Annotated in this window: 219 protein-coding genes, 1 tRNA gene and 2 pseudogenes; 95 read left to right on the forward strand and 127 right to left on the reverse strand. The window is 56.4% G+C overall.

All coding sequences use genetic code 11. The annotated features are described in order from the left end of the window. A pseudogene (locus tag AC2TAD_RS14605) lies at positions 1–189 on the forward strand (hypothetical protein); the annotation flags it as partial. Between the two features lie 174 nt (positions 190–363). On the opposite strand, the gene AC2TAD_RS14610 reads toward AC2TAD_RS14605, so the two are convergent. Beyond that, positions 364–1,266, reverse strand: coding sequence for a LysR family transcriptional regulator (locus tag AC2TAD_RS14610; protein ID WP_170356585.1), 903 nt, complete (start codon positions 1,264–1,266; stop codon positions 364–366). A gap of 194 nt (positions 1,267–1,460) precedes the next feature. On the opposite strand from AC2TAD_RS14610, the gene cuyA reads away from it, so the two are divergent. The 7 genes from cuyA (at position 1,461) to AC2TAD_RS14645 (ending at position 11,338) form a co-directional block, all read left to right on the forward strand. Beyond that, the gene (gene cuyA / locus AC2TAD_RS14615; protein WP_480868771.1) at positions 1,461–2,474 is read left to right on the forward strand and encodes a D-cysteate sulfo-lyase; all 1,014 of its coding nucleotides are present in this window, start codon (positions 1,461–1,463) and stop codon (positions 2,472–2,474) included. A 32-nt stretch (positions 2,475–2,506) separates the two neighbouring features. Continuing rightward, entirely contained in the window at positions 2,507–3,466 is a 960-nt protein-coding gene (locus AC2TAD_RS14620; RefSeq protein ID WP_170356586.1) for an ABC transporter substrate-binding protein, read from the forward strand. Between the two features lie 69 nt (positions 3,467–3,535). Continuing rightward, positions 3,536–4,591, forward strand: a complete 1,056-nt coding sequence (locus tag AC2TAD_RS14625) for a quaternary amine ABC transporter ATP-binding protein (protein ID WP_170387591.1) — start codon at positions 3,536–3,538, stop codon at positions 4,589–4,591. Continuing rightward, positions 4,588–6,132 (forward strand): ABC transporter permease subunit, encoded by a 1,545-nt coding sequence (locus AC2TAD_RS14630; protein ID WP_170752016.1) that lies wholly within the window; start codon positions 4,588–4,590, stop codon positions 6,130–6,132. The genes AC2TAD_RS14625 and AC2TAD_RS14630 overlap by 4 nt, the downstream gene beginning before the upstream one ends. Beyond that, positions 6,129–6,851 carry an alpha/beta fold hydrolase gene (locus tag AC2TAD_RS14635; protein WP_170752018.1) on the forward strand — a complete coding sequence of 241 codons (723 nt, stop codon included), beginning with the start codon at positions 6,129–6,131 and terminating at the stop codon, positions 6,849–6,851. The genes AC2TAD_RS14630 and AC2TAD_RS14635 overlap by 4 nt, the downstream gene beginning before the upstream one ends. 377 nt (positions 6,852–7,228) lie before the next feature. Beyond that, positions 7,229–10,549, forward strand: coding sequence for an AAA family ATPase (locus AC2TAD_RS14640; RefSeq protein WP_480868541.1), 3,321 nt, complete (start codon positions 7,229–7,231; stop codon positions 10,547–10,549). Positions 10,550–10,930: 381 nt separating this feature from the next. Beyond that, entirely contained in the window at positions 10,931–11,338 is a 408-nt protein-coding gene (locus AC2TAD_RS14645) for a (R)-mandelonitrile lyase (protein WP_170353652.1), read from the forward strand. 190 nt (positions 11,339–11,528) lie between these two features. Here AC2TAD_RS14645 and AC2TAD_RS14650 read toward each other — a convergent pair whose 3' ends face one another. The 6 genes from AC2TAD_RS14650 to AC2TAD_RS14675 all read right to left on the reverse strand — a co-directional run bounded on the left by AC2TAD_RS14650 (position 11,529) and on the right by AC2TAD_RS14675 (position 14,669). Then, a complete protein-coding gene (locus tag AC2TAD_RS14650) occupies positions 11,529–11,741 on the reverse strand; it encodes a hypothetical protein (protein ID WP_480868542.1) in 213 nt (70 codons plus the stop codon). Between the two features lie 816 nt (positions 11,742–12,557). After that, positions 12,558–12,938 (reverse strand): hypothetical protein, encoded by a 381-nt coding sequence (locus AC2TAD_RS14655; RefSeq protein ID WP_480868544.1) that lies wholly within the window; start codon positions 12,936–12,938, stop codon positions 12,558–12,560. A 176-nt stretch (positions 12,939–13,114) separates the two neighbouring features. Continuing rightward, the gene (locus tag AC2TAD_RS14660; RefSeq protein WP_480868545.1) at positions 13,115–13,642 is read right to left on the reverse strand and encodes a helix-turn-helix domain-containing protein; all 528 of its coding nucleotides are present in this window, start codon (positions 13,640–13,642) and stop codon (positions 13,115–13,117) included. 82 nt (positions 13,643–13,724) lie between these two features. Further along, positions 13,725–14,048 (reverse strand): phage integrase central domain-containing protein, encoded by a 324-nt coding sequence (locus AC2TAD_RS14665; protein WP_480868546.1) that lies wholly within the window; start codon positions 14,046–14,048, stop codon positions 13,725–13,727. 99 nt (positions 14,049–14,147) lie between these two features. Then, positions 14,148–14,432, reverse strand: a complete 285-nt coding sequence (locus tag AC2TAD_RS14670) for an Arm DNA-binding domain-containing protein (protein ID WP_480868547.1) — start codon at positions 14,430–14,432, stop codon at positions 14,148–14,150. Between the two features lie 147 nt (positions 14,433–14,579). After that, positions 14,580–14,669, reverse strand: a tRNA-Ser gene (locus AC2TAD_RS14675). Positions 14,670–15,137: 468 nt separating this feature from the next. On the opposite strand from AC2TAD_RS14675, the gene AC2TAD_RS14680 reads away from it, so the two are divergent. Further along, positions 15,138–16,079 (forward strand): FecR family protein, encoded by a 942-nt coding sequence (locus tag AC2TAD_RS14680; protein WP_480868549.1) that lies wholly within the window; start codon positions 15,138–15,140, stop codon positions 16,077–16,079. A gap of 108 nt (positions 16,080–16,187) precedes the next feature. Continuing rightward, positions 16,188–18,416 (forward strand): CHASE2 domain-containing protein, encoded by a 2,229-nt coding sequence (locus AC2TAD_RS14685; RefSeq protein ID WP_480868550.1) that lies wholly within the window; start codon positions 16,188–16,190, stop codon positions 18,414–18,416. Positions 18,417–18,552: 136 nt separating this feature from the next. Here the strand turns inward: AC2TAD_RS14685 and AC2TAD_RS14690 are convergent, their stop codons facing one another. Continuing rightward, complete coding sequence (locus AC2TAD_RS14690; RefSeq protein WP_480868551.1) at positions 18,553–18,870, reverse strand: DUF3775 domain-containing protein; 318 nt, start codon at positions 18,868–18,870, stop codon at positions 18,553–18,555. 87 nt (positions 18,871–18,957) lie between these two features. After that, the gene (locus tag AC2TAD_RS14695) at positions 18,958–19,731 is read right to left on the reverse strand and encodes a DUF1365 domain-containing protein (RefSeq protein WP_480868553.1); all 774 of its coding nucleotides are present in this window, start codon (positions 19,729–19,731) and stop codon (positions 18,958–18,960) included. A gap of 147 nt (positions 19,732–19,878) precedes the next feature. On the opposite strand from AC2TAD_RS14695, the gene AC2TAD_RS14700 reads away from it, so the two are divergent. From AC2TAD_RS14700 to AC2TAD_RS14710, 3 genes are read left to right on the forward strand one after another with little or no spacing between them, the layout of a single operon-like run. Beyond that, complete coding sequence (locus tag AC2TAD_RS14700) at positions 19,879–20,535, forward strand: sigma-70 family RNA polymerase sigma factor (RefSeq protein WP_170353969.1); 657 nt, start codon at positions 19,879–19,881, stop codon at positions 20,533–20,535. Positions 20,536–20,545: 10 nt separating this feature from the next. After that, the gene (locus AC2TAD_RS14705; protein ID WP_170756004.1) at positions 20,546–21,196 is read left to right on the forward strand and encodes a ChrR family anti-sigma-E factor; all 651 of its coding nucleotides are present in this window, start codon (positions 20,546–20,548) and stop codon (positions 21,194–21,196) included. 50 nt (positions 21,197–21,246) lie between these two features. Beyond that, entirely contained in the window at positions 21,247–21,651 is a 405-nt protein-coding gene (locus tag AC2TAD_RS14710; RefSeq protein WP_480868555.1) for a hypothetical protein, read from the forward strand. A 3-nt stretch (positions 21,652–21,654) separates the two neighbouring features. Here AC2TAD_RS14710 and AC2TAD_RS14715 read toward each other — a convergent pair whose 3' ends face one another. The 6 genes from AC2TAD_RS14715 to AC2TAD_RS14740 all read right to left on the reverse strand — a co-directional run bounded on the left by AC2TAD_RS14715 (position 21,655) and on the right by AC2TAD_RS14740 (position 28,931). Then, a complete protein-coding gene (locus AC2TAD_RS14715; RefSeq protein WP_480868557.1) occupies positions 21,655–22,884 on the reverse strand; it encodes a DNA recombination protein RmuC in 1,230 nt (409 codons plus the stop codon). Between the two features lie 52 nt (positions 22,885–22,936). Beyond that, positions 22,937–24,787 carry a DNA mismatch repair endonuclease MutL gene (mutL, locus tag AC2TAD_RS14720; RefSeq protein ID WP_480868559.1) on the reverse strand — a complete coding sequence of 617 codons (1,851 nt, stop codon included), beginning with the start codon at positions 24,785–24,787 and terminating at the stop codon, positions 22,937–22,939. 235 nt (positions 24,788–25,022) lie between these two features. Next, positions 25,023–25,964 carry a metal ABC transporter permease gene (locus AC2TAD_RS14725; protein WP_480868561.1) on the reverse strand — a complete coding sequence of 314 codons (942 nt, stop codon included), beginning with the start codon at positions 25,962–25,964 and terminating at the stop codon, positions 25,023–25,025. Beyond that, entirely contained in the window at positions 25,961–27,166 is a 1,206-nt protein-coding gene (locus tag AC2TAD_RS14730) for a metal ABC transporter permease (RefSeq protein WP_480868563.1), read from the reverse strand. Before AC2TAD_RS14730 ends, AC2TAD_RS14725 begins: the two co-directional genes overlap by 4 nt. A gap of 3 nt (positions 27,167–27,169) precedes the next feature. Continuing rightward, positions 27,170–27,976: a metal ABC transporter ATP-binding protein gene (locus tag AC2TAD_RS14735; RefSeq protein WP_480868565.1), complete on the reverse strand. Its 807-nt coding sequence runs from the start codon at positions 27,974–27,976 to the stop codon at positions 27,170–27,172. 1 nt (position 27,977) lies between these two features. Further along, positions 27,978–28,931 carry a metal ABC transporter solute-binding protein, Zn/Mn family gene (locus AC2TAD_RS14740; protein WP_480868567.1) on the reverse strand — a complete coding sequence of 318 codons (954 nt, stop codon included), beginning with the start codon at positions 28,929–28,931 and terminating at the stop codon, positions 27,978–27,980. Between the two features lie 198 nt (positions 28,932–29,129). Between AC2TAD_RS14740 and deoC the strand changes: the two genes are divergently transcribed. The 3 genes from deoC to AC2TAD_RS14755 all read left to right on the forward strand — a co-directional run bounded on the left by deoC (position 29,130) and on the right by AC2TAD_RS14755 (position 33,327). Then, entirely contained in the window at positions 29,130–30,128 is a 999-nt protein-coding gene (gene deoC, locus AC2TAD_RS14745) for a deoxyribose-phosphate aldolase (protein WP_480868569.1), read from the forward strand. Between the two features lie 11 nt (positions 30,129–30,139). Beyond that, positions 30,140–32,473 carry an aldehyde dehydrogenase family protein gene (locus AC2TAD_RS14750; RefSeq protein ID WP_480868571.1) on the forward strand — a complete coding sequence of 778 codons (2,334 nt, stop codon included), beginning with the start codon at positions 30,140–30,142 and terminating at the stop codon, positions 32,471–32,473. A gap of 122 nt (positions 32,474–32,595) precedes the next feature. Further along, positions 32,596–33,327: a Crp/Fnr family transcriptional regulator gene (locus AC2TAD_RS14755; RefSeq protein ID WP_170755994.1), complete on the forward strand. Its 732-nt coding sequence runs from the start codon at positions 32,596–32,598 to the stop codon at positions 33,325–33,327. A 5-nt stretch (positions 33,328–33,332) separates the two neighbouring features. On the opposite strand, the gene AC2TAD_RS14760 is transcribed toward AC2TAD_RS14755, so the two are convergent. From AC2TAD_RS14760 to AC2TAD_RS14790, 7 genes are all read right to left on the reverse strand, one after another. After that, on the reverse strand, positions 33,333–34,637 hold the full coding sequence (locus AC2TAD_RS14760) for a M16 family metallopeptidase (RefSeq protein WP_170755993.1): 1,305 nt from the start codon (positions 34,635–34,637) through the stop codon (positions 33,333–33,335). Then, positions 34,634–35,974: a M16 family metallopeptidase gene (locus AC2TAD_RS14765; RefSeq protein ID WP_480868574.1), complete on the reverse strand. Its 1,341-nt coding sequence runs from the start codon at positions 35,972–35,974 to the stop codon at positions 34,634–34,636. The genes AC2TAD_RS14760 and AC2TAD_RS14765 overlap by 4 nt, the downstream gene beginning before the upstream one ends. Positions 35,975–36,056: 82 nt before the next feature. Continuing rightward, a complete protein-coding gene (locus AC2TAD_RS14770; RefSeq protein ID WP_480868576.1) occupies positions 36,057–36,575 on the reverse strand; it encodes a DUF3035 domain-containing protein in 519 nt (172 codons plus the stop codon). Positions 36,576–36,624: 49 nt separating this feature from the next. After that, on the reverse strand, positions 36,625–37,095 hold the full coding sequence (gene lspA / locus AC2TAD_RS14775; RefSeq protein ID WP_480868577.1) for a signal peptidase II: 471 nt from the start codon (positions 37,093–37,095) through the stop codon (positions 36,625–36,627). Beyond that, entirely contained in the window at positions 37,095–38,684 is a 1,590-nt protein-coding gene (gene purH, locus AC2TAD_RS14780) for a bifunctional phosphoribosylaminoimidazolecarboxamide formyltransferase/IMP cyclohydrolase (protein WP_480868579.1), read from the reverse strand. Before purH ends, lspA begins: the two co-directional genes overlap by 1 nt. Positions 38,685–38,706: 22 nt before the next feature. Continuing rightward, positions 38,707–40,443 (reverse strand): heparinase II/III family protein, encoded by a 1,737-nt coding sequence (locus tag AC2TAD_RS14785; protein WP_480868581.1) that lies wholly within the window; start codon positions 40,441–40,443, stop codon positions 38,707–38,709. Between the two features lie 89 nt (positions 40,444–40,532). Continuing rightward, positions 40,533–41,789 carry an RsmB/NOP family class I SAM-dependent RNA methyltransferase gene (locus tag AC2TAD_RS14790; protein ID WP_480868582.1) on the reverse strand — a complete coding sequence of 419 codons (1,257 nt, stop codon included), beginning with the start codon at positions 41,787–41,789 and terminating at the stop codon, positions 40,533–40,535. Positions 41,790–41,878: 89 nt separating this feature from the next. Here AC2TAD_RS14790 and AC2TAD_RS14795 point away from each other — a divergent pair, with 89 nt between their 5' ends. Continuing rightward, on the forward strand, positions 41,879–42,061 hold the full coding sequence (locus AC2TAD_RS14795; RefSeq protein ID WP_170353677.1) for a DUF1674 domain-containing protein: 183 nt from the start codon (positions 41,879–41,881) through the stop codon (positions 42,059–42,061). Positions 42,062–42,065: 4 nt separating this feature from the next. Here AC2TAD_RS14795 and AC2TAD_RS14800 read toward each other — a convergent pair whose 3' ends face one another. Beyond that, positions 42,066–42,920: a LysR family transcriptional regulator gene (locus AC2TAD_RS14800; RefSeq protein WP_480868584.1), complete on the reverse strand. Its 855-nt coding sequence runs from the start codon at positions 42,918–42,920 to the stop codon at positions 42,066–42,068. A gap of 99 nt (positions 42,921–43,019) precedes the next feature. Here AC2TAD_RS14800 and tmpA point away from each other — a divergent pair, with 99 nt between their 5' ends. From tmpA to AC2TAD_RS14815, 3 genes are read left to right on the forward strand one after another with little or no spacing between them, the layout of a single operon-like run. Beyond that, entirely contained in the window at positions 43,020–44,156 is a 1,137-nt protein-coding gene (gene tmpA / locus AC2TAD_RS14805) for a 2-trimethylaminoethylphosphonate dioxygenase (RefSeq protein ID WP_480868585.1), read from the forward strand. Then, complete coding sequence (tmpB, locus tag AC2TAD_RS14810) at positions 44,153–44,743, forward strand: (R)-1-hydroxy-2-trimethylaminoethylphosphonate oxygenase (protein ID WP_170755984.1); 591 nt, start codon at positions 44,153–44,155, stop codon at positions 44,741–44,743. The genes tmpA and tmpB overlap by 4 nt, the downstream gene beginning before the upstream one ends. After that, positions 44,740–45,408, forward strand: a complete 669-nt coding sequence (locus AC2TAD_RS14815) for an ureidoglycolate lyase (protein ID WP_480868588.1) — start codon at positions 44,740–44,742, stop codon at positions 45,406–45,408. The genes tmpB and AC2TAD_RS14815 overlap by 4 nt, the downstream gene beginning before the upstream one ends. On the opposite strand, the gene AC2TAD_RS14820 is transcribed toward AC2TAD_RS14815, so the two are convergent. Continuing rightward, positions 45,395–46,078 (reverse strand): DUF2306 domain-containing protein, encoded by a 684-nt coding sequence (locus AC2TAD_RS14820; protein ID WP_480868589.1) that lies wholly within the window; start codon positions 46,076–46,078, stop codon positions 45,395–45,397. The genes AC2TAD_RS14815 and AC2TAD_RS14820 overlap by 14 nt on opposite strands. Before the next feature lie 38 nt (positions 46,079–46,116). After that, positions 46,117–46,926 (reverse strand): 4-hydroxy-tetrahydrodipicolinate reductase, encoded by an 810-nt coding sequence (gene dapB / locus AC2TAD_RS14825; RefSeq protein WP_170755981.1) that lies wholly within the window; start codon positions 46,924–46,926, stop codon positions 46,117–46,119. Positions 46,927–47,017: 91 nt separating this feature from the next. Here dapB and rbfA point away from each other — a divergent pair, with 91 nt between their 5' ends. The 7 genes from rbfA to AC2TAD_RS14860 all read left to right on the forward strand — a co-directional run bounded on the left by rbfA (position 47,018) and on the right by AC2TAD_RS14860 (position 52,948). After that, positions 47,018–47,413 (forward strand): 30S ribosome-binding factor RbfA, encoded by a 396-nt coding sequence (gene rbfA / locus AC2TAD_RS14830; protein WP_170353683.1) that lies wholly within the window; start codon positions 47,018–47,020, stop codon positions 47,411–47,413. Further along, positions 47,410–48,153: a phosphodiester glycosidase family protein gene (locus AC2TAD_RS14835; protein WP_480868592.1), complete on the forward strand. Its 744-nt coding sequence runs from the start codon at positions 47,410–47,412 to the stop codon at positions 48,151–48,153. Before rbfA ends, AC2TAD_RS14835 begins: the two co-directional genes overlap by 4 nt. Positions 48,154–48,207: 54 nt before the next feature. Next, on the forward strand, positions 48,208–49,113 hold the full coding sequence (truB, locus tag AC2TAD_RS14840) for a tRNA pseudouridine(55) synthase TruB (protein WP_480868594.1): 906 nt from the start codon (positions 48,208–48,210) through the stop codon (positions 49,111–49,113). A gap of 21 nt (positions 49,114–49,134) precedes the next feature. After that, positions 49,135–49,638: a DUF1643 domain-containing protein gene (locus AC2TAD_RS14845; RefSeq protein ID WP_480868596.1), complete on the forward strand. Its 504-nt coding sequence runs from the start codon at positions 49,135–49,137 to the stop codon at positions 49,636–49,638. A 95-nt stretch (positions 49,639–49,733) separates the two neighbouring features. Beyond that, the gene (locus tag AC2TAD_RS14850; protein ID WP_480868598.1) at positions 49,734–50,747 is read left to right on the forward strand and encodes a calcium-binding protein; all 1,014 of its coding nucleotides are present in this window, start codon (positions 49,734–49,736) and stop codon (positions 50,745–50,747) included. A 161-nt stretch (positions 50,748–50,908) separates the two neighbouring features. Beyond that, positions 50,909–51,178 (forward strand): 30S ribosomal protein S15, encoded by a 270-nt coding sequence (gene rpsO, locus AC2TAD_RS14855; protein ID WP_039528663.1) that lies wholly within the window; start codon positions 50,909–50,911, stop codon positions 51,176–51,178. A gap of 273 nt (positions 51,179–51,451) precedes the next feature. Continuing rightward, a complete protein-coding gene (locus AC2TAD_RS14860) occupies positions 51,452–52,948 on the forward strand; it encodes an EF-hand domain-containing protein (protein ID WP_480868600.1) in 1,497 nt (498 codons plus the stop codon). Between the two features lie 63 nt (positions 52,949–53,011). On the opposite strand, the gene AC2TAD_RS14865 is transcribed toward AC2TAD_RS14860, so the two are convergent. Next, positions 53,012–54,613 carry a BCCT family transporter gene (locus tag AC2TAD_RS14865; RefSeq protein ID WP_170353689.1) on the reverse strand — a complete coding sequence of 534 codons (1,602 nt, stop codon included), beginning with the start codon at positions 54,611–54,613 and terminating at the stop codon, positions 53,012–53,014. Between the two features lie 493 nt (positions 54,614–55,106). Here AC2TAD_RS14865 and AC2TAD_RS14870 point away from each other — a divergent pair, with 493 nt between their 5' ends. Then, positions 55,107–55,493, forward strand: a complete 387-nt coding sequence (locus tag AC2TAD_RS14870; RefSeq protein ID WP_480868602.1) for an excalibur calcium-binding domain-containing protein — start codon at positions 55,107–55,109, stop codon at positions 55,491–55,493. Between the two features lie 186 nt (positions 55,494–55,679). After that, a complete protein-coding gene (gene pnp / locus AC2TAD_RS14875) occupies positions 55,680–57,827 on the forward strand; it encodes a polyribonucleotide nucleotidyltransferase (RefSeq protein ID WP_480868604.1) in 2,148 nt (715 codons plus the stop codon). 135 nt (positions 57,828–57,962) lie between these two features. On the opposite strand, the gene AC2TAD_RS14880 is transcribed toward pnp, so the two are convergent. Both AC2TAD_RS14880 and AC2TAD_RS14885 read right to left on the reverse strand, forming a co-directional pair. Further along, a complete protein-coding gene (locus AC2TAD_RS14880) occupies positions 57,963–58,781 on the reverse strand; it encodes a hypothetical protein (RefSeq protein ID WP_480868606.1) in 819 nt (272 codons plus the stop codon). 304 nt (positions 58,782–59,085) lie between these two features. After that, the gene (locus tag AC2TAD_RS14885; protein ID WP_170353692.1) at positions 59,086–60,729 is read right to left on the reverse strand and encodes a sulfatase-like hydrolase/transferase; all 1,644 of its coding nucleotides are present in this window, start codon (positions 60,727–60,729) and stop codon (positions 59,086–59,088) included. Positions 60,730–60,839: 110 nt separating this feature from the next. Here AC2TAD_RS14885 and AC2TAD_RS14890 point away from each other — a divergent pair, with 110 nt between their 5' ends. Both AC2TAD_RS14890 and AC2TAD_RS14895 read left to right on the forward strand, forming a co-directional pair. Then, complete coding sequence (locus AC2TAD_RS14890; RefSeq protein WP_170755972.1) at positions 60,840–61,079, forward strand: hypothetical protein; 240 nt, start codon at positions 60,840–60,842, stop codon at positions 61,077–61,079. 34 nt (positions 61,080–61,113) lie between these two features. Beyond that, positions 61,114–62,475: a tetratricopeptide repeat protein gene (locus AC2TAD_RS14895; RefSeq protein ID WP_480868608.1), complete on the forward strand. Its 1,362-nt coding sequence runs from the start codon at positions 61,114–61,116 to the stop codon at positions 62,473–62,475. A gap of 492 nt (positions 62,476–62,967) precedes the next feature. Here AC2TAD_RS14895 and AC2TAD_RS14900 read toward each other — a convergent pair whose 3' ends face one another. Beyond that, positions 62,968–63,993: a helix-turn-helix domain-containing protein gene (locus AC2TAD_RS14900; RefSeq protein WP_480868609.1), complete on the reverse strand. Its 1,026-nt coding sequence runs from the start codon at positions 63,991–63,993 to the stop codon at positions 62,968–62,970. 182 nt (positions 63,994–64,175) lie between these two features. On the opposite strand from AC2TAD_RS14900, the gene AC2TAD_RS14905 reads away from it, so the two are divergent. From AC2TAD_RS14905 to AC2TAD_RS14915, 3 genes are all read left to right on the forward strand, one after another. Then, positions 64,176–65,537 carry a metal-dependent hydrolase family protein gene (locus AC2TAD_RS14905; protein WP_480868611.1) on the forward strand — a complete coding sequence of 454 codons (1,362 nt, stop codon included), beginning with the start codon at positions 64,176–64,178 and terminating at the stop codon, positions 65,535–65,537. 69 nt (positions 65,538–65,606) lie between these two features. Further along, a complete protein-coding gene (locus tag AC2TAD_RS14910) occupies positions 65,607–66,371 on the forward strand; it encodes a DUF3299 domain-containing protein (RefSeq protein WP_480868612.1) in 765 nt (254 codons plus the stop codon). 108 nt (positions 66,372–66,479) lie between these two features. Further along, positions 66,480–69,224: an AsmA family protein gene (locus AC2TAD_RS14915; RefSeq protein ID WP_480868614.1), complete on the forward strand. Its 2,745-nt coding sequence runs from the start codon at positions 66,480–66,482 to the stop codon at positions 69,222–69,224. Positions 69,225–69,235: 11 nt separating this feature from the next. Here AC2TAD_RS14915 and AC2TAD_RS14920 read toward each other — a convergent pair whose 3' ends face one another. The 8 genes from AC2TAD_RS14920 to AC2TAD_RS14955 all read right to left on the reverse strand — a co-directional run bounded on the left by AC2TAD_RS14920 (position 69,236) and on the right by AC2TAD_RS14955 (position 76,687). Beyond that, on the reverse strand, positions 69,236–69,712 hold the full coding sequence (locus tag AC2TAD_RS14920; RefSeq protein WP_234900820.1) for a hypothetical protein: 477 nt from the start codon (positions 69,710–69,712) through the stop codon (positions 69,236–69,238). A 652-nt stretch (positions 69,713–70,364) separates the two neighbouring features. After that, positions 70,365–71,006: a 3-oxo-tetronate 4-phosphate decarboxylase gene (otnC, locus tag AC2TAD_RS14925; protein ID WP_480868615.1), complete on the reverse strand. Its 642-nt coding sequence runs from the start codon at positions 71,004–71,006 to the stop codon at positions 70,365–70,367. Beyond that, the gene (gene otnK, locus AC2TAD_RS14930; RefSeq protein ID WP_480868616.1) at positions 71,003–72,280 is read right to left on the reverse strand and encodes a 3-oxo-tetronate kinase; all 1,278 of its coding nucleotides are present in this window, start codon (positions 72,278–72,280) and stop codon (positions 71,003–71,005) included. Before otnK ends, otnC begins: the two co-directional genes overlap by 4 nt. Further along, positions 72,277–73,074, reverse strand: a complete 798-nt coding sequence (locus tag AC2TAD_RS14935; RefSeq protein ID WP_480868618.1) for an N-acyl homoserine lactonase family protein — start codon at positions 73,072–73,074, stop codon at positions 72,277–72,279. The genes otnK and AC2TAD_RS14935 overlap by 4 nt, the downstream gene beginning before the upstream one ends. Beyond that, complete coding sequence (locus AC2TAD_RS14940) at positions 73,071–73,358, reverse strand: putative quinol monooxygenase (protein WP_480868620.1); 288 nt, start codon at positions 73,356–73,358, stop codon at positions 73,071–73,073. The genes AC2TAD_RS14935 and AC2TAD_RS14940 overlap by 4 nt, the downstream gene beginning before the upstream one ends. Then, a complete protein-coding gene (locus tag AC2TAD_RS14945) occupies positions 73,358–74,869 on the reverse strand; it encodes a tripartite tricarboxylate transporter permease (RefSeq protein WP_480868622.1) in 1,512 nt (503 codons plus the stop codon). Before AC2TAD_RS14945 ends, AC2TAD_RS14940 begins: the two co-directional genes overlap by 1 nt. Before the next feature lie 4 nt (positions 74,870–74,873). Then, positions 74,874–75,623: a hypothetical protein gene (locus AC2TAD_RS14950; protein WP_480868624.1), complete on the reverse strand. Its 750-nt coding sequence runs from the start codon at positions 75,621–75,623 to the stop codon at positions 74,874–74,876. Between the two features lie 56 nt (positions 75,624–75,679). Further along, positions 75,680–76,687, reverse strand: a complete 1,008-nt coding sequence (locus tag AC2TAD_RS14955; protein ID WP_480868625.1) for a Bug family tripartite tricarboxylate transporter substrate binding protein — start codon at positions 76,685–76,687, stop codon at positions 75,680–75,682. A 135-nt stretch (positions 76,688–76,822) separates the two neighbouring features. Between AC2TAD_RS14955 and AC2TAD_RS14960 the strand changes: the two genes are divergently transcribed. The 5 genes from AC2TAD_RS14960 (at position 76,823) to AC2TAD_RS14980 (ending at position 81,366) form a co-directional block, all read left to right on the forward strand. Next, positions 76,823–77,911, forward strand: a complete 1,089-nt coding sequence (locus AC2TAD_RS14960; RefSeq protein WP_480868627.1) for an isocitrate/isopropylmalate dehydrogenase family protein — start codon at positions 76,823–76,825, stop codon at positions 77,909–77,911. Beyond that, positions 77,908–78,939: a Gfo/Idh/MocA family protein gene (locus tag AC2TAD_RS14965; RefSeq protein WP_480868630.1), complete on the forward strand. Its 1,032-nt coding sequence runs from the start codon at positions 77,908–77,910 to the stop codon at positions 78,937–78,939. The genes AC2TAD_RS14960 and AC2TAD_RS14965 overlap by 4 nt, the downstream gene beginning before the upstream one ends. Beyond that, positions 78,936–79,613: a GntR family transcriptional regulator gene (locus AC2TAD_RS14970; protein ID WP_170756439.1), complete on the forward strand. Its 678-nt coding sequence runs from the start codon at positions 78,936–78,938 to the stop codon at positions 79,611–79,613. The genes AC2TAD_RS14965 and AC2TAD_RS14970 overlap by 4 nt, the downstream gene beginning before the upstream one ends. Before the next feature lie 213 nt (positions 79,614–79,826). After that, positions 79,827–80,927 carry an Acg family FMN-binding oxidoreductase gene (locus AC2TAD_RS14975; protein ID WP_480868632.1) on the forward strand — a complete coding sequence of 367 codons (1,101 nt, stop codon included), beginning with the start codon at positions 79,827–79,829 and terminating at the stop codon, positions 80,925–80,927. After that, positions 80,917–81,366, forward strand: coding sequence for a MarR family winged helix-turn-helix transcriptional regulator (locus AC2TAD_RS14980; RefSeq protein WP_480868633.1), 450 nt, complete (start codon positions 80,917–80,919; stop codon positions 81,364–81,366). The genes AC2TAD_RS14975 and AC2TAD_RS14980 overlap by 11 nt, the downstream gene beginning before the upstream one ends. 37 nt (positions 81,367–81,403) lie before the next feature. On the opposite strand, the gene AC2TAD_RS14985 is transcribed toward AC2TAD_RS14980, so the two are convergent. From AC2TAD_RS14985 to AC2TAD_RS15025, 9 genes are all read right to left on the reverse strand, one after another. Next, positions 81,404–82,114: a hypothetical protein gene (locus AC2TAD_RS14985; protein ID WP_480868635.1), complete on the reverse strand. Its 711-nt coding sequence runs from the start codon at positions 82,112–82,114 to the stop codon at positions 81,404–81,406. A gap of 103 nt (positions 82,115–82,217) precedes the next feature. After that, the gene (locus AC2TAD_RS14990) at positions 82,218–83,390 is read right to left on the reverse strand and encodes an adenylate/guanylate cyclase domain-containing protein (protein ID WP_480868637.1); all 1,173 of its coding nucleotides are present in this window, start codon (positions 83,388–83,390) and stop codon (positions 82,218–82,220) included. Between the two features lie 127 nt (positions 83,391–83,517). Continuing rightward, positions 83,518–84,018 (reverse strand): CIA30 family protein, encoded by a 501-nt coding sequence (locus AC2TAD_RS14995; RefSeq protein ID WP_480868638.1) that lies wholly within the window; start codon positions 84,016–84,018, stop codon positions 83,518–83,520. A 65-nt stretch (positions 84,019–84,083) separates the two neighbouring features. Continuing rightward, positions 84,084–84,524: a TspO/MBR family protein gene (locus tag AC2TAD_RS15000; RefSeq protein WP_480868639.1), complete on the reverse strand. Its 441-nt coding sequence runs from the start codon at positions 84,522–84,524 to the stop codon at positions 84,084–84,086. 25 nt (positions 84,525–84,549) lie between these two features. Then, positions 84,550–85,053 (reverse strand): aggregation factor core, encoded by a 504-nt coding sequence (locus AC2TAD_RS15005; protein ID WP_480868640.1) that lies wholly within the window; start codon positions 85,051–85,053, stop codon positions 84,550–84,552. 136 nt (positions 85,054–85,189) lie between these two features. Beyond that, positions 85,190–85,573, reverse strand: coding sequence for a nuclear transport factor 2 family protein (locus AC2TAD_RS15010; RefSeq protein WP_170353717.1), 384 nt, complete (start codon positions 85,571–85,573; stop codon positions 85,190–85,192). A 144-nt stretch (positions 85,574–85,717) separates the two neighbouring features. Further along, complete coding sequence (locus AC2TAD_RS15015; RefSeq protein ID WP_480868641.1) at positions 85,718–86,098, reverse strand: VOC family protein; 381 nt, start codon at positions 86,096–86,098, stop codon at positions 85,718–85,720. Beyond that, complete coding sequence (locus AC2TAD_RS15020) at positions 86,099–87,112, reverse strand: zinc-binding alcohol dehydrogenase family protein (RefSeq protein ID WP_480868643.1); 1,014 nt, start codon at positions 87,110–87,112, stop codon at positions 86,099–86,101. It lies immediately after the preceding gene. 26 nt (positions 87,113–87,138) lie between these two features. Beyond that, positions 87,139–87,429 (reverse strand): putative quinol monooxygenase, encoded by a 291-nt coding sequence (locus AC2TAD_RS15025; protein WP_170756444.1) that lies wholly within the window; start codon positions 87,427–87,429, stop codon positions 87,139–87,141. A gap of 104 nt (positions 87,430–87,533) precedes the next feature. Between AC2TAD_RS15025 and AC2TAD_RS15030 the strand changes: the two genes are divergently transcribed. Beyond that, on the forward strand, positions 87,534–88,421 hold the full coding sequence (locus AC2TAD_RS15030; protein WP_170756445.1) for a LysR family transcriptional regulator: 888 nt from the start codon (positions 87,534–87,536) through the stop codon (positions 88,419–88,421). 32 nt (positions 88,422–88,453) lie between these two features. Here the strand turns inward: AC2TAD_RS15030 and AC2TAD_RS15035 are convergent, their stop codons facing one another. From AC2TAD_RS15035 to AC2TAD_RS15055, 5 genes are all read right to left on the reverse strand, one after another. Next, the gene (locus AC2TAD_RS15035; RefSeq protein ID WP_480868645.1) at positions 88,454–89,359 is read right to left on the reverse strand and encodes a haloalkane dehalogenase; all 906 of its coding nucleotides are present in this window, start codon (positions 89,357–89,359) and stop codon (positions 88,454–88,456) included. Positions 89,360–89,588: 229 nt separating this feature from the next. Next, the gene (locus AC2TAD_RS15040; RefSeq protein ID WP_480868646.1) at positions 89,589–91,478 is read right to left on the reverse strand and encodes an SLC13 family permease; all 1,890 of its coding nucleotides are present in this window, start codon (positions 91,476–91,478) and stop codon (positions 89,589–89,591) included. A gap of 376 nt (positions 91,479–91,854) precedes the next feature. Beyond that, positions 91,855–92,979, reverse strand: a complete 1,125-nt coding sequence (locus AC2TAD_RS15045) for an ABC transporter permease (RefSeq protein WP_480868648.1) — start codon at positions 92,977–92,979, stop codon at positions 91,855–91,857. Further along, on the reverse strand, positions 92,980–95,679 hold the full coding sequence (gene rbbA / locus AC2TAD_RS15050; protein ID WP_480868650.1) for a ribosome-associated ATPase/putative transporter RbbA: 2,700 nt from the start codon (positions 95,677–95,679) through the stop codon (positions 92,980–92,982). After that, complete coding sequence (locus tag AC2TAD_RS15055; protein ID WP_480713905.1) at positions 95,676–96,671, reverse strand: HlyD family secretion protein; 996 nt, start codon at positions 96,669–96,671, stop codon at positions 95,676–95,678. The genes rbbA and AC2TAD_RS15055 overlap by 4 nt, the downstream gene beginning before the upstream one ends. A gap of 269 nt (positions 96,672–96,940) precedes the next feature. Here AC2TAD_RS15055 and AC2TAD_RS15060 point away from each other — a divergent pair, with 269 nt between their 5' ends. Then, entirely contained in the window at positions 96,941–98,644 is a 1,704-nt protein-coding gene (locus AC2TAD_RS15060) for an alkaline phosphatase family protein (RefSeq protein ID WP_480713906.1), read from the forward strand. 154 nt (positions 98,645–98,798) lie between these two features. Here the strand turns inward: AC2TAD_RS15060 and AC2TAD_RS15065 are convergent, their stop codons facing one another. The 3 genes from AC2TAD_RS15065 to AC2TAD_RS15075 form a co-directional block, all read right to left on the reverse strand. Further along, positions 98,799–99,215 (reverse strand): c-type cytochrome, encoded by a 417-nt coding sequence (locus AC2TAD_RS15065; protein ID WP_480868652.1) that lies wholly within the window; start codon positions 99,213–99,215, stop codon positions 98,799–98,801. A gap of 175 nt (positions 99,216–99,390) precedes the next feature. Continuing rightward, the gene (locus AC2TAD_RS15070; protein ID WP_480868654.1) at positions 99,391–100,317 is read right to left on the reverse strand and encodes a DMT family transporter; all 927 of its coding nucleotides are present in this window, start codon (positions 100,315–100,317) and stop codon (positions 99,391–99,393) included. A 311-nt stretch (positions 100,318–100,628) separates the two neighbouring features. After that, complete coding sequence (locus AC2TAD_RS15075) at positions 100,629–101,672, reverse strand: helix-turn-helix domain-containing protein (protein ID WP_170356693.1); 1,044 nt, start codon at positions 101,670–101,672, stop codon at positions 100,629–100,631. Between the two features lie 191 nt (positions 101,673–101,863). On the opposite strand from AC2TAD_RS15075, the gene AC2TAD_RS15080 reads away from it, so the two are divergent. The 8 genes from AC2TAD_RS15080 (at position 101,864) to AC2TAD_RS15115 (ending at position 111,115) form a co-directional block, all read left to right on the forward strand. Further along, complete coding sequence (locus AC2TAD_RS15080) at positions 101,864–103,381, forward strand: metal-dependent hydrolase family protein (RefSeq protein ID WP_480868656.1); 1,518 nt, start codon at positions 101,864–101,866, stop codon at positions 103,379–103,381. A 52-nt stretch (positions 103,382–103,433) separates the two neighbouring features. Further along, on the forward strand, positions 103,434–104,819 hold the full coding sequence (locus AC2TAD_RS15085; RefSeq protein ID WP_170356695.1) for a metal-dependent hydrolase family protein: 1,386 nt from the start codon (positions 103,434–103,436) through the stop codon (positions 104,817–104,819). A 73-nt stretch (positions 104,820–104,892) separates the two neighbouring features. Next, complete coding sequence (locus AC2TAD_RS15090) at positions 104,893–105,294, forward strand: hypothetical protein (protein ID WP_170356696.1); 402 nt, start codon at positions 104,893–104,895, stop codon at positions 105,292–105,294. 27 nt (positions 105,295–105,321) lie between these two features. Next, positions 105,322–106,494: a dipeptidase gene (locus AC2TAD_RS15095; protein ID WP_170356697.1), complete on the forward strand. Its 1,173-nt coding sequence runs from the start codon at positions 105,322–105,324 to the stop codon at positions 106,492–106,494. A gap of 121 nt (positions 106,495–106,615) precedes the next feature. Beyond that, positions 106,616–106,945 (forward strand): DoxX family protein, encoded by a 330-nt coding sequence (locus AC2TAD_RS15100; protein ID WP_170356698.1) that lies wholly within the window; start codon positions 106,616–106,618, stop codon positions 106,943–106,945. A gap of 76 nt (positions 106,946–107,021) precedes the next feature. Continuing rightward, on the forward strand, positions 107,022–108,275 hold the full coding sequence (locus AC2TAD_RS15105; RefSeq protein WP_170356699.1) for a carbohydrate porin: 1,254 nt from the start codon (positions 107,022–107,024) through the stop codon (positions 108,273–108,275). A 388-nt stretch (positions 108,276–108,663) separates the two neighbouring features. After that, positions 108,664–109,212 carry a class I SAM-dependent methyltransferase gene (locus AC2TAD_RS15110; RefSeq protein ID WP_480868773.1) on the forward strand — a complete coding sequence of 183 codons (549 nt, stop codon included), beginning with the start codon at positions 108,664–108,666 and terminating at the stop codon, positions 109,210–109,212. A gap of 187 nt (positions 109,213–109,399) precedes the next feature. Next, positions 109,400–111,115: an adenylate/guanylate cyclase domain-containing protein gene (locus AC2TAD_RS15115; RefSeq protein ID WP_480868659.1), complete on the forward strand. Its 1,716-nt coding sequence runs from the start codon at positions 109,400–109,402 to the stop codon at positions 111,113–111,115. Between the two features lie 244 nt (positions 111,116–111,359). Here the strand turns inward: AC2TAD_RS15115 and AC2TAD_RS15120 are convergent, their stop codons facing one another. Both AC2TAD_RS15120 and AC2TAD_RS15125 read right to left on the reverse strand, forming a co-directional pair. Continuing rightward, positions 111,360–111,554 (reverse strand): DUF1059 domain-containing protein, encoded by a 195-nt coding sequence (locus tag AC2TAD_RS15120; RefSeq protein ID WP_170352236.1) that lies wholly within the window; start codon positions 111,552–111,554, stop codon positions 111,360–111,362. Between the two features lie 31 nt (positions 111,555–111,585). Then, positions 111,586–111,996, reverse strand: a complete 411-nt coding sequence (locus AC2TAD_RS15125; RefSeq protein ID WP_170527591.1) for a GFA family protein — start codon at positions 111,994–111,996, stop codon at positions 111,586–111,588. Positions 111,997–112,155: 159 nt separating this feature from the next. On the opposite strand from AC2TAD_RS15125, the gene AC2TAD_RS15130 reads away from it, so the two are divergent. Then, positions 112,156–113,052, forward strand: a complete 897-nt coding sequence (locus AC2TAD_RS15130) for a LysR family transcriptional regulator (protein ID WP_480868660.1) — start codon at positions 112,156–112,158, stop codon at positions 113,050–113,052. A gap of 56 nt (positions 113,053–113,108) precedes the next feature. Here AC2TAD_RS15130 and AC2TAD_RS15135 read toward each other — a convergent pair whose 3' ends face one another. The 3 genes from AC2TAD_RS15135 to AC2TAD_RS15145 all read right to left on the reverse strand — a co-directional run bounded on the left by AC2TAD_RS15135 (position 113,109) and on the right by AC2TAD_RS15145 (position 117,003). Next, entirely contained in the window at positions 113,109–113,504 is a 396-nt protein-coding gene (locus AC2TAD_RS15135; RefSeq protein ID WP_170594474.1) for a rhodanese-like domain-containing protein, read from the reverse strand. A gap of 186 nt (positions 113,505–113,690) precedes the next feature. After that, positions 113,691–115,337 carry a tetratricopeptide repeat protein gene (locus tag AC2TAD_RS15140; protein ID WP_170650160.1) on the reverse strand — a complete coding sequence of 549 codons (1,647 nt, stop codon included), beginning with the start codon at positions 115,335–115,337 and terminating at the stop codon, positions 113,691–113,693. A 385-nt stretch (positions 115,338–115,722) separates the two neighbouring features. Next, on the reverse strand, positions 115,723–117,003 hold the full coding sequence (locus AC2TAD_RS15145; protein WP_170352231.1) for a tetratricopeptide repeat protein: 1,281 nt from the start codon (positions 117,001–117,003) through the stop codon (positions 115,723–115,725). A gap of 266 nt (positions 117,004–117,269) precedes the next feature. On the opposite strand from AC2TAD_RS15145, the gene AC2TAD_RS15150 reads away from it, so the two are divergent. From AC2TAD_RS15150 to AC2TAD_RS15160, 3 genes are all read left to right on the forward strand, one after another. Continuing rightward, a complete protein-coding gene (locus AC2TAD_RS15150) occupies positions 117,270–118,190 on the forward strand; it encodes a sulfurtransferase (protein WP_480868662.1) in 921 nt (306 codons plus the stop codon). 62 nt (positions 118,191–118,252) lie between these two features. Further along, a complete protein-coding gene (locus AC2TAD_RS15155) occupies positions 118,253–119,044 on the forward strand; it encodes a methyltransferase domain-containing protein (protein ID WP_170352229.1) in 792 nt (263 codons plus the stop codon). Between the two features lie 126 nt (positions 119,045–119,170). After that, positions 119,171–119,620 (forward strand): MaoC family dehydratase, encoded by a 450-nt coding sequence (locus AC2TAD_RS15160; protein WP_170352228.1) that lies wholly within the window; start codon positions 119,171–119,173, stop codon positions 119,618–119,620. A gap of 163 nt (positions 119,621–119,783) precedes the next feature. Here the strand turns inward: AC2TAD_RS15160 and AC2TAD_RS15165 are convergent, their stop codons facing one another. The 4 genes from AC2TAD_RS15165 to AC2TAD_RS15180 all read right to left on the reverse strand — a co-directional run bounded on the left by AC2TAD_RS15165 (position 119,784) and on the right by AC2TAD_RS15180 (position 124,132). Beyond that, a complete protein-coding gene (locus tag AC2TAD_RS15165; protein ID WP_170724481.1) occupies positions 119,784–120,671 on the reverse strand; it encodes a LysR family transcriptional regulator in 888 nt (295 codons plus the stop codon). A 230-nt stretch (positions 120,672–120,901) separates the two neighbouring features. Continuing rightward, positions 120,902–121,549 (reverse strand): TniB family NTP-binding protein, encoded by a 648-nt coding sequence (locus tag AC2TAD_RS15170; RefSeq protein WP_480868665.1) that lies wholly within the window; start codon positions 121,547–121,549, stop codon positions 120,902–120,904. Then, entirely contained in the window at positions 121,530–123,482 is a 1,953-nt protein-coding gene (locus tag AC2TAD_RS15175; RefSeq protein ID WP_480868666.1) for a transposase family protein, read from the reverse strand. The genes AC2TAD_RS15170 and AC2TAD_RS15175 overlap by 20 nt, the downstream gene beginning before the upstream one ends. After that, on the reverse strand, positions 123,479–124,132 hold the full coding sequence (locus AC2TAD_RS15180) for a hypothetical protein (protein ID WP_480868668.1): 654 nt from the start codon (positions 124,130–124,132) through the stop codon (positions 123,479–123,481). Before AC2TAD_RS15180 ends, AC2TAD_RS15175 begins: the two co-directional genes overlap by 4 nt. Positions 124,133–124,253: 121 nt before the next feature. Here AC2TAD_RS15180 and AC2TAD_RS15185 point away from each other — a divergent pair, with 121 nt between their 5' ends. Beyond that, positions 124,254–125,078 carry a hypothetical protein gene (locus tag AC2TAD_RS15185; RefSeq protein ID WP_170567592.1) on the forward strand — a complete coding sequence of 275 codons (825 nt, stop codon included), beginning with the start codon at positions 124,254–124,256 and terminating at the stop codon, positions 125,076–125,078. A 409-nt stretch (positions 125,079–125,487) separates the two neighbouring features. On the opposite strand, the gene AC2TAD_RS15190 is transcribed toward AC2TAD_RS15185, so the two are convergent. The 3 genes from AC2TAD_RS15190 to AC2TAD_RS15200 form a co-directional block, all read right to left on the reverse strand. Further along, positions 125,488–126,225 (reverse strand): hypothetical protein, encoded by a 738-nt coding sequence (locus tag AC2TAD_RS15190; RefSeq protein WP_170477049.1) that lies wholly within the window; start codon positions 126,223–126,225, stop codon positions 125,488–125,490. Between the two features lie 95 nt (positions 126,226–126,320). Beyond that, on the reverse strand, positions 126,321–127,994 hold the full coding sequence (locus AC2TAD_RS15195) for a sulfatase-like hydrolase/transferase (protein ID WP_170567569.1): 1,674 nt from the start codon (positions 127,992–127,994) through the stop codon (positions 126,321–126,323). A 14-nt stretch (positions 127,995–128,008) separates the two neighbouring features. Next, complete coding sequence (locus tag AC2TAD_RS15200) at positions 128,009–128,164, reverse strand: hypothetical protein (RefSeq protein WP_480868670.1); 156 nt, start codon at positions 128,162–128,164, stop codon at positions 128,009–128,011. A 106-nt stretch (positions 128,165–128,270) separates the two neighbouring features. On the opposite strand from AC2TAD_RS15200, the gene AC2TAD_RS15205 reads away from it, so the two are divergent. After that, the gene (locus AC2TAD_RS15205) at positions 128,271–129,227 is read left to right on the forward strand and encodes a helix-turn-helix domain-containing protein (RefSeq protein WP_170483685.1); all 957 of its coding nucleotides are present in this window, start codon (positions 128,271–128,273) and stop codon (positions 129,225–129,227) included. Positions 129,228–129,579: 352 nt separating this feature from the next. On the opposite strand, the gene gyrB is transcribed toward AC2TAD_RS15205, so the two are convergent. Together gyrB and AC2TAD_RS15215 are read right to left on the reverse strand one after the other, a co-directional pair. Continuing rightward, a complete protein-coding gene (gene gyrB, locus AC2TAD_RS15210; protein ID WP_170353738.1) occupies positions 129,580–131,997 on the reverse strand; it encodes a DNA topoisomerase (ATP-hydrolyzing) subunit B in 2,418 nt (805 codons plus the stop codon). A 102-nt stretch (positions 131,998–132,099) separates the two neighbouring features. Then, on the reverse strand, positions 132,100–132,672 hold the full coding sequence (locus AC2TAD_RS15215; RefSeq protein WP_480868672.1) for a TetR/AcrR family transcriptional regulator: 573 nt from the start codon (positions 132,670–132,672) through the stop codon (positions 132,100–132,102). A gap of 100 nt (positions 132,673–132,772) precedes the next feature. Between AC2TAD_RS15215 and AC2TAD_RS15220 the strand changes: the two genes are divergently transcribed. Continuing rightward, entirely contained in the window at positions 132,773–133,339 is a 567-nt protein-coding gene (locus tag AC2TAD_RS15220) for a carboxymuconolactone decarboxylase family protein (protein ID WP_170353740.1), read from the forward strand. On the opposite strand, the gene recF is transcribed toward AC2TAD_RS15220, so the two are convergent. The 7 genes from recF to AC2TAD_RS15255 all read right to left on the reverse strand — a co-directional run bounded on the left by recF (position 133,336) and on the right by AC2TAD_RS15255 (position 140,479). Further along, on the reverse strand, positions 133,336–134,430 hold the full coding sequence (gene recF / locus AC2TAD_RS15225; RefSeq protein ID WP_480868674.1) for a DNA replication/repair protein RecF: 1,095 nt from the start codon (positions 134,428–134,430) through the stop codon (positions 133,336–133,338). The genes AC2TAD_RS15220 and recF overlap by 4 nt on opposite strands. A gap of 59 nt (positions 134,431–134,489) precedes the next feature. Further along, a complete protein-coding gene (gene dnaN / locus AC2TAD_RS15230; protein WP_170755398.1) occupies positions 134,490–135,611 on the reverse strand; it encodes a DNA polymerase III subunit beta in 1,122 nt (373 codons plus the stop codon). Positions 135,612–135,838: 227 nt separating this feature from the next. Then, the gene (gene dnaA, locus AC2TAD_RS15235; protein WP_170353743.1) at positions 135,839–137,224 is read right to left on the reverse strand and encodes a chromosomal replication initiator protein DnaA; all 1,386 of its coding nucleotides are present in this window, start codon (positions 137,222–137,224) and stop codon (positions 135,839–135,841) included. Positions 137,225–137,784: 560 nt separating this feature from the next. After that, a complete protein-coding gene (gene rpsT, locus AC2TAD_RS15240; RefSeq protein WP_170351928.1) occupies positions 137,785–138,048 on the reverse strand; it encodes a 30S ribosomal protein S20 in 264 nt (87 codons plus the stop codon). A gap of 221 nt (positions 138,049–138,269) precedes the next feature. Beyond that, on the reverse strand, positions 138,270–139,046 hold the full coding sequence (locus tag AC2TAD_RS15245) for an enoyl-CoA hydratase (protein WP_170353745.1): 777 nt from the start codon (positions 139,044–139,046) through the stop codon (positions 138,270–138,272). A 66-nt stretch (positions 139,047–139,112) separates the two neighbouring features. Further along, positions 139,113–139,964, reverse strand: coding sequence for a bifunctional DNA-formamidopyrimidine glycosylase/DNA-(apurinic or apyrimidinic site) lyase (mutM, locus tag AC2TAD_RS15250; protein WP_480868675.1), 852 nt, complete (start codon positions 139,962–139,964; stop codon positions 139,113–139,115). Beyond that, the gene (locus AC2TAD_RS15255; protein WP_480868676.1) at positions 139,922–140,479 is read right to left on the reverse strand and encodes a hypothetical protein; all 558 of its coding nucleotides are present in this window, start codon (positions 140,477–140,479) and stop codon (positions 139,922–139,924) included. Before AC2TAD_RS15255 ends, mutM begins: the two co-directional genes overlap by 43 nt. A 288-nt stretch (positions 140,480–140,767) precedes the next feature. On the opposite strand from AC2TAD_RS15255, the gene ubiE reads away from it, so the two are divergent. Both ubiE and ubiB read left to right on the forward strand, forming a co-directional pair. Then, entirely contained in the window at positions 140,768–141,520 is a 753-nt protein-coding gene (gene ubiE, locus AC2TAD_RS15260; protein WP_170353748.1) for a bifunctional demethylmenaquinone methyltransferase/2-methoxy-6-polyprenyl-1,4-benzoquinol methylase UbiE, read from the forward strand. After that, the gene (gene ubiB / locus AC2TAD_RS15265) at positions 141,521–143,050 is read left to right on the forward strand and encodes a 2-polyprenylphenol 6-hydroxylase (protein ID WP_480868678.1); all 1,530 of its coding nucleotides are present in this window, start codon (positions 141,521–141,523) and stop codon (positions 143,048–143,050) included. It begins immediately after the preceding gene. A gap of 96 nt (positions 143,051–143,146) precedes the next feature. Here the strand turns inward: ubiB and AC2TAD_RS15270 are convergent, their stop codons facing one another. Then, positions 143,147–144,322, reverse strand: coding sequence for an acetyl-CoA C-acyltransferase family protein (locus AC2TAD_RS15270; protein ID WP_480868680.1), 1,176 nt, complete (start codon positions 144,320–144,322; stop codon positions 143,147–143,149). A 119-nt stretch (positions 144,323–144,441) separates the two neighbouring features. Here AC2TAD_RS15270 and AC2TAD_RS15275 point away from each other — a divergent pair, with 119 nt between their 5' ends. The 6 genes from AC2TAD_RS15275 (at position 144,442) to AC2TAD_RS15300 (ending at position 150,072) form a co-directional block, all read left to right on the forward strand. Continuing rightward, the gene (locus AC2TAD_RS15275; RefSeq protein WP_480868681.1) at positions 144,442–145,005 is read left to right on the forward strand and encodes a helix-turn-helix domain-containing protein; all 564 of its coding nucleotides are present in this window, start codon (positions 144,442–144,444) and stop codon (positions 145,003–145,005) included. Positions 145,006–145,113: 108 nt separating this feature from the next. Continuing rightward, positions 145,114–146,301, forward strand: coding sequence for a glycine C-acetyltransferase (locus AC2TAD_RS15280; RefSeq protein WP_480868683.1), 1,188 nt, complete (start codon positions 145,114–145,116; stop codon positions 146,299–146,301). Beyond that, entirely contained in the window at positions 146,298–147,248 is a 951-nt protein-coding gene (locus AC2TAD_RS15285; RefSeq protein WP_480868685.1) for a PLP-dependent cysteine synthase family protein, read from the forward strand. The genes AC2TAD_RS15280 and AC2TAD_RS15285 overlap by 4 nt, the downstream gene beginning before the upstream one ends. Positions 147,249–147,267: 19 nt before the next feature. Continuing rightward, on the forward strand, positions 147,268–148,296 hold the full coding sequence (tdh, locus tag AC2TAD_RS15290; RefSeq protein WP_480868775.1) for an L-threonine 3-dehydrogenase: 1,029 nt from the start codon (positions 147,268–147,270) through the stop codon (positions 148,294–148,296). Positions 148,297–148,359: 63 nt separating this feature from the next. After that, positions 148,360–149,241, forward strand: a complete 882-nt coding sequence (locus AC2TAD_RS15295; protein WP_170353754.1) for a tryptophan 2,3-dioxygenase — start codon at positions 148,360–148,362, stop codon at positions 149,239–149,241. Positions 149,242–149,244: 3 nt separating this feature from the next. Then, positions 149,245–150,072 (forward strand): alpha/beta hydrolase, encoded by an 828-nt coding sequence (locus tag AC2TAD_RS15300; RefSeq protein ID WP_480868687.1) that lies wholly within the window; start codon positions 149,245–149,247, stop codon positions 150,070–150,072. A gap of 74 nt (positions 150,073–150,146) precedes the next feature. On the opposite strand, the gene AC2TAD_RS15305 is transcribed toward AC2TAD_RS15300, so the two are convergent. The 7 genes from AC2TAD_RS15305 to pip all read right to left on the reverse strand — a co-directional run bounded on the left by AC2TAD_RS15305 (position 150,147) and on the right by pip (position 158,500). Beyond that, on the reverse strand, positions 150,147–150,911 hold the full coding sequence (locus tag AC2TAD_RS15305; protein ID WP_480868689.1) for a caspase family protein: 765 nt from the start codon (positions 150,909–150,911) through the stop codon (positions 150,147–150,149). Between the two features lie 306 nt (positions 150,912–151,217). Next, positions 151,218–153,692, reverse strand: coding sequence for a translation initiation factor IF-2 (gene infB, locus AC2TAD_RS15310; RefSeq protein WP_170353757.1), 2,475 nt, complete (start codon positions 153,690–153,692; stop codon positions 151,218–151,220). Between the two features lie 8 nt (positions 153,693–153,700). Continuing rightward, the gene (locus AC2TAD_RS15315) at positions 153,701–154,324 is read right to left on the reverse strand and encodes an RNA-binding protein (RefSeq protein WP_480868691.1); all 624 of its coding nucleotides are present in this window, start codon (positions 154,322–154,324) and stop codon (positions 153,701–153,703) included. Between the two features lie 24 nt (positions 154,325–154,348). Next, the gene (gene nusA, locus AC2TAD_RS15320; RefSeq protein WP_170755387.1) at positions 154,349–155,959 is read right to left on the reverse strand and encodes a transcription termination factor NusA; all 1,611 of its coding nucleotides are present in this window, start codon (positions 155,957–155,959) and stop codon (positions 154,349–154,351) included. Beyond that, positions 155,959–156,549: a ribosome maturation factor RimP gene (rimP, locus tag AC2TAD_RS15325; protein ID WP_170353760.1), complete on the reverse strand. Its 591-nt coding sequence runs from the start codon at positions 156,547–156,549 to the stop codon at positions 155,959–155,961. Before rimP ends, nusA begins: the two co-directional genes overlap by 1 nt. A 158-nt stretch (positions 156,550–156,707) precedes the next feature. Continuing rightward, positions 156,708–157,526 (reverse strand): ABC transporter substrate-binding protein, encoded by an 819-nt coding sequence (locus AC2TAD_RS15330; RefSeq protein WP_480868693.1) that lies wholly within the window; start codon positions 157,524–157,526, stop codon positions 156,708–156,710. Further along, positions 157,523–158,500, reverse strand: coding sequence for a prolyl aminopeptidase (gene pip / locus AC2TAD_RS15335; protein WP_170755384.1), 978 nt, complete (start codon positions 158,498–158,500; stop codon positions 157,523–157,525). Before pip ends, AC2TAD_RS15330 begins: the two co-directional genes overlap by 4 nt. Before the next feature lie 48 nt (positions 158,501–158,548). Here pip and ubiG point away from each other — a divergent pair, with 48 nt between their 5' ends. Further along, positions 158,549–159,295, forward strand: a complete 747-nt coding sequence (gene ubiG, locus AC2TAD_RS15340) for a bifunctional 2-polyprenyl-6-hydroxyphenol methylase/3-demethylubiquinol 3-O-methyltransferase UbiG (protein ID WP_480868694.1) — start codon at positions 158,549–158,551, stop codon at positions 159,293–159,295. Positions 159,296–159,297: 2 nt separating this feature from the next. On the opposite strand, the gene AC2TAD_RS15345 is transcribed toward ubiG, so the two are convergent. From AC2TAD_RS15345 to AC2TAD_RS15360, 4 genes are read right to left on the reverse strand one after another with little or no spacing between them, the layout of a single operon-like run. Beyond that, positions 159,298–159,738 carry a MarR family winged helix-turn-helix transcriptional regulator gene (locus tag AC2TAD_RS15345; RefSeq protein WP_170353764.1) on the reverse strand — a complete coding sequence of 147 codons (441 nt, stop codon included), beginning with the start codon at positions 159,736–159,738 and terminating at the stop codon, positions 159,298–159,300. 16 nt (positions 159,739–159,754) lie between these two features. Further along, entirely contained in the window at positions 159,755–160,585 is an 831-nt protein-coding gene (locus tag AC2TAD_RS15350) for a carbon-nitrogen hydrolase family protein (protein WP_480868695.1), read from the reverse strand. After that, positions 160,582–160,839 carry a glutaredoxin 3 gene (gene grxC / locus AC2TAD_RS15355; RefSeq protein WP_170353766.1) on the reverse strand — a complete coding sequence of 86 codons (258 nt, stop codon included), beginning with the start codon at positions 160,837–160,839 and terminating at the stop codon, positions 160,582–160,584. Before grxC ends, AC2TAD_RS15350 begins: the two co-directional genes overlap by 4 nt. A 37-nt stretch (positions 160,840–160,876) precedes the next feature. After that, on the reverse strand, positions 160,877–161,575 hold the full coding sequence (locus AC2TAD_RS15360; RefSeq protein WP_480868697.1) for a ComF family protein: 699 nt from the start codon (positions 161,573–161,575) through the stop codon (positions 160,877–160,879). Positions 161,576–161,621: 46 nt separating this feature from the next. Here AC2TAD_RS15360 and AC2TAD_RS15365 point away from each other — a divergent pair, with 46 nt between their 5' ends. Beyond that, positions 161,622–162,452: a methyltransferase domain-containing protein gene (locus AC2TAD_RS15365; protein ID WP_480868699.1), complete on the forward strand. Its 831-nt coding sequence runs from the start codon at positions 161,622–161,624 to the stop codon at positions 162,450–162,452. A 56-nt stretch (positions 162,453–162,508) separates the two neighbouring features. Next, positions 162,509–163,558, forward strand: coding sequence for a ferrochelatase (gene hemH, locus AC2TAD_RS15370; protein ID WP_170755379.1), 1,050 nt, complete (start codon positions 162,509–162,511; stop codon positions 163,556–163,558). 83 nt (positions 163,559–163,641) lie between these two features. Here hemH and AC2TAD_RS15375 read toward each other — a convergent pair whose 3' ends face one another. Continuing rightward, complete coding sequence (locus tag AC2TAD_RS15375; RefSeq protein WP_010442520.1) at positions 163,642–163,824, reverse strand: hypothetical protein; 183 nt, start codon at positions 163,822–163,824, stop codon at positions 163,642–163,644. Between the two features lie 139 nt (positions 163,825–163,963). Next, positions 163,964–164,560 carry a L,D-transpeptidase gene (locus tag AC2TAD_RS15380; protein ID WP_170353770.1) on the reverse strand — a complete coding sequence of 199 codons (597 nt, stop codon included), beginning with the start codon at positions 164,558–164,560 and terminating at the stop codon, positions 163,964–163,966. Positions 164,561–164,728: 168 nt separating this feature from the next. On the opposite strand from AC2TAD_RS15380, the gene dalA reads away from it, so the two are divergent. Next, positions 164,729–165,244 (forward strand): divisome-associated lipoprotein DalA, encoded by a 516-nt coding sequence (dalA, locus tag AC2TAD_RS15385; protein ID WP_170755377.1) that lies wholly within the window; start codon positions 164,729–164,731, stop codon positions 165,242–165,244. 74 nt (positions 165,245–165,318) lie between these two features. Here dalA and AC2TAD_RS15390 read toward each other — a convergent pair whose 3' ends face one another. The 7 genes from AC2TAD_RS15390 to AC2TAD_RS15420 form a co-directional block, all read right to left on the reverse strand. After that, entirely contained in the window at positions 165,319–165,783 is a 465-nt protein-coding gene (locus tag AC2TAD_RS15390) for a PTS sugar transporter subunit IIA (protein ID WP_170353772.1), read from the reverse strand. Between the two features lie 60 nt (positions 165,784–165,843). Then, positions 165,844–166,407 carry a ribosome hibernation-promoting factor, HPF/YfiA family gene (hpf, locus tag AC2TAD_RS15395; RefSeq protein ID WP_170353773.1) on the reverse strand — a complete coding sequence of 188 codons (564 nt, stop codon included), beginning with the start codon at positions 166,405–166,407 and terminating at the stop codon, positions 165,844–165,846. Between the two features lie 252 nt (positions 166,408–166,659). Then, entirely contained in the window at positions 166,660–167,418 is a 759-nt protein-coding gene (gene lptB / locus AC2TAD_RS15400; protein WP_170755376.1) for an LPS export ABC transporter ATP-binding protein, read from the reverse strand. Then, positions 167,418–167,870 (reverse strand): LptA/OstA family protein, encoded by a 453-nt coding sequence (locus AC2TAD_RS15405; protein WP_480868702.1) that lies wholly within the window; start codon positions 167,868–167,870, stop codon positions 167,418–167,420. Before AC2TAD_RS15405 ends, lptB begins: the two co-directional genes overlap by 1 nt. A 42-nt stretch (positions 167,871–167,912) precedes the next feature. Next, positions 167,913–168,512: an LPS export ABC transporter periplasmic protein LptC gene (gene lptC, locus AC2TAD_RS15410; protein WP_170353775.1), complete on the reverse strand. Its 600-nt coding sequence runs from the start codon at positions 168,510–168,512 to the stop codon at positions 167,913–167,915. Between the two features lie 12 nt (positions 168,513–168,524). Further along, positions 168,525–169,493, reverse strand: coding sequence for a KpsF/GutQ family sugar-phosphate isomerase (locus AC2TAD_RS15415; RefSeq protein WP_480868704.1), 969 nt, complete (start codon positions 169,491–169,493; stop codon positions 168,525–168,527). Then, positions 169,490–170,104, reverse strand: coding sequence for a ribonuclease D (locus AC2TAD_RS15420; RefSeq protein ID WP_480868706.1), 615 nt, complete (start codon positions 170,102–170,104; stop codon positions 169,490–169,492). The genes AC2TAD_RS15415 and AC2TAD_RS15420 overlap by 4 nt, the downstream gene beginning before the upstream one ends. Positions 170,105–170,283: 179 nt before the next feature. On the opposite strand from AC2TAD_RS15420, the gene AC2TAD_RS15425 reads away from it, so the two are divergent. The 4 genes from AC2TAD_RS15425 (at position 170,284) to flhA (ending at position 174,785) form a co-directional block, all read left to right on the forward strand. Continuing rightward, a complete protein-coding gene (locus AC2TAD_RS15425) occupies positions 170,284–171,516 on the forward strand; it encodes an MFS transporter (protein ID WP_480868777.1) in 1,233 nt (410 codons plus the stop codon). After that, the gene (locus AC2TAD_RS15430; protein WP_480846856.1) at positions 171,500–171,979 is read left to right on the forward strand and encodes an Lrp/AsnC family transcriptional regulator; all 480 of its coding nucleotides are present in this window, start codon (positions 171,500–171,502) and stop codon (positions 171,977–171,979) included. The genes AC2TAD_RS15425 and AC2TAD_RS15430 overlap by 17 nt, the downstream gene beginning before the upstream one ends. A gap of 139 nt (positions 171,980–172,118) precedes the next feature. Next, on the forward strand, positions 172,119–172,742 hold the full coding sequence (locus AC2TAD_RS15435; protein WP_480868709.1) for a lytic transglycosylase domain-containing protein: 624 nt from the start codon (positions 172,119–172,121) through the stop codon (positions 172,740–172,742). Positions 172,743–172,811: 69 nt separating this feature from the next. Then, positions 172,812–174,785 (forward strand): flagellar biosynthesis protein FlhA, encoded by a 1,974-nt coding sequence (gene flhA / locus AC2TAD_RS15440; RefSeq protein WP_480868778.1) that lies wholly within the window; start codon positions 172,812–172,814, stop codon positions 174,783–174,785. Here flhA and flgH read toward each other — a convergent pair. The 8 genes and pseudogenes from flgH to AC2TAD_RS15480 form a co-directional block, all read right to left on the reverse strand. Beyond that, positions 174,669–175,316 (reverse strand): annotated as a pseudogene (flgH, locus tag AC2TAD_RS15445) (flagellar basal body L-ring protein FlgH); the annotation flags it as partial. The gene flhA and the pseudogene flgH overlap by 117 nt on opposite strands. Further along, positions 175,313–175,729: a flagellar basal body P-ring formation chaperone FlgA gene (gene flgA, locus AC2TAD_RS15450; RefSeq protein WP_480868710.1), complete on the reverse strand. Its 417-nt coding sequence runs from the start codon at positions 175,727–175,729 to the stop codon at positions 175,313–175,315. The gene flgA and the pseudogene flgH, both read right to left, overlap by 4 nt. Then, positions 175,729–176,514: a flagellar basal-body rod protein FlgG gene (gene flgG / locus AC2TAD_RS15455; RefSeq protein ID WP_170755363.1), complete on the reverse strand. Its 786-nt coding sequence runs from the start codon at positions 176,512–176,514 to the stop codon at positions 175,729–175,731. Before flgG ends, flgA begins: the two co-directional genes overlap by 1 nt. 21 nt (positions 176,515–176,535) lie before the next feature. Further along, positions 176,536–177,222, reverse strand: a complete 687-nt coding sequence (locus AC2TAD_RS15460; protein ID WP_480868712.1) for a flagellar hook-basal body complex protein — start codon at positions 177,220–177,222, stop codon at positions 176,536–176,538. Further along, positions 177,222–177,494 carry a flagellar biosynthetic protein FliQ gene (locus tag AC2TAD_RS15465; RefSeq protein WP_170353788.1) on the reverse strand — a complete coding sequence of 91 codons (273 nt, stop codon included), beginning with the start codon at positions 177,492–177,494 and terminating at the stop codon, positions 177,222–177,224. The genes AC2TAD_RS15460 and AC2TAD_RS15465 overlap by 1 nt, the downstream gene beginning before the upstream one ends. 4 nt (positions 177,495–177,498) lie before the next feature. After that, on the reverse strand, positions 177,499–177,789 hold the full coding sequence (fliE, locus tag AC2TAD_RS15470) for a flagellar hook-basal body complex protein FliE (RefSeq protein ID WP_480868714.1): 291 nt from the start codon (positions 177,787–177,789) through the stop codon (positions 177,499–177,501). 11 nt (positions 177,790–177,800) lie between these two features. After that, positions 177,801–178,187 carry a flagellar basal body rod protein FlgC gene (gene flgC, locus AC2TAD_RS15475; protein ID WP_170353790.1) on the reverse strand — a complete coding sequence of 129 codons (387 nt, stop codon included), beginning with the start codon at positions 178,185–178,187 and terminating at the stop codon, positions 177,801–177,803. 12 nt (positions 178,188–178,199) lie between these two features. Next, on the reverse strand, positions 178,200–178,586 hold the full coding sequence (locus AC2TAD_RS15480; protein WP_480868780.1) for a FlgB family protein: 387 nt from the start codon (positions 178,584–178,586) through the stop codon (positions 178,200–178,202). Positions 178,587–178,673: 87 nt separating this feature from the next. Between AC2TAD_RS15480 and AC2TAD_RS15485 the strand changes: the two genes are divergently transcribed. The 6 genes from AC2TAD_RS15485 to AC2TAD_RS15510 all read left to right on the forward strand — a co-directional run bounded on the left by AC2TAD_RS15485 (position 178,674) and on the right by AC2TAD_RS15510 (position 185,911). Continuing rightward, positions 178,674–180,014, forward strand: a complete 1,341-nt coding sequence (locus AC2TAD_RS15485) for a FliI/YscN family ATPase (protein ID WP_480868716.1) — start codon at positions 178,674–178,676, stop codon at positions 180,012–180,014. An 83-nt stretch (positions 180,015–180,097) separates the two neighbouring features. Next, positions 180,098–180,934, forward strand: a complete 837-nt coding sequence (locus AC2TAD_RS15490) for a flagellar motor protein MotB (RefSeq protein WP_480868718.1) — start codon at positions 180,098–180,100, stop codon at positions 180,932–180,934. Between the two features lie 95 nt (positions 180,935–181,029). Continuing rightward, positions 181,030–182,325 (forward strand): flagellar hook protein FlgE, encoded by a 1,296-nt coding sequence (locus AC2TAD_RS15495; protein WP_480868720.1) that lies wholly within the window; start codon positions 181,030–181,032, stop codon positions 182,323–182,325. A 33-nt stretch (positions 182,326–182,358) separates the two neighbouring features. After that, positions 182,359–183,810, forward strand: coding sequence for a flagellar hook-associated protein FlgK (flgK, locus tag AC2TAD_RS15500; protein ID WP_480868722.1), 1,452 nt, complete (start codon positions 182,359–182,361; stop codon positions 183,808–183,810). Between the two features lie 2 nt (positions 183,811–183,812). Beyond that, positions 183,813–184,820, forward strand: coding sequence for a flagellin (locus AC2TAD_RS15505; protein ID WP_480868724.1), 1,008 nt, complete (start codon positions 183,813–183,815; stop codon positions 184,818–184,820). Beyond that, entirely contained in the window at positions 184,817–185,911 is a 1,095-nt protein-coding gene (locus AC2TAD_RS15510) for a flagellar basal body P-ring protein FlgI (RefSeq protein ID WP_480868726.1), read from the forward strand. The genes AC2TAD_RS15505 and AC2TAD_RS15510 overlap by 4 nt, the downstream gene beginning before the upstream one ends. A gap of 54 nt (positions 185,912–185,965) precedes the next feature. Here AC2TAD_RS15510 and AC2TAD_RS15515 read toward each other — a convergent pair whose 3' ends face one another. The 10 genes from AC2TAD_RS15515 to AC2TAD_RS15560 all read right to left on the reverse strand — a co-directional run bounded on the left by AC2TAD_RS15515 (position 185,966) and on the right by AC2TAD_RS15560 (position 193,965). After that, positions 185,966–186,613, reverse strand: coding sequence for a DUF1523 family protein (locus tag AC2TAD_RS15515; RefSeq protein ID WP_170353798.1), 648 nt, complete (start codon positions 186,611–186,613; stop codon positions 185,966–185,968). Positions 186,614–186,624: 11 nt separating this feature from the next. Further along, positions 186,625–186,891 (reverse strand): hypothetical protein, encoded by a 267-nt coding sequence (locus tag AC2TAD_RS15520; protein ID WP_170353799.1) that lies wholly within the window; start codon positions 186,889–186,891, stop codon positions 186,625–186,627. Next, positions 186,892–188,229: a DUF6638 family protein gene (locus AC2TAD_RS15525; protein ID WP_480868729.1), complete on the reverse strand. Its 1,338-nt coding sequence runs from the start codon at positions 188,227–188,229 to the stop codon at positions 186,892–186,894. 241 nt (positions 188,230–188,470) lie between these two features. Then, positions 188,471–188,767, reverse strand: a complete 297-nt coding sequence (locus AC2TAD_RS15530; protein ID WP_170755352.1) for a hypothetical protein — start codon at positions 188,765–188,767, stop codon at positions 188,471–188,473. Next, positions 188,764–189,099 carry a hypothetical protein gene (locus AC2TAD_RS15535; protein WP_480868731.1) on the reverse strand — a complete coding sequence of 112 codons (336 nt, stop codon included), beginning with the start codon at positions 189,097–189,099 and terminating at the stop codon, positions 188,764–188,766. The genes AC2TAD_RS15530 and AC2TAD_RS15535 overlap by 4 nt, the downstream gene beginning before the upstream one ends. After that, complete coding sequence (locus AC2TAD_RS15540; protein WP_480868732.1) at positions 189,096–191,027, reverse strand: AAA family ATPase; 1,932 nt, start codon at positions 191,025–191,027, stop codon at positions 189,096–189,098. The genes AC2TAD_RS15535 and AC2TAD_RS15540 overlap by 4 nt, the downstream gene beginning before the upstream one ends. Positions 191,028–191,084: 57 nt before the next feature. Beyond that, positions 191,085–192,203: a hypothetical protein gene (locus tag AC2TAD_RS15545; RefSeq protein WP_480868733.1), complete on the reverse strand. Its 1,119-nt coding sequence runs from the start codon at positions 192,201–192,203 to the stop codon at positions 191,085–191,087. Next, entirely contained in the window at positions 192,196–192,480 is a 285-nt protein-coding gene (locus tag AC2TAD_RS15550) for a hypothetical protein (RefSeq protein WP_170755348.1), read from the reverse strand. The genes AC2TAD_RS15545 and AC2TAD_RS15550 overlap by 8 nt, the downstream gene beginning before the upstream one ends. Positions 192,481–192,573: 93 nt before the next feature. Then, complete coding sequence (locus tag AC2TAD_RS15555; protein ID WP_480868735.1) at positions 192,574–192,750, reverse strand: hypothetical protein; 177 nt, start codon at positions 192,748–192,750, stop codon at positions 192,574–192,576. A 135-nt stretch (positions 192,751–192,885) separates the two neighbouring features. Then, positions 192,886–193,965 (reverse strand): hypothetical protein, encoded by a 1,080-nt coding sequence (locus tag AC2TAD_RS15560; protein ID WP_480868737.1) that lies wholly within the window; start codon positions 193,963–193,965, stop codon positions 192,886–192,888. Between the two features lie 249 nt (positions 193,966–194,214). Between AC2TAD_RS15560 and AC2TAD_RS15565 the strand changes: the two genes are divergently transcribed. Both AC2TAD_RS15565 and AC2TAD_RS15570 read left to right on the forward strand, forming a co-directional pair. Continuing rightward, entirely contained in the window at positions 194,215–195,690 is a 1,476-nt protein-coding gene (locus AC2TAD_RS15565; protein ID WP_480868739.1) for an NAD-dependent succinate-semialdehyde dehydrogenase, read from the forward strand. A gap of 123 nt (positions 195,691–195,813) precedes the next feature. Next, positions 195,814–197,997: an esterase-like activity of phytase family protein gene (locus AC2TAD_RS15570; protein ID WP_480868740.1), complete on the forward strand. Its 2,184-nt coding sequence runs from the start codon at positions 195,814–195,816 to the stop codon at positions 197,995–197,997. Between the two features lie 73 nt (positions 197,998–198,070). Here AC2TAD_RS15570 and AC2TAD_RS15575 read toward each other — a convergent pair whose 3' ends face one another. From AC2TAD_RS15575 to AC2TAD_RS15605, 7 genes are all read right to left on the reverse strand, one after another. Further along, a complete protein-coding gene (locus tag AC2TAD_RS15575) occupies positions 198,071–198,313 on the reverse strand; it encodes a glycine zipper 2TM domain-containing protein (RefSeq protein ID WP_480868741.1) in 243 nt (80 codons plus the stop codon). A gap of 255 nt (positions 198,314–198,568) precedes the next feature. Further along, the gene (locus tag AC2TAD_RS15580) at positions 198,569–199,036 is read right to left on the reverse strand and encodes an Hsp20 family protein (RefSeq protein ID WP_480868743.1); all 468 of its coding nucleotides are present in this window, start codon (positions 199,034–199,036) and stop codon (positions 198,569–198,571) included. A gap of 120 nt (positions 199,037–199,156) precedes the next feature. Next, complete coding sequence (locus AC2TAD_RS15585) at positions 199,157–199,969, reverse strand: trypsin-like serine peptidase (RefSeq protein WP_480868745.1); 813 nt, start codon at positions 199,967–199,969, stop codon at positions 199,157–199,159. Continuing rightward, positions 199,966–200,757 (reverse strand): trypsin-like serine peptidase, encoded by a 792-nt coding sequence (locus AC2TAD_RS15590; RefSeq protein ID WP_234899436.1) that lies wholly within the window; start codon positions 200,755–200,757, stop codon positions 199,966–199,968. The genes AC2TAD_RS15585 and AC2TAD_RS15590 overlap by 4 nt, the downstream gene beginning before the upstream one ends. A gap of 118 nt (positions 200,758–200,875) precedes the next feature. Then, positions 200,876–202,198 (reverse strand): glycolate oxidase subunit GlcF, encoded by a 1,323-nt coding sequence (glcF, locus tag AC2TAD_RS15595; protein ID WP_480868747.1) that lies wholly within the window; start codon positions 202,196–202,198, stop codon positions 200,876–200,878. Between the two features lie 4 nt (positions 202,199–202,202). Then, positions 202,203–203,303 (reverse strand): FAD-binding protein, encoded by a 1,101-nt coding sequence (locus AC2TAD_RS15600; RefSeq protein WP_480868749.1) that lies wholly within the window; start codon positions 203,301–203,303, stop codon positions 202,203–202,205. 22 nt (positions 203,304–203,325) lie between these two features. Next, a complete protein-coding gene (locus tag AC2TAD_RS15605; RefSeq protein WP_480868751.1) occupies positions 203,326–204,774 on the reverse strand; it encodes an FAD-linked oxidase C-terminal domain-containing protein in 1,449 nt (482 codons plus the stop codon). A gap of 81 nt (positions 204,775–204,855) precedes the next feature. On the opposite strand from AC2TAD_RS15605, the gene AC2TAD_RS15610 reads away from it, so the two are divergent. After that, the gene (locus tag AC2TAD_RS15610) at positions 204,856–205,554 is read left to right on the forward strand and encodes a DUF599 domain-containing protein (RefSeq protein WP_480868753.1); all 699 of its coding nucleotides are present in this window, start codon (positions 204,856–204,858) and stop codon (positions 205,552–205,554) included. 35 nt (positions 205,555–205,589) lie between these two features. Beyond that, entirely contained in the window at positions 205,590–205,937 is a 348-nt protein-coding gene (locus AC2TAD_RS15615) for a hypothetical protein (RefSeq protein ID WP_170353817.1), read from the forward strand. Between the two features lie 2 nt (positions 205,938–205,939). On the opposite strand, the gene AC2TAD_RS15620 is transcribed toward AC2TAD_RS15615, so the two are convergent. The 4 genes from AC2TAD_RS15620 to AC2TAD_RS15635 form a co-directional block, all read right to left on the reverse strand. Beyond that, positions 205,940–206,425, reverse strand: coding sequence for a flavodoxin family protein (locus AC2TAD_RS15620; protein ID WP_480868755.1), 486 nt, complete (start codon positions 206,423–206,425; stop codon positions 205,940–205,942). Between the two features lies 1 nt (position 206,426). Continuing rightward, complete coding sequence (rlmH, locus tag AC2TAD_RS15625; RefSeq protein ID WP_480868757.1) at positions 206,427–206,897, reverse strand: 23S rRNA (pseudouridine(1915)-N(3))-methyltransferase RlmH; 471 nt, start codon at positions 206,895–206,897, stop codon at positions 206,427–206,429. A 44-nt stretch (positions 206,898–206,941) separates the two neighbouring features. Further along, positions 206,942–207,301, reverse strand: a complete 360-nt coding sequence (rsfS, locus tag AC2TAD_RS15630) for a ribosome silencing factor (protein WP_170353820.1) — start codon at positions 207,299–207,301, stop codon at positions 206,942–206,944. A gap of 176 nt (positions 207,302–207,477) precedes the next feature. Further along, positions 207,478–208,806, reverse strand: coding sequence for a mechanosensitive ion channel family protein (locus AC2TAD_RS15635; protein ID WP_170755335.1), 1,329 nt, complete (start codon positions 208,804–208,806; stop codon positions 207,478–207,480). A 90-nt stretch (positions 208,807–208,896) separates the two neighbouring features. Here AC2TAD_RS15635 and AC2TAD_RS15640 point away from each other — a divergent pair, with 90 nt between their 5' ends. From AC2TAD_RS15640 to AC2TAD_RS15665, 6 genes are all read left to right on the forward strand, one after another. Further along, the gene (locus tag AC2TAD_RS15640; RefSeq protein WP_170675431.1) at positions 208,897–209,004 is read left to right on the forward strand and encodes an isopropylmalate isomerase; all 108 of its coding nucleotides are present in this window, start codon (positions 208,897–208,899) and stop codon (positions 209,002–209,004) included. A 43-nt stretch (positions 209,005–209,047) separates the two neighbouring features. Then, positions 209,048–210,451 carry a 3-isopropylmalate dehydratase large subunit gene (leuC, locus tag AC2TAD_RS15645; protein ID WP_480868760.1) on the forward strand — a complete coding sequence of 468 codons (1,404 nt, stop codon included), beginning with the start codon at positions 209,048–209,050 and terminating at the stop codon, positions 210,449–210,451. Positions 210,452–210,488: 37 nt separating this feature from the next. After that, positions 210,489–211,058 (forward strand): HdeD family acid-resistance protein, encoded by a 570-nt coding sequence (locus tag AC2TAD_RS15650; protein WP_480868761.1) that lies wholly within the window; start codon positions 210,489–210,491, stop codon positions 211,056–211,058. A gap of 42 nt (positions 211,059–211,100) precedes the next feature. Further along, on the forward strand, positions 211,101–211,706 hold the full coding sequence (gene leuD / locus AC2TAD_RS15655) for a 3-isopropylmalate dehydratase small subunit (protein ID WP_353390852.1): 606 nt from the start codon (positions 211,101–211,103) through the stop codon (positions 211,704–211,706). Positions 211,707–212,032: 326 nt separating this feature from the next. Beyond that, positions 212,033–212,863 (forward strand): hypothetical protein, encoded by an 831-nt coding sequence (locus tag AC2TAD_RS15660; protein WP_170755332.1) that lies wholly within the window; start codon positions 212,033–212,035, stop codon positions 212,861–212,863. After that, positions 212,860–213,888, forward strand: coding sequence for an endonuclease/exonuclease/phosphatase family protein (locus tag AC2TAD_RS15665; RefSeq protein ID WP_480868764.1), 1,029 nt, complete (start codon positions 212,860–212,862; stop codon positions 213,886–213,888). The genes AC2TAD_RS15660 and AC2TAD_RS15665 overlap by 4 nt, the downstream gene beginning before the upstream one ends. Before the next feature lie 91 nt (positions 213,889–213,979). On the opposite strand, the gene AC2TAD_RS15670 is transcribed toward AC2TAD_RS15665, so the two are convergent. After that, positions 213,980–214,507 carry a redoxin domain-containing protein gene (locus AC2TAD_RS15670; protein WP_480868766.1) on the reverse strand — a complete coding sequence of 176 codons (528 nt, stop codon included), beginning with the start codon at positions 214,505–214,507 and terminating at the stop codon, positions 213,980–213,982. 91 nt (positions 214,508–214,598) lie between these two features. On the opposite strand from AC2TAD_RS15670, the gene leuB reads away from it, so the two are divergent. Continuing rightward, positions 214,599–215,702 carry a 3-isopropylmalate dehydrogenase gene (leuB, locus tag AC2TAD_RS15675; protein ID WP_480868767.1) on the forward strand — a complete coding sequence of 368 codons (1,104 nt, stop codon included), beginning with the start codon at positions 214,599–214,601 and terminating at the stop codon, positions 215,700–215,702. A gap of 650 nt (positions 215,703–216,352) precedes the next feature. Next, complete coding sequence (locus AC2TAD_RS15680) at positions 216,353–217,645, forward strand: hypothetical protein (RefSeq protein ID WP_171106010.1); 1,293 nt, start codon at positions 216,353–216,355, stop codon at positions 217,643–217,645. Between the two features lie 389 nt (positions 217,646–218,034). Here the strand turns inward: AC2TAD_RS15680 and AC2TAD_RS15685 are convergent, their stop codons facing one another. After that, a complete protein-coding gene (locus AC2TAD_RS15685; RefSeq protein ID WP_480868769.1) occupies positions 218,035–219,027 on the reverse strand; it encodes an AraC family transcriptional regulator in 993 nt (330 codons plus the stop codon). Between the two features lie 251 nt (positions 219,028–219,278). On the opposite strand from AC2TAD_RS15685, the gene AC2TAD_RS15690 reads away from it, so the two are divergent. The 5 genes from AC2TAD_RS15690 (at position 219,279) to AC2TAD_RS15710 (ending at position 226,110) form a co-directional block, all read left to right on the forward strand. Then, the gene (locus AC2TAD_RS15690) at positions 219,279–220,808 is read left to right on the forward strand and encodes an amidohydrolase family protein (protein WP_171106006.1); all 1,530 of its coding nucleotides are present in this window, start codon (positions 219,279–219,281) and stop codon (positions 220,806–220,808) included. Positions 220,809–220,925: 117 nt separating this feature from the next. After that, the gene (locus AC2TAD_RS15695) at positions 220,926–222,260 is read left to right on the forward strand and encodes a metal-dependent hydrolase family protein (protein WP_171106004.1); all 1,335 of its coding nucleotides are present in this window, start codon (positions 220,926–220,928) and stop codon (positions 222,258–222,260) included. Between the two features lie 31 nt (positions 222,261–222,291). Then, on the forward strand, positions 222,292–223,047 hold the full coding sequence (locus AC2TAD_RS15700) for a DUF481 domain-containing protein (protein WP_171106002.1): 756 nt from the start codon (positions 222,292–222,294) through the stop codon (positions 223,045–223,047). 108 nt (positions 223,048–223,155) lie between these two features. Continuing rightward, a complete protein-coding gene (locus AC2TAD_RS15705; RefSeq protein WP_171124765.1) occupies positions 223,156–224,688 on the forward strand; it encodes a HoxN/HupN/NixA family nickel/cobalt transporter in 1,533 nt (510 codons plus the stop codon). A gap of 210 nt (positions 224,689–224,898) precedes the next feature. Then, positions 224,899–226,110, forward strand: coding sequence for a BamA/TamA family outer membrane protein (locus AC2TAD_RS15710; RefSeq protein WP_171105997.1), 1,212 nt, complete (start codon positions 224,899–224,901; stop codon positions 226,108–226,110). Positions 226,111–226,415 lie beyond the last annotated feature (305 nt).

Raw genomic sequence — 226,415 nt, forward strand, 5'->3', positions numbered from 1 at the left:
CACGAGCGGCTGCATATCTCGACCCGCCAGTATGCGCGGATCGTCCGCGATTGGGGCACATCGATCGGTCTTGAGGCGAGCGCACACGGTACGCATTCGATGAGGCGGACGAAGGTGACCCAGATTTACAAGAAGACAGGCAACCTTCGGGTCGCCTTCGGGGGGGGCCCAAAGCGGCCATTTGCGTGAGCCGCATCGAAGGTCTGGTTCGAGCCCAAAGCGATCATTGAATATATACGAAATCCGGACGACTGTAGGATAGGATACCGCGAGAAGCGCGGCAATTTCACACAGCTTTCAGAGGTCAATGTTTGGTGCCGACAGATGGCTATGGTCTTTGGTGCTGATTGGCGTTTTATCGGCTCAAGACTTTGAAAACGGCCTGTTTGTCCAGAAATCAAGTAACGTTTCCGCTATCTTGGTCTGGTGATGGGCATAGACCACCACGTCGAGCTTTTCCTGGCCCAGTTGGTTGCGTAGGGAGATCAGCTCGCCGCTTTCAATTTCCTTGTGCACCATACTGAACGGCAGCCAACCAACACCGAGACCGTTCAGGATCATTTCCTTTGCTCCACTTGAAAAGGCCGTCTGGCAAACGGGGTTTTTGCTGAAATCGGCGGTTCCGAACGGGAGTTTGCTCTTGTTCAATGCTTCGCCAAAATAGCTGTTTTCGGGATAGACGATCGCTGGCGTATCCAAAGGCACGTCGCCGTTTCCGCGCACTGCATACCGCAATCCGCCACCGATGACCGGAATGAGGTAGTCGTGACCCCAAGTGCCGCGACGTATGCCTGCTCCGAACGGCATTGGGGCGACGGTTTGCGCCTCGTAACATAGCAGCATGTTGGTATCGCCGCGCAGGAACAGAGTGACGCAATCGTTCAGATTGGCAGTCCTGAGGCGAAAACGGAGCCCCTTGAACGTGGCACGTGCACGCAATGCCATATCAGGGAAGGTGGAGACGACCGATGCGTGTGTCGCGGCGATCGTCACAATCGAAACGGTGGGGCCATGTTGCGCAATTTTTGTGCGAAGGTCATTTAGCCTTGCGATCAAAGAGCGGATTTCGGCCTCGTTAGAGGCCAGTGCTGGACTGATCTCGACCCGGTTCGATTTGCGATCAAGAACTTCAATCCCCAGCCACTCCTCAAAACTGCGAATACGCCTTGAGAACGCTGGTTGTGTGATGTTTCTGCGGGCCGCAGCCCGTGTCATGTTCCGCTCTTCCAGAAGGGCCAGAACATCGTCAAACCACAGCATATTCATCCGCATCTCCCGAGTACCCAAAGAAAATGTATGAGCAGCCTGCGCAATATGCACTGTTTTTCTTCTTTTTCTTTTGAAAGTGTTTGGCTGTTGGCAAACGCAGGGAGAGTGTGGTGGCGGAGACAATTCAGATGACCGGCGGTGACGCGATGGTCGCGCCGGAGATGGTTTTGAGCTTGTGCAAGGAGCTATCGCTGACACTGGCGAAATTTCCCCGGGTATCGCTTGGTCATCTTCCTACGCCTTTGGAGCCGATGGATCGCCTGAGTGAGGTTTTGGGTGGTCCACGTTTATGGGTCAAAAGGGATGATTGCACCGGCCTCTCGTCGGGTGGGAACAAGACTCGTAAGCTGGAATTTCTGATGGCTGACGCTGTCCAGAAAGGTGCAGATACCATCATCACGCAGGGGGCGACGCAATCCAATCACGCGCGCCAGACAGCAGCGGCGGCCGCAAAACTTGGCCTTGCGTGCCATATCCTGCTTGAGGATCGCACGGGTTCTAATGATCCGAACTATATTCTGAATGGAAATGTTCTGTTGGATCGTTTGCATGGCGCCAGTGTCTCCAAGCGTCCCGGTGGTGCGGACATGAACGCAGAGATGGAAGCCTGCGCCGCGCAGATGAAGACAGAAGGCAAAACCCCTTACATCATTCCCGGCGGTGGATCGAACCCGATCGGGGCTTTGGGCTACGTGAATTGCGCGCGCGAGTTAAACGAACAGGCCGCCCATGCCGGGTTGAAAATTGACGCGTTGGTACATGCAACCGGTAGCTCGGGCACACAAGCCGGATTGGTCGCCGGTCTTGCCGCACTGGAAAGTGACATTCACCTTTTGGGCATCGGCGTGCGTGCCCCACAAGACAAACAGGAAGGCATGGTCCATGATCTGGCCGTACGTACTGTCGAGTATATGGAGGCGGGTACGCCCATTGCGCGCGAAAATGTACGCGCAAATTGCGACTACGTCGGTGCAGGATATGGTCTTCCCACCAAGGGGATGATTGACGCGCTTAAGCTGTTGGCCCGCACCGAAGGACTTTTGTTCGACCCGGTCTATTCCGGTAAAGGATTGGATGGGCTCATCGACCAAACCCGCAAAGGCTATTTCGATGGTATGGACAATGTCGTTTTTCTGCATACCGGCGGAAGCGCAGCCCTATTTGGCTATCCCGAAACTTTCGAACTTCCTGGCTACGTGGCCTGAAAATAAACAACAAACCAACAAGGAGATATCAAATGAAACTAAAAAAATACTTGATCAGCGCGGCTTTGGTTTCAGCTCTCGGCGCACCACTTGCCGCTGAAGAGGTTAAGATCGGTGTTCCTACTTGGACCGGAGCGCAGGCTATTGCCCATGTCTTGGGTGAGATCGTGACCACCCGCATAGGCGGCACGGTGGAGTATGTGCCCGGTAACAATGCCACGATCTTTCAAGCGATGGATCAGGGTAAGGGCGATATCGACGTTCACCCCGATGTATGGCTGCCAAATCAGGAAGCGTTTACCAAGCAATATGTTGATGGTGCTGGCACAGTGACGTTGTCATCGAACCCATATCAGGGCAATCAGGGCTTCTGCGTCTCCAAAGACTTTGCAGCAGAGATGAACATCACCGACATCGCGGATCTTGGACGCCCCGATGTGGCGGCTGCGATGGACAGCGATGGCAATGGTAAGGGTGAGATGTGGATCGGTGCGCCCGGCTGGGCCTCGGCCAATGTCAACGAGGTGAAGGTGCGCGACTATGGCCTGTTGGATTTCATCGATCCGATCCGCGCCGAGGAAGCTGTGAAGACCGCGCGCATCAAGGACAGTATTGCCAAAAAAGAAGGATATGCCTTCTACTGCTATGAGCCGCATGCTGTTTGGTACATGTTTGACGTAGTGATGCTGACCGAACCGACTTATGACCCTGAAAAATACGTGATGGTGCAACCCTCCGACGACCCTGATTGGTACAACAAGTCGATGGTAGCCAGTAAGGACGCTCTGAAGGAAGTTCAGATCGCCTGGTCCAACTCGCTTGCGGATCGCTCGCCGGCGATTGCGGAATTCTTCGCCAACTTCGCGCTGACCGCCGATGACGTTAGCTCGCTGGCCTTCGAGATCAGTGCCAATGGGCGCGATGCTGAGGAAGTTGCGGCCGAATGGGTTAACGCCAATTCCGAGCGCGTAGATTCGATGCTGGGTCTCTGAGCCAAGCCAAAAAACAACGGGCAGCACCTAGCGGTGCCGCCCCACTTGAAGGCACGCACAGGTGGGCGGATGAGCGACGAGACTGTAATCGAAATTTCCAACATCTGGAAAATCTTCGGGGCAAAACCCGAGGCCGCTCTTGAAGCCATTCGTGCGCGGGGGCTGACCAAGGCTGAAGTCCTTGCTGAATTCAACGCGGTGGTGGGTGTTGCCGATGTCAGCCTCGACGTCAAACGCGGTGAGATCTTCTGTATCATGGGCCTATCAGGGAGCGGCAAATCCACGCTCGTGCGCCATTTCAATCGCCTGCTCGAACCAACGGCCGGCAAGATCGAGATCGAAGGCACGGACGTCATGGCCCTCGGCACAAAGGAACTTCAGGCTTTCCGCAACCGGAAAATCGGGATGGTCTTCCAGAATTTTGCGCTGATGCCCCACCGTTCAGTCCTTGACAACGTGGCTATGCCGCTGGAAATCCGCCAAGTCGCCAAGAACGAGCGCATGCGGCAGGCGGCCGCCATTCTCGACATTGTCGAATTGGGGGCTTGGGGGTCAAAATTCGCTCACGAACTCTCTGGCGGCATGCAGCAACGTGTGGGACTTGCCCGTGCGCTCGCAGCCAACCCTGATGTTCTACTGATGGATGAGCCCTTCTCCGCACTTGATCCCCTGATCCGGCGGCAGTTGCAGGATGAGTTCATCCGGCTGTCAAAAATCCTCAAGAAGACCACGATCTTCATCACCCATGACCTTGATGAGGCCGTCCGCATTGGAGACCGGATTGCGATCATGCGTGACGGCAAGATGGTGCAGATCGGCTCGGCTGAGGACATTGTGATGCATCCCGCTGATGACTACGTCGCCGATTTCGTGGCCGGGATATCGCGCCTGAAGGTGGTGCATGCTCATGCGGCGATGCAGCCCTTGGACAGCTATCTCGCTAAGCACGGCCCACTGCCGGCTGACATCGACAGGGTCGACCACAATGAGACACTTTCCGCTTTAATTACACGAGCCATCGACGACGAACGGCCGGTTCTGGTGTCCGAAGGCGGCGAGGACAGAGGTGTCATCACTCGCGCAGATCTGTTGCGCACCGTGATTGAAGGGACGGAAATGTCATGAGCGAAGATCTTGGTGTGAACCCCCTTGAAGACACAGAAAGCGAAGCCGCGCAGGCCTATGCCGAGGAACGCCGCGAGAATATCCGCACTTTTGTGCGCACAAGCCCCGATTACTACATCCGCAATTTCGACAAGATCGGGGCGTCCGCACGCTTTACGGCAACCTTCAATGTGATGGCCGGGCTCTTTGGTCCAATCTGGTTCGGCGCACGCGGCCTTTGGTCATGGGCATTGGCCTTTCTTGTCGTCGAAGCGATCGGCTTTGTGCAGATCGCGCGGGGCCTGTTCGGAGATCTGGGAGCAGACGCGATGGCCCGTGTGACCTCGATCGAAGGTACGCTCGATTTGCGCTACCAGCAACTCGCGGCCGCGCAAGAGAGCGGCTCGGATAGAGCCGCAGCCATCCAGCGCCAGATCGAAGGTCTAGAGGCCAATATTGAGGGGTTCCGCGCTGAGGCAGATTTGCTCGCTGCGCAAGGCCCATCGATTGCACTCACCGGTGTCGTCATCTTGCTTGTGGCCAAGCTCATACAGGCTGTGGCCGCCAATTGGGCGCTGGAGGCCCGCTTTTCTGACTGGCTCTCAGATCGCACCATTCGCTCCGGCATGCCGGTCAGCCAGATTGTTTTCAGCGCGGGTTTCATGATCCTGTTGGTCGCGACTGCAATGGTCCACTACAGTTTCCCGGGCCGTTTTTCATTTCTTAGCGAATTCCCGACAGATAACTCAATCCGCCTGGCCAGTATTGACAGCGTAGAGGGTTTTATCGCCTGGTGCGTCGCCAACAGTGTGGCGTTCTTTGACGGGCTCACCGCGGCCATTCGCTGGTTGCTGGATGCCATGGAGGTTGCGTTAGTTCAGACCCCTTGGATCGTGGTGGCCGCGCTGATCATTCTTTTGACCTGGCTTACCGCTGGCTTGCGCATGGCTATATGGTCTGGCGCCTTTCTGGCCTACATGGGTCTCCTCGGCTTTTGGGAAAAAGCTATGACCACATTGGCGCTTCTCGGCACTGCGGCGCTGCTTTCCATCGTGATTGGGATTCCTTTAGGCATGTTCTCTGCGCGTCGACCGCGGTTCTACGCGGTCATCCAACCGATCATGGATTTCATGCAGACCATGCCTGCCTTTGTCTTCATGGTGCCTGTGATTGCATTTTTCGGGGTTGGCAAGCCAGCGGCAGTCATCGTCACCATGATCTTCGGCGGGACCCCCGTGGTACGCCTTACCGTTTTAGGCCTGCGTGGTGTTCCTGAAAGCGTGCGTGAAGCCGCGATCAGTTTTGGCGCCAACAAGTGGTACCTTCTCACCAAGGTCGATCTGCCGCTTGCCAGCCCCTCCATTCGCGCAGGCATCAACCAGACAATCATGCTGTCGCTGGCCATGGTCGTGGTGGCCTCGCTTATTGGCGCGAAAGGGCTGGGCGAAGACGTTCTCGAGGCGCTGCAATACGCCAATGTAGGCCAGGGTATCCTCGCAGGCTTTGCCATTCTATTCTGTGCGATGATCCTTGATCGGATCGTTCAAGGTCAGCGAAAGTGATCCCCCTTGTCCTTGTTCATGGTTTCATGGGGGGCAGCGCACAATGGGATGGGTGTCGCGATACACTGCAGCAGCATGCTGATGTGGTTGCCGTCGACCTGCCTGGGTTCGGCGCAAATGCCTATCTGCCGCCAATTGACAGTATTGGCGGATATGCGGATTGGGTCGTCCGGCACCTCCGCGGCCTTGGAGTAGAGGAATACCATCTGCTGGGTCATTCCATGGGCGGTATGATCGCTCAGGAAATTGCCTTGCGCGACGGTGAAAGGATTAACCGACTTGTGCTTTACGCGACTGGCGCGGTCGGTGTTTTGCCGGGGCGGTTCGAGACTATTGAGCACAGTAAAAGGCGCGCTGGGAAAGACGGCCCGGCGGCCACCGCACGTAGAATCGCAGCGACTTGGTTTCTGGATTGTGAAGCTGCAACAGGATATGAACACTGCGCTGGGATCGCCGCTAAAGCCAAACTGGCCGCCATAAATGCTGGGCTTGAAGCCATGCAATCCTGGTCAGGAGAGCAGAACCTTAGCCGGATCCGGCAGGAAACTCTTGTGCTCTGGGGCGATCAAGATCGGACATATCCGTGGAGCCAAATTCAAATGCTTTGGGAAACAATTCCCAATACTTTGTTGGCAGTTGTGCCAGGTTGCGCTCACGCTCTACATGCCGAGAGACCTGATTTTTTCACACGTTTAATCTCCGACTTTTTGGACCGCTGAGCAATACCAACAACTTGGACTTTTGCAGGGCGGCAGCCAAGATCAGCTTTGTCCGCATAGCAGTCATTCACGCCGAGTGCAGCGAACGACTGTTCCAAGCCCATAGCAGAAATACAGCTATCCACTGAATACGGAACCGCACTAAATATTTATGTTACGATACCATCACGTTGTACCGGCCCGATGCCGAAGGACTCGTCCCAACCAGAGCGACGAAGTCCTTGACCAAATCCGATACGGTGATTTTCAATGCGAAAAAAGAGTTCAAGTGCGCGGAAATTGCGACTCAGTAAACCGCAACGACCAACCGGAGAAAGGGATGCATGCTGGTGCATCGCAGGTGATAGTTCTGCAGCCGCCGCACGCGAAAGGATCAAATGTCTGAAATCTCGCGTTGGCTAGAGAAACATGGCTTGTCCAAGTATGCTGGGTCGTTTGCAGAGCATGAAATCGAACTAGGTGATCTAACCGAATTAACTGACAAAGATCTCACTAAAATCGGGCTTCCCCTAGGTCCGAGGCGCCGTTTCATGAAAGCTGTTCGAGCTGAAGCAAAGGGAGAGACTTACCCGCACAACACTGCGTTAGGTCCCGCGATTGTCGCTGAGCGCCGGCAGCTTACCGTCATGTTCATAGATTTGGTTGGATCAACGGAAATATCCCAGCGCGTCGATCCGGAAGATTTGGCGGAAGTACTCCGACTGTTCAAAGAAACCTGCGCTGCGTCGGTGGCAGCTTTTGATGGCCACATCGCAAGTTACTATGGTGATGGGATAATGGTCTTTTTCGGGTTTCCTTATGCGCACGAAGATGACCCTGAGCGAGCCATTCGCGCAGGTCTTCGTATTATCGAGGAAATTCCAGCTATCCGCACTCATGCGAAACTGAATGTCCGAATTGGGATCGCAACTGGGTTGGTTGTTGTCGGTGACTTACGTGGTGAAAAAATGTTTGAGGACGGAACGGCGATGGGGGAGACGCCGAACCTGGCCGCACGTCTACAAGCAATGGCTGAACCTGGGACATTGATCGTCGCTCCCAATACTCATCATTTGGCGGGTGATGCTTTCGAATACGTTCTGCGTGGCGCATTCAAGCTTAAAGGTTTTGCCAGAGAGGTCGAAGCCTGGCAGGTGACAGGAGCACGGGAAACAGTCAGCCGTTTCATGGCAGAGGAAGACGAGTTACTGAATCCTTTGATCGGACGCGCCGCAGAATATGAAACTCTCAATGAAAAGTGGAAGTTGGCAAGTGATGGTCAAGGACAAGTTGTGCTGGTGTCCGGTGAGCCAGGAATTGGCAAGTCTAGATTAGTCGAAGAATTAAGGCAGAGCATTCCGACGATGTCGCATACTCAAACGCGATATCAATGTTCTCCCTACCATTACGCGAGTGCGTTTTATCCGGCCATTCGCCAAATTGAGAATGCTGCAGGCCTTCGTTCAGACGACAAAAACGAATTGAAACTCAGAAAGATATCCTCTGTTCTAAGTGACCAGTCGGATCACACACTGAAACTGGCCGCGTCCCTACTTTCGGTTCCTTTTGAAGACCAATTGGGTGAACTGAATCTGACGCCACAGCAACTCATGAATCAGACCTTAGAAATGCTGTTGGGCAATCTGACTTCGCAGGCTGAGGAAAAGCCAGTGTTGCTCTTGTTTGAGGACGCGCATTGGATTGATCCGACAACTAAACTGTTGCTTGACCGAGTTGCTGATCGGATTCGTGACCTTCCAGTATTGGTCGTGATGACGTTCAGACCTGAATTTGACCCAGGTTGGGCATTGCAATCCAACCTTTCTAAATTGGTCTTGAAGCAATTGGACTTTCACCAGGTCAAAAGCATTGTGGACGAAGTTGCAAAAGGGCATTCAATTTCTGACGAAATGTACAATGTCGTCGCTGCCAGATCCGATGGCGTCCCGCTATATGTCGAAGAAGTGACAAAAGATCTATTGGAATCAGGGGTTTTGACAAAAGGAAGGGACGCATACTCGAAGGGTGGGGCGTCCCCGGCAAGCTCGGTCCCAAGCACGTTGCATGATGCACTTATGGCGCGGCTTGACCGACTGAGTTCCGTCAAGGAGGTCGCCCAGATTGGGGCGGTTATCGGACCTCAATTTTCTTTTCCGTTGATCGCCAAGGTCGCTCGGATCAGCGACAAGGCGTTGCGCACGGGATTGGAACTTTTAGTCGACGCAGGCATTGTGACAGTTTCTGAAGAAGAAAACCTTGAAACTTTCAGCTATCGCCACGCCCTAATTCGCGACACAGCTTACAACAGTCTCTTGAAGAGCGAGCGCAGGGTCTTGCACGCACGTGTTGCGCGAGCGTTAAGTGGGAAATCGACCCATATTGGCGATGCCAGTCCGGAAATACTTGCGCACCACTACACGATGGCAGGTATGAGCAAGGAGGCAATCGACTATCGCTATCTCGCAGGCCAACGCGCAGTCCAACGTTCTGCCAATATCGAGGCGAACACACAGCTTTCCTTGGCGATCGAGCAGTTGAGTCAACTGTCCCATGGTGTTGAGCGGGATCAGAAAGAAATTGAGGTTCAGGTTCTCAGAGCAGCTGTTCTACGATCGACGGCAGGAATAGCCGCCGATGAAACAGGGACCGTTTATGCAAGAATACGCGACTTGTGTGAACGGGTGGACGAAACAGAACATCTGTTCCCTGTTTTGAATGGCTTGTATTCCTTCCATTTGGTGCGTGCTGAGTATGATTTAGCCAGAAGTGTTGCAGCGCAGTTGCTGAATTTGGCAGATAAAACGGGCGAGACACACCATCAAATGGTAGGGCATCGAGCCATGGGCGCAGTGCTGTTTCATATTGGAGAACTAAACCCTGCATACGAGCATTTGAGTAAAGCGTTACAGCTTTACAGTCGGAAACGCGATGGGCACCTGGCCTACATATACGGTTCGGACCACGCAGCGATAACGTCGTGCTTTTTAAGCATGGCCGCATGGATGCGCGGTGCGCCAGACAAAGCACTTGAGATTCAAAAACAAGCGGTTGCTGCAGCTCAAAAGCTGGAGCATGCGCACAGCATAGCACAGTCGCTAACTTACCTGTGCATGCTCTACCTTCTGCGCCGCGAACCGGGAAAAGTCATTGAAGCCGCAAATCAGTTGGAGGAACTGTCTTCAAAACATTCGTTCACCTTCATGTCGCTGACTGCAACGCTCTGGCGAAGCTGGGTGGATGCCTACCTTTCCCCTGAGCCCGAAAACATCCACGCATTGCGACAAGCATCGGAAGCGTGGTGGGCCAGCGGAGCTGGGAATTACAAACCTTTCTTTTTGACGATGATTGCAGAACTCACGTTGAAAACGGGTGATCGGGAAAGTGCCTTGCAGTTGTTAGCCGAGGCCCGCAGGTACCAAAGCCTTACAAACGAAGGATGGGCGCAAGCTGAGACCGACCGCGTTTATGCGCTCGCAATTTCTGAAAGTCGGTTCGCCGAAGTCGAGTTTTGTGAGGCTTTGAACACGGCAAAACGACAGCAGGCAAGGATGTACGAACTTCGGATTGTTGTAGACTACATAAAGAGTTGCCAAAAATTTAGACAGACCCCCACTCCCAACTTTGGCTTAAATGCTGTCTTAGAAACTATCATAGGAGGAGAGCTAACAGTCGACGTGAACAACGCCCACAATCTGCTTGATCAGACTACTTTTGACTAACTTCAATAATTCAGAGCGGTGCAGTTGAGTAGATTGGAACTCATACTCGTTAACTAGGTGTTCGTCTCTTTGAGCGTTCGACAGAAACTGCATCCAGGAATATCAGACCCGCGTTTCTTCATAAGTTGTTCCCTAACGAACAGTACACAATTTCGCTCAATTTATTCGCTGCCAAAAAAGTGGACACTCATACCCAGAGCAGCGAATGACCAAATCGTCCGCAACTCGGACGTAGGTCCCGCTCAAACCTATGACCGGTTCCAATCGCGCTATGGGCATTCGACAATGAGGCTCAGATTGCCGCGTCGAGCCGGCCCGCTTCTGGGTTTGAAATCGGAACTCTGCTAAGTCCCCAAGAGCAACGCAACAAAGGAGCACATCATGGAGATTCACCGCGCCGGGGACCGGCCCTCTCAATTCCCCGGTAATGAGTATTTCACCGGCACCGTCCGCTTTGATCCTGTTGTAACAGGGAATGATCCCTCGCCGGTCAAGGTCCTTACTGTGACTTTTGAGCCCGGCGCACGGACAGCTTGGCACACGCACCCTGCCGGTCAAACGCTGCATGTTTTGTCAGGCTTGGGGCTGGCTGGGTCTGAGGGGCAGCCAGTGCAGGTGTTGCGCCCTGGCGATACGGTGTGGTTCGCGCCAGGAGAGCGGCATTGGCACGGCGCGTCGCCAGACTGTGCGATGACCCATCTGGCTGTGCAGACGTCTGTTGAGGGCAAGACTGCGGATTGGATGGAGCATGTTTCGGACGAGGATTACAGCGCAGCGCGCGCAGAGTGAAGCGCTTGAACCTTACCGAGCGGCTCGCCGCGGAGTGACCCCTCTAGGGCTTTGTCCTGACCAATTCTACGCCCATATAAATGGATGCAGCAAATCTTTCGCCTCCAGAGCGCGGCCGTCGTTTCGCCCCTGAAAAACCCTTACTGCGTGTTTTAACTTTTCCGGCTTTCTGGCCTCATCAGCCAGCAATTTACCCTGCAAAATCCCATCGCTGCAGAACGTCTCTCGCCCGGGCCATTGACTGCGCGTTGGCCACAAGGTCATGCGCTCCGTCGCGCAACTCCTCATCGAGCAGAAAAGCCTCCTCGTACCCACATGCATTACAGGCGGCTTTCTCACCTGTAATCACCGTATCCGGCGATCCGCATTCTGGGCATCGTGCCTGGACGTCATCGTTGAACATATAGCGACCCCTCCTTTGTTTACCGATTGCCAGAACCGGGTCCGCCCGCCAACATAGCTGATTGGCGCATCCGCTTAAACTCGTCTGGGGTAACGGTCCCACTGCTGACATCGATACCTTTTGGGATGCGAGCTCTCTTGTGTCCGATCGCGCGAACGCTGCCCCTTGTTATCTCCAGACAGGTCGACTCGTAACATGTAAGCCCGCTTGTGTTGATTTGGATGGCAGTCTGACCGTTCGCATCAGTTACCAATGGGGCCTGGGACGGTGGGTTGCAGGCTGAAACCAGCAATGCGAACCCAGAATAAATCCATCTGTTCATATGAAATTCCCTTTTTCTCTAAAATAGGCTGGCAGCGGTTCAGTCAAATCTGTCGGGTGTCAGCTTCGAGCGCATAGAAGCCTCTCACGAGTATCATCGCTTGACCGAATGGAGTCCACTGTAGCAGCCTGCGGTCACACTTGCTCTGGGGTGAGAAAGTCACAACAGATTCCATGTAGAGCTTGTACATCGGGCAATGGGCAAGAGAAGGCTTTCTGGCTCCCCACCAAAATTTGGGTTGGTGATGGACCTCTGAAGGTAACCCAGTTGCGATTATCAACGTGTCGTAAAGGCTGAAGCGCTCCAGTTGCGATATCGATCCAGGTGCGAGACCGAAGATTGACGGGATATGAATTACTCAATAATTTTCTGATAAAACTTCCACACAGAAAAACGTGGAACAGTCTGCCTAACTTTTGGTGCTGCTTGTTGATCAAAGGCTGCTTTCTGCGAGATAGCAGCCTCCAATACTGAATATCCGTTACGCTTATGCTCTACGCGAACCGATCAAATGGATTGTATTCCGCCTCTGTTTCAGGAACCTGAATATTGCTGCGGTTGGTTGGGCTCCCGCCCAATGCGCTGACGTGTAAACGAAGTTCTCTCAACAGCGCCGCGCTGAGGTCCTGTTGGACCTGTACTCGAGCCCTCAGGATACACGCCGATTCCAACAAGGCACGGTCGCTATGAACCAACCAAGGCAATTCCTCTGCAAAGGCGCGCCAGACAGCCTGTTCCGTCTCGTTGAGATAATCCGGTGGCCCCCCGAGCTCGCCTAGACCTTCCGGTTCGTTCCGTCCTCTGTACCGCTGTGGGTCTTTCTTTGCGGCGCCTATCAGGATCGCCTTGCCAAGTGGTGTCTTTGGTCTGGGCATTCTGTGCCTCGAATTTCTGAATTGCGGATATGTGTAAACAGCGGGTGGGTCGGTGTGCAGAGCGAAAGCGATGATGATTGACCTACCCCCCTTGGGTTGGGATGCTCTGGCCTGCTCCTTAGTCGACCTTCATTCTTCCTCCGTATGTCTCTTTGCTTCTCACAGAGTGGTTAGTATTAGCGTTCCAAATCAGAACCGACCGACCGGAGAGAAACCGGCCTGACCGGTTCTGAGATGGAACCATCAGAGGTCTTAGGGTTCTCGAACAAAACCACAGAGGATGCTGACGGGTCCGTCTCAGAACCGCGTTTTGTTTTTTTGGGCTGCCAGAACCGCCAGTCGTTGGTGGCGGCTTTCTTGCCGGATCGGGTTTGCGTCGCCTTGGTCGTCAACCGCCACTCGTGGGCGCGCCGGTGATACCAGTTGCCTTCGCGCTCCAGCACAAGGAAGCCTTTGTCCTGCAACTCCTCGAAAGCACGCTGAACCGTGGCCTTGCCCAATCCCAGTATCTCTGCTGCTTCATTCATCGACAGAAAAACCTTGCCGTTGTTGCCGCCGTTGTAGCGGGAGTGAAGCTCCAGCCAGAGCTTCACTGCAGGACCGGACAGAGCCCGCCACGCCGGGGACTTGATCATGGCGTAGGGCAGATAGACGAACTGGCCCTCATCCGACCGTTTGCCATTGGGAGACCGCCGCCCACTCATCGCGACACCTCCGCTGGAAAATGCTCGGGCAAGGCATCCAGTTCGGGGATGTGACAGCCGACATGTACCCGGACGAGCCGGGTTAGGCCGGATTTGGACGCACAGCACCCGAGCGTGTCTCATGCCGCTCCACCGGTCGGAAATTGGGGTCTCTGACGCTGAAACAACCATTGGATACCGTCCCGGCAGACAGAGACGCAGTAGATACCATAGCGAAAGAGTTCACCCTGGTAGTTCTCATCGGTTTGGACTTTGCCACGTCGAGCACCGTCTTGATCCGCTGCGACAGTCGCTTTGCGGTTTCGTGTTTCTCGGTCCAGATGGGGGACAGGCACATCAGCACTTCAGGCTGATCAATGCTGTCCACGGGCATGCGACCGATCTTGGGGAACGCATAGTCACGCAAGGTATTGAGTTATTGCTGGCCATGCTTGGCATTCTTCCACGTGGGCAGGCGGTCAATGTGAACCTGGCGGCTGAGTTCTTCGAAAGTAGGTATTTTACGTTAGGCATTGAAGCGCGGGCTCAGTCCGGACTTTGCCATTCTTCGATATTCGAGGGCTCTTTCTCGCGCTTGGTTCAGAGTGACCACATCAGCGCCGCCTAAACCGAAGTCCGTTCTCAACGGTGCGTCCTTGCGGTTCTTTTGCCCTTTGACCGTTACACGCACAATACAGCGCCGTGCGCCCGAGGGATCGACAACAAGGTAGAGACCAGACCCGTCGCCATGACGACCCGGACAGAGATTCTCCACCAAATTCTTTGTCAGCTTCCCGCTTAATGCAGCCAATAAAATACCACAAAATATACCACTTAATGAATCACACTGAAGGTAATTCAGTAAAATTCAAGTCTGCGCTAAGAGACAGTAAATGCTTATTATCTATTAACTTACAGTAAGTTAAACATGCCACACTAACTCATCAAAATGGGTAGATGGCGGAGACGAAGGGATTCGAACCCTCGAGACGGTTTCCCGCCTACTCCCTTAGCAGGGGAGCGCCTTCGACCACTCGGCCACGTCTCCGTTGGCCGGTATATCCCTGCCCGGCGACCAGTTACAAGGCGATTTTCCCAGCTGTTGTTATTTTTCTAACTTACGGCCCAAAGGTGGCATCAGAATTCGTAAAAGACACACCTAGTTAGCGTAAGTGCGCGCCGAGAAACCGTTCCAACGCATGACGCCGAGTCGGGTGTGGAAGCAGGGCGAGTCAGAAAACTTGCCAACAGGACATGGTTTAAGGCATATTTGCTTATACATATTTAAGAAACCGATAAGATTAAATTTAATGGGGGCAAAACCGGGCAGTGGGCGTTCAGCCCATTTCTAAGCTATTGGGGGTATATAAGCTTGGCCTGGTTAAAAGTATTTTGCGTTGTGTTGTCTATTTTGCTTGTACCTGTGCAAGTCTGGGCCAACATAGGAAAAGTCGTCGGTGTCAAACAAGGCGCACAAATCGTCAGAAGCGGAGAATCACAGCCCTTACGGTCCGGTATGGAGGTCGAGTCTGGCGACGCCATAACAACCGACCAAAATGGATTGGTTCAATTGATATTTGTCGATGAAACCAAAATAGCGATCGGACCGAACGCCAGCATGGTGCTTGATGTGACTATGTTGCGCGGCAAGCAAAAAGCAAAGTCCTTTGCGGTTCAGGCATTGGGCGGTAGTTTTCGCTTCATCTCGGGGAAAAGTAAGAAAAGGGCATATTCCATCCAAACCCCGACAGCCACCATGGCCGTTCGGGGCACAACGTTCGACATGTGGGTTGTTCCCGGGACGCAAAGCGCAATGCTGGTTTTGGATGGCACTGTTCGAATGTGTGGCCTCGGCGGTACATGCCGCTCCACTGGGCGACAGTGCAGTCTGTTCGCGACCACTCAGCGCGGCAATGTTGGTCGACCTATAGATCAGGAACAATACGAGTTGGCGCTGAAGACCGGCTTTCCCTTCGTCCAGTCTCAAGACGAACTACTAAGCCCGCTTAAAGTCGGGATTGGTGGCTGCGCAGCTGAATCCGTTCCATTGCCACCTATTAAGTCCGACGCACCGACACCGCGACGCATCCGGCAGCAAGCAAAAATCACTGCTGCCCCCCGTGCAGACCCACCGGCAGCTGACCCCCCCGCCGCCCCTGAGCCACCTGCCCCTGAGCCACCTGCGCCGGAACCACCGGCACCCGAACCGCCGGCACCCGAACCACCGGCACCCGAACCACCGGCACCCGAACCGCCGGCACCGGAGCCGCCTGCACCCGAACCGCCTGCACCGGAGCCTTCGGACCCAAAAAGCAGGTCGGGTCAGGCTGATGGTTCTAACCCAGCGGGTCGGGGTGGGCCATCTGGTGGGGTTAACAACCCCGGACAGGGCAAGGGGCCAGGGCACGGGAAAGGTCATGGTCGCGGGAAAGGTAAGCGAGACAGGGGCGACGCTTGAGTACATGCGCCCTTTCTACGGCACAGTGACGTGCCCGCGCACGCAGACGCGTCAGCGAGCTGATAACCCAAACCGGGCAACCCTCGCCCGATGTTATCGGAGGCACAGTTGACCGGGAAATCCAGAGAAAAAACGGGACGGCGGCGCGGTTTTCGCCTGGTCGGGCTGGGTTTGATACTGATCGGTTGCTTTATCAGGGTCATTGACCCTTATCCCATTCGCATGAGCCGTTTGATTTACTTCGACCTGCTGCAACGTGTTTCACCGCGCGAATACAACCCGGACTTGCCGATCCGCGTTCTGGACATTGACGAAGAAACCCTGGCGGTCTGGGGCCAATGGCCATGGCCCCGAACGCTATTGGCCCAGATGGTGCAAAACCTTGGCGAAAGCGGCGCTGCGGCAATCGCGTTTGATATGTTGTTTGTCGAGCCCGACAGGTACTCGCCTGCACGGTTGCTGAACGACCCTGCCTTGGCGGGCGTTCTGACGGTCGAACACCATGCACAGAAGATGGACTACGACGTTCTGTTCGGTCTGGAAGTAGCGAATTGGCCCGTTGTCTTGGGAACTGCTGCCCGGGTCTCGCAGGAAGGTGCCAAAATTACACCCAAGGCAGGCATTATTGAAGTCGGTGAACAACCGGCATCCGGGCTGGTCTCTGTCCCGTTCTGGACGCCAATTGCGCCGCCTCTGGGGCGCAGCGCTGCTGGCATTGGCGGTGTGAATGTCTCACCCCTTGGGGGAACGGGCGTTGTAAGGCGCGTTCCGGTTCTTTGGAACGGCCCCAGCGGTCCACTTCCCGGCCTTGGCATCGAAGCACTCAGGGTGGCAATCGGCGCACCCTTTGTGCTGGCCGAGGGATCATCCGATGAAGAGGGCATCATGCTTGCGGTGGAGCTTGGTGATTTTCGGTTGCCGACCACTGAAAACGGCGAGGTCTGGATCAGATACAGGCGCGACAAACCCGAGCTCTACCTGTCGGCCAATGACGTAATGACAAGTCCTGATGACCCAGCGCTGCAAGCTGAAATCGAAGGCCGGATCATTTTGATTGGCACATCTGCAGCAGGTTTGTTCGACATGCACCAGACACCACTAGGCGAGTCCGTCCCCGGCGTTTCCATCCACGCACAACTGCTGGAACAGATCCTGACCGGCGAAATGCTGAGCCGGTCAGATGTAACCGCTGCGCTGGAGCTGCTGTCTTTCGTGTTGCTCGGCCTGATCGTGATCGCTGTCATGTCCAGCTTTGGGGCAGTTGCATCATTTGTTGCTGGGGGTTTAGCCGCTGCTGTGGTCATCGGCACAAGTTGGCTTGCTTTTCAAAATCAGCTGATCTTGTTTGATGTGACGTTCCCTCTGGCTGGGGGAATGGCCAATTTCGGCTTGTTGGCGGGGTATCTCTTTGTCTCAACCGAGCGTGAGAAGCACGAAATCCGCAAGGTTTTTTCACATTACGTAGCACCGGAAATCCTCGACGAAATGGAGCAGTCCGGCCACCGTTTGAAACTAGGCGGCGAGACGCAGGAGATCACGGTCATGTTCTCGGACATACGGGGATTTACTCCACTCTCTGAATCTGTGTCCGCAACCGAACTGGTGACTTTGCTGAACGAGCTTTTCTCGCAGGTGGGCGACCAGATCTTGCATGAAAGAGGTACAATCGACAAATTCATAGGCGATGCAGTTATGGCGTTTTGGAATGCGCCTTTGCCGGTAGAAGACCACCCCTGTCGCGCTGCGCACGCGGCATTGTTGATGCGCAAAGCTCTGATTGCATTCAACGCGTCGAAGGTGATGCAGGACCGACCACCGATTGCCCTTGCCACGGGATGCGCCACGGGACACGCCTGCGTCGGCAATATCGGATCACGCAGCCGGTTCAACTATACGGTCATCGGTGATGTAGTGAATGTGGCGGCCCGCATTGAACAAAGCTGTCGCCATGTCGATTACGACATCGTTGTTTCGCACTCAGTCTACAACGCAGCGCATCAGGATATGGCAATGCTTGAAGCCGGATTTGTCGATCTGAAAGGCAAAACGGATCTCGAAGCGGTGTTCGTTCTTATCGGAGACAACACCGTGCTGGACAGTGCGTCGTTTGAACGGCTTTCAGAGGCACATAACGAACTTATTTCCGCAATCCGAGACCGGCAGCCGTACGATAGGATCGAGCAGTTGTGCGGGCACTGTTTGGCCATCGCGGTCGAAATCGAGCCTGGCCTGCGTCAGTTCTATCGCTCGCTTCCCGGTCGAGTGGCGGATTTCCGGACAGACGTTCAATCAGGTCAGGCAATGTTCAGTCATCGTGCCCGTGAGGTCAGGGCCTGAACGTTCTTCGATTGGCGACCTTGGCGTACTGGCTCGGCAAGTACTGTCGACCACTAAAAGAATAGGCCAGGCCATATTTCTGGACGCGTGTCGGGTCTTTCGACCCCGCTGCGGATCGCCTACGGAGCGCACGACCTTACATCAGATCGTTTTCGACGTCTTCAACCGAAATGCCCAAGGCGTCCAAACCGTTTTCTAAATGGTCAGACAGGTGCGGTGTTCCAATCAAGTAGTCCGCGCAAGGAGTCGACGCCTCGGACTTGGCGGTCGCGATAGCTTCAGCCAGATCATCCGCGAAAAAGCTTTCACGTCCGATCCACATGACGGCAACCAGTTCGGCCTGTTCGTCTTCACTCATCCGGCCAATAAAAGCGCGCAATTCGCCCTCGGCCCGGTCCAGTTCACGCCCCATCATGGCGACCTGAGCTATTTTTCTTGCCGAGATTTCCAACATGTCCCAACTCCTCGTGTTCGCGACTTACTTACTACCAGAACCATTCTCAAAGGATTGAGTCTTTGATCTTACGCAAACAGCGGCGGGTTATGACTTGCGTATCCGAGAAATCGGATGATCCGGAACGGGTGCGGTACGGAAAGGACGGAATTGGGCCTTTTTTAATTTCAGTTTCAGCGCCTGCCACACGATCAAAGTGAAGGCACGCCGCGCCCCAAACGGACGTCGCACCAAAGACCAGAGGATCGCGCGATCGGTCAAAGGTGCCCTTGGGCCGGTAAGAGTGGCAATTAGCCCCCCTGACTTGCGCCCATAATCAATCCAAACACCAACCCGGTCAGCGCGGTAGTGGAATCGAAATGTGTACGAGCCTTCGATCTTTTGAAATGGCGATACATGCATCAGCTTGTCTGCCACGATGCGATCAGTGGGTTGGATGGGCGCGAAATTGGCATTGTGGCACAGGTAGCTGTGCCGCGTGCCATAAGTGTTCGTTACCTCAGCCACCACTGAGTAAAGGTTGTCGCAATCGTCAAAACAGAACCAGAAGCTGACCGGATTAAACACATGGCCCAGAACACGGGGCTGCGTCAGCAGCATGATGTGTGCCGGTTGCACAACGCCCAGCGCATCGAACTGTTCACGCAACCAAGCCGCGCCGCGCCCCTCACCTGGCACACCACCGTGGTCCCTATCTCTCCAGTTCGTAATGTTTGCGCCGTTCAAGGAAAACAGACGCGGCGTTGCGGCCTTTTTCTCGGGGTCAAACAGGATGTAGTCGACCGAATAGCGAAATGCGTTTTCGATGGCCCCTTTACGCCCATGATAGGTTTGCCCTGCAATATGGTCTATCCGGTTCATTCCACATTTTCCACTCTGCCCGCGATTTGATCAAACAGCGCTTATTTTTTGCGGCCAATTCATAGGGATACTACGACAAGACAGCTCGTTTGGATTAAAATTTTCGTGCTTAGTGATCCAAGTTGGGACAGCCCGCGTAAAAAGAGTATGTTTACCGAGATCGATACCGCGAGCTTGGGTGAACCGGTGGCTGAAAAGCCCGTTGTAATGCCCCCGCGCGGGAAACAACGAGTAAAAGGACGACCGGTGAACCACGCAGACGGCAATTGCGAGACCAGAACGGAATGGGTTAACCATGTTGCCCGTATCCGCGACGCGCAGGATCAGGCGGCATTTGCCGAGCTGTTCCAGCATTTTGCGCCTCGGGTCAAAGCGTTCCTGATAAAGTCGGGGTCGGACGTGACCCTGGCCGAGGAATGTGCGCAAGAGGTGATGGCCACCTTGTGGCACAAGGCGCATCTATTCGATCCGGCCCGCGCAACGGTGGCCACTTGGGTGTTCACGATTGCTCGGAACAAGCGCATTGACGTGCTGCGCAAGCAACGCCGCCCCGAGCCCGAAGATCTGGGATGGGGACCCGAGGCCGAGCCGGACCAGCACGACATTATGGCGCTGCAACAGGAAACCGCGCAGCTGCGCGACGCGATGACCGCGTTGCCAGAGGCGCAAAGAGAATTGATCGAAAAGGCCTATTTCGGTGACCTGAGCCACCGAGAAATTGCCTCGCAAACCGGATTACCACTGGGCACGATCAAATCGCGAATTAGATTGGCGTTGGACCGCTTGCGCCATTCGATGAATTGAGACAACGACGATGAGCAAAAACATAAAACATCACCTGACAGATGACCTGCTGATGGCTTACGCCGCAGGCAATCTGCCCGAAGCGTTCGACCTCATGGTCGCTACGCATCTGTCTCTGTGCGACCACTGCCGCGCGCGGGCCGAAAGCTTTGATGCCGTCGGGGGCTGTGTCCTGGAAGATCAGGAAAGCGCCGCTCGGATGAGCGACGGATCGCTTGCGGCAACTATGGCGTTGATTGCGCAAGGTGCACCGATTGCAAAACCAGCCCAACCGGGATGTTCGGTCCTGCCTGCTCCGTTGCAGGATTACGTGGGCGGAAATGTTGAGGCGATCAAGTGGCGCTCAATCGGCATGGGTGTGAAACAGGCTATCCTGCCGACTACTAGTGAAGCAACCGCGCGATTGCTGTTTATCCCCGCTGGGGCCGCCGTACCGGACCACAGCCACAACGGGATGGAGCTGACAATGGTCTTGCAAGGGGCGTTTTCGGATGAGGTCGACCATTTCGCCCGCGGCGATGTGGAAATCGCAGACGAGGACCTGCATCACACGCCCACGGCCGATATGTCCGAGGATTGCATCTGTCTGGCCGTGACCGACGCACCGTTGAAGTTCAACAAGCTGATGCCGCGTCTGTTCCAGCCCTTTCTACGAATCTGACGGCAGAGACACGTTGTGCTAAGCTGCCGTCATTCGTCGGAGGATAGTGCATGATGAAACGCCTGATCTTTATCGCAGCAATCATGGGTCTGGCCACTTCGGCCTCGGCCCAACGCGTCGCTGAGGTCAAATTCCAACCCGGCAATTACGGCACGATGGTCAACGGCACCATCACCGGGGACGAGTATTTCGACTACAAGCTGGGCGCTCAGGCCGGTCAAGAGATTTTCGCCGATCTGCAGGTCAGCGATACCAATGGCAACGGCGTGATCTATTTCAACATCCTGCCACCGGGCAGTGAGGGCGAGGCGATCTATATCGGTTCGATCGACGGCAACACCGCGCGTATCGCCCTGCCCCAAAGCGGAGATTACACGATCCGCGTTTACCTGATGGGCAATGATCGCGACACCGGCAAAACGGTCGGTTACAATCTGGACCTGTCGATCCAGTAGCAGCTAGCCTTCGGTCTTGCCCAGCGGCACCACGTTGGAGTGATCGTCAGGGGCCAGTTCCTCGAAATCGAAGTTATCCAGCCGCTGCGCCCGGCGACCCGCCTTTTCGGCGCTGATCTTGATTTCCGAGATATCCTTGGCCGCCTGTCCAAAGTGGCGGTCCAGATTGGACACCCGGTCGCCAAGACGCTCCACATCCTTGTGTAGCATCCCCAATTCCTTGCGAATGGCACCCGCTTGCTCGCGCATCCGCGCGTCTTTCAGGATCGCGCGCATGGTGTTCAGCGTCGCCATGCAGGTGGTAGGCGACACGATCCAGACGCGCTTGCTGAAACTCTCCTGCACCAATTCCGGGAACTTGGCGTGCAGTTCGGCATAGACCGCCTCGGACGGCAGGAACATCAGCGCGCCATCGGCGGTCTCGCCATCCAGAATGTATTTCTCGGCAATGTCGTTGATATGCTTGCGCACTGTGCTGCGGAACATCTGCACCGCTGCCTTCAGCTCGGCATCGTTGGTCGATCCGATCAGCGCCTCATAGGCCTCCAGCGGGAATTTGCTGTCGATCACGATAGGGCCCGGTGGGTTCGGCAGGTTTATCAGGCAATCGGCGCGCCGCCCGTTCGACAAGGTCGCCTGCAGTCGGAAACTGTCCGAGGGCAGCGCCTTGGACACGATATCATTAAGCTGAATTTCCCCAAACGCGCCGCGCGTCTGCTTGTTCGACAGGATATCCTGCAGCGACAGCACATCGCCCGACAGTTTGGTGATATTGTCCTGAGCCTTGTCGATGGCGGCGAGGCGCTCCTGCAGCTGGGTCAGCGAGGTCGCGGTCTGTTTCGACGAGCCATGCAGCGATTCCTTCATCCTCTCCTGCATCTCGGCCAAAGCACGCGCGGATTTCATCGCATTATCCGCCAGCCGGTCATTCATCTGCTGCTGCACCGAGGACAGGCGCGATTCGACCGTCTGGATCACCTGTACCTGCGCATTGGCCTGCGTGTCTGAAACATGCTGCAACCCGCCACGGAGTTGCTCCTGCCCTTGTCCCAATTGCTGCACGTGCTGGCCCAGATGCGCCATCTGCCGCGCCAGAGGTTCAGCCATGCGGGCGGACTGCTGCGCCGCACGCAGCGACAGAAACAGCAGTAAAAGGATCAGCGCCACCAACCCGCCGCCGATCAGAATCACGGGGTCGTTTAGGGCGATTTGGGTGCCAGAAATCTCGATCATGTCGCCTCGGATGTTCTTGTTTTATTCCTCATACCGCACGCAAGTGGAGGGATCAACTGCGCCCGAACAGCCGTTCAATATCGGACAGTTTGAGTTCCACATAAGTTGGCCGCCCGTGGTTGCATTGGCCGGAATGGGGCGTCGCCTCCATCTCGCGCAGCAGGGCGTTCATTTCCTCGGCCCGCATCCGGCGGCCCGACCGGACCGAGCCATGACAGGCCACCCGGCTGAGGATCGCCTCAATCCGCGCCTGAACCGTCTGGCTTTCGCCCTGATCGGCCAGTTCATCAAGGATATCCAGGATCATCGCGCGGGCATCGACTTCGCCCAGAATGGCTGGGGTTTCGCGCACGGCAATAGCTCCGCCACCAAAGGGCTCCAACGTCAGGCCAACGCGGGTCAGGTCGTCGGCCACGGCCATCAGGCGGGCACAATCGCTGTCAGACAGTTCCACGATCTCGGGGATCAGCAGCGCCTGCGCAGCGACGCCGTTTTCCGCCATCTGGCGTTTGAGTTTCTCATAGACCAGCCGCTCATGCGCTGCGTGCTGATCGACGATCACCATGCCATCGGCGGTTTGGGCGACGATGTAGTTCTCATGCACCTGCCCGCGCGCCGCGCCCAGCGGCAGATCCTGCGCCGGGGGTCCTTCTGCGACAACGGGTGCGGGCTCCACAATTCTACCGCTGTAATCCTGCGACAGTTCCGCAAAGCCCGGCGCCTGCGCCTGGTAGGATGCCTGCCGGGCTGCCAGCGACGGCTGGTCCATCTGATAGACCCGCGCGGGCGCAGGCTGTGCCGGTTCAGGCCGCATCGCGCCCAAAGTCGCATTGGCCACGGTCGAAGAGGCCCGATGTCCCGCCTCGGCCAGCGCGTGCCGCAGGGCAGACACGATCAGCCCCCGCGCCACGCCGGGATCGCGGAACCGGACCTCGGATTTTGCCGGATGCACATTCACGTCGACCAGCGTCGGATCACAGTCGATGAACAGCGCGGCTGCCGGATGGCGATCCCGGCTGAGGAAATCGAAATACGCCGCCCGCAGCGCTCCTGTCAGCATTTTGTCACGCACCGGGCGGCCATTGACGAACAGGTACTGCGCCACCGCCGCGCCACGCGAATAGGTCGGCAGGGCGGCGTATCCGTATAGCCTGATCCCCTCACGAGTGGCGTCGATCTGCAGGGCGTTCTCGGCAAACTCGCGACCGATCACGCGGGCCAGACGGGCGTGCAACGCGTCGATCAGATCGCCATTCTCGCGGTCGGCGCGGAAGGTCACGCGCCCCTCGCCCCCGCCCGACACATCGCGCAAGGTAAAGGTGATCGCGGGCTCGGCCATGGCCAGACGTTTGACCGTGTCGCTGATCGCCTGCGCCTCGGCCCGGTCGGTGCGCATGAACTTCAGCCGGGCGGGCGTGGCGAAGAACAGATCGCGCAGCTCGACTACCGTGCCCGTGCGCAGGGCAGCGGGTTTGACCGCCCCCATCCTGCCGCCCGAGACGTTGATCTGCGCCGCCTCATCCCCGGCCACGCGACTTGTTATGGTCAGTCGACCCACCGCGCCCAGCGAGGGCAGCGCCTCGCCCCGGAAGCCGAAGGTATGAATGTTCAGCAGGTCTGACCCATCGATCTTGGAGGTCGCATGGCGCGACAGCGCCAGTGGCAGATCATCGGCCGCGATCCCGCAACCATCATCGGTGACGCGAATCAGCGTCTTACCCCCATCGGCAATGTCGATGGCGATCCGGCTGGCCCCCGCATCAATGGCGTTTTCCACCAGCTCTTTGACTGCCGAGGCCGGACGTTCGACCACTTCGCCTGCCGCGATACGGTTGATCGCAGCATCGTCCAACTGTCGTATTACGGGACGGGTATCGCTGATATTGGGGTTTGCCTGCGCCATACCCCTAGACCTAGCACATGCGTGCGCGATTCTACCACTGATTTACGCTGAACTGTTTAAGGAATGAGGGGGCGTTCGGACAATCGTCGTGTCAGCCGTCGTGGCAACACAGAGGCAACGATTGCCCGAACGGTCCAAAGTGAGTGGTGGTCGTTCGCCTTATGTGAACATTCCGTAACACGAAACCCACATTGAGGCTTGCTAACTGTGACCACCGCGTAAATCTGGGCGGAGTTCAGCCGATACCGGGTTGTTGCCCCGGCGCTCCGGCGCGGGTCCGGCACGGCCCCCATATCGCAGCTGCGGCCAGGATCAAACCAGCGACTGCAGCAATCATACCGGCCGCACTGACTGCATCGGCCATACCCAACCAAAGCGGCCCGTAGCCTGCCAGAACATAGCCCGCAACGGCCGAAACCACTGCAAAGGCAACGGACCAAGTGATCTGACTCTCTAACCGGTTGGTCATCATCCGCGCGGCGGCGGGGGGGCAGATGAACATGGCGATCACGATGATCGACCCCACCGCGTCAAAGGCCGCCACCGCCGCAATCGCCGCAACCACCACCAGCGCCAGGCCCAGCGCCCCTGTGCGGATGCCGATAGTGCGGGCGAACCCTTCGTCGAAGGTGGAAATCTTCAACGGTCGCCAGAACAACCAGATGAACAGCGTCACGCCCAGCAAGGTCGCAGCAATGCGCGGCAGTTCGGGCGGCAGCCCCGCCAAAGCCGTCAGATCCAGCAACGAGGACCACCCCACCGCATCCAGCCAGATCAGGCTTTCCAGATTGCCATAGAGCGCATGTTCCACGTCCAGATGCACGGTCGAAGTATCGGTCTGTTCCAGCAACAGCACCCCGGCGGCAAACATGGCGGTAAAGACCACCCCCATCGCGGCGCCGGGCTCGATCTGGCCCAGCCGCCGGATCGCTTCGATCATCACCACGGCGACCACTGCGGCCCCCGCCGCACCCAGCATCATGGGCCATGTGGATATTGCTCCGGTCAGGATAAAGGCCACGACGATCCCCGGTAGCACCACATGGCTGATCGCATCGCCGATCAATGCCTGTTTACGCAGCACCAGAAAATTACCCGGCAACGCGCAGGCAATCGCCGCGAACGTGCCAATCAGCAAGGGCGTAAGGGACAGGGGGACAAACTCTTCACCGCTCATGCCATCACCCCCTGCGGGCCGCCAATCTGGCGGTCAATCTCAGCGATCTGGTCTCGGGTCAGGACAGTCTCGATATCACGCAACCCGTCGTACAGCGCCGCTGTTGCCTCGTGCGCCTGATCGGCGCGGACAATTTCCCAGCGTTTCTCATCCCGCAGGGCCTTGGCGGCGCGGGCCTTCCCGGCCTCGGTCGCGACACCATCGGCGCGGGCCAGACCGGCGCGCTTCAACAAACGCAGGGTCAGAGGCTCGTAAATCTTCTGCCCCTGCGCCAGCGCCAGCAGGCCCTGACGGATATGCACCCGGCGCTGAAACCGCAGATGGCGCAGCACGGCGGCCAGAACGCCGCGAACCGGGGCCAGCAGCAGCGACAGGGCAAAAAGGGCAAAGCTTACCAGCACAATGATCGGACCCGTCGGCAGATTCGGGGCCGAGGCCGACAGCGCCGCTCCGACATAGCCCGACACCCCTCCGGCAATCCCGGCCAGCAGCACCACCCGGTCCGAACGTTCAGTCCAGAAGCGCGCCGTGACAGCGGGGATGATCAACAGCGCCACGATCAGGATCAGGCCGACGATTTTCAGCCCCACCACAGTGACGGCCATCACCAGCCCCATCATCGCAAGGTCGATGCGATGCACCGGCAACCCGCGCGCAGCGGCATATTCGGGGTCAAAGGCCACCATCGTCATCGGTCGGCGCAGGATCATCACCAGTACCAGCGTGGCCGCCCCACCCAGCGCGATGACCAGTGCATCGGCCCAGAGCATCCCGGCGGTCGAGCCCAGCAGGAACCCTTCAAGCCCCGCCTGACGACCAACGCCCATGGTCTGGATGACGGTCAGCAGCACTATGCCAAAGCCAAAGAACACCGACAGAACCGCACCGATCGCGGCATCCTCGGCCAGTCGCGTGTGGCGGGTCAGCCAGTTCATGCATAGCAAGCCGACCCAAGCCGACAAGGCCGAACCAGCCAGCAGTCCCAGAAGATTACGGCCGTCGCCGCCAAAGGCGACCAGCAACATGAAGGCCAGACACACACCGGGCAGCGTCGCATGGCTGATCGCGTCGCTGACCAGCGCCCGTTTGCGCAGAAACAGGAACGTGCCCGTCACCCCCGCCGACACGCCCAGCAGCGCAGCCCCGATGGCGACCAGCGAGGCGTTATAGCCCAGCTGAAGGGTCAAGGCGTCCCAAAACATGGATTATCCCAGCGCGCGCGAGATCTGGTCGATCTGGGCAGTCGCCAGACGGCCCCCATAGGCGGCTTGCAGGGTCTCGGCGGTGAAGGCCTGATCCACCGGACCCTCGGCCACTTTGCTGGTGTTGATCAGGAAGACATGGTCAAAATAGTCAGTGACGGTGGCCAGATCGTGATGCACGACAACCACGGTCTTCCCGGCCTCTTTCAGCGCTTTCAGCACCGCGATAATGGCCTTTTCGGTGGCCGCATCGACCCCGGCAAAAGGTTCGTCCAGCAGATACAGATCAGCCCCTTGCGCCAAAGCGCGGGCCAGAAAGACACGTTGTTGCTGACCGCCCGAAAGCTGACCGATCTGACGGTCCACGAAATCACGCATACCGACACGGTTCAGGCAATCCATCGCGCGCGCGCGATGACGACCCCGAATGCGGCCCAGCAGACCCAACTCGCGCGAGAGGCCCATCAGCACCACGTCGATCACTCGGGTCGGGAAATCCCAATCCACGCTGGCGCGCTGCGGGACATAGGCGATGCGAGCGCGCTGTTTCTCAAGCGCGGCGCCGTAAACCGTCACCTGGCCCGACAGCGCGGGCACAATTCCCAACGCAGCCTTCAACAGAGTCGACTTGCCAGCGCCGTTCGGCCCGATAATCGCGGTCATAGCGCCAGGCTGCACGGTCATATCCACCGAGAACACCGCGGGTTTCTGGCCGTAAGACACGGTCAGCCCGCGAACGGCCAGAGGGCTACCGCCCAGCCCATTTTCCTGAATCGAAACTCCGTGATTTGCGGCCAGTTCAAGTGTCATCTCAGAACCCCGCCGACAATTTGCCATTCATGCCCAGTGCCGGTGCATCCGCACCCAGCGCGCTGGCAATGACAGTGATATTGTGATCCAGCATTCCGACATAGGTGCCTTCATAGGTGCCCGGCTCGCCCATGGCGTCGGAATACAGCTCTCCGCCCACATCCACCTGATGCCCCTTGGCCGCGGCACCCTCGATCAGCGCGCGCATGGACCGATCCGAGACCGAGCTTTCCACGAACACCGCTGTCAATTGCTGATCAACCAGCGTATCGACCAGTTCGCCGATCCGGTTCAGACCGGCCTCGGACTGGGTCGAGATGCCCTGAATGCCCAACACTTCATAGCCGTATTCCGCACCGAAATAGCCAAATGCGTCGTGGGCCGTCACCAGAATGCGATTGTCCTTTGGGACGGCGGCCAGCATCTGTTTCCCATAGGCTTCCAACTGGGTGATCTCAGCCAGATGGGCCTGCGCATTGGCCGCGAAAATCTCGGCTGCTTCGGGGCGGGTGTCGGTCAGCGCATTTTGCACCTGAACCACCACGTCGCGCCACAGGGCCGGGCTCATCCAGACATGCGGGTCGAATTTGTCGGCGTAATCATCATGGGCGCGCAGCTTGGACGTGTCGATCCCTTCGGTCACGGCCACCACGTTGCGCTTGCGGGACAGATCGTGAAAGAAATCCTCCATCTGCGCCTCAAGATACAAGCCGTGCCACAGGGTCAGGTCCGCGCGGGTCATGGCGACGATGTCGCTGCGGGTCTGGCGATAGGCGTGCGGATCGACGCCGGGACCCATCAGGCCCTTGACCTCGACCTGATCGCCACCGACCTGGCGCACGGCGTCGGCAATCATACCGGTTGTCGCAACCACTTTCAGTGGCGTTTCGGCATGGGCCGAAATTGGCAAAGCGACAGCCAAAGCCAACGCAGCAAGAAAGTTACGACGAATCATGTCAGACCCCGATCTGATATCCCCACGACCATTAATATGAGAACCATTCGCAACTTAGTCAATGCTATTGCGAATTATTCGCAACAAAGTATTTATTTTTGACCAAATGGACAAAAAGTTGTCTTTGAATTGCCGGTTTGCCTTTCATTTGGGCGCAACCCGTGCGATTTTGGCGCAAACCTCCCAAAGGATGTGAGAATGGAAACGCAGAGCCCTGACAGCGCCGTGCGCACCGCGCATCTGCCGCAAGTGACCGAACCCCGCAATCCGGGCATGGATCTGGATCTGGACTGGGTGCGCGCCGTGCAGGCCAACACCTCGGCCATTGAACGCCGTGCCGCCACCCTGCCCGGTCGTCGTTCGGTAAAGAAAGACTATCAGGCCGCTTGGCTGCTGAAGGCGATCACGATGATCGACCTGACCACGTTGTCGGGCGATGACACGGCGGGCCGCGTGCGCCGCCTGTGCGCCAAGGCGCGCCAGCCCGTTGCGCCCGCGCTGCTGCAGGCAATGGATATGCCGCCGATCACCACCGGGGCCGTGTGCGTGTATCACGACATGATTGAACCTGCCGTGACCGCGCTGAAAGGCACGGGGATTCCCGTGGCGGCTGTCTCGACCGGGTTCCCGGCGGGCTTGTCGCCTTTCCATCTGCGCGTAGCCGAGATTGAAGAAAGCGTGAAGGCCGGGGCCGAGGAAATCGATATCGTGATCTCGCGCCGTCACGTGCTGTCGGGCGACTGGCAGGCGTTGTATGACGAGATGAAGGCGTTCCGCGCCGCCTGTGGCGATGCCCATGTCAAAGCCATTCTGGCGACCGGAGAGCTGGGCAGCCTACGAAATGTAGCCCGCGCCTCGGTCGTGTGCATGATGGCGGGGGCGGATTTCATCAAGACCTCGACCGGCAAGGAAAGCGTCAACGCCACCCTGCCCGTCTCGCTGGTGATGATCCGCGCGATCCGGGATTACTATGACCGCACAGGATACCGCGTCGGCTACAAGCCTGCGGGCGGGATTTCCAAGGCCAAGGATGCGCTGGTCTATCTGTCGCTGATCAAGGACGAGTTGGGCGATCGCTGGCTGGAGCCGGACCTGTTTCGGTTCGGCGCCTCGTCACTGCTGGGCGATATCGAGCGGCAGTTGGAACATTATGTCACCGGGGCGTACTCGGCTGGCTACCGTCACTCCATGGGCTGAGGACAAGAACAATGACAGTCAAAGAAATTTTCGAAACCATGGATTACGGCTCTGCCCCCGAAAGCGCAGCCGAGGCGCTGGCTTGGCTGGTCGATCAGGGTGACAAATTCGGCCACTATATCGACGGGGCCTTCACCAAACCCGGTAAAGGGTTTGACAGCCGCAACCCGGCGACCGGAGAAGTGCTAGCCAAGCTGACCCAAGCCAAACAGGCCGACGTGGACGCCGCAGTGGCCGCAGCCCGCAAAGCGCAACCCAAGTGGGAGAAGCTGGGAGGCGCGGGACGGGCGCGGTATCTCTATGCCATTGCGCGCCTGCTGCAGAAGCATTCGCGTTTGTTCGCGGTGCTAGAAAGCCTCGACAACGGCAAACCGATCCGTGAATCGCGCGACATCGACATCCCTCTGGCCCAGCGGCATTTCTATTACCACGCTGGCATGGCGCAGCTGATGGAAAGCGAGTTGCCCGACGCGCAGGCTTTGGGCGTTTGCGGGCAGATCATCCCGTGGAACTTCCCGCTGCTGATGCTGGCGTGGAAGATCGCGCCCGCGCTGGCGATGGGGAACACGGTGGTTCTGAAACCTGCCGAGTACACTTCGCTGACTGCGCTGCTGTTTGCTGACATCTGCACGCAAGCCGGTTTGCCCAAGGGCGTAGTCAATATCGTCACCGGCGACGGCGCGGTGGGTGAGATGATCGTCAACGCCGACGTGGACAAGATTGCCTTCACCGGCTCAACCACCGTTGGGCGACGCATCCGCGAGGCGACTGCTGGATCCCGCAAGGAACTGACGTTGGAGCTGGGCGGTAAATCCGCCTATATCGTGTTCGACGATGCCGATATCGACAGCGCCATCGAAGGGCTAGTCGATGCGATCTGGTTCAATCAGGGTCAGGTCTGCTGTGCGGGCTCGCGCCTGTTAGTGCAGGAAGGCATTGCCGACCGTTTCCACGCCAAGCTGCGCGCGCGGATGGACGGCTTGCGCATCGGTGATCCTCTGGACAAGTGCATCGACGTGGGCGCGGTTGTGGACCCGATCCAGTTGCAGACGATCAAAGGCATGGTCGACAGCAACACCGCAGGTGAGGTTTATCAGGCGGCCTGCGCGCTGCCCGAGAACGGCTGCTATTATCCGCCCACGCTGATCTCGGGTCTGGAGACATCCGATCCGCTGATGCAAGAGGAGATTTTTGGCCCGGTTCTGGTCTCCTCGACCTTCCGCACGCCCACTGAGGCGGTCGAACTGGCCAATGACACCCGTTACGGGCTGGCCGCGACCGTGTGGACCGAGAATGTGAACCTCGCGCTGGATATCGCGCCCAAGCTGGTTGCGGGCGTGGTCTGGGTAAATGCCACCAACCTGTTTGACGCCGCTGCCGGGTTCGGCGGAGTGCGCGAAAGCGGCTTTGGCCGTGAAGGCGGCTGGGAAGGGCTGGCCGCCTATACCAAGCCCAAAGGCAAGACCAAGCCGCTGGCAAAGGTCGAGGCTGCAATGGGCCAAGGCGCGCCGGTTGATCCTATTGATCGCACCGCCAAGATGTATGTGGGTGGAAAGCAAGCGCGACCGGACGGAGGCTATTCGAAACCCGTCTGGGGTAAATCCGGCCTGCTGGGCCATGTGGGTCTGGCGAACCGCAAGGACGTGCGCAACGCGGTAGAAGCCGCGGCGGGCGCGAAAGGCTGGTCCAAGACCACCGGTCATCTGCGGGCGCAGATCTTGTACTACATCGGCGAAAACCTCTCGGCCCGCGCGGATGAGTTCGCCACCCGGATCGACACCATGGCCGGTGGCAAAACCGGCGCGGCCGAGGTTGAGGAATCAATCCAGCGCCTGTTCAGCGCCGCGGCCTGGGCCGACAAATATGACGGTCAGGTCCATGGCGTACCGATCCGGGGTGTTGCCCTTGCGATGAAGGAACCTGTTGGCGTGATCGGGGCACTGTGCGCGGATGAGGCACCTTTGCTGGGCCTGATCTCGGCCATGGCCCCCGCAATTGCGATGGGCAACCGGGTGGTGCTGGCGGCCTCCGAACCCTATCCACTGGCTGCAACGGATTTCTATCAGATCCTTGAAACCTCGGATGTACCCGCAGGGGTGGTCAACATCCTGACCGGCAGTCACGCGGAGCTGGCGAAACCACTTGCCTCACACATGAACGTGGATGCGGTCTGGACGTTCTCGTCCACTGACCTGTCCAAAGAGATTGAGGTTGTATCTGCAGGGAACCTGAAACGTACATGGGTCAATAACGGCGCGACAACCGACTGGAGCATCGACCACACACGCCGTTTTTTGCAGGCCGCGACCGAGGTCAAGAACATCTGGGTGCCTTACGGCGAGTAAAGCAACACAGGACGCAGGCGAAAGCCCGCTCATGTGCAGACATTTTGTGAATGGGGTCACAGACAAAGCCGCTTGCCTGACCCAACGTAAGGTCCATTCTAATCCAGAATGGGCCTTTTTTCATGCTGAGTTTACCGATTGATTTCTCAACCTCTTTACAGATTGTCACGTTGGTTGGCGTCTGCGGCGCCGGACTGTACATTCTGAACTACTTCATGCTGCAGATGGGTGTCATCAGGGGAACAGGAATCCTTTACCCCGTCCTGACCATTATCGCCGCCAGTTGCGTCCTGATCAGTATGGCTGAAGAATTCAATCTGGCGGGTTCGATCATCCAGATGGCATATATTCTGATCTCGGTCCTTGGTCTATTGCGAGGCTACCTGTCCCGGCACTTGGTGCGGTTCTCGGAGGACGAGCGCCAATTCATCGCACTACATCTGGAATCGTTAAAACCCCATCAGGCCCGCAGGTTGCTGAACACGGCCACCGTGAAAGAGTTCCCAACCGGGGATATCCTGATCGAAGAAGGCAAGACCACCGATTTTCTGGGATTTGTATTGACCGGTCGAACCACGATCCTGAAAGACGGTCAGGTGATCAACTGCTGCGGATCGGATGAAATACTCGGAGAGCTGACCTTCGGCCTTGGCCTGCCCGCAACTGCCACCGTCATCGCAACCGAACCGACCAGATGCCTGGTCTTCGACAACATCAAGCTGACGCGCTTGCTCAAACGAAACAGACATATTGATGATGCGCTAAAGGCCGCGCATTTCAGACATGCGCGGCAAAAGCTGCTGAGCAGCAACAAGCATACGTTACTGGCCCAGAAAAGACCCGCCGCTGCCTAACCGGATCAACCGTCCAGATCTTCGGGTTTGCCGACAATGGTGAAATGCAACCCTTCTGGATCCAACAGCTCGGATGCAACGCGGTTCACATCCTCCAACGTAACGGCGTTCACCTGATCGTTGCGTGTCGCGATATAGTCGATCGGCAGGTCTTCCATCTGCATCCCAACCATGATCGACGCGATCTGGCTGTTTCCGTCAAAGCGCAACGGGTAGGCACCGGTCAGATAGGTCTTTGCTTCATCCAATTCCGTCTGCGTCACACCTTCGTCTGCCGCGCGGGCCCATTCGTCACGAATGACTTTGACGGCCTCGGCAATACGATCATTGGCCGAAGACACGGATCCCAGATAAACTGAGGCCAAATCCTTGGGCACCAGATAGGTGCTGACACCATAGGTAAGGCCCCGTTTTTCACGCACCTCATGCATCAGGCGGCTTTCAAAACCACCCCCGCCCAAGATGTGGTTCAGAACAAAGGCCGCAAAGAAGTCGGGATCATCACGGTCGATCCCCTCATGGCCAAACAATGCCACCGATTGCGGAGTGTCGAATTCGACCACGCTTACACCACCGGGAATGGTCACCTGAGCACGGCCCGGTATCGGTTTGCCGCTTGCGGGCAGGTCGGCCAACAGCTTATCCAGCAGCACGCCCAGTTCCTCGGCCGTGATGTCGCCAACTGCGCCAACATACATGCGGTCCTTGGCGAACACATTTTCGTAAGCCGTGACAATATCGTCCCGCGTCAGGGTGGTGACGCTGTCGATGGTCCCTTTGCCCTCGGACCCATAGGGATGATCACCATAGGCCATGCGGGCAAAGTTGCGACCGGCAATGTCATTGGGATCGGTTTGATCCGAGCGCAGCCCAGACAGAACCTGCGCCCGCACGCGGTCCACAGCGTCCTGATCAAAGCGCGGCTCATGCAAAGTAACGCGCAGCAGATCGACCACCTCGTCGCGATTTTCGGTCAGAAACTGCGCCGACACCGATACCTGGTCGTCAGTTGCGTTATACCGGAAAGAGGCGGCCAGAGACTCCAACTCGCGGGCATAGGTGCGCGAGTCCATATCGCCCGCGCCTTCTTCGATCAGGCCTGCCATTAGGTATACTGCGCCGCGTTTGTCCGGATCATCTAGCGAGGTGCCGCCGCGAAACCGCAACTCGATCGCGGTGAAGGGGATCGAATGATCCTCGACCAGCCAGGCGGTAATACCCCCGGGCGACGTGACTTCCTGAATTTCGATCTCGGCCCAGGCTGGCAAAGCGATAATGAAAGCGATCAGAGTGGCAAAGATCCGTTTCATTGTGTCACCTCATCGTCGCGCATCAGCCACCCGGTGACTGATGTTTCGAGTCGAAAGACTTCGCGTGCGGCCGCGATGATCTCATCGCCGGTAACGGCCTGAAGAATATCGGGCCAGGCCTGCACGTCTTCGACTGTCAAACCGGTGGTCAAAGCACGGCCATAGCGGTTGCCGATTCCGTCCACGTTGTCGCGCGCATAGGTCTGCGATGCCCGCAACTGCATCTTGATGCGATCCAGGTCTTCCTGGTTCACACCTTCGGCAATAAAATCCGAAACAGCCTGATCCATCGCATCTTCGGCTTCTTGCAAAGACACGCCCTGCGCCGGGACGACCACAAGATCAAAAGTCGTATTATCCAACGACGTCCCGCGATAAAACGCGCCACTGAAGACGGCCTTTTGCTGGTCGAACTGCAGCTTTTCAGACAGGTATGACGTATTGCCCCCGCCCAAAAGCTCGGCCAGCAGGAACAACGCCGCAGCCTTTTCCTGCGCGCCCGCGTCGCGCTCTTGCGCCAGATAACTGCGCTGAACATAGGGTTGCGAGACGCGCGGATCTTTATAGGTCAGCCTCCGCGCTGCGGTCTGAGGCGGCTCTTGCGACCTTATGCGCTCGGGCAGATCCGGGTTGGCCGGAATGACGCCATAGTATTTCTCGGCCAAGGTTTTTACGTCATCGGGATCGACGTCGCCGGTAACGACCAGAATGGCGTTATTGGGGGCGTAATGGGTCTGGTAGAAGGACAGCGCATCCTGCATGTCCAGTGTCTCCATCTCATGCCGCCAGCCGATGATCGGCACACCATAGCGATGGTTGAGGTACTGCGCCGCGCTCATCTGTTCGCCAAACAGGGCGCGCGGGTTGTTTTCAGTGCGCTGGTTACGCTCTTCAAGGATCACGTCGCGTTCGGTTAGGATATCTTCCTCACTCAGGCGAATATTGCGCATCCTGTCGGATTCCATCCGCATCATAAGCTCTAGTCGGTCAGAGGCCACGCGTTGGAAATACGCTGTATAGTCGTAGGAGGTGAAAGCGTTGTCATTACCGCCATTGGCTGCGACCGTGGCCGAAAACTCACCCGGTGCAAGCGTATCCGTGCCTTTGAACAGCAAATGTTCCAGAAAATGCGCCACCCCGGACGACCCGATCGGCTCATCCGCAGACCCTGCACGATACCAGACCATATGCTGCACCACAGGGGCGCGGTGATCTTCGACCACCACGACATCCATGCCGTTATCAAGCGTGAAGGTAGTGACCGCCTCCTGCCCATCCTCGGCGAAGACCGGGGTGGCGGCGATCAGGGCAGCCGACAGTGCCAAGGCCCGAACCATGGGGCATCCTCCGTATAGTTTGCTGTGGTTCAAACTACGGTGGTGCGGCGCAGGTTCAAGGCCGATGACGAAAAGTTAAGGATTATTCATCCAAAGGAGGGGCCGAAGGCGTTTCGATACCTGCACGACGGGCCGCCTGATTCTGTTGATCCGCGTTCAGCGCCTCTTTCCGGTAGACCTGCTCATAGCGGTCGATCTTGAACAAACGCAAACGGGTCAGTCGGCCTTGCTTTCTACGGAACTCGGCATCCTCAGTATTAACCACCTGACGGGTATTGGACGGGACGCCGTAGCGGCTCGAGGCTGTCACCAACGCGGCATCCGTGGATGGAATCGCCGTATTCGGATTCAGAGCTGCCGGATTGCCACCAAGCGCCGCAACCGCATCGGCTGTTGGCGTTGGGTCGGTCAGGTTGCCACCACCCGGAGTTGGAGCGGGCAGGAACTGATAATCCTCGGGCTGCGTCAGAGGTTTCACTGGCAGCACGGAAAACTCGTCCGGCCCCGGCCCCGGCGCTTCAAGGTGGCGCAGGCCGATATCGGCACATCCTGCAACCGCAAAAGCCAATGTCACGGCAAATATGGAACGCGGCAACCGCATCAGAGTCTCCAGCCTGTTTGTGGCGTTTTAGCGCATATCGACAAGCGCGTCACGAGGGCTTTTTGCTGTCGAACAGCACCAGCCCCATGGCCCCTGCAAAAATGAACACGTCGGCAAGGTTGAAAACAAATGGGTTGTTGATGCCGCAACATGACATGTTCAAGAAATCGAGAACAAAGCCATAAAGCACACGGTCAACAACATTGCCCAGCGCTCCGCCGATCAGCAAACCGCCGCAGAACAGCATCAGCTTTGATGGCGCAGAGCGCATCAGCCAGATCAACACAGCAACCGAGATCGCAGCGGACACGCCGATCAGCACCCAGCGCGCCGCGTCGCTATTGCCCTGAAACAGGCCGAAATTGATGCCCCGATTCTCGCCGTATTTGAACACAAGCAAGGGCGGCAGAACGTCGATATCGCCCTCGGCCACGCGCATGACGTGGACGACCAGATATTTGCTGATCTGGTCGATCGCGAACGCCGCAAGCGCAGCCAAAAGGAGCAAGCGATAGCGCATCAGTGACGGAAGTGCCGCATACCGGTGAAAACCATGGCCAGACCGGCCTCGTCCGCCGCTGCGATCACTTCGTCATCGCGCATTGACCCACCCGGCTGGATCACACAGGTCGCGCCGGCCTCGGCGGCCTCCATCAGACCGTCGGGGAAGGGGAAGAACGCATCCGACGCCACAGCCGAGCCGATGGTCAACGGCTGCGGCAGCCCCAGCACATCGGCCATACGCTCGGCTTTCTTGGCGGCAATCAGCGCCGAGTCCACGCGGCTCATCTGGCCAGCACCCACACCCACTGTCGCGCCATCCTTGACGTAGACAATGGCGTTGGACTTGACGTGTTTCGCCACTTTCCAAGCAAACAGAAGATCGCGCATTTGTTCATCAGTTGGCGCATTCTTGGTGACCACTTTCAGGTCATCCATACCTACAAAGCCATTGTCCTTGTCCTGCACAAGCAGGCCACCGGCCACTTGCCGCACGGTCTTGCCACCTGCGGTCACATCCGGCAGCTCTTCAGTCGTCAGCAGGCGCAGGTTCTTCTTGGCGGCGAAAATCGCTTTGGCCTCATCCGACGCGCCCGGAGCAATCACAACCTCGGTGAAGATGCCAGTGATCTCCTGCGCGGTTTCCGCATCCAACGGCTGGTTCAGCGCCACGATCCCACCAAAGGCCGAGGTGCGGTCGCAGTCGAACGCCGCCTTATAGGCGTCGATCAGCGTGGCACCTGTCGCCACACCGCAAGGGTTGGCGTGTTTGATGATGGCACAGGCAGCACCGTGCGCCGGGTCGAATTCAGCCACCAGTTCAAAGGCTGCATCGGTGTCGTTGATGTTGTTGTAGCTGAGTTCCTTGCCCTGATGCTGCACCGCCGTGGCCACGCCAGGCCGGTTGGTGCCGTCGGTGTAGAAAGCCGCCTGTTGGTGGCTGTTCTCGCCATAGCGCAGGGTCTGTTTCAGCTCACCCGCAAAGGCGCGGCGTTTGGGGGCCTCAAGCTCCAGCGCGTCAGCCAGCCAGTTGGACACAGCCGTGTCATAAGCGGCGTTGCGGGCATAGGCTTTTTGCGCCAGCTTGCGGCGGAATTTCGGGCAGGTCGACCCATTGTGCTGATCCATGTCGCCCAGCAGTTTGGTGTAATCCTCTACATCCACGACCACGTTCACAAAGGCATGGTTTTTTGCTGCCGCGCGGATCATCGCAGGGCCGCCAATGTCGATGTTCTCGACACATTCGTCATATCCAGCCCCCTTCGCCACGGTCGCCTCGAACGGGTAGAGGTTCACCACCAGCAGGTCGATCGCGCCAATCCCGTGCTCGGTCATCGCGGCCACATGGGTGTCGTTGTCACGCAGCGCCAGCAGCCCGCCATGCACCATCGGGTGCAGGGTCTTGACCCGACCGTCCATCATTTCGGGAAAACCGGTGATCTCGCTGACGTCTTTCACGTCCAGCCCCGCCTCGCGCAGGGCCTTTGCGGTGCCGCCGGTTGACAACAACTCGACCCCGCGCTCGGCCAGCGCCCTGCCCAGATCGATCAATCCGGTCTTATCGGATACGGAAAGCAGCGCGCGGCGCACGGGGTGAAGGTCGGTCATGGGTCCAAAGGTCCTTTTGGCGTCAGTCGAAATCGGGCTCGTCCCGGTGCACATCGCGCACGGCATAGGCTGTATCCTGTGCCTTGCTCAACGTCCACCGAATGCGCGTCGCATACTCCATTGCGCGGCCAGATAGAACGATCTGTTTTGTCGCGCGCGGCTTTAGACGCCCTTTTTCAAGATAAACGCTTGGTTCGACGGTCAGTTTTGCCACCCCGTCATGACGAAACACCCAGATCTCACCGCTTTTGAGCGCCATCGACACCGCCGCGCCGCCCAAATCCAGCGCCGCATCAACGTCGGGATGCAGGTGGAATCTGATATCGAATCCGATGCCCTGCAGGCTCGAGGCGTTCATCGCCTTGTCGAATTGCCGTTTTGCACGGTCATCCGACGTCAGAAGAATATCCTCGCAAACCAGTTCGCGCCCGTCAAAGCGCAGTTCGAACGTACGGGCGTAGGTCAGGCCGAACACTTTCGAATAGCCATCATGCCCGGCCATGAACTTCGCACCTTCAAAGGATTCTTCGAATTCGTTCGGAACATCAGTCGGTGCATCGACCAGGGCTTCGGCTCCTCGGTGGTCAGGGCTGGTCAGGCGGGCGCTGGAATAGCCATCAAGGCACAAGGTTGAATGCGACGGGGTTGCCCGTCCTGCCCGGCGCCATTCCGCGCCAAAGGTTTCCCCTGATCCGCAATTCACGATCAGGGGGCGTCGGCCCGAGGTCAGTTCGAAAGCCAAGGTTGAGGCATGCGCGTTATACGACGCTGGCCCCTTGGGCGGTGCGCTGGCATCCACGATTACACTGGTTCGCGCTGCATAAAGGCGCGCGTAGCCCATCGACAGGCCAGTGGCGTGATGTGGCCGCACGCCACTTTGCGCCAGTGCCTGATCCAGACGTCCTTCCAGCCCGCGCCCGCCCCCGTGAAACCGCGCCAGCCCCCCGTCCGAGTGCCGCAGACAGCGCAGTGTGGGGGCCATCCGCTTGATCGCACCCGCCTGTGCGCCGGGCGTCCCCCTGCCTAGCTCGCTGAGTGCTGCGGATGTCCAGGCCAGCAACGTGAAAACCTCAAGCAATTCTTCTGGATTGCGGGTCAGCAAACCACCCTTAGGGTCAATTTGACTGTCACATTCCCGCGCCAAAGCGCGCAGGGCCGGGTCTGCCATATGTTCAAGACCCTCCAGCGCCAGACCGGCCTGAACCAAACCCGCCAAAGCTTCGAACCGCGGCAATCCCGGCGTGGCGGCTTTCCAGCGCTTGGACAGAAACCAAGTCTGCTGCGACAAAGCTCGAAAAAACTGCTGGCGCTGTTTTTCATCCGTACCACGTAACAAAAAGGCAGAGTGGTTGACCCAGCGCATCACACGACGCCCGGTCAGATCAGGCGCCCAGCCGGGACCGTGACCGCGCCCATGCGCCGCAATCCAACCCCAGACCCAGCGCTGCGCCTTCTCGCGCGCACGCATGTCGCCAACGGCCGCCAGATCATCGAGCCATGCAAACCCGTGCCGTTCATTGTCGAAACCGGTACTTGGGGCCGTGACATCCCATAGCTCGGTATCCAGCGCCTCGACCAGAAAACCTGCAAACAGAAGGTTTCCGGCGACCAGCTGTCGACCCCGGGCAAACGCGCCAATCGTCCGGGGTTCGGGCTCACCCACAAAACCACTGACGGGTTTGCGTCGCTGACTGAGCCGCGCGTAGAGGCGGTTTTGAAACCGCGTCCACCGGTTTGCCATGGTATCCTTGTTTGACATGCCGCCCGTTACTCTGCCCTGTGCGCTCTGCTGGCGCCTAAGCGCAACGATAAACCGCGTCGCGCGTCATGTCATCGAAAAGCGTCGCATCAGGCAGATTTGTTCAGGCACGCGATATAGAAGCCATCCATACCACCCCGATCCGCCCAATAGTCAGGCCGAAGGCGCAGGCCGCCTTCTTCGGTGATCCAATCCTTGTCGATGCCAGCAATATCCAGCGCCTCGCGGTCGACCTGCATGTCCGGGAAAAGATCCAACGCTTCTTCGATCTGAACCTCACCCTCGTCCGGCAGCAGGGAACAGGTGCAGTAAACCAGCCGCCCGCCGGGTTTCAGCAAGCTCCACGCATGGGCCAGCATCTGTGCTTGCAATTCGATCAATCCGCCAAATTCCGAGCCGTCCTTGGCAAAGGGCAGGTCCGGGTGCCGGCGGATCGTACCGGTTGCCGAACAGGGCGCGTCCAACAGGATCGCGTCGTATTGGCCCTGATGCTCTAGCGCGTCACCAGCGATGACCTCGGCTTTCAGCCCCGTTCGTTGGAGATTCTCGCGCACACGTTCTAACCGAGAATCCGACACATCAAGCGCTGTCACGTTCGCTCCGGCCGCGGCAATCTGCATGGTTTTCCCACCGGGGGCAGCGCAGAGGTCCAGTATGTTCTCTCCGACCTTCGGTGCAAGTACCTGAACGGGGATAGCTGCAGCAGCATCCTGTACCCACCAATCGCCATCGTCGAACCCCGGCAAGGTCGAGACCTGCCCCCCATCCTGTACCCGGCGCGAGCCAGTGGGCAGCGTCTCACCGGGGCCATTGGCGCCGGCTTTTACGGTAATATCCAGCGGCGCGCCTGCGAAATGCGCTTGCTCGATACCGGTGATGGCATCAGGGCCCCAAGCCACGGTCAGCGGGTCGCGCAGCCATTCGGGCAGTCGAGGGATGCGCATCTTGGGCCATGCCTCGGGCCCTTCAGCGGCCACCTTGCGCAGCACCGCATTCACCAGACCCTTGAGGCGGCCATGTTTGCGCGACCGGCCAACGATCTCGACCATAGAATTGACTACCCCATGCGCGGCCTCGCCCTGGCACAGTTCCACCGCGCCAAGACGCAGGGCGTTATGTACGGTCAACGCAGGGGTCCGGTTCAAATGGTTGTCCAGCAGACGGTCGGCGCGTTCCAACCCGCGCAGGGTTTCCAGCGTCAGGCGCTGTGCGCGGGCGCGGTCTTCGCGGTCCAGCCGGTCCAATGCCCCGGCGGCCAAACATTCGGACAACAGACGCCCTTCGCCCAATATCTGATCCAGCAGATAGATCGCGCTGCGCCGCGCTGCCGTTACGTTGTCGGACATGGAACCGCCTTTGATGTGACCCTCGCCCGCATTGCCAAACGCGGACGGGGGCGTATATCAAGCCCTAGCACGGAAAGGAACCCGATCTCATGAGCGACGACCGCAAAGACCTGCCGCCCGCCGCCCAACGCGCTTTGGCCGAGGCCGAGGACCGCCGCCGCAAGGCCGCAGCCGAGGCGAAAGAGCAGCCCAAGGAACTGGGTGGCCGCGACGGCCCCGACCCCGCCCGCTATGGCGATTGGGAGAAGAAGGGCATCGCGATCGACTTCTGATCGCTCAGCCCCGTAGCGCGGTCAGGAAATCGGCAATCAACGCGCGCTGTTTTTTGGATTTCGCCCGATCCTCGGGCCATGTCAGCCAATAGCCGTCTTTCGTGTTCAGCGCGGGCAGGTCCAGCTGCCGCAAACTCCCGGCCTGCAGATCGGCCTGCGCCAAAGGTTCAGAGCCCAACGCCACCCCCATCCCTTGCCGTGCCGCCGACAGGGCGTGTTCCATCGAATCGAAGCTGATCACCGAAGGCGGCAGATCGTCATGGCCAGTCTTGCGCGCCCAGTCGCGCCAGGCGGGCCGCTCCCCTCGCAGGTCGATCAGTGGGGCTCCCCATTCCACGCCTGGCGCGGCCATGGGCACCAGAACCTCGGGCGCGATCCGTTCCGCCTCACGCCCCGGCCACGTGCCGCGCCCATAGCGGATTTGCAGCCACGTGCGTTCTTCGTCCAGCGATGAGCGCCGAGCGACTGAATCCGTCATAACCCGCACCTCGGGGCGCAGCTGCTGAAACCGGGGGATCGCCGGGAGAACCAACGCGTGGATGTTCGACGACAGCCCCGCTACGCGCAGTTCGCGCGGGGCTTTACCGAACAGATCCTCGGTATTGCGTTCCAGCGCCTGCAAACTGTCCTGAACCAGCGGCAAATAGCTTTCGCCTTCGACCGTCAACGACACGCCACGCGCTTCACGCACAAACAGGGTCCGGCCCAGCCACGATTCCAGATTTGCGATCCGCTGGCTCACCGCCGCCTGCGTCAACCCGAATTCCCGGGCCGCCGCAGAAAACCCGCCCAGCCGGCCGGCGGCCTCGAACACCCGTAGCCAGTCCAAAGGCGGCAATCCGATCTTTTTTCGAGCCATAAGTTTTTCCAGCCCTCAGTCGCAATAAGGTTTAATTGTGTTAATGCCACGAGGGGCGTATCTCCTCAACCATAGCCCGCGCCGAACAGGAGAGACCTCATGCTGCGCACCGCCACTCACACCACCCAGATCGTGACTGTTGAATTTTCCGATGGCACACAAGCGCGTTTTCACGCCATCTGGCTGCGCGACAATGCGCTGGACCCTGACACCCGCGCGCCGGGCAATGGTCAGCGCCTGATCACCATCGGGGACATCCCCGCCAATGTCTCGGTCAGCACGGCCGAAGTTCTGAACGGCGATCTGAGCGTCACCTTTCAGCCTGAGGACAAAACCGTAACCTTCCCTGCCCGCTGGCTGGCCGATCACATCTATGACCGCGATCCGGCGCAACAGATGGGCCGCCTTACCCCCGGCCTCACCACGTGGGAAAGCACTCTGACCCCGCCCAGCGCGGATTGGAACGCGGTCCACGTCGATCCCAAGGCCAAGCGCGACTGGCTGGCCGCCGTGGCAGAGTTCGGCTTTGCCAAGCTAACCGGCGGCCCGACCGAACCGGAATCGCTGCTGCAGGTGGCTGAGCTGTTCGGTTATGTGCGCAAAACCAACTACGGCCCCTATTTCGAGGTCCGGACCGAGGTGAACCCGACCAACCTCGCTTTTACCGGGCTGGGGTTGCAGGCGCATACCGACAATCCCTATCGCGATCCGGTACCGACGCTGCAAATCCTTTACTGTCTGGAGAACAGCGCCGAGGGCGGCGATTCCATCGTAGTGGACGGATTCCGTGCCGCCGAAAAGCTGCGCGATCAGAACCCCGACGGCTTTGCCCTGCTGGCCGGATACCCAGCGCGGTTCGAATACAAGGGCGAGGACGACGTCTGCCTGCGGTCGCGCCGCCCGATGATCGAGCTGTCACCGGATGGCGAGCTGGTCAGCATCCGGTTCAACAACCGCTCCTCTGCACCGTTTGTTGATATCCCGTTCGACCGGATGGAGGCCTATTACGCCGCCTATCGCCAGCTTGGCGACATCATCGACGACTCGGCCATGGGTGTGTCCTTCAAACTGGAACCAGGTGAGAGCTTCATCGTCGACAACACCCGCGTCCTGCATGCGCGGCTGGGCTATTCCGGTACTGGATCGCGCTGGTTGCAGGGGTGTTACGCCGACAAGGATGGCTTGCTGTCCACACTGGCGGCGATGGAAATGGCACAGCCGGAGGCGGCGGAATGAAACCCGATTTCTCGACCCTGAACCGCACCAACATTGTGGCCTTCATCGGCGATATCTTCGACCGCCGCGGCGGTGAGGAATATCTGGGCGAACCCGTCACCATGGCCGAACATATGCTGCAAGGGGCTACGATTGCCGAACAGAACGGGATGCCTGAGGAAATCATCGTCGGTGCTTTACTGCACGATATCGGCCACTTTACGTCCGAGTTCGGCACCTATCACCCCGACGACACCGAAGACCGCCATCACGAGGACGCAGGCGCAAAGGTGCTGGAACAGTTCTTTCCGTCGGTCATCACCGATTGCTGCCGCTATCACGTTGCGGCCAAACGGTATCTGTGCGCCACCAAGCCAGCGTATTTCGACCGGCTGTCGGCAGCCTCGGTTCATACCCTGGAGCTACAAGGCGGTCCCATGAGCGCCGAGGAAGTTGCCGCATTCGAATCAAACCCCAACCTGAAAGAGATCGTTCAGGTCCGCTATCTGGACGAGGCCGGCAAACGCGCGGGCATGGAAACCCCCGATTTCGCCCATTTCGCCCCGATGGTGCAGCGCATGGTCGACAAGCATATGGGGGCCGCATGACCGCGCCTGAGTACATCTTTGAAGCCAGCACCAAGCCGTCCTTGCCCTGGCACGAGGTGCCTCTGATCCGAGCCACTGATGCATCCGTCAAAGGCTATGGTTGTCTGGTCGATAACCCACAAGGGTTCGAGATCGAGATCACCCGCTGGCCGCAGCAAGGCTGGCGGCCCATCGACGAGAGCACCGGTGACGAAGGCGGCTGGGTTGAAGGCACGTTCAAATGCGACTGGCAAGGCGACGTGCTCTATGGCGAGAACGAGGCGGTCAAAGGCCACTATGTTCTGGGCTGGTCCGCCGATCCGCAGCAGGCGCAAACCGCACGCCAAACCGCGCCTCGTGATCAGGTCCTGCTGTGGCACATGAACTATCACCCGGATGGCGGTCAGATGTTCTGGCCCCTGGTCAACAAGCCGTTCATCGTTCCTGCTGCCCTGCCCGGCGACAACCTGACGCCCGAGAAGGTGGTGGCCTTCTGGTGCGACGGCTCACGCGGGCTCTATATTCATCCCGGTATCTGGCACGAGGGGATTTTCCCAGTCGAAGACAGCCAGCGGTTTCTTGACCGTCAGGGCGCAGTTCATGCGCGCGTCAGCGCCGATATCGGGAAAGAGTTCGGCGTCTACCTGTCTTGCCCGCTGCGCGCGGACAAGATTAAGGACGTGTAGGCAAAGCCCCAGTATGCGCCCGTCGCTTGCGGGCGACCCATAGCTGAACGGCCATCAGATACGGCACGTAGAACGCAAAGTTCTGCACAAGGTCAAACGGGCCCGAGAAATCGGGCTCGGACCCCAGCCCACCGGTCAGCAGAAACCAAATCGTGTAGTGCACCCGATAAAGCCACGATCCCAGCGCCAGCCAGAACAGGCGCAGGCCCCAAGCCCAATGACCGGCACGGTCTTTGTTCAACGCCATACGCGCCACCATCAGCGCTGCCGTGAACAGGCAAAGCCCATAAAGGAAAAAGGCCGCCGACATGACCGACCCACCGATCGTCCCACGCAGGGGGATGTAGGTCATTCCGGCCAAACCCGTGATCAACGCAAGCGTGACTAGCACTCGGCCCAAAATGCGATGGAAACGGGTGTATTTCCGCCGCAAGCCTGGCAGCACTTGCAAAGGGACAAGCGCGACCAATACGGTCCCGGCAAATATATGAACCAGCATCGCCAAATTTCCGACGCCCTGCCCGTCTGCAAACAAATAGCTTTGCTGCGCCGCGTCTTCAGACAGCCCGACACGGATCATGCCAAACCCATGCACAACAAAAGGCAGCAGCGTCAGATAGAACACCACCAGCAACAAGCCCAAAACTACGCGAGACTTCACGGTTCGCATAAGCTGACCCTAGCGCCTTTGGTCTCCGCGTTTATGGCTCATAGGCCCAGCACATCCACCATGTCATACTGACCCGGCGCTTTGCCCTGCCCCCACAGTGCCGCTTTCAGCGCGCCACGGGCGAATATCGCCCGGTCGGTGGCCAGATGGCGCAGGACAATACGTTCACCCGGCGCGGCGAACAGGACGTCATGTTCGCCCACGATGTCTCCGCCGCGAATCGCGTGGAAACCGATGTCGCCGCGTTTGCGCGCGCCGGTAATACCGTCGCGGCCCCGGTCGGACACATCGGCCAAGTTGACCCCGCGCCCCTCGGCGGCGGCCTCGCCCAGCATCAGGGCCGTGCCCGAGGGCGCGTCGACCTTGTGGTGGTGGTGGCCTTCGATGACCTCGATATCGAAATCTTCGTCCAGTGCGGCGGCGACCTTTTTGGTCAGCTGCACCAGCAGGTTGACGCCGAGGCTCATGTTTCCGGCCCGCACGATCACCGCATGGCGCGCGGCAGGTTCCAGCGCCGCGATCTGTTCGTCAGTCATGCCGGTGGTGCCGATCACATGCACACAGCGCGCCTGCGCAGCCAGCGTGGCGAACTCCAGCGTTGCCTCGGGCGCGGTGAAGTCGATCACCGCCTGCGCTTGCGCAAAGGCCTCCAGCGGATCATCGGTAACTGTGACGCCCAGCGCTGAACCGCCCATAGCCGTCCCTACATCCTGCCCGATCCAGTCATGGCCCGCACGTTCAACAACGCCGACCAGACGCGCCTGATCGCTCTCAGACACGGTCTTGATCAGCATCTGCCCCATACGGCCCGAAGCCCCTGTGATGACGATCCCCGGAATATGGGTCATGGCGCTGGTCCTTTCGCGTTTGTCGGCTCAAAGCCTCCTACCCGGTTCGCGCCTGCTTGGCAAAGGTGGGATTTGGGCTTAGATCGAAGTCATGGCAAAGAACAAATTCCACGATGGCCCCGGCCCGTCCCAACGGCAACTGCGTGTCGGCGAACTGATCCGCCGCACCCTGTCCGAAGTTCTGGCGCGCGGAGATGTCCACGACCCCGACCTGAACCGTATGTCAATTACTGTAGGCGAAGTGCGCACTTCGCCCGATCTGAAGATCGCTACCGCCTATGTGCTGCCCTTGGGCGGCAAAGGCCAGGAGGACGTGATCGAGCTGCTGGCCCGCAATAAGGGCGAACTGCGACGTATGATCGGCAAGAAGCTGAACCTGAAGTTCTCACCGGATCTGCGGTTCCGTCTGGATGACACGTTCGACCGTCTGGACGATACCCGCCGCATGTTCGAACAGGACGCGGTGCGCCGCGATCTGGACGAGTGATCCGCACGCTGGCCACATTGGGCGCGCTCCTATGGGCCGCGCAAGCCGGTGCGGTGAGTTGTGAGAAAGTCACCCACGACGCCAAGCGATATACTGTGTGCGAAGTGGACGCGGCCAATGAAGACCTGCGCCTGTTTCTGAACGACGACAATGGCGATCTGCTGGGGCATTTCTCCTCGGTGAATGAGGCGTTGGCTCCCGGTGGTGAACGTCTGGCCTTTGCGATGAACGCGGGCATGTATCACGACGACCGTTCACCCGTGGGCCATTATGTCGAGGACGGGCAGGAAAAGATGCGCGTCATCTCCAACCCCGGCCCCGGTAATTTCGGCCTTCTACCCAATGGGGTGTTCTGTATCCGCGACGGCCGCGCTGACGTGTTTGAGACGCTAGATTTCGTCGATAAAGCGCCGGACTGCCGCTTTGCCACTCAATCCGGCCCCATGTTGGTGATCGACGGAGAGCTGCACCCGCGTTTTCTGCCCGACTCGACCTCTCTGTTCGTGCGCAACGGGGTGGGCACCAGCGCCGATGGCACCCGCGCGGTATTCGCGATCTCGGACGATTATGTCACCTTCCACGAGTTTGGCAGCCTGTTTCGGGACGTGCTGAAAACGCCCAACGCGCTGTTCTTCGACGGCAATATCTCGCGCATGTATGACCGTGCCAGGGGCCGCTCGGATATCGGGTTCTCGCTGGGGCCGATCGTGGGTGTGGTCGAAAGCGCACCCGTAAATTGACAGCGCCCATGTGATCCGCTAACCCGCGCGCCTTAGCATGAATCAAGGTGTGATATGGGACGCAAACGCAAGGGCCGCGACATTTCCGGTTGGCTGGTGGTGGACAAGCCTGCGGGCATGACCTCAACCGCTGTGGTCAACAAGGTGCGGTGGGCGATGGACGCGAAAAAGGCAGGCCATGCGGGCACGCTGGACCCCGAGGCGACCGGCGTTCTGGCCGTGGCTTTGGGTGAGGCGACCAAGACCGTTCCCTACATCACCGACGCGTTGAAAGCCTACACCTTCACCGTGCGTCTGGGTCAGGCCACCAACACCGACGATGCCGAGGGCGAGGTGATTGCGCAAAGCGATGCGCGCCCTTCGGATGACGATATCAAACAGGCGCTGACCCCGTTTCTGGGTGACATCATGCAGGTGCCGCCCAAGTTCTCCGCCGTGAAAATCGACGGCCAGCGCGCCTATAAACTGGCCCGCGACGGCGAGGATGTGGAGCTGTCCGCCCGCCCCCTGTGGGTTGAGGAACTGATCCTTGTCGACCGCCCCGACGCCGATCACGTGGTGCTTGAGATGACCTGCGGCAAAGGCGGTTATGTCCGCTCCATCGCCCGCGATCTGGGTGCCGCTTTGGGATGCCACGGCCATGTCAAAGAGCTGCGTCGCATCTGGTCCGGCTCGTTTGAGGTCGAAGATGGCTTGTCCATCGACCAGATCGACGAGATGGCCAAAACCGAGGCGCTGGATGAGTATCTGCACCCGCTGGAAACCGGCCTCGCCGACCTGCCCGAGCTGAAATGCACTCCCGAAGGCGCGACCCGTCTGCGCAATGGCAACCCGGGCATGGTGCTGGCTAGCGACGTGGAATATGGCGATGAGGCATGGGCCTCGCTCGAAGGCAAAGCCGTGGCCGTCGGCATCTATAAATCCGGCGAATTGCACCCCAGCCGGGTGTTCGTCACCTGATCGCCGTGCTAGGCGAAGGGCATGATCACCCGAACCCATACCAAGGGCGATGCGCCCTCGACTGCCGTCTATTCCGATTGCGAGAACTATCGCTATAGCCTGACCCGCGTTTGGGATCCGGCGGGGCGCAAGGCACTGTTTGTGATGCTGAACCCCTCCACCGCGACCGAGGTACAGAATGACCCTACGGTCGAGCGCTGCGAACGCCGCGCGCGGGCGCTGGGGTTCGGTGCGTTTCAGGTAACTAATATCTTTGCCTGGCGCGATACTGACCCACGCAAGATGCGCGCCGCCGCCGATCCGGTAGGCCCCGCGAATGACGCCGCCATTCTAGACGGTGTCGAATGGGCCGATCAGGTCATTGCCGCATGGGGCACCCATGGCGCGCATCTGGATCGCGGCCCGGCGGTCGAGGCGCTGCTGCGCGGCAGCGGCCAACCGCTGTTCCATCTAGGGCTGACAAAGGCGGGGCATCCAAAGCACCCTCTATACATCGCCTATACCCAGCAGCCCGAATCGTGGTGACAAACAGTTAACCACGAGTCCAACCTGCCTTTGACCAAAGCCTTATGAACATAGGATAAATCACCCTCGGAGAACTGCGTTCACGGAGGGTTGCCATGTTCTTGATCGGACTACTCGGTCTGGCCGCCATGGGCGGTGCGGCCTATGCAATCAGCGATGTGTTTGAGCCCGAGGAAGAGGTCGAAGAGGACGACATCCAGGAAGACGAACCCGTCGACCTGTCCGAGGGCAATCTGCTGGACGTGGATGAGAATATCGACGCCCCTGAAACCTCGGAAATCTCGACCGGAACGGTGCTTACGGAGCAAAACGGCAATCTGATCATCGCCGGGTCCGAAGATACCGACCTTTTGACCGGGCAGGACGGCGACGATCAGATCAACGGGTATGAAGGCGACGACACTATCATCGGCGGCGCGGGCGAAGATGTGCTGCACGGCGGCAAAGGGGATGACATTATCACGGGCGGCCTTGATGACGACGTGCTTCATGGTGAGGACGGCGACGACCAGCTCTCCGGTGATCAGGGCGACGACACGCTGTTTGGTCATTTCGGTGATGACACCCTGACAGGCGGCGACGGCGAGGACGAGCTTTACGGCGGGCAGGACGATGACACTCTGACCGGGGATGCGGGCGATGATGCGCTGCATGGGGGATATGGCGACGATCATCTTGACGGTGGCAAAGGCGAAGACGTTCTGTTTGGCGGCGATGGCGATGACGTGCTGACCGGGCAGGATGGCGCGGATGAGGATGCGGTTGATTTCCTCAATGGCGGCGCAGGGGATGACACGATTCTGGCCGAAAGCGGGGATATCGCCACCGGCGGCGAAGGCGAGGATGACATCGTGATCACGCCCGAAGAAGATGACGCCGCCGTCACTGTCATGGACTTCCAACCGGGTGAGGACAAGCTGCTGATCTCGTGGGAGGGTGCAGGAGACCCCGACATTCATATTGAACCGGATACCGAGGATGACAGTCTGACCAATGTCACGATCAACGGCCAGACCATTGCTCAGCTGCCAAAGGCCGAGGGGCTGACCCCCGATGATATCCAGCTGATCGCCGAAGGAGATCTGGCGCAGCTGAACGCACTGGGTTAAATGACACAGGGCTGAGCGTCACAGAATCCCTTTGCCATTTCTCCCAATACCGCCTATACGCGCGCATCCGCATCGGAATCGGTGCGGTTTTCTCCATGGGCCTGTGCTGGACGACATCCCGGCCTGCGCCATCAACCTTAACCTTTTACAAGGAGACCCCGATGTCGATTACTGCCGCTGAAAAAGCACGCGTCATGAAGGAATTCGCAACCAAAGAAGGCGACACCGGTTCGCCTGAAGTCCAGGTTGCTATCCTGACCTCGCGCATCACCACCCTGACCGAGCACTTCAAGACCCACAAAAAAGACAACCACGGTCGTCGCGGTCTGCTGAAAATGGTCGCCCAGCGCCGTAAGCTGCTGGACTACCTGAAAGGCAAGGAAGAGGCCCGTTATCAGGACCTGATCAAAAAGCTGGGCATCCGCCGCTAAGCGCTTTTTGTGCCAGAATTGAAACCGGTTGCCCGGTTTAACGCTCGCCAGCTTGGCGGGCGTTTTTTTTGCGTCTTGTCTTGGGCAAGTGCTGAATCGGATACGAGTGACACCCGTTCAAAATTACTAACCATTGGTTAACCATTTTCATGTGACGATACAGGTGCATAGACTGAGATTAAAAAAATTAGCAAATTTAAAGCCGATGTTTTTTCAGGATTATATCTTATGAAAAATTCGAAATTTCTTTGCTCTGTCGTTTTGGTAAGCGCAATGGCTCAGAGTGTTGCCGCCCAATCAGAAGAGCCAATAGTTTCGCAATTAGATCTGACACAAAAGACCATTGATCAGATCACTCGAGATCCAAGAGGTTTTACCGAACAGACAATTCGACAACTGTTCCAATATGCGCCCAGTGGCGAGCTGACCCGCGAAGCCATAGAAGTTCACGCTGCTATGAATGAGGCTGGACGCCGCGCAAATCTTTTTCGAAACGTTCTGGCCTTTGATTTGGATGCCGATATGGCGATTTCTGCCGCCGAAATCGAACGACAAACGCCTTTTCTAAACGCCAACCAATCGGTATTGCTCCAGACTGTCCTTGCAACATCGGACCGAGACCGCGACGGAAGCCTGTCGCTGACCGAGCTTTGGCAAAATGCGATGTCATCGTCACTGCCATCTCCGAAGACGCAGCATCGGATCGAAGCTGTACTGCAGTTCGATGCGAACAAAGACGGCAAAGTCACACCGGATGAAATCGCAATTGTCGTGGAACAAATCGCCAACGCCGAAGTTTCCCCAAACGTCGTCCCGCCAGCAAACCTTCGCGGGCAACAGGCGCAACCGGCACAATTGTGCGAGTTTCCCAAACCAACTGCCAACGCAGAGATCATTCTGGTCGGTGGGTATGAAGGTTATGCCATATCAAACGTCGCGGTTGCCGGGTTGGACCGGGAAACTTCGGCTGCAGAAATTCATATCGAGAACGGCGAAACACCGCTTTACATTCTGGCCACCGCGTTCGACCCGATCGTTTGGAAAGTCACCGGCGACACGGACCGGGTAGAACGGTTTGTCGCGCCACGGGATACACGCGGCGTGGGTGTCGCCGGTCTGAAAAAGGACGTTTTGCATTTTGAGCCCGGCATAAGATGTTTGCCCAAGTATTTCAGAGACAGCGCTTCAGGCGACGCCATCGCTGCCAAAGGGTTGGTGTCATCAAAACTGAAACGAAATATTGACCATGTGTTCGGCTTAGGAAAACTTGGCGAAATTCGGTTGCCATCCGGCCAGCATTCAGGCGTCAAGTCGGGCTCAGGCAGTTCTAATGGGCTGACGATTGTGAAGAACAACAGGCGCTATTTGGTGACGGATGAAGGCGTTCAGGTGCTGTACCCGCCGGACACGAAACAGGCTGGCAGTTTAGAACGCAAACTGCAGATGATGTTACTGCGTTATTATCCGGGCGGCATTGTGGAATTTGACCCGGATGGGGTTTGGGCTTCGACCGAAGCAATACCGTATGACGTGTTGCCGCAACAAGCCGGACTGCTGCAATTGGCAAAGCAGGGCGCAATGACTCAGACGCCCGACGGCTATTTCAAGATCGTCGAGCCAATCCCAAGATTCCCTGCAGGTCTCAACGGAGGGCACAGCGTTCGATTCATAATTTCGACTGGCGTGCCAATGCCTGGCGGTTCTCCTGGGCACTCCACCGTGATCATGGAGGAAGATGGAACTTGCGTTGCTGGCTACCGATGCCCGTGACATCTCAGGTTCAATAAAACGCCCGCCTTTTGGCGGGCGTTTCACTTGCAAAAGGTCTGAGACCTACATCTTCGCCTTTTCCGACTTCAGTGCCAGCCACAGGCAGTAGCACATCATCAGAACGACCAGCGTGAACGGGATACCGGTTGACACCGCCGCGCCCTGCAGAGCCGACAGTCCACCGCCCAGCAACAGAGCAATCGCCACCAGACCTTCAAGCGTACACCAGAATACGCGCTGGATCACTGGCGCATCCATCTTGCCACCCGCCGTGATCGTGTCGATCACCAGCGAGCCCGAGTCCGACGAGGTGACAAAGAACACCACGATCAGGACCAGCGCGATGGGGGCCACGATCGAATACAAGGGCAGCTCTTTCAGGAAGCCGAACAGCGCGCCCTCGGGCGCATAGCTGTCGATCACCGTGGCGCGGACGCCTTCGGCGCCGCCTGCGTTCAGCATGTCGATGGCCGCTCCGCCAAAGGTCGACATCCAAAGCGCGCAGACTGCAGTAGGTGCCAGCAGCGCACACAGGATGAACTCGCGAACCGTGCGACCCTTGGAGATGCGGGCGATGAACATGCCCACGAACGGAGACCACGCAATCCACCAGGCCCAGTAGAAAGTCGTCCAGCCATGGAAATAACTGGTATCTTCACGCCCGAACGGGTTGGACAAGGCCGGTAGGTGCGTCACGTAATCCACCATCACGTTGAAGTACCGAGCGATGGCAGTTCCGACGCCGGTGACGACGATCACAAAGATGAACAGACCTACGGCCATGATCATATTAATCTCGCTCAGCCGTTTCACGCCGGCATCCATGCCCATCAGGACCGAGCCCAGAGCGATCAGCGTGATGCCGATGATCAGCAGGACAACGACGGTCGGGCTGGGTTCGATGCCGAACACCTCATTCAACCCGGCTGCAACCTGCTGCGCACCCAGACCCAGGGATGTGGTCAGGCCGAACAGCGTGGCAAACACCGCCAGAGTGTCGATAATGTGACCCCACCAGCCCCAGACGCGTTCGCCGAGGATCGGGTAGAAGGCCGACCGTAGGGTCAACGGCAGGTCCAGATTATAGGCAAAGATCGCAAGGCTCAGGCCCACGGCAGCGTAAACTGCCCAGCCTTCCAGACCCCAGTGGTGGATCGTACCCACAACGCCCGCGTATTCATTGCCCGGCACAGCGATATCAATGCCCAGCGGTACGGCGTTGCCGCCCTCGGCGAAGTTGTAATAAACCGGCTCCATCACGCCAAAAAACAGCAGGCCGATACCAATACCGGCCGCGAACATCATCGCGATCCACCCGGCATAGGAATAGTCTGGTTTGGCGTCCTTACCGCCAATGCGCACGCTGCCGACAGGCAGAACGATCAACACCAGACAGAACAAGGTTATGGCGTCCACCGACAAGACAAGAAACCAGTCAAACGTGCTGGTTAGCCATGGCCTGAGCCACCCAAAAAACGTTGCGGCTGCCTCTTGGTTGGCCAGAGCGATCAGGACAAACGCAAAGATCAGGATGCTTGAGATCAAAAAGACCGGATTGTGTATATCCAGACCGAACGGGCGAACGTTGTCCTGCCCCAATTCGTATTCTGTTTCAAAGTCATAGATCCTTGGATCGGGATCCAGCATTTTCTTGGTTTGAGCCATTCGAAGCCCCTCTGTCCGCTAGGTGCAAACGCCAAGTTAGTCGGTCGGCTGACGGACAAGAATATCGTACCCCCTTGGCGTCGTTCCGTCTTTTCGACCGCGGGTTCAGTGCTAACAGCCTACACGCAAAGCAATATTTCCCAAAATGCATTCTTTTGGACGAATGTTAGCGCAATAAATCAATGTGCAAGCCTGCAATTATTGCGAGCCGGTTACCCCCGCCTCTTTCAAAAATCACTCAGTAGGCTAGGCTCTCAATCCTGAATTTGACTTAAACCATTTTGACCATTCGCCTCCGATCAACGCCAGCATATACTTAGCCGAATTGAGGACTCTAGTGCGCCTTTCATTCTATTTTGCCATAATGTTAATCACTGCCTGCTCCGCTGACCTGCTCTCACCCGAGGCTCTGTCTTCGAAAGTCACTCAGGCATCGACTTCAGAATTGTGCGGTGCCTACTTTCAGCCGCAAACCACCTCCCGCGGTAAACTCATGATCGAAGCAGAACTGGCCGAGCGCGGGGTAAACCAATGCACTTTGGGCAACTACGGTCAATTCAGTGTGTCGACGACTGGGAAGACAATCTATTCAAGGTCCGACGCGCCCAGCGTAGACACATATGATTGCAGCGACTTTCCAACCGGCGCGGCGGCTCAGAAGTTCTTTTTGGTTTCTGGTGGTCCGGTTTCCGACCCTCATAATCTTGATGGAGATGGCGACGGCCTCGCCTGCGAGTGGGGCACGCAAATCCGAAAGATATCGACATACCGCCGACCCACGCCCGTCGTCAGGCGAACCTACTCCAAATGCTATACAGGTCCACGGGGCGGGACCTACACGATAACGGCAAGCGGCAACAAGAATTACGACGGCTGTTAACCCAAACGCCCTCGGCTGCCTTATCCCTTCCCTTTGACACCAATCTCATGTATGCGCGCGGGTATCTGAGACGTTGTGCCCTGACCCTGGCACTCGAATGGAAGATAAATGGGGTCGGCGGCAATGGGGCCGCCATGCAAACCGGAGACCCGCAGGGGCGGGAGTGCTCCGTTCTAGGATACGCATATGTTTGATGTAACTAAGAAATCTATGCAGTGGGGCGAAGAGACGCTGACACTGGAAACCGGCAAGGTTGCCCGTCAGGCCGACGGCACCGTGATTGCCACGCTGGGCGAAACCAGCGTCATGGCCAACGTGACCTTTGCCAAGAGCCAAAAACCCGGTCAGGATTTTTTCCCGCTGACCGTCCACTACCAAGAGAAATACTACGCCGCCGGTAAGGTTCCGGGCGGCTTCTTCAAGCGCGAGGCGCGCCCGACCGAGAAAGAGACGCTGACCGCGCGTCTGATCGACCGTCCGATCCGCCCGCTGTTCGTTGACGGCTTTAAAAACGAAGTTCTGGTCATGTGCACCGTGCTGTCCCACGATCTGGTCAACGATCCCGACATCGTGGCGATGATCGCGGCCTCGGCTGCTCTGACCATTTCCGGCGCGCCGTTCATGGGCCCGATCGCCGGCGCCCGTGTTGGTTTCGTGGATGGCGAATATGTCCTGAACCCGACCGTGGACGACATGCAGGACCTGCGCCTGAACCCTGAACAGCGTCTGGATCTGGTTGTGGCCGGCACCAAAGACGCCGTGATGATGGTGGAATCCGAAGCTTATGAGCTGTCCGAGGCTGAAATGCTGGGTGCCGTGAACTTTGCGCACGCGCAGATTCAGCCGGTGATCGACCTGATCATCGGTCTGGCTGAAGACGCCGCGAAAGAGCCGTTTGAATTCGAAGCTCCCGACTATGCGGACCTGTATGCCGCTGTTGCTGCAGCCGGTGAAGAACAGATGCGCGCCGCCTTCGCGATCACTGACAAGCAAGAGCGAACCGCCGCTGTTGCCGCGGCCCGCGAAGCGATCAAAGAAGCGCTGACCGAAGAACAGCTGGAAGACGCCAACCTTGGCTCGGCGATGAAAAAGCTGGAAGCCGGCATCCTGCGCGGTGACGTCGTCAAAGGCGGCAAGCGGATCGACGGTCGTTCGACCACTGATATCCGTTCGATCGTGGCCGAAACCTCGATGCTGCCGCGTACGCACGGTTCCGCCCTGTTCACCCGTGGTGAAACGCAGGCGCTGGCCGTGACCACCCTGGGCACCGGTGATGACGAGCAATTCATCGACGCGCTGCACGGCAACTTCAAATCGAACTTCCTGCTGCACTACAACTTCCCTCCCTATTCGGTTGGTGAAGTTGGCCGCGTGGGTGGCCCCGGTCGTCGTGAGATCGGCCACGGCAAGCTGGCATGGCGCGCCCTGCAGGCGGTTCTGCCTGCGGCGACCGACTTCCCCTACACGATCCGTATCGTGTCCGAGATCACCGAATCCAACGGATCGTCCTCGATGGCGTCAGTCTGCGGCGGCTCGCTGTCGATGATGGATGCGGGCGTTCCGCTGAAAGCACCGGTTGCCGGTGTGGCCATGGGTCTGATCCTGGAAGATGACGGCAACTATGCCATCCTGTCCGACATTTTGGGTGACGAAGACCACCTGGGCGACATGGACTTCAAGGTTGCGGGTACCGAAAACGGCATCACCTCGCTGCAGATGGACATCAAGGTTGCGGGCATCACGCCCGAGATCATGGAGAAAGCTCTGGCCCAGGCCAAGGACGGCCGGATGCACATCCTGGGTGAGATGGGCAAAGCCCTGTCCGAGACCAACGAATTCTCGGTCCACGCGCCGCGCATCGAAACCATGAACATCCCCACCGACAAGATCCGCGAAGTGATCGGTTCGGGCGGCAAGGTCATCCGCGAGATCGTCGAGGTTTCGGGCGCCAAGGTCGACATCAACGACGATGGCGTGATCAAGATCGCCTCACCGGACGGAGAGTCGATCCAGAAGGCCTATGACATGATCTATTCGATCGTGGCCGAGCCGGAAGAAGGTCAGATCTACACCGGTAAAGTGGTCAAGATCGTCGACTTTGGCGCCTTCGTGAACTTCTTTGGCAAGCGCGATGGTCTGGTCCACGTGTCCCAGATCGAAAACCGCCGCCTGAACCATCCCTCGGATGTTCTGAAAGAAGGTCAGGAAGTGAAGGTCAAGTTGCTGGGCTTTGACGACCGCGGCAAGGTTCGCCTGTCGATGAAAGTGGTCGATCAGGAAACCGGTGAAGAGATCGTTCCCGAAAAGAAAGAAAAGAAAGAAGACGCGGAATAATCCATCGCTCTTTCCCATGATGAAGGCCCCGGTGGAAACGCCGGGGCCTTTTTCGCTATAGGCAACAGCTTTTCGCCATAACCGTTTCCAGGACGCAGGTCTGAAACCCCGCAGTCGCGAAGGTCGTGCACTTGCTTATTGAATGAAATACTTGATGCCAAAATATGGCCCATGCTGGTCGACGTCATAGGCAAATTCTCCGGAACTCAGCGTGTCACTGTAGTCGACGCTAAAATACCGATATCCAAAAGTAAGCGCCGTGTTTTCCCACGGCTGATAGTCGAATCCAACATTTGCGCCAATTTGGAGGTCGTTACCTCCTGTACCGAAGCCGCCAAGCTCAACCGATGCAATTCCGGTCCATTTTTGGTTCAGCCGCCACATGCCGCGTGCGCCAAAGACAGGTTCGATCCAATTCTGATCCCCGCCTAACACAGGTGGGCTTACCGGACCTGGGTTTGTCAGCTCAATTTCCTGGCGAATAGAGTTGTATCGCAGCCCGCCCTGCAGGTCGATTACATAGCGTTTCTTGCTGTCACCATATGTGCCGTCCATGACCCGGAACGCGCCAAGAACACTAAACCACTTTTGGCGTACATCGACATCAAGGCGCGCGCCCAAAGGGCTGGGCAATGTGGTATCCCGCTCTATGCCGACATAGTTGGCGTCAACTATGATCCCAAAGTTCCCATTCCATGCCTCATACCGGCCTGAAGCCGCGAACTCGAGCACGTCCAGTACGTCTCCGATATCCAGATCAAGCTCTACTGATTGCCCCGCAACAGTGGATGTCCCGGTGGTACGCAGGGGTGCAAACAGGAAGACCGAAGCCGCGTGTCGCCACCCCCTCTCATCCTGTCCCAGTGGGGGCAAAGATTGAGCGCGAGCAGGCGCAGGTGTTGCGACTAGGGCCGTCGCAAGCGCCACGGCAACGAGTAATTGCAGATGTTGCATAGAAGTTTCCTTGGAATTTAGCCGCTTTTAACTTTCAAACCGCTGTTCGACCCTGGTTCCCAGATTGTCGGGCAATCAGAAGCGCGCCCGATCATTGCCGCTTCGCAAACGGCAACACCGGGGCCGTAAGTTTTACCACCCTGCGGACGACAACCAACCGACCAGGCGCCCTCTTTCCAGAAGCTGAGTGCCTTGAGCTCTATTCTGGCCGAGCTCCTGCCACCAAGCGACGAGCCCTTATCTAAACCACGCGATTTTGGGCGATCGGGACGGCGGCGGCCAATTTGCCACCGCCCTGCGTTTGTCACTGCCAGCTGGCGAAAATCTCTCGGGTCAATTCGCTCTCGGGACGCAGGTTCTCGATCCCTTCATAGGGGATACCTTTTCCAAGCGGCAGGTGCGGATGTTCGGCAATGGTTTTCTGATGACGCTTTACCATGTCCTGGAAAGACGCCCCCGACCACAACGAATACCCGACAAGCGGATGCTCTTCCCGTGGATCGCGGTAAACGTTGAACACAGGCGCTGCAGCGCCGGGTTGACCGGGGGCAGCCAGATGCATCTTGAACTCTTGCTTGACCACCGAGCGCAATACCGGCCCTTCGTAAACATAAACATAGTCGCGGCGGGAATTACCCTCGCCTTCAAGCAACAGCGCGGTCTGGTCGATCCCGTCAATCACACGGTCGCGCGGAATTTGGTCAGTCGCACCTGCAATGCGCGCGAAGGTTGTGAACAGATCCGAGACATGCACGATGTCGCCCGCCGCGCTGCCCGGCTTAATTGCACCGGGCCACCGGATGAACGCATCCGTGCGCACACCACCTTCAAGGTGTTGGGTCTTGCCCCCGCGATAGATCAACTGGTTCAGTCCCGAAGTACCCTCGTAATGATACATCAAGCCATTGTCAGCCATAATCATGACAACGGTGTTGTCCGCCTCACCCGTTTCATCCAGTTTGTCCAAAACTTCGCCGATCCAGCCATCCAAAACCTGCAACTTGTCAGCATGGAAACCACCATTTCTTGAAACGGCTTGATCAGGATAAGCAAAATTCAGCGGGTAAAGCGGCCAGTATTGCATAAAGAACGGGGAATCCTGCGCGGCCAACTGCTCTAACTGCTCCAATGCCTGACGCTGGTAGCGCAGGTTCATTTCTTCATATTTCGCCTGTGTCCATTCCTCGCCGGGCGCCATGTCGACTTCCCGAGCAATCCCACCGGCCTGGCCTTCAACCCCAGTTACAAGGCCGTATGGCTTGAAACGCTGATCCAACTGGAACTGGTTGGACTGCCCCGACGGATGAAAGCCAAGCATATTGTTGGCCACCATTGCATCCCGTGTCATCAGGCTAAGTTGGACCTGCTGATGCAACGGAAATGCCGCCCAGTCAAAACCCTGATTATGCGGATAAGCTTCCTCGATGTCGCCCTGATGCCACTTCCCGACATGCGACGTGTTGTATCCTTTTTCTTTCAGAATTTCAGCGATGGTAACTTCTTCAGCCGCAAGCCCCTCGCCGACCAGCGCGACTTTGACCTCTTCCACGCCCGCACGCACGGGATGACGACCGGTCAACATCGCCGTTCGTGTCGGAGTGCAGGATGGCTCGGTATACATTCTCATCAACGACATACCTTCCGTGGCAAAGTCGTTGATGTTGGGAGTATCGAAACCGGTAACGTAGTTCATCGTCCGGTTGCCCATCTGACCAAAGCTTACATCGTCAATCAAAATATATAGAAAATTGGGGGGCTGCCCGCCTTTGGCTTCGCGGATCTCGGCAAGTTTTGCTTCAATTTCCGCATCCTGAGCGTCCCATTCTTCGCCGAACTGCGCGCGAAGAAACTGAAACTCTCCATCATGAATGATGGGCGGCATGTCCTGAGCCAAACTGGCGCCAGCCATTAGCACCATGACCGAAGCATGTTGCAACAGTGATTTCATCGGTATCCCTTCCCCATTTTTGAATTACATCTTTCCTGCGCGCCGAAGCGCCTGAGCGATTTCACCCCGAAGACCGCTTAGGGTTTCGCGGATATCGCAGGTAATCTGATATGACCGACTTCCGGGTTCAGAATTCATTGACAGATGCTCCGCACACAAAAGCTGGTAGTCACGGCAAATCTCATCGAACACCGCATCCACGCGCCGAAGATCCGCAATGGCGGATCGGTGGTCGGGAAATTCTGAATCAAGAGAACAGCCTTTCAATTCTGACGCTCGTTTGTTGGATCGACATGGTTCCCAAACTGTTCGCGGAATTTTCTTCTCACAAAAGGTTTATCGGGGCATAATACGGTTTAATCATAGGTCTAACCTGCTGTAATCATGAAGATATCTGGAAATACATCACCGACTGTGAATAAAGACCAGACGCCGGACGCCAAAGATGTGCGGGCGGCGCTGCAGCGACTTGTCAAATCTTCCACCTTTGCGGGTTCGCAGCGACTACAGGACTTTCTGATCTATGTGGTCGAAGAGTCTCTGAGGGGCAGAGCCGATGATATCCGGGCGAAGACCATCGCTATGGATGTGTATGGGGGAACGATGTCCGAGATGGCGCGCCGTGAAAACGTTGTACGCGTGGACGCCGGTCGCCTGAGGCGCAAGCTGTCAGAGTACTATGCCGACGCTGGCCGGAATGAGGACACACTGTTCGACTTACCCAAGGGGGGGTATGCGCCTCAGATAACAGTAAGGGTACCCAGCGGGGGCATGCCTGACAGTCCAGTGGCGCCGCATATCAAGGCCCGCGCATGGCATCGTCCGGCCATTGGCGCAGCAGGGATTGTCGTTCTAGTCGGGTTCGCTACGGTACTTATGCTGACATCGCCCAAAAGGGACGCGCCGGGTCAATCAATGCTGGATGGCCTTAGCCCAGATGAGCGCAGCGCCATTTTCGATGCATCCCCAATGCGGCTTGAAGCTGTAAACCTCGCCAATTCAGGTCGGGATCTGATTTTTCCTGCCCTGGAGCCCGCACGGTTGAATGCCGCTCTGATCATGTTCGAAGGTGCAATCAAGAATGACCCCGGTTATTTCGGCGGATATGCCGGAGCTGCCCAGGTCGCCGCGACAATGGCAGTGGTTACACCGGATCCGGACCTGACCCGCGACATGCTTGCCTACGCAGACAGTCAGTCCCTAATGGCGCTCGAGCAGGCACCTGAAACAGGTTGGAGCCAAGCTGCCAAGGCGTGGGTTGAATTCGCTAAAGGCAATTGGCCAGAAGCCAAGAACTTTGCGGAGAGAGCGCGCCGCTTGGCCCCGAATGATGTGCACGTGCTGGAATTCGTCTCGCTGATCCTTCTCTATTCGGGCTCATTTGAGCACGTTGTTTCCATCAGCAAAGAGGCGCTCTCGAAAATCGATCTAGAGAGGGGATACGTGTTTCAAAATGCGATGGGGTCTGCAAAGTTCCACCTCAAGGATTACAAAGGCACAGTATCCACCTTCGAACACGTGGCCGAAAAGGGAGGCCCGGTTGGGCCCGTCTCGGTCGCTTACTTGATGGCGGCACATCAGATGCTGGGCAACGTCGCCGAAGCGCAGACCCTGTCAAAAAAACTTTCGCGCGAATGGCCCGAAAGTCGCGTTGATTTACTTTTTCAAAGACTGTTCGCTGATCCCAAACACGGCGAGGAACTCGGGCGGGCAATGAAAGACGCTGGTTGGGAGCCAAAAGGCTGACGGCTGAGCCCTAAACATTCAAGCGAGTGTAGCCATGGTAAAATATTGGGCGGGAAAGGGAGCCAATTCGCTTGGATACTCGTTCAATGCCGTTTGCTGCTGATGGCATGACAAGTCAGCCGCAGCAAAGCTGCGCCCCTGGTGATCTGCCACCCTAATCGTCCCTCGTTCTAATGTAGAGTTTGCTCAACCTTTTGAAGAATCAAACGAATGCGAAAGAGCTATTTCACGGAACCGCAGGTCGTCGGCATGATCAAAGGACAGGACGCTGGGATGTCGACGGCGTCGTGCAAACCACTCAAATAAAATCGCTATTTTCCAATCAAAAGTGCACTTCGATGAACGAAATTCAAGCCCAACAAGAAGGATGCAAGGTCACTGACAATTACTTGGGATTAGTTCAGCGATCTTCCTGCCGAGCATTTAAAACCACTAATTGGTGCAATCTTGTGGTGAGCACAAAAACCTCGATCGACATTGGCACCGAGATGGTCAGGCCCGCCCCTTCACCAAATTTCTATAAGCTGACGGTGACATTCCTGACCATTTTCGGAAGGCCCTCGAAAACGCAGTGGGGTCTGCGTAGCCAAGCCGCAGTGCGGTCTCACTAACGGACTTTCCTGCTGGACCCAGCAGCTTCTTTGCTTCTTCCAGTTTGACGCCAGATATGACCTGAGAGGCCGATTGCCCGTAAGGGGCCAGCCGATTGTTCAATGTCTCCCGGTGGAAACCGCACAGGCGCGCCAGTTCGTTTACACCAAATCCTGGTTCGCCAAGATGAATTCGGATCAGGCCCTGAAGCCCGGTTAAGAAATCTTGAGGCGCATGCTGCTCGGGGGTAGCGCCTGTCTGGTCTGACGGGTTTTCCAGTGTTTCCGATAGCAACTGATGGCTCAGCCAGATTGAGGGAAACCTGATCGAAAATCCCTGTGGGCTGCACTTGATGGCTTGAACACCATGAAAGTGCCTAGGTAGCACGTCTGGTTCGCTTACCCGTAAAATGATTTGGCTCGGATCCCACCTGAAATCTATAACCCGGTGCAGTAGTGATATCCAAATGCTCGCCAGAAATGCGTCAGTCTGTCCGGGGGAAACCGAAATGTTGAAGTTCCGCTTGGCACTGAAATAAGCATGCTCGCCTTCCACTAGCAGCGATTGCGTGACAGCGTTGGATTCTTTCGAGACGGCTTGAGTGTAGCGCGTAAAAAAGTCGCCCAGCGTCAATGCCTCGGCCAACATGTCACCAAGAGGTAAAAACCGAACAAGGTCAATTGATTGACCAACTTGCGCGCAGAAGTCCGGTGCTGTTGCATCAGCAGCGGCTTGATGGATTTTATAGATCGTCTCGTGTGGCAAGATATTCTGGCGATCCATCACTTGGGATTCGCTTACGCCCAGAGGGTCTAGAACGAAGGACGGTTCAACACCGGCGCCGCGCAAAGCAGCTACTACGGGTGCAGCAACCGATGCCCGAACCAACGGCAAGGCCTTCTTTGTGTTTTGGTCAAATGCGTCCATGTCGCCCTCAAATATCATGAAGGTAACGACAGAAAGACAGTAAGCACACAAAAAGGCGCCAAAAGCTTGCAGAATGCCAAATCAGTTTGGCGAAATCTGCCATAATGTCAGGCAATATTCGGCGATCACTCTAAAATCACATTCAGAAATATACATCTATGATTCGTATTTGGAGAACTTCGATGACGCCGAAACTCAAACGCATCGTGGCCACGACAGCCCTTTCTGCAAGCCTGGTAATCGCGGGCCAGGGTTTTGCGCAGGAAGAGAGCTTTCCGATCCTATTTACCAACGTGCACGTGTTTAACGGTGTCGATGAACAGCGACTTGAGAACGCAAACGTTCTGGTCGTGGACAACCTGATCGCAGAAGTGTCGTCAGAACCGTTGGCCGTCGCCAATGCTCAGATCATTGACGGCGGAGGTCGAACACTGATGCCAGGCTTGATCGATGCCCACGTGCATATGGCAATCACCGAGCCCGTCGCAGATTTGAGGGACAACTTTGACTGGATGTACTGGGGCGCGGTTTCCACAATTGAAGCCGAGAAAATGCTGCTGCGTGGGTTCACAACCGTTCGGGACGCGGGCGGCCCGGCAATTGGTCTGCAAAAAGCTATAGACCGCGGTAAGGCCGTGGGGCCAAGGATTTATGCATCAGGGCCAGTCATTTCGCAGACTTCCGGACATGGCGAGCATCGGGTCTACACCGAACCCCACCCGAACTTCATGGGGGCGCAGCCGTCTTTCTTTAACCAGCACGTCGAGTTCCTGGCCGATGGCGTGCCCGAAGTACTGCGGGCAACGCGAGAAGCACTGCGCATGGGCGCGGTGCAGATCAAGGTAATGGCAGGCGGTGGTGTGTCATCTTCGGTTGATCCGTTGCACACCGTTCAAGGATTGCCAGAAGAGTTGGAGGCATCGGTTCGCGCGGCGGCTGATTGGGGGACCTATGTCATGGTCCACGCCTATAACGACGACTCGATCCTGCGGTCACTGGAAGCGGGCGTCATCAGCATAGAACATGGGCAACTGATGACTGAAGTATCGGCGCAAGCCATCAAGGAGTCTGGCGCCTGGATTGTCCCGTTCTATTCTCTGCTTGGGCTTGACGAGGAAGTTGTCAAAAAGGCGCTTGGCCCCGCTGCAGCGCCCAAGTTTCTTGATGTTCAGGCCGGTGCGCGCAATCAGATGAAATTGTTGAAAGAATACGAGATCGAAAACGTCGCATTCTCGACCGATATCATCGGCGACCCGGTGGCTCTGACCAAGCAGAATGATGAGTTCAAATACCGGCTGGAGGCGTGGACTTCGTACGAAATCCTGCAACAAGCCACGTCAAAATCGGCCGCACTTCTGGCACTGTCAGGAAAACTCAACCCCTATCAAGCAGGTCCGCTGGGCGTGATCGAAAAGGGCGCGTACGCCGATCTGCTGCTGGTCGAGGGAAACCCGGTCGAGGATGCCGAGATCCTGGTCGACTACACCAACAACATCGACCTGATCATGAAAGATGGTGTGATCTACAAGAATACACTCGATTGAGTGTCGCGCGGGGTGAATTTACCTCGGCACCCCGCGCATCCCTAGCTCTACAAATGGGAACTTCTCAAAATGAGAATTCGAGCCAAACTGACACTTGTTCCAACAGTTCTCGCATTTTTCTTGGCTTTGCCGGTTCACTCAGAAGTTACACGTATCGAATGGGCTGACTTGATCGATGAAACTGCTCAGAACTACGAAGATCCATTCGTCGAATTGACGGGCAAACAGCTTAACACGCTTCGAAAATTGGTCCGGTTGCGCGCGCAGCAAGAAAAAGGCGGGTCGTCGCCAGAGCTGTTGGACCAGCTTCAAGTGGATATCGAGGCGACCGAAGCAACTCTTGCTGAGGAACGCGTTGATGCGAACTGGCTGATTTCCCAACGCTGGATTGTGATGGAAAGACGTGAGAAGGCGGGCACGGCCGCTAACATCGACATCGACGGCATGATCGTTTCATTGGGCGGGTTTGTGATCCCGGCACCCCGCGACGAAGATGGTTCCCAAATGGCATATATCGTGCCGGAACGTGGAATGTGCAGCCACGTACCACCTCCACCTCCGAACCAGATGGTGCGTTTGCACCTAAGCGATTCATGGACGCCATCGACAGTCTACGAACCCATCGTTGTAACTGGTCAAATCAGGATCGAGCCGACGCAGAAAGAAATGCTGGTTGTTGATGGTACTGTCCTCATGAAGGCTGCGTTCACTATGAAGGTCGATGACGTTCGGACTTTTGGACCAATCCAGACTTCCGAAGAGGCTTCAACCAATAGGGAAAGTGTATTGATGGGAAGGATCAAGGCGACTGGCGGGGCTACCAGAGACGATTAGTGACACGAGCCAATTGATCAGAATATGGTTCAGAACGAGCGTTCAAGCTGGTGGGCTAAATTGCTGCTCGTGAAAGACTGAACGGCGAAAGCGGCGATAGGGGAGCGCATGAAGGTTTGGCTTATTAGAATAATTGGGCTTGTCGCAATTCTCGCTTTCACAACGGTCGCATTTGTTTGGTTGTTGCTTGCGGCTCCGATGTTCTCGGACATGCGGCGCGACCTTGTAGAAAAAGTTCTTTCAGAACAAATTGGTCGGCCCCTTCTAGTGAACGATGATGTAAGCGTCGAACTTGGGCGCGTTAGTCACATCTACGTCGGCGGGGTGGTTATCCCGAGCCTGACAATGCCGGAGTCACCTCTTGTAGAATTGAACCTGTTAGAATTGGAGTTGGATATTATCGCCTTGACCAACGGGCGTCTGCATTTTGACAATCTCGTCGTGGAAGGCCTCCAAGCAAATATTCTTACGGCCGAAAACGGCACCACAAGCTGGCGAAAAGACAGGCCAACACCCAAACCACTGTCCGAGGAAACTGTATCAGCGGATGGTCCAAAAGACGTTGCTAGCGCTGATAGTACCAATGAGAACGACACGGAAGGCAGCGGAATCCTGAACTTCCTGAGCGACAAGAACGTCAGCTTCACGTCAATCGGGTTAAACATCGACGACAAGGTCTCGGGCTTCTCATTTGTGTTTGACCTTCAGTCACTCGCGCTCGAACAAGTAGATAATGGACAAAGAACAAAGGTCTCTGGTTCCGGCTCCGTCAACGGTCAAGGCTTCGAAATCGTAGGCGACTACCCCCATGACGCACCGTTTACCACACGGGCCAATTTCGGAGAAATAACCGTCAGCTACGATGGCGAGCCCTTATCGGCAGACGAAGGGGGCGGCTATCGGGCTGTATTGGAGATGGACACCGGAGAATTCGGTGACTTTCTAGATGTCATAGGATTGGAACGCGTTCTGGAAGGCAATGGTCAGCTGCAAGCAGAGCTTGTGTCTCAGGACGCTCTGAAGATCGAGGCGTTTAAGACCACCGTCAGCCTGGAAGATGGGCAGAAGCTCGAAGCTGAGGGCGCAATAGATGACCTCTACACCGCGCAAGGCGTCGATCTGTTTTTCAACGCACGGCTTCATCCCGAAGGACAGCCGCCGCCTGCAGCAAAACGTATCCAAGAGCTGAAATTCACCGGCTTTGAAATGCACATGGTCGGATCTCTGGCTTCATTCGAATTCGAGAAGTTGCTGTTCCAAACCAATGCATTTGACCAAGGGCTGGACGTAATCGGCCCAGCCTCAATCGAAAGTATTCGCCGCATGCCAGACGGACGGCTCGCCATGCTGGGCATTGCGCTACAAGCCGGTCCAATTGAAGAGCCTGTCCTGAAAGCCGAAGGTGAAATCCTCGATCTGCTTCAGCTTCAGGACGTGACTTTCGATGGGGAGCTAAACGGGCCCGCCAAGTTGATTTTGCCCAACCTCGATAAAGATTACGTTGACCAATTCGGCGGCATCAAAGCCGACTTCAACGTATCCAATGCGGGCGGGTCGGTTTCTCTCAACAGGTTTAACGCGACCACTTACGACACCGATCTATGGGCGCTTGATCTTGCACTATCCGTCAACGAGCTAAAAGGGCTGGCCGGTCTCGATTTTGATGTAGAATTGGATGTCGACGACAGCGTCGAGTTTCTGACAGCAGTTAATCTACAACCTGTCGAGCTCGGGGCACTAGCTATCGATGCTGAAACCTCCAAACAGGGCGAGGACTTTGATGCCGCAATCCAGTTCGAAGCCGGGTCTTCGCATCTCCTTGCGACTTTGAACGCAAATTTCCCCGAGGGCACTTCTGTTGTTCGGGGCAACATCACGAGCGAAAAGCTCGATCTCAACGACCTGAAGAACCTGACTGCCGTGCTGAACCAACTGAAAAGTCTGGTAGGGGAGACGTCAAAAGAACCTGAAGCCGAAGTGCAACCTTTAGTTTTACCGAAGGAGACAGACGTGCAGCCCTTGGTATTGCCAAAGGAAAAAGGGAAACCTGCCGATCTTCTGGATGTGCAGCGCGTGCTACGCGAAGCTGACGTCGAGGTACAGATCGAATTCAAAGAGATTGTAGGCCAGCAAGGTGTAACGTCTGTTTCAAGCCAATTGTCAGCAAAAGAAGGAACTGTGGATTTCGGCCCCCTTCAGATGGCTTACGGTGGCGGAAACTTCAGCCTTCGGGCGGTCATGGATCTGATTGATTCACCCGATTGGCTTTCATTGTCGGGATCAACCTCGGGATGGGAATTCGGGGAGATCCTTGATGAATTGGGAATCGGTATTGATGCCTATGGCCGTTTGAGCGGAGAGTTCAACGTTTCTGGCAGCACCAGCTCTGGCAAAGCCTTCATCAACTCGATGCGCGGCAACGCGTCTTTGTCGATGTCGCAGGGCTATATCAGCACCAGCCTATTGGAGCTGGCGGGGCTGGGAATTTTCCCCTGGCTGTTTTCAGAGGAGTTCAGACAAGGCTACACCGACATCACTTGCGTGGTTGCCCCGGTTAATATCCAAGCCGGGCGAGTCAGTTCAAACTCTATCGTCATTGAAACGGGATCGGTTCAATTGGTGGCCAGAGGACAAGTGGACTGGCTGAACGACAGCATTGCGATCAGAGCTGAGCCGCGGCGCGTTGGCAAACCCTTATCCAGAAGCGCTTGGCCCTTTGATGTGACTGGCCAACTTTCGTCGCCAAAGTTCAAGCTGGATGTAGGCGGGTCCAGAAACAAGGCTCCAGACGGCGCAGATGCTATGCCTGTCGACAGGCAACCCTGCGTGCCTGATATCAACCAATTGCAGTGATCTGACGCGACCTAGTTCTTTAGTGGTTCCGGCTGTTCGGCCTGACACGTCAGAACGGCCTCAATGGCTTTGGCAGACCCGCTGAGATCGAGTTCAACCTCGGCCCCGCTTTCGCCAATAATCGTGACGCTTTGGCGTTTTCCAAACTCGGTTACAAATGCCGGGTTGTCGAAAAAGGCGTAACCACCGGGCACGCCATTCTTGTAGACACCCACCGCTTCGCCTTCGAATCTCGCATCACCAAAATCGAACTGTACGATCCCGGTCGCACCTTCTTCGATTTGCACCCAGGCTGGATTAAAAGCGGCAAAAAAGCCGCCGTCCTGATTAGGTGCTGCGCCGATTTCAACGGTCATGTCATTTTCAAAGGGCTTCCACGCAAGACAGCCATTGCCCTTTTCGGCATCAATCAGAATTGTCCAGTCGCCGGATTCACCCCACCGTTCCATACCGGCGGCCCACACCGCGCCAGTGGAGATCAATGCCATTGCTGATAACACCAACCTGTTCATTCAAAGCTCCACACATGTTCCGCCAATCCTTAGATGCAATCAGACTATCGCGCTGGTTCAGTCAAAGACAACCATTCGATTTCTGGAATGTTGACCCGGCATCAACGCGCGTTTGCCTGAGAAAGAAATCATCATCGGCCTCCGCCAGATAGGCCGTTACACTCTACTCCCCTAGAATTTGCCAGAGTTGTTCCAGGTCTCTTTCGGGCCGATCTGGTCCTGAACATCAAATGTTCGACGATCTTTCCACCCTCCAGCCGGAACAAGTCAAAGACGGCCCAATCGTCCTCGTCTTGTTTTACATGGCTAAAAGCAACCACGAAATTTCCCTGGCCGAGTAGTCGGTGAACTTTGACGTATTGCGCAGTTTACCCAATCAAAAGCTTTGTCGCGAGGGCGATGTCAGACATGAAGATGATAAACTATTGGCAAAATACGCAAACTTATGAGGTGCGCGAAATACTATGCGCACGCCTATACTGCTGGTAGGCGCGCTCATAACGCTGCGCTCCTGCTGTTGATTTCGTTCATCAAATTCAAGTGTGCTTGCCCATAACTTTGCGCCGTATTTGCGCATAATTTTGCACGATTTGCCCAAAAGTTTGCACGCCCCCATTTCGGTGTCGAATTAAATCCTTCCGAAAGTCTCTTTGAGTTCTGCGACTTGTGCTGCATCCAACATTCGGGTTGGCATGTCCCGCAATGCCATGAGCAGCTTGGCTGTTTCTTCTAACTCTTCTGCTGCACAGACCGCCGAGAAGAGGTCCTTCCCCGATACGACTGGTCCGTGATTGGCCAACAGAACAGCACTAAATTTGCCGCCCAGTTTACGGATCAGATCACCTGATTTCGGATCACCCGGCTTGACGTATGGAACCAGTTTGACCGTGCCGACGCGCATGACCACGTATGGTGTAAGCGGTGGAATACAGTCGTCTGGATCGGTGTCTTCCAGACACGACAATGCGGTGGCCCAGGTCGAATGCAGATGAACCACGGCGCCCGCTTCTGGTCTTGTCTCATAGAAGGCTTGATGCAGAAAGACTTCCTTGGTCGGCTTGTCCCCGGAGACGTGGTTGCCATCCAAGTCAATCTTGGCGATGCGCTCGGGATCGATATTCCCCAAAGTCGAGTTGGTAGGTGTCATAAGGATTCCGTTATGCAGCCGGGCAGAGACATTGCCCGCAGTGCCGACGGAAAAGCCACGTGCAAACAGTGAGGCGCACAGTTCCGACATCTGCTGTCGCAGCGCCAGTTCTTCAGAACTCATTTACCGACCTCCATCATTCTGAGGGCCTTCGCGAAAAAGTCCGGAGCGCCGAAGTTTCCAGACTTTAGAGCCAACACAATGGGTTCAGTTTTTCCAACGCTCAAGATTGGCACGCCCGGGTCGATCTCTGGCCCAATTGACATGGCCGGAGACCCCAGTGCCTCAGAGACAGCCTTGGCGACAGCTCCCGAGGTCTCCCCTCCTGCCACCACCAATCGCTTGTAGCTCTTCTGAACAAGTTCTCGTGCTGTATCCGCAAAGAGATTGTCCAGCTTTTCCGCCACAGCGTCCTGACCGAATTTGTTTTGGATCGCGCGCACATCATCCGGGCTTCCTGATGAATACGCGAGCGGCGCCTGACCCGGATGCGTTTCAAAGAAATCCAGAAGCGTTTGCGTGGTCACACCCCCGGACATGACACCTGGAACATCAATGACGAACGTCGGATTGGATTCCGCATGAACATCGATCTGCCCGCGTGTCGCACCTGAACAAGACCCTGCCAGGATAGCGGCGGGCCCTGCGATACCAGTGAACGCAATGCCAACACTTTTGGATGAAGCCTCTCTCAGGAAGTTTCTTGGTAGACCCAGCGCTATACCCGATCCCCCAGTAATGAGCTTGGCATCCTTTAGAGCTTCGCCCCAGGCCAACAAATCTTCATCCGAAATCGCATCACCGATCACAAAGCGTTCGTTTGCGTTCTGCAACGCATCAGAAATCGCCTCTGGTCCCTGCTTCACGGCGTCAATTGACACCGACCCAACCGCTTCTTGGGTCTGATGCTGCAACCAACGCCTAATGTTGGCATCCGTCATCGGAGTAAGAGGGTGATTTTCCATCCCGGACTCGTTCAACAGCCTGCCGAGCACAAAAAGATGACCGTGATAGACCGTGCGTCCCGTTGTCGGAAAGGCCGGGCAGAAAATCACCTTTTGCGCACTCAGTTCACTAGCCAGCGCTTCCGCAACTGGGCCGATATTTCCTTCCATCGTGGAATCGAATGTCGAGCAATATTTGAAGATGAACTGCTGGCATCCTTGGCCCACGAGCCACCTCAAGGCACTCAGACTGTCTGCAACGGCTTCCTTGACCGGTGCAGTGCGGCTCTTGAGCGAGATGACGCCCGCTTCGATCTCTTCGTTGGCTGGGGTCGTCGGAATACCCGGAAACTGAGCCGTTCGTAACCCACCTTCTGGCTCAACGCCCTTCGCCAAGGTGTTCGCAATATCGCTCGCACCGGTAAAATCGTCCGCTATGACACCGATTTTCATAGTTCAATGTCCCGCGTCGGCCCTGGATCCAGCCTATGGATATGCGGTGCCGCGCCTACGGGAAATACCGCGCGCACAAGTGGATCGTGGCCGGGCACGATAAGCCTAGGATGCGAGGCCAACCTCTCGAGTGTATTGAAGCCGTCCATCATGTCTTGCAGGTCGACAACGATAGGAAAGGCTTTGCGCGCCATGAAATTCTCGTAATAATGCGAGGCATCAGAGGCGAGCACCATCCACCCGGCCGCCGTTCTTATGCGCACGCATTGCAACCCGCGCGAATGCCCACCGATGCAGTGCACCGTGACCCCATCTGCAATCTCGGCTTCTCCGTCGTAGAACACGACTTTGCCCGAATAGAGACGCTTTACGACCTCGCAGACATGGCCAGCCGTGAAAGGAGCACGCAGGTGATCGTGGCACATGCAGGGACCTGTAGCGAAGGCCATTTCCGCCGACTGCATATGCAACTTCGCGTTGGGGAACATATGCAGCCCCCCTGCGTGGTCATAATGAAGATGGGTCACGATGACCTCGGTCACCGCTTCCGGCGCAATGCCTAGGGGTCGCAAAGCCTCGCGAGGGTCCATCGCGATGGGACGACCACGGGCGGCGGCCTCATCGGAGTCGTAGCCAGTATCCACCAGAATGACTTTGTTGCCGCGTTTCAGCACCCAAACGAAATAGTCCATCGCATGGGGAGCGTCGTGATTATCATCGATGATGAAACTATCAGCTCGCGCCCGGGCGTTGCGATCCGCGTATTTCACGGCATGGATTTCCCAATCGTTCATCGGATGACCTCGGAATATTGGTGAACCACCTTGGTGGCGATCATATCAGCCACTGCCGTATCAAAGGACTGAAAATGCGCGCTTTTTAGGTGGGCAGAGAACGCCACGCTGTCATCATAAACCTCATAGAGAAAAACTGTCTCAGGATCGTCGCCGAGACATACGTCAAACTGCCGGCATCCGATTTCTTCACGCAAAGAAGTTGAAGCGTTTTCGACCATAAGCGGCAAGAAGATATCTCTATTACCGGGCTTGAGAGTGAAGGTGACAGTAACCGCAAACATCAGACTGAAATTCCTTTTAGGCGTGAGAAAGCGCGTTTCGCGACGGGCAGTTGGCTGAGGATCAGACCAATGTTGAGCACCAGCAGAATGGCCGCACCAGGCCGAGAAAAGAAGACCGAAAGATCCCCATCCGACAGGAACAGCGACCGACGGAAGGTTTCGTCAAACAGGCTACCCAGAATAACGCCTATCACCAACGGCGCGATTGGGTACTTCATGAGGTTCATGAAATAGGCAACAGCGCCGACGCCAAGCATCAGGTAAAGATCATTGATGCCGCCGCCGACGCTGAAAGACCCAATGGTTGTCAGAACCATAACGACGGGCAAGAAGATGGTCTGCGGGATGGCGAGTATTTTGATAAAGACCCGAGCAGTGAACAGGCCCATTAAGAACATTGTCAGGGAGGCCAGCACCAAAATTGCAACCACGCGCAGAATGATCTCGGGGTCTATCGTCGGACCTGGGATCACGTTGTTGATCTTGAAAGCCCCCATCAAAGCCGCGGCGGGTGGTGAACCGGGAATGCCCAAAACCAAAAGCGGGATCAGCGCGCCCCCAATGCAGGCGTTATTTGCTGTTTCAGAGCACAGCAGACCTTCCAATGACCCTTTTCCAAACTTGTCGCCCTCGGCAGAAACGGTCTTGCCAACACCGTAGCTGACCCAACCGGCGACGTCTTCGCCGACGCCAGGAAGCGCTCCTACCCCAGTTCCAATCACTCCTGACCGGCCAATGGTGGGCAGGTAGCGTCGGATGGAGCGTAGGTTCGGAAGAATGCGGCCTTTCAGGGCCAGAACTTTCCCGGCCTCAACGTGCCTCAAACCGTCAATGATTTGGGGTATGGCAAAGGCCCCCATCAAAACTGGCACAACCTGAAACCCGCTCATCAGGTAAGACCAACCGAAAGTATAGCGCGGCTCAGACAACAGAGGGTCGAGGCCCACCATGGACATCGCAAGCCCAATCAGACCGGCGATCCATCCCTTAATCACCAGGTCTTCGCTCATCAAAGTGCCAGAAAGCAAAATGCCGAACAGGGCCAGCAATGCTTTCTCCGGGCTTGCGATGTTCTTTGAAACCAAAAGCAGCGCCCAGACAAAAATCAAAAGCGTGATGGTTCCGATAACTGTGCCAATGAAACTGGCCGTCGTGGTCAGCCCAAGTGCTTCGCCCCCTCGACCCGCTTTGGCCAGTGGGTATCCATCCATGGCCGTCGCCGCGCTGGCTGCCGTGCCCGGAATGTTCAGCAAAATAGACGGGTAAGAGCCGCCGTAAATTGCGCCGACATAGGCCCCGAGCAAAGCGATGAGCGAATAGTCGAGCGGGATTTTGTTACCGAAGAAACCTGTCAGGATCGTCACAGCCAGGGTTGCCGTAAGGCCGGGTAATGCGCCGAACGTGATGCCCAGGAACACGGATGCAATCAAATACAGATAGGTCAGCGGGTCCGCTGCCAGGCCAAAGAATGCAGTCCCAAATCCAGCCAGTTGCAAAAGAAAAAAGTCCATCCGGTCAGTCTTTCCATAGCGGACGAAGCGTCACGTAGTAGTGGTATTCGATTTGCTTGAAGATCAGCCCGCCGCGCGCGGGCACGTTCTGCCGGAAAACAAAGGCCATCGCGCAAACGAGGATGAGCGGGGCAAGTATTGCCACCAATGGAACGTAGCGCAAAACGCGTTCGGTAGTCGCTTTGGCCAGCACCAACAGCGTCAATACGATCCACAGGATCAGCGTGAACCAATCATCGCCGTGCGCATTCCAATCCATCTGTGCCGGAAAGCCGATGAAGGCAAACAGTCCTGCAGCAATTACTGCAAAGCACGCCACCAAAGCACGCCGCGCCTGACCTCCGTAGTAGCCGTAAGTCAAAGCTGTAATCAGCAACCCAGAACACAGAATGAAGTCCACTCTGGGAACGAGCCCGAAGACATATGCAAGAAGGATCAGGCCTATTGTTGAAGCTCGATAGGCTTCCGACTTATCCCATCCGATACGCATAGCGCTAAGCGCGTTTTGAGCTCCACCTGAACGGATCGAAATGGCTAGCAAGACGAAGGACAACACAAGCAACCCTCCGAAGATAAACAGCGGTACAATTGCAGCCGAGTTGTACCAATCCGATCCACTTACACCTGCGCGGTTTTCACCCCAAAGCGAGATGTCCGACGTCTTCCAAAGGAAAAAGACGGACGCGACAATAAGAACAATCGCGGCCCAAAAATCGCGTGTTCGCATGACCAGCGTTTCGTCAGACTTGTCCATGCCTGCCTCCTAATGGAAAGGGCGCGATCAGGCGCGCCCTTTCAAAAGTGATCGGATCAGGGCTTCTCGATACCCAGCGAGGCCGGATCGACCGTGGCAGCGCCTAGATCTTGCAAGGTATAGGCAAAGGTAGCCTCAAGGTTGGCAAACAGCTCTTGAGCTTCTTCCCCGTGTTGACCACCGACATCATAATTGTTTGCTGAGGCCCATTCGGCGACGGTGTCAGAGGCAATTGCTTGCTCGAACGCATCACCAAGCGCGGCCTTAACCTCATCCCCGGCCGAGCTGTGAACAGCAAATCCGATTGCTTGTTTAAGCGGCAGATACTGATCGAGACCGTCATAAATGCCGAAGGCGGAAGGCACCGTTGCCCCTGCGATTTGCGCTTCTTCGGGTGTCAGCATCGCGAGCGGTTTCAGCTGGCCACCCTCGATCAAGGGGGCTTGCTCAGCTAGGGAGGTCACAACCAACGCAACCTCGCCTGCTATCGCCGCTTCCTGCCCTGGCGCCGAGCCTTTGTATGGAACAAACTTGAATTCTGCCCCCGACCCTTTCTCGATGGCGAGAAGATTCAAGTGGTGGATCGAACCTGCACCTGAAGCCGCAGCCGGAATAGTCCCAGGAGCAGCTTTCGCAGCGTCGACCAGTTCTTCCAGAGTATTGTAAGGGCTGTCTGCCGGGATCGAGATCAGATCAGGCGATCCGCCAACAATAAACGGATACCAAAAGTCGAATTTCTTATCCCACCCACCCTGCACGGCAGCGGTGACGTTAGACTCTGACAGGCCAACCAATGTGTAGCCATCGTCCGGTTGGTTCATGACGTAGACCATACCGTTGGAACCCGCGACACCACCTGTTTGATTGATAACATTGATCGAGACCGGAAGGTGTTTTTCCATCTCAGCCATGATCATACGGTTGATTGTGTCCGTCCCGCCACCGGCCCCCCAGACCACAGCTGTGGTGATATCACGATAGGGGTAATCCTGCGCAGACGCCGTCCCTGTAATACCGGTCGCCAACACCGCTGCGGCCACCAACCGCCCTAGTTTTCGTTTCATTTCCAAGTCCTCCCAAACAACTTTGCGTTTATTATTGCATTTATTTGCGTATACATTAAAGAATGCGTTGTCAACGGACTGTAGTGGAAGCTGCTATCGCGCTATGAATACGAAACGAGAAGGAAGCGGGCTAAGATGAAGAAAAGTTATGATGTGGCAGTGTTCCACGGGGACGGGATCGGCCCTGAAATTATGGCTCCTACGCTTGAAATTCTGCGCCAGCTCTCAGGCGAAAACCCCAGCTACGAGTTGACGTTTTCGGACGCGCCGGCAGGTGCAGGCCACTACGCCAAAACTGGAGAATCGTTTCCGGCTGGATCACTCGAAACTGCACGCAACGCTGACGCGATTCTGCTGTCTGCAATGGGCTTGCCAGATGTTCGATACCCTGACGGAACAGAGATTTCACCGCAAATCGATCTGCGAAAGCAACTGGGACTTTTCGCTGGTGTACGGCCAGTAAAGGTAAGCAGTGGACAAATGACCCCCTTGGCGCTGCCTCCCGGAAAAGAGATCGACTTTGTCTTGATACGCGAAAGCACAGAAGGACTGTTCTTCACCCAAGGCGCTGGCGAAGTTACCGAAGACGAAGCACGTGAAACTCTGTTGATCACTCGTGAGGTGTCCGAAAAGCTGTTCCGTTTCGCGTTTGAACTCGCCCAGAACCGCAAAAGAACCGGGCGCGGTCAGGGTCGAGTTACGTGTGTCGACAAAGCCAATGTATTCCGCGCCTTTGCATTCTTCAGATCGATGTTTGATGCAGAAGCCGCCCACCATCCCGATTTGCAGGCAGACCATGCTTATGTTGATGCCACTGCACTGTGGATGGTCCAAAAACCTTGGGAGTTCGATGTCATGGTGACCGAGAACATGTTCGGAGACATCCTCTCCGACCTTGGTGCAGGTCTCATGGGCGGTCTTGGACTGGCTCCGTCAGCGGATATCGGATTGAATCACGCTGTATTCCAACCCTGCCATGGTTCCGCTCCAGACATTGCAGGACAGGGTATTGCCAACCCCTTTGCGATGATCCTGTCCGCAGCAATGATGCTTGAATGGTTGGGGTTGACCCATGATCACCCAGGCCTGTCCAACGACGGCGAACGGTTGCGTGAAGCCGTGGAAAAGGTGACTGCGAAGGGACAGAACCTGACGCGTGACCTAGGTGGCACCGCCGGAACGCAGGACGCAGCCTCATCGGTATTGGAAGCATTGCGGGCATGAATACTCAACAAGCCATCAGGGTCGCGTGTGTGGGTGCGGGGTATTTCAGTAGGTTCCACTACGAAAGTTGGTCCCGAATGCCCGGAGCGGTTCTGATTGCATCCTGCAACCGTGATATCAACAAGGCGAAGGAAACAGGACTGGCCGCTTACGATGATCTGTCAAAAATGCTGGAGGCGGAAAAACCAGATCTCGTGGACATCATTCTTCCACCTGTGGCGCAGGCCGACGCCATTCGAACTGCGCTGCATTCGGGCATAAAATGGCTGATCTGCCAAAAGCCTTTCTGCATGTCTCTGGATGAAGCGGAGAAGATCGTTTCAGAGGCTGAAGCGGTAGGTGCAACTATTGTCGTGCATGAGAATTTTCGCTTTCAGCCTTGGTATCGTGCAATCAAGGTGGCGATGACCGAGGGTCGAATTGGAACACCTCTACAAGCGACTTTCCGGCTTCGGCCCGGCGACGGACAGGGACCGCGAGCCTACCTGGACCGGCAGCCGTACTTTCAGAAAATGCCACGTTTCCTAGTTCATGAGACAGCGGTTCACTGGGTAGACACATTCCGATTTTTGTTCGATGCGCCCAGCGCAGTTTATGCGGACTTGCGCCAAGTTAACCCCGCTATCGCGGGCGAGGACGCAGGTTACATCCTGTTTGACCACCCCAACGGTTTGAAAACTCTGTTCGATGGCAACAGATGCCTTGACCACAGCGCCAAAAACCCGCGTCAGACCATGGGCGAAGCTCTCATCGAAGGAACGGAAGGATCACTAGTTCTTTACGGCGACGGTTCCGTTGACCTCCGCGCGTTTGGAAAACAGGAGAGACAGCAGATTCTACCTCCAAGCGATCATGATGGATTTGGAGGAGACTGCGTTCACGCCTTGCAAAGTCACGTTATTTCGGGCCTTCTACTGGGCACGCCTTTGGAAAACACGGCCCGAGACTATTTGGATGTGATCCGCATTGAAGAGAATATCTATCTCTCAGCTGCGGAAGGACGAAAAATCAACCTGGAGACACCGTGAAGGATCAGGACGCAAAAACTCTTTCCAATACACAACGCGCTGTTAGGGATTTGCGGCGGATGATCCTGTCTGGCGAACTTGCGGCCGGAACTGACCATCTGGAGTCGGAACTCGCCGAGACCCTTGGCATGTCCCGCACCCCGATACGGGAAGCTGCGCTGATGTTGGAAAGTAAGGGGTTGCTGGAAATGCGACCCCGAAAGGGCGTTCGGATACTACCTGTTTCATCAGATGATATGCGTGAGATTTACGACATACTGACGGAACTTGAGAGTCTCGCGGCACAGCGCGCTGCCGAAGCGGGTTATTCAGAAGATGAACTGGCGGTACTCGCTGGATCAATTGCGAAGATGGACCAAGCCATCGAAGCCGAAGACCTTGAAGCGTGGGCAGAGGCAGACGAGTTGTTTCATCAAGAGCTCGTTCGGTTGGGCGGCAACAAACGAGTCGAAGCGATTGTTGCCATGATGAGCGACCAAGTCCGCCGCGCGCGTGCAACGACGTTGTTCATCAGGCCCCTGCCCGTTAAATCCAACGAAGATCACCGGGTTGTTTTTCAAGCGATTAGTGAAGGTCGTCCAGATGCCGCCCGTGAACGTCATCGAGAACACAGGCTGCAAGCACAGGCTATGCTTTGCGGGATACTCGAAAAGCATCGGCTTAACAGCCTCTAATCTTCTCGCATCCGGTCGTTAATCAACTAAAATAGCTGCTTTTTTAGGCACAAAAAGCTCTCCGAACACCTGTCTAACACGGCAGTCTATCGTTGAGGCCGGCTGTTCTGATTTACTTTTTTCAGGTCACTCAACCAACCACTGCATCAATGGAGCTGAAATAGTACGATTTCGGATTATATTAGTTCGATATCGTACTACTGGAGACTCAAGATGCCAAATCGAAGACGTTTTCTCAAGATTCTAGGCGGAGGCACAATACTGGCGGCAACGGGCGCGGTTGCGTTTCTCGCTACACGCACGCCGCATGACGCGCTGGCTCCGTGGACGCCACAACCATATGACGACCCCCGCAAAGCCGCTTTGTCCTACGCGATTCTCGCCCCTAACCCGCACAACTTGCAACCTTGGCTCGTCGAGTTAGTTGGGCAAAACAAGGTTCGCATCCACCGCGATACAGATCGCGAGCTTCCGGAAACTGATCCTTACCACCGCCAGCTCTATATTGGCCTCGGCGCATTTGTTGAGACGATGGTCCTGGCGGCAGGTGCTCTCGGGTTTGATACCGAGGTCAAGTTGCTGCCAGATGGGGATGACGGGCCTATTGCAGAAGCAGTGTTTGTACCTGGAGGGGCACCCGATCCACTTTCAAATCAAATCCTCAACCGACATTCAAACAAAGAACCGTATACTGAACAGCGGCTGTCCGAGACGGAAGTGTCGGTCCTTGAAAACTACGCCACCCTGATTACCGATGAAGATTTGGTGACCCGTATTCGAGACCTTACGAAACGCGCTTTCGAAATCGAAATGCGAACACCGCAGACCTTGAAAGAATCCGTCGACCTCATGCGGATCGGGAAAGCAGAAATCAACGCCAACCCGGACGGGATTGAGTTACGCGATCCCATGCTGGAAACGCTGCGACTTACTGGCCTATTGGACAATGAGACCCTTATGAATGTTGACCACCCAGGCACTCAGTCTCACATGCGAGGCTACTTCGCTATGCTAGACGCGACGCCGCAATACGCAGTCCTCACGACAACTACAAACACGCGAAGCGATCAACTCGAAGCCGGACGTCAATTGATGCGTTTCTACCTGAAGACAACCGAAATGGGTCTGGGCGTGCATCCGGTCAGTCAGGCCCTTCAGGAATATCCCGAGATGGCCGATGAATACGATCTTGCGCATGAGCTTCTTGCGTCACCGGGCCACACGGTGCAAATGTTGCTGCGTTTGGGGTATGGACCCGAGCCAATTGCCACACCCCGCTGGCCTCTGGAGACACGAATTCTGAATGAAGCCTGAAGATGAGACCAACGAAGTCTACCGGTTCTTCACCGAGGTCGGGATCATCAACCAGCTGATCTCGACCAAGCTTGAAGCGTTCTTACCTGGCAGAATGACCGCTACCCAATTTGGCATATTGGGCCACCTGGTCCGGCGCCCCGAGGGGGAAACGCCACTACAGCTGTCGAACGCTTTTCAAGTGCCCAAGACGTCGATGACGCACATGCTCGCGAGCCTCGAAAACCATGCCCTGATTACCCTTGAAACCAACCCCAATGACAAGCGTTCGAAAATAGCCCGGTCCACGCCGCAAGGTGCGGAGTTTTTGAAAGCTTCTATGGAACGGATGTCTGAAGCCCTGGCTCCAGTTTTGTCCGAACTCGGGCCCGAACCGTTCCATAGGTCTTTGCCCAATTTGACGCTCATACGTGAAACGCTAGACAGCGAGCGCGACTAGCCGTAACCTGCATCGCCCCAAGCAAGCAGCCAAATTCTCAAAAGATCATACAATCCGCGCCCGGAGGCAGAGGCGGCGATCCTTCAGGTAAGGTGGGTGTGTAGTCAAATGTCACAATCTTCGCGCCACCGTCGAACGCCACGAACAGTTGGTTAGATCCCGGCCTAATGGCGATGCCTTCCGGGTCAGTTCCGAATTCCAACAGGCTTTGCTGGGCGAGCAGTTGGCCATCTGCCGTGAACTCATACAGGCTGTTTGACCCTTCCCAGTCATCAACGATCAACATGTGACCGGTTCGTGGGTCAATTGCGATGCCCTGTGCCTCGCTTAAGGGGGGAGAGAGCTTCATGGTATCCAACCTTGCCGTAAGGACGCCTTCTGAAGTGAACCAAGACAATCGTTCCGGATCATCTTCTACGGTCACGATCTGCCCCTTTGCATTGATCGCGATCCCTTCGGTATCCGCAAATCCACCTTCAAGTTCAAAGGGTGCTCCTAAAGTGACTCCTTCCTTCGTGAGACGTTGGAGGCTGCCAAGACCGTCGCCTACCAACAAGTGATCTCCTTCGATAGCAATTGCCTTGATACGGAAGAGATCGCTGGATATGCGGCGCAACTCATCACCTTGCAATGTAACGAGAATGGCCTCGGGCCCCTCGTTGGCAATCCACAAGCCACAAAACGTTGGATCGTAGTCAAGGCTTGCGGGTTGGTTGAGCTCATAGCGCCCAGTTTCGCGAAGCTCCAATGCCGTGGCCGGAGAAGCCCCAGCGCAGATCAGTAAGGCTATGGTTCTTGCAAACACTCAGAATGCTCCCGGAAAGGTATGTTGTTTAAAAAAATATACCTGATTATTGCGCCCCTTCAGTGAGAAAGAACAGCTCAATGGGCTGAGCAAGGCCACGTATTTCGTGATCCCCACAGCTAACGAACATGTTCGGTGCAGCACTTGCAACGGCTAACGTCGCCAACACTCTCTGACCAATTGATTTTGTTAAGTTTTCAATTCGGCTTGCGACGTTCACCGCACCGCCCAAAACCGTAAAATCAAGCCTGCCGGGGCTACCGATGTTACCGTAGCTGACCTGCCCAACGTTGATCCCAATTCCAATGTCCAAGGGCGGTTTTTGGAACTCGTCTCGTCTAGTGTTGAGAGCGTTCAAACCACTCAGCACACTCTGCGCTGCAAGAGCCGCCATTCTGCAACGGTCGGCATGGTTTTTTTGAGCTTCAATAGTGAAGATCGACAGGATGCCATCACCCATGAACTTGAGGACGTCTCCACCGTTGTCTTCTACGGCTTTGACCACCAGATCAAAATAGTCGCTGAGCGTGTCGAAGACTTCTTCTTCCGTTGAGGTTTCGGAAAGTGCCGTAAAGCCTCGCAGATCAGAGAACATAACCACGGCATCCAGAGTTGTTCGCTCACCCCGCTTGATGTTGCCGCTCCAGACTGCCTCAGAAGGTCCATCTCCTAAATAAGTTCGAAGTAGACCTTTAGACGATTTTCGCATCGTCACAGGTTCCAAGGCGCAAGAAAGGGCCGGTAAGACCGCTTCAATCAGCCTTAGATGTTCCGTCGAGAATCCATCCGGCGCCTGTGTAATGAACGTGCAACCATGCAGCGATCCATCACCATAATAAAGCAAAGTAGCGTAGTAGTCGGTGCCGCCTTGCTCTGCAAACTCCAAATAGGATGAATGCTCTGTTTCTGAGTCCAGCTGCTGAAGACTTTTGTGAAGCGGCTTTCTATTCGCCAGAATATACTCAAATGAGCTCCCAACATAACCATCCGTCAACGTCGTCTCATGGGTGACATCGTAGCTGTCGGTGCCGTTGGGCGTCCAAACCACGCCCCAAGCAATAAGCAATGGATTGGCAAAGCGTTGGCCAATGTTTACTCGCCACAGCGGAACTCCGGCTTCGACCAAGGAGGAACAAAAGTGTGACACCACTTTTACAGGATCGCCGGAGCGACGACCTTCTGTAATCATCCATTCGGTTAGTCGGGTGACTTCTTCCATGTACCCAAGTTAGTCGCTTGCATAAGATGAGCAAAGACTATTGGAATTGCATTGTCGCTTACACTTATTGAGCCGCCTGATCTGAATTGGTTCAACAGAAGATTACAGCCCCTCGCTTGGGCGACCTTCAGTAGAAACCAATCTCGCTGACATCTACGTTGGCCTCATGATCGTGCCCGAAGGCTACAACCCCAACTGAGGTTATTGCTTCCGCATCGGGAATAGCGCGCAACATGGCACTCGAAGCCTTGAAGCCTGACAGAGGCAAATAGACTTCGGTCCAGTCTTCAGAAGTTGCGAACGCGGCCTGGTAGTATTGCCACGGAAGCACCGTGCCACGTGTTCTGAGGTGAACGAAGTATTGCTCGCCGTTTCCCCGTACCAATAGCCTGACGCCTGATACAGCCTCATCCAGTCGCTCAGACAACTTGCGTCGGAACTGGATGAAGCCCCCATTGTTTTCTGTACTCACGGTACCGGTCAGCCGCGCGAATTCAACACCACCTTCCGAACGAAACTGCACCTGTCCTGAGGAAACTCCTCCCATGACGGTGTCGGCAACGTAGTCCCAACGCGTCTCCGGAGACTTAGAAAAGTCTTCAGTCAGTTTTTCATCAGCATGAGCCATTGTGCATCCGATGATAACAAGACCTGAAACAAGCCCGATGAAGTTTGCACGCATATTGTTCCTTGTCAGTTCAGTATCGCAATGGAGAGGTTCAGCGCCGCGGCAAATGCGACCCATGCAAAGTACGGCAGGAAAGACAGTGCGGAGACCCGATCTGAATTCCTAACCTGAGTGATGAACATGACGATGGCAGCCAACAACGCGACAATGACCAAAAGGGCAAACCACGGCAGTTGCAGTACGAAAAAGGTTGGGGACCATAAAAAGTTCAGACCCATCTGCGCCCACCACAGCTTCATGGCGGTCGAGCTTCGGTCCGCTTCGAACTGACGCCAACCTACCATGGCGATTAAGACATATAGCACCGTCCAAACCGGCCCGAAAATCCAATTAGGTGGATTGAAAGCCGGTTTAAAAAGCTGCGCATACCATTCGCCAGGTGCCGTCAGTGTTCCGATCAGGATGCCGCCTCCCATCACGAGCGTAAGGAATGCTATGCGGATCAACCAATTCCACATTTTGCGATAGCTTTCAGCAGTCCCTGGTCGTCACGTTGACGAGTGCTTCGGAAGAGAAGGTCGCCGTACTGGTCTCATCCGCATCGGTATATGACACCGTGGCGCCTTCGATCTCCGACCCCGTTACGGTGATTTCGCGTTGCCCGATAGTATCATCGACATCGATGGTAAAAGCGAGTGTGTCCCCGGCTGCGAAGGAGGCGATTTCAAGTTCTATTGTATCTTGCCCGTCCACGACCGCTGGAATTTGCCGCAGAGCATCCGCACCCTCAACGAATTCGAGAGGTTGAAAGACCTCGACGCCCGCACCCTTTTCAGTAACGTCGAAAATCAGACGTCCCGCAGATTTCGACAAGTCAATTTTGAGGGTCGAGGCTTCTACTTTGCAAGCTCCGACATTTGTCAGAACAAAGCGGTCCTTGGGTGCGCCTTCAATAAAGTGAATTTGTACACCAGCTTGAAGCGAAGTAGCTGCAAATAATCCAAGGGTCGCCGCGAGAATACTCTTCGGGAGCATTTTTATCTCCTTTCTAAAAGGTTCTTGATAGATACGCTTCGGCGGGCTTCTTGGATCAGACTTATACCCTTTGACTATCGTGGTTTAGCCGACAGGACCTTTCGAAGTTCCATGCACCACTGTCAGAACGGTTAAGTCAAAACATGCCATTGTCATTCTCGCTGTTTGCCGGAACCTCCTGAAGAACGTCCCAGTGTTCGACAACCTTACCTTCAGCATCCAGGCGAAAAATATCGATACCTGCGTACTCGAGACCATCGGGCCAGATTTGGTGGCAATGCAGAACAACGTGGTCGTCTTCAGCAAACGCACGTTTGATATCCACACGCTTTCCCGGATATTCGGCGGCCATGCGTTCGAAATATTCGACAAAGGCTTGCTTGCCGTCGCCAACATGCGGGTTGTGCTGCGTATAGGTATCACCAACAAAGATATCTATGGCTTCCGCAGGCCGACACTCATTGAACATCATTTCGTAGAAAGCAATGACATTCTTCTTGTTGGTTTCGAGGTCCAGCATGCTGATCTCCAATTCTACGCTTGTACCGCCCAAAAATGTTGGTCCGAGTAATTCTTAGAAGCAACCCGGTAATGATCTCGATCACTAATCGGCAAGAATTTACGAGCTTAGTTTTGCGTTCCGACTATTTCGAGTGTTTATCCCTTACTCGATTTCTTCAAAGTCTATGTGAATGTGATTTCCATCAGGATCGGCCACATGGATTTGCACCATTCCAGCCCCCGAGACATCAGTTTTGCGATACTGGATTTGACACGAGATCAGTTTTTCTTCGAATGCTCTTAACCCTGTGGCTGAGAGCGCAAAATGCTCGAGCTTGAGCTTTACTTCGGAGCCGACATTAGGCGTTCCTTCGTGACCCACAAGATGAACCACTGCGTGATCACCCGCATACAACCAAGCTCCGGGAAACTGAAACTCAGGGCGGGCCCCGAGTTTCAAACCCAAGACGTCTTCATACCAAGCAACCATGTCAGGCAACCTAGTCGTCACGATGTTCACATGATCCAGCCGTTCAATTCTCATCTAAAAACCCTCAAGCACGAGCTTTCCTTTGGCCTTTCCGCTTTCAAGGATAGCATGCGCTTTCATTAAGTTTGCAGCATTGATTGTACCAAGTGTATCGGTCGCTGTGGATATGATCTTTCCATCATCTATCAACCCGGCGACCTGATTCAGGATTTCGCTTTGACGATTCATATCTCTAGTCCCGAAAAGCGACCGAGCGTACATGAACTCCCAATGCAATGAGATCGATTTGTGTTTGAACGGCGCGATGTCGAAGGTCTCAGGATCATCGATCAACCCAAAGCGACCTTGGGGTGTCATCACCTGTCCAACTTGGGGCGCATAAAGCTGAGAATGGTTTGTCGAATAGATGAAATCCACGCTGTCGATACCAAGAGCCTCGAGTTGTGAGCCAAAAGGTTCTGAGTGGTTGATGACATGGTGTGCGCCAAGCTCTCGAACCCAGTCTTGTGTCTCGGGTCGAGACGCAGTGGCAATCACCGTCAAGTCAGTGAGAGCCCGCGCCAATTGAATGGTGATTGATCCGACACCACCTGCGCCACCAATAACCAGCAATGTATTGGTCCCGCCGGAAACGGCATCCCGGACTCGCAAGCGGTCGAACAGCATCTCAAAAGCAGTGAGTGTCGTAAGCGGCATCGCCGCAGCCGCTTTTGCCGGTATGGATTTTGGCGCGGCTCCGACAATACGTTCATCCACCAGATGAAACTCGGCATTGGTCCCCGGTCGGTTGATCGCCCCGGCGTACCAAACCGTATCGCCCGGACTGAAAGTCTCCACCGCTTCTCCAACGGCTTCGACGACGCCTACTGCGTCCCACCCCAGAATATCAGGCGCTGGACCCGCAGGAGCACGTTTTTGCCGAATTTTCGTATCAACCGGGTTCACTGACACGGCCTGCACCTTCACCAACAAGTCGTGCCCCTTTGGCGTCGGTTTGTCGGCCTCGAAATCGATTAAGGCGTCCGCCCGATCAATCGACCCCGTCTCACGGTATCCCACGGCTTTCATAACGTGCTCCTTTGTTCGGTTCTGTATCAACCGATGATTGTCATCTCATTCAACGTGAATTCTGCCACGGCGCCCTCTGTTGCTTCCAGGTAAGCCGCAAGGTGCTGAGCACCCATGTGGGTTTGCCAAAGTTCTCGGCTTTCCCAATTTTCGTAGAACACGAAATGAGCCGGGTTGTCGTTGTCCTGGTGCAGGTCGTAGTTAATACAACCCTCTTCGGCACGGGTTGTGTCGATGAGCTTGATCAGCTCACCCTTTACGAGGTCGATCTTGTCGGGGTTGGCTTTGATGTTGGCGAGGATTGTCAGCTTGGCCATTGGAATAGGTCCCTTGTGTTCTTCAGCGATGCGCAAGATTTACGCCGCAGTACTTTCGGGATAAACAGGGCATAATCGAACATATAATACGGAAATTCCGTTTAATGCTTTTAGACAATCTTCGCTTGTTTCTGACCATAGCCGAGAAAGGCAGTCTTGTGGCCGCGGCGCGCGAAACAGGGATGTCGAGCACAACAGTATCCGAGCGGCTCGCGGCTCTGGAGGCACATTACGGTGTGGTTTTGTTCAACCGTACCACCCGTTCCATTAGCCTGACCGAAGAAGGCCGGACACTCGCTGACGGAGCAAGAAGCGTACTTAGTGAGGTTGCGGACCTGGATACGCTTGTTCGGCACGGCGCCGAAACTCTGTCTGGTCCAATTCGTATAAGCGCGCCGATTGACTTGGGACGGAGCATTGTTTCCGAGGTTGTCGCCGAATTCACCGAGGAGAACCCTGCCGTCTCAATCGAACTATCCCTCTCGGACGGCTATGTTGACCTTGTCGGCCAGGGTTTCGACCTTGCCGTTCGCTTCGGCAACATAACAGACAGCTCGCTCAGGTTGCGAAATCTAGGAAGCTACCAACGTTTCGTATGTGCATCCCCAAGTTACCTGGCCTTATTCGGAACGCCTGAAAAACCAGAAGATCTATTAGGCCACAACTGCTTGGCTATGAGGTTTGGCGACATGATCGACAACGTTTGGGAGTTTGGATCAGGACCAAATGCCCAGCGCGTATCGGTAAAGGGAAATCGAATAGTCAATGATGGTTCCCTCATCCGCGATTGGGCGATTGCAGGCCATGGGGTCGTCTTGAAGTCGGAGTTGGATGTAGGCGACGATGTTCGATCTGGCAGACTTGTTTCTCTCTTGCGCGACTTCCTCCCACCGCCGAAACCTTTGCAAATGATGTTTCCGCCGAGCCGAGCCCAACCACGTCGAATAACGGCCTTGACCGAGCATTTGCGTCGCAAATTTGGTGTGAGTTGAGGCCACAGGGTAAGACACTGAATTGATAGCCGCTATGTTTGCTCAATGAATTTCAAAGTCGCCTGTGCCAGCGTTCTGCCAGCATCTTCTTGAATGAAATGCCCCGCTTTAGGCACAACGGCATGATTTTGGCCAGCTGCCCCAGGGATCGACTTTTGGATCAGTTTGTCTACCCCCGCCATGACCCTATCGTCTTCTCCAAAAACATTCAGAAACGGAGTGTTTAAGGTCTTGAGGGTTTCCCATGCGGCTCGGTTGGCATCGGAAGCTGGATTTTCGGGTTTGTCGGGCACCAACATTGGAAACTCTCGAGCGCCTGCCAGATAGCGCGCATCCGGGAATGGTGCGTTATAGGCTGCAACCTCTTCATCTGAAATCTTCGATGTTGTGCCGCCGAATACGATACGGCCCGAATTGAGTTCAGACACAGATTGTGAGTATTCCCGCCATGAAAGAAATGCATCCCCCAAGGGGACGTCACCGGTGGGCAGAGCCGTGTTCGCCACTACCACACGAGCAAAACGCTTGGGCATACTCGCAACCAGCCGCAAGCCAATGAGTCCGCCCCAATCCTGGCAAACCAATGTGATGCCCGTCAGGTCAACTTTCCGCAACCATTCGGACATCCAGTCTACATGGCGTTGGTAAGTGTAATCGGATCGCTCAGTGGGCTTGTCCGACCGTCCAAACCCAATCAAATCAGGAGCCAGAACTCGATGACCCGCATCTTTGAATAACGGAATAATGTGCCGATACACGAAGCACCAGGTTGGCTCTCCATGCATCAATAATACTGGCGGTGCCTGCGCCGGTCCCTCGTCCAAATAGTGCAGTCGGAGAAGACCGCCCTCGGTATCATCCACATCAAGATAGTTCGGGCCAAAGTCGAAATCTGGCAATCCGTCAAACCGATGCTCAGGTGTGCGAAGGAATCTCATCGTGAACTCTCCACAAATGCCGACGGTCTTGGTCCAACAACAGTGATCGATAAAATTAAAACGGTCCAGTTCCAGCGTATACCGACTTCAGGTTTGGTTGAGTTGGACGCGTTACTTCGGTCCCTCGCGGAGGAGGCCATTTTCGCAGACGTCTTGAACCTGCGCCAAAAAAATTGGTCTCAAAAACCTTATATTGCGAGTTGGTCTGAACGGATCGCCGAGAGGCGGCTCAGAAGAAAATCGTAAGCCCGGTCATTGAGACAACCAAGAAAAGGAGAGTCATAATTCCGCCCGAGCGAACAAAATCGACCACCCGATAGCCTGCTGGACCCATGATCAACGCGTTCACCTGGTGGGTTGGGATCAAAAATGAGTTGGACGTTGAAATTGCCACTGTGAGAGCAAATACAGCCGGGTTACCACCCGCCGATATGGCGATAGAAACCGCCAGCGGCACCAGCAGAACAGTTGCACCCACGTTCGACATGACCAGCGTGAACGCCGTTGCCAAAACGGCGATCCCTGCTTGCAAAGACCAGATCGGCCACCCCTTCAGGAGGGCCAACACATGCGCGGCAATCCAATCCGCAGTGCCGGTGTTTTGAACTGCTTGGCCCAACGGGATCAGCGAAGCCAGTAGAAAGACTGTGCTCCAACTTATCGACTCGTAGGCTTCGTCAATCGAGAGCACCCGGCTCAACACCATCCCAATAGCGCCGATCAACAGGCATAATGACAAGCGCAGATCGGAAAACAGAATTAAGCTCAACGCTATTAGGAAGAAAGCAAGCGCCCAGCCGACCTTGTGTGGCCGTAACTCTTCTTGGGGAAAGTCTGAAGTTACGACAACAAAATCCCTGTCCGACTTCAGTCGTGTCAGACGGTCCCACTGCACGTGAACCACACACGTATCACCGGCCTGCAAAGCGACTTGCCCGATATGTGTGGCTGAATGATCCTCGGTTTCAACGTGGCTCAGTGTTTCTTCTCCGCGCTGAATGGCCAAAAGAGACAAACCATGTGTCTGACGGAGGCGCAAATCAATCGGAGTCTGGCCGATCACTGAAGAACCAGGCGGAACAACAACCTCGGCCACCCCGGATTGGGTCGCGGCGAAATCATCCGCAAAGACATCTAGTTGGGGTAGGATCTCTAATCCGTAAGGCTCAGCAAACTGATGCTCAACCACCCGACGCAGGCCAAGCACTGCGAGCCGCGCAGGGGCTTCGATCTTGGTATCCGCCATTGGCGCGATGACCTTGTGGCCGCGATAGGATGTGCCAAGAATGTACATGTTATGGGCGACCATTAGATCCGCGAGCGTTTGCCCGATGATTATTGAGCCTTCAGGAACACGTATCTCGAACATATCGGCCCTAAGCCCATAGGTATTTTCGACGTATGTTTGCATGGACCGAGCTGAGCTTGCGTCTTCTCCGCGCTCTCGCTGCGCTGGGAGGACCCAACGACCAAAGAGCACAAAGTAAAGCACCCCTGTCAGCACCAGCATCACACCGATAGGCGTGACTGAAAACAACCTAAATGTCTTCATTTGTTGGTCAGCCGGAAGGGATGAGTTTGCTGAAACAATCAGGTCATTCAACAGGATGAGGGGCGACGACCCGACCAATGTAATCGTACCACCCAGAATCGCGCAAAACCCCATGGGCATTAGCAACCTACTCATAGGGATTTCCGTACGTGCTGAGATACGGCTAACAACGGGTAGAAAGAGCGCAGCAGCTCCAACGTTCTGCATGAAAGAGCTGATGACACCAACAGTTGTTGATATGATTGGGATGATCCGGGCCTCTGTCGTGCCACCATTCTTGAGGATCAAGGCCGCAACCTTTGACATAAGTCCGGTCTTATCAAGCCCAGCCCCAATTACCATAACTGCGATGATTGACATCACAGCGTTCGAGGAAAAACCTTCAAAGAGCCTGGAGACATCGGCAAGATTACCTAGCCCCGGTAGATAGCTCAGTGCGCCAAGCAACACCATTACAAGAATTGCTGCGACATCAATCCGTATAATCTCGGTAACAAAAAGCAAGACGGTAAAAGACAATAGACTCAGTACGGCTATCATTTCGTACGTCAGTGTTGGTAATTCCATATCGTACTCCCAACCTAACGTTACCTAACCAGCAGCAAATACGAAGGACCAACTCTGCGCCGCAGATAAGGCCAAAATCCATCAGGCCGTCTCATGCGGCTTGTTTTCTCGGATGACGGCCTTGGACTTGCCCATTTGATGCAGAAGGTATCCACACTTTCATTACAAACCTTTGAGTTTGCGACTATAGCCCTTGAAAACCTCGATTGCATCGCAATCCAGCCGTCGGCGCGTATAGTACGAACATGACTTGAGGTATTTTGGCTAACGCTCATACAGTCGCTAATGCCCTGACCTCTGCCGAGCAGATTTCCAAACTTTCTTCTGAGGCAGATCAGCTAGCGCTCCAATCTGTCACAGCCAACAGATTAGAGCGCTAGCTGATCTGAGCAAGAGAACGCCGAAAAAGCCGTAGGCTCATTAGTAACAAAGCAATTCCTAAAAACGTCATCCAAACGAATTCCGGCCAGACAGTCTCAATACCAGCGCCTTTGAAAACAATAGCCTGACTTGCTGACATGTAATGGCGTGACGGCAAAACCAAAGTACCTGCCTGCAACCACGCTGGCTGACCTTCAATTGGGGTCTCTCCACCTGACAGCATTAGCATTGGCAACACAATCAACATGACCAGAAGCGCGAACTGCGCCATAGAGCGCGCAATGGTTGCCAGAAACACCCCAAGCGCCGTCGCAGTAAAAAGAAACAACGCCGTGCCAACCAAAAACAACATCTTGGATCCAGCGATACTGATGCCCAAAGAACCCTGCATCACAAAGGTTAGTGAAAGACCAGCCGCGACCAAAACCACTGCTGCATTCGCCCAAATTTTGGCAATGGCAATGTCAAATGGAGCAAGCGGCATGGCAAGGAGATGTTCAATGGTCCCGTGCTCTCGCTCTCTAATCATTGCCGCTCCGGTCAATATAGTTGTGAGCCACATGATCTGGCCGATCAAAGCAACGATACCAGCAAAACGTACGGTGTCTCTGTTTGGGTTGAAGGCGCTTCTTAGAATGACACTGATTGAGGGAGCATCTACTAGATCGATACCAATTGCATAGCGATGTATTTCAGCGCTCAAGATACTGGTGATGTAGTTTGCACCAATACCGGCCTGTTCCATGGCGGTTGCGTCAATAAGAACTTGAATCCCCGGACTGCGCCCTGCGCGCAGATCCTTTTCGAATCCGGGGGGCACAGCCACAACGAAAATAAAGCGCCCAGCATCCATGTACGCAGGTCCTTTTCCGGGTTCGATTTGGACGACCGGTTGGAACTCTGGTGGGAAAAACGCTGTGGCAAGTGCTCGAGAAAGTGGCGAGTCGTCTTCATCCGCAAACGCTATCGAGGCGTTGTTTATAGAACTTGCCACTCCCGTTGCTTCCATGATCGGGGCCAGCGTGAAAGACCAAACCAACAATGCCATCATCACCCAATCACGGCGCAGGCTCATCACTTCCTTCAAGCCTAGCCAGAATATGCAGTAGAAGCGCTGCATTCACTTCTCCTGCGCCCGAAGGCATAGGGCTGCGATCAGTGTCAGAACGGGTCCGAAGCAGGCGAGGGCCAGAATGTCTGGCGCAAGGGCTTCCCAACCCAAACCTTTAGTGAAGGCACCAACGTTTAGGTGTAGGAAATATGAGGAAGGCCAAAGAGAGCCCAGCACTTGTGCGCCTCCTTCAAGTGTTGAAACAGGTTGCAACAGACCTGAGAACTGAATTGTTGGGACAACTGAGGCGATGGCAGTTGCAAATGTGGCGGCCACCTGACTGGATGTCATTGTAGCGATCAACAACCCGTAGGATGTTGTTGCCCAAACGTAAAGAAGGGCACCAACAGCCAAAGGGAAAGGATTTCCTTTTAACGGCACCCCGAAAAGAAAAACGGTCATTCCGGCCAAAAGCAGAAAATTTGCGTAGGCGATCAAAATGTACGGAATTTGTTTGCCAATTAGAAATTCAAGCCGCGTGGTTGGTGTCACGTAGAAATTGACAACTGACCCCAGCTCTCGTTCCCTTGCTACGCTTACGGCAGTCAAAACAGCTGGCAGCATAATCAGCAGGATAGCAGGCATTGCCGGAGCCATCGCGGCGATGCTTTCAAAGCTCTGATTGTAGCGAAACCGGGGTTCGATCCTGGCGATATCTATCTGGCTTTTGCCGTTGTTAAGGGCATATTCCTCTAGAAATGATTGGTGCAATCCGGAAACATAGCCTTCAACCGTCTCACCCTTAAATGGGATAGCGCCGTCTACAGTTGCAAGTATCTGGGTCGGTTCACCCGTACTCATCTTTCGGTCAAAGTCAGGTGGCAACTCAACAACCAGAGAGACCTCACCTGCCACCAGACGGTCGCGCCCTTCGCTGGCGCTTTGCAGCGGCGATGTGGCTTTAAAGTAGGACGATCCAGCGAATTCAGCCGAATAAGCACGACTCTCCGGCCCCTGAGAAAGGTCAAGTACCGCGAATTCAAGCTCATCGATATCCAGCGTAATTCCAAAGCAAAAAACCAACATTAGAATAGCAGAACCCAGAAACGCGAAAGCCAGACGCACCGGGTCACGAGCTACTTCAACGGTTTCGCGCCGCGCATATGCCAATACACGAGAAAACGCTCCTCCCCCGGCGTGGGATTTGGTCCCAAAACCCACCTCTGGCGCGACAACAGAGACTGGTTTTTCTGCTGCTTCCAATATCGAAATGAAGGCGTCTTCAAGGTTTTCCGCCCCTTCAACAGCGATCAGTTCAGCCGGAGTACCTTCGGCTAGAACTCTACCAGCATGCATAAAAGAAACGCGATCACAGCGTTCCGCCTCACCCATGAAATGAGTGGAAACAAAGATCGTAACCGACTCATTTCGAGAGAGCTCAATCAGCAAGTCCCAGAAGGAATCGCGCGCCTCTGGATCCACACCGGATGTTGGTTCGTCGAGTATTAGCACTCTCGGACGGTGGATCACAGCTACGGCTAGCGACAGTCGCTGTTTGATCCCCAGGGGCAGTGCCGTCGCCAACGTATGACGGTGCTCCTCGAGCCCAAAGCGCTCAGTGAGTTCCGAAACACGTTGTTCTCGGTCGGCAATTGCAAATATCCGCGCATGCAATTGTAGGTTCTGATGGACCGACAACTCGCCATACAAGGAAAAGGCCTGGCTCATGTAGCCTATTTCACGCCTCATTTTGCGGTCATATGCATCGACAGGGTTGCCAAACAGCAGTGCTTCACCTGAGCTGGATGGTAACAAGCCAGTCAGCATCTTCATTGTCGTGGATTTGCCGCAACCGTTTGATCCTAGAAACCCGAATATCTCTCCGCGATTGATTGTGAAGTCGACGTTGTCTACGGCCGTGAAATCACCAAAGCTTCGTGTCAATCCACGCGCAACTATCACTGGGCTTGCTTCGATCTGCCCATTCGTTTTGTTTTTCCCCGCCGGTTCGACAGGCAACTCCCGCGCTCTCAGACGCCGATATGCAATTTCGAGGTCGACATCACTCCCTTTCAATTCGGCGGGCTTCCCATGAAAGATGACTTGACCCGCGTCCATCGCGACAATCCGGTCAAAACCCACGGCTTCTTCCATGTACGCCGTTGAAACCAATACCGACAGTTCAGGGCTTTTTGCTCGGATTGCATCAATCAAAGCCCAGAACTGCCGACGCGACAACGGGTCGACCCCGGTCGTTGGCTCATCCAAAACCAAAAGTTTGGGGTCATGGATTAACGCACAGCAAAGACCTAGTTTTTGCTTCATCCCACCCGAGAGCTTGCCCATCAGACGGTCTTCAAACTGCGCAAGCCCTGTCGCAGCCAATAGCGCTGCGATACGGTCATCCCGCTCTGAATACCCTTGAGCAAAGAGACCTGAGAAGAACTCGAGGTTCTCGCGTACAGATAGCTCCGGATACAGGTTTCGACCCAGCCCTTGCGGCATGAAAGCGATGGCTGGGCAAATGCTGTGTCGATGGCCAGAATTGCCAATCGGGCCGCCTAAAACGTCGATATTTCCGGATTGCAGTTTCTTTGCGCCGGTGATCAAACCAAGCAGTGTAGACTTTCCCACCCCATCCGGCCCGACAAAGCCAACAAGCTGGCCGCTTGGCAGTTCCAACGAAACAGAATCCAATGCAACATGCTTGCGATAACGGTGCGTAACACCTGAAATGTGAATATCGCAGGCGTCATCCTCTACTCTCATTCGAACAGCTCTTCTGGGATGCGTTGTTCAAGCGCCTCAGGCCAAGCAGCGGCTGGGTTCAGCCGGATCACGGCGACACCGCGCAGACCGGTTTTGACGTGCTCAATCCGACTTTCAACCAAGTCTATTGGGATACGGACGCGAACGCGAAAAACCAGTTGCTCTCGCTCATCGAGGGTCTCGACCTGTTTGGGGGTGAATTGTGCCTCGGGAGAAACAAAGCTCACGTATGCAGGTATCGCATATTCCGGCAAGGCGTCGAGTACGATGCGAGCCTCAGCTCCAATGGGCAAAAGTCCGGCTTCACGCGCCGGAAGAAAAACTTCCATGTAAACATTCTCAAGGCCAAGAATAGTCAGGATTGGTTCGCCTGCGCCAACGACCTCTCCGGGTTCTGCAAGCCGGTAAAGCACGCGTCCGGGCAAAGGTGCCACTAGAGCGCTGTCTTCAATCTGTGCCTCAATCCTGCGAGCTTCCGCCTCAGCGGCAGCAATACGGCTTTCCGCGGTTGCAACTCGGGCTTTGGCGGCGCCCAATACTGCTGTAGCAACCTTATGAGTGGTATCGCGATCTTCAAAAATAGTTTTGGAGATGTTTTGTCCTGCCAGCAACGCCGTGGCACGATCAAGCTCTTGCTCGGCCCTGCGCTGTTCGCTTTCGCGTTGCACAACGAGCGCTTCTGCTTCGGCCCTTGTCTGATTTGCCAAGGCTACCTCGGCTCTAGCCCGGTCCAGGGCGGCAGATAGCTCATCTATGTCCATTTCGGCCAGGATTTGACCGGCTGCAACCATACTGCCCTCTGTTGCCGTTACCTTCGCAACCCGACCTGCATTAGTTGGTGCTATTTCGACTTGTTCCGCTTCAACCCGCCCGTTTCCTTGCACAAATCCGACCGGCAATTCATCGTCATCCTCGGCAACAACGACATACAGCAACGCACCAGCAATTACTAAACCAGCCAAAATAAGAAAAACCGATGGGTTTTTGGTCATAGCGTTTCACCTGAAACAGGGTTTCTGGCGCAGAGTTTAGTGTCTCAAAAGACTCAAAGCCTTGTTTTGGATCAAAACCGATCCGGGCACCTCAGTTCCAAGAATTTGTTTGTATGAACACCGGTTTGGGTGTTGCAGGCTCTTTCGCGATAGGTCGGAAGAAGTAGACTTGAAGCGTTTTTATTATCAGTATGGTATTGAAACGGGTGTTCTAACGCGCAATTGCGGTCGCCGCCAACCTGCTGTGCAATACAGCGAAAGGAAGCACTATGACCAAAACACTAAGAGCTTGTTTGTCTTTGTGGTTGGTTTCAATCGCTCCTGCGTATGCGCAAGAACCTCCTCGTCTCGTTTTGCAGCTGACCGTTGACGCGTTTCGGGGCGATCTGCCGACACGCTACTTTGAGAATCTTGGGGAGGGTGGCCTTAAGTATTTACTAAAAAACGGTGTACACTATGTGGACGCCCATCATTGCCATGCCAATACAGAGACGGTTGTCGGGCACGCCACATTGGCGACCGGGGCAACACCGGCAGTGCACGGGATGATCGGAAACATTTGGTTCGACAGAACCTTGGACCGCGTTGTCTACAACGTTGAAGACAGCACCGCTCCGCTTCTTGGAGATGGCGCTGGCGTCAATGACGATATTGAAATTGACCCAACACAGGCGGCAGCTGGCACAGATGGGCGGTCACCACGCGCCATGCTTGTTACGACGCTTTCGGACGAGTTAAGCGCTTCCACTGCTGGCGCGGCCAAGGTCTTTGGAGTTTCAATCAAAGATCGTGGGGCTATTACAATGGCGGGACAAAGCGGCAAAGCCTTCTGGTTCTCAAAAGCCGCAAATCGTTTTGTCACAAGCTCCTATTACTACGACAAATACCCGGATTGGGTTTCCTCATGGAATGACGCATCGCCGAGCGCCTCCTTTGAAGGAACCTCTTGGGAGTTGATGCACCCAAAGGAAGCCTATCTCTTTGGCGACCGCGACAACCAACCATGGGAGACGGATGTCGCCGGGTTCGGCATAACCTTTCCTCATCGCTATTCTTCGACGCAAAATGGGTTTGACCCGCTGGAAAATCCCTACTTTACGACCTTTTTAACGCTTAGCCCCGCTGGCGACGATCTGACGGCGCAATTTGCCAAACGATTGATTGCTGCCGAGGATATCGGGCAAGACGCGGTAACGGATTATCTGGCGATTAGCTTCTCGTCCGTGGATTACGTCAACCATGTGTTTGGCCCCTCCAGTCTTGAAGCCGAGGACACGATATACCGCCTCGATCAGACTCTCATGAATCTCTTCGCGTTTATCGACGAACGGATTGGGCTGGAAAACGTTTTGACCGTTCTATCGGCGGACCACGGCACCACCGATGCGCCGGGCTATTTGGAGAGTGTTGGCATCCGAACTGGCCTTGTTGCTCCGGACACATGGGACCCGACGGAACAGATAGCCAAGCTTAAGGAGCGGTTTGGGATCACCGGGAAATTGCTTGAAGGTTATAATCACCCCTATCTCAATATCGCCCCCGAAGTATTGGCTCGCAGTGATATTGATTTACCCACGCTGGAGTCAGCTATTGCAGAAGAGCTTCTATCCTTTCCCGATGTGGCATTCGCCGTCCCCAGTACGGCTATCGAAGCAAACCTCCTACCCGATACCGACATCATGCGCTTGGTCCGCAACAACTACCACCCCACCCGATCCGGGAACATATACGTAGTCTTCAAACCCGGCTGGTTCATCGCAGACTTCGATGGTCTGTCCGTCACATCCACCCACGGGTCACCGTGGCGCGGTGACACACATGTGCCGATTATCTTTGCTGGAACGAACTTAAAACCGCAACGGGTCGCACGCCGTGTTTGCACGACTGCTCTCGCATCCACACTTTCTGCATTATTGAGCACGGCACGTCCTAATGGTGCGAGCGGTGAAGTGTTACAAGAAGTCTTGGATTAGACCGCTGTGAAGCGCGAGTCCTGATATTGAAGCAAGCTAGGCAAAACCGCGACGGCATCGTCCACAACGCGATCCTCATATTCGTTGCTTCTTGGCGACTACGGAAACCGCCCAACGCAGCACTCTTTAGCGTACACAAATGCGGAGCAGACCTTCACGGAACATATCGTTCCGGCTTCGGAGACTGAATACTCTCCAAATACTCAGCAATATCGATAAGTCTGGAAGGAATACGCGTAACCAAACCATTCCCCGTATCGAATTCGACAGTAGGGGCGTCATTCAATTCGGTGATTATAGGCATGTCATCGCGAGGTTCTTGAACTTTCAAATAACCGTCCAAGATCGACATGACCTCCAACATGGGCCACACACCCCCTCTGCGTTCGGAAATCTTTGTTAAGTCAGCAGGCACTGTTTTCAAATCAGCTGCGTCAGGTCCTTTTCCAGATGCATCGAGCCCGTGACATCTGGCGCAATGCTCAACAAAGAGGTCTTTGCCAAGGTTCGAAAACTCATCGGCCACAGATATCGTTGCAACCGAAGAAATGCTCATGCCTGCAACGATCATAAAGTACCTCATAATCCGGAGGTCCTTTGCTAAACGAGAGTTCACTACAACAAAAATGGACCGACATCTTCCGCCGGTCAACGTCGGTCCTTTAACACATAACGTTCGCTACCCGCTTCGGGCAGCAAGCAGCCAGTGATGCTTACCTCAGAGAACGGCAGCGCCGAGCCCTATGCTACCGCCTCGGTGATTTTGTAAGCACGGTCGATACGGTGCGCGTCTTTTTACTTCTTGTGATCGCAATTGCGCCCAGCACTAAGGCACATGCAAAAGCTTGAGGAAAAGAGATGGCTTCGCCAAAAGCAAGATATCCCACGGCAAACATCGTGGGTAATTCGATACTTCCGACGACCGCAGTTTGGGAAGCTCCAATAACAGGCGAGCAAATCGTGTAGATGAGCTGAGGCACGAAAGCGGTCACCAGACCAATACCAACAATGAAAAGCCAGTCGGATTGTTCGCTTGGGAGAAGCTCTCCAACCTCAGCACCTAGGATGAGCGGGGCGAGGCCAAGAACAGACCCCAGAGAAACTGACGCGATACGTGCCAACGGCGCAATCCGCGACAACCTGTGTACCAGGACGCAGATTCCGAAGCCAAACCCAAATGGGGCAGCAAGGGATAGCAGCAGCGTTGGTAGGTGTTCCGCAGCCACTGACGCAGGCGAGCCAGCAATAACGGCTGCCACCACAATCAGACCAGCGGCCAACATGGCGCGTCGCGTGGGTGCATCGCCAAACACAGCCCAAGCAATAACTAAGGTGAACACCGGATAGGTCATGTAGAGCACACCTACTGTCGATGCGGGCAGCGTCTCCAGCGCCGTTACATATCCGATCCAACCAAGCCCCATTACGGCTCCGGCGGAGAGACCCCAAATGATCTCTCGCCATTCTTTTCGATGCACAATGAGAACAGGAAGCAGAAGAAGGGCCGCAACAATGTAGCGGTAGAATGCGACCGCATAGGGTGCAACGCCCTGTTCGGTTAGGCTGCGGCTGAAGAAGGGAACCAGGCCGAAACAGATTGAAGCAAAAAGAACACCAAAAACGGCAAATGCATAAGGGATGGATGGTCGATTTCGCGCAGATGTCGTGGCCATAATCTGGAGCTATCACGCATTTGCATCTTCGTCTTCAGAGATTCTACGAAAGACTGCTTTGTCCCGCACACCGGTCGTTCACTGAATTTTTCTGAGCGACCGCACTGAGCCCGAAGGCGACTTAGAAATTAAGTGCAGCATTTGTCGCTAAGGGCGGCAAACGGAAGTTCGCTGCGGATAGCACGGAGGTCTCCTTTCCCATCGATTGCTCCCGGCGAAGGGCTCGCCGGTTCATGCATCTCTTCGGCATTACCTTGGGCGACCGAGGTCCCAAGAGATTTCGGTAGCTGAAAAGTCGCAGCGGGGTCAGGCTAATCTGCAGGCGCACCGGCAATTTGGGCCTCTTGTGCCTCCTTCTTGCGCCAATCTTTCGGGGACATGCCGAAGTTCCGCGTGAAAGCACGGGTCAGGGCCGATGTTTCGGATAAGCCGACCAATTGGGCAATCTCTTTGATCGAGTGATCAGACCCGGTGAGCAACTCCGAGGCCCGTTCCATCCGGAGTCTGTTGATCACCTTGGAAGCCGTTGTCCCGTAGGAGGACAAGCGCTTGTTGAGCACCTTGGTGGTGATGCTGCACATCCGGGCGGCCTCGCTCACCGTCAGCGCCGGATCGGACAGCCTTGACCGCACGAGAATTTCGAAGCCTTCGAGGTAGTCCAGGGGCACATCGACCTGAACCGGTTCTTCGATATCATTGTCGTGGTTCGCGAGGACCTCGGGGTTGATTGGAAGCGACAACCAGGCCACCGGAAAGCGGATCGAGAATCCCCTGTTGTTGCACTTGATGCCCCGCACGCCATGAAACTGCTCCGGCAATAGGGTCGGGTCACACAGGCGCAGAACAACCTGGGTTGGATCCCATCTGAAGTCGAGAACGCGGTGCAGCAGGGAGATCCAGATCCCAACGAGAAAGGCGTCCGAATGGCTCGGCGACGCCTCGGGTTCGAAGTTGCGGCTGGTGGTGAAGTAGGCGTGTTCCTCCTCGATCACGAGCCGGAAGGACACCGCGTTGCTTTCCTTCGAGACGATCTGGGTGAACCGGGTGAAGAAATCGCCAAGGGTCACCGACTGGCCGAGGAGCGCGCCACGCGGCAGGAAGTTCAACAGGTCTGTCTGTTGCCCAGCCAATGCGCAGATATCTGGCCGTGTCACATCGGCGATAGTGGTCAGCGCTGCATAGACCGTGTCATGCGGGATGAAGGCGGCCGGGTTCAGGACCTGTTCCTCGCACAGACCATGCAGCCCAAGCGCGAAGGCGGGGTCCACATCGAGCCGCCGCATCATCGCCACGACCGGACCGAGAACCGTAGCACGCACGAGGGACAATCCGTCCTTTTGTTCTCCTTGCGGCATCCACATCACCCTTTCGCTCTCCACCACGCTACGGGCGCGCGCGCCTGAAGGCCAAGCAGAAATTGGCTGAAATTGACCGGATCGGGTCAGAAAAACGCACCACGGGATCAGCGGGTCAAAAGAATCTCGGGGCACATGTGCATAGTGGGAGGACCGGTCCGCAGGAAGACCGACCCTTGGGAGGACACCGAATGACAACACTCAACCTGAAGGCGTTGCTGCCGGCCATGTCCATGGCAGTTGCGTTGACGACCACCGCTATTGCGCAGGATATCCCCAACATTCCATCAGAGGTCACGCTGTTCAAAAACGTGATGGTCTTCGACGGGGTGAATGACGGCTTGAAAGATGTCGACGTGCTCGTCGTCAAGAACAAGATTCACAAGATTGCAGAGGGCATTCCCGAATCCGGGACATGGGAGGTCCAGGTACAGACAGGCGGAAGCAAGCGCCTGCCCGACCCTGTTGGCGGTATCGACGGCTATTCTTTCACTGTCCAGACCGAACGCGGAATCGAGACCAAAGAGGTCGAGGTCAATGTGATCGACGGCGGCGGACGCACCTTGATGCCGGGCCTGATCGACAGCCATGTGCATGTGAATATGTACAAGGATGGCACGATCCCGGGCCTTCAGGACACGACTTGGGAAGAGATCGGCGCACGTTCTGCGGCCTTTGCGCAGGAAATGCTGGCGATGGGCTTCACAACGGTGCGCGACATGTGCGGTGCACATGGTGGACTTCGTGCGGTAATCGACGAGGGTTCGCTTCCCGGACCACGGATCTACTCATCCGGTGCCTGCCTCAGCCAGACCGGTGGTCACGGCGACTGGGGGATCGCCGGGCAGCGCAAGAACGAAAGCAATCTTGAACGTCTGGAGATCACGCGGCTTGTCGACGGCCCTGCCGAAGTACTCCACGGCGCGCGGCGTAACTTTGCGCTTGGGGCCAACTACCTCAAGATCATGGTCAGCGGCGGTGTGACCTCTATCAAGGACCCGATCTACCAGTCCGCCTTTACTGACGCGGAGATCTCCGCAGCCGTCGAGGTGGCCGGGGACATGGACTCCTATGTCGCCATGCATGTCTTCATGGACAGCGACCTGTCGCGCGCGCTCGATCTCGGGGTCAAGGTGGTGGATCACGGCCTGACCATCACGGAGCCGACCATGCAGAAGCTGGTGGAAAAGGGGGCATTCTTCTCGCCCAACTTGACCGCGCTGGCGCCCGAGGCGCTGGAGCATCCGATGCATCAGGACCCGACCTTCCCGCCGACGGCGAAGTTCCTGTGGTTGCGGAAAAACAGCGAGCAGTTGTTTGATCTGGTGCGGAAGTACAAGCCGAAGATGGTGTTCGATTCCGACTACGTGCTGCTGACCGGTGTGTCGTACCGGCAGTCGATGGACTTCACCAAGGCTTTCATGGCGCGTGAGTTCGGCAACCTCTGGGCCTTGCAGATGATGACCTCGAATGGCGGCGAGCTGGCCGCGCTGACGGGACGCGGAAACCCCTATCCCGAAGGCAAGCTCGGCGTAATCGAAGAAGGCGCCTATGCCGATATCCTCATCGTTGACGGAAACCCGCTCGAAGACATCACGGCCATCGGCGCTGTCGATACATGGTTTGATGCCGAACCGCGCGGGCAGGAGGTGCCGAGCATTCGCGTGATCATGAAGGACGGCAAGTTCTACAAGAACACGCTGGACTGAACGTTTCGGCGGGGCGCTGGCCCCGCCGTCAACCTTCCGGAGGGGCAAACTCATGAAGCATATTTTCAAGTCCACATTGCTGGCGGGAGTGGTGACGCTCGCCGCAGGCATGTCCTTTGCGCAGGACGAAGCGCTGCCGCAGACCCTGTTCACCAATGTCCATGTTTTTGACGGCGTGAACGAGGCGCGGATCGAAAACGCCAGCGTTCTGGTCGAAGGCAACCTGATCAAGGAGATTTCGACGGACGGGATCGAAGCGCCCAACGCAACCATGATTGACGGCGGCGGGCGCACGCTCATGCCGGGGATGCACGACCAGCATGTGCACCTTACGGTTTTCAACCCGCTCAGCGACGGGTTGCGCCAGAACATCACGCCCTTCCATCTTGGCGGCGTCGCAACGATCCGGTCCGAACGCATCCTGATGAACGGATTCACGACGGTTCGCGATCTGGGCGGACCGGCAAAGTCCATCGCGCGGATCATCGATACCGGCATGTTCCCCGGCCCGAGGATCTATTCTTCCGAGGCTTTCATCACGCAGACATCGGGCCATGCCGATTTCCGTAAGCTGAACGACCGGCATCCTACCCTGTCGGGGCAAGGTCCATTGCATTGGGTCGACACGGATATGAGCTTCATCGCGGATGGCCCGGAGCAGATCCGCATGGCCGTGCGCGAGAACCTGCGCCGCGGCGCAACCCAGATCAAGATCATGGTCAGCGGTGGTGTGACCTCGGAATTCGACCCTCTGCATTCACTGCAATATCAAGACGACGAAATCCAGATGGCGGTGAAAACGGCCGAGCAATGGGGCACCTACGTGACCTGCCACGTGTTCACCGAACAGGCGATCCGCAACTGTATCGACAACGGGGCAAAAACCGTCGAGCACATCCCGTTTCTGACTGCCGAAGTGGCCGAAGAGATGGTCGACAAACAAGTCATGTTCGCAACTGCGGTAGCACCGGTCTACTCGGTTTCAACCGAGCAGGCAGAGGCGTTTTATACGCCAGCCTCGTTCGCCAAATGGAAGAGCGTCCGTGACGCCGCCGCCAACATGATCGAGGTGATCCAGACGACACCGGGCATGATCGACCTCTACACGCTAGGCACCGATCTCATCAACAACTGGGACCAGACACTTGAGCAGGACAAGAAAATGAACGACGAGTTCAAATACCTGCACGAGGCCAAGTTCAAACCCTTTGACATTCTGCGGATGGCCACATCGAACGGCGCCCGCATGAACCGGCTTACGGGCCTGAACAACCCGTACCAGGATGGCCCGCTCGGCGTGGTCGAGGAAGGCGCTTACGCGGATCTCCTGCTGGTCGATGGCAACCCGCTCGAAGACATCCTGCTTCTGGCCGATCCTGATCCCAACCTGAAGGTCATCATGAAGGACGGCGTGATCTACAAGAACACGCTGGACTGAGGTGAACACGGGGCGGTCTCCCTCGTCCGCCCCGCGTTTTCATCCGACACAAGTATCCGGGAAAGGACAGACTGTGAAACATCTCGCCTTTGGTACTCTCATGGCCCTCTGCGGCTCGATGGCCACCGCCGAAGACGCTGCAAACATGCGCACCTTTCTGTTCATCGGCACTTCCAACAGCGCCGCCTGGGAGATGCAGATCGCCAATCCCGGAGACCGCGCGGCCTCGGTGAAAGGTGGGATCGAGGCGCTCGGTGGAGAGCTTCTGAGCTACTACTGGGGGCTGGGGAACGGGAAGAACTACATCACCGTGGCCCTTCCGGACGACCCGACCTTCATCCAGGCCTTTTATGTCAGCCGCCTCGGCGACGGGCTGCTGACCGAATACCAGATGATCGAGTTGATGAGCAGCGCCGACATGGCCGAAGCCCTCGAGCGGGTGCAGGAGATCAAGGCGCAGGACGATCTCAAGTAACCGAAAGACGACGGAGAGGACGACACAATGAAACGAACAACAGGGCTTGCTCTTGCAGTGGTGGTTCTGGGTGGCCCGGCAATTGCTCAATCCGCGCCAAGCGACGAGGAGATCGCCGCCCGCATCGAAAAACTGGTCGAGATGGCCGACCCGCGCGGCGATGAGGCGCGTAGGGGCGATCTGGCATATCGGGAGCGCTATGCCGACGCCTTCATGATCGACGCGTTGGCGGTCGGATCGCCGGGGTTCGAGAGTATTGCTTTCCTGCTGAAGGATTGGGAGAGCCTTGCGGATCATTACGAGGGGTCCGGGTTCGCGGCCTTCAGCACGACAATTTCGAACGGCTCGGAAGGCGCGCTCGCGGTGCTGGAACGTATCGACGTGATGCAGAAATGGGTCGAGGAGAACGCTGAGCGCTTCGTGATTGCCACGACCGTTCAGGATCTGCGGGATGCCAAGGCTGCCGGAAAGGTCGCGATCATGCTCAATTCCCAGAGCATGGACATGCTGGATGAGAACCTCGAAAACGTCCAAAGATACTGGGATCTCGGCATCCGGCAGATGAACTTCAGCTACAACCAGACCGGCGCCTATTCCGCCGGCATGGTCGCCAACGATCCGGCTATTCCCGATAACGGCGTGACCGAGTTGGGCTACAAGGTCGTCGCCGAGATGAACCGTGTTGGCATGATCGTCGATTGCTCGCATTCCTCCTGGCAGACCTGCCTTGACGCCGCCGAGATCACCGCGAAGCCGATGATGATCTCTCACAGCAACTCTGATGCGCTCTTTGGCAATTTCCGAAACGTCACGGACGCGGCCATCCGCGCGGTTGCGGCAACCGGCGGCGTGGTGTGTGTCAATTTCCTTGGCGGCTTCCTGAATCCGCAAGGGGACGCCACCCCCAAGGCGATAGCCAAGCATATCGACTATATCGGCCAGATGGTCGGCAAGCAGGCGACATGTTTCGGTGTTGACTACGTGGAGAACTACGGTGTCGCCCTCGGTCCGATCATCAGCAACCCGGAGAAATACCCGCCGGCGCAGGGCTATGGCCTGCCGACGCAAATGGCGCCGCCCGCCGATGCCTGGGCTGTCGCGCAGGTTCTGGAAGACGAGCATGGTTGGAGCGAGGCCGAGATCCGCGCGTTGATGGGCGAAAACCTCATGCGCGTCTACGAGGCCAACTGGGGCGGGTAGGTCTTCTCCAAGGCTGCGAAAGTGTTGCGTTGGGCGGTCAATTGATCGCCCGAGCAGGGGACGAACAGGGAATGGAACACCAGATGATATTCAACCATGCCCGCAGGGGCCGGCGACACTCATGTTGATGATCGCAATTGGCCTGCTGTCCGCGTTCTTCTTGTTCGCCAGTTCGATCAAGATCCTTGGCTGGCAGAAACTCATCTTCGAAACGCAACTGGCGATGTTCGTCAAATACGGGCTGAATCGTCAGATCATGGCGCTTGTCGGGGTCGTCGAGCTGTTTGGGGCGGTGGCGATCTGGTTTCAGGGCAGCCTGCTCGGGCCGCTCGGGGCCGCCGCCCTTCTGGGCACGTCGCTTGGCGCAATCGGCTGCCACCTGATCTGGGACACATGGAAAGACGGCGTGCCCGCCATGATTACCGCCACCTTGTCGGCCTTGGTTCTCTAGTCCGGTCGGGATGTGGTTCTGGCGATACTTGCATAAACAGGCCGAAGAAAACCAAAAGCAACAAGAGAGAACTGACATGGGACAGGCAAGGCTTCTCGGTACGGTCATCGTTGCTGGCTTCTGGGTCTCAACCGGAGCCATCGCGCAGGAAAGCCCGCCACCCTCCGCCCTGGAGGCCGCCGCCGCAGTCTCGCTGGGTGGCCCGGCCTCCACGCAGGCCCAACTGGAGCAGGACCGGATCCGACGGTTGCAGGACTCTCGCTGGCCGGGGCTGGATGCCGCATTGGACCCCTTGGAGGCATCGCGACAAAGCTTTGCCGAACGCACCGGCCTGAACCTTTCCTTCGATTACCAGGCCTATTATCAGTCTGCGACCGAGAGCCTGACCGATATCGAAGAAGCCGCTTTGGGCCAGGCCCGCATTCTTGGCCAGTGGACGCTGCTCAACCGCGGTGGTGAAAACCCCGGGCAACTTGTCTTCTCATTGGAGAACCGCCACCTGCTTGGCACAGACATTGCGCCCGGAGGGCTTGCCGGAGAGATCGGCTATGCGGGCGTCACCGCAACGACTTTCAGTGACACCGACACGACCCTCTCCGTCGCCTACTGGTCCCAGACTCTCGCCGGCGGGCGGGCCGGCTTCGTGGCCGGCCGGATCGATCCGGGAGACTACTCGGACATCCTCGGCTACGTGAACCCACGCACCACGTTTTCCAATTTCTCGATCCTGTTCAGCCCGGTCCTGCCGCTCCCCGATCCCGGCTTCGGAATCGCGGGGGGCGGTTTCCTGACCGACCAGATCTATGCCCTCGGTGTCTTGTCGGACGCGAACGGCTCGCTGACCGATGTCGAGTGGTTCCCCGGTGGCCCCGAATTCTACAAATACGCCGAGATCGGATGGACCCCCGAACGCTCGAAGCGTTTTCTAACCAACGTTCACCTCGGCGTGTTTCACGTCGACGAACGCGCAGAGGCGGGCCTGCCGGAAAGTTACGGGGCGATCCTGTCAGCCAACCACACGATAAACGAGGAGTTCATGATCTACGGACGTTTCGGCTGGTCGGAGGGGGAGGCGCCGATCGCCCGGCGTGCGGCCAATGCCGGTCTTTTATGGCGGCCGGGCCTCTATGACGACCTGTTCGGGTTCGGCGCAACGGTCGCTGCCCCGGTGGATGAAACACTCGACACCCAGACGACGATGGAAGCCTTCTACCGGTTGGACCTGTCGGACAATGTCGCCCTGACGGCGGATGTCCAGCACCTGATCAACCCGGGCTTCAACGATCAGGACCCGACCGTGTTCGGCCTGAGGCTGCGGATCAATCTTTGACCCGCAATGACTTTCGGCGCGCATTCCCGATGCCCGGCGTCCGTGCCGGTTGTCGAAGCGGTGCCTGGTCAGGCAGTGAATTGACCTGCCTGGTTACAACAGTCTGCGGCTTGATGAACAGAAACCTGCGTGTTCAGCGTATGTAGCTCAACTTGCCGACTTGCTGTGTTTCCGAAAACTGCCGTTCCCGGTGTGTGACCCAAGAGTCCGCTAAGGGCCGATTGCGACCTCTTGCACTAAGAGACCGATTGGCGGCTTCGTCCGCAGTGCGGTCATTAGTGAAAACTCTGCGAACGTCTGCACCGAGCCAAAAGCGGTCAATTGGCAGAACAGTATCCTATCCGAAAATCGCCTCTAAGCTTCTGGGTCGCTCGAAGTTTTTTCAGGCATAGATCTGACGCAAGAGTTTTGCGACGCAGCCAAAACTATTTCCGATTGGGTCGGTCTCAATGAACAAACCACGTTTATTCAGGGAGATGCGACAAAACTCTCATTTTCGGACAGCAGTTTTGATGGCGCGGTAACTGTCCACGTTGCAATGAACATCCCGGACAAGCTTGCGGTGTACAAAGAGGCCCACCGTGTCCTGAAGCCGGGAGCACGATTTGGAATTTATGACATTCTACAGGGCGAAGGTGGTGACGTCGTTTATCCGACGCCATGGGCTATGGACGCCTCGATCAGTTATCTCGCAACCCCGAAAGAAATGGTCGGCTTTCTGCAAGATGCGGGTTTTAAGGTATTGGATGAAGAAGACTCGACGACTGAAAGTTTTGAATGGCTTAAGGCGAGAATTTCGAAGCCCAAGTCTAAGAGCACCATGCCTGTTACGACACAGATTCTCTTTGGGGACATCGCCAGCGATATGGTTCAGAACCAACTTCTTGCTCTGGATGAACGTCGGTTATTGACATACCGCTTCATTTGCATGGCCTGATGCGATTGTTGCATCGACGCTCGAAATAGTCATTCTCTGCGGTGTGCGGATTGGCTGATGGCAGCCCGAAGCAGACATTCACAGTCACGCTTTTCAGTTTTGCACTAAGCCATTCACTAGGACATGCGCGACGTTCAGAAAATCATGTTGTCTTTTCCAAGCAGCGTAATTTGCGCTACCAATAGACATGAATGGAGACCGCAGACTTTCCGCAGTACTCTCGGCCGATGTAGTAAACTACTCAGGCCAGATTAAGGCAGATGAAAATAGGACTCTCAGCGAACTTCGTGTTCTACGTCGAGAGTTATTTGATCCTTTGGTTAGCGATCATCGAGGTAATGTCGTTAAAAGGATGGGTGATGGATGGATAGTCGAGTTTAACTCGGTATCTGATGCAGTACGATGCGCCCTTGATCTTCAAAGCCAGGTGTCAACTCAGTCCTCATTGAAACTACGAGTGGGCGTGCATCTTGGAGATGTCGTATTCGACGACGATGACATTTTCGGCGATGGCATCAATCTGTCTGCACGTCTACAAGAGGCTTCCAACGAAGGGGCTGTGTTAATTTCAGATGTCGTCCATCGCAGCCTTGACGAGCGCCTCGCTGAGCAATTTTATCGCGCTGGAGAGCGACAGTTTAAGAACGCGCCGTCACCAATAGAAGTTTTCCAATGGTCGCCGCCAGGTTCTGCCCCACCGCGAGTAACTCCGGCTAGCCATACAAAGTCTCTGCTAATCGGTGTCTTACCTTTCGATAATCTTTCTTCTGACCCCGATCAGGAGTTTTTTGCAGATGGAATTACCGAAGAGATCATCACCACTTTATCAAAACTCCCGAATTTACTGGTCGTCGCGCGTAACTCTACATTCGTCTACAAAGGTCGCTCCGTTGACGTGAAACAGGTCGGTCTGGAGCAGGGTGTCGATCTTGTTCTTGAGGGAAGTGTCCGTCAAAGCGGTAACCGGGTGAGGATCACAGCACAACTAATCGATGCAAAGTCCGGCATGCATATTTGGGCAGACCGCTATGATCGCCTCATTGAAGATGTATTCGAAGTTCAGGATGAAATCGCACTTAGGATTGCAACCGAGCTTCAAGTCGAACTGTTGGCGGGAGAAATGGCTCGTTTCAGAGGATCCGGCACAAATAACCTAGGCGCGTGGACTGCTCAACTAAAGGCCGTTGAGGCTTCGCGCAGAATTACCAGGGAAGCTCAGGCCGACGCTCGCCGATTTGCACAACGGGCAATTGCACTCGACCCGGGTTACTCGGCTCCGTATTGTACTTTGGGATTCATTTGCACTGTCGAAGCACGACATGGATTTGTTGCTGACCGGCGTGCCGCGCTAGCGGAGGCTCGTGACTGCGCTCAGCGGGCTCTGGAAATAGACAGCTACAACCCAGAGGCTCACGCTATTGCGGGTTTTGCGGATGCAATCGATGGCAAGCTGGTTTCGGCTATCGAGAAGTTCAACGAGGCACTAGCGCTGAATCCAAACCACGCTGACGTGGCTGCCAGACTGTCAATCACCCTAGCTTTCAATGGCCAGGCAAATGAAGCGATCCAAGTCGCACAACAAGCCATTACCCTGAACCCTCACTATCCAGGTTGGTACGCAGGCGTTCTGGGTTTAGCCCTTCGACTCGACGGTCAATACGAGGAAGCCAAGAAAGCATTCACCGAATATGGTCAAAGGGTTGAAGGCTTTGGTCACCTCGACCTCGTAATCGTCCATGTAGAGACGGAGAACCTTGAGGCCGCTCGCGATGAAGCACGGAATGTGATGAAATACCGCCCTCAGTTTTCCATATCGGACTGGGCGAATACTCAACTTTTCTCTGACAGAAAAAGGCTGGAGAAAGACTGTGCGTCTTTGCGACTAGCCGGTTTGCCTGAATAGAAGCAGGGTTTCGCTGTAGCAGGATGGTTTGTGATGGAAACCAATCTCACACGTTTCCGATTTGGGTTCGTGATGGCCTTGCGCTTCTAGGCGCCTTGGCGGTAGGCCGCAGCCCAAACCGGATACTCACAAATGGGCCTAGCAATTTCCCAGCTGCGGAGGAAAGCTGCCCTTCGCGGTTAAACAAACCAAGTTGATAATTTTGGCCGATTACCCGTAGGAACTTGAAGCTTAATTTATTTGATCACGCGGGCTTTATCAGTGTTTCCAGATATTCTCGAGTGTCGGCATCCCACGAGCTGGGGTCTTCTCCATGGGCAACCACCGCGTGGAGCTCCATGAGTTTCCATACTTCATCTTTGGTCGCTGCGATCACTTTGCCTGGGCAGGCCTCCATGCCCTCGCAATCCTTGCAGGCATATGAATAAACAGTGTTCATCGCTTTCTCCTCAGTTCGCTCGGAAAGTTGATTAAAACTCGGGAAACGTCGGCAGCCCGTCGTCGAGTTTTATCCATGGCTGCTGATGTGATACGAACACGTGGGCCTTGGGCTGCGCAATCGACGGGTCGTCCAACGTCACAGCAGAAAACCAAGCGTCAGCGCTCCAGTCTTGGCCCTCAACTTCATTTAGGGCGGCATAGGTCAACGTCGTTCCACAGTCCCGACAAAACCCGCGGCGAATACCCGGAGTTTTCTCAATGTGTTGGATTTCGCCTTTGATAACGGCGAAGTCTTCGGCGGCTACCTTAGTCCAAGTTGCAAAGGCGCCACCAAGAGCCATTTGACATGAACGGCAATGGCAATGTCCCGACCAGACAGGTGGTGTCGCGATCTGGTAACGAACAGCACCACAGTAACATCCACCTTGAAGTTTTTCCATCGTATCAAGATCTCCTGGCATGCGGCTAGGTTGACATCGGTACTAGAGCATCCGCTCCAATACTTCGTAATATCTGAGCAGATTTCACTGTTAATAGTGTCAAGAATGTCGATATCATGCGACTCAAATAGTCTAACCAAATATTAGAAAATCTACAGCATGAACTGGCTGCACCTTCCCCCGATGAACGCTTTGCGCGCTTTCTCAGCAGTTGCGGAAGCAGGGAGTTACACCGTGGCGGCTGAACACTTGAACGTGACCCAAGCGGCTGTCAGCCAGCAGGTGAAATCGTTGGAAAGGCACTTGGGTATAGCTCTTGTTGCTAAACGTGGGCGCAGCATTGAATTGACAGAGCCAGGCATCATTCTTGCGCGTGAACTGGGTATCGGCTTTGAAATTATTGGAAGGGGTGTCGAACGACTGGCAGAACACACAGCGCAGCGCCCCGTTCAAGTGACAATGTCACCAGCATTCGCGGTGGAGTGGCTATTGCCGAGAATGGCAGAGTTTCAACGTGAACATCCAGAGATCACTTTGATGCTAAACCCAACTTCGGAACTGGTTCAGATAAGACCAGGCGGCATCGATGTCGCCATTCGGTATCACGACAGACGCATGCCGAGAAAAGAGGAGGATACTGTTCTTGTCTCCGACATGGTCGTGATCGGAGCACCTTCACTTGTGGAAGGCCAAGATCTGCATGACCCGGCCACTCTGACAAAGCTGCCTTGGTTGCAGGAACTAGGCACCAACGAGGCGGCCGACTGGTTCACCTATCATGGGGTCGTACCTCTCGAGCCATTGACGATCAATCACATGCCGGGGAACCTGATCATGACTGCGGTTCGCCGGGGTGACGGTATCACGTATTCTGCCAGAGCTTTTTTCGAGGACGATCTGTCATCTGGCCGGATGATTGAATTGTTCTCTGAGCCTCTCTTCGGCGTCTACTACATCCAGACTCAAGCAGAATTTCAGCGCCCAGAGGCTAAGGTGTTCGTCAACTGGCTTAAATCTCAGTCGCAAGTCGTATCGAGACACAACTCTGGAAGCTGAGACGTATCTATTTACTCCTCTGCTCTGTTTGCTCAACACCGTTGGTTTCGCCTTTTTTAAGGCTGCTTTGTAGAGGAGCCCGCTGCGATCAGAGCCGCCATCCCTCCATCGATGAACTGTACGTTTTGAAAACCCATCGCAGTCAATACATTTGCCGCTGCCGCGCCTCGGTAACTAGGAGCGCCGCCACAGGTGGTGAAAATTCGCCTTCCACGATCCTGTAACTCTTGAGATCTGTATTCACTTTCAAGGTCTGCCATCCAAGCGACGGCGCGACCAGGAGCCGGAATTGCTCTGGGGCTGATACCTGTGGCCGCCATTTCAGCGCTATCCCTCACGTCCACCACAAGTGCGTTGGGGTCTTCGATCAGTACTGCCAGCGCGTCAGTTGCTGAAATCGGATTTGCTTTGGATATTTCCTGAGCTTCCATTTGTGCGAATGTTAAGACCATGTTGCCCCCCGACTGCAAATCTTACGCAATGCTACCATGCGGTTGATTTACCGCAAAACGGCATCCAAGCGATGCTTGGCAGTCTTGTGGTCGCCCAGACGGTTGCCATCAACGAAGTTAAACGAGTCCCGGTCTAGGGCAGAAGCGGGCCTCGCAAATAGCCCGGCCATTGCTGTTGATCAGTGATTATTCGGCGGCCAAAGCCTTCTGCCTGCAATAACACGATGCCTTGATCGGCACCTCGGCGCGGGCAGTGGCCTTGTCCAGTTGTAGCTTGATGTGGGCGGCTTCGACCGTTTCACCGCGCCTGGTGAGACATTCGTGCAGGCCATGCAGGCTCCAGACGTTACCCGGATGCTGACAGGCCCGACTAAGCGTTGCATCCAGGCCAAGGTCTGCACGGTAAACAGCTTCGGCTTCCTCCATCTGGCCCTGTTCAAGAAGAAGAGCACCCAGCGCATGACGGGTGGGTTGCATCCAGCCCCAGGGCTCGTCGTATGGCAAGTTGTCGTCGATCTCGACTGACTTTCGCAGATGGTCAAAGGCCGTCTCATACTCTCCTGCGTGATAGGCCAGCTCACCCAGCATCATTTGCTCAGCGACCTTCAGAATGTCCTGGCATGTGTTGTTGAACAGCATTCGGGTCTCAGGAACTCTGGCCAGAGCATCATAGAACATGGCTTTTTCACTCTCGGCTTCGGCGACCCTGTGTAGGTTGGCCAAGGCAACCGTCCTTGCGTACCGCATCATGGCAATGGTCACGCTGTAAAGCTCTTCATCCTCTGGCAGATCCTGATTGAGAATATCCTGCCAGCGACCAAACCTGATCAGCACATGTTGCTTCATTGGTATGAAGCCTTCAAACCAGTCCGCCATCGGCCGAAGAGTGTCTGACGGCAAGGTGTCGATCAGCTCATCGGCGGCTTCGATTGCTGCCGATGGTTGCCCCAAGAACATCGCACCGTATATTTTAAAGTGATAGTTGTGGCACCGATAGACGGAATAGAAATTGTCAGGGCCTTCGCGCTTCAGAAACTTGCGATCTGCCAATATGGCTTTGTGATTGCGCAGTACCACGTTCATGTAGTCTCCGCACAACACGTCGATATGGGTCGGCATGTGCAACAAATGCCCGGCCTCGGGCACCAGCGTGCTGAGCACATCGCCGTGACGCAGTGCCCGTTCGGGGTGGGGCGACATTTCCATCATGTGAATGTACATGTGCAATAGTCCTGCGTGCTCCCATGCTCCGTAAAGTGTATCGAACGCATTTTCGAGCACGGATATTGCCTCGAGCGTATCGGCCCCTTCGGCGGGCTTTCCGGTCGGCAAATCCCAAAGCTGCCAAGGTGTCCGGTTCATGAGCGACTCGGCCAGAATCGCAGACACGTCCAGGTCCTGATCGAATTCGGAGTGAACCTTTCGCATCGCATCAGCGAAGGCATCATTCCACGGGCTGAAATCCTCAATATCCGATGAGGATGGATAACGCGCTGGAATGGCATCGATTAGCGCGCGTTCAACAGGCGTCAGCCGGTCCTTTAACGACGCAGCAGCCTGGATTGACGCTTTCGCCAAGGCGATACAGTCAGGCTTCTCGTCTTCTTCGAATGTTTCCCAGGGCTTGTTGTAGTTCGGCCCAATACAATACGCGATGCCCCAGTGCGCCATTGCGCAATTTGGATCCGCAGCCACGGCATTCTGAAAGCAAACAATCGCTTCTTCGTGGTTGTACGCGTAAGTCCAAGCCAAACCACGATCAAACCAAAGCTGGGCTTCGTCCGACGAGGTTGTGATCTTTCGGCTGTAGCTACCGAGATCATAGTATTCCATCACAATAACCCCCAAATTAAAGGTAGGAGATTACCACAATGGGTTGTTTCTCGATACTAGCGACATCAAAGCCGATCCAAGGCATAGACCCGTCTTATTTGAGTTCCATTAGATCGAAGCACTCTTCTGGGCGACTGATCAGCTTGTTGGCCGCGTGAGTGACGCGCAGTCCAATCCCTCCACAGTAGCCCACCGACAAGACCACAAACACCGCTCGCACAATCCTAAGACGGGCTTTTGAGAAAGCTGATGTTAGCAGTCAGATTGGTCTTTTCCGCCAACTATCACTTTTGGGGCTTGGTAACGTCGTGCGACAGCCTCCGTTCTAAGTGGCGTTGAAAACGTGTAATTTGCGCTCATTGCGGGCGTCAAAAATGCGGGCACCCTATCCTTCTAGCGTGGCAACTGCATGGTCGTGAGAGGTATGCGGTCGATGCATGTTGAGAATGCGTCGAGCTTCATTCGATTGTCCTGAAATTGCCAGAGCATGCGCCAATGAAAACTCAATAATGTCGCGTTGCGCCCGGCTACCACCAAGGCGTTCGTGCTCAGACATGACCCTGACGAATTTCTCAATCGCTTCATCTGCATTTCCATCCGCCAACGCACGGAATGCGCCTGCGACCGAAGCAACGGTGGGGCCTGCGGGTCCCTTTGCGCCGTCAATGGTTGTTTCCAGACGCTCTCTGTTTCCAGCCATCGCATGCGCAAGAGCAGCGTGAACATCCGCAAAAGCCAAGCCAGGTGAAGGAAAGAACTGAACAGCATAGTCGCTGAGTTGTTGCCAACGCTCCTGAGGAATTTGCTCGCCAGTCAAAAAGGCGCGGTGAACAATTGCCACACTATCAGTCAAAACGTTCAGTGGTGGCGCAGGAGGTCGGTCGGGGGAAACATAATCATCGAACAGCTTCCACATACCTGCCACATCGCCGCTCTCAAGCGCCCACAGAGCGACGTGCCAGCTGAGATGGCAGTGCAGATACGCTGTGAAGGGATAGTCTTGCCAGAATTCGCGCAGATAAGCGTAGCCAGCGTCCGTCTCCCCGTTCTCATAGTAGAGATGGGCCCTGACATGTGCACTGTGTGCGCTGTCTGGCTTCAACTCAAGCGCGCGCTCGATGTTTTCCGCGGCCGGGCCGATCTGTCCGGCCTCCATCTGGGCAAATGCATGCTGGCAGAGAAACCACCAGTCGTCGCCATAGTGTGGCTTCAACAGGGTTGTGTACGCAAGCTGCTCCGCCTCGCGTCCAGCCTGACCTGAAAACCCTATTAAGCCAAATACGCTGGTACATGTCTGAGCAAGCAAAATATCTCGCGGATGGTCTGTGACGTGATCTCGGATGCGCCTGTAGGCCTGCGGTGCACGCCCCTCAATGAGATCGCTGATAATGTCGATCTGGGCGGCTTCGCGCGGGCTGACGCCATGCGACAGTTCCTTTGCGACGGCTATTTCACGCTTTGCATCTTGTGCACGCCCGACAGTAACAAGGTAGCGCGCAAGCCCAACATGGGGCATGGCAAAGCTATCATCTGCCTGCATTGCAGAACGGTAAGCTTCTTCAACATCATCAAAAGCACCCAGAAATCGGTCGATGCCTTCAACGTAGGCGTCTCGCGCAGTTTGTGATGTGGTCGTTAGCGGGCTTCCGTACCGATCTTCAAGCATCCAAACCTTCCACTATCTGTACCAAACCTGTCCGTCAGTGAGCTATATGAGCATGCCTACCCATAAACGAGTCAAAGGAAATCGACGTTCCGAGGCGCGATGATTTCAGCATCCGTTTCTTTCAGAAGTCTCATTAAATCATCAACATGCCGTTTAAACCATATTTGCTATATCAAATCCCGATTTTCCAAAATTGGACTCCGAAAGCAATTTTGGGGATTATTCCATACGGCTCGACCCGCGTCCGGTTAGAGGAGAACGTAGGTATGACAACCCAAACTCGCCCGCTCATTGATACGGCTTGGTTGGCAGATAACCTGACTAACCCGAAACTACGCATCATTGATGTTCGCTGGAAGTTTAGGGAGGAAAACGGCAAGGGCGTGGCCTATGACGATAGGAGCGAGTTCCAAGCCGAGCACATTCCTGGCGCCGTGTATGTTGGCATGTCGACAGAGCTTGCAGACAGCACTCAGAACACTCCCGACATGATGCTCGGGCCAGAGGATTTTGGGAAAAGGATGCGCGAGTTGGGTGTTTCCAACGACAGTCATGTCTTGGTCTACGATGACTCCGGGCTTCCGTTGGCGTCTGCGCGTCTTTGGTGGGCACTTTCGCACTATGGCCATAAAAACGTGCAGGTCTTGGACGGCGGCTTGCAGCAATGGAAACTCGAAGGTCGAACCACTGAAACTGGCGATCCAACCGTTGAGCATGGTGACTTTGAACCAACAGTGCAGAGCAATTGGATTGCCCGCAAAGCTGATGTCTTGGATGCGATGGGTAAGCCCGAGGTCAGAATTGTGGACTTTCTACCAGACGACCTCTTCCGAGGCGACGGAGTTCACACATGGGGAGGTCGCTCGGGACATATCCCCAGTGCGGTCAACATACCGGCGATATCGAACATCGATCCGGACTTGGCACACACACCCATATCCGAACGTGCAGCTAAACTAAAGGAACGTGGGTCATTCAAGTTGGCGGATCATTCCAAGCTCCTCAAGCACTATCAGGACAAGGGAATTCAAACTGACGATGAGGTCATCGCCTATTGCGGCCGTGGCATAGCTGCTTCTTGTGGGCTCCTTGCGCTGCGCCAAATGGGGTTTGAAAAGTCCCGCCTGTATGATGGTTCATGGGCTGAGTGGAGCGCCGATGAGAGCCTGCCGGTTGAAACATCGTGAGACTACGATTTTGGGTCACTGAGGGTGGTCCGTTTTTGACGCGTTGCTAGGAGGATTTTTTGATGACGGACAATTTTCGGCTGACCAAAGAAGCTGCGCAGAAGTACAACAACCATAGTGTGCCTGCGATGTTCGGCCCATTGGCTGAAGCAACCATGGAGAAGGTTCAGCTTCGAAGCGGGACTTGTGTCATCGACATTGCATGCGGCACCGGGGCTTTGACGCGAGAGATTGCAAGGAAACTGACGGGCGAAGGGCGGGTGGTTGGCGTAGATCTGAACGAAACCATGATTGAGGTCGCGCAGTCCAATCAGCCGGATTGTCGTCATGTGCTCGAGTGGTATGCAGCAGATGTAACCGAGTTACCTTTCGAAAATGCTACGTTTGACTATGCCTTCATACAACAGGGGCTTCAGTTCTTCCCCGACAAATCCGCCGCTTTGCAGGAAGTTCATAGGATCTTACGCAATGACGGTCAGCTATTTTTGACATGTTGGCGCGCAGTGTCGCCCTTCAATGGAGCGCTTGCAAAAGCTCTCGAACGGCATGTTGGAACAGATGCCGCAGTAAAAGCCAGAGCGCCTTTTTCGTTTCGAGATGGGGACCTCATTTCGAACTTGTTGGTCGATGCAGGCTTCAAGATAGCTCGTCACGAGCCATTGGTACTTGAGCGAAGATTTATTGATCTTCGCGCGCAAATCATGGCGCTGCCAATCGAAACCGATCTTAGGGATGCAGGTGCTGACGTCACCAACAAGGTCGTGGAAGAGGTTGCAGACGCCTTGTCTAGATATGAAAAAGAAGGCGTATTGCACGTACCGCAAGAAGCGCACCTATTTGTCGCCGCGGCATAGGTCAACGATCACTGACTTAGTTCTCCATTACGATCTTTGCAATGGTCGAAAGACAATGCGGCATTAGTGGCGGCCGAGCCTGGCTCCGCGTTGACGGTTGAGTCTGCATCAAACTATACTTTTGCCATGGCTAGTGGAAAATACATCGACGATTTGTCGGTTGGCGAAACCTTCGAAACCGGAGGCGTTACGCTGACCGAGGGAGCGATTATTGACTTCGCACTGGTTCATGACCCGCAGCCCTTCCACGTTAACAAAGTGGCTGCCGCAGAGTCGATTTTCGGCGGTCTCATAGCCAGTGGATTTCAGACAATAGCGCTTACTTTCAGGTTGTTCCGCGACACTGGTGTACTTACCGGCACCAATCTGGGTGGACATGGTATGGACGAGGTGCGGTGGCTGGCTCCTGTGTATTCCGGTGACACGATCAGCGTGCGCGTCACGGTTGAGGCAATTACACCATCACGTTCGAAGCCCGACCGGGGAACGGTCAAATTCCGATACCAGACATTTAACCAGAACGATGTTGAAGTTCTTAATCTGATCATGCACCACGTGATGGCATATCGGAGTTAAGGCAGTTTGCAGCGACTTGGGCGCGCCGATCAATTTGACCTCCCATTGTCTTCTCCAAGAGTATCCTGGGGCTCGTCGCATAAGGCTTCTATTCGCAATTGCGGTCTTGGCGCACATGCAAAAAAGCTTGTTCGCGTGTTCTCAATCCTTTTTGCCTAAATAACTACTTGTAGATTGCCGCATAGCGAGGTGCGAAGAACTTAACGAAGGCTCTAACCTCTGGCCGACGATAGGCTTCCGGCGAAATGAGCATTAGGTGCGGCACCGCAAGTTCAGGGATTTCGTCGAAACATCGGATAAAAGACATGTCTGTTTCAACCAGCTTGACATTGCTGATCCCAAGACCTTGCCCTGACCTGATCGCCGCATGCATTAGCTCCAGTTCAGTGAAAGACATGACGATCTGGTCCGGCTCCACGTGATTGGTCAACCATTCGTGGAATACATTTGGTACATCGTCCCGCTGAAAGGTAACAAACTGATGCCCGGCCAGATCATTAGTTGACCCCGGTAAGCCAAATTTGTCCGCGTAATTTCTGCTGCCGAACAAAGACCAGCGGGCCGTGCTGATCTTACGACAGATCAGGTCAGGATCGGGATCGGTTCTTGCAAGGCGCAAAGCAATGTCGGCCTCGCCCGCCATCAGGTCCAGCGCCCGAACGCTGGACAAAAACTCGAATGCGACATCCTGATTGTCGGCCGAAAACTCGTTTACGATTTCAATCATTCGTGCAGAGAAGTTTGCTGAGTAAGCGGTGATACGGATGGGTTGTGTCGACGTCATTTCTTTCGCGCAATCGGCAAATTCAAGGACTGAAGTCTCGATTGCTTCGGCGAGGGGAACGAGGCGAAGGGCTTCTGGGGTCGGTTTGAACCCGTGCGTACCGCGCTCAAAAAGCGTCAAGCCTGTTTCTCTTTCGAGAACATCAATGCGTCGTGCAACCGTCGGTTGGGAGACCTTTAGCTTTCTGGAGGCCGCAAGCGTCGACCCTTCTCTGAAGACAGAGAGGAACACACGAATATCCGACCAATTTCGGAACCCGCTCTTCATTTTTGTAGAACAGCACAATTTTGTGCCGGATACCAGAAAAACGAGTGAACAGTTACGGTTGTTGCGACAGCGCAAGTAACTCGGAAAGGACCACGAGATGGCTTCTCATACAATGTCACCCAGCATCTGGACCGTATTTGGTGGACTATTCAGTTGGACCGAAAGAGCCTTTCCCGAAACCCGGAAGCCGAGGCCTACAGCCAACGATCTTCACGCGGAACGCGACTATATCAATGACGTGATCTGGAGTAATCCCGATGCGTTTTCGAGTGAGCTTGACGTACAGAACATGATGAATCTGTATCCAGGCAGGTTCTGACGACAATTAAGTATGGACCGTTGCTGTCCATAACCGCTTCGAACATTGGCAACCCAGCTAAAATCAGAGTGACTGAGGTTTCATCAACAATAGTCTTGAAGTGATCAGCGGCTTGTCGACGCGAGTGCCTAGTCAGAGTTTCGGCGCAATGGTTCACTTCGTCGATAATGATTGTCTGGATGCCGTGTTCAACTACGAGCCGAAAAAGACGTTCTCGAATTTGGGCAGGTCGCTCTCGTTCTACAAAATCGAAGCCCATGCTTCGCAAGCAAGAACCGTAATAATCCCGCTCGGAAGGCCGTGGCGGAAGTCGACCCAGAATGACATCTGAAGATACCAGAATAGCACTTGGGCCGTTGCGGTCATTTTCAACTTGTGCCTTCAAGTCCTTTGTCAGTTCTGTCTTTCCACATCTCGTCGGCCCCAAAATTGGTATGATCCGTCCACCCTCGGTTGCAGCAATTTTCAAAAGACGTTTTATCTCCGAGACAGCCCATTCGTGGCGGCTATGTCGGATGAATGCACCTTGCAGAGCTCTACTAGTTGTTTGGTCCAGCATCTTTTTTTTCGACCCTTGGCAAGTTCTTTGATCTCGTAACTGCGAGCTTGTTGTGACCAACCTCTGACCGTATTTGGTCAATTAGTTGTGGTTCTTTCAAACTTCTGTTCTGCATATCAGCGGCCCGCAACTTGTCGATTTCCGCAGAGCGGTTCCTTTGCAGTTTAGTTTTTTTGCCCTGTTTATACGTCCTGCGCGCTTGGATATCTTTGTGGATCTCCAAAGCCGTTTTGATTGGTCCGTTGTGTTTCGCCTTGGGCGACCGGCATTCTCTTAGCTCACGATAAGAAAGTGCTGCCAAGTCTTTTGCTTTGTTGGACGCGCGCACCAACTCGCCTGTATGCGGATCCACGACCAAAATTTCCCTAGCATCAAGTGGAGCATAGCGTATTTCAACACGCTGGCGCGGGCCTAGTCGTCGGTACAGCCTTGCCAAGTCTTCAGAGTTGTATTGCATACTCTCGAATTCGATACCGTAGTGCCACAGAGTTCGAGATTCGGATTGGATCATCAGCGCTGCGTGATGCTCGTCCAAAGACGGGGGTTCTGGCACTATGTGTTCATCTGCCAATCTATCCCAAGCGGCGCTAGGTGTTTCACCCCGTTTGAAGATGTCTTGGACTTTTCTCCTCGGAGTTCTTCCATATTCATCGTAGCGCCAGCGTTGCATTATTGAATTGAACACTCTTAGCGTCAGACGGGCTTCATCCATTGCTTTTTTGGTTCGATCCCGGTCGGGATATGCCTTTGACTTAGTCGCACCCGGAAGCTGGCTGACTTTGCTTCGAACTGCCCCGAACAAGTTTTCGATAAACGGCTTTTCCTGGGGTTTTCGAGGTTGCGCCCAATGGCCATGGACACCAGCAACTTCGATAAAAGCATCGATGGGTTCGCCCACGTTCTCTGAACCCTGATCCATTACAACCACTTTCGGCAGTGCGGCGATTTTTTTCCTGTTTACAATTTCGTGCTGTTCGAAAAAGTCTTCCTCTGGGTAGCTAATCATCTCCTTTAGAGCTTTGGCCACATGTTCTGATGATGGATCTGGTAGGAAGACCTGAAATGCGACAATCCAACTAGTAGCACAGTCAATCGCTGCACAAATCCACGGCCGACCTATTACCTCCCCGCTATCATCAACCAGCATTATGTCAGCTTTTGTACAGTCCAATTCTATTTGATCGTAAGGTGCTGTTATATCATAGTATTTTTGGGCAATTCGCATGTGTTGGCGCGCCTCGTTACTGCCCAGTTGCCACTTTAGAACGTCAAAATGAGGGATTGTGTGCACAATCGCTTCGACTGCCTTGCGTCCGCAGCACCCAGGTTTTATGCCATTCTCATGGCAAACCAACTGGTATTGATTATAAGCGTCGCTAGACAGACTTGTTAGATTTTGTCTGTCCGACGACGTATATTGCATTTCCAATAGATCGAGCACTATCTCGTGGAAAACGCTGTCAAACCTTGGCATACGATTTCCTGAATTGCTGTGCTTGGGCAAAAGCGCGTCCGGCCCGCCGCGCCGATACAATTTGACCCAATTCTGAACAGTCGATTGCCTCGGAAAACGGTTACCCTTGATTTTGAAGGTGGGTTCTTCGGCGAACTCGCGTTGAAGTATCGGTATGCGTTTTGCCCAATGAACGCCTTCCTCCCCAAGCTTTAGTGCATTTTCCACAATGCGTAGTCTGAGCTGAGCTTCACGCGCATCTTTAGCGGTTACATTACGAGGACGTTTGTCGAAGCCTTCTTCCTTCACTAGCCCATCGTGCACATGGTCTCGGTATTCTTGTCCAGATATCTCAAAAGGATCAACTTGGGAGTTCGATATCTGATATGCATCCCGCCCAGCTATCGCTCCATCGACAGCATAGGTTTCTCCCCTATATTTGATGGTTCTCTGGTGCCGCCTTTTGACAATCTGCTTCAAAATTCGATTACCTCCAGATGTCTTAGGTCGCGGTTCGCAGTATTCAGGTTCGTGGATGGCCCAAGAGCTTCACATGAAAAATCGAACACCAGATAGCCATCAAGAATAAGGCGAAGAATCTTCGCTTGGGGGATGCCAATGTTCTCTCTTAGTTCTTTGAACGTCACACGTTGCTGTTTGAGACACGCTATTTTGCTTGCAAGTTTAGGGGCGGTCTCTTCGGCTTGTCCTTGCAATAGCAGCCAAGCATTTCGATCAATCGGCCCCTGCAATAAGGACTCAGTTACAATGACAAGCGAGATTCCGACTTCGGCAAGAAGTGAAGGATAGTCCAGGTACTCAGGTTTCTTATCTATGTGAGCACTGTGCTTGGCGTCCAAGTAGAACAAACGGCCGTCGACAAGTTTGACTTCTAGGTCTGGTGTATAAAGCTTAGGCCTGTACCGACGCCCTTCATAAGCCTCTAGCGCCGCTTCTTTGTTTGCAAATGCTCTTCCGGTTCCCATGTCGATTGTGCAAGGCTGTGGCTTAAGCGAGACCACACGAGGGTCGACCTGCATGCAACGAACCAGTGCTGCTTCCATTTGGCTTTCGAGCTGAATGACGCCTGGGAACTTGACGCCAGACATTTTGCCAGCGCGTTTTTTCATTCCGCGCTTGTGAACGCGTCGGGCCGTCGGGGGTGCGTGTCGATCTATCCTCATACGGGCTCTATACATGCATCCATTCGCATTGGCAATGGGCTCGATGCGAATAAAATGATTGCGACAGATGATGACTGAAGACGAATTTCAAGATTTGGCCAAAACCGAAAACTGGATTGCCCTCGGAGCGTGGCTGAATCGCGTTGTCCAAGACAGCCAAGCCTTTGGGTTCGCGTTTCCGGACGATGCACTCCAAAGCGTTGCCGCGATCAGAGGCACAAAGCCTGCAAGCCTTCGCAATCCGATGTCCGCTGCGAAATGGTTAGAACAAAACCGACCCGATCTTTTTGAATCAAAGCCCGACTGGCTGGCCATGATGCAAGTTATTTTGCTTTCAAGGATAGATCGGTATGACCCCAAGAAATCCAAAGAGATAGCTGATGCCGTCCTTTCAGGGGAGTTGTCTCAAGCGGATACAAAATCTATTCTTGATGAAGTTCGATTGGCGGAGAAGCCTGCGGTCGTGATTGCTAGAGGTGGTTTTGGCGGCCAGCGAAGAGCCCGAGACTTCGAAGTAAACGCAAAAATGCTTTTCAAACAGAACACTAGTGACATCTTCAATGTGGAAAATTTGACTGTTCGAGAAGGCAGAACGTTCGAGCCTCTTGCCACAGACTTAATCGTATACAAAGGCTCGGAGCCTTTTGCGGCGATTGAGATCAAAGGCCCGAGGAATAGAATTGATCCTGGCTACTTGATTGACCAACTGGCAAGAGCAGCACTTCTTTTGAGAAAGGTTCCTCAAGTACTATACGTTGTTCCTGAGCAATCTGAGTACAAACTGGTTGAACTTGTAGCGATACGAGACAAACTCGAAATCGAAGGAATTAAATTTGGGACATTGCCGGAGAAAAGTCGGCTCGCACCAAAAGATCTAAAAGTTCTGGGATGATGCACTCTCTAATGTTGGGTGTTATGCCGTGCGCGAAGGTCTGCAATGCGCAGAAAGCGAACTTTGCAAAGTCTTGGGTACAGATCGTAATAGAAGTCTATTTTCTCAGAACTCTGGGCCTAAGCATCGCTGGCTGGGGATTAGAAGCGCGAACGACGGATTCAGTTTCAAGGTTCAAATCCATCTCAGCGGATCGCCCAGAGACTGTTGATCTTCCCCGAGTTCAGAGCGGAGTGAACAGATAGAATGATGCGGCGTGACGCCAATTTATTTCCTACCGACCCGGTGCGGGCAGGGATTGGCTCAAGGCAGTTCCAGGAAGGGTCAAGATAGACGCAGAAAACAATTGGCTGAACAGAGTTCTGGCCTGTGACATAGATGATCTTCGCCGAGGTTGGGTGTGGGTGAACTAGTAGTTGAAACGCAAACCTAAGCCGGCACCTTTATCGTAGGGGCGGTCGGAACCTATACCGATGAGGAAATCAGCATAAATTGCGATGCCAGGACTGAGGTTCTTGCCAATCTGGAACTCAGCGGTCGCTGGCCAAGCATCGTTCTCCCAGTCATATGGTGCTTTGATATCAGCCTTGGCCCAGTACCCATCGCCAAACGGTTGTAGCGCAATCAACCGCATCGCGGTTTGGTTTATGTCCGTCGGGCCATTGTATGAAGCAAAATGCTGGAGCAGTGGGATCAGCGTCAGCCCTGATTTTGTGTTTGCAAAGGCGAACCCGCCAAAAGGCGCAATTTGATCGGACCCGGTTCCGATCCCTTTTTCCGGGTCGCCAAAGTCCAGTATCCACTCCAGGCCAATGGCCGACTTGATGGCCCACGTTTCGTTGAGCGGTCTCTGAGAAGGGAAATAGATCGCTTTGAGGCTCAATTTCTCAAAGTCAGTGAACCGAGTTCCAGTCACATCCGTTGAGTTGTAGTGCAACTCATATTTCAGTTTCAGATCAGGCCGCAGCATGTATGCGCCATCTATAAAGGCGTCCTGCTTGTCAGCACCGTTGCCCAAATCAAAATACTGATACCGGATGTCCGTGTTATTGACTGCGGCCAAAGGGTTTGAAGCGTTTTCATCGGCGATTGCTGGGGCCGCAACAATGCCAGTCGCCAATGCAAGGACAAGCGCTTGGATTTTCATATTGTTTCCAGAATTTTTGTTGTGGATGCCAAGCCCCACATCAAGCATATCATTATCTGATGCGGGGCTTGCATTACTCTTATCAGCTTCACCTTTTAGTCGGGCTGAATGTCCCGCTTGGCGACAAAGGCATCTACCGCTGCGACGGTTTCAGGACGAAGGTTCACGATACCTTCATAGGGACGTCCAGTCGCGGCCGGTTGATCGGGGTACATTTCCTTGAATTTCAGGTGGCGGGCAATGATGCGGTTAAACTCATGTCCAGCCCATGCTCCGATCTCGGTCGATACGCTCTGTTCTTCGCGGGGGTCGCGGAACAGGTTGTAGAACTTGGCCACGATAGCATTTTCACCTTTGGCCGGAACTTTGAGTTTGATGTGTTCCTTTACCACCTCTTTCAGCGAATTGATCGAGTAGATCAGTACATGATCCCTGCGCCCATGCGTATCGCCAATAAACATCAGAGACGTCTGATCGACACCGTCAATGATCCGGTCGCGGGGGATGGCATTCATCGCTCCGCCTATACGCGCAATTGACGTGAACAAATCAGAGATATGAATAATGTCAGACACAATCGAGTCTCCCTCGATCAAGCCGGGCAGGCGGGCGAACGCATCCACCCGAACACCTCCTTCAGACGTATCGGCCTTGCCGCCGCGGAAGACCAGCGGCGAAAACCCACTGCCGGGGGCATATTTGGTGAAGTGACCGTTGTCGCCCATCAAAACGATTAGGGTATTGTCCCTGAGCCCCAGCGCATCGACTTCGTTCAGAATGACCCCTATCCATTCATCCAGCTCTTCCATGCTTTCAACGAATGTACCGCCGTTGGGTGTCGTGAACGCCTCTCTCGTCGTGCGCGTTGTCGACAGAGGGACAAGCGGCCAGTATTGCAGGAAGAACGGTTCATCCCGTTCTGCTAGCAGGCGCAACTGTTCCATCGCCTGTGCCTGATAGCGGATGTTCATTTCATTATATTTGTCCTGGGTCCATTTCTCACCCGGTTCCATATGGACTTCGCGGACCTCCCCGCCAATAACAGCTTCAAGGCCGGTAATCATGTGTCCCGGATCAGGGCGAAACCAATCATCCAGCGTGTATTTGGAGTTGTAGTTGTCTTCCCCTATGGCCATGGTGATTTCTTCCTTGGCTGCATCTTCGTTGAAGATGGCCAACTGGCCCTGCTGATGGATGGGGAACGCGGCGTAGTCAAAGCCCTGATAAGTAGGCCAGGATTCCTGAATGTCGCCCATGTGCCATTTGCCAACATGCGAGGTGTTGTAGCCTACGGATTTCAGAACTTCGGCAATTGTGACTTCTTCATCGGCAAGGCCAAAACCTGAAATATCGACGGCGGTATCGCCCATCCCATTGCGATACGGCTGGCGACCCGTCATGAAGGCGACCCGCGACGGTGTGCAGGACGGCTCGGTATACATGCGCGCAAACCGCATGCTTTCCTCTGCGAGCGCGTTGATATTGGGCGTCGAATACCCGCGTATCGCGTTCATCTCGGGCATACCCATGTCGCCAAAACCCATATCGTCAATAAGGATGTAGAAGATGTTTGGAGGGTTCCCTCCGTTTTTCTCACGAAAATCGGCCAGCAGTTGGTCAACCTGTGCGTCGTTCTCGACCCAAACGGCTTCGTTTTGCTGCTTCAGCACATAGTATTCCGCATCATGCACGATATTGCTGTCCTGAGCTGCCGCCGTGATAGCGGAGCCGGCAAAGACCAGCGCGGAGAGGAACAGTTTTGATTTCATGAGATACCCCTGTTTCATGATTTACTTGTTTTCAGACCTTCAAAGATCAGGTGATGGCAAAAGGTTGAAAGGGAGAGTTCGCTGTCTTCAGCCTGTGAGCGCAACAACTCTTTTTCGCTTTTGGTTAGCAGCGTTACGACGCGTTCGGTGCGCGCAGTATCGTCAGGCAACGATGGGCGTCCGAACCTCTTCCCTCTCGATTTGTCTGCTTTGTCTTGCAATTTTCCAAGCCTACATATTCGAATAACATTTCATGAAAACTACCTGCGGGGCGGAATGGACGACATCAAAAAACGATCAGCCCCCAAAAAAACCTGCGCCCCAAACACACTTTTTTTGCAGGACCCTTCGCAATTCCGCGAGTTGTCCCAATGGGATGTCGAGCTACGCCAAATTGAAGAGGGAACTATGAACTCTTCGGTATCCGTTTGGGCAGGTCTTGACCTTCAAATGATCGATTTGTCGTTTGATAAGGCTGTGTACCAAACCGGTGTTTCTCGCTCTGACATTCTAGCGTTTGGCTTACCAGACAAAGGGAGTGTACGGACTTGGCTTAACGGCTCACCCTCAGACACCGCTCTGATGAATTTTGGTAGCGGAGACCCTTTTGAAGGCGTGAGCAATTCAACGCTCACAGGCCTGACCTTTGCCATCGACATCCGAAGGGCTCAACGGATCGCCGACGATTGCGGTCTTGATATCAGCACCGCGCGAAATGACGCTTTAAGATCTTTCGTTAGCGACGCTGGCAAGCTTCATTCCTTAGTCAAAAACAAAGCGCGCTTTCTAATTGGATCAGCGGCCGGACCAAGCTCTGATAGTGAAGAGAGTGATATGATCTTAGAGCTTCTGGAAATGCTGGTGGTAGGCGAAAAATGGAGTGATCGGCGAAACAGTAAAAATAGAACCCGTTTAGCACAACAAGCCGTTGAGTTCATGCGGGCCCATTTGATGGATAACGTGTCAATCGGTGAAGTATGTGCAGATATTCAGGTATCCGCATGCACTCTTCGTCGCGCGTTTCAGGAAACATATGGGGTGAGCCCCAAGCAGTTTTATCTAAGAGCCCGTCTCGGTGCTGTGCGCCATGAACTGGTATCCTGCTCGCCAGAGGAGAGTATATCGGACATCGCAAACGCTTACGGATTTTGGCACATGGGTCAGTTCGCGCGAGACTACAGAGCACTCTTTGGACAACTGCCGACACAAACGTTGTCCGGCAAAATGAACTGAAACAGAGCTTGGCAACAGTCTTTGGCGCAAAGTTTGTGTTAAGCAATTGTAGTTGTGTAGCCACTGTCAGAGTTCAGTGGCTAGCGACGCTGAGACCTTGGCAGTACGCGGCCTAACTTGTCCGCAACACGAGAATTGCAAAGTCGGATTTTGAAGGTCCGCTTCGGGCTGGAAGCGGCCATCCGAAAACCTTCCCCGGCAATACGGCGATGGCGCGAAACAAGCAAAGAATGAGACCCGAAGATATGGAGCCTCGAACCAAGAAAGTTGAAGGTTAATGCGCCCAAAGTTTTGGGCCAAAAATGCAATTCTTTGGGCGAAATGCAAAGCTATGGGCGCACCTACAACAGCTTTAGAAATCCAGATTTTCCACGCTCAGGGCATTTTGCTGGATGAATTCGCGGCGCGGTTCGACCACATCGCCCATCAGTTTGGTGAACAGATCATCCGCTTCAACCATGTCATCCACACGCACTTGCAATAGGGTACGCGCATCCGGGTCGAGCGTTGTTTCCCACAGCTGATCAGGGTTCATCTCGCCCAGACCTTTGTAACGTTGTAGCGACAGGCCCTTTTCACCCTCTTCCAGAATGGCGCGCAGCAGGTCCAGCGGGCCGTGGATCGCCTGCATCCGGTCGCGGCGCACCAGCGTGGCGGGGGTGTTGTAGACCTCTTGCAGGCTTTGGGTGAAGCTGCCGGTTTTGCGGGCCTCGCCCGAGCGTAGCATGGGGCCGTCCAGAGTGCGGACCTCTTCCACGCCGCGCAGGATGCGGGCCAGACGAATGCCGTGATCCTGTGTGATCCGGCCCTGCCAGCCGCGTTCATATTCTAGCGCGATCAGGTCGAGACGGGCGGCGACCTTGTCGGCAACGCCTTGCAGGTCGGCATCGACCGCACCCGGCACAAAGGCCCCCGCAACAGCGGCCTGTTCCAGTATGTGGCGCGGGTAATGCGTCGGGAAAGCGTCCAAAACGCGTTTCAACTGGCGCGCCTCGTCCACCACGCGGGTCAGGTCTTGGCCGATGATTTCCTCGCCCGAGCCCAGTTTCAGCACTGCGCCCTCGACACCCTGATTGATCAGGTAGTCGTCCAACGCCGCTTGGTCTTTCAGATAAACCTCTGACTTCCCACGCGAAACTTTATAGAGCGGTGGCTGCGCGATATAAAGGTATCCACCTTCGATCAGCTCCGGCATCTGCCGATAGAAGAATGTCAGCAGCAGAGTCCGAATGTGCGCGCCGTCCACATCGGCGTCGGTCATGATGACGATCTTGTGGTAGCGCAGCTTTTCGATATTGAACTCATCACGGCCAATGCCGGTGCCAAGCGCCATCACCAGATTGCCGATCTCTTGAGAGGACAGCATCCGGTCAAACCGCGCGCGTTCGACGTTCAGAATTTTCCCGCGCAGCGGTAGAACCGCCTGCGTCAAACGATCCCGTCCCGTCTGCGCAGACCCACCGGCCGAGTCCCCCTCGACCAGAAACACTTCGGTCTTGGACGGGTCTTTCTCGGAACAGTCTTTCAGCTTCCCGGCCAGATAGTTCACATCCATCGCCGTCTTACGACGGGTCAGTTCACGGGCTTTGCGCGCCGCCTCACGGGCCAGCGCAGCCTCGATGATCTTGCCGACGATCCCTTTGGCCTCGTTCGGGTTTTCCTCGAACCACTCGGCCAGCTTTTCGTTCATCAGGCCTTCGACCGCCGGGCGCACTTCGGACGACACCAGCTTGTCCTTGGTCTGGGATGAGAATTTCGGGTCGGGCACTTTGACCGATAACACACAAGTCAGACCTTCGCGCGCATCATCGCCGGTAAAGCTAACCTTTTCCTTTTTCGCGATCCCGCTGGACTGCGCATAATTGTTGATGGTCCGGGTCAGCGCACCCCGGAAACCGGCCACGTGCGTGCCGCCATCGCGCTGCGGGATGTTGTTGGTGAAGGGCAGCACCGTCTCATGATAGCTGTCATTCCACCACATGGCGATTTCCACGCCGATATCGTCGCGCTCACCCTTGATGTAAATCGGTTCGGGCATCGCGGGCGTCTTCGAACGATCGAGGTATTTGACGAATTCCTTAACACCACCCTCATAGAACAGTTCGGTCTCCAGCCGCTCAGCCGGGCGCTCGTCGATCAGAATAATCCGCACGCCCGAGTTCAGGAAGGCCAGCTCGCGCAGGCGCTTTTCCAGCGTATCGAACGAATATTCGAGGTTCGAGAACGTGTCGGTCGAGGCCAGAAACCGCACCTCGGTCCCGGTCCGGTCGCCGCACTCCTGAACCACCTTCAGGTGTTCCGCCGTCTCGCCACCTTCAAAGCGCGCAACGTGCTCCTTGCCATTGCGCCAGACGCGCAGTTCCAGCCAATCTGAAAGGGCGTTCACAACCGAAACACCCACGCCGTGCAGACCGCCCGACACCTTGTACGAGTTGCTGTCGAACTTACCGCCCGCGTGCAGCTGGGTCATGATGACCTCGGCGGCGGACACACCCTCTTCGGGGTGGATATCCACCGGAATACCGCGCCCGTTATCGCTGACCGAGACACTGGAATCGGCGTGGATTTTCACGGTCACATGGTCGGCGTGACCGGCCAGCGCCTCATCAATTCCGTTGTCCACGACCTCATACACCATGTGGTGCAGACCCGAGCCATCATCCGTATCACCGATATACATACCGGGACGTTTGCGGACAGCCTCTAAGCCTTTGAGAACCTTGATAGAATCAGCACCATATTCCTGTGGTGCCTGTGCGTCTTCGGACATGCGGTTAGTACCTATATTATTTTGGTAACTTATACGTTTTCTGGTGGGGAATGTCACGCCATCCCCCAACATTTTGTGCTGTCACGGGTTGTTTTCAGCTAATCAAAGCCGATCCAGATCTGCAGCTATGTCCTCGGCAATTTCAGCCGCATTAACATCCCTGCGTTCGGCCGACAAACGCAGGCCCAGAATGTCCGACTGATAGCGCGCGGCAAGACGGTCAGGGTCATGGTCTGGCCCGATCTCTCCGGCCTGTTGCGCGCGCCGAAAGAGAGTGGCGAAACTCGCCTTCATATCGGCCATGTGGCACCCGGCCTTATCGGCCAGATCATGTCCTTTGGATTGCAGCTCGGCATAGGTTTTGGCCAGCATACAGGCCCGCGCGGGCATCTCGCGCTCGTCGATCACCACATGGGGTTGCGCCTTCAGCGCCCGCAGCGGACCCATTTCATCCGCCATCGCCATCAGACGCGCCACGCCGTCCTGCGCGTACCGCTCCAGTGTCAGCGCATAAAGAGCGTCCTTGGAGCCAAACGCCGCATAGAAACTGCCGGGCTTCAGATTCAGCGCGCTTTCGAGATCCTTCAACGAAGTTCCCGCCCAGCCTTGCTGCCAGAACAAGTCCCGAGCCTGCGCAATCAGAGCATCGCGGTCATATGAAGGTTTGCGGGGCATTGCAGTCACCAATTCTTGAGCGTCCGCTCAAATATATACTTGAGTGATCGCTCAAGAAAGCCTAAATGTGATTCACATCGCCAGAAACAGGAGCTTTGACATGGCAAACTTCCCCTCTCATGACCTCGAATCCGCCCCCGAAGGGTCCAAACCGCTGCTGGAAAAGTCGCAAGCCGCATTTGGACGCCTGCCCGGCCTTCACAAGGTCATGGCCGAAAGCCCGCAGCACCTTGAAGCCTATCAGCTTCTGCATGGCCTGTTCCTGCAGACCGATTTCGACAATGACGAAAAGACCGTCGTCTGGCAGACCATCAACGTTGCAAACGAATGCCACTACTGCGTGCCCGCCCATACCGGAATCGCCAAGATGATGAAAATCTCGGACGACATCACCGAGGCTCTGCGCAACGAAACACCCTTGCCCTCACCCAAGCTTGAGGCGCTGCGCACCTTCACCCTGCAAGTGATGGAAAGCCGCGGCAATCCGACCGAAGAACAGCTTCAGGCCTTCTTTGACGCGGGCTATTCGCATCGCGCGGTTCTGGACGTGGTGCTGGGTCTGGCCCAGAAAACCATGTCGAACTACGTCAACCACATGGCCCATACCCCCGTCGACGAGGTGATGCGCGGCTTCCTCTGGGAACGTAAAGTCAGCGAACCCGCCTAAGCGATGACCGAGCCCTCGCCGCTGTCAGTGACGATCAGCGTCTGGGCCCGGTCCCCTAATTCGCAAAACAGCTCAGGCCCGGTGCCCGTCATCCAGGCCTGAGCACCCAGCGCGCAAATCTCATCATAAAGCGCGGCCCGCCGTCCGGCATCCAGATGGGCGGCCACCTCATCCAGCAACACAATCGGCGGAGCGCCCACCATCCCCGCCAGTGCCCGCGCATTCGACAGAATCAGGGACACCAACAACGCCTTTTGCTCTCCGGTCGAGCAGTCTTTGGCGGGAACACCCTTGGCTGCGAACACACCGTATAGGTCCGACCGATGCGGCCCCAGCAAGGTCCGGCCTGCCGCCAGATCGCGAAACCGGCTTTCATTCAGCGCCTCGCGCAGGTCCTCGACTGTGTCCGGCATCGCGCCTTCGGACTGAACCAGCTCCAGATCAGCGGACGGAAACGCGGTTTCGGCCTGATCCTGCGCCGCGCGCAAGTGATCCAAGGCCGCCAGACGCGCCGCGTGGATGCGGTGCCCGGTCTCGGCCATCTGCCCTTCCAACGCGGCATACCAATGGGCATCGCGCACCTGTTCTTTCAGCAGGCGGTTGCGTTCGCGCATTGCCTTTTCATAGGTCAGTGAAGCCTCGGCATGGGCGGGATCAAAACTCAGCGCGATACGGTCCAGAAACCGTCGCCGCCCCTCGGCCCCTTCGATCCACAGCCGGTCCATCGACGGGATCAGCCAGACCACCCGCGCCAGCTTGCCCAGATCAATCTGACTGGCCGCCTTGCCATCAATCCGAACCTGCCGCGCGGCGCCGCCTTCGGACCATGTCTCGATCTCGTAATTCTGCCCCTGCGCGTTCAGCAGGCCTAACAGTTTCCACCCCAGCGCCTCGGGGCGGCGGGTCATCTCAGCCGCACTGGCCCGACGCATGCCGCGACCGGGCGAGAACAGAGACACCGCTTCCAGAATGTTGGTCTTCCCGGCCCCGTTCGGCCCATGGACCGCCACCGGCCGCCCATCCAGAGACAAACGCGCCAGCTTATGAGACCGAAAATGCGAGACCGTAAGCTCGGTCAGGGCCAATCCCATGACCCCTCCCTTCTTCTGTTCAAAAATACCTCCGCCGGAGGCATCGCGCGCCAGCGCGATCAGACGCGCATCGGCATGACCACATAAACCGCGCTTTGGTCATTGCCCTCGCGCATCAGGGTTGGATCACCGGCCGAATTGAACAGGAACACCGCATTTTCACGATCCACCTGAGACGCAATCTCCAGCAGGTATTTCGCGTTGAACCCGATCTCCAGCCGCTCATCGCCATAAGCCACGGCCAGTTCTTCCTCAGCTGCACCGCTATCGGGCGCATTGACTGACAAAATCAGTTTATCCGCATCCAACTGCAACTTCACCGCGCGCGAGCGTTCGGAAGAGACGGTCGCGACCCGGTCCACAGCCTGAGCGAACTCGGCGGCATCCACTTCCAGCTGGCGGGTGTTGCCCTGCGGAATAACGCGGGTGTAGTCGGGGAAGGTGCCGTCGATCACCTTGGAAGTCAGCGTGATATCGGGCGTGGCAAAGCGCACTTTGGTTTCGCTGACCGACACGGCGATATCCATCTCGTCATCGTCCAGCAGCTTGCGCAGCTCACCCACGGTTTTGCGGGGCACGATCACGCCCGGCATATCTGCCGCGCCGTCGGGCAGATCCGCGTCGATGCGCGCCAGACGGTGCCCATCCGTGGCCACGCAGCGCAGCACTTTGCCGCCCTCGGACCCATCGGCCACATGCATATAGACGCCGTTTAGATAATAGCGCGTCTCTTCGGTCGAGATCGCGAATTTCGACTTGTCGAACAGCCGACGCAGCAGTGCAGCCGAGGCTGTAAAGTTCGACTGATACTCCGAGGACGCCATCACCGGAAAATCCTCTTTCGGCAGCGTCGCCAGCGAGAAGTTCGACCGCCCTGCCTCAACCGTCAGACGGCCCGCCGCACTGTCGGCGGTCAGCGTCACCAAAGCCCCATCGGGCAGCTTGCGCACGATTTCATGCAAGGTGGTAGCGGCCACGGTGGTCGCACCCGCCCGTTCGACCTGTGCGGGAGCCTTATCGACCACCTCGATATCCAGATCGGTGGCGCGGAACATGGCTTGATCGCCTTCGGCCTCGATCAGCACGTTGGCAAGGATAGGAATGGTGTTGCGACGTTCCACAACGGATTGGGCCTGAGAAACGGCCTTGAGAAGGGTGCCGCGTTCGATGCTGATCTTCATACCCTCAATTCCTCTGACTTGCGTGCCGAAATGGGCGGGACTGGCACGTTAGCGGTTCCACCCTGAGGCACAAGGATTTTTTATGGATTTCTGAGTCGGATTGCCCAAGGCGTCAAGGGCCGCGTGGCCACGTGGGCACAGTTCATGGCCGACCGTGGAGATTTTCGCACAAGAAAACGCCCCGGGCGTGAGGATCCGGGGCGTTTTGATGTTCAAGCAGATGCAACCTACGCTTCGAGTGACCGGCGCAGCATTTCCACGTCTTCGGCGATCTGGCCGTCGGTGGTTTTCAGCTCTTCGATGCGTTTCACACCATGCATAACGGTGGTGTGGTCACGCCCGCCAAAGCGACGACCAATCTCAGGCAGAGACCGGCTGGTCAGCTGTTTACAAAGATACATCGCGACCTGACGCGGACGAGCATAAGACCGCAGGCGTTTGGGGCCAATAATATCGCTCAGACGGATATTGTAGTAATCCGAAACCTTACGCTGAATTTCCTCGACGGTGATCTTGCGCTCGGACGCGCGCAGTACGTCGGCCAGGCAATCCTGCGTCAGCTCCATGTCGATCTCACGCCCTACGAGCGAGGCAAAGGCAAACAGACGAGTCAGCGCGCCTTCAAGCACCCGCACATTGGTCGAGATACGGTGGGCCAGAAACTCCAGCACGCCATCAGCGATCTGCAGATCGGGATAGGTGGTGCTGTAATGCTGAACCTTGTTCTGCAAAATGCCCAGACGCAGCTCATAGTCGGTGGGGTGCAGGTCAACGACCAGACCACATTGCAAACGCGACTTCACGCGGTCTTCCAGATCCTTGATCTCACCCGGAGCGCGGTCGGCAGAGATAATGATCTGTTTGTTCTGATCCACCAACGCATTGAAGGTGTGAAAGAACTCCTCCTGCGTGGAATCCTTGCCCGCGATGAACTGAACGTCATCGACCATGAGCACATCGACGGAACGGAACAGATGTTTGAAATCCATCATTCGACGTTCACGCAGCGCCTGTACGAACCGGTACATGAACTGTTCCGCCGACAGGTACAGAACATTCAACTCGGGGCGTTTGGTTTTCAGTTCCCATGCAATCGCATGCATCAGGTGCGTCTTACCCAGACCGACACCGCCATACAGAACCAGCGGGTTGAAAGTTACAGGCCCACCTTCCGAGACACGGCGCGCCGCAGCATGCGCCAACTCGTTGGGTTTACCGACCACGAAGCTGTCAAAGGTGAACCGGGCGTCCAAAGGCGCCGCTTGCAGTGATTCCAGCGCCTCGCTTGATCCCACGGACATTCGAGGTTCCGGTGTTTGTGCGATCTCTACCGAATTAGTTTCAGCAACATTCGCGGGCCGTGCGGTCGAATTGGCGGCAACCCGAAAGGCCAGTCGCTGGACGGTTTCTCCCGCAGTGTTCATCTCATACAGGATGAGATCTGCAAAATTCTGGCTCACGTAATTGCCCATGAAATTGGTCGGCACCGAGAAAACAGCGACACCGTCCTGGACCTCTTGGAACTGCAGAGGTTCAATCCATGTGGTGTAATTGTTCTTTCCGATCGCCTTGAGCAGTTTGTTTTGCAGTAGTCCCCATTTCTCTTGTGTCATTCAGCGCCTCACGCATCCCATTCTTTATTGGCCTGTCGGCCTTATTTCTATGTCCGGTCCCCCGGTATGCGCGTTCACTCGGACAAAGGTCTCCCACCCACCGAATCAAATAGATTCGGTGCTTTCGTCCTTGACGGCGTGCATAACCAGACGATCAGATGCCCCACAGCAGGGCATCCCTTTTTCAGGTTGCGCAACGCAATCTCAATTTTCGACAGGGCTGGAATCCTGGCCGTGCCAAGTCCCACAGCAGATCAGCAAATCGGTTGTCCCCGAGTTACCAACATTCGCCTCCAGATCATCCTGATGCCCGTCAGTCTGACCAAAGAAACAGCCTGTCCCCCCAAGCGAGTGAATCGCTGAATCAGTGGTAACAAGAGGTCGGCGGTCGCTTCAACGAAACTCTGATATTGACTCGGGTCTGAGCGCGAAAGAATCTCTCGGTTTCGTGAGGACGCGGTATTCTGGCAACAGCACAAAGGGCGCCGCACTGCGCGACGCCCCTTAAATAGTTCAGTCTTTCTTACGTGACCTAGGGTCACTGAAGATCAAATCGCGACTCAGCCAAGCGCTTTGACGCGGGCCGACAGACGCGACATTTTACGCGATGCGGTGTTTTTGTGGAAAACGCCTTTGGTGACGCCGCGCATCAGTTCGGGCTGGGCAGCGCGCAGAGCTGCGGTTGCCGCATCTTTGTCGCCGGATGCGATCGCTTCTTCAACCTTGCGCAGATAAGTGCGGATGCGCGAACGACGTGCTTTGTTGATTGCGAAACGCTTTTCGTTCTGACGTGCGCGTTTCTTTGCCTGGGGCGAGTTAGCCATGTGTCTCTGACCTTTGTTCGGTACGGTTTTATCGAAAGCGCGCCACGGAAAATCCGCACCGGATCAGAAATCACGAGTGTGAGTCGGGCCAAGCGGGCCGCACGCGCATGTATAGCGGCGTGTACTATCCAAGTTGCAGGGGTTTGCCAAGCAGATTTTTGGCCGCGCACAGCAGGTATGAAACAGGCGGGCATACGCCCGCCTTTCCCCACCTTGATGGCTTACTTGTCGCGGAACTGCGCCGCGCGCTTTTCCAGAAAGGCTGCCATTCCCTCTTTCTGGTCTTCCGTGGCGAACATCGAGTGAAAGACACGGCGTTCAAACAACAACCCTTCGCTTAGCGACACTTCGTAGCTGCGGTTCACCGCCTCTTTCGCGGCAATCGCGCTCAGCTGCGATTTCTCGGCGATCTTTTGGGCTGCGGCCATTGCCTCTTCCAACAGTTTTTTGGCGGGCACGACGCGGCTGACAAGCCCGGCACGCTCTGCCTCTTCTGCGTCCATGAAGCGGCCGGTTAGGTTCATATCCATCGACTTGGACTTGCCCACAAAGCGGGTCAGGCGCTGGCTGCCGCCAAGGCCCGCAATAACGCCAAGATTGATTTCGGGCTGCCCGAACTTTGCGGTATCTGCCGCGATGATGAAATCGCAGATCATCGCCAATTCGCAACCGCCACCCAGCGCATAGCCCGCAACAGCCGCGATTACAGGCTTGCGGATGTCACTGACCCGGTCGTTGATATCCGCGAAAAGGTTCGTGGTGTAGACGTCCACAAAACTCATCTCGGACATTTCCTTGATGTCCGCGCCAGCGGCAAAAGCCTTGTCCGAGCCCGTAATGACGATGCAGCGCACCTTGTCATTCTTGTCGGCGTCTTCCAGCGCTTCGCACAATTCAGCAATCAACTGGCTGTTCAACGCATTCATTGCGTCCGGCCTGTTGAGTTTCACAAGCGCGACGTGGTCTTCGATTTCGACGATGATCGTCTCAAAAGCCATGAGGTGTAAGCTTCCGGTTGTTCCGTTCAGATACGATTCATTATCACGCGCAAAAGCTGGATCAAGTTATCTTTGGCATTGCGCGCAATAGAAGGATGAGCGACCGGACTGAGTGATTCTTTTTATGGCAGCACCGCAACCTTCGGTGCGGCAGGGTTCGCCTTCGCGGCCATAAACGTCAAAGCTGTGCTGAAAATATCCAAGTTCTCCATCAGCTTGACGGAAATCGCGCAAGGATGACCCCCCGGCCCGGATAGCGTCTTGCAGAACCTGCCGAATGATCGGAACAAGGGCCGCAACTCGGTGCACCGAAATCTGCCCGGCTTTGCGACGTGGCGACACACCGGCGCGATAAAGCGCCTCACACACGTAGATATTCCCCAATCCGGCAACGATTCCCTGATCCAAAAGCGCTGATTTGACCGGCGTGTTTTTGCCTTTGAACGCATCAACCAAGTGCTGTTCGTGGAAGTCATTGCCCAAGGGTTCCGGCCCCAGAACCGATAGCAACTTGTGGTCCTCGGCCGTTGCAGTGGGCAGCAGATCCATCGCACCGAACCGGCGCGGGTCATTAAATGTCACCCGTGCGCCATTGGCCATGTGAAATACAACATGATCGTGCTTTTCCGGCATGGGATGATCGTGAACAAATTGTCCAAGCGGGTCTCCGGAAACTGTCATACGCCCGGACATGCCAAGATGGATCAACAGGGTTTCGCCACTTCCAAGATCAGCCAGAATGTACTTTGAACGCCGCCGCAACCTGTCCACGCGCTGGCCTGTCAAGCGTTCGGCCATTCGATCCGGAAAAGGCCAGCGCAGGTCCGGGCGGTTCACGTCCGCCCGTACGATCACCACGCCTTCCATCGCGGGGCTCAGCCCACGGCGGACCGTTTCGACTTCGGGAAGTTCCGGCATGTGCTCTCCTGATTTGCTGCCAGCGCTTGTTCCAGCGCCTGCACCATTTCATCATGTCCGGTAACATATTTCAGAATACGCGCTGTCTTCCCATCTAAAAAACGCAGCACGTAGTTCCCATTGTGCCTCAATCTGATCTGGCAGAGCTTATTCAGGTCATAGGTCCGACGCTGAAACAGCGGACTCATGGTCGTCAGCTCGGCCCCATCGATCGAAGTTGAATTGGCCAGATGATAGATCAATGTGTAGATCACCAACCCAACAAGTCCCAGCTTGATCAGCACCGCAGTTTCAGCATCCTTGACGGGGATGAAGATCTCGTTCGGAGCCAGCTCGGGCCTGATGAACCCGATAAAGAACAAAACGGCCAACACCAAAATCGTAACAACGATAACGCCCGGCGTCGTGCGAAATGTCATGCGGGTCAGAGAGCGTTGTGCAGGTCTTTCGCTGCCGGCGCGCAGCATTGATTCTTCCAATATATCCTTGGGGAAATGACGTGCTGCGGCGTCCATCTTGTCACCGAACCCTTTCGCCCGATGGAATCGCATAAAAGTTTGAAAAACGGCACGAACGCGCCAGATAATAAAGGCAAATGACAGGACCACGCCTGATACGGCCACTAAACTCGAATAATTCGACATTTGAATCTAACTTCTTCTAAAACTATCTGCATCTTACACCGCGACTAAGGAAAATATGTGGCACGCCGGATGGTTCCGTGCACCTGCTACCTTTTCGCGCGATTGTCTTCCCCGCCGCGCGGCCTATAAGGATGAGCAACACAGACAAAGGCGTCTTACATGTCCGACTCCAACGACAAAACCACTCATTTTGGATTCGAAACCGTGCCCGAGGCGGAAAAAGCGGGCCGCGTGCAGGGCGTTTTCAACTCGGTCGCGTCGAAATACGACGTGATGAATGATGTCATGTCGATGGGCATCCACAGGGTCTGGAAAGACGCGATGATGGACTGGCTGGCCCCGCGCCCCGGTCAACGGCTGCTGGACGTGGCAGGTGGTACCGGAGACATCTCGTTTCGCTTTCTCAAACGCGCGGGCCACGGCCACGCCACCGTTCTGGACCTGACCGAGCCGATGCTGGTCGAAGGCCGCCAGCGCGCCGAGGCTGATCAGATGTCTGACAGCCTCAACTGGGTGGTGGGCGACGCGATGTCCCTGCCCTTCGAGGATAACACCTTTGACGTCTACACGATCTCGTTCGGCATCCGGAATGTGACCCGCCCGCAAGAGGCGTTGAACGAAGCCTATCGCGTGCTGAAGCCCGGCGGCCGCTTGATGGTGCTGGAATTCAGCCAACTGCCCAATGACGGGCTGCAAAAGCTCTATGATCTCTACAGCTTCAACGTCATCCCGCGCATGGGCAAGCTGATCGCCAATGATTACGACAGCTATCAGTATCTGGTGGAATCGATCCGCAAATTTCCTGATCAGGAGACGTTCCTGAACATGGTTCGCATCGCCGGGTTCGAAAACGCCAAATACCGCAATCTCAGCATGGGCATCGCCGCGCTGCATTCCGGCTGGAAAATCTAAATGCGGGGTCCTCACAACATCATTCGCCTGATCCGCACAGGCGCCACGCTAGAGCGCACGGGCGCCATGAACGTGGTTCTGGACGCTTTCGAAGCTCCACGCGCGCTGCGCTTTGTGGCCCACGCTCTGGGCAAGCCGTTTCAATGGCTGGGATACAAGGGCGATCCGGACATGCCGCCCGCCACCCGTGCCCTGACGGCGCTGGGTCCGGCCTATATCAAATTCGGTCAGGTGCTTTCGACCCGTCCCGATGTTGTCGGGAACGAACTGGCGGAACAGCTGCGGGTTCTGCAAGACAAGCTGCCGCCTTTTTCCCAGGCCGAAGCCATGGCCGAGGTCGAAAAGGAACTGGGCCAGCCCGTATCCGAGATCTTCGACGATTTCAGCGACCCGATCGCCGCCGCCTCAATCGCGCAGGTCCACAAGGCGAAACTGTCCAGCACCGGTGAAGAAGTCGCCGTCAAAGTCCTGCGCCCCAGCATCGAGCGTGCTTTCCGCAAGGATGTGGATGCGTTCTATTTCGCCGCCCGCATCGTACAGCTCTGCGCCCCCGGTGCCCGCCGCCTGCGCCCGATGGAGGTGGTCGAACATTTCGACGGCGTCGTGCGCGGTGAACTGGACCTGCGCCTTGAAAGTGCCGCAGCCTCGGAATACGCCGCCAACACCAAGGATGACGAAGGCTTCTGGTTGCCGCCGGTGGTGTGGTCCCTGTCCGCGCGCCGGGTGATGACACTCAGCTGGGCCGACGGCATTGCTCTGGGCGACAATGACGCGCTGGATGCAGCCAGCCACAACCGCCGCGATCTGGGCGAGCGTGTACTGCGCCTGTTCCTGCTGCACGCGCTGCGCGATGGCTTTTTTCACGCCGATATGCACCAGGGCAACCTCAAGGTCGCCGCCAATGGGGATATCATCGCCTATGATTACGGCATCATGGGCCACATCGACGAATACACCCGCCGGGTATACGCAGAGATCCTCTTTGGCTTCATTCGCCGCGACTATAAGCGCGTGGCCGAGGTGCATTTCGAGGCCGGCTATGTCCCCGCCAACCAGGACGTCGACGAATTCGCCCGCGCCCTGCGCGCTGTAGGAGAACCCATCTTCGGCATGGATGCCACCCATATCTCGATGGGCCGCCTGCTGAATTACCTGTTCGAAGTGACCGAACGCTTCGGTATGGAAACCCGGACCGAGCTGATCCTTCTGCAACGCACAATGGTTGTGGTTGAAGGCGTCGCGCGGTCACTGGACCCGCATATCAATATCTGGGAAGTCGCCCGCCCCGTGGTCGAGGATTACATCAAGAAATCCATTGGCCCGCGCGCGGCCCTGCGCGATTTCGGCAAAACCGCAATGGTCTTGGCTCGTTTCGGCCCCCGTCTACCCGCTCTGGTCGAAAACGCGCTGATCGCGCAAACCCAGAAAGACGAGCCTAAAGGTTCACGCCTGTGGTCTGTCGCACTGCCCGTAACCCTCGGCGCAGCCGCAGGCGCGGGTCTTGTCCTGATCCTAACGGCGCTCAGCTAGACCTGATCCGCCTCTTCATCTGGCTAAAAATATCTTCGGGGGGAATCGTGCCAAAGGCGCGATGGGGGGCAGACAGCCCCCCACCAACATCTCAACTCAGAGACGCTCAAAGGCAATGGCGATACCCTGACCACCGCCGATGCACATGGTGACCAAACCTTTGGATCCACCAATCCGCTCCAGCTCGTACAGAGCTTTCAGCGTGATGATCGCCCCGGTTGCGCCAACAGGGTGACCCAACGCAATCGCGCCACCATTCGGATTCACCTTGGCAGCGTCCAGACCCAGCTCTTTGTTCACGGCCAGCGCCTGCGAGGCAAAGGCTTCGTTGCTTTCGATCACATCGAAATCTTCGACCGACAGACCAGTGCGGGCCAACAGGTTTTGCACCGCTGGCACCGGACCAATGCCCATCACCTCGGGGCGCACTCCGGCGTGGCCGTACCCCAGAATACGCGCCCTGGGCTTCAAACCCGCCTTTTCAGCCGCGTCAGCCGTGGCCAGAACCATCGCCGCCGCACCATCATTGATGCCCGACGCATTGCCTGCTGTCACCCGACCATCCTTCTTGAACGCGGGGCGCAGACCGGCCAGTGCTTCGATCGAGGTCGCCTTGGGATGCTCGTCGACCATGAAATCGACCATGTCGCGCTTGACCTTGACCTGAACCGGCGTGATCTGGCTTTGGAAATATCCGGCCTCAATCGCAGCAGCGGCGCGGGTCTGGCTGGTCAGGGCGAACTCATCCATTTGCTCGCGCGTGACTTGGTGCTCATCCGCGACGTTCTCAGCCGTGACACCCATATGACCGGTGCCAAAGGGGCAGTTCAGCGCGCCCAGCATCATGTCCAGCGATTTGATATCGCCCATCTTTGCACCCCAGCGCGCCTGCTGCAGGATGTAGGGGCTGCGCGACATGCTCTCAGCACCACCGGCCACGGCAAATTCGGCATCGCCCAGCAACAGCGACTGCACCGCCGATACAATCGCCTGCGCTCCCGAACCACACAGACGGTTCACGTTCATCGCGGGGGTTTCAACTGGGATACCCGCCTGTTTCGCCGCCGCACGCGACAGGTACATGTCGCGCGGCTCGGTGTTGATCACATGGCCGAACACGACGTTGCCGATCTGAGCCCCCTCAACACCCGACTTCTCCATCGCGGCTTCGGTCACAACGGTCGCCAGGTCAATCGGCGCGGTCGAGGCCAGCGCCCCGCCAAATGTCCCAACAGCCGTGCGGGCCCCATCCAGAATGACGATATCTTTCATGTCTCTTCTCCCAATTGGATTTGGCGGCACTATGCATCTGTGCCGTCAGGCTGTCCCATGGGACGTCCCGTCACAAGCAGAATTGACAACCCATCGCGAAAAGCGCATCAGATTCCGCCATGACGGAAAACACAGACGATATCCTGACACGCCTGCCCGCCCGCCTGAAAGAGGCCCGCCGCGCCAAGGGCCTGTCTCTGGAAGCCGTGGCCAATCTGAGCGGCGTGTCCCGATCCATGGTCAGCCAGATCGAACGCGGCGAAAGCAGCCCCACCATCTCGACGCTGTGGAACCTGACCCGCGCGCTGCAGGTGGATTTCGCGGGGTTGCTGGATGCCGGGCAAACCTCGGACCATATCGAAGTTCTGCGCAAGGCCGAGGTGCCCAGCATCGACAATATGGGCCAAAACTGCCGTATCCGTATTCTATCTCCGCCCGAAGAGGCTGGCGGGCATGAGGTTTATGACATCGCTTTTGACGCTGACGGCGCTTTGAACAGCCAACCTCATGCAAGGGGCGCGCAGGAACAGCTGACCGTTCTGAATGGCGCAGTGCGCATAACCTCGGGCACCGCTACCCGTGACCTGCAGCAAGGAGATACCGCCCGCTACGCGGCGGATGTCACGCATTCGATTGCTGCCGACGGTCCCGCCCGCGTCTTTTTGATTGTCAAAAACGCCTGATCTCAGAAAATCCGACTTCACGGATTTTTTTCCCAAATATTGCAATTCCCCCATTTGGGAATCTTTTCCGTTATGTTAGACGTGCGACTCACAGTAACGGAGACCGCCATGGCAGATGCATTCCTGTCCCACATCACGGACACACTTGCGCAGATCGAATCCGAGGGTCTGTATAAACGCGAACGCATGATCACCTCGCCTCAGGGCGGTGAGATTACGGTGGGCGAGCGGCAGGTTATCAACCTGTGCGCCAACAACTATCTGGGTCTGGCCGATCACCCGGCCCTGATTGACGCGGCCAAAGGCGCGATGGAGCCCAAGGGATTCGGCATGGCCTCGGTCCGGTTTATCTGCGGCACGCAGGATATTCATCGCGAGTTGGAGCAGAAGCTGGCGCAATTCCTCAACAAGGATGACGCGATCCTGTTTGCCGCCTGTTTTGACGCCAATGGCGGGCTGTTCGAGCCGCTGCTGGGCCCCGAGGACGCGATTGTCTCGGACAGTTTGAACCATGCCTCGATCATCGACGGGGTGCGGCTGTGCAAGGCGAAACGCTATCGTTACGCCAACAATGACATGAAAGAGCTGGAAGAGACGCTGAAACACGCCCGCAATGAAGGCGCGCGCCATGTCATGATTGCCACCGACGGCGTGTTCTCCATGGACGGCTATCTGGCGAACCTGCCCGAAATCACCCGGCTGGCCAAGGAATACGACGCCATTGTCATGGTAGATGACTGCCACTCGACCGGCTTCATGGGGCCAAACGGGGCGGGTACGCCGGATCATTTCGGTGTCGAGGTGGATATTCTGACGGGAACCTTGGGCAAAGCACTTGGGGGGGCAATCGGCGGTTATATCGCCGGGCCGCAGCCAGTGATCGACCTGCTGCGGCAGCGGGCGCGGCCCTATCTGTTCTCAAACTCGCTGCCGCCGTCGATCGTCGCTGCCGGGATTGAGGCCATTCGCCTTATCGAAGAAGGTGCGGACCTGCGTACCCGGCTGTTTGAAAACGCAAATTACTGGCGGGAAGGTCTGAAAAAACTGGGCTTTGACCTGCTGCCCGGCGAACACCCGATCATCCCGGTGATGCTGGGCGAGGCGACCCTGGCGCAGGACATGGCCAACAGGCTGTTTGACGAGGGCGTCTATGTCTCGGGCTTTTTCTTCCCGGTTGTCCCTCGCGGGCAGGCGCGGATCAGAACCCAGATGAATGCAGCGTTGACCCGTGACGAGTTGGACCGCGCCTTGGCCGCGTTTGGCAAGGTCGGCAAGGAATTGGGAGTGATTTCGTGATCCTGCCCTCAGTAATCGACGCGATTGGGAATACCCCGCTTGTAGACCTGTCGCGGGTTTGTCAGCACCTAGGTCTAGATGGCCGCATTCTGGCCAAGCTGGATTACCTGTTGCCGGGGTTCTCGAAAAAGGACCGCGCCGCAAGGTCAATCATCGAACTGGCCCGCGCAGATGGCACCCTGTCAACGGGGCAGACGGTCGTTGAGCTGACCTCGGGCAACATGGGCACCGGGTTGGCGATTGTCTGCGGTATTCTGGGGCATCCTTTTGTTGCGGTGATGAGCGCGGGAAACTCGGTCGAGCGGGCGCGGATGATGCGCGCCCTTGGGGCAGAAGTTGTGATCGTGCCGCAAGCCGAGGGCAGCAAACCCGGCGAGGTTTCGGGCGCGGATTTGGCGCTGGTGGACGAGGCCGCGCAACGCATCACGGCCGAGCGTAACGCCTTCCGGGCCGATCAATTCGGCCATTCCGGCAATCCCAAATCCCACGCAACCGGCACTGGACCCGAAATCTGGGAGCAATCCGGCGGCACCGTCACGGCCTTTTGCGATTTTGCGGGCTCTGGCGGTACTCTGGCCGGGGCCGCGGCTTTTCTCGCACCGCATGGCGTGCGCTGCTACACCGTGGAACCCGAAGGCGCGCGGGCCATCGCTGGCGAAGCCATCACCAACCCCGATCACCCAATCCAAGGCGGCGGATACGCAATGGATGATCTGGTTCACCTGAACGGCATCTCATTGGCCGGGCATCTTTCCGTGTCTGGCGATGCGGCACGGGATGGGGCGCGGCTACTGGCCCGGACCGAAGGCATTTTCGCCGGCTTCTCGGCAGGTGCGAACCTCGCCGGCGCGATCCAGCTGCTGCGCGGCCCGGAAAAGGGCGGCTGCGTTGCGATTGTGATGTGTGACAGCGGGTTGAAATACCTGTCGACCGATTTGTGGGAGTAATCCGATGCGACCCAACACCATGAAAGTGCTTGAGAAATCCAAACCTGAAGAGGGCCTGTGGATGGTGCAGGCCCCGGTGCCCGAGATCGGCCCGGATGAAGTTCTGATCCGCATCAACAAGACTGGCATCTGCGGCACCGACATTCATATCTGGAACTGGGATGAATGGGCCTCGGCCACGGTGCCAGTTCCGATGATCACTGGCCATGAATTCGCCGGTGAGATCGTGGAATTGGGGCGCAACGTGACCGGTCTGGCAGTCGGTCAAAGATGCTCGGGCGAGGGGCATCTGATCACCAACGACAGTCGCCAAAGCCGCGCGGGCAAGTTCCATCTGGACCCCGGCACGCGCGGAATTGGCGTGAACGAACAGGGTGCCTTTGCCCAATACCTGAAACTGCCCGCCTTTAACGTGGTGCCGCTGCCCGATGATATCCCGGATGAGATCGGGGCTATCCTCGATCCGTTGGGCAATGCCGTTCACACCGCGCTCAGCTTTGATTTGCTGGGCGAGGATGTTCTGATCACCGGCGCTGGCCCCATCGGCATAATGGCGGCAGCCGTGGCCCGCCATGCCGGTGCGCGCCATGTGGTGATCACCGATATCAATCCCGACCGCCTGAAACTGGCCGAACATGTGGTGCCAACCGTGCGCAGCGTCGATGTCTCGAAGGAAGACCTGCAAGATGTCATCGCGGATCTTGGTATGACGCAGGGGTTCGATGTGGGCCTGGAAATGTCCGGTTCGCAAGCCGCGCTGGACCAGATGGTCGAGGCACTGGTGATGGGCGGCAAGATCGCTCTGCTGGGGATTCCGCCCGGCAAATCCCCTGTGGACTGGTCGCGCATCGTGTTCAAAGCGATCACCATCAAGGGCGTCTATGGCCGTGAGATGTTCGAGACCTGGTACAAGATGATCGCCATGCTGCAGAACGGTCTGGATGTCAGCCGGGTGATTACGCACCAAATGAAAGTCGACGACTTTGCCGACGGCTTCGCCGCGATGAAATCCGGCCAATCGGGCAAGGTGGTGCTAGACTGGACCTGACGCGCTGGATAGTTGCAAAATGACGCCTTAGACAGGTGCGAAATACCGCATCAAGGGGGCGTCATGAGCGACAAGACTGACAGATATCTGGAACGTGGGATCGAAGCATCCCTTGTGACCGATTTCACCCAGACGCACCGCAAGAGCTATGGTGACTTCCTTCAGCTCAAGACGCTGTTGAACCTGCAGAAAACCTTTCAAGACCCGGCCCAACCCGATGAGATGCTTTTCATCATCATCCATCAGGTCAGCGAGTTGTGGCTGAAGCTGATGCACCACCAACTGGTCGAGGTGCGCCACTTTCTGCAACAGGACGACTTCGGCCCGGCAATGAAAAACCTTGACCGGGTGAAGGCAATCCAGCGGCAGTTGATCGCCGCGTGGGAAACCTTGCTGACCATGACCCCGGCCGATTACATGACCTTCCGGCAGGCCCTTGGCAGCTCATCGGGGTTCCAAAGCTATGGCTACCGCCAGATCGAGTTCATTCTGGGCAACAAGGACGCCGCGACCCTGAAAGTGCACGCACATGACCCCGAAGTGATGCAGATGCTGACCGCCGCGCTGACCAAACCTTCGCTCTATGACGAAGTGCTGCAGATGATGGCGCGGCAGGGATTTGATGTTCCCGATGACCTGCTGAACCGCGACTATGCGCAGCCCTATTCAGGTGATCCGCGTGTTGTGAAACTGTGGGTGCAAGTGTTCCGCAACACGGACAAGCACTGGGATCTGTATGCGCTGGCCGAAAAACTGATGGATGTGGAATCGCTGTTCCAACGCTGGCGCTTCGACCATGTCACCGCGGTCGAGCGTGTAATTGGAAACCAACCCGGCACTGGCGGGTCCAGCGGCGTGTCCTTCCTGCGCAAAGCCTTGGATTTGCGGTTCTTTCATGATCTCTACGATGTGCGCACCGAATTGATGTATGCGGATCAGGAGTAGCCCATGCTGTACCGAGGTTTCACCCAAGCCGAGTTGGATCAGGAATACTCTCCCCGGTCGATGATCGGCGGCGACTTGACACCCTATCTGAACAGTTACGCCGCGCTCAGTGCGCAGTACCGGGCGCAGATGGATGTGATCGGCAACGTTTCATACGGGGACAGTACCGCACAGGTTCTGGATTTCTTCCCCGCGAAAGGCGCAGGTGCGCCACTGCATGTGTTCATCCACGGAGGATATTGGCAAGCCCTAAGTCAGCGCGAATCGGCAATGATGGCCCCTGCGTTGGTTGAAGCCGAGTACTCCTTTGCGACTCTCAATTACACACTGGCCCCAGATGCGCGGATCGGTGACATGATCGACGAGTGCCGAAACGCCCTGCTTTGGTTAGCCGCCAACGCGCCTGACTTGGGGTTTGATCCGTCACGAGTCACCCTGTCCGGCCACAGTGCAGGGGCGCAACTGGCGAGTATGGTCATGGCGACCTCAGCCGATGCGCTGGCCCTCGCGGGGCTGCGGGTGCGCGACGTGATCCTGATCAGCGGCGTCTATGATCTGGAACCGATCAGTCTAACGCCTGTGAACGAACCCTTACAACTGACACCAGTTGAGGTGCACGACCTGTCGCCCATCCGACACCTCCCGGCCCCAGGCCCCCGCTATCGCGTGACCGTGGGTGAGCGCGACACACCCGAATTCATCCGTCAAAGCCGAGACTATGCCGAGTTGCTTCGAAAGGCCGGGCATTCGGTCAGTTTCGATCTGCAAAATGGGGTGCAGCATTTTGACATCATCATGCATCCGGCAACGTTCTTGGCAGCACCGCGTTAGGGATACGGTCGGGGTTTGGGATAAATTCGGTAACTATCTGCCTAGCCCTGACGTGCTGATCACGGCTGTTTTCCCTATTGCGACGCTGTTGGGTCTTTCATACCGATCGTTATATTCAACGACGACCGTGCCCAAGGGGTCTGGATGCCATCCGTTTCACTTATCACATCCGTGCGCACCTCTTCGAACATCTGTTCCAAAGGCCGGCCCGAGGTTCTGATGGCACGCGCAATCGCGGCGGTGTAAGGGCTGTTTGTTCCGGTCCCGTCCAAGGCAACTTCGCCGGGCCCTGTCGCATACGCGATCAGATTGTTGGTGCGCGCAGTCATACGTGCAAGCCCGTCACCCACATCCAGATTCACGTCCGCTTGGCCACCAAATGGATTGTCGCGACAGGCATCCAAAATCATAACGCTAACCGCCTGTGGTGTATGAATGCGGTCCAGAACCCATTCTGCCGGAACAGCTTGGCCTGCAATGTCGGCCTCGGACTGAATGTTTACATCAAGGGGAAGAAGGTAGTTGAAACCATCACTGCGTACGCCGTGCCCCGCGAAGTAGAATACAGCCAGCGCCTCGGAACCCGCCGCACGTACCTTGCTGGCAAAAGTATCAACTTCACCCGTCATCTCATCAAGGCTCACATCCGTCAGCGTCGTGACCTCAAATCCTGCGCGCCGTAACTCATCGCTCATCAGGCGCGCATCGTTCACAGGATTATCAAGTGCCGGGACACTTGTGTAACCGGCATTGCCGATCACCAAAGCAAACCGTTCGTGCGCAGCAGACGGCCCAACGGACAGCGCGATGAAGAAGAGGAATACCGCAAGAAAACGCATCAATTGAATCTCCGAGTTATATTAAACCAAAGACGTCAACCGATCTCTTCCCGGCCGATAGCAGTTGCACGTTCTCGGTCTTTACGCGTAACAAATCAGACCCAGGCATCCAGTGTCTATATGTTTAGGACAACTACGCCTCGCCCTGTCGAATTCAGGTGAGTGTTGATTGGAACAAGAGCAAGGATGCTTTGCTTGAGTGCATTAAATGTACCCAGAAAGCCCCGAATTTCTTCGCTGCAACCCCCAAAAGAAAAACAGCGGTCCCAAAGGACCGCTGTTTTCTGATTTCTTTACCGTAGCGGATCAATCCAGCGTCCGCGTGACCTCTTCGCGCTCGAAGATTTCGATCACGTCGCCCGCGCGGATATCGTCGTAGTTTTCGAACGCCATACCGCATTCCTGACCCGACTGAACCTCGGCCACTTCGTCTTTGAAGCGCTTGAGCGTCTTCAGTGTGCCTTCGTGGATCACCACGTTGTCGCGCAGCAGGCGGACGCCCGCGGAACGACGGGCCACACCCTCGGTGACCAGACAGCCAGCAACCTTGCCGACGCCGGTGACCTTGAAGACTTCGCGGATCTCGGCGTAACCGATGAACTTTTCGCGGATCTCGGCGCTCAGCAGCCCCGAGGCTGCCGCTTTCACGTCATCCACGAGGTCATAGATCACCGAGTAATAGCGGATTTCCACACCCTTCTGGTTCGCAGTGTTCCGCGCCGAGGCGTTCGCACGGACGTTGAAGCCGAGGATAGGTGCACCGGATGCTTCGGCAAGGCCGACATCAGTCTCGGTAATCGCACCAACGCCCGAATGCAGCACGCGCACGCGCACCTCATCGTTGCCGATTTTCTCCATCGCCTGAACGATGGCCTCAGCCGAGCCCTGAACGTCTGCTTTCATCAGAATTGGCAGTTCGTTGACGTTCTCGTCTTCCTTGGCCTTCTGCATCAGCTGTTCAAGGGTCGTTGCGGCGCCAGCGGCAGCACGTTTGTCCTTGGCGGCCTGTTCGCGGTATTCGGCGATCTCACGGGCCTGTGCTTCGGTCTCGGTCACGTTCAAAACGTCGCCCGCTTCGGGTGTGCCGTTCAGACCCAGCACCTCGACCGGAACCGAGGGGCCAGCTTCCTTCACGCGGTCGCCCTTGTCGTTGATCAGCGCACGGACCTTACCGTATTGCTCACCCACAACGAAGATATCGCCCTGACGCAGCGTGCCGGTCTGAACCAGAACGGTGGCGACGGGGCCACGGCCCACATCCAGCTGCGCCTCGATCACGGCACCTTGGGCGGCGCGGTCGGGGTTGGCTTTCAGTTCCAGAATCTCGGATTGCAGCGCGATGGCCTCCAGCAGCTCATCCAGACCCTGACCGGTGATAGCAGAGACTTCAACGTCCTGAACCTCACCGGACATTTTCTCGACGATCACTTCATGCTGCAGCAGATCGGTACGCACCTTGTCCGGATTCGCATCTGGCTTGTCGACCTTGTTGATCGCCACGATCATCGGCACGCCGGCCGCTTTGGCGTGGTTGATCGCCTCGATCGTCTGGGGCATCACGGCGTCATCCGCCGCAACCACCAGAACCACGATATCCGTGACCTGAGCACCGCGCGAGCGCATCGACGTAAACGCCGCGTGGCCCGGAGTGTCCAGGAAGGTCAGCGTGGTGCCGCCTTCGGTTTTCACCTGATAGGCGCCGATATGCTGGGTGATGCCCCCGGCCTCACCGGCAACAACGCGCGCGTCGCGGATTGCGTCCAACAGCGAGGTCTTACCGTGGTCAACGTGACCCATGATGGTGATGACCGGCGGACGCGGCTGCAGATCGTCTTCGCTGTCTTCGACCTCTTTGATGACGTCTTCCACGTCTGAGTCCGAAACACGTGTGACCTTGTGGCCAAATTCTTCGATGATCAGTTCCGCAGTGTCAGCGTCGATGGTCTGGTTCTGCGTGACCATCATGCCCATCTGCATCAGCGATTTGACAACGTCAGCCACACGCTCGGCCATACGGTTGGCCAGTTCCGAGACCATGATCGCCTCGGGCAACTGAACGTCGCGGATCACCTTTTCACGTTCAACCGAACCACCCATGGCTTTCTGACGCGCGCGCTCTTGCTTGCGCTTCATCGCAGCCATCGAGCGTTGGCGGTTGCCCTCGCCACCAGTGGCCTGACCCAGCGTCAGCTTGCCCGAACGGCGGTTGTCGTCGCGGCCTTTGCCACGACCACGCTGATCACGCTCGCGGTCCTGCTTGCGCGGAGCAGCCGCAGGCGCAGGCTTGCTGGCCGGGCTGCGGGCCGCTTTAGGCTCTTCCGGGGCCGGGGCGGCAGCCGCGCGTTTGGCAGCTTCTTCTGCCTCTTTGCGCTTGCGCTCTTCCTCTTCGGCCTTGGCGCGGGCTTTCTCTTCGGCCTCGCGCTGTTCGCGTTCCTTGGCTTCCTGCTCGGCACGGCGACGGGCGCGTTCTTCTTCACGCGCTCTTTCAGCAGCCTCGCGGGCGGCGGCCTCTTCGGCCTCGCGCGCCTTGGCGGCCTGCAGCGCCTTCATCCGGCGTGCCATTTCGGCGTCGGAGATCCCGGCAGGACGGCGCGACGGATCGCCCGAGGGCGTTGCTCCGCCACCCGGCTTTCCGGCACCCGGCTTGGGGACCACCACGCGTTTGCGTTTGGTTTCCACCACGACATTCTTGGTGCGTCCGTGGCTGAAACTCTGTTTCACATTTCCGGGGCGTGCCCCGCCACGAAGACCCAATGTCTTTTTGCCGTCACTATCGCTCATAAAGCTTCTTACCCTTCCGTGCGGCCCTTGCCGCCGTCATCCGTTTCGCGCAAGCCACGCAGGCGCTGCGCTTCCTCTACAACACGTTTGGCGAGTCCGCCAGAGGCCAGCGCCGCATGAATCACGGTTTGGCGCCCAAATGCCGCCCCCAACTCGTCCGCTGTCAGCCATCCGATGTATTTTCCGAAGTGCGGCGTGCTGAGTTTCGACTTGCCGCGCCCCGATCCATCGCTGGCCTGAATCAGTACCTGAGCCTCTTCCCGGTCCAGCCACGTCTTGACCTTTTCATACCCAGCGACCGCGTCACCGGACTTGCGCGCCAGGCTAATCAACTCGATCACCCGCCGCGCGACTTGCTTTTCAACCTCATCCGCCAGGTCCGTTTGCGCAGTCGCCTGCGTCTTGAACCCGCGCGAGAACAGCTTTTTGCCAACGGCCTCGTCCAGCGCGGCGCGATCCGCCGCCACATAGACCCCGCGCCCCGGCAATTTCGCCGCAACATCGGGAAAGACCTGACCGTCCGGACCCATTACAAAGCGGATCAGCCCATATTTGGGCTGAACCTCGCCCGTGGCGATGCACTTGCGTTCGGGTCCGTCCGACCGATCCTTATGGACGCCACCGCGACCCATGTCAGCAACCCCGAGGCCCTGAGATCAGGCCTCGGCCTCCTCTTCGACTTCGGCTTCTTCGTCCGCCTGCTCCAGCTCGGCCGGATCAACCCAGCCCAGCATGATGCGTGCCGTCATGACCAAATCCTGTGCCTCTTCCAGCGTCACGCCGAAAGGCTCAAGTACACCATCATCCTTGATGCGCTCGCCGTCGACTGTGGTCCAGCCACCGGCCAGTTCCCAGTCGGCGCAGGTGGCGAAGTCTTCCAGCGTCTTCACGTCATCCTTGGCCAGCGCCTCTACCATCTGGGGTGTGAGGCCTTCGAATTCAATAAGGCTGTCCTCAGCGCCAAGCGCGCGGGCGGCATCCAGGGCCGCCTTGGCCTGTGCTTCCAGGAATTCACGCGCGCGGGTCTGCAATTCCTGCGCGGTGCCTTCATCGACGCCGTCGATCACCAGCAGCTCGTCGATCTCGACATAGGCGACCTCTTCAAGGTTCGTAAAGCCTTCGGAAACCAGCAATTGCGCGAAGAATTCATCCAGATCCAGCGTCTCCATGAACAGCTGGGTGCGGGCTTCGAATTCCTTCTGGCGACGTGCCGATTCCTCGGCCTCGGTCATGATGTCGATGTCCAGATTGGTCAGCTGGCTGGCCAGACGCACGTTCTGTCCGCGGCGGCCGATTGCCAGCGAGAGCTGCTCCTCAGGCACCACAACTTCGATTTTACCGGCTTCTTCGTCCAGAACCACCTTAGAAACTTCGGCAGGCTGAAGCGCGTTCACAAGGAAGGTCGGCTGATCTTCGTTCCACGGGATGATGTCGATCTTTTCACCCTGCAGCTCGTTCACAACGGCCTGCACGCGGCTGCCGCGCATACCAACGCAGGCACCGACGGGATCAATCGAACCGTCGTACGAGATCACAGCGATCTTGGCGCGCGAACCGGGGTCGCGGGCCACGGCCTTAACCTCGATGATGCCGTCATAAATTTCCGGCACTTCCATCTTGAACAGCTCGGCCATGAATTCCGGCGCAGTGCGCGACAGGAAGATCTGGTGGCCACGAACCTCGCGGCGAACCTCTTTGATGTAGGCGCGCACGCGGTCGTTGGGGCGATAGCTTTCGCGGCCGATCTTGTCATTGCGGCGCAGAACAGCCTCGGCACCGCCTAGATCGACGATGACATTGCCAAATTCTTCGCGCTTGACCGCACCGTTGATGATGGTGCCTGCGCGATCCTTGAACTCTTCGTACTGGCGATCACGTTCCGCTTCGCGGACCTTCTGCAGAATCACCTGTTTGGCGGATTGCGCCGCGATACGGCCCATTTCAACCGGGGGAACTTCTTCGACGAAGACGTCACCAACCTCGGGGTTTTCCATGTACTGCTTGGCTTGTTCGACGGTGAACTCGGCCTGATAGTTTTCCAGCTCTTCATCCTCAACCACGGTGCGGACGCGGGTAAAGGTCGCCTTGCCGGTCTTGCGGTCGATGGACACGCGGATGTCCATCTCGGCGCCGTAGCGGCTCTTGGCGGCACGGGCGAGCGATTCTTCCATCGCTTCGACAACCAGACCGGGGTCGATCATCTTTTCGCGGGCCACGGCCTCGGCGGTCTGCAGCAGCTCCAGCTGGTTGGCTGAGGTGATTGCCATCAGTTCGTCTCCTCTTCGGACCCTTCGGTCTCAATCTCGTCGAAAGCGTTTTCGTTCAGGGCACCGGCGTCTTTGCGCTGGCGCAGCATTTCCTTGATCAGGTCATCGGTCAAAACCAGCTTGGCGTCGCTCAACCAGTCGAATTGCAGACCGATTGTGATCGTCTCAGACCCTTCGGGGATGTTGATCAGAACCTCATCCCCTTCGATCCCGGCCAATTCGCCCTTAAAGCGGCGACGGCCGTCGATCAGCTCGGCGGTTTCGATCTTGGCCTCATAGCCTTCGAACATCTCAAAATCCTTGAGACGGGTCAGAGGCCGGTCGATACCGGGGCTCGACACCTCAAGCGTATAGGCGTCCAGAATCGGGTCCTCGACATCCAGCGAAGCGCTGACGGCGTTGGAAATCTCGGCGCAGTCATCCACTTCGATGCCGCCATCGGGCTTATCGGCCATGATCTGCAGCGTGGTGGTCTTGCCGCTCATCAGGCGGATACGGACAAGCTCATACCCCAGATCCTCGATCACGGGGGTGATGATCTCGGCCAGTCGCCGGTCGATGGCTGCTTTGGCTATCAGGTCGTTTGTCATTCAGGTCTCTACCCTTCAATCGGGCACAAAAAAACGGGCGCGCGGCCCGTCGTATTTTCCGGTGGAGCCTTGGACCAGAAGTCCAACGCGCCGCTGTTGCAACTGCATATACGCAGGAGTTGCCGAGTCTGCAACCCCCGGCGTGAAACGTGATCAGGTCAGGCCAGCCACCACCGTTCTGCAATGCGCCCATCGTCCAGCGCACGCCCCCCGATCTGGCGCGGCATTCCCACCTGTCCGGCCACGGCCAGCGCCATGTCGTCCTGACTGGGGTGGTACCGCAGGCCGCGCTGATCCTTCAGGCCATCGCTGTCGGGCAGCGCCGCCACGTCCACATAACCGTCACGCAACGCCTCGGCCCGAACTTTGGCGTCAGGGATCACAATAACCTCAAGCGCATCGGCCCAACCGGCCTGTCCGTCCTTGTAGTGATCCGACACCCGGCGGCCAAGAAAATGCCGATCATCCTCGGCCCGTTCCACCCGGTAGCATCCGGTGCCATTGGCGGTGTGCAAGGGCGTCACGCCCTGGCCATCGCGCGTGATGACGAACCGCGTATCGGCCAACAGGAAAGGCAAGCCGGGATTGGCCTCGGCCAGCTCCAGCCGCACCGATTCCGGCGTCAGAGCTTCAGCCCGTCCGACCTGTTGCAGCACCGACACCACATCCGCCACATTCAGCGCCGCACCGTCATGAAATGCCACATCATCGCGCAGGTCAAAGCTCCAGACCCGCGCATCCGCATCCGTGTGCCACCCGGTCGCCAATTCACCCCGCAGGGTGCCATCGGGCGCGATCTCGGTCAGGGTATCAAAGACAGCCCCGCGCGCCACCTGTTCCAGACTGTCATCGCGCGGTACGGCAAGTCGCAGCGTTCCGCCCTTTTTGGGCGTATCCGCCAGCGAGGCCCCCGTGGCCGCCAGCAATGCCGCCGCAGCACCCGAGGCGAATAAAGCACGACGGTCCATCCGGGTCATGCGATCCCCTCCGCCACACGGTCCATGATCCGCACCAGCTCGGCGCTGATGCCGGGCTCGGACAGGGCATGACCTGCCTGACGCACCATCTTCAGCTCGGCATTTGGCCAACGCTCGGCCAAAGACCACGCGGCCTGCGGCGGGCAGATCATGTCATAGCGCCCCTGCACAATATGGCCGGGGATATGGGCGATCCGGTCCATCTGATCCAGAATCTGCCCATCTTTCTCAAGGAAAGCCCCATGGGTGAAATAGTGATTCTCAAGCCGCGCAAAGGCGCGCGCGTATTCTCCGGGGCTTTCGCCGGTGGACCCGTGCGAATGAATCGACGCCAGCGCATTTTCCCACGCCGACCATGCCCGCGCATACAGGATTTCCGTCGCACGATCGCCCGAGAACAGGCGTTTGTGATAGGCACCTATGGTGTCCGACAGCTCATCCTCGGTCAGCAGAGCGGTGAATTTCGCCCATTGCTCGGGCCAGAACTTGCCCGCGCCGCCGCCATAGAACCAATCCAGCTCGGCCTGCGTCGCCAGAAACACACCGCGCAGCACCAGCCGGTTCACCCGGTCCGGATGCGCCTGCGCATAGACCAACGCCAGCGTCGCGCCCCAGCTGCCGCCAAACACCGTCCAGTCGTCGATATCCAGCAACGTCCGCAGACGCTCGATGTCATCCACCAGATCCCACGTCGTGTTGTCCACCACCGAGGCATGCGGCCGCGACCGCCCGCACCCGCGCTGATCAAACAGAATCACCCGAAACACACGCGGATCGAAATAGCGCCGCATCGCCGGGCTACACCCGCCACCGGGGCCGCCATGCAGGATCACAACTGGCAGCCCTTCGGGATTGCCGCATTGCTCCATATAAATACGGTGCCCGTCGCCCACATCGACCATCCGCTGATCGAACGGGTCGATCGGCGGGTACAGATATTGAACTGCGCGCTTTTGGTCCGGGTACTTATCCATTAGGGCCCTATATAGTCTTTAAACGTAAAAGAGCACACGGAGACAGGAATGCAAGCGCATCCGAACACGGTGGACCCGTCCGAGATCGCAAAATTCGAGGCGATGGCCGCAGAATGGTGGGACCCCCATGGGAAATTCAAACCCTTGCACATGCTCAATCCGTGCCGTCTGGACTATATCACACAGCAGATTGCCGGTGAATTTGACCGTGACATGACGGCTGCGAAACCTTTCGAGGGCCTGCGCCTGCTGGATATCGGCTGCGGCGGCGGGCTGTTGAGCGAACCGATGGCGCGTCTGGGCGCGACGGTCGTGGGCGCAGACGCCGCCGAGCGCAATCTACCCGTCGCCCGCATTCATGCCGAGCAGTCGGGGCTTGAGATCGATTATCGCCACACCACCGCCGAGGACATGGCCGCCGCGGGCGAGCAATTCGACGTGGTGCTGAATATGGAGGTGGTCGAACACGTGGCCGACCCTCTGGGTTATCTCACCGCAACACAACAGTTGCTGATACCCGGCGGGTTGCAGGTATGTTCGACCATAAACCGCAACCCAAAATCCTATGCGATGGCCATCTTCGGGGCCGAAGTCGTCATGCGCTGGCTGCCGCGCGGCACGCATGAGTGGAACAAGTTCATCACCCCCGATGAGCTGTTCGACCTGCTGCGCCAAGCCGGGCTGGAGCCAGTGGACCGCAAGGGGTTCGTCTTCAACCCGATCCTGTGGAGCTGGTCGATCTCGGACCGCGATCTAAGCGTGAATTATGTGACGGCGAGTGTGAAGCCAGGGTGAGGCTACTCCCCCTCCAACTGCAACCTCAAATCCCGCAGCACGGGCAACGTGCTGCGCACCCGCTCCAACCCTAACTCTCCGACCACGCGGTTGATCAGCGGCGCAATCGAGGAAATCGCCTGATCGCGGGCGCGGCGACCGGCTGGGCTGATGGCGACCATCTTGCGGCGGGCGTCGTCCCAGTCGGGACGGATGTGGATGTATCCGGCCCATTCCAGCTTGGCCAAAGTGTTGGTCATCGCCCCACGCGTCACGTGGAAGGTGCTGGCCAGTTGCGCCGGGGTGCGTTCATCGCCGACAAACACCAGATGGTTCAGCACCGAGAAATGCGAGATTTCCATGCCCTTGGGCAGCACCCGGCTTAGTCGGTTGCGCAATAGCTGGTCGGCGGTCAGGATCTCGCTGAACAGCGTGACCGCAAGGGCATTGGTGTCGTCCGTCATTGGGTCCGGCTCTGGATCAGGGGCCGTCAAAAGCCCGCAGGTGCGTCAATGAGGGCACGCGGCGGCGCGCCTCTGTCACAGAACTATCATCCAAATCGAAAATGTGAATGCCCGGATCGGTGCCTGCGTCGATGACGACCTCTCCCCATGGGGCCACAACCATGCTGTGACCGTGGGTGTGGCGGGTCTTGCCACGGGTTTTCGGATGCGCGCCGGTTTGCGCCGGGGCCAGTACCCAGGCTCCGTTTTCAATCGCCCGTGCGCGCAGAAGCGATTCCCAGTGCGCCTTGCCGGTGACCGGCGAAAATGCCGCCGGAACGGTCAGAATCCGCGCCCCGCCCTGCGCCAAGGCGGCAAACAGATGCGGAAAGCGTATGTCGTAGCAGATGGCCATGCCGACCTTGCCGAAATCAGTGTCAGCAATCACCGCCCGGTCGCCGGGTCGGTAGTTTTTCGATTCGCGGAAGGTCTCGGAGTCTGAGACCTGCACGTCGAACATATGGATCTTGTCATAGCGCGCCACGATCTGCCCCTGCGGGTCGATCATGTAGGAACGGTTGGCAAAGCGCCCATCGGCGTCATGCGTCTTGATCCCAAGCGAGCCGATCAGCAGCCAAACACCCAGCGCGGCGGCCTGATCGCGCAGGCCCGCCAGCGTCTGGTCGTCTTCCTCGTGCTGCAGAACCTCGCGCTGGCGCGTGGTGGAATTAGACACACAATTCGTCACCTCGGGCGTCAGAATGAACTGCGCGCCCTGCCCGGCAGCCTCGGCCATCAGGGCGCGCACCATGTTCAGATTATAAGACGGATCATCCGACGAGGTGATCTGCAGCAGCGCAGTCTTCATGCCGCCAGCAGACGGTCCAGCTTGCCCTGACGGTCCAGCTCGTACAGGTCATCGCAGCCACCCACGTGCTGGGTGCCTATGAAGATTTGCGGCACGGTGCGTTTGCCGCCCGCACGTTTGATCATCTCGGGCTTGCGCTTGGGGTGCATCAGAACGTCGACCTCTTTGAACTCGACGCCTTTCTGTTTCAGCAGGCGTTTGGCGGCGTGACAGAAGCCGCACAGAGGCGATGTGTAAATCTCAACCGGTTTCATAAGTCGTCCCTTCGGGTTTCGCGTAATCCTGCGCGAATTAGGTATCCTTGGCAACGCGCGCTAGGGTCAACACGAAAATATGATTTGCGCCCGACGCAAGACAGACTCGCGCACAAGCCGCCAGCGTCGCGCCCGAGGTCATCACGTCATCCATCAACAGCACATCCCGCCCGTGCATCCGGTTTAAGCGTTTGGGATGCGGCGCAATAGCGTTTTCCAGCGTCTCGGCCCGCTGCGCGGCGGTTTTTCCATCCAGAACCGGGGTTTTGATGCATCGGATCAGCAGGTCAGGGCAGACCTCAAGCCCCGTGTGCCACCCCAGATGCTGCGCCAGCAGGGCCGACTGGTTATAGCGCCGTTTCAACAATCGGGACCAATGCAGAGGTACCGGGGCCAGCAACATATCGTCGCGGAACAAATCTCGACCCGCCTGCGCCATCCACCGCGCCGCCGGACGTGCCAAGTCCGGCCTGTCGCCATGTTTCAACGCAAGGATCAGCCCCCGTGCCTTACCATCATACAACAGCGCCGAGTGTCCGTCCTGCCATGGTCGGGGCGTTTTCATACAGTCGTCGCATTCAATACGGTGGCCATCTGCCTCACCAGGCAGGGGCATTCCGCAGCTTTCGCAGACCACCCCTCCGATAAAGGGCGTGTCGCGCCAACAGGGGCCGCAGAGGCCGAAATCGGACTCGGTCAGCTCTCCACACCCTATGCAGCGGGGTGGATAGATCATCTGAAGGGCGGTTTGAATCCGCGGCCAGATGCGATACTTGCGCCCTATGAAACTGCCTGCTTCCAACGCACCCTTTCTGTTCGACCGCAAGGCCCTGACCCTGCATCGCGCCCGCGCGCGGGACGAGGCGCTGTTCTTGCACCGCGCCGCCGTGGACGAGGTTCAGGATCGACTCAGCATGGTTAACAAAACCTTTACGGCTCCGGCTGTGGTGACGCCCTTCGCCCATGTCTGGCGAGATGTGATGCCAAAAGCGCAGATCGTGGCGGATGATGAGGTGCTGAACCTGACCCCTGGCGCGCATGATCTGGTGATCCACGCGTTGGCGCTGCACTGGGCCAACGACCCTGTCGGCCAACTCATTCAATGCCACCGGGCCCTGCAGCCTGACGGGCTGTTGCTGGTGGTCTGTCTGGGCGGAGAAACCCTGCACGAACTTCGCGCAGCATTGGGTCAGGCCGAGATCGAAATCTCTGGCGGACTCAGCCCACGCATCGCACCGATGGGCGAACTGCGTGATCTGGGCGGCTTGCTGCAACGGGCCGGGCTGGCCTTGCCGGTGGCAGATACGGCGCGACTGACGGCGGAATACCGCGACCTGCGGCACCTAATGCAGGACTTGCGCGCCATGGGTGAAACCAACAGCCTAACCGATCGCATCAAACGCCCCACTCGGCGGCAGATCTTTGACCGCGCCCAGCAGATATACGCCGATCACTTTGCAACGCCCGAAGGGCGGCTGAACACCACCTATGAACTGATCTGCCTGACCGGCTGGTCCCCTGATGACAGTCAGCAAAAGCCCCTGCGCCCTGGATCGGCCCAAACCCGCCTTGCTGAAGCGCTGGGCACAAAAGAGGGCAAACTGACCGATTGACGACTGGACAAATCCGTTTATCTCAGCCCGGTACAAAGAAATTCAGGAAGCCCCTCATGTTTGACGCCACTCGCCCCGCCCATGCCCCTGCCGACCACCCGAAGGTGAAAATGGGCCGCGTCGGCATTCTGCTGGCCAATCTGGGCACGCCGGACGACTATACCTATTGGCCCATGCGCCGTTACCTGAACGAGTTCTTGTCGGATCAGCGCGTCATCGACTATCCGAAATGGAAATGGCAGCCGATCCTGCAGGGGATCATTCTGACCAAACGGCCCTTCAGCTCGGGCGAGGCGTACAAGTCGATCTGGAACCACGACAAGGGCGAAAGCCCGCTGATGACGATCACAAAGGACCAAACCGCCAAGATGCGCGATGCGATGCAGGCGCGCTATGGCGATCAGGTGATGGTCGATTTCTGTATGCGCTACGGCAACCCCTCAACCAAATCCAAAGTGCGCGAGATGGTGGCCGCGGGTTGTGATCGCATCCTGTTCTTCCCGCTCTACCCGCAATATGCAGGCGCAACGACGGCTACTGCCAATGACCAGTTCTTCCGCGCCCTGATGGAGGAGGCTTGGCAACCCTCCAGCCGCACGGTTCCGGCTTATTTCGACGAACCTGCCTATATCGACGCTTTGGCCGGGTCGGTGGAACAGGCCTACGCCGCGATGGAGACCAAGCCCGACATTCTGGTCTGCTCCTATCACGGAATGCCGGACCGCTATCTGCAGCAGGGCGATCCCTATCACTGCCAATGTGCAAAAACCTCTCGCCTTCTGAAAGAACGGCTGGGTTGGGCGGATGATCAGCTTGTCTCAACCTTCCAGTCGCGATTCGGCCCCGAGGAATGGCTGAAGCCTTACACGGTCGATCACGTGGCAGAACTGGCGCGTCAGGGGAAAAAGAATATCGCGGTGATCGCGCCTGCGTTTTCGGCCGATTGCATCGAGACGCTGGAAGAAATCAACGAAGAGATCAAGGAAAGCTTTGAAGAGGCCGGCGGCGAGAGCTTTACCTATATTCCCTGCCTCAACGACGACGATTCGCACATTGCTGCTTTGGGCAAAGTAATCGAGGACAATTTGAAAGGCTGGCTGGACTGACCAGCTCTGTCAGGACCGGCGAACAGACACAAAAAAGGCGATGGATTTCTCCACCGCCTTTTTCTTGGATAATTCGTATCGAATTAGCTTGCTGCAACAGCTGCTGCAACAACAACCAGCAGGATCAGCGGCAGGATGATGCCCTGCGACGAACCCTGAGTTTCTTCGACAACAACAGGTGCTTCAACAACCGGCTCTTCCAGGTTGCCAGCATAAGCGGTCGAAGCAGCAGCAGTCAGTGCAGCGGCGAGAACGAGTTTCTTCATATTAACCTCCAGAATAAGCACGGTTTCAGATAGCGAAACCGCACACCCAAGACTTACCTCGTGTTTTTTTCTAACCAGCTATCCAACTGGAATGCAAATGGAAGTTGCTTCGCAAGCGACTTCATGCGCGGTTTTGTCGTCAAATTAGCAACACTTGAGTGCCAACCTTCGCCATCGAAAACAGCTCGGCGATATCTTCGTTGAAAAGACCGATGCATCCGTTCGAAGACCGACGCCCTATTTTGCGCGTATCGTGGGTTCCGTGGATTCGGTAGTACTTCCAGCTTAGATACAAAGCGTGCGTTCCCAACGGGTTATCTGGACCCGGCGGGATATAGTCCGGCCATTCGGGGTTTCGCTTCTTCATCGAAGGTGTCGGCGCCCAGCTGGGCCCTTCGACCTTGCGAATGACGCTTGTGCGACCGCGACGCGTGAGTTCTTCGGTCAGCGGAACCGATGATGGGTAGAGTTTATACACGCTTTGGTCGTCTGACCAATAATGCAGTGCCCGTGAAACGGTATCGACCAGGATTGCGCCATTGCGCGTGTTGTCAAAATAGGGCTGCCAGTCCAAAGCACGGAAACCCGAAATGTTTCGCCGCACCTGCGGTTCGGGTTCGGGTGCCGGACGCAGAGGATCGCCCGGAATGTACTGAGCAATCGCCGGAGTAGACAGAAAGGCTGACGCACCGACCAGAAATCCGCGGCGCGAGGAAGGAATGAGTTTCTTGACCATTTGTGACGGTCCTTTGCTAAACCAGAAAAGGAATTTGACGCATTTTATTGCCTGAATACGTCAATCGCAAATCAAACCGGCAAAATCACGCGGGAATCAGCCATTGCAGGTTTGCCCAAGCCCGTTGGTCGCGCTATTGCGTAAGATGACACAAAAATCAGGTCGACCATGACGCGTATTATTACACTTCTGTTCTTATGTTTTGCTGCAGTGGCGGCTTGCACCCCAAGCTCAACCACGACGATTGGTGCGGATGGCCGTCCGCTGCCCACTGTTTACAAGATTCGCGGCAATCCCGAAAAGCTGCAGTTCCGCATGCTTGATTCGGTTAACGCACTGCGGCAAGCTTCGGGTCTGCAGCCTGTGCAACTGAATTCACAGCTCAATGCTGCGGCTGCCACACATTCCAAGGATATGGCACGCCAGAACCGGCCATGGCATTTTGGGTCCGATGGATCATCCCCAATAGATCGGGCCGCGCGCGTTGGGTATTTCGGCACATTCCTGGGCGAAGCTATTTCGGAAACCTTCGAAACCGAAACCGAGACATTGGCTGCCTGGATGCAGGAACCCGGTCCAAGATCAGTGATACTGGATCCTAAAGCCACGCAGATGGGATTTGCTTGGCATCAAGAATCGGGTGGAAAAATCTGGTGGACGTTGGAAATGGGAACCGGCGGCTGACCACCGCCGTAGCCTCGAAATACAAAGCCCCCGATTATCGGGGGCTTTTTCGTTAGTACGCTTCAAGCGCAGGATCAGGCCGCTTGCATCGATTGCGCCTCGGTCAGGATCGCATAGAGCTTGACCGGGTCAGGGTTGGCACGCAGCTTGGCGCAAACCGCTGTGTCACGCAGGGTACGAGACACCAGCGCGAGCGCTTTCAGATGGTCTACACCCGCTTCTTCCGGTGCGAAAAGCGCGAAGGCGATATCGACTGGCTGACGATCAACCGAGCCAAAATCGATGGGCTTTTCCAGCATGACAAACGCGCCAGCGACCTGTTCGATTTCAGTCAGACGCGCATGGGGAAGCGCAACGCCATGGCCCACACCCGTGGGCCCAAGGCTTTCACGTTCGAGCAGACCATCAACGACAGTTTGCTCGTCCAGGCCCAAGGTTGCCGCAGCAACATCGCCAATTTCCTGAAACAGCCGCTTCTTGCTGGAAGCGGCTGACAATACACGTACTGCTTCGGGCTTCAGAATGCTCGAAAGCTCCATGATTTTGCTCCAATGGCAAGCCCCTGCCAATGCAGGGGCACGCCTTTCTAATCTTGCCTGTTATGGATCGATCCAGCCGATGTTACCGTCTTCCCGACGATACACGACATTCAATCCATCCTTGTTCTCATTCCGGAACACCAGCACCGGGGCACCAGCCAATTCCATCTGCATAACGGCTTCACCAACACTCAGCGATGGGATCTTGGTTTCCATCTCAGCCACGATCATCGGCTGCAGAGATTCTGGCTCATCTGCCGACTCAGATTCGTCAGAGGCGAGGATATAAGAGGAAGCTCCGAAGAGTTCAACCGGCTCGACCCGATCCTTGTGGTGATCCTTTAGGCGGCGTTTATAACGGCGCAATTGTGTTTCCATCTTGTCACAGCACCCCTCGAATGCCGCGTAAATCTCGGTAGCATGGGCTTTGGCCTGCGCCGTCAGGCCGGTGGAAAGATGTACGGTGGTCTCGCACACATATTCATGCGCAGAACGGGAAAAGACGACATTGGCGTCGGTCGGTCGCTGGGCGTATTTGCCCACAACCTCGCCAAGTTCGGTCTGCACATGGGTCTGAAGTGCTTCACCGATGTCGATCTGTTTTCCGCTGATTTGGTAACGCATGTGATCTCCTTCACAATTCACACCCATTCTGACGCAGCGTAACACAGCGCGCTTCTTTTTATCGGGTGGGGGGTATCGGCATGTTCCGCGGTAGCCGGAACTTGATCCCTTCCAAGAAGGGGCATCGTGATCCAGACTGGAACCGAAAAAATGCCATGACCCAATTGAGGCAAGAGACGGCGGAAGAGTCAATCAAAACAGGCGTGTATATACGAGATTTCCGCCATGCATTCGGCGCAATACCGCGCAAACCTATGAAATACGGAAGTTTTCGCCCAAGTAGACGCGCCGCACGTTTTCGTTTTCAACGACTTCGTCCGGTGTTCCGGACATAAGTACCTGACCGTCATGCAAAATATAGGCGCGGTCCACGATCTCGAGCGTTTCACGCACGTTGTGATCCGTGATCAAAACCCCGATCCCGCGTTTTTTCAGATCAGCGACCAGATGACGGATGTCACCCACGCTGATCGGGTCGACCCCGGCAAAAGGTTCGTCGAGCAACAGGTACTTTGGATCGGCAGCCAGACAACGCGCAATCTCGACCCGGCGGCGCTCACCACCCGACAAGGCCAGCGCGGGCGCACGGCGCAGATGCTCGATCGAGAAATCGGACAGCAGCTCTTCCAGACGTTCTTTGCGGCGATGGGCGTGCCCCACCGTGATATCCAGAACAGCCGAGATATTGTCTTCAACGCTCATCCCGCGAAAAATCGACATCTCTTGCGGCAAATATCCGATCCCAAGCCGCGCCCGGCGATACATTGGAAGGGTCGTCACCACCTGCCCATCGATGGTTACGCGACCAGCTTCGGGAAAAACCAACCCTGCAACAGAATAGAAAGTGGTGGTCTTGCCGGACCCGTTCGGCCCCAGCAACGCGACCACTTCGGATCGGTCCAACGTCATTGACACATCTCGGATGACGGTCTTTTTCCGATAAGACTTCCGCAGCTTTTCGATCCTGAGCCCCGAACTGCCCTGAGCCAGTTTCAGGTTCGGTCCAGCCATCAGTTGGCACCCTGCTGCAGAATGGTTTTAACGTTGCCCGTCATGGTCGCCGTCCCTGTCGTCAGGTTGGCGTTCATCTGATCGCCGCTGATCGTACTTGGCCCCTGCGTCAGCAGAACGTTGCCGCGCATGACGATCACACCCGAATCGATGGTATATTCGGCCCAATCCCCTTCAGCTGCATCTGGCGGGCTGACCAGAACCACATCCTCGGTCGCTTCCATACGCTCGATGCCAGACCGATCCGCATTGTAGATGACAAGTACGCGCTCGGCCGTCAGGCGCATTTCACCCTGAACGACAATTACATTGCCAATGAACTCGGCCGAGCCATCTTCCTGATTCACGTTCAACGACTCAGACGTGACTTCGACTGGCAGGCTGGGGTCAGCTTTTTGTGCGCCAAACGCCACTTGTGTTTCCTGAGCGGACACTGAAAAAGTGCTGCTCAACAAGGCAATTCCGACAAGGGCAATTCGAAAATCGAACACAGGCTATCTTTCTGCTCTTTTCGGCTCGTATATCAGTTTCACGCCGTCTGTAAAAATAATATGGACCGGGCCGTCCTTTTTTTCGGTCCCAAAGGTCATGCGACCTGCTGAAAAATTTCCGATAACCCCGGTCCCATTGACCTGACCCGGAGTGTCGCCGCGTATCTCGTCCAGCGCGGTGTTCAGCAAATTCGTGGTCACTTCGATTCCGTCAGTGGTCGTGATCACCACATCCCCGATGAAGGTCGCAGTGTTCTTGTCAGGACGGATCATGCCCGAGTTCGAATCCAGAGTGATAATACCCCCGTTAGACAGCCCCAGCCGCCCACGGAACTCGGATGCTGTCGGGACCGAGTTCTCGGTACCTTGTGTGGCCTGGATTGCTTCAATCTGAACTTCTTCGCCCTTGCGCGTGGTTCCGCGATAATTGGGCCGAGTCACGATCTGATCCGCCAGACGTTCTTCTATATCGCGTTGTGTGAAGGGAACTTTGACGTCGGTTTCGATACTGCGGGACAGAAGGAACACGGTGGACAGCATCACGATAGCCACCAACGGCAGCAGCACCTTGAGGAATTGCACCATGCGTGAATGGCTGTCCACGGTCGCGCCCTCTTAACCCAGTCCAACGCGCAGGCAGTCGTGGATATGCAGCAGGCCCAGCGCCTGCCCGTCCGCATCCGGTTCGACAACGAACAAGGACGTAATCTTACGATCATTCATGATGGCCACTGCCTCTTCTGCCAACGCATCGGGGCCAATAGTGGTCGGGTCTTCCGTCATCACCTGAACTGCGGTTTTGGTCAGCAAACCGTCCATGTGGCGACGAAGGTCCCCGTCGGTGATGATCCCGGCAAGTTGCCCGTCAGCCGTTGTCACGCCGGCAACGCCAAAGCCTTTTTGGCTGATTTCGATCAGCGCGTCGCTCATCGCGACGTCTGACGCCAACAACGGTAAAGCACTGCCCGTGTGCATCAAATCTCGCACCGTGCTAAGCCGTGCACCCAGTTTGCCGCCGGGATGAAATGCGCGAAAGTCCTCGGGCTTGAAATCTCGATACTTCATCAGCGCAATCGCCAGCGCATCCCCCATCGCCAGCGTCAGCGTGGTCGAGATGGAAGGCACCATGCCAAACCCGCACGCCTCGCCCATCGACGGGATCAGCAAATGCACGTCCGCTTGTTTCATCAGCGTGCTTTCGGGTTTGCTGGACAAGCCGATCAGCGGAATGCCAAAGCGGCGCGTGAAAGCCAGAAGGTTTGCCAGTTCAGGCGCTTCGCCCGAATTCGAGATCGCAAGAACAACGTCCCCTTTGGACACCATTCCCAGATCGCCATGACTCGCCTCGGCCGGGTGAACAAAATAAGCGGGTGTTCCGGTGCTCGCCAATGTCGCCGCTATCTTATGGCCGATATGCCCCGATTTGCCGATGCCACTGATGATGATACGGCCCGTCGCCTGCAGGATCAGCTGCACGGCCTCGGCGAAATCTTCGTTCAGGCTATCGGCCAGCACGTCAAGCGCGCGGGCTTCGTCGGTGACGACCTGTCGGGCGGTTCTCAGGAAAGCTTCGGTATCGGTCATGAGTGCGCAAAAATATCCGTTTCGGGCCAACCGGCGAGGTCAAGTTTCGCACGCATCGGCAAGAAGTCAAAACAGGCCTGAGCCATTTCCGTTCGGCCTTCGCGGGCCAGCCGCTCGTCCAGCGCCTCGCGCAGGCGGTGCAGGTACAAAACGTCCGAGGCAGCATATTCCAACTGTGCGTCGGTCAGGGTTTCGGCGCCCCAATCGCTCATTTGTTGCTGTTTCGAGATGTCGACGCCGATCAGCTCCTGACACAGGTTTTTCAATCCGTGACGGTCGGTATAGGTGCGCACCAGACGGCTGGCGATCTTGGTGCAATAAACCGGCGCGGCCAGGGCACCAAAGGCATGGTACATCGCGGCGATGTCAAAACGGCCAAAGTGGAACAGTTTCAACACATTGGGATTTTCAAGCATCGCACACAGGTTCGGGGCTTTGGTCTGACCCTTTTCCACTTGCACGATGTGGCTGTTTCCATCGCCACCCGACATCTGGATCACGCACAGGCGATCCCGATGCGGGTTCAGACCCATGGTTTCGCAGTCGATGGCCACGACAGGGCCAAGGTCCAACCCGTCCGGCAGGTCGTTTTTATAGAGATGGTTGGCCAACGAGCTTGTCCTTTGTGCGATTTCGCCTCCGAGATAGGCGGTTTGATCCGTAAACTCAACGCCATCCGTGGAACGCGGCCTATATGCGCGGGTTTCTTGACCTCGCGTTCCAGTGCTGGAAAATGGCGGCCACCCCCGTGTCGTTGATATCGCGCTTAGGAAACCCCGAGGTACCGCAAATGCTGAGCGTGCTGCGCAACCGAACCTACCGCCACTTGCTGGCCGCACAGGTCGCGGCCTTGACCGGAACCGGGTTGGCAACAATTGCCTTGGGTTTGCTGGCCTATGACCTCGCACAAGACGCTGCAGCATTGGTGCTTGGAACTGTTTTGACAATCAAAATGGTAGCCTATGTCACCGTAGCACCACTGGCTGCGGCATTTGCCGAGCGCGTCGATCGGCGCAAAATGCTTGTTGTGCTGGATATCGTGCGCGCAGCCGTCGCGGTGTTCCTGCCCTTCGTAACCGAAGTCTGGCAGGTCTATGTGCTGATCTTCATCCTGCAATCGGCGTCTGCCGGTTTCACTCCAGCCTTTCAGGCCACCATCCCCGACGTGTTGACCGACGAACAGGATTATACCAAGGCCCTTTCGCTGTCCCGGCTGGCCTATGATATGGAAAGTGTCCTGAGCCCATCCTTGGCTGCAGCTTTGCTGACTATCGTCAGCTTCGACAACCTGTTCTGGGGCACCGCCTTGGGCTTTGTCGCTTCTGCTCTGCTGGTCGTTTCGGTCGCCTTGCCTTCGCCCATGCCGACACGGCCCCGCGGGATTTACGACCGCACAACCCGTGGCATTCGTATCTACCTGAACACTCCGCGTCTGCGGGCGCTGCTGGCCCTGACGTGGACCGCTGCCGCCCTCAGCGCGATGGTCATCGTGAACACTGTCGTCATCGTGCGCACCGATATGGGGTTACCGGAAAGCGCAGTCGCACTGGCTTTGGCCGGATTCGGAGGGGGATCAATGCTGGCAGCCATCACTCTGCCATCTTTGCTGAACAGGTTTCGGGACCGCTCGGTTATGCTGTTCGGGGCCACCACAGGCACAATTTTCATGGCCATGGCTGCTTATCTGTTTGCCAATTTCCCGATGACACTCCCTACACTCGCCTTGATCTGGGCCTGCGTTGGGTTTGGGTATTCGTCCACCCTGACACCGTCCGGGCGCTTACTGTCCCGATCCGCGAAACCAGAAGACCGCCCGGCCGTTTTTGCCGCGCAGTTTACGCTGTCACATCTATGCTGGCTGATGCTTTATCCATTGGCCGGTTGGCTAATGACAACGAAAGGCACGGCAGTGACGCTGACTTGGATGACCATTGCTGCGTTTGCTGGTCTGGTCATTGTCAGTGTGCTGTGGCCTGAAAAATCACCCGAGGGGACCGCAGGTAAAGATGCGCCCAAGCCTTGAGGCTGTACCCCACTCTGCCTTACACCTTGGCGTTATGGATCAACTGGACCGTCGTATCATCGCCGCCCTGCAACACAACGCGCGGGAATCAACTACCAAGATCGCAGCCAAACTTGGGTTGGCACGCACAACCGTGCATGAGCGGATCAGGCGGATGGAGGAAAGCGGAGTCATTGCAGGGTATTCCGTTGTGCTGAACAAGGCTGAAGACACCCCGCGAGTTCAGGTCGTGGTGATGCTGGAAGTCCAACAGAAAGAGACGACCCGCATCATCAAACGGCTTGAGGCTTACCCCGAGGTCAAGCGGTGTCTTTCAATCAATGGCGAGTTTGACCTGCTTCTGTCCGCCGAAGCCCCCAGAATCGAGGACCTGGACATTCTGGTTGACGAATTGGCTAAAATCCCCGGTGTTCTGCGCACCAATACCAGCGTTGTTTTTGGCCGCAGGATCGACCGGAAATGATTGGGCGCTAACCCTCTGTAAACCCTGCCGCAGCTAACCTGACCCGGATTGATCAGAATCCCGGACCGGCAGAATGCCCCATCGAACGATACCTGGACTTTTGGCGCTTGCGCTTTGCGTGGGTCAACAGGCGCTCGCCATGCCCAACCCCCACACCGCAGACATATGCGATCGGGCCGCCCAGCGTGCGGCTACGTCCGAAGGCGTCCCGCTTGAGGTGTTGCACGCCATAACACGCGTTGAAACAGGCCGCGCCATTGACGGACGGCTTTCGCCTTGGCCATGGGCCATCAATGTCGAAGGAAAGGGCTTTTGGTTCAAATCCGAGTTTGAGGCAAAGTCTTATGTTTTCAATATCTTCAAGGCAGGAAAACGCAGCTTTGACATTGGATGTTTCCAGATTAACTACCGCTGGCATGGCAAGGCGTTCCGGTCCATCGACGCAATGTTTGACCCCGATGAAAACGCCACTTACGCCGCACGGTTCCTGAAAGATCTTTATGCTGAGCTCGGCTCGTGGACCGCGGCTGCGGGGGCATACCACTCGCGCACACCCCATTTGGCACAGACCTATTCTGATAGGTTCCAGCGTGTCTTGGCGCAGTTGGACTACAACGAAACACGCGCCATCGCGTCACGCGATCCGTTTACCGGATCGGCGTCTCCGCTGATCCCGCTGCGGGCCGATCAAGCGCCCGCTGGCGCGCTTGGGTCGCTGATGCCGGCGACCGGATCTGCCTCTGCCTTCATTTCCTTCAACTAGGAGCCTCGCGTGCCCAAGATCGACGCCCGTTCCCTGTTTTCCCCGACCGTTCTGCTGGCAGTGGCTCTGATGACGGTCATCGTGATGATGATCCTGCCGATGCCAGCCTGGGTACTGGACGTTGGGTTGGCCGCCTCGTTCGCGTTGGCCATTTTGATTTTTACGCTGACCCTGTTTGTCGAGCGGCCGCTGGATTTCTCATCCTTCCCGACGATCCTGCTGGCCTCACTTATGTTGCGGCTATCGCTGAACGTGTCCTCAACCAAGCTGATCATTGGTCAGGGCCATACCGGCCCCAACGCCGCGGGCGACGTGATTGAGGGGTTTGCTAACTTCGTCATGGGCGGCAGCATCTTTCTGGGTCTCGTGGTATTCGGCGTGCTGCTGATCGTGAATTTCATGGTCATCACCAAGGGCGCCGCCCGCATGGCCGAAGTCGGCGCGCGCTTTGCGCTGGACGGGATGCCGGGCAAGCAACTGGCCATCGACAGCGACATGTCCGCCGGTGCCATCGACCATCAACAGGCCAAGGAAAGGCGCGAACGGGAACAGCAAGAGACTACCTTTTTCGGCTCACTTGATGGTGCATCGAAATTCGTCAAAGGAGACGCGGTTGCGGGTCTGCTGATCACGTTGTTGAACCTTGTGATGGGACTGATCATGGGGGTGATCGTCCATGGGATGCCGGTTTCTTCGGCGTTTGAAACCTATGCGATTCTCACCGTAGGCGATGGGCTGGTTACGCAGATTCCGGCCGTGATCATCTCGATCGCATCCGCGCTGCTGCTGGCGCGTGGCGGAACGCAGGGCGCAACCGACAGCGCGTTGTTCTCGCAGCTTGGCCGCCACCCGGCGGCGCTTGGTACCGTTGCAGTTCTGATGGTTCTGTTTGCGCTGGTGCCGGGGTTACCGTTCTTGCCCTTCATCATCGGTGCCGGGGTCTTGGGGTACACCGCATATAGCGTCTACCAAAAGCAAAAAGCGGCTGACGATGCGGCGATGGCTCCGACACCGGATACAGACACACCCGTTTCTCAGGCCATTGCGGACATTCTCGACCTGGACGATGTGCATCTGGAATTCGCGCCCGACCTTGTCAGCATGGTTCTGAACCCCGGTACCGGTCTTGATGCACGGATCGCCAATATGAGGACCTATGTCGCCTCAACCTTCGGGCTGATCCTTCCGGACATTCGCCTGACTGACCGGGCGGATCTTCCCATGGGGACCTATGTGGTGAAGGTTCAAGGCGTCGAACAGGCGCGCGGGGTTCTGAACCCCGATCTGGTTTTGGCGCTGGTACAAGACGGACATGACCTGTTGCCCGACGGCAATGACGTGACCGAGCCGGTTTATGGTGCACCCGCCCGCTGGATCTTGCCCAAAGATCAAGAAGCCGCTGCAATGAGTGGTGCCACCATCGTCTCTCCACCAGAGATTCTGGCGACTCATTTGCTTGAGATCATCAAGCAGAATTTCTCGCGCCTGCTGACGCTGAAATCCCTGCGCCGCCTGCTGTCTGAAATGACCAAGCTAAGTGATCCTGTTCGGGCCGAGGCCAACCGCAAACTATTGGATGAGTTGATACCGGATAAAGTGCCCATCGACACGCTGCACGCGGTGTTGCGGTTGTTGCTGGACGAGCGGGTCTCGATTCGCAACATGGCCCTGATTTTGGAAAGCGTGGCCGAGGCGCGCCTGACCACCACCCAGCCCAAAGGTATCTGCGAACTGGTTCGGCAACGCTTGGGCTTTCAACTGGTCGCCGAAATGAAGCGCGAGGATGGATCGATTCCCCTGATTCAGCTGGCGCCAGAATGGGAGGACACATTCGTCACCTACCAGATCGACGCACCCAATGCCGGTCTGGACGTAGCTTTGCCGCCGAACCTGTTCAACAAACTGGCCACGGCCACCATAAGACACGCGCGCCGAGGCGATTTTGTCATAGGTAATTTCATTCTGTCGCGAGATATCCTGCGGGCGCACATAGCCTGTGACCAGCAGCTCTCGCAGTTCGAAATTCACTCGCAATTCTTGTGAACCGGAAATGGCCAGCACACCGTTGGGAAGCGCATCGATAACAGTCGCAGCGACCCGCAATGTCAGCTTTTCCTTGCGTTTAACCGAGCCCTTCCCACGACTGGACGACGCCGAATCGATCGAAACCGCTTCATCCAGAGACGCCCCTTCAGGCAGTTGTTCCAGCGCCCTCTGCGGCAGGCCAAACAGACCCGGTATCTCAAGATTTTCAGACCCGGACCGAGACCGGTTCGTGTCGTTCGAAATTTCAGCTTTTTCGTCAAGTTCGATGACAACAGTTAAGATATCGCCTTTTTTGATGGCGCGCTGATCCCCCAAAAGCGATTTCTGCCCCCCGGTCCAAAGCGATGATTGGTCAACAGGCCGCTGCGGTTGAGTATGCAGTGGCAAACCCGGCCAGAGCATCGCGACATGTTCCGGAGAATCCTCGTTCGGAGTAAAACTGGGCGGTTTGCCCAGATGATCCACGCGGCCACAGGCAGACAAAGCAAGCGCGCCCAAAAGAACTGTTTTGGCAAGTCCTGACATCATTTTACCTCGATTTGACCGTCGAGCCGGATGAGACCGGTCACGGTGGTTCGGGACGACAGATTCATCACTCGGATCCGGTCGCCAACTGCCCCACGCCCCAACGCGCGTCCTTCGGCAGTGATTGACAGAGGCTGGCGGTCAAAAACTAGAACCACCAGGTCATTGCGGTCCACGAGTGCGGGTGGGCCGAAGTCACCCGCGCGAATGGGGCGACCGGGATAAAGCGCCACTCTCGCTTCCTGTCCCACCAGAATATCCGGGGTCGCAACCGCTCCGGGAACATCCTGTTCCTTGGTGACAAGGTCGGTGGGCGCGATGATCTCTTTCGCGCGAATTGTGCGGGTTGGTACGACGATATCGGCAAGCGCCGCAGAGGGCCCCACCAGGGCAAGGATCAAAAGAAATGTCCGCATCAGCGGACCTGTGTCGTCGCGCCCATCATCTGATCAACAGCAGAGATGACTTTGGCGTTCATTTCATAGCCCCGCTGGGCCTCGATCAGTTCGGTGACCTCACGCACGGCGTCGACGGAACTGTCCTCGAGGTAACCTTGCCGCAACGTGCCCAATCCGTCCTCACCCGGAGTGCCGACTACGGGCGCGCCCGAAGCCTCGGTCTCTTTGAACAGATTGCTGCCGATCGCCTCCAGACCTTTGGCGTTCGAAAAGCTGGCCAATGTGAATTCACCCAACAGCTGACCTTCTGGCGCGTCGTCGAAATAGGCATAGACCTCGCCCGATGCGTTAATCGAGATCGATCTTGCATCGTCTGGAATGGTGATTTCGGGCGCAACAGCGAACCCGTCCGAGGTGACGATCAGCCCCTCAGCAGATCGCTTCAAACTGCCATCGCGAGTAAATGCCGATTGGCCATTGGGCAACGTGACTTCCAGATAGCCGCGCCCCTCCACAGCCACATCAAGATCGCTACCGGTGGCGGACAAAGCACCCTGCGCCAATTGTACGGTGACGGCAGCAGGCCGCACGCCAAGGCCAAGTTGAATGCCCGTAGGCAGAACTGTGCCGTCATTAGCGTTCACAGATCCGGCGCGCGCCATTTGCTGATAATGCAGATCAGCAAACTCAGCCCGGCGGGCGTTGTAGCCTGTGGTGTTCATGTTCGCGAGGTTGTTCGAGATCGTCTCGACCCGCATTTGCTGCGCGGTCATGCCCGTCGCTGCAATTTTCAATGCTCGCATGTCAGATCCTCCGTTCCAATGTCAGCGCATCAGCGCTTTGAGCGCGCCCCGCACCCGTTCGTCTTCGGTTTCAAGAAAGCTCTGGCCCAGCTCATAGGCGCGCTGGATTTCGACCAGCCGTGTCACTTGTTCGATCGCGTTGACGTTGGACCCTTCGAGAAAGCGATGAACGATCACCGGCTCTTCGATCGGCACTACGTCGCCTTCGCGTACCAGGGACTTGGGATCTTCGACCCGGTAGACACCAAGCTGTCCCAGCAATTGCCCCTCAATACTGAGGGTGCCGTCACTGCCGACGTCGATCGAGGCCGCGTCGGGGGGTACAAAAACCGGCGCGCCGTTGCTATCCAGCACACGGTGGCCATCCATCGTGACCAAATCTCCCTCGGCGCTGGGCGAGAACGCCCCTGCCCGTGTCAATCGATTGCCGTCCGGAGTTTCGACCATGAAGAATCCATCGCCTTCGATGGCGAAATCAAAATCGCCCCCAGTCTCAGTCAGAACCCCTTGCTGCAATGACGTGTTGCGCACCTCGGCCCGCGCCATTGACAAGGACGGATTGCCGGGCATGTCGCGCACGAATTCGGAAAACACCAAGCCTTGCGCGCGGTATCCGGTGGTGTTGGCATTGGCGATATTGTTCGCCACCAGCCGCATTTCGTTCATCAGCCCCGACTGGCGGGACAAGGTGGTATAGGCGGTATCCATCAGCGACCTCCGGCGATAAGCGGGACAAGGGTTGTGGTGAAAAACGTCACCAGCGTCTGGGTCATGAACCCCATGGAAATCCAAAACACGATGACGATGGCGATCAGCTTGGGCACGAAGGTCAGCGTCATCTCCTGCACCGAGGTCAGCGCCTGGAACAGGCCCACGATCAGGCCCGAGACCAGCGCCACCGCCAGGATCGGGACCGAGGTGATCACCGCGACCCACAGCGCCTGACGCACGATGTCATAGAACAGACCTTCGCTGAGCATCGCGTCAGACCGGCATCCGCAGGATTTCCTGATAGGCCTCGACCACTTTGTTGCGCACGACCACGGCCGTCTCGACCGCCAGTTCGGTCTGCGCCAGCGCCTGCACCAGCGCGTGCGGATCAGCCTGGCCGGTCATCGCGGTATGCGAGATGGCCTCGGACTGTTTCAACATCGCGGCGAAATCCTGAAACGTACTGCGCAATCCTTGCGCCATTCCGGCGTGATCGGGATCGGCCTGCGTTGCAGAGCGCGCGCCAGCATAGTTCTGGGCAGCATTGAGGGCTCGGATATCCATTCTGGTGTCCTTTATTTTCTGAGGAGTTCCATCAGGCTCGACGACATCTGACGTGTCTGGTCGAACATCTTGAGATTGGCTTCGTAACTGCGCTGTGCCTCGCGGGCGTCGGCGATCTCGATCATCAGATCGACATTCGAGCCGCGATAATGGCCGGTCTCATCCGCCATCGGATGACCGGGGTCGTAAACGCGCGACGCGTCGCGGCGGTCCAGCTTGACCCGCCCGGCCTGCACCACCTCGCGCCCGTCTTTCTGCACGGTTTCAAAAGGCACGGTCTTGCGGCGATAGCCCGGCGTATCGGCGTTCGAAATATTCTCGGACACATGTCGCAGACGCGCCGATTGCGCGCGCAGGGCGCTGGTCGAGGCGGCAAGGGAATGGGAAAAATCACTCATCTGGTTGCCTCCTTATGACCGACCGAGGCTAGTGCGCAGGATGTTCACCGAGGATTTGTAGATGGTCAGCGCGCGGTCATGCTGGCGCTTGACCTCGACCGCCTTGAACATCTCTTCCTCGACGGACACACCATTGCCATTGGGATCACCCGAAGGCGCGACGTCATATTCGGCCCAGGGCTGCGACGCGTTGTTGCCGTTCAAATGCCCGGCGCGCGTTGCGGTCATCGCAGCCCCGCGCCCGGTCATTTCAAATGCTTTTTGAAAGGCCTCAAGATCGCGGGGCTGGTAGCCCGGCGTATCCGCGTTGGCCATGTTGCGCGCAATTACCGCCTGCCGTTGCCCGGCATGGGTTGCCATTGCGTGCGCTGTCTTAAAGACGTTCAGGTCATAGAACATCGGGGCTTCTCCCTCGATCAATTTCAATCAAGGCTTAACCCCGATTCCTTTAGAAACCGTTTTCAGAAACCCGTTGGAGAACCCACGATGTCCGATCTCGACCCAAGCTTTCTGAAATCCGAATTCGACCGTCTTTCCGCCGTGCGCCATATGGGGCGTGTGTCCGGCGTGACGCGTGGAGTTGTTGAAATTCTAGGACTTGAAGGGCAAGCACGGATCGGCGATCACCTGACCCTGCGGCGGCGCAACGGCCCCGATCTGGCCGGAGAAGTGCTGCATGTCGAATCGGACCTGATCCACATGATGCCCACCGCCGCACCTGATGGCGTTTGTCTGGGCGACCGGGTGATTCTAGAGCAGACGCCTGAGTTTGCGCCGGGGATGCATTGGCTGGGGCGGGTGATCGATCCGTTCGGGAAACCACTGGATGGCAAACCTCTGCTCTCTGGTACGCAGGAGCGCGTCATCATGCAGGCCCCGCCCCTCGCCGTGGCCCGAAAACCTTTGGGCATACGGATGGAGACCGGGCTGGCCATGCTCAACACCATGCTTCCGGTGGTGCAAGGGCAGCGCGTTGGGCTGTTTGCGGGTTCGGGCGTGGGCAAGTCGACGCTGTTGGCCACGCTCGCCAAGTCGATGCAGGCGGATGCGGTGGTGGTTGCACTGGTCGGTGAACGTGGGCGCGAGGTGAATGAATTCGTCAAACACGCGCTGGGGCACGAGGGGATGAAACGGTCGATTGTGGTGGCCGCGACCTCGGATCAGTCGGCGTTGGCGCGCAGACGCTGCGCTTGGTCGGCAATGTCCGTGGCCGAGTATCTACGCGATCAGGGGCTGAACGTCCTGCTTCTGGCCGATTCGGTGACCCGCTTTGCCGAGGCGCATCGCGAAATCGCCGTCGCCATGGGCGAATCCCCGTCCCTGCGCGGTTTCCCTCCGTCGGTCACGCCGCTGATCGCCGGTCTGTGCGAACGGGCCGGACCGGGGACGGCGGATCAGGGCGATATCACCGCCGTGTTCAGTGTTCTGGTGCCCGGATCGGATATGGATGAACCCGTGGCCGACATTCTGCGCGGCGTTCTGGACGGCCATATTGTCCTGAGCCGCGAAATTGCCGAGCGCGGGCGATTCCCGGCCATCGACCTCAGCCGCTCAGTCTCGCGCAGCCTGCCGGGTGCCGCGTCCGAGGATGAAAACCGCATGATCGCCGAGGCCCGCAAGCTGGTCGGCAGCTATGAACAATCCGAGGTGATGATCAAGGCGGGGCTCTATTCCGAGGGCGCGGACCCGCTACTGGATCAGGCCGTGCGGGTGCATGAGGAACTGGATGCTTTCTTTGCTAAATCTGAATCAAATGGGATCAAGAACAGCTTCAACCACCTGCAGCTGATCCTGCGACGGGCCGGGTCCACGCTGGCGCGACAGTGAAATCCGAACAGTTTTAAGTGTTAAGCCCACCTTAAGACCTGCCCGGCTACCCCTGTCGTCGGGTGATAGAAAAGGTGGTGGAGATGGGTGCGCAATCCAATGCGGCGCCAATCATCATCAAGAAGAAACGTGTGTCAGGTGGCGATGGCCACCACGGTGGCGCGGGGAAAGTGGCATATGCCGACTTTGTCACGGCCATGATGGCGTTCTTCATGTTGATGTGGCTGCTGAATGCAACGACGGGACAACAACGCAAAGGGCTGGCGGATTATTTCTCGCCAACGATTCCGGTGAATCCAGTCTCGGGCGGAGGCGACGGGGCCTTTGGCGGCAACAATATGTTCTCGGAATTGACCATGGTCATGGATGGCTCGGGTGCCAGTCAGCGCAGCCCCACCGCCGCCCGTCAGGCACGGGGGTCGATCGGTGTCGCCAATGAAGGGGGCAAGCAAAGCACCGAGGAGTTCTCGACCCTTGAAGCGCGCCTTATGGGACGAACCGGAGAGAGCATGGTCTCGGACAAGGTGCTGAAACACATTGTCACGCGCCTGACCGATGAAGGGTTGGTGGTCGAACTGTTCGACACTGAGGATCAACCTCTTTTCGAATCGGGCAGCGACACACCGACTGCGATCATGCGTGCTCTGGCGCTATTGGTTGCCCGTTCTTCGGACCTTGTGACCAATGATATCGCGGTTGAGGGTCACGTTGGCTCGTCTCCGGTCGTGGTGGCCAGTAATCCGGTTTGGACAGTATCGACATCTCGGGCGCAGAAAGTGCGTCAGATACTTCAGGATAAAGGTGTTCCACCTGTTCGGCTGGATCGGGTTACCGGTCACGCGGATCGCGAATTACATGATGAGAACCCGATGGCGGCGCGCAATAACAGGATCGAGATCATCTTCCTGCGCAATTCCTGATAGGAAAGGATAGGACGCATTTTACCTGTTAGCGCTGTTAAGGCCCAGCGCGTTAGCTGTTGCATCAAGGATTGACGCAACAGAAGGGCGTGCCCATGACTATTTCATCTTCATTGAATGCTGGCGTGGCTGCATTGAAGGCCAATGCAAATCGGTTGGCAACGATTTCCGACAACATCGCCAACTCGTCCACATTTGGGTACAAGCGGGTTGAAACTGATTTTCATTCCATGGTCACGTCTGGCCAAGGCGGCAGCTATTCGGCGGGCGGTGTGCGCACCACCAGCCAGCGACTGATCGACCAGCGCGGCTCGCTGGTAACGACGAACAACTCGACTGATCTGGCAGTACGCGGGCGTGGGATGTTACCGGTGCGTCCCAGTTCCCAGATCGCGGGTGGTTCGAACGAGATGTTGTTGACCACAACCGGTTCGTTTCGCACCAATGAAGAAGGGTATCTGGTCACCGAATCCGGTTTGGTTTTGCTAGGCTGGCGGGCAAATCCTGACGGGTCCATCCCGGCAGTACCACGGGACACGCCCGCCGCGCTGGAACCCATTCAACTGAGTGTCAATCAGTTGTCTGGCGCGCCAACCACGCAGATGAACCTGCGTATGAACTTGCCTGCTACCGCAACCGATGCGGGGGCATCTGGGGACAGCCAACCTCTGTCCGTCGAATATTTTGACAATCTGGGTAAATCGGAAAGCATCGATATCGAACTGGTGCCCACCGTTCCCGCAACAGGATCCAGCAACGAATGGACCATGATCATGCGCGATTCGGCTTCGGGCGGCGCTGTGATCGGGGAGTATACTTTGACCTTTACCGACAGCCGGACAGCAGGCGGCACCCTTGCCAGCGTCACGGCAGTTTCGGGCGGTGCTTATGACCCTGCCACCGGCAGCGTTGTGGTGAACACGGCGGGCGGCCCGATGGAGGTTAATATCGGCCAGATCGGCGACGCAGATGGTATCACACAGTTGTCGGATACATTTGCGCCGGTTTCGATCACTCGGGATGGGTCAGCTGTGGGAACGATGACCAGTGTTCAGGTCGACGAGAATGGCTATGTCTACGCGTTTTATGACACTGGCGTCAGCCGCCGTATGTTACAGATTCCGTTGGCAGATGTTCCAAATCCCAACGGCTTGACGGCATTGGACAGCCAAACCTATGCACCGTCGCGCGAAAGCGGCACGTTCTTTTTGTGGAATGCGGGTGAAGGTCCGACGGGTGATCTGGTTTCTTTCGCGCGCGAGGAATCCACCACCGATGTCGCGACCGAATTGACCTCGATGATCCAAACGCAGCGGGCTTACTCTTCAAGCGCGAAAGTCATCCAGACGGTCGATGAGATGCTGCAGGAAACCACCAATATCAAACGCTGATTTCGGCGCTAACCCAGCGAAAGGACCCGTGCCATGAACATGTCGACGGCCCTGAACAATGCCATTGGCGGTCTTACGGCCGCCAGCCGCGGCGCCTCGGTAGTGTCCGAGAACATCGCCAACGCGCTAACGCCCGGCTATGCACGCAGAAGTTTGGAACTGACGACGAACACGATTTCTGGCCATGGCGTTAGAACCGTCGGCGTGGTTCGAAACCAGGATCCTGTGCTGACAGCCAACCGCCGCACCGCAGATGCCGAACTGGCACGTCAATCGACCGTTTCAGGTTTTCACAGCAGATTGGAGGGACTTGTCGGCACCCCGGATGACGCCACATCCCTTGCAACCCGTCTGGCCGATTTCGACGGCGCCTTGATCACCGCGTCCAGTCTGCCCGACTCGTCAGAGCGTCTGGATCAGGTTGCCCGCACGGGTCGTGATCTCGCAAACAGTCTGAATGCTGCCTCGGAAGGGCTGCGTGATCTGCGGTCGGACGCGGATCGGTCAATTGGTCGATTTATCGACAGGCTGAACCAGACGTTGACCGACATTGAGGCATTGAATGCCAAAATTCCCGCCGTCAAATACGCCGGTGGTGAGATTGGAGCCTTGCTGGACCAAAGGCAGGTTCTGATCGATCAAGTCAACGAGGTTATTCCAGTTAATGTTGTGCCTCGGGCCAATGATCAGGTGTCCATCTACTCGGATGGAGGGTTGATCTTGCTTGAAGGTACAGCAGCCGAGTTTACGTTCACCACAACTGGCGAGACCAAGCCCCATATGACTGTGGCAAACGGCTTGTTGTCGGGCCTGCAGATGAACGGAAACCCGGTTCGCACCAGCGGTGACAACGCGCAGATCATAGGGGGTGCTCTTGCCGCTGAGTTCGAAAGCCGCGATGAGCTTGCTGTTGAGGCCCAGGGTAATCTGGACACGGTCGCGCGCGATCTGATCGAGCGGTTTGAAACACCGGGTCTGGACCCTACGGCGCTGGCCACCGATCCAGGGTTGTTCACTGATGAAGGCAATCGTTTTGATCCGACTGCGCCTGCCGGGCTGGCCTCGCGGATTAACCTGAATTCCATTGTCGATCCTGACAACGGCGGCCAAAGCTGGAAATTGCGCGCAGGCCTAGGGGCAATAACCCCCGGAGACCCCGGAAACGCCACGCAATTGCAGGCGTTCGGGGCCGCTCTATCGCAAGCGCGACCGGTAGCCGGATCCCCTTTCGGGACCGGAGACATGCGCGCATCCGACCTGACCGAGGCGCTTCTATCCAGGACCGGTGCGAATGCGCACACGGCCAGTCAACGTCTGGCTTTCGCCAATAGCGCCCAGCTCGAGATGACCAAGATCGAAGCAGAACAAGGCGTGGACACGGATCAGGAGCTTCAGCGTCTGATCCAGATTGAACAGATCTATTCAGCGAACGCGCGGCTTATCTCGGTCGTGGATGAGTTGATGGAAACATTGCTGAGGTTGTGATCATGACTTTGACATCTATAGGTGATTTGGCGCGCGGCCTCACTCTGAAAAGCCGCGCAACCGAAATCAAAACCCAGATCGAAACTCTGTCCTACGAAATGTCAACGGGCAAAGTGCAGGACGTCAGTGGCCGTCTGGACGGGGACTATTCTCATCTGCTTGATCTCGATCGCAGTCTGTCACAGCTTGAGGCGTTCAAAGTCTCAACTGCCGAGGCCAGCTTGTTCACCGATGCCATGCAGCTAAGCCTGACGACGATTGACGACTCGGTCGGAGAGATAACCGCTGCACTTTTGTCTTTTGGCACGTCCAATCAAGCGGTTACCCACGAAAACGCTTCGGTACTGGCAAGGAATGAGCTGGACACGATCATGTCAGCACTGAACACCCGTGCCGGGGGGCGCAGTCTGTTTTCAGGCACAGCAACGGATGTCTCACCCTTGCCGACCGCAGACACCCTTCTGACAGCGCTTGAGGCCGAGTTGACCGGGTTGGTCACGGCAACAGATATTCAGCAGGCGGCGGAAGACTGGTTCAATGACCCTACGGGGTTTGACGCGGTTATTTACCAGGGTTCGGCGGCAACGCTTTCTGCGATGCAAATCTCTGAGAATGAAAGCGTCAACATACCGGTAACTGCGACCGACCCGGCGCTGAAGGCCGCGATCAGGGACATCGCTGTCGCTGCTCTGGTTTCGGATAACGCGTTGAACCTACCCCGCGATCAACGAACCGCGCTGTTCAAGCAGTTGGGTGTCGATCTGGCCAACACGCAAAATGAAACAGTAAACCTGCGCGCTCTGGTCGGCGCAGCAGAAGCCCGAATTGATCAGGCGGCAACACGCAACAGCGCAGCAATGACAAGCCTTGAATTCAGTCGAAACGAACTGATTGCCGCGGACCCTTATCAAACCGCTGCGCAGTTGCAGACAGTCCAGTTTCAATTGGAAAGCCTGTATTCCGTAACCGTTCGCAACGCGAACCTGTCACTGGTGAACTTCCTGAGATGAGAGTTCTGGTTTTCATTTTGATGTTGCTGCCTGGCCTGGCCTCGGCCGGAGCGATCCGGTTGAAAGACTTAGTGGACTTTGATGGTGTTCGGGGAAATGACCTTGTCGGCTATGGCCTTGTGGTTGGCCTGAACGGAACCGGGGATGGGCTGCGCAATTCCCCATTCACCGAGGAAATCATGTCCAACATCCTCGAACGTTTGGGCGTGAACGTGAACGGTGAGGATTTTCGGCCCAAGAACGTGGCCGCCGTGTTGGTAACCGCCAGCTTGCCACCATTTGCCAGGGTCGGTGGCGAGATTGATGTGACGGTTTCAGCCATCGGGGATTCCAACAGTCTTTTAGGAGGCACCCTGATCATGACGCCCTTGAACGCAGCGGACGGTCAGATCTATGCGGTCGCCCAAGGCACCGTTCTGGCAGGTGGTGCCGCTGTCGAGGGCGAAGCCGCGTCTGTCGTGCGCGGGGTTCCAACCTCTGGCGTCATCCCCTCTGGGGCGAGGGTCGAGCGCGAGATTGATTTTGACCTTTCGTCACTGACACAAATGCGGCTGGCGCTCAGAGAGCCGGATTTTACTACTGCTGGCCGGATTGAGTCTGCAATCAACACGGAATTTAATCGCCCCGTTGCCATCATGCGAGATTCTGGCACGGTGGAGTTGAACATTGCCGCGACACAGTCGATCTCGACTGCGCATGCGTTGGGTCGGATCGAAAACATTCTGGTCGAGCCGGAAACCAAAGCGCGCGTCGTCGTGGATCAGCGCTCTGGCACGATTGTCATGGGTCAAGAAGTCCGCATTTCGCGCGTTGCAGTCTCGCAGGGGAACCTGACCCTCACGGTAGAAGAAGCACCTATTGCAGTACAACCCAACCCGTTTGCGCGTGGTGAAACAGTTGTTGTCCCCCGAACGATCGCCGGGATCGAAGAAGAAGAAGGGACTGGTTTGGCCGAAATCCCCGAGGCAACAACCCTATCAGAGGTTGTTGCCGGCCTGAACGCACTAGGCGTTTCCCCCCGCGACATGATCGATATTCTGAAAACGATCAAAGCCGCTGGGGCATTGCACGCGGAATTTGTAGTGCGTTAAGGGTGCGGCGGGTCCATGGGCCCCATCTTACCTTTTCCGAAAGAAGAACGGGCATTACTTGGATTTCCAGCTGTCCAGCCACTTCCTGAACCTGCTGCTTTGCTCTCCAATCGCATCCCCGGCGGCGTATAACCCGTCTTCGACGTTTTCGATCACAGGATCGACTCGTGCCGCGCGGAACCTGCGCCAACGCACCCATATGGCCCAGACGATCGCGAAAAAGACGGTCAGGAAAATGATGTTGAACCAAGGGATCAGCCGCACATCGGGGCTATCGACCGGGCGAACAGAAACAGCATTTGGAAAGATCGACATTAGCTGATTACGCCAGCCGTAATGGCGCAGCACCACCCATTGAGGGTTATCCGCAGTCGAGACCAAATTGGTCAGTTCGGCCTGCAGGTTCGAACTATCAAGCTTGAAGTAAGGTGGCCATCCCCAACCGGTATCTTCATTGCGGTAAACACGCGGTTTGCCATTGGGGCGGAAGGTTTCCACAAAGCGCACATCGCGATTGACGGTCTGCGCGCCCTCTTGCCCGGTGTCCTGCTGCGCCCAGAAGATCGAGTTCTCACCGAAATCGACGCGCCGCACCTCGGTCTTGACGATCCGCACCACATCCTGCTGCGGCAGGGTGTATTCCAGAACCGAGGCAACAAGCCCCCAGAAGACGATGATGAATGCCCATTTGATATAGACCATCTATTCGGCCCTCACATGAAATTTGTTATATAGATCAGCAGGGCAATGCCCCCCAGCGGGATGACATAGACACCCAGCAACAGTTTCTTTCGAAACGAGTTATCATACTGCCGCATCCCCCGCTGTAGAAATGCGTCACGATCGCCGTGCAGCCCTTTCTTTTCCCAATGTGCGATCAGTTTACGACGGCGTATCAGACGGGAATAGATCGACAACCCGACATAAATCACTGTCAGAATGACCAGTAAGGGGATCAGAAAACGGATTGCGACGATCATTCAGCTTCTCCCTACCGCGCCCCAGGGGCCGACCCGCGCGATGACCGCGTCGCTGACCCGGTCGGTGCCGCTCATGTCCGGTTCATGGCCAAACAGCGCGGCGCGGGCACCGGCCTTGTCCACCTGATACTCGCGCGCGAGGAAGTCGGCAACATAGGCTTTCTTGGTGTCCGGCCAGGTGGAATAGGTCCGGTAGAACAGCTCTTTGTGGCAGATGAACATCTGGCGCGGGTCCAGCGGGGCCAGCTCGGCCAGCAACATGTTCACCAGATCGCGGTTCGGCGTGTCGGCCGCGCGCAGCGTATAGAAATAAGCTGGGTGGTCCGAGGTGATCCGCGGCCACGGCCCTCCGTCACTGGCCCAGCGCAGCAACTGGGCCAGGCCATGATAGGCCTCGGGCAAGTGATCGGCGTGGTTGCGGGCCAGACGGCGCATATCGCTGCGGTCCAGCCCGGTCAGGTCAACGCCTGCGTCGGCGGCGGCATGGATGGTCAGGAAATCCATCTTTTGCTGCAACACAGCAGCCGAGTTCACGCCGCGCGCCTCGATGATGGTCTCGACCAGAGAATTATCGTTCAGGAAGGCCGCAATCTGGTGCCGTTGCACCGGATCGAGCACGTGGTTCAACGGCAAATCATCAGCCCGCTCGCCCATGCAAATCGCCGCCGGATAGTCCAGGTCAGGGAACAGGTAGAGCCCGCCGAAATGCGCCGTCCAGAAATTGCGCTGTTCGAACGCAGTGTGACGCAGGTGAACGGGGTTTCGGGTGACGTCCCCGGTTTCTTTGGCGGTTTCGATCATTTTGGCGATCAGCACATCGTCGAACCAGGCGTCCTCTTGGGTTTTGAACTGTTCGACCATACCTGCAAGTTGTTCAGCCCTGCGCAGAGTACCGCCCACCGTGTCGGCTTCAATCTCAATCTTGCGTAGGTTCAGAAGATCGGCGGACGTGGTGAGTTTGAAGACCGAGTTCACCAGCTCTCCGGCCACCGCATCCGTGGCGGTCAGGGCGAACAACTGCGCCTCGTTCATCTCGATGAACTCGCGCAGAATATCGCGCGAGGTCGAGAATTTGACGTTCAGCAACGGCGCGCGTTTCTGTTCGGTCGTCAACAGGATGAATTGCCGGTTGACCCCGTTGGGGTTGAGGTAGAGCGGGTCCTCCAATTCCTGCCCCACTTCGGGCGAATAGCCCGAGATATCCACATGGAAATCTGTCAGATCAGTGGTCTTGCCCGCCAAATGCTGCAACGCGCGGTTATACCGCTCGACCAAGGCCGGGCTGGAAATGTGGACGAGGTTGCCAAACATCAGGCCTTTTTCGATGAGACGGATCATGGAAGATACCTTTTGAAAACCCATCGCTCCAGAAGAAGCAAAATTGATAAGATCACGCCGAGGAAACACCCAAATACTAGGAAGCTGAGAAAAACTTCGTTTGGTGAATCCGTTGTGCCACAACTACGAATGACCCGGAAGTTTTCGGGCATCAGCCCTTCCCAACCGCAAATAGTGGTGGTCATAAATACAGCCAGAATGACTGCAAATAAGACTGCGGCGATGATCACTCTCAAGTTCGTCACCTCATCATTCTATTTAGACGACCAACAACCACAATTGCCAGCACCAACAGTGGCAGCGCAAACGCCCGCGCGGTGATCTGCAAGTTGAAGCCGATATAAGACACCACACTGCCTTCAAACAGGATCAGGGTCTCGTCCCACGACGCGCCTTCAAAGCCGCTGCCTGCATTCACACCGAACTGAGTCAGATACAGAACCGCAACGGCGCCCAGAAATCCGAACACACCCCAACGCAGGGGCAGGATCAGGCCCAGTACAAGCGCCAAACCAGAGATTGCGAGAGTTAAAGTCATGTCATTACGTCCTTTTTCCGGCGATGCGTGACTGCATACGCTCCGCCGGCCAAGATCATTGCGGGGACGAACCAGAACAACGCCTGCGCAAGAAGATGTGAAGGGGCCTGACCCGGACCAAAGGCGTGGACCAATGAGGCGGGGCGCAGGACCGAGGCACCGTTGATCCAGATTTCAAACAACGCGCTCCAAACGTAAGTAACCCCGAAAATAATTAGCGCCATCATTGCAAAGGCGGGCCGGGCAGCTGCGCGGCGACGCGCGACCGTGATGCCGAAAAACAGGCACGCGCCGATCAGCGATCCGAAGATCAAGATCAAGCCGCCGGTCATGTTTTCCCCTTCAGATACCGCCGCTTGGCTTCTTCCATCCGGCCCATTTCGCGGACGGCGTTCTCGATGGCGACCTCGTCGCTCTTGTCGGCATAGCGGAATTCACTGTCGGCATAGCGGTTGATTTCCTGCATCACCATTTCCACCGTGATCGGCTGGCGCAGGTCCTCGATCATTGCTTTCTTGGTGTCGTAGTCGCGGAACAGGAACAGTTCGGGGTTCTCCATCCACTCATCAGGCAGTTCGAAATCCATCGCGCGGACCTTGACCGCGTCGGTGATGTTCTTGATGGCGCGGCCCGTGAACCGCTCATCCGCTTGCTGTATCGCCTTGAGATAAGTGCCCAGCTTGGCGATCGTATCCATCTGGCCGATCTCGCCGGAGACCCGGTCATAGACCTGCATCAGTGCATCCTCATGCGGGCGCGCATGGCTTTCGAAACTGGCGGCGACGGCCTTTTTGATTTCTTGCGCGGCATAAGCCTCGTGCTCGCCCAGCGGGATGTCGTGGTTGCGGCCCATCAGCAGATGCAGAATGTCGATGTAGTCCTCGCGCGTCTGGGGACCGTCCACCAAAAACCGCGCTCCCGCCCGCTGGCGCAGAGCATCGTCCACATTCTCAGGGTAGTTCGAGAACATACCAAAGGTGCAGTTGCCGCGTACAACGGTGTTGGCACCCGCAAAGCTCTCCATCAGCACAGCGGTGATTTCCAATTGCCCGGCTGAGGACTGCCGGTCGCCGCGTTTGCCTGCCAATTGGTCGATATCATCGATGGTGCCAAAGCCGATAACCGAGGGGTCGATGATCGTGTTGATAAACGCCTTGGCGTTCTGGCCGGATTTGCCCTGATAGCTGTCGATATTGTCGGTGCTCAGGTTTTGATAGCGGAACGGATAGCCCGCGTTCTGGCAATAATCGTTGATCAGCCCGGCCATCATTTGGATCAGGGTGGTCTTGCCTGTGCCCGGTTTGCCGTCGCCCATGAAGGTAAAGATGAACCCGCCGAGTTCCGCAAACGGGTTCAGGCGGCGGTCAAAGTCATAAGCCATCAGCATCTTGGCCAGCTTCATGGCCTGATATTTGGCGATGTGGTTGCCCACCACCTCGTTCGGCTTCTTGAACGTCATGGTCAGGGTGGTGGATTTGGCCTTGGAGGCGGGCTCGAACCCCCGGATCGTCAGGTCGTCGGCCTCAATATGCCACGCGGCGTTCTGGAACGGGGCCAAATGATCCGCCGACTGCGCGCGCAGGGCAGCCTTGTCCATCAGTTGTTCAGCATAGGCGCTCGTGGCCGCGATCAGATGCACATCATCGGGGGCGTGTTTTGCCAACACTTGATCCAGTTCCCACAGGGCACCATGCAACGCAAGCTGGCCATTGTCGGTCAGGACCTCTTCGATCTCGCCGAGGTCGACGGTGGTCTCGCCCAGATGCGAAGACATCAGGTAGGCCAGCGCATTCCCGAAGGTATGGGACGTGATCAAAGCCTCAGCCGTCAGCAATTCCGAGAATTCTGTTTTGCGCGCGGCGGGCAGATCCCCCGCCAGGTTGGCGCGTTTAAGATCGGCCAGCGGGGTCTGTTCCGCATAAGCCTCGGCCACGGCCAGAGCGATCGCAATCGCCCGGCGAATGGCTTGCTGTGTTGTGGCTTGCGGTGGCGAGACCAGTGTATCGCCGTCGTCCGAAGCCTCGATCCGCTCAACCAGATGCACCCCGTCCGCGCGCGCGGTGCGCCGCGTCACCAGCCCCGGCGTCGTGGATCGAAACCGCCGTCCGGTCGAAACACCCGGAGACCGCTCAACCGCTGCCTCAACCGGTTTGGCAATCCGCGGCGCGTGTTCGAACCCGTTCAGCAAAGCGGTCGCTGCCGGGTAATGCTTGCGAATGTCGTCTTCGCGCAATTCCATCTGATCTGACGTCAAACTCATTTAAAAAACCGCCGTTGCTTCTTCTGTTCAAAAATACTTCCGCCCGATGCGAAAAAACTAGTATCTCAACACCTGCCCGGTCTTGCTGACAACGAATTTGCGCACATCAGCAAACCCTGGCGGGCTGCGCTCGGCCAGCACCTGAAACGGGCGCTGGGGCAGGATGATCGACCGCTGCGTTTGCGTCGCTCCGGTCTCGGCCCCCTGCCCGCCGAACGGGTCCAAGGCGAACACCTCTCGCTCGACGGTCGAGAACCACCCAGCGCGTTCTTCGATTACGTCCTCGCTTTCCAACTGTTCCATGGTCCAGGCCAGCGCCCAATCCTGACCTTCGGGGGCCTGCGCGTCCTCCAGCACTTGCCGCAGGGGTCCGGATTGTTCCGTATAGGCCGAGGAATACATCGGGCCCACATGGATGCGGCGCAGGTGTTTGGGGTGCAGGTCGTCAAAATCCTGATCGAAGCCCGTGGCGATCGTCACCAGCTTCAGCCCGCCCAAAGACTGCGCCATCAGATGCGCCTGTACCTCGGGCCAGCGACGCTGGTCCTTGGGCAGGGCCGTGCGCCCGCTGTCTTCCAACTTCATCATGTAGATGACTGGCAGGTTGATCTGGCTGTCATAAACCGCCCAGTGGATCAGAAACTTGCGCCGATCCCCTTCATTCCCGATCCAAAGGCATTCGGGATCGTTACGGGCCCAGAACAGCTGTCCTTTCAGCAATTCCTCGTAATAGAGCCTTTGCGACAGTGCGAATTGCAGCTTGGTCGGTATCTCGCGGTCGCCAATGATGGTGCGTACCATGTCGGTTTTCAGATCGTCGGCTGATGGCATATTGGCCAGATGCACCTGCGCCTGCTGCGCGTCATTGGCCATGGTCAGCAACTCGGCCGCCACCGGAAACCCGCTGTCGCGCTTGTCCATGGCAAGGCTGCCAAAGAACCGCCCCGTATCACGCCCGACCAGCAGGTATTTCATGGACAGTGCCCGGAACGTATAGAGCAACCCGGAGAGGTAGCGCGACACGATCTGCACCTCTTGCTTGCTGATCGCGCCCTCGGCCTCCATCGTCGCGGCCACGCGAAGGAGGTGGACGGTGATCACCTCGAATTTGCGGAAGTAGCGACGCGAGGCGAAGGTGTCGGTCAGGCCGACATGGTCTTGAACGGGGTTAGTCATTTGGGGGCTTTTTGTAGTTTTCGCCAAACATGTGCCGGGCATGATCTTTGCCATACAAAAATTCGATGCCTTCGCCCAACCCGTAGTTTCTGAAACTTTCTAAACAGAGTTGAGCGGCCCCTAGGAACGCAACAATCACCCCCATAGCTGCAGCTACCGAGCCGATCGAGATCGCAGTTTTATTCGCGAAACTGATTCCGAACGTGAAAGCGACCCCGCTGGAACAAGCTGCAACGAGGACAAACAATCTCAGAGCTTTCTTCTCAAAATCGTTCATCCGCCGCACAAACTCCTAAAGCTTTTCTTAACAACCACTTTTAGCCCAAAAGGGGCAAAGGTGCCGTTCAGGCTGACACGCTCTCGGGTGGGGTTAGTCATGCATCACCACCGCCAAAGCCACCAAAATCCCGGCCGGGCGACTGCCCGCCATCGCCATGGTTGTTGGTTGGTACGCTGTTAATTCCTTGCGACCTGCGAAACATCTCCAACCGATAGGTAGACCAAATAGCTCCGAGAGCACCAGCACCGCACAATAAGTAGAATCCATTCACCATCATCGTCAGAAAAAAGATTAGAAAAGCGAGCCCAATTGCACCCCAAACAAGCTCACCGTTTCGCTCGACCCACGTCTTGCTTTTGTCTTGCTCCAAGAAAAATGGCATTCGTCGCAACCAGCCTTTTCTTATCCACCATACAAATTCTTATCATGCTTCTCGACAATCGCCGCGAACCGGCGGGCAAAGCGTTCATCCGCCTTGGCTTTTTTCTCCAGCACGTCGCGGGCAAAGACCATGTGGCCTTCGTGCGCCTCAAGCATGTCGGCCATTTTCTGGTTGGTCGCTGTGCCGATGGCCGCCATGGCCGTCTGCGCCTCTTGGTCGGTCTGCACGCCGATCTCGTTGATGCGGTGGGCCACGTCCTGCTGCTGCGCGGTTTTCAGCGATTTGGTCAGGGCATCGTACAGCACCACGCGCTGCTGCGTGTCTGTCTGCAGCTTGTTGATCAGCACCATCTGCGTCGCCGCCTGGTTCTGCAGTGAATCGACCCAGGTCTTGCCCTTTTCAATGTAACGCTCCAGCGTCTGAGACTTAGCCAGCTTGACCTGCTCTTCCTGAACCTTGGCGTTGTATTGCTTGTTCAGTTCGGCCAGCTCGGTTTCAAGCTGAGTGCGCGCGGCGGCGTCCTGTTCGACGCTGATCTTGTTTTCCAGCGTAATGATGGTCGGGTCCATGCCCTGGATTTCAGCCCGCAATGCTTCCAGTTCGGCCACTGTCGCCTCACGATCATCCAGCGTGCCGGTCAGGTTGTCCTCGACCTTCACGCGCTGTTCCTCCAGCACGGACAGCTGCCCTTCCAGCAGTTTCACGATCACGTCGGATTTGGCGATCAGGTCCTGCAGCTTGTCGTCGATATTGGCGGTGCGCATCCGCTCCTGCCGCATGGATTCGGACTTGCCCTTGGCGAAGATGCCAACAAAACTCTCCCACCCGGTTTTCGAGCGCATCTCGTCGAAATCCTTGGAGAACGCGTTGGTGACGTCATCCAGACCCATGATCAGCTCGGCAATATTGGCGTTCATCACCTCAGTATGGGCGTGCACATCTTCCAGCGTAGCGTTTTCGATGTCGATATCGGCCTCGGCCGTGCCAATCTTGGCCCGGGCGTCGTCAATGCGCGAGGTCAGGTTTTCGATCTGCGACTGGCTTTCGCGGACTTTCGCCTGCGTTTCTTCGATCAACGCGTCAAATCTATGGTTCGACATCTGCACTATCCCCTTTTTTGTTCAATTACCCAATAAGATAGGGAATGTTACATCTATTTACATCCCCCGAGAGACAAAGTTCCTGCAAACTGTGGCAAACTCGGCCCGAAAAAGATAGGCGCGATCTTTCGCGCCCGAGTGCCGCTTTTGATCAAATCTGGATTGATCCCTGCCGGGTTGTGGACATAGACATTCCAGACCCCACCTGTTTGTGTGCGACAACTCTAAATTCCTGCCGGAGGCCAAGCTATGCTGGACACGACAACCGATCTGAAATCCATCCTGAAAAACCCCGATCTCCTAGCAACCAAGGCCTATATTGGCGGTCAGTGGGTGGACGGCGACAACGGCACGTTTGCCGTCACGAACCCCGCGCGCAGAGATGTCGTGGCCGAGGTCGCGGACCTAAGCCGCGCGCAGGTAGCAGGTGCGATTGCGCAGGCCGAGGCAGCGCAAAAGGAATGGGCCAAACTGACTGGTAAAGAACGCGCAGTTATCCTGCGCCGCTGGTTCGACCTTATGATGGAAAACGCCGAGGATCTGGGCAAGATTCTGACCGCCGAACAGGGCAAACCGCTGGCTGAAGCGATTGGCGAAATCGGTTATGGTGCGTCCTTCATCGAATTCTTCGGCGAAGAGGCAAAGCGGGTTTACGGTGAGATGATCCCGGGCCATCAGCGCGACAAGCGGATCATGGTTCTGAAGCAACCCATAGGCGTTGCAGCCTCGATCACGCCGTGGAACTTTCCCAACGCGATGATTACGCGTAAAGCCGCGCCGGCACTGGCGGCCGGATGCGCCTTTGTTGCGCGCCCTGCTAAGGAAACACCTTTATCTGCACTGGTCATGGGCGTTCTGGCCGAACAGGCTGGCATTCCGGCGGGCGTGTTCAACGTGCTGCCGTCCTCCAGCGCCAGCGAGATCGGCAAGGAGTTCTGCGAAAACCCCGGCGTGCGCAAACTGACCTTTACCGGCTCGACCGAAGTGGGCCGTATCCTGCTGAAACAAGCGGCCGATCAGGTCATGAAATGCTCGATGGAGCTGGGCGGCAACGCGCCGTTCATCGTGTTTGACGACGCAGATCTGGATGCCGCGGTCGAGGGCGCAATGCTGTGCAAGTTCCGCAACAATGGTCAGACCTGTGTCTGCGCGAACCGTATCTACGTGCAGGCAGGTGTCTATGACGCTTTCGCGGCTAAACTGAAAGCCGCCGTTGAGGCGCTGAAGATTGGTGATGGCCTGTCCGAAGGCACGACCACGGGCCCGCTGATCAACGCAGAGGCGGTCGCCAAGGTCGAAGAGCATATTAAGGACGTCACCGATAAGGGCGGTGCCGTTTTGACTGGGGGTCTGCCGCATGATCTGGGTGGCACCTTCTTCCAGCCCACCATCGTAACTGGCGTGACGCAGGACATGATGGTCGCGCAGGATGAAACCTTCGGCCCGCTGGCCCCGCTGTTCAAATTCGAGGACGAAGATGACGTGATTGCCATGGCCAATGACACGATCTTTGGTCTGGCCTCTTACTTCTATGCCAAGGATCTAAGCCGCGTCTACAAGGTGGCCGAGGCATTGGAATATGGCATAGTCGGCGTGAACACGGGCATCATCTCGACCGAGGTTGGGCCTTTTGGCGGTGTCAAACAATCCGGTCTGGGTCGCGAAGGCAGCCATCATGGAATGGAGGACTACCTTGAGATGAAATACGTCTGTCTTTCTGTCTAACTCTTCGCGGCCACTGCCCCGGTAGTGGCCGCGTTTGTCACAAAACTGAAGCCAAACTGTCACAACACCGCAACGATCCCGGTCCATCCCCCTCGCATCCGAGTGAAAAGAGGAAACCCACCGATGTCGTTGCGCACTGTCTGCCTGACATCTGCCCTTGCTCTGACTGCTAGTCAGGCCTTGGCAGAGATGAATTTCAACCGAATTGCATCCTTCCCCGTGGTGAAAAACATGGCCGAAGGCGCGGACACCACCCGCGAAACCTCGCCCGAGATCATCGCGGCGACCGCAGATGGCATGACGCTGGTCTACACCGACAGCCCGCTGGGCGTGATCGGCATGGTCGACATCACCGATCCCGCGAACCCTGCGCCCTTGGGTGCGATGGAGGTTGGTGGCGAGCCAACCTCAGTCGGGATCGTTGGCGCAAATGCTTTTGTTGGCGTGAACACTTCGGACAGCTATACCGCCCCGTCGGGCAAACTTATATCGGTCGATATCGCGGGAAAGGTGCAGACCGGCGCCTGTGATCTGGGCGGTCAGCCAGACAGCGTCGCCATCGCTCCCGATGCCAGCTTTGTTGCTGTGGCGATAGAAAATGAGCGGGACGAAGACCTCAACGATGGCATCATCCCGCAGCTGCCCGCAGGTGAGCTGGCGCTGGTGCCGCTAAAAGATGGCGCGCTGGATTGCGCAGGCATGAAAATGGCCTCGCTAACCGGCCTGGCCGAGGTTGCGCCCACCGATCCCGAGCCCGAGTTCGTGGATATCAACGGCCTTGGCGAAACGGTCGTCACCCTGCAGGAAAACAACCACATCGCGGTTGTTGCCAAAGACGGCACCGTGATCAGCCATTTCTCGGCCGGCAGCGTGGATCTGGAAGGCATCGACGCCACCGATGAGCGCGGCGCGCTGATCTTCACCGAAAGCCAGCCGGGCCGCCTGCGTGAACCCGACGCGGTGAAATGGATCGACGACAACCACTTCGCCACCGCCAACGAAGGCGACTACGAAGGTGGCTCGCGCGGCTGGACGATCTTCCACAAGGACGGGACCGTTGTTTACGAAAACGGCACCGATTTCGAAAAGGCCATCATTCAGATTGGCCACTACCCTGACAAACGCTCGGACAGCAAAGGGGTCGAGCCGGAAAGCGTGACCGCAGCCACCTTTGGCGGTACTCCGATGATCTTTGTGGGAGCCGAGCGCGCCTCGGTCGTGGGGGTCTATGACGCCACCGACCCTGCGAGCCCGGTTCTGAAACAACTGCTGCCCTCGGGCGTTGGTCCGGAAGGCTATGTGGCAATCCCCGAGCGGAACCTGCTGATCTCGGCCAATGAAAAAGACCTGATCGAAGATGGTGGGCCGCGTGCACATGTGTCGATCTTCGAATATCAGGATGCGCCCGCCGCCTACCCGCACCTGACATCGGAAGGCGCGGATGAGCTGATTGGATGGGGTGCGCTGTCCGGTCTGGTCGCGGATGAAGACGGCATGATCTATGCGGTCAATGACAGCTTCTATGGCTTCCAGCCCTCGATCTTCAAGATCGACCCCAGCCAGCAACCCGCCCGCATCGTGGACGTGATCCGCATTCATCGTCAGGACGGTAACCCAGCGCAGAAGCTGGACCTTGAGGGCATCACGCTGGACGGCAAGGGTGGCTTCTACGTCGCATCCGAAGGTCGCACTGACCGTGTGATCCCGCACGCGATCTACCACGTTTCAGCCGAGGGCAAGATCAAGGATCGCAAAGGCGAGATCGGCTTGCCTGCCGAGTTGATGGCGGTCGAGAAACGCTTTGGCTTCGAGGGCATCACCCGCGTCGGTGACACTCTGTGGATGGCTGTTCAGCGTGAATGGAAGGACGACCCGGAAAACCACGTGAAACTGGTGGCCTATAACCTTGAGACCAAGGAATGGGGCGCGGTTCACTACCCCAAAGCGGACCCGGATACCGGTTGGGTCGGCCTGTCGGAAATCGTGGCCTTCGGCGACCATGTCTATGTGATCGAGCGCGACAACCAGCACGACCATCACGCCGTGACCAAAAAGGTCTATCGTGTTCCACTGTCGGAAATGACCCCTGCCCCGCTGGGCGGCCCCCTGCCAGTGGTCAGCAAGGAAGAGGTTCGCAACCTGCTGCCTGATCTGACCTCGACCGGAGGCTATGTTCTGGACAAGATCGAAGGTCTTGCCATCCTACCCTCGGGCGAGGCGTTTGTGATGACCGACAATGACGGCGTCGACGATGCCTCGGGCGAGACGATGTTCTGGTCGATCGGGTCGGTGACGGCTGGGAACTGAGGCACATATTCCTAAACTATTGGCGCCGCGCATTACCTGCGCGGCGCTAAACTTTTCAGCATGTAACTCTTAGTCAGTTGCAAGCCGACTGACCTGCATACATTCCAAGTCCAGCACCTGCCGCAGTCGCCAGTGTTTGGCCTGATCCGCCGCCAAAGCGATTACCGACAACGCCACCAAGAGCCGCGCCGCCCAAAATACCTGCTGCGCAACGCGCATCGTGTTGGACCCGGGCCTGTGTTGGCGTCGTTGGCGCCCCGCACGCCGCCAAAGCAAGCGTGCCCACAAGCAGGCAAGATATAGTTACTTTCTTCATTTCAGATTCCTTCCATTCACTCGCACTCAGTTGTCCTTACTTTTGGTCATGTAAGTCCCAACGAATCCCTACCCACCACGGAACTGACCCAGATCAAGATGGCTGGGTTCAAGTAGCTCGTTGAACATTCAACCTCTGCACTATTGCGCAGGATAGATATTGGTTTGGGGAACAACGCCCCGCGTCTGGAGGAACGCGGGGCGTGCAGTCTGCGATAACCCCGAGAGGCAGGACTATCGCGGTGGTCGGACGGCCTTAGTTCACGGCTTTGGCGTCAACCACGTCCTTTTCGATGGCCTGACCAGACGAAATCTGAATCCGGCGCGGTTTCAGCGCTTCGGGCACCTCGCGCTTGAGGTCGATGTTCAGCATCCCGTTCTCATGGCTGGCACCAGTCACGCGGACGTGGTCGGCCAGCGCAAAGCGGCGCTCGAACGCACGGGTGGCAATGCCACGGTGCAGGTAGGAACGGTCCTTGTCCCCGGCAGCTTTCTTGCCGGCCACGATCAGGGCGTTTTCTTTTACTTCGACCGACAAATCGGCCTCGGCGAAACCAGCGACAGCGACGGAAATCCGATAGGTGTCGGCATCGGTTTTTTCGATGTTATAGGGCGGATAGCTGGGCTGAGCCACGTCATTGGTCAGAACGCGATCCATCATGTCGGCGATCTGGTCGAAACCAATGGTGGCGCGGTGAAGCGGTGCAAAATCAAAACTACGCATGTGGTGTATCCTCATCTGAGCGATCTACGATATGCCCTCCGGTTTGGACGGGCGCTTGCTGTGTCAGGCCCCATCATTGGCGACCCGATACAGTTCAGATGGGTAACGATTTGACCGAGTTCAACCCCCGCCCGAGCTGATGAATTTCGCGCCGGAATTGGACTTGCCCGAACCGACCTGCAAGCGTCGGATCTCGGCTTTGGGTTGCGGCGCGTCCCGACGCAGCGCGGCCTTCAATTCCGACACTATTCCGGACAATTCCGTCCCGAACCCGACCTTTTGCCGCCCGTCGCTGCCGACCGCGGATACGACGGAGAGAATCTGCCAGCGTGACCCGCTCCGGGCCAGCAAGGCCGAACCGGACGACCCAAAGGTGATATCGCAATTGAACGTGATCAATCCCTGATGGCGCTGCAGAATACGACAAGAGCGTTCCCGCGTTATCGCCTCGGACCGGCCGCGCCCGTACGAAGCAAGGCTGACCTCATTGCCCAAAACGCGCCCGCTGTGCAGGGCGAAAGGATTGGCCACCGAATACGGGATCGGCTGATCCAGCCGCATCAGCGCAACGTCAATCCGAACAGCCTCGGCCGATAGCCCACCGTGCTTGGTATAGTCGGGATGAATGGCGATCTGTTCGACTTTGCGCTCGGCCAGTGCCTCACCATCGCTCAGCCCAGCCCGAAATGTTAACTGGCCGGGTGCATATAATTGCCCGGTTCCCCGATCCAGCGCACAATGGGCAGCGGTCAGGACAATATTCTGCGCGATCAGAGTTCCGGTGCAAAAACCTCGGTTGCCGATATCCAGACGCCCCACAGCCTCCCAACCGTAAAGATCATCCCGGTCGGTCAGCTTTCGCTTTGCGCTCTGTGCAAAAGATGCGGTCGCTAGGCCGATAAGGCACAAAGCAGTCAGCAATGCACGGATCATGGTTTGACGAACCTTGCGCCAACATTATTTCGCGCGGCGCCCTGCGGGGTCTTGGCGATAAAGCCACGCCCCGCCGACAATTCCCTTTGCAGAATGGTCAGAGAATCTTCGACCGTTGTTCCGACCGCCACGCGCTGTCCGTCAAATTCTGCCTTTGCGGCGACCACGGACACAATGCGAGGACGATCACCCTCGAAGGAAAATACTGGCGCACCAGAGGACCCGAACTCTACGTCACAAGACATGACAAGAACGTCGGATCTGCGGCTCATGACTGAGCACACCTCTTGCAGAGCCGGAGCTTCGGCCCTGTCTCGCGCGTAGGATACGACACCAACCTCTTCGCCTCGGGCAGGGCGATCACCTGTTTCAAAAGGAATGACCGTTGTGTTTCGGATCGGTTGCCACAACTCGATCAGCGCAATGTCACTGCCGATGCGGGCTGCGGTCGCATCTTCGCCATACTGGTATTTCGGATGCACAACCGCTCGACGCGCGGCGCGATAGGCAGATGCGCGCCCAAGTCGCCATGCGGCCAGAAACTCGACATCAGACAAATCCACACGCTGACCTGTGGCTTTGTCAAACAGGCAATGCGCGGCCGTCAGGACCAGCGTCGGAGAGATCAACGTTCCTGTACAGAACCCCGTTCCGCCAATATCCAAGCGTCCAACCGCCATCCACGCGCGGCCCGCATCAGTCGTGTCCAGGCTTTTCAACCTGGAATCCTGGGCCATCGCAGCCATCGGCATCAAAGCCAGTGTCAGAACCTTCAACCAGTGTCGCAAGCGCTTCTCCGACGTTGCTTGGTACGTTTCCTCCTACGCGCCACGTGGGGCGAAATTAGGGCGCTTGCTTGTCGGGTTGAATCCGATCGCGACAGTCTAGCACTGCCGCATCAGATACCTACCTTAAGATCGGCACCTCTCGGTCTGGCCTGCGGTCCTGCTGCATAGCCCGCGGCAGCGGACCTCCGGTCGCCCAATCAAGCAGTTCGACCGTATGCAGAATCGGAACCTCGGTGGCCGACCCTATTTGCATCATACATCCGATATTGCCTGCGGCAATAACGTCGGGGTTCTTGGCCTCCAACGTTCTAACCTTGCGTTGTTTCAGCTTGCCCGAGATTTCGGGCTGCATCAGATTGTACGTACCCGCGCTGCCGCAACACAGATGGCTGTCGGCGGGTTCAACCACTGAAAAACCCGCGCGTTTCAGCAGATCCTTTGGATAGGTCTTGATCTTTTGACCATGCTGCAGCGAACAGGCCGCGTGGTAGGCGACGGTCATGCCCTTTTCTGCGCCTTCAGACAGGTCCAACTGCATCAGCACCTCGCTGATGTCCATGGCGATATCCGACACTCGCGCCGCGTCCTTGGCCAAGGCGTCATTGCGGAACATATGCCCGTAATCCTTCACGGTCGTCCCACAACCCGAAGTGTTGATGACGATGGCATCCAACCCGTCCCCGTCCATCTCGGCCACCCAAGCGCGGATATTGGCAGCGGCCGCTTTGTGGCTGTCATCGGACTTGCCCATGTGATGCGTCAGCGCCCCACAACAACCCGCGCCCTCGGCTACGACAACCTCACACCCCAGCCGGGTCAGCAGGCGGATGGTGGCATCGTTTATATCAGTGTTCAGCGCCTTCTGAGCGCATCCCGTCATCAGCGCCACACGCTTTTTGCGCGCACCCTTGGGCGCAAAGCTTTGCGGATCATCATTGCGACTGACCGGAGGGATATGTTTTGGCGCCATATCCAGCATCGCCCGCAACCGCGCATCCGGCATCAGGAATTTGAACGGACGGCCCAGCTTAGCCCCGATCAAAGCCCACCGGAACCGCATCGGATAAGGCAGGATCTTCGCCAGCACCCAGCGTAAGGCGCGGTCGGTGAAGGGACGTTTGTACTTCTGCTCGATATATTCGCGCGCGTGATCGACCAAATGCATGTAATGCACACCGGATGGACAGGTGGTCATGCAGGCCAGACAGGACAGGCAGCGGTCGATATGTTTGACCGTTTTTTCATCCGGTACACGCTCGTTCTCCAGCATGTCCTTGATCAGGTAAATGCGCCCGCGGGGGCTGTCCAACTCGTCGCCCAGCACCTGATAGGTGGGGCATGTGGCGGTGCAAAAGCCGCAATGCACACAACTGCGCAGAATCTGGTTCGAGCGCTGGATCGCCGGATCTTGCAGTTGTTTTTCGGTGAATGTCGTCTGCATCGGCCTACCCCATCAATCCCGGATTGAACAACCCGCGCGGGTCGAAACGCTGACGAATGCCCTGTGTCAGAGCCTGAATCCCGGCACTTTCCGGCTGGAACCGCCCCAGGGCCTCAACCGTTTCGGCCGCTGCCCTGACCAGGGTCGCGTGGCCGTCAAATGCCCCAAGACGTGCCCGCAGGTCGTCCCCTTTGCGCACCAGCGCCCAGATCAGCCCGCCGCCCCAATCGAACAGAGTCTGATCCGCCCCAAGCCGCGCCGCAATCCCAGGCGCATCCGAGGGTTTGACCGAGATCCGCCATACATCTCCTTCATGCCCGTGAAACACCGATACGTCCCGAATGGCCTGCCAAATCTCGGCCGAACCGTCGCGCTCCGCGACATCCCCGTATTCCGCCAAAACCGACTTTAACTGCCCAACGCGATACGCCACTGAGTCAGCGAAACCCTCAATTCTAAGCAAAGCATGACCGTCTTGCGGATCAAAGGCCGCACCCGAGACCTCGAAAGGGGATTTCAAGGCCGCAGACAATGCCCCCACCGCACGGGATCCATCCGCAACTCGCACTGCCAACGTCGCCACCGCCTGTGGCTTGGGCAGCACTTTCAGCGAAACTTCGGTCAACACACCCAATGTGCCCCACGACCCGCCCATCAGCTTGACCAGATCATAGCCGGTGACGTTCTTCATCACCCGCCCGCCATTCTTGACCACTTGGCCCTTGCCATCGACATAGCGCACACCCAGCAAGAAATCGCGACATGCCCCGGCCTGAATGCGGCGCGGGCCCGAGATATTGGCGGCCACGACACCGCCAATGGTCGGTGCACCATTCGTACCCAACAGACCGCGATGATCCATCGGCTCAAACGGCAGTTGCTGCCCTTCGGCCTCCAACGCGGCCTCGATCTCGGCCACGGGGGTGCCGGCTTGCGCCACAATCGTCAGCGCGCCCGGTTCGTACAGGGTGATCCCGCTAAGTCCGCCGGTTTCGATAGTCATCTCTGACCCGCCGATCCCACGGGTACCGCCACCGGCAATTCGCACGGGATCCTGCAGCCCGGCCACTGTTTCGGCCAGCTCGGCCTCAGTCCTGGGTTTCATCATATTTCTTCTTTATTAGAGCCTATTCTGCAGCGATCCGCGCCTCGCGGCGGGGCTGAGAAACATCCAATGGGAACACCTTGGCCGGGTTCAGCAACCAGTTCGGATCGAATACATCCTTGACGGCCATCTGCGCCTCAAGATCCTCAGGCGCGTATTGATGCGACATCAGATCCCGCTTTTCGATGCCCACACCATGCTCGCCGGTCAAGCAGCCGCCCACATCCACGCAGAGCTTTAGGATATCCGCTCCGAACGCTTCGCATTTCTCAAGATCGCCGGGTTTATTGGCATCGAACAGGATCAGCGGGTGCATATTGCCGTCGCCCGCGTGGAACACGTTGCCCACGCGCAGGCCATACTCCTCGCTCAGCTCTCCAATACGGCGCAAAACCTGCGGCAATGCCGAGACCGGGATGGTCCCATCCAGACACATATAGTCGTTCATCTGACCCATCGCGCCGAAGGCCGATTTGCGCCCTAGCCAAATCTTGGCGCTTTCTTCTGCGGACTGACTTTCGCGCAGCTCGACAGGGTTATGCCGCTTGGCAATCTCAATGATCTTGGACAGCTGATAGTCGATTTCGGCCTCAGAGCCTTCGACCTCGACGATCAGCAAGGCGTGGCAGTCGGGGTAGCCGGCCTGAGCAAAGTTCTCGCACGCCTTGATACACAGCGTATCCATGAACTCGATCGCCACCGGCAGGATGCCAGATTTGATAATGTCAGAAACACATTGCCCGGCGACTTCGTTATCATCAAACCCCATCAGCACGGGCCGCGCGCCTTCGGGTTTGCGCAGGATGCGCAGCGTCGCCTCGGTCACGACACCCAACTGTCCCTCGGATCCGCAGACCACGCCCAGCAAGTCCAGCCCGCCCGCGTCCAGATGCGCGCCACCGATTTCGACCACACTGCCATCCATCATCACCATCGTGACGCCCAGCAAGTTGTTCGTGGTCACACCGTATTTCAGACAATGCGCCCCACCCGAATTCATCCCGATATTGCCCGCAATCGCGCAGGCCAGCTGCGACGACGGGTCGGGGGCATAGAAGAAATCATCTTCTTCCACGGCACCGGTCACACTCAGATTAGTACGGCCGGTCTGAACGCGGATGAAGCGGTTATCATAGTCGGTTTCCAGAACGTCATTCATTCGGGCAATGCCAAGAATGACGCTGTCCGCCGTGGGCAACGCCCCACCTGCGAGCGACGTGCCCGAGCCGCGCGGCACCACCGGCACGCCCTCTTCATTGCAGATGCGCAGCACGTCCGAGACCTCAGACGTCGTAGACGGTAGTACCGCCAACATCGGAGGGCAGCGATAAGCCGTCAGCGCGTCGCACTCATAAGCGCGCGTCTCGGCCGGGTCGTGGATCACCGCATCTTCTGGCAAAACCTGCTGCAATCGGCGCAGAACCACGTCCTTTCGACGCAGGATGTCGGGATTTGGCTTTGGCATTTCCATGGCGGCCCTCCAGTTTGGTAAAATAATATTACCAATTTTCTGATCTGGCAAGTTCTAACGTCACAACTTAGTGTCACGCTTATGTCCTGGATTGATCAGTCTCTGCCCTTCGCGCCACTCGATTTTGTCGGCATCGCCCTGCTGATCGGCGCGTGGCTGTGGATCGGCTGGCGGATCGAAAACCCGCCCCCTGAAAAACCCTCGGTTGGGATGATCATGGATGGCTATCGCCGGGACTGGATGAAGGAAATGGTCACGCGTCAGCCGCGTATGTTTGACGCGCAAGTGGTGGGCACGATGCGACAGGGTAGCACATTCTTCGCCTCGACTACGATGATCGCCATCGGGGGCGGGCTGGCCCTGTTGGGCAATACCGAACGGTTGGCAGGACTGGCGCAGGATCTGGCCCTGGGGACCGCACCCGCGTTGGTGTGGGAGGTCAAGATCCTGATCATCCTGTTGTTTTTGGCCAATGCCTTTCTGAAATATGTCTGGGCGCATAGATTGTTTGGCTATTGCGCCGTGCTGATGGCCGCCGTTCCAAATGACCCCGATGATCCCACCGCTTATCCCCGTGCTGGGCAAGCAGCCGAGATTTGCGTTACCGCCGCCCGCGCCTTTAATCGCGGCCTGCGGGCGACGTATTTCGCACTGGCGGCCGTGGCGTGGATTCTAGGGCCTGTAGCTTTGATTGCGGGGACCGTAGCAACACTGGCGATGCTGTATCGGCGCGAGTTCGCATCGTATTCGCGCACGGTGCTGCTTAACACCGGATCGTGATCACCACTCTGCATCAATGAGGTTAAGTTCACATCATGCGATATCTTGTTTTAACCGCCCTTCTGGCCACCCCCGCCCTTGCCGATGATCCCGTGATCGAGGCCGTCACTGCCAAACAGAGCGGCGCGACATGGCGATTCGATGTCACCGTCCTCCATCCCGAAACGGGTTGGGATGACTACGCAGATGGCTGGCGCGTGCTGGATATGGAGGGGAAAGAGCTAGGGATGCGCGTACTGCATCACCCGCATGAGAATGAACAACCCTTCACCCGATCGCTCAGTGGTGTGGCGATTCCCGAAGGAGTGGCGCAGGTTCAGGTGCAAGCCCGCACCAACACGGACGGCTGGGCCAAAGAGACCTTTGTGGTCGATTTGCACTGAGATCAGAAGACCCCCATCGCCAACCCAGCGGCCATAGCCAAGCCCAATTCGCGGCAGTTGTCCAACTGGGCGTCGGGGATGGTTTTCTCGGCCAATATCGCCTCGGGCGTTTGCGCATGGGTGCAGATGATCAAAGGCGGCTGCACCTCTTTCAACCGCCAGCCCGTTGCGATTCGGGCGGTTTGGCGTGCGGCGTTTTCGCCATCGGACCCGGCGCAAACCATTTGCGCATAGGGTCGGCCCTCAATGCGGCCCAGAACCGGGTAGTAGCTGCGATCGAAGAACTCTTTCATTAGACCCGAAATAGCGGCCAGATTCTCAGGCGCGCAGAAGACATAGCCGTCAGCTTTCAGTAAGTCTTCGGGTCCGGCCTGATCCGCGGTTTTCAGAACCACATCCGTCTCATCCCGCGCGGCCTGCGCTGCGGCTTCGGCCATCTGCCGGGCCCCGCCGGTACGCGAATGGTAGACGATCAAAAGCTGCGCCATATCAGACTCGATGATAAGGGCCGCCCGAGAGAATGGTCGTAGCCCGATAGAGTTGCTCGGCCAGCATCACACGGACCAGCATATGGGGCCAGACCATCGACCCGAATGAGATGGAAAAAACCGCTTCATCCCGCAGATTAGGGTCTATTCCATCCGCCCCGCCGATGATCAGCGCCAAATCCTGCCGCCCGGCATCACGCCAGCCGCCCAGCTTTTTGGCAAAATCCGGCGAGGACATCACTCGCCCGCGTTCGTCCAGCGTACAGATCACCGCGCCCTTGGGCAGCGCCTTGCGTAGCAGCGCGGCCTCGGCCCCCATGCCTGCGTTTTTTTTGTCTTCAACCTCAATCACCCGCGCGGGACCAAGGCCCAGCGCGCGGCCGGTCCGGTCAAATCGGGTCAGGTAATCGTCAAGCAGGGTCTTTTCGGGTCCGGCGCGCAATCGACCGACCACAACTATGCTGATCCGCATATCTCTCTCGCCTCCGACCCTTCAACAGGGGCCGGGATGGCGCCTCAGTTGGCCGAGGCGCTGCCGCCCGCAGGCAGCCACATCTTTTCCAGCTGGTAGAATTCACGCACTTCGGGGCGGAAGATATGGACGATCACGTCGCCCGTATCGATAAGCACCCAGTCGCCGGCATCCTTGCCTTCGACCTTCGAGGTGAAACCGAATTCCTGCTTGATGCGATCCGTCAGCTTTTCCGCCATGGCCGCCACCTGACGGGTCGACCGACCCGAGGCAATCACCATGTGATCCGCAACAGAAGACTTACCTTGCAGGTTGATCTGCACGACGTCTTCGGCCTTGTCATCGGAAAGTGAGGAAAGGATACGCTCAAGCAGCTTGTCGCTGATTGACTGAGAGTGGGCCATCACGCTGGCCCCGTCATCGGCGGGCAAACCCGCCTGGGTATGTAGAGACAGGACATAGTCCTCCTTTGCTGCACGCCATCAAATCCCGGCGCCGGGGTACTAATAAGGTAACAAGGGGAATGCAACATTTCAATGAAGCGCCGCGCAACGTGGGGTCACTCCAATGCGATCTGTTGCTACTCTGCGTCGGACAAAAGTCGCACTTCACGCTGCGGGAAAGGCAGCGATATCCCCTCGGCTTTAAACGCATCCCAAAGCGCCAAATAGACATTGCCGCGGATGTTTGTCAGCCCTTTGGTCGGGTCGCTGATCCAAAAGCGCAAGACATAGTCGACGCTGCTGTCCCCGAAACCGGTAATATGGCAGACCGGTTCATGTAGACCGCCGCTCAGAACACGACCTACCGCTTTTACTGATTTGATGGCCGTTGCACGTACCTGGTGCGGGTCGTCGTCGTAGCTGGTGCCGAACTCAAGATCCAGCCGCACGAACTTGTCGGAATGCGACCAGTTCACGACCTGACTGGTAATCAGATCTTCGTTCGGGATCAGGTATTCCCGCCCATCCCGTGTCACGACCGAGACATAACGCGCGCCCAGCGCGTTGATCCACCCAAACGTATCGCCAAGCGATATCACATCGCCCGGCTTGATCGAGCGATCCATCAGGATGATAATCCCCGAGATTAGGTTCGATACCACCTTTTGCAGCCCAAACCCTATGCCCACACCGATGGCACCGGACAACAGCGCAATCCCGGTCAGGTCAAAGCCCAACGTGCGAATGGCTGCCAAGAAAACCGCACCATACAGAACCACCTGAATGCCCTTGGCCAATAGCACCTGCATGGAAGGCGTAATGTCATCGTTGTTTTTCAAACCACGTTCGGCTGCGCGCGTACCCACACGCGCCAACGTCAGCAGAACACCGATCAAAAGCGTCGCCTTGATGATCCCCAGCACCGAGATATGCAGATCTCCGATAGAAATCGCGACTCCGTCCAAAAACTCGGCCACGTCATCAGTCAGATTCAGGGCAACAAGCGTTGCATAGACCCACATGGCCCATTTGAAGATCCGCCGCAGCGTCCGGTTGCGCACCAGTCGCGCCACCAGCGCTATGGCCAACCACGCCGTCGCCAATGTCGCGATGACGCCAATGATATAGCTGCGGGACGGCCATGTGATCTGCTGCATGACCAGATACAGTGCCCAGGACAGCACTACGAAATAGACCAGCGTCAAGCGCTGCATCAGCTGTACTAAAACGCGCAACCGCCATTTGGGCCACCCAGTGCGCGCCCGCGCCCAAGAATCCCACCGGCCTTGCGTGAAAAGCTTAAGGCCAAATGCCAAAGCCCATAGCAATAGAATGATCACCAGCTGGTGCTGACGCCAGCCCGGCGTGACCACCAGTTCAAGAAGGTTTTCGAATTGCACGGAAAAGCCCGCGACCATGTTGTCATAAAGGTCCGACAGCGAGCTGGGGATCAGGTCTTGATTCATACCCCCAGCTTGGACAGCACAGCCCCATGATGCAAGCCTGACGCAGTTTTGAACCTTGATTGACGGCAAGCCGCGATATATCTGGACGCCATGAGACTCACTGTAGCCCAAATTCAGAACCTGGAAGACCGCGCGCGTCTGCGTGAACGGTTCTTTGGCGCTGCCCGCACGGTTCTGGCGCGGCTATCCGCGGCCTGAGCCATTTCGCCAGCCATTTCTCATTACATACGGGAGAGGACCGATGTCCCCCAAAACACTCTATGACAAGATCTGGGATGCCCATGTCGCGCACGAAGCCGATGATGGCACCTGCCTGCTGTATATTGACCGCCACCTGGTTCACGAAGTGACCAGCCCGCAGGCCTTTGAAGGGCTGCGTATGGCGGGCCGCAAAGTGCGCGCGCCGGAAAAAACCATCGCCGTGCCGGATCACAACGTTCCGACGACACCGGACCGTGTGAACGGGATCGAGAACCCGGAATCGCGCATTCAGGTCGAAGCGCTGGACAAGAACGCCAAGGATTTCGGCATTCACTACTATCCTGTGCATGACGTCCGTCAGGGCATCGTCCACATTGTCGGCCCCGAACAGGGCTGGACCCTGCCCGGCATGACCGTTGTCTGCGGCGACAGCCACACCGCCACCCACGGCGCGTTTGGCGCGCTGGCCCACGGCATCGGCACATCCGAGGTTGAGCACGTTCTGGCCACCCAGACCCTGATCCAGAAAAAATCCAAGAACATGAAGGTGGAAATCACCGGCAAATTGCAGCCGGGCGTGACCGCCAAGGATATCACTCTGGCCGTGATCGGTGAGACCGGTACCGCTGGCGGCACCGGCTATGTCATCGAATATTGCGGTGAAGCGATCCGCGATCTGTCGATGGAAGGCCGCATGACAGTCTGTAACATGGCGATCGAAGGCGGCGCCCGCGCGGGCCTGATCGCCCCTGACGAGACCACGTTCGAATATGTCAAAGGCCGCCCCCACGCCCCGAAAGGCGCACAATGGGAAGCCGCGATGGACTGGTGGAAAACGCTCTATACCGACGAAGGCGCGCATTTCGACAAGGTCATCACCCTGCGCGGTGAAGACATCGCGCCCGTCGTCACATGGGGCACCAGCCCCGAAGACGTGCTGCCAATCACCGCAACCGTGCCGAACCCCGAAGATTTCGAAGGTGGCAAGGTCGACGCGGCCCGCCGCTCGATCGAGTATATGGGTCTGGAAGCCGGTCAGAAGCTGAGCGATGTGCAAATCGACACCGTCTTTATCGGGTCTTGCACCAATGGCCGGATCGAAGATTTGCGCGCCGCTGCTGAAATCCTGAAGGGCAAAAAGATCAAGGACGGAATGCGCGCCATGGTCGTGCCTGGCTCGGGCCTTGTGCGCCTGCAGGCCGAGGAAGAAGGGCTGGCAGATATCTTCAAAGAGGCCGGTTTCGAATGGCGTTTGGCGGGATGCTCCATGTGTCTGGCGATGAACCCTGACCAGTTGCAACCGGGCGAGCGCTGTGCTGCGACCTCGAACCGCAACTTCGAAGGCCGTCAGGGCCGCGGAGGCCGCACCCACCTGCTAAGCCCGGCCATGGCTGCCGCTGCGGCACTCACAGGACGGCTGACAGACGTCCGTGAATTGATGTAAGGTGCCCTCATATCTGAATATTTGAGGGATTGAACTGATGAGTGACTGGATCAAATGGCTGCTGTTGGGACTTCTGTCCATCGCGTTTGGCATCTTTGTGCTGGGCGCGCCCGCGGTGGCGTCTATTGCAGTAACGGTGGTAACCGGTGTGTTACTGCTGATTTCGGGTGTGTTGCAGATTGTCGGCGGCTTTACGGTCGAGGGCACCGGTAACAAGATCCTGTCGCTCATCATGGGTGTGGTGATGGTGTTCCTTGGATGGTCCTTCTGGATGCATCCGCTTGAGGGCACGCTGACATTGGCAACCGTCTGCCTGATCCTATTTCTGGCTGGCGGTATCGCCCGGGTTATCCTGTCGTTCCAGATGCGTGGCACACAGTATTTCTGGGCAACGCTGATCTCGGGCGTGATGTCGATTGTTCTGGCCGTCCTGATCTGGCGCTTTGCTGCCACCGACCCTGCGGTACTGTTCCGGTTGCTGGGCATTCTGCTGGGGATCGAGATGCTGTTCAACGGGCTTGGTCTGGTCTTCATGGCGTTCTTCGTCAAGAACAACCCCGATGCCGCCCTATCACCTGACGAAACCACAGAAGCGAAACAAGCTTAAAAGCAGGGCACGGGCGCGGCCCTCCCCTGCAGGAGTGTAGAGATGGAAAAGTTCGAAAAAGTCCACGGGGTGGCCGCCCCAATGCCGCTGATCAATATCGACACCGATATGATCATCCCCAAAGTGCACCTGAAAACGATCAAACGGTCTGGCCTTGGCGTCGTGCTGTTTGACGAGATGCGCTATCACGACCACGGCGGCGAGAACGAAGATTTCGTTCTGAACAAACCCGCCTATCGCAACACCGAGATTCTGGTGGCCGGCGACAATTTCGGCTGCGGCTCGTCGCGCGAACACGCGCCCTGGGCGATCAAGGATTTCGGCATCAAGGTCGTGATCTCGACCAGCTTTGCCGACATCTTCTTCAACAACTGCTTCAAGAACGGTATCCTGCCCATCGTGGTCGAGGACGAGCACCATGCGATCCTGATGGATGACGCGCACAAAGGTGAAAACGCCCGCATGACCGTGCATCTGGAAGAGCAGAAGATCACCACTTCGGACGGCGTCGAGATCACGTTTGACATCGACCCGCACCGCAAACATTGCTTGCTGAACGGTCTGGACGACATTGGCCTGACCATGGAGAAAGATCACCACATCGACAAGTTCGAGGATCACGCAAGCCAGGCCCGCCCCTGGGTCTGATTCTTTCGATTCTGCAAACACTCAACTTATTGGGGTCGCGTCAGCGGCCCCTTTCGCATTCTTGGGGTCGAGATTAACGCAACCACAACATGTAGCGGGCATCTTAAATACCGCGTCGGATTTGCGACACGAATGATGCAAACCCGCACCAGTTTTGCCATCTTTTTGCCCAAAATGGCGTGTTTTCTGCACCTTGGCTTGAGCGAAGTGCCTCAGGGGGCCAGTGTTGGCGCTAAAGAGGCATCCGTCAGAATAATCAACGGCGGGCACAAGTTGGAAAGAAGTCGGCAAAGAATCGGCCTATCCAGTTTGAAAGGGTTCGGATAGTGATTGCGCGCACAACAGGGGCGGCAATTCGGGGGATATTGGTTGCACTTATGGTGCTGACCCCCGCGTTGTATCTGCCCGTATCGTCAACGAATGGGACCGAGATCGTCGTGTTTCTCGCCATTCTCGCGTTTTTCCTGACGTTTGCTGAATATAACTCCGCCTTTCCCAGCTTTATCGAATTCCGAGATGCGCCGCCTGTAAACCGCCTGAGGTTCGTCGGACTTGTATCGATGATCATGTTCCTGACACTGATCTGCAAGAATGCCTACGCGCCGACCGCTTTGACCGAGGTATTCTACACGATAGGCGTTGGTGTCGCGAATGTCGTCGATTTCCCGTATTCGCCCGTTCGGCTGATAGTTCTTATGCTGCCCGTTGACGCAAGCATTCCACTGACCGAACTGGTTCGCATTTCAGCCAGCGTTGCGTATGTGGCTGCGCTGGCCACGATCGGCAGCTTTGCATATGCGGTTAAACTGCGCGGGTGGCCCACAGGCAATGGCGCGTTCAATGTCTGGACCAACCTACCCCTGTTCGACCCCACCAAAGGCGGAGACGTCGTCACCCGCCTGCAGCGAGACGGTCGTCTGAATATCTCGATCGGAGTATTGCTGCCCTTCCTGATACCGGCGCTGATCAAACTGCTGACCGACTATGCGAATCCGATCTCGCTCACTAACCCGCAGACGCTGATCTGGACCATGAGCGCCTGGGCCTTCCTGCCGGCCAGCATGATCATGCGCGGTATGGCCACCCTGCGCATTGCGAACCTGATCGTCGAAAAGCGCCGTGCGTATTCAACAACCGAGTCCACACAGACCGCATGATCCGCGTCTTGCTTTTGCTGCTGCTGCCCTTTGCGGCGCAGGCAGAAACCATTCGTGTAGCCTCATTCAACACCGAGCTCAGCCGTGACGGCCCCGGCCTGCTGCTGCGCGATATTCGGCGCGGCGATCCGCAGGTACAGGCCGTGGTCGCGGTTCTGACACGGACCCGCCCCGATATCGTTGCGCTACAGGGTGTCGACTGGGACCTGAATGGCGAAGTGCTTGCTGCTCTGAAGTCCAAGCTGCGCTTGGCTGGGCTGGACTATTTGCACCACTTTTCCGCGCAACCAAACGCAGGTTTGGAAACCGATCTGGATCTGGATGGCGACGGTCGCACACATGGTCCCGGAGACGCTCAGGGTTGGGGTCGTTTTACTGGTCAGGCGGGCATAGTAGTTCTGTCCCGCTATCCCATTGTGCGTGAAGGCGTTCAGGATTTCACGCCATTGCTGTGGCGCAATGCACCCGATGCGCAGCTACCGGTCAAGGATGGTGCCCCCTTCCCATCCGACGCGGCGCACCGCGTTCAGCGCTTGTCTTCGGTCGGGCATTGGGTTGTTCCGGTCGAAACGCCCTTCGGGCCATTGGACCTGCTAACCTTCCACGCAGCGCCGCCGGTGTTCGACGGGCCTGAAGACCGCAATGGCCTGCGCAACAAAGATGAAATCCTGTTGTGGCGTGCCCTTTTAGACGATCGGATCGGCACACCACCCCATGCGGCTTTCGTCATTGCCGGAGACGCAAACCTGGACCCGTCACGGGGCGAAGGGCGCAAAGAGGCCATTCGCATGCTGTTAGAAGACCAACGTCTGCAAGACCCTGAGCCTGCGGATCCGACCGGCAACACGGCCACGGTCAGTTGGAAAGCAGTTGGGGAAATGCGGGTCGACTACGTTCTGCCCTCGACGCATTTGCGTGTGGTGGACGCGGGCATTCATTGGCCCGACAAAGACACAGGCTTGCGAAAAGAGGCGCAAGCAGCCAGTCGCCACCGTTTGGTATGGGTCGACTTGGCCCAGCCATAGAGGCTCTAAAAGCGATATCAGCAGGAATACAAACCCTGCACAGGACGTCAGCCCGGACCAGCAGATATCCGGGCTGCGTCACAGAATTCAATCAGAGCGGGCCGGTATAGGTGCCACGCGGCGGGTAATCATTGCCTAATGTGAATTTCAGGCCGCCGACGATATCAGAAATGGCCGGGCGGCCGAACGGCGTTGTCTGCTGCCACGCATAGTACAACGTCCTGTCTGTCCCGATATAGAAATGGCCGGGTTCGGCGAACATCGCGGGCTCGGTACTGCCCTCGCGCGCGGTTGAGATTTGCAGCCCCCAATACTCACGCGCGGCGGCCAAAGGCAGGCTGTGCCCCACACGCAGACGCGACACCCCGGCTTTTTCGGCAGTTTCCGCAGCACGTTCAGCAGTATCCGTGGTCACCATGATCACCTCAACACTCAGAGCGGCGAAATCGTCCAGCGCGGCCTCAACCTCGGTCATCTGCTTGATGCAGATAGGGCAATGCAGCCCGCGATATTGAATCACCAGCGTGCCGTTTTCACCCTTATCGGCATCCAGATCGAAACTTCCGTGGCTGACGGTATCGATTTTCAGGCCTGGAACAGGATTTCCCGGTGTTAACATGTGTTTTCCTCGTGATTTGGCTGGATCGTCTCATTGACCCGCTCGGGTCCAGACGCTAGGCCCTGTGCGACGAAACGCAAGGAGATCCTTCATGTCCAACCCTTCGCTCCTCATCCTGCCCGGAGACGGAATTGGCCCGGAAGTTATGGCCGAAGTGTGCAGAATCATCGGATGGTTCGGCGACAAGCGCGGCCTTCACTTTGACGTGAGCGAGGATCTGGTCGGCGGTGCCGCCTATGACGCGCATGGCAAGCCCCTTTCGGATGAAACCATGGCCAAGGCACAAGAGGTGGACGCGGTTCTGCTGGGTGCCGTGGGCGGCCCGAAATACGACGATCTTGATTTCAGCGTAAAGCCTGAACGCGGCCTGTTGCGCCTGCGCAAGGAAATGGACCTGTTTTCCAACCTGCGCCCGGCCCAGTGCTTTGACGCACTGGCGGATTTCTCGTCGCTGAAGAAAGACATCGTGGCCGGACTGGACATCATGATCGTGCGCGAGCTGACATCGGGCGTCTATTTCGGCGAACCGCGCGGCATCTTCAACGAAGGCAATGAACGCGTGGGCATCAACACCCAGCGTTACACCGAGTCCGAAATCGAACGCGCCGCGCGCTCGGCCTTTGAACTGGCGATGCGCCGGAACAAAAAGCTGTGCTCGATGGAAAAAGCCAACGTGATGGAATCGGGCATCCTGTGGCGCGAGGTCGTAGACCGTGTGGCCGCCGATTACCCCGAGGTCGAGCTGACCCACATGTATGCTGACAACGGCGCGATGCAGTTGGTGCGCGCGCCCAAGCAGTTTGACGTGATCGTCACCGATAACCTGTTCGGCGATATCCTGTCGGATTGTGCGGCGATGCTGACCGGCTCGTTGGGTATGCTGCCATCCGCTTCGTTGGGTGCGCCCATGGCCAACGGTCGCCCCAAGGCGATGTACGAACCCGTCCACGGCTCGGCCCCCGATATCGCGGGTCAGGGCAAGGCCAACCCGATTGCCTGTATCCTCAGCTTTGCTATGGCGCTGCGCTATAGCTTTGATCAGGGGAATGAGGCGGATCGCCTGGAAGCGGCAATTGAAAAAGTGCTGGCCGATGGCGTCCGCACCGCCGACCTGCTGGCCGAAGAGGGCGTACAGCCTGTGTCGACCACCGAGATGGGTGACGCGATTCTGGCGGCGCTGGACGAAAGCGTCTAATCCCCTCGACCCAAGTCAAATAAAGGCGGTGCCCGGTGCGCAAGCCCTTGCAGCTAAATGTTGACGATATCCCACCCAGCGGTTAGCCTGCTGGGTGTTTTCGTTTAATATTAAGGGGATGCCGCTTGCCTGACCTGTCAGATCTCTCGCAAAAAGTTGCGAGGCTAGAGCGGTATCGCTTGCCTCGACTTGTTGGCGGTTATTCAATCAACTTTTGTCGTAACCCAGTTTGCGAATTGTTCGGTGTTCTACCCGACCGCAAGGATGGCCGAGGTCGACGTTCCCAACCAGGTTCGAACATCGGACGAGGCCGCGTAATCGGCTCTGGGGATGAACGAACCTTTGTTTGTCCCGCTTGCAACCGATCCAGCATCGTAAAATCCAACAAGGCCGTGTTCGAAGAGTATGCGAGACTATCTCGACTGCATAGGAGAACAAAACGTGAAAGTTGTCCAACTGCTGCATGTATCAATCATGGGGCGACGATTTCACTAATGCCTAGCCGCTACAGAAAGTTTGGCAAGACCGCAAAAGGCGACCCGAGGTTTCAATGTAAAGCTTGCAAGAAAACCTTTTCCTTGGGTAAGTCGAGCAGACGTCATTTCCGCAGCGATCTGAACGGGAAAGTTCTCAGGAGTATTGTTAATGGAATGACGATCTCTGCGATTTGCCGGACACTTGATGTCCAGCCGGCAGAAGTTTACCGCAAGATCGACTTTATTCATAAGCAGTGCCAGGCCTTTGCTGCCGAACGAGAAAGGCTTTTACCAAGTGCCATTGCGGGCCAATCACCCTACTTCGCCACTGATACGCAAATTCTTCAGGTAAATTGGCCGGACAGGGGAGTTCGAAAGGCTGTTGACGTTCGCCATATCTGTACCGTCGCGCGTGACAGTAATTACGTGGTCGCCTCTACAACAGATGTAGATCCCGACGTTCAGCCAGCGGCAATTGAGAAGGTCATGGAAATTGTAGGTGACTTAGAAAAGCCCCGCTCAATGAGAAAAAATGCGAGGGTCTGGTTTGCGACTGAATACTTAAAAAATCTGCGTGATAAGCATGATGCTTTGAACAAGTCCCGAGGCGGGATGGAGAAGGGAACCTTCACAGCATCCGAGGAAGATGTGAAGCTTCTGGAGAAAGCAGCAAGGGTGAGACAGGACGCAGCTGAATTCGCCCATATCATGCTGGTCAAGAAAAAGCTGGGGAGCAAGTATGCAAAGTTGAATTTTTCAACTGACCGTGATGCTGGCCTTTCTGCTGCATATGCAGCTGTATTTGCAAAGGAAGTAAAGGCCAAGCGTGTCAGAATTGCGGATATCGCAATTACGAAATATCTGGTGACGGACCAGCGAAAGGCGTTGGTCGCAGAAGGAAACAAGGAATACAGCAGACTTCAGAGAGCTCTTGATCGCTCAAACGTCCTTCTGGGTACAGGCGATCCGGTGTCACCCAGGAAGCAAGATGGTGTCATGGAAGTTTTAGTGCGCTCCTTATTGCAGCAACGCCCGCCAGAGGACTATCTGCACGAATTGATGAATTATTTCGGCGAGCGAGAAAGCAGGGATGAGGGGCTGTTATATCCGTTCCATTTCATCAATGAACCTGAGAAGCGAATAATCTTCAAAACGAACCCAAACGACTTGAATTATACTCAAATCGCCCAGTTCGCTGTGAGGTCCGGAACTCATCCCGTTGATATGTATCATGCGCGGGCCAGAACGAAGATCATGGGATTTGAACGTGGTTTGGTGTCTTCAGGGCGCAGTCGGCTTTGGTATTATAAGCAATATTACAACCCCGTCATGGTCTCTAAAATGGTCGATATCCTGAGGTTTGCCCACAACTATACCAACCTCATGAACAAAACAAAGGATACACCAGCGATGAAGATTGGGATCGCCAAGGGATTTGTTTATGAGCGAGACCTATTTGCGTTTTAGTACGTCAAGCTGCCCAGTTTTATAAGTAGCGAAATGCCATAGACTTCGATTGGGTTACCGCGACTGGTATCTACAAACTGACTGCGCTAGTGGCTTTCAACCGTGTGCAGAACTCTTAAATGGCACCAGAGCTTACTTTCGCTGTACCATGTTCATTCGGCCTATTCACTCCCCTTGCAATTGTTCGAGGCCTGGTCGGAACAAGATTGAAGTAAGTCACATGAATTTCGAGAGTGTCGAAAAGCTTGGTTCAACTACTGCGAAAGCAGAACTAAATTTTTGACCAGTTTTCTAAAATGTAGATGCTTGAACAAGTGCCCATTCTGCTGAGAACTCTGTTGTGTTCTCCTATTTCGATGTCGCGCTGATACTGACGATTGTTCAAACGGTTATCTTGCCCTGAGAAGAGTTTGAGAAGGGCTTTCACCAAACAATTCACGATAAGTCTTTGCGAAACGTCCAAAGCTTACAAATCCGTATTTCAGTGCGGCCTGCTTGACAGATTGAGGTGGGTCAGAAGGATCTGACAGCCACTCTTTAGCGCCAGTCAGTCGCAACTTATAAATGAACTGCATAGGTGTAATTCCATAAACTCCTTCAAACGCTTGATATAAGGTGGTTCTTCCTACTCCGGCGCCTTCACACAGAGTAGCCAAATTAACATCTTCATATCTGGTCTTTCGCGCGAATTGGAGAGCTCGACCCACAGTCTTAAAATCGCGGCTTGGAAGCAAATTCTTGTAGGCCTTCTTAGGCACGCATTCGAGAAGAAATTCGCCTAGAAAGGAAAACATATCTTTTTCATGTGTTGGTGGCATGAACAAACCGCCAGTGAAGTCTCTATGGAATTTAGTGACGGAAAACATGCGTGTTATGCGGGATTTAAGTTGGTGTAGTTGAATGTCGTGGAGTTGCAGTAGCACGTGGTTCGGGTCGATCTCGATGAAATTGGATCCAGCAATGCGGTGAATCGCTTCGATCAACCGCGTTCTGCGTATTGCAAGCATAATGGATGTACGGTTGCTAGCGCTGGTAGTGAACTCAACTCTGCCATCAAGCAGGAACACATCTCCTGGTGCTGCTTCCCAACCATCCAGTTTGTAGGTTCCTTGCCAAGTGATTGGCAGGACAAGCCCGACCCAGTCTTTTGCAGAGAGCATTCTCCAAACTGTATTGGCATCACATTTGACCTTTGAGAGGACAGCGTCGGCGCCAAATACCATCTCTGCACGCAACCCAAGCGGCCCACCACCCAGTTGAACCAACTCGGCCTCTCTGACCGGGAAGTCATTCATGTAGGTGTGAAAAGTCGTTTTAGGTGACCACATTGCAATCAAAAATCTTTCAGACTCTCGGCGGTTATTCTGAAGAGTGTAATTCACGAACTTTAGTTGTCCCAACATTAATGCAAACTCGAAGTCGCAAAAATTTTAAGCAACGGAAGAATCGAACACTGAATCCTCTTTGATGAGAGCATCTTTCGTGGAAGCATCGCTAATTAAGCGGGTTAAAACCATTTAAATGCAGGAACTTAAGCAACTTTCTCCGAGGGCTTACGAGAGCTCGGTTCTCACGACCATTGGAGCAAATAGGTAAAGAAAAGGCGGAGGAGTTCCCCTGATGGGAGGCAAGAATGAACAAGAAACCAATAATTTCAGCAATTGGGCTTTCTCTTCTGTTAGCGCCATTTGCTTACGCCCAATCCTTTGACATCGTAATCAAAAATGGCCGCGTAATGGACCCCGAAACGGGTTTCGACGCTACGGCCAATGTTGGAATCAACAACGGCTTTGTTACTGAAATAAGCACTGACAACTTGGAAGGCATTAGAGAGATTGATGCGTCCGGACATGTGGTTGCGCCTGGGTTCATAGATTATCATTCACACGGTCAGGACCTATTTGCCCAACGCCTATATGCTCGTGATGGCGTAACAACTCCCATGGATTTGGAAATCGGTCAGTATCCGATAAACAGCTACTACGACTATTGGGACGGAAAATCGATTGTAAACTACGGCGCCAACGTATCCCACGCTTTCGCCAGATTGGCTGTTCTGGATGGATTGGACCCCGGGGGAAGGGTTTTTTACGAAGGTTCGGCCACGCGCGCGATGGATGATGGTCAGCAGTGGAAAACGAAGCTGTATGATCCCCTGGACGAGGCCGCAATTTTGGAGGCGGTCGAAGAAGGATTGCAGCAGGGTGGTATCGGGATTGCATACCCGATTGGGTACTACACCGTTGTTGGAAGTCCGGAGGTCATGGCCGTTACTTCTCTAGCGGCAAAGTACGATCTCCCGATAACAACACACGTTCGGTATCTCTCTCAAATTCCACCCAGCGGCTTCATGGGTATTACCGAAATGCTGACAATTGCCAGGGAAAACAACGTTCCGCTGCTGGTTCACCACGTCCCAAGCAATTGCCTTGGCTTGACAGAGAAGTGTTTGGATTTAATCGACAACGCACGTGCGCAAGGGCAGAAGGTCATCGGTGAATTCTATCCGTATAATTACGCAGGAACCTACGTGGATGCAGACTACAACAAGCCCGGATACAAGGAGCGATTGGGCGTTGAAGCGTCAGACTACATTGTAACAGAAACTGGAGAGCCGCTGACCGACGAAGAGTTTGATCGACTGCGGACGGAAGCGCCTGAAACACAGTTGCTAATGTACACAATGAAAGACGAATACATCATGGAGGCGATGACCAGGCCTGGTGTAATCGTTGGTTCAGACGCGATGCCCTACATAGTCGACGGCGGGCTGAATGGTGATTTCGAGACGCCGTACGGTGCCGGCGCCGGGCACGCGCGGGGTGCTGGTACTCATGCAAAAATACTCCGCATGGCGCGGGAAACTGGCGCCATCTCGCTGATGGACGCGCTTTCTAAGATGACCTACGAGCCAGCGGCTTTTCTGGAAGACCACGTCCCGCAGATGAAACTTCGCGGGCGCATTCAGGAGGGCTCAGTCGCGGATATTACAATTTTCGATCCGGAAAACGTGACCGATAATTCCGGGCCGGAAAACGGAAAAAACTCTCTCCCATCGTCAGGTATTCCCTATGTGATAGTCAATGGCACCATCGTTGTGGACGACTCAGTGGTTCAGAATGTCTCGGCCGGCGTACCGATTAGAGGCAAGGTGAGCCAGTAGCCATAGCCGGTATACCCGACTCAAAACAACAAATGTCACACCTCATCAAGCTCCATGGCGCCGCTTAACCGAAAAATCTTTGACCGGTAGAGAGCCCTTCAAATCAAGGAGAACATCATGACTTGCAACAGATTATTCGGAGCAATTTTTTACACGGCCTCGATCTTTGGAGCCACAGCGAACGCGCAAGATAGCTCTGTACTCATTACCAATGTTGATGTTTTTGACGGCGTAAATGAAACGCTCATAGAAGATGTGAACGTCCTCATCGACGGCAATATCATCTCAAAGATTTCGCAAGAAGAACTTTCGGCAAACGACGGCCTGGTTGTTGAGGGAAATGGGCACACTCTGATGCCCGGCATCATTGAGGGACACTCTCACTTAGCTTTGTCTGGGATTACGTTCGCTGACGTGCTTTTCGAGTTGCCAGGTTACCAATCCATCCGTTCGGTCGATACGGCTCGAAACATGCTGATGAATGGTGTGACCACAGCACGCGATATGGCCGGTGAGGTTTTTAGCCTCAAGCGTGCAATTGACGAGGGTTCTATTGTCGGACCTCGTATTTACCCGTCAGGTTCAATGATATCTCAAACAAGCGGCCATGCGGATTTCAGAGTTAGGAACGAGCGTAACCCATTGCTGGGTGGAGAACCGCCAATCACTGACTTAACGGGAAACAGTACACTGGTAGATGGGGTCCCAAAGGTGCTCGCCGCGACACGCGAACAACTGCGGCTTGGAGCATCACAGGTCAAACTTGCTATTGGCGGTTCAGTTAGCGGACCCAACGACCCATTAGACACTACGCAGTTTACGTTTGAAGAAATCCAAGCAGCTACAGCAGCCGCTGAAAACTGGGGAACTTACGTTACCGTACACGGCTACACTCCTCGAGCCGTTAATCAAGCAATTGATGCCGGAATTAAGGTGGTCGAGCATGGTCAACTTCTCGACAAGCCAACGTTGGAGAGGATGGCGAAAGATGGGATCTGGTTGAGTATTCAACCGTTTACGCTATGCAGCGAGCCTGGACTGAATGATGCACAGAACGCAAAACAAGCTATTGTGTGCCAAGGTACGGGATCAGTCTATGAGTGGATCAAGGGGCTTCCTGAACTAAAGGTCGTCCACGGAACCGACATCTTTATCAGCCCTGGGCCAGGAATTGGTGTCAGTGAGCAGGTCGAACAGATGGAACGGCTGCTGGACTGGTTTACGCCCTACGAAATACTGAAAATGTCGACCGGTAACTTTACAGAGTTGCTCCAGCTTTCCGGGCCAAGAAACCCATACCCAGGTGTGATCGGGCGCGTTGAAGAAGGCGCGTTGGCAGACTTGTTGCTAGTCGACGGCAATCCTCTCGAAGACCTAAGCGCAGTGACGGATCGCGAAAACATCAAAATCATCATGAAAGACGGGGTGATCTACAAAAACACTCTCGAGTGAAGGTGTTGTACGCAATCGGAAGGGATGAAAAGTGAATTTTCTCGAACCCAAAAGTCTATCACAACTTACACTATCTACCCTCGCCGCAGCGACACTTACAGCATCCACGGCAGCAGCTGAGGAAGATTGGCAATGGGGTGCCCAACTCTACTTCTGGGGAGCGTCCGTTGGAGGAGAAACCACAACTGGTGGCAATGTTGATATCAGCATAGACAAGATTATCGAGGACCTGAATTTTGGTGTCATGGGCACTCTCGTCGCGCGAAACGACCGATTGTCTTTGATAGCTGACGTCATCTATCTTGATGTAGACGAGTCTGATAGCACTTCCGTCAACTTGGGTGGAGCAAGTGTTCCAGTTACTGCGGATATTGGTCTCAAAGGCTTCATAACCACGCTAGGAGCCGGCTACCGCGTGCTTGAGACTAGTGGTGGGTCTCTTGATATCACCGGTGGCGCAAGGGCCTTGTATTTAGATGGCGACGTGAGTGTTAGTGGACTTGGCGCTCCAATCGCCGAGTCGGAATCTGGCACAAACTGGGATGCGGTGATTGGCTTCAGAGGTGAGACAAATATCAATGAGGATTGGTATTTCAGCTACTATGCAGACATCGGCACCGGCGACAGTGATCTAACGTGGCAAGCAGCGGCAGCCATTAACTACAGGTTAAATTCCGTCGACTTAACCGTCGGCTACCGATACTTGGACTGGGACTTAGGCGAATTTGGACCTTTCAGTGAAGTTACCCTTTCCGGCGCATTTTTGGGAGTGAAAGTACCTTTCTAACGTTGCGGTACGTAAAAGTTGAGCCCCGCGAAACTCGAATGGTTCGACTTAAAAATCTGAACGGAAGGGATTAGCCGGATGCCAAGATTCTCGATGCGCGGAGCCGCAATGGCTTTTCTTACATTCGCTTTCTTCTTTGCGGCGGTGCCGTTGCTGGCCGCAGAAGATAGCCTTGTTTCGTGGGATGCCCTTGTGCCCTCGGTAGAGCCTTATGACGACCCTTTTCTGGAAATGAAGTACGAGCATAAGTCCGACCTGCGGAAAATTCTGCTTGACCAAATTGCCAAAGAACAAGGCCAAAATAACCCCGAAGCTAGCAAAGCAGCCGAGCAGGCCCGCAACAGGTTAGATGCAGCTGGGCTCAATGCCGACCAGCTCTTGGAACAGCGTCTAGTTGTCATGGAGCGGCGCGAAGAAGAATCAACGGGTGTGACCACCAGACTCCTAGGTGCTGAGCTGACTTTGGACGGCTATGCGCTGCCACTGTCTGTCACGGCGGGAAAAGTTTATGAATTCCTTCTGGTGCCTTGGATAGGCGCTTGTATCCACACTCCGCCTCCACTGCCAAACCAGATCGTCCATGTGTCGGTCCCAAAAGGTTTGATTCTAGAAAACCGTTTTCAAAGTATTCGTTTGTCCGGCGTTCTGCGGCACGAGCCTAGGGTTCATAAACTGTTCCTCGTCGACGGATCTACTGACATCCCTGTGTCATACAGTATGGCAAACGTCACAATATCCGGAACGCCGCAGAATATTGTTGCATCATCAATGTCGGATCTGCCTGTTCTGGACCGCGCGCAGGTGTGGGTAAACAGCCTTTTCACCACGGCCATGACATCTATCCGGAATGGAGAAACAACCGGGGCATTGTTTACAGCCTTATTTCTTGCCTTCGGATACGGCGCTTTACACACCTTGGGCCCGGGGCACGGGAAAGCGGTCGTTATTTCCTATTTTGTCGGCTCTGGCGGTAGCTTGCGGCGCGGACTCGTGATGGGCTTCCGTATAGCAATAATTCACGTTGTTTCGGCCGTGGTAGTTGTATTCTTGTTGGATTTCGCCGTACGTCAAACCACTGGCGCAGCACCTTCAGACTATCGAGCCATTCGCCTAGTCAGTTACGGGCTGATTGTTGTGATTGGTATGTTCATGCTCTGGAAAGCGCTTTCAGCAACGCGGTTTGCGTTGAAAGCTGGGGATCTCGGAGCCCCGGCACATGATCACGATCACCACGATCACCATGTTCACGGATGCGCCGCCTGCGCCGCGAGCACCGCTCCAGCGGGCAGCGTTTGGATCGCGGCTGCTGTCGGTATTGTGCCGTGCACCGGCGCTTTAGTTGTCATGCTTTTTGGGCTTGCAAACGACTTAATCGTACCAGCAATTCTGATGGTTTGCGCAATATCACTCGGCATGGCTATGGCAATGTCAGCCATTGGCATTGCTGCCCTTTGGGGCCGCAGCTGGGCCTATGGCCGCTTTGACATGACGGATAAGCGGCGACAAACCTTCGAACTGAGTACGCGCTTGGTAGGTGCCATTTGTGTTCTTGCAATCGGCGTGACCCTATTCTGGATCAACTACAAGCATTCACCCGCTGCGACTTTGCCTCAAGCAGAGTTGGCTTCAAGCTTTTATTAGCGAGAGTTTTGTAAATTGACGACAGCAGGTTTACTCGCCCCGCTTCTATTAATCTTGATCTGGCGAGCGGTACGTCGAGCTAGAAGAATTCAACATGTTCTGACAGCTCACCTGTGGATTTTCGCAATTTGGAGAAAAAGCGTTCCACACATATTTGCTCTCGGTATCAAAAGGAATCGAATTAGCAGATTTTTTTCAGTCACAGACACCATGAAACGATTTGGTTCTGTCAAACTTGAGAGTTCGCAGACCAAGGACCTGTCGAAAGCAACATGTAACCTTGAGCTAAGCAGTCGGCTAAAATCCTTTTTCGTGGCTTCATTATTTTTGGTTTTACCTTCAACCCTGTGGGCCTTGGATCCCGCTAACCGAGCCGTGAGGATTACTGATGATGTAGCAACTGACTCCGACGTGGGCGTTCGAAGTGGAGATTTTATAGCTGCACCTATTCCGTTTTCGAACGAAACGATAGGAAGTGGCGCAACACTTGGCGCTGGATACCTATTTGCCCTCCCAGGATCAAAGACTTCCGGTATTGGTGCCGGATACTTCGGAACGAATGAGGGATCCTCTGGATATGGAATCGGAGGAACGGTTAACTTCAATCAAGGGAGATGGACTGTAGGTGCAATTTATGTAGATGCCGATTTGAATTACGATCTACCGATATCCGGCAGCTTTGAACTACCTTTAACGCAGTCAGTTGATGGTTATGCCATTCGTATGGAGTATGGTTTCACAGACACGACCAAAATCGGGTTTGGATATGCTTTTGCGGATTCTCAGTTGTCACTCAACTCCGATTTCATCCGCCAACTCCCAGATTTTCTCCAACCCGATTTGCATATCCTATTGAAAAGGCTGACATTCGATGTTGTGCACGACACAAGGGACGATACATTTTATCCAAGTTCAGGACTGTTGGTGACCGGCAACTTCTCTTATGGCGATGTTACAGACAAAATTCTCAATGATAGACTGACAATAAGTGACAGAAACTACGGCAAAGGTGTCTTGTCTTTGGCGTCCTACATTCCGGTGGGACGGAAAGGCGTTATCGCTTGGCGGGCGGTAATGTGCGGTGCAGCTAAAGAAGCTCCATTCTTTGATGGGTGTGGTGTCGGGTTTGTCGACGGGTTGAGGGGGTTTTCTGCATTTGATGCTCTCGCTGACTGGTCGACATCCGCACAGATCGAATACCGTGGCCGCCTCTCTCAACGTTTCGGATATGTCTTGTTCGCAGGAGCAGGTGTTGGTGGATCAGGTTTGGATTCCATGTCATTTGACCGAGGTGGTGCCGGGTATGGTACAGGCTTGCGTTATCGGTTGTCGAAGCAGAACAGGCTCGACTACTCTATCGACTACGCCTTCAATGACGATGGTGATGGCTTACTCTATCTATATATCGGCCAGCGTTTCTGAGACGAAAATGAAATCTGGGGCAAATGAGAAATTGATTCAAGCAAACGGCTTTAACTGTCTTGGCTCTGACTCCAAAAATTGGTCCCCGCCCGTGCCATCGCTAAAATCAAGGTAAGCGTAGAAGATTCCGATGTCTAATCCATCCGATGTTTTGACGGCAGAGTCACCACAACTCGTCCTCGCCTTTGCGGCCGTCGTTTTTCTTCTTGTTTGGCGGCTTGCGTTGCTAAGCCCACACATTCGAAATTTCGCGCGCGTTCATCTTTGGCCAGCAGCCATACTCGACATGTTCCTCCTGCCAGCTG

It is taken from the genome of Ruegeria sp. HKCCD7628 (assembly GCF_057221005.1).

Coding starts and splice junctions, on each gene's coding strand:
- AC2TAD_RS15540 (WP_480868732.1), bottom strand. CDS start 191,027: ATGAGTTTGACGTCAGATCAGATGGAATTGCGCGAAGACGACATTCGC.
- AC2TAD_RS15060 (WP_480713906.1), top strand. CDS start 96,941: ATGACCAAAACACTAAGAGCTTGTTTGTCTTTGTGGTTGGTTTCAATC.
- lptB (WP_170755376.1), bottom strand. CDS start 167,418: ATGGCTGGACCGAACCTGAAACTGGCTCAGGGCAGTTCGGGGCTCAGG.
- AC2TAD_RS15375 (WP_010442520.1), bottom strand. CDS start 163,824: ATGAAGAAACTCGTTCTCGCCGCTGCACTGACTGCTGCTGCTTCGACC.
- AC2TAD_RS15190 (WP_170477049.1), bottom strand. CDS start 126,225: ATGAAAATCCAAGCGCTTGTCCTTGCATTGGCGACTGGCATTGTTGCG.
- AC2TAD_RS15070 (WP_480868654.1), bottom strand. CDS start 100,317: ATGGCCACGACATCTGCGCGAAATCGACCATCCATCCCTTATGCATTT.
- AC2TAD_RS14905 (WP_480868611.1), top strand. CDS start 64,176: ATGACGCCGAAACTCAAACGCATCGTGGCCACGACAGCCCTTTCTGCA.
- AC2TAD_RS15530 (WP_170755352.1), bottom strand. CDS start 188,767: ATGACTTTAACTCTCGCAATCTCTGGTTTGGCGCTTGTACTGGGCCTG.
- AC2TAD_RS15650 (WP_480868761.1), top strand. CDS start 210,489: ATGAGTGACTGGATCAAATGGCTGCTGTTGGGACTTCTGTCCATCGCG.
- AC2TAD_RS15480 (WP_480868780.1), bottom strand. CDS start 178,586: ATGTTCTATGACCTGAACGTCTTTAAGACAGCGCACGCAATGGCAACC.
- grxC (WP_170353766.1), bottom strand. CDS start 160,839: ATGAAACCGGTTGAGATTTACACATCGCCTCTGTGCGGCTTCTGTCAC.
- AC2TAD_RS15485 (WP_480868716.1), top strand. CDS start 178,674: ATGTCCGATCTCGACCCAAGCTTTCTGAAATCCGAATTCGACCGTCTT.
- AC2TAD_RS15545 (WP_480868733.1), bottom strand. CDS start 192,203: ATGACTAACCCCGTTCAAGACCATGTCGGCCTGACCGACACCTTCGCC.
- AC2TAD_RS15430 (WP_480846856.1), top strand. CDS start 171,500: ATGCGCCCAAGCCTTGAGGCTGTACCCCACTCTGCCTTACACCTTGGC.
- AC2TAD_RS15510 (WP_480868726.1), top strand. CDS start 184,817: ATGAGAGTTCTGGTTTTCATTTTGATGTTGCTGCCTGGCCTGGCCTCG.
- AC2TAD_RS15005 (WP_480868640.1), bottom strand. CDS start 85,053: ATGCTCCCGAAGAGTATTCTCGCGGCGACCCTTGGATTATTTGCAGCT.
- AC2TAD_RS15435 (WP_480868709.1), top strand. CDS start 172,119: ATGCCCAACCCCCACACCGCAGACATATGCGATCGGGCCGCCCAGCGT.
- AC2TAD_RS14755 (WP_170755994.1), top strand. CDS start 32,596: ATGCTGAGTTTACCGATTGATTTCTCAACCTCTTTACAGATTGTCACG.
- AC2TAD_RS15280 (WP_480868683.1), top strand. CDS start 145,114: ATGGCAGATGCATTCCTGTCCCACATCACGGACACACTTGCGCAGATC.
- AC2TAD_RS15460 (WP_480868712.1), bottom strand. CDS start 177,222: ATGGATACCGCCTATACCACCTTGTCCCGCCAGTCGGGGCTGATGAAC.
- AC2TAD_RS15635 (WP_170755335.1), bottom strand. CDS start 208,806: ATGAATCAAGACCTGATCCCCAGCTCGCTGTCGGACCTTTATGACAAC.
- AC2TAD_RS15465 (WP_170353788.1), bottom strand. CDS start 177,494: ATGCTCAGCGAAGGTCTGTTCTATGACATCGTGCGTCAGGCGCTGTGG.
- AC2TAD_RS14885 (WP_170353692.1), bottom strand. CDS start 60,729: ATGAAATCACTGTTGCAACATGCTTCGGTCATGGTGCTAATGGCTGGC.
- dnaN (WP_170755398.1), bottom strand. CDS start 135,611: ATGAAGATCAGCATCGAACGCGGCACCCTTCTCAAGGCCGTTTCTCAG.
- AC2TAD_RS14955 (WP_480868625.1), bottom strand. CDS start 76,687: ATGAAACGAAAACTAGGGCGGTTGGTGGCCGCAGCGGTGTTGGCGACC.
- AC2TAD_RS14800 (WP_480868584.1), bottom strand. CDS start 42,920: ATGGCTCGAAAAAAGATCGGATTGCCGCCTTTGGACTGGCTACGGGTG.
- flhA (WP_480868778.1), top strand. CDS start 172,812: ATGACGGTCATCGTGATGATGATCCTGCCGATGCCAGCCTGGGTACTG.
- AC2TAD_RS14920 (WP_234900820.1), bottom strand. CDS start 69,712: ATGGCATTGATCTCCACTGGCGCGGTGTGGGCCGCCGGTATGGAACGG.
- AC2TAD_RS14990 (WP_480868637.1), bottom strand. CDS start 83,390: ATGGAAGAAGTCACCCGACTAACCGAATGGATGATTACAGAAGGTCGT.
- AC2TAD_RS15605 (WP_480868751.1), bottom strand. CDS start 204,774: ATGGAAATGCCAAAGCCAAATCCCGACATCCTGCGTCGAAAGGACGTG.
- AC2TAD_RS15115 (WP_480868659.1), top strand. CDS start 109,400: ATGAATGGAGACCGCAGACTTTCCGCAGTACTCTCGGCCGATGTAGTA.
- AC2TAD_RS14950 (WP_480868624.1), bottom strand. CDS start 75,623: ATGGACAAGTCTGACGAAACGCTGGTCATGCGAACACGCGATTTTTGG.
- AC2TAD_RS14815 (WP_480868588.1), top strand. CDS start 44,740: ATGACCGCGCCTGAGTACATCTTTGAAGCCAGCACCAAGCCGTCCTTG.
- AC2TAD_RS14890 (WP_170755972.1), top strand. CDS start 60,840: ATGACCGACTTCCGGGTTCAGAATTCATTGACAGATGCTCCGCACACA.
- AC2TAD_RS15505 (WP_480868724.1), top strand. CDS start 183,813: ATGACTTTGACATCTATAGGTGATTTGGCGCGCGGCCTCACTCTGAAA.
- otnC (WP_480868615.1), bottom strand. CDS start 71,006: ATGAGTTCTGAAGAACTGGCGCTGCGACAGCAGATGTCGGAACTGTGC.
- AC2TAD_RS15245 (WP_170353745.1), bottom strand. CDS start 139,046: ATGGCTTTTGAGACGATCATCGTCGAAATCGAAGACCACGTCGCGCTT.
- AC2TAD_RS15185 (WP_170567592.1), top strand. CDS start 124,254: ATGATGACTGAAGACGAATTTCAAGATTTGGCCAAAACCGAAAACTGG.
- AC2TAD_RS15135 (WP_170594474.1), bottom strand. CDS start 113,504: ATGGTCTTAACATTCGCACAAATGGAAGCTCAGGAAATATCCAAAGCA.
- AC2TAD_RS15035 (WP_480868645.1), bottom strand. CDS start 89,359: ATGAGATTCCTTCGCACACCTGAGCATCGGTTTGACGGATTGCCAGAT.
- AC2TAD_RS14865 (WP_170353689.1), bottom strand. CDS start 54,613: ATGGCTCAAACCAAGAAAATGCTGGATCCCGATCCAAGGATCTATGAC.
- AC2TAD_RS15705 (WP_171124765.1), top strand. CDS start 223,156: ATGGCTTTTCTTACATTCGCTTTCTTCTTTGCGGCGGTGCCGTTGCTG.
- pnp (WP_480868604.1), top strand. CDS start 55,680: ATGTTTGATGTAACTAAGAAATCTATGCAGTGGGGCGAAGAGACGCTG.
- AC2TAD_RS14795 (WP_170353677.1), top strand. CDS start 41,879: ATGAGCGACGACCGCAAAGACCTGCCGCCCGCCGCCCAACGCGCTTTG.
- AC2TAD_RS15380 (WP_170353770.1), bottom strand. CDS start 164,560: ATGGTCAAGAAACTCATTCCTTCCTCGCGCCGCGGATTTCTGGTCGGT.
- AC2TAD_RS15690 (WP_171106006.1), top strand. CDS start 219,279: ATGAACAAGAAACCAATAATTTCAGCAATTGGGCTTTCTCTTCTGTTA.
- AC2TAD_RS14630 (WP_170752016.1), top strand. CDS start 4,588: ATGAGCGAAGATCTTGGTGTGAACCCCCTTGAAGACACAGAAAGCGAA.
- AC2TAD_RS15520 (WP_170353799.1), bottom strand. CDS start 186,891: ATGATCGTCGCAATCCGTTTTCTGATCCCCTTACTGGTCATTCTGACA.
- AC2TAD_RS15695 (WP_171106004.1), top strand. CDS start 220,926: ATGACTTGCAACAGATTATTCGGAGCAATTTTTTACACGGCCTCGATC.
- AC2TAD_RS14965 (WP_480868630.1), top strand. CDS start 77,908: ATGAATACTCAACAAGCCATCAGGGTCGCGTGTGTGGGTGCGGGGTAT.
- AC2TAD_RS15125 (WP_170527591.1), bottom strand. CDS start 111,996: ATGGAAAAACTTCAAGGTGGATGTTACTGTGGTGCTGTTCGTTACCAG.
- AC2TAD_RS14660 (WP_480868545.1), bottom strand. CDS start 13,642: ATGAGTGGGCGGCGGTCTCCCAATGGCAAACGGTCGGATGAGGGCCAG.
- AC2TAD_RS14845 (WP_480868596.1), top strand. CDS start 49,135: ATGATCACCCGAACCCATACCAAGGGCGATGCGCCCTCGACTGCCGTC.
- AC2TAD_RS14725 (WP_480868561.1), bottom strand. CDS start 25,964: ATGAGCGGTGAAGAGTTTGTCCCCCTGTCCCTTACGCCCTTGCTGATT.
- AC2TAD_RS15495 (WP_480868720.1), top strand. CDS start 181,030: ATGACTATTTCATCTTCATTGAATGCTGGCGTGGCTGCATTGAAGGCC.
- rsfS (WP_170353820.1), bottom strand. CDS start 207,301: ATGGCCCACTCTCAGTCAATCAGCGACAAGCTGCTTGAGCGTATCCTT.
- AC2TAD_RS15120 (WP_170352236.1), bottom strand. CDS start 111,554: ATGAACACTGTTTATTCATATGCCTGCAAGGATTGCGAGGGCATGGAG.
- AC2TAD_RS15170 (WP_480868665.1), bottom strand. CDS start 121,549: ATGCTGGACCAAACAACTAGTAGAGCTCTGCAAGGTGCATTCATCCGA.
- deoC (WP_480868569.1), top strand. CDS start 29,130: ATGGAAACGCAGAGCCCTGACAGCGCCGTGCGCACCGCGCATCTGCCG.
- AC2TAD_RS15490 (WP_480868718.1), top strand. CDS start 180,098: ATGGGTGCGCAATCCAATGCGGCGCCAATCATCATCAAGAAGAAACGT.
- AC2TAD_RS15095 (WP_170356697.1), top strand. CDS start 105,322: ATGAAACGAACAACAGGGCTTGCTCTTGCAGTGGTGGTTCTGGGTGGC.
- dnaA (WP_170353743.1), bottom strand. CDS start 137,224: ATGACACAAGAGAAATGGGGACTACTGCAAAACAAACTGCTCAAGGCG.
- ubiB (WP_480868678.1), top strand. CDS start 141,521: ATGCGGGGTCCTCACAACATCATTCGCCTGATCCGCACAGGCGCCACG.
- AC2TAD_RS15195 (WP_170567569.1), bottom strand. CDS start 127,994: ATGAAATCAAAACTGTTCCTCTCCGCGCTGGTCTTTGCCGGCTCCGCT.
- AC2TAD_RS15030 (WP_170756445.1), top strand. CDS start 87,534: ATGCTTTTAGACAATCTTCGCTTGTTTCTGACCATAGCCGAGAAAGGC.
- AC2TAD_RS14705 (WP_170756004.1), top strand. CDS start 20,546: ATGAGCAAAAACATAAAACATCACCTGACAGATGACCTGCTGATGGCT.
- AC2TAD_RS15275 (WP_480868681.1), top strand. CDS start 144,442: ATGACGGAAAACACAGACGATATCCTGACACGCCTGCCCGCCCGCCTG.
- AC2TAD_RS14655 (WP_480868544.1), bottom strand. CDS start 12,938: ATGCCCAGACCAAAGACACCACTTGGCAAGGCGATCCTGATAGGCGCC.
- AC2TAD_RS14680 (WP_480868549.1), top strand. CDS start 15,138: ATGGAGGTCGAGTCTGGCGACGCCATAACAACCGACCAAAATGGATTG.
- AC2TAD_RS14975 (WP_480868632.1), top strand. CDS start 79,827: ATGCCAAATCGAAGACGTTTTCTCAAGATTCTAGGCGGAGGCACAATA.
- AC2TAD_RS14750 (WP_480868571.1), top strand. CDS start 30,140: ATGACAGTCAAAGAAATTTTCGAAACCATGGATTACGGCTCTGCCCCC.
- AC2TAD_RS15515 (WP_170353798.1), bottom strand. CDS start 186,613: ATGGTCTATATCAAATGGGCATTCATCATCGTCTTCTGGGGGCTTGTT.
- pip (WP_170755384.1), bottom strand. CDS start 158,500: ATGGATAAGTACCCGGACCAAAAGCGCGCAGTTCAATATCTGTACCCG.
- AC2TAD_RS15560 (WP_480868737.1), bottom strand. CDS start 193,965: ATGTCGAACCATAGATTTGACGCGTTGATCGAAGAAACGCAGGCGAAA.
- AC2TAD_RS15330 (WP_480868693.1), bottom strand. CDS start 157,526: ATGACCCGGATGGACCGTCGTGCTTTATTCGCCTCGGGTGCTGCGGCG.
- AC2TAD_RS15130 (WP_480868660.1), top strand. CDS start 112,156: ATGAACTGGCTGCACCTTCCCCCGATGAACGCTTTGCGCGCTTTCTCA.
- AC2TAD_RS15270 (WP_480868680.1), bottom strand. CDS start 144,322: ATGAAAGATATCGTCATTCTGGATGGGGCCCGCACGGCTGTTGGGACA.
- AC2TAD_RS15575 (WP_480868741.1), bottom strand. CDS start 198,313: ATGAAGAAAGTAACTATATCTTGCCTGCTTGTGGGCACGCTTGCTTTG.
- AC2TAD_RS14610 (WP_170356585.1), bottom strand. CDS start 1,266: ATGAATATGCTGTGGTTTGACGATGTTCTGGCCCTTCTGGAAGAGCGG.
- AC2TAD_RS15010 (WP_170353717.1), bottom strand. CDS start 85,573: ATGCTGGACCTCGAAACCAACAAGAAGAATGTCATTGCTTTCTACGAA.
- AC2TAD_RS14910 (WP_480868612.1), top strand. CDS start 65,607: ATGAGAATTCGAGCCAAACTGACACTTGTTCCAACAGTTCTCGCATTT.
- AC2TAD_RS15670 (WP_480868766.1), bottom strand. CDS start 214,507: ATGTTAACACCGGGAAATCCTGTTCCAGGCCTGAAAATCGATACCGTC.
- AC2TAD_RS15710 (WP_171105997.1), top strand. CDS start 224,899: ATGAAACGATTTGGTTCTGTCAAACTTGAGAGTTCGCAGACCAAGGAC.
- AC2TAD_RS15145 (WP_170352231.1), bottom strand. CDS start 117,003: ATGCTTGAAGATCGGTACGGAAGCCCGCTAACGACCACATCACAAACT.
- nusA (WP_170755387.1), bottom strand. CDS start 155,959: ATGGCAATCACCTCAGCCAACCAGCTGGAGCTGCTGCAGACCGCCGAG.
- tdh (WP_480868775.1), top strand. CDS start 147,268: ATGAAAGTGCTTGAGAAATCCAAACCTGAAGAGGGCCTGTGGATGGTG.
- AC2TAD_RS14690 (WP_480868551.1), bottom strand. CDS start 18,870: ATGTTGGAAATCTCGGCAAGAAAAATAGCTCAGGTCGCCATGATGGGG.
- AC2TAD_RS15585 (WP_480868745.1), bottom strand. CDS start 199,969: ATGATCCGTGCATTGCTGACTGCTTTGTGCCTTATCGGCCTAGCGACC.
- AC2TAD_RS14860 (WP_480868600.1), top strand. CDS start 51,452: ATGGCTCAGAGTGTTGCCGCCCAATCAGAAGAGCCAATAGTTTCGCAA.
- AC2TAD_RS14915 (WP_480868614.1), top strand. CDS start 66,480: ATGAAGGTTTGGCTTATTAGAATAATTGGGCTTGTCGCAATTCTCGCT.
- AC2TAD_RS15615 (WP_170353817.1), top strand. CDS start 205,590: ATGCGATATCTTGTTTTAACCGCCCTTCTGGCCACCCCCGCCCTTGCC.
- AC2TAD_RS15360 (WP_480868697.1), bottom strand. CDS start 161,575: ATGATCTATCCACCCCGCTGCATAGGGTGTGGAGAGCTGACCGAGTCC.
- AC2TAD_RS15155 (WP_170352229.1), top strand. CDS start 118,253: ATGACGGACAATTTTCGGCTGACCAAAGAAGCTGCGCAGAAGTACAAC.
- AC2TAD_RS15415 (WP_480868704.1), bottom strand. CDS start 169,493: ATGACCGATACCGAAGCTTTCCTGAGAACCGCCCGACAGGTCGTCACC.
- AC2TAD_RS15365 (WP_480868699.1), top strand. CDS start 161,622: ATGAAACTGCCTGCTTCCAACGCACCCTTTCTGTTCGACCGCAAGGCC.
- rpsO (WP_039528663.1), top strand. CDS start 50,909: ATGTCGATTACTGCCGCTGAAAAAGCACGCGTCATGAAGGAATTCGCA.
- AC2TAD_RS15665 (WP_480868764.1), top strand. CDS start 212,860: ATGATCCGCGTCTTGCTTTTGCTGCTGCTGCCCTTTGCGGCGCAGGCA.
- AC2TAD_RS14960 (WP_480868627.1), top strand. CDS start 76,823: ATGAAGAAAAGTTATGATGTGGCAGTGTTCCACGGGGACGGGATCGGC.
- hemH (WP_170755379.1), top strand. CDS start 162,509: ATGTTTGACGCCACTCGCCCCGCCCATGCCCCTGCCGACCACCCGAAG.
- AC2TAD_RS14935 (WP_480868618.1), bottom strand. CDS start 73,074: ATGAACGATTGGGAAATCCATGCCGTGAAATACGCGGATCGCAACGCC.
- otnK (WP_480868616.1), bottom strand. CDS start 72,280: ATGAAAATCGGTGTCATAGCGGACGATTTTACCGGTGCGAGCGATATT.
- AC2TAD_RS14640 (WP_480868541.1), top strand. CDS start 7,229: ATGTCTGAAATCTCGCGTTGGCTAGAGAAACATGGCTTGTCCAAGTAT.
- AC2TAD_RS14700 (WP_170353969.1), top strand. CDS start 19,879: ATGTTTACCGAGATCGATACCGCGAGCTTGGGTGAACCGGTGGCTGAA.
- mutL (WP_480868559.1), bottom strand. CDS start 24,787: ATGGCGCAGGCAAACCCCAATATCAGCGATACCCGTCCCGTAATACGA.
- lspA (WP_480868577.1), bottom strand. CDS start 37,095: ATGCGCTATCGCTTGCTCCTTTTGGCTGCGCTTGCGGCGTTCGCGATC.
- flgG (WP_170755363.1), bottom strand. CDS start 176,514: ATGCGAGCATTGAAAATTGCAGCGACGGGCATGACCGCGCAGCAAATG.
- AC2TAD_RS14740 (WP_480868567.1), bottom strand. CDS start 28,931: ATGATTCGTCGTAACTTTCTTGCTGCGTTGGCTTTGGCTGTCGCTTTG.
- tmpB (WP_170755984.1), top strand. CDS start 44,153: ATGAAACCCGATTTCTCGACCCTGAACCGCACCAACATTGTGGCCTTC.
- AC2TAD_RS15300 (WP_480868687.1), top strand. CDS start 149,245: ATGCTGTACCGAGGTTTCACCCAAGCCGAGTTGGATCAGGAATACTCT.
- AC2TAD_RS14760 (WP_170755993.1), bottom strand. CDS start 34,637: ATGAAACGGATCTTTGCCACTCTGATCGCTTTCATTATCGCTTTGCCA.
- AC2TAD_RS14820 (WP_480868589.1), bottom strand. CDS start 46,078: ATGCGAACCGTGAAGTCTCGCGTAGTTTTGGGCTTGTTGCTGGTGGTG.
- AC2TAD_RS14900 (WP_480868609.1), bottom strand. CDS start 63,993: ATGGACGCATTTGACCAAAACACAAAGAAGGCCTTGCCGTTGGTTCGG.
- AC2TAD_RS15105 (WP_170356699.1), top strand. CDS start 107,022: ATGGGACAGGCAAGGCTTCTCGGTACGGTCATCGTTGCTGGCTTCTGG.
- AC2TAD_RS14785 (WP_480868581.1), bottom strand. CDS start 40,443: ATGTCAAACAAGGATACCATGGCAAACCGGTGGACGCGGTTTCAAAAC.
- AC2TAD_RS15100 (WP_170356698.1), top strand. CDS start 106,616: ATGTTGATGATCGCAATTGGCCTGCTGTCCGCGTTCTTCTTGTTCGCC.
- mutM (WP_480868675.1), bottom strand. CDS start 139,964: ATGCCGGAACTTCCCGAAGTCGAAACGGTCCGCCGTGGGCTGAGCCCC.
- AC2TAD_RS15015 (WP_480868641.1), bottom strand. CDS start 86,098: ATGAGAATTGAACGGCTGGATCATGTGAACATCGTGACGACTAGGTTG.
- AC2TAD_RS15045 (WP_480868648.1), bottom strand. CDS start 92,979: ATGCAGCGCTTCTACTGCATATTCTGGCTAGGCTTGAAGGAAGTGATG.
- AC2TAD_RS15215 (WP_480868672.1), bottom strand. CDS start 132,672: ATGCCCCGCAAACCTTCATATGACCGCGATGCTCTGATTGCGCAGGCT.
- AC2TAD_RS14880 (WP_480868606.1), bottom strand. CDS start 58,781: ATGCAACATCTGCAATTACTCGTTGCCGTGGCGCTTGCGACGGCCCTA.
- AC2TAD_RS15205 (WP_170483685.1), top strand. CDS start 128,271: ATGGACGACATCAAAAAACGATCAGCCCCCAAAAAAACCTGCGCCCCA.
- AC2TAD_RS14735 (WP_480868565.1), bottom strand. CDS start 27,976: ATGACACTTGAACTGGCCGCAAATCACGGAGTTTCGATTCAGGAAAAT.
- rbbA (WP_480868650.1), bottom strand. CDS start 95,679: ATGAGAGTAGAGGATGACGCCTGCGATATTCACATTTCAGGTGTTACG.
- gyrB (WP_170353738.1), bottom strand. CDS start 131,997: ATGTCCGAAGACGCACAGGCACCACAGGAATATGGTGCTGATTCTATC.
- AC2TAD_RS15305 (WP_480868689.1), bottom strand. CDS start 150,911: ATGCGTTTTCTTGCGGTATTCCTCTTCTTCATCGCGCTGTCCGTTGGG.
- AC2TAD_RS15180 (WP_480868668.1), bottom strand. CDS start 124,132: ATGAAAAAACGCGCTGGCAAAATGTCTGGCGTCAAGTTCCCAGGCGTC.
- AC2TAD_RS14770 (WP_480868576.1), bottom strand. CDS start 36,575: ATGCGGTTGCCGCGTTCCATATTTGCCGTGACATTGGCTTTTGCGGTT.
- AC2TAD_RS14850 (WP_480868598.1), top strand. CDS start 49,734: ATGTTCTTGATCGGACTACTCGGTCTGGCCGCCATGGGCGGTGCGGCC.
- glcF (WP_480868747.1), bottom strand. CDS start 202,198: ATGCAGACGACATTCACCGAAAAACAACTGCAAGATCCGGCGATCCAG.
- truB (WP_480868594.1), top strand. CDS start 48,208: ATGGGACGCAAACGCAAGGGCCGCGACATTTCCGGTTGGCTGGTGGTG.
- rbfA (WP_170353683.1), top strand. CDS start 47,018: ATGGCAAAGAACAAATTCCACGATGGCCCCGGCCCGTCCCAACGGCAA.
- dapB (WP_170755981.1), bottom strand. CDS start 46,926: ATGACCCATATTCCGGGGATCGTCATCACAGGGGCTTCGGGCCGTATG.
- AC2TAD_RS14980 (WP_480868633.1), top strand. CDS start 80,917: ATGAAGCCTGAAGATGAGACCAACGAAGTCTACCGGTTCTTCACCGAG.
- AC2TAD_RS15220 (WP_170353740.1), top strand. CDS start 132,773: ATGGCAAACTTCCCCTCTCATGACCTCGAATCCGCCCCCGAAGGGTCC.
- tmpA (WP_480868585.1), top strand. CDS start 43,020: ATGCTGCGCACCGCCACTCACACCACCCAGATCGTGACTGTTGAATTT.
- purH (WP_480868579.1), bottom strand. CDS start 38,684: ATGACCGACCTTCACCCCGTGCGCCGCGCGCTGCTTTCCGTATCCGAT.
- ubiE (WP_170353748.1), top strand. CDS start 140,768: ATGTCCGACTCCAACGACAAAACCACTCATTTTGGATTCGAAACCGTG.
- rlmH (WP_480868757.1), bottom strand. CDS start 206,897: ATGCGGATCAGCATAGTTGTGGTCGGTCGATTGCGCGCCGGACCCGAA.
- AC2TAD_RS15640 (WP_170675431.1), top strand. CDS start 208,897: ATGAGACTCACTGTAGCCCAAATTCAGAACCTGGAAGACCGCGCGCGT.
- dalA (WP_170755377.1), top strand. CDS start 164,729: ATGACGCGTATTATTACACTTCTGTTCTTATGTTTTGCTGCAGTGGCG.
- AC2TAD_RS15555 (WP_480868735.1), bottom strand. CDS start 192,750: ATGGATTCTACTTATTGTGCGGTGCTGGTGCTCTCGGAGCTATTTGGT.
- fliE (WP_480868714.1), bottom strand. CDS start 177,789: ATGGATATCCGAGCCCTCAATGCTGCCCAGAACTATGCTGGCGCGCGC.
- AC2TAD_RS15020 (WP_480868643.1), bottom strand. CDS start 87,112: ATGAAAGCCGTGGGATACCGTGAGACGGGGTCGATTGATCGGGCGGAC.
- infB (WP_170353757.1), bottom strand. CDS start 153,692: ATGAGCGATAGTGACGGCAAAAAGACATTGGGTCTTCGTGGCGGGGCA.
- leuB (WP_480868767.1), top strand. CDS start 214,599: ATGTCCAACCCTTCGCTCCTCATCCTGCCCGGAGACGGAATTGGCCCG.
- AC2TAD_RS15580 (WP_480868743.1), bottom strand. CDS start 199,036: ATGCGTAGTTTTGATTTTGCACCGCTTCACCGCGCCACCATTGGTTTC.
- AC2TAD_RS15570 (WP_480868740.1), top strand. CDS start 195,814: ATGTCGTTGCGCACTGTCTGCCTGACATCTGCCCTTGCTCTGACTGCT.
- AC2TAD_RS14715 (WP_480868557.1), bottom strand. CDS start 22,884: ATGATCGAGATTTCTGGCACCCAAATCGCCCTAAACGACCCCGTGATT.
- AC2TAD_RS15425 (WP_480868777.1), top strand. CDS start 170,284: ATGCTGAGCGTGCTGCGCAACCGAACCTACCGCCACTTGCTGGCCGCA.
- AC2TAD_RS14620 (WP_170356586.1), top strand. CDS start 2,507: ATGAAACTAAAAAAATACTTGATCAGCGCGGCTTTGGTTTCAGCTCTC.
- AC2TAD_RS15075 (WP_170356693.1), bottom strand. CDS start 101,672: ATGCCGCAAGGAGAACAAAAGGACGGATTGTCCCTCGTGCGTGCTACG.
- AC2TAD_RS15345 (WP_170353764.1), bottom strand. CDS start 159,738: ATGACGGACGACACCAATGCCCTTGCGGTCACGCTGTTCAGCGAGATC.
- AC2TAD_RS15680 (WP_171106010.1), top strand. CDS start 216,353: ATGACGATCTCTGCGATTTGCCGGACACTTGATGTCCAGCCGGCAGAA.
- AC2TAD_RS15085 (WP_170356695.1), top strand. CDS start 103,434: ATGAAGCATATTTTCAAGTCCACATTGCTGGCGGGAGTGGTGACGCTC.
- rimP (WP_170353760.1), bottom strand. CDS start 156,549: ATGACAAACGACCTGATAGCCAAAGCAGCCATCGACCGGCGACTGGCC.
- AC2TAD_RS15255 (WP_480868676.1), bottom strand. CDS start 140,479: ATGGACGCCGCAGCACGTCATTTCCCCAAGGATATATTGGAAGAATCA.
- AC2TAD_RS15600 (WP_480868749.1), bottom strand. CDS start 203,303: ATGAAACCCAGGACTGAGGCCGAGCTGGCCGAAACAGTGGCCGGGCTG.
- flgK (WP_480868722.1), top strand. CDS start 182,359: ATGAACATGTCGACGGCCCTGAACAATGCCATTGGCGGTCTTACGGCC.
- AC2TAD_RS15535 (WP_480868731.1), bottom strand. CDS start 189,099: ATGACCGGCGGCTTGATCTTGATCTTCGGATCGCTGATCGGCGCGTGC.
- AC2TAD_RS14645 (WP_170353652.1), top strand. CDS start 10,931: ATGGAGATTCACCGCGCCGGGGACCGGCCCTCTCAATTCCCCGGTAAT.
- AC2TAD_RS15080 (WP_480868656.1), top strand. CDS start 101,864: ATGACAACACTCAACCTGAAGGCGTTGCTGCCGGCCATGTCCATGGCA.
- AC2TAD_RS14790 (WP_480868582.1), bottom strand. CDS start 41,789: ATGTCCGACAACGTAACGGCAGCGCGGCGCAGCGCGATCTATCTGCTG.
- flgC (WP_170353790.1), bottom strand. CDS start 178,187: ATGAGTGATTTTTCCCATTCCCTTGCCGCCTCGACCAGCGCCCTGCGC.
- AC2TAD_RS14945 (WP_480868622.1), bottom strand. CDS start 74,869: ATGGACTTTTTTCTTTTGCAACTGGCTGGATTTGGGACTGCATTCTTT.
- flgA (WP_480868710.1), bottom strand. CDS start 175,729: ATGCGGACATTTCTTTTGATCCTTGCCCTGGTGGGGCCCTCTGCGGCG.
- AC2TAD_RS15165 (WP_170724481.1), bottom strand. CDS start 120,671: ATGAAGAGCGGGTTCCGAAATTGGTCGGATATTCGTGTGTTCCTCTCT.
- AC2TAD_RS15160 (WP_170352228.1), top strand. CDS start 119,171: ATGGCTAGTGGAAAATACATCGACGATTTGTCGGTTGGCGAAACCTTC.
- AC2TAD_RS15620 (WP_480868755.1), bottom strand. CDS start 206,425: ATGGCGCAGCTTTTGATCGTCTACCATTCGCGTACCGGCGGGGCCCGG.
- AC2TAD_RS15040 (WP_480868646.1), bottom strand. CDS start 91,478: ATGGAATTACCAACACTGACGTACGAAATGATAGCCGTACTGAGTCTA.
- AC2TAD_RS14765 (WP_480868574.1), bottom strand. CDS start 35,974: ATGGTTCGGGCCTTGGCACTGTCGGCTGCCCTGATCGCCGCCACCCCG.
- rpsT (WP_170351928.1), bottom strand. CDS start 138,048: ATGGCTAACTCGCCCCAGGCAAAGAAACGCGCACGTCAGAACGAAAAG.
- AC2TAD_RS15550 (WP_170755348.1), bottom strand. CDS start 192,480: ATGAACGATTTTGAGAAGAAAGCTCTGAGATTGTTTGTCCTCGTTGCA.
- AC2TAD_RS14730 (WP_480868563.1), bottom strand. CDS start 27,166: ATGTTTTGGGACGCCTTGACCCTTCAGCTGGGCTATAACGCCTCGCTG.
- AC2TAD_RS15350 (WP_480868695.1), bottom strand. CDS start 160,585: ATGAAGACTGCGCTGCTGCAGATCACCTCGTCGGATGATCCGTCTTAT.
- recF (WP_480868674.1), bottom strand. CDS start 134,430: ATGGGATTGGCCCTGACCGAGCTTACGGTCTCGCATTTTCGGTCTCAT.
- AC2TAD_RS15150 (WP_480868662.1), top strand. CDS start 117,270: ATGACAACCCAAACTCGCCCGCTCATTGATACGGCTTGGTTGGCAGAT.
- AC2TAD_RS14895 (WP_480868608.1), top strand. CDS start 61,114: ATGAAGATATCTGGAAATACATCACCGACTGTGAATAAAGACCAGACG.
- AC2TAD_RS14940 (WP_480868620.1), bottom strand. CDS start 73,358: ATGTTTGCGGTTACTGTCACCTTCACTCTCAAGCCCGGTAATAGAGAT.
- hpf (WP_170353773.1), bottom strand. CDS start 166,407: ATGCGTTACCAAATCAGCGGAAAACAGATCGACATCGGTGAAGCACTT.
- AC2TAD_RS15295 (WP_170353754.1), top strand. CDS start 148,360: ATGAGCGACAAGACTGACAGATATCTGGAACGTGGGATCGAAGCATCC.
- AC2TAD_RS15315 (WP_480868691.1), bottom strand. CDS start 154,324: ATGGGTCGCGGTGGCGTCCATAAGGATCGGTCGGACGGACCCGAACGC.
- ubiG (WP_480868694.1), top strand. CDS start 158,549: ATGCAAGCGCATCCGAACACGGTGGACCCGTCCGAGATCGCAAAATTC.
- AC2TAD_RS14695 (WP_480868553.1), bottom strand. CDS start 19,731: ATGAACCGGATAGACCATATTGCAGGGCAAACCTATCATGGGCGTAAA.
- AC2TAD_RS15025 (WP_170756444.1), bottom strand. CDS start 87,429: ATGGCCAAGCTGACAATCCTCGCCAACATCAAAGCCAACCCCGACAAG.
- AC2TAD_RS15610 (WP_480868753.1), top strand. CDS start 204,856: ATGTCCTGGATTGATCAGTCTCTGCCCTTCGCGCCACTCGATTTTGTC.
- AC2TAD_RS14870 (WP_480868602.1), top strand. CDS start 55,107: ATGATCGAAGCAGAACTGGCCGAGCGCGGGGTAAACCAATGCACTTTG.
- AC2TAD_RS15390 (WP_170353772.1), bottom strand. CDS start 165,783: ATGGAGCTTTCGAGCATTCTGAAGCCCGAAGCAGTACGTGTATTGTCA.
- AC2TAD_RS15525 (WP_480868729.1), bottom strand. CDS start 188,229: ATGATCCGTCTCATCGAAAAAGGCCTGATGTTTGGCAACCTCGTCCAC.
- leuD (WP_353390852.1), top strand. CDS start 211,101: ATGGAAAAGTTCGAAAAAGTCCACGGGGTGGCCGCCCCAATGCCGCTG.
- AC2TAD_RS14650 (WP_480868542.1), bottom strand. CDS start 11,741: ATGTTCAACGATGACGTCCAGGCACGATGCCCAGAATGCGGATCGCCG.
- leuC (WP_480868760.1), top strand. CDS start 209,048: ATGTCCCCCAAAACACTCTATGACAAGATCTGGGATGCCCATGTCGCG.
- AC2TAD_RS15565 (WP_480868739.1), top strand. CDS start 194,215: ATGCTGGACACGACAACCGATCTGAAATCCATCCTGAAAAACCCCGAT.
- AC2TAD_RS14625 (WP_170387591.1), top strand. CDS start 3,536: ATGAGCGACGAGACTGTAATCGAAATTTCCAACATCTGGAAAATCTTC.
- AC2TAD_RS14710 (WP_480868555.1), top strand. CDS start 21,247: ATGATGAAACGCCTGATCTTTATCGCAGCAATCATGGGTCTGGCCACT.
- AC2TAD_RS15065 (WP_480868652.1), bottom strand. CDS start 99,215: ATGATCGTTGCAGGCATGAGCATTTCTTCGGTTGCAACGATATCTGTG.
- AC2TAD_RS15140 (WP_170650160.1), bottom strand. CDS start 115,337: ATGGAATACTATGATCTCGGTAGCTACAGCCGAAAGATCACAACCTCG.
- AC2TAD_RS15055 (WP_480713905.1), bottom strand. CDS start 96,671: ATGACCAAAAACCCATCGGTTTTTCTTATTTTGGCTGGTTTAGTAATT.
- AC2TAD_RS14995 (WP_480868638.1), bottom strand. CDS start 84,018: ATGGCTCATGCTGATGAAAAACTGACTGAAGACTTTTCTAAGTCTCCG.